The organism is Streptomyces sp. TBY4 (assembly GCF_024213195.1).
Lineage (GTDB): Bacteria > Actinomycetota > Actinomycetes > Streptomycetales > Streptomycetaceae > Streptomyces.
In genome coordinates, this window is the sequence record NZ_JANAVF010000011.1 from 56,163 (window position 1) to 253,290 (window position 197,128).

Genomic DNA, 197,128 nt, shown 5'->3' on the forward strand with positions numbered 1-197,128 from the left:
CCGAGCCGGTGGCCTCGTCCTCCACGATCGCCCCACCGGGGCGGCGCGGAAAACCGCGGGCCCGGATCCGGCCCGCGGCCTCGTCCTCCCAGGCCCAGGCGTACAGCCAGCCCTCGCCCGGCGGCGGGCTCGGCAGCGCGTCGACCGCGGCGGCGTCGGCGTACTGCTCGGTGCGCTTGCCCTCCACCCACTCGGGGCGGGCGGTGATCCAGGTGAACTCCCCGTCGTCACGCGCCCATACGGAGCCCGCCGGCGGCTGGAGCTCCTCGATGTCGAGCAGCCACGCGACCCCGACCAGCGGATGCCCGGCGAAGGACATCCGGGTGCCGGGGGTGCGGATGTCGACGATCCCGCGCTCGGGATCGTCGACGAACACCGTCTCGCTGTAACCCAGTTCGGCGGCCAGCGCCTGCCGCGACGCGTCGTCGGGACAGGACCGGCCGTCGCGTACGACGCCCAGCACATTGCCGTGGCTGCCGTCACCCGCGCAGAAGACCCTCAGGACGTCGAGATCGTTCACGCGGGCATTGAAGCACGGGTCAGTTCTGGGCCGTGCGGCGCCTGCGCGCGACGAACACCGCGCCCGCGCCCGCCGCGACGATGGCGGCGGAGGAGCCGAGCAGGGCGCCGGCCGGGATCTCGGCGCCGGTGGCGGCGAGGCCGCCGCCCACGGTGCCGCCGCCTCCGGTGCTGCCGGTGCCGCCCGTGCCGGCCGGGGGCAGGACCGCGCCCTTGTCCACGGAGACGGTGAGGTTGACGTCGTCCGCGCGGGTCCCCACCGGGTACATGGAGCCGGTGGTGGAGTTCGCGAAGGCCGCGGAGCCCTCGGCGGTGAGGGCGGTGCGTACGGCGCTCAGGGTGAGCACGCCGTTCTTGGTCGTGTAGTCGGCCTTCGAGAGGTCGAGCGTGGCGAAGGGGACGTCCGCCTTGACCCCGGCGGCCGTCTTCACGTCCAGGACCAGGGTGCCCTTGGCGCCCTCGGCGCTGATGCGGACGTTGCCGAAGGTCATGTCGATGCCGTGGCCCGCGTACTGGAAGCGCAGGTTGCCCGCGAAGGTGGCGTTCAGCTTCCGCGCCTTGGTGTCGAGGGTGCCCTTGCCGCCGCCGAAGGCGAAGCTGTCGCCGTTCGCGAGCGCGCCGTCCGCGGGGGTGACGGTGCCGCCGCCGTTCACGACGTAGGTGCGGAAGGACTCCTTGATGCCCCAGGCCAGCTTGCCGCTCAGGATCTGCTGCGGGCCGCCGGTCGCCGGGGAGCTGGTGGAGGCGGAGGGCGTGGGGGAGGCCGGCTTCGACGGGGAGGGGGAGGCGGAGGTCGAGCCGGAAGCGGAGGCCGACGGGGACGGGGACGAGGAGGCGCTCTGCGAGGGGGAGGGAGAGGTGGAGGCGGAGGTCGAGGGGGACGGGGAGGGGCTCTGGGTGGGCCGCGGCGGGAACTCCAGTACGGCGGTCAGCGGGTCGCCGGCCTTGTCCTTGTAGCTGTCCGAGCCGAGGAGCTTCGCGGCGTCGGCGGTCAGGGTGGTGCCGAGGCCCGCCATCGACTGGCCGGCGAAGGCGACCTTCGCGAAGGGGACGTCCTTCGTGAGGACGCCGTCCCGGGTGACGTCGATGACCAGCAGCTTCGTACCGGTGTCGATGCGGAGGTTCGCGAGCTTCACCTCGAAGCGGTGCGCGGCCGACTTGAAGGTGACGCTGCCCTGGAAGGCCGCGGTCACGAGGTGCGTGGCCGGGTCGTACTGGCCGGTGGCCGAGCCGAAGGTGAAGCCCTTGGCGGTCTTCTTCGCGCCGTCCGCGACGGTGATCTCGCCCTTGGCGATGGTCGTGACGTAGGTGCGGTAGCTCTCCAGGACACCCCAGTCGAGGGTGCCGCCGACGACCGGGATCGCCGCGCGGGTGCCCTGCGCTGCGCTGGCGGGGGCGGAGGCGGGGGCCGCCGCCGTGGCGGGCAGGACGAACGCGGTGGCGGCGATCGCGGCAGAGGTGGCGACGGCGGCCGCGAGGGCGATGGGACGGCGGATCGATGACATGGCGGTCTCCTGAACGGGGGTGGCGGAGGAGGCGGATGGGGTGAGGTGCGGAGGCTGAGAAGGGCACGGCAAAGCCGGCCCGGCGGCGTGGCGCGGGGCCCTGCGGGGCTTGCGGGTGGAGGCGGTACGGGGCTTGCGTGCCGGGCGGTTCGGATCCCGGACAGCGGGGGTGGCCTGGAGCCCGCCTGCCGGACGGGTCCGAACCCGCTCAGCGGGAGTGGGTTGGGGCCTGCGCGCCGGGCGGTCCGAAGCCGCTCAGCAGGGTTGGTGTGGGGACCTCCGGGGTCCGGGCCCTACAGGGCCCGGCGGTGCGGGCCCTGTAGGCGGTACGTGTCCGGGGCGCGGGTCAGTCGCGCGGGTCAGCCACGAGGAGCGGCTCCGCCAGTGCCGGAGGAGTCCGGGGCCTCCGGGGTCTCGGGAGCCGGGCCCGCCGGGCCCGCCGGGGGCTCGGGGGACGGGGACGGGGACGCAGACTCGGCGCCCGGGGCCTGCGCCGGGGAGTCGGTGCCCGCCGGGCCCTGCGCCGGGGAGTCGGCGCCCGCCGGGCCCTGCGCCGGGGAGTCGGCGCCCGCCGGGCCCTGCGCCGGGGAGTCGGTGCCCTGCGCCGGGGTCCGCCGGCGGCGGAGGGTCAGGAAGGTGGCGGCTGCTGCGAGGGCGACGGCGGCGGCCGCGAGGGTGGCGTACAGGGGGGTGTTCGAGGAGTCGTTTCCGGAGGCGGCCGGGGTTGCCGACGCGGACGGGGCCGGCGGGGTGGCGGGGGTGGCCGTGGAGCCTAGGTTGGGGAGGGCCGGGAGCTTCGCGGACGCGTCGAGGGCGACTGCGAGGGAGACCGGGTCCATCTCGGTGCCCGCCTTGTACATGGAGTTGAAGGCCGCGGCCCCGCCCTCGGTGAGGGTGGCCGGGGCTTCGGTGAGGGTGGCGAGGCCGCCCTCGGTCTTGAGGCCCTTGGCGTCGAACTCCACCAGCGGGACGGCGGGCTTGGTGTCCGTGCCGGTGGTGACGTCGGCGGAGAGGACGCCCTTGCCGTTCTCCACCTTGGCCGTGACCTTCGCGAGCTTCAGGTCGAGGTGCGCTCCGGTGAAGTGCACGGAGCCGGTGAAGGCCGCGTCGAGGGTGCCCTTCGCGGCGTCGTAGGCGCCCTTGCCCTGCGGGAAGCGGAACAGCGCGCCGCCGTCCTGGGCGCCTTCGGCCAGCTCCCACTTGCCCTGGCCGATGGAGCCGGAGACGTACTCGCGGAAGGTGCGCCGCACGCCCCAGTCCACGGCGGCGTCGGTGAACCCGCCGGCGGTCTGGGAGGACTGCGGGGACGGGGTGGCCGCCGGGGTGCTCGGGGACGGCGTAACCGGCTGCGCGGCGGCCTTGACGTCCACCGAGAGGGAGACCGGGTCGAGCTGCGCGCCCGCCGCGTAGTAGCCGGCGAAGGCCTTGGCGCCCTCGTCGGTGAGGACGGCCGGGATGCCCGTGAGGACGACCGGGCCGGTGCCGCCCTTCATGTTCACTCCGCCCAGGGTCAGCTTGGCGAAGGGGACTTGGGAGGCGGTGGTGACCGCTCCGCCCTCCTTGGCCTTGCTGGTGACGTCCACGTAGAGGGTGCCGCTGCCACCGCTGATCTTGACGGTGGGCCGGCTGGCGCTCATGTCCAGCTCGTACGTGCCGTCCGGCTTCTGGTGGCCCTGGAAGCTGACGCCGCCGCCGAAGGAGGCCTGCAGGGAGCCGCTGTCCGGATCGTAGGAGCCGCTCGCGGAGTGGAAGCGGAAGAGGCTGCCGCCGGCGGTGGCGGCTCCCTCCTTCAGCTTGAACCCGCCTTTGGCCACCGGACCGGTGACGTAGCTCTGGAAGGAGGATTTGATGCCCCAGTCGAGTCGGCCGCCCTCCACGGTGCGGCCCGCGGCCTGGGCGGCGGTCGCCGGGAGCAGGACTGCTCCCAGCAGGGCCGCCAGGGTCGCCAGCAGGGCGACGGCGGACGCACGGGTGGGTCTAGCGGACATGAATGTCCCCTCCAGGGTCTAGCGAGCGAGGTTAGGCTAACCTAAGCTACGTTCGGCCGGGTGTGAAACCCCCCGGTCCCCGGAACCTCGAACCGGGTTCCAACTTCCAGCGAACCGGGTCCCCCACCCCAGTCGGACGATCAGGACGGTGCCTTCGTGCCTACGCCCGCCGCGTCAACCCGCGTGTCCCGCTTCGCCGTCGCCCTGACCTCCGTGGTCCTGGCGCTCGGCGTGAGCGCCTGCGGAGGTACGGCCGCCCCCTCCCCCGCCACCGGAGCCGGCGCCCCGGCCCTCCCGGACCGGGTGGAACCGCTCGCGCAGGCGCCCGTACCCGCGCTCCCCGCGACCGTGGACTCGGCGGACGGAGCCAGGGTCACCGTCACCTCGGCGGACCGGGTGATCCCGCTGACGGGCGGCCTCAACGAGATCGTGTACACCCTCGGGCTCGGCCCCAAGGTCGTCGCCAAGGACATCACCGCCACCTTCGAACAGGCGGCGGACCTCCCGGTGGTGACGCGGGGCCACGACGTCTCCGCCGAGAGCGTGCTGTCGCTGCGTCCGACCCTGGTGCTGGCCGAGACCACCTCCGGCCCCGCCGAGGCGATCCAGCAGATCCGCGACGCGGGCGTCCCGCTGCTGGTGGTGGCCCCGGCCAAGTCCCTGGACGACGTGGCGAAGCGGACCGACGCCGTCGCCGCCGCGCTCGGCGTCAAGGAGGCCGGTGCGCAGCTGAACCAGCGCACCGCCGACCGCATCGCCGCCGCCCGCCAGGCCCTGCCCGCCTCGGGGAAGAAGCCGCGCGTGGCCTTCCTCTACCTGCGCGGCACCGCCTCCGTGTACCTGATGGGCGGCTCCGACTCCGGCGCCGGCTCCCTGCTGGAAGCGGCCGGCGCACTGGACACCGGCCCGGCGTCGGGGCTCGGCAAGGACTTCACCCCGATCACGAGCGAGGCCCTCGCGGCGGCCGCGCCCGATGCCATCCTCGTCATGGCCAAGGGGCTGGAGTCCGTCGGCGGCGTGGACGGACTGGTCAAGATCCCCGGTGTGGCCCAGACCCCGGCGGGCATGGACCGGCGGGTGATCACCGTCGACGACGGGGTCCTGCTCAACTACGGCCCGCGCACCGACCAGGTCCTGGCCTCCCTCATCACCCAGCTCTACGGCAAGGCCTCCTGACGTGTCCCTCTCGTACGACGAAGCCCCCGATGAAGCCCCCGGGACGCCGCCCCGAGCGGACCCCCTTCCCGCTCCCGGGCGGGCGGCGTCCCGGGCCGTACCCACCGCCGCCGGCGCACCGCCCCGGCGGCGGTGGGGTTCCGCCTGGCTCACCGGGGCGCTGGCCGCCGTACTCGTCCTGCTCGCGCTGGTCTCGGCGGGAGTGGGGGCCTACGAGATCCCGCTCGGGGAGGTCATCGGGTCGGTGCAGCACCGCCTGGGCCTCGGGGGCGCCGCCCTCGACCGGGTCGGGGAGAGCGTGCTGTGGAACGTACGGCTGCCGCGCGTGGTGCTCGCCCTGCTCGTCGGGGCCAGTCTCGGCTGCGCCGGGGCGCTGATGCAGGGGGTGTTCGGCAATCCCCTCGCCGAGCCCGGGGTCATCGGGATCTCGGCGGGCGCGGCCGTCGGCGCGGTCGCCGCGATCGGGCTCGGGCTGAGCTTCTTCGGCAACTGGACCATCACCGCCTGCGCGTTCGTCGCGGGGCTGGTCACCGTCGGCGCCGTGTACCTGCTGTCCCGCAACGGCGGGAAGACCGAGGTCGTCACCCTCATCCTGACCGGCATCGCCGTCAACGCCTTCGCGGGCGCCCTGATCGGCCTGTTCGTCTTCTTCGCGGACAGCGGCCAGGTCAACCAGATCACCTTCTGGCAGCTCGGCTCCCTCGCCCAGGCCACCTGGCCCAAGGTGCTGGCCGTCCTTCCCTGCGCGCTGGCCGGCCTGCTGATCGCCCCCTTCTACGCGGGCCGGCTGGACCTGCTCTCCCTCGGCGAGCGCCCGGCCCGCCACCTCGGTGTCGACGTGGAGCGGCTGCGGCTCGCGCTGATCCTGGTCGTCGCGCTGCTCACCGCCGCGGCCGTCGCCGTGGCCGGGATCATCACCTTCGTGGGGCTGCTCGTACCGCACCTGCTGCGCATGGCCAACGGTCCGGGGCACCGCTTCCTGGTGCCCGGCAGCGCGCTCGCCGGAGCCGTGGTGCTGGTCGCCGGGGACCTGGCCGCCCGGACCCTCGCCCAGCCCGCCGAGCTGCCGCTCGGTGTGCTGACCGCCCTGATCGGCAGCCCGTTCTTCTTCTGGCTGCTGCGCCGGACCCGCCGCAAGCAAGGAGGCTGGGCATGAGCGTCCGGCTGCGTTCCCGCCTCTCCGTATTCCGCCGGAGCGGGCGGGCCGTCCCCGCCCGGACCGCCCCGGGCGCCCCGCTCGCCGAGGTCACGGACCTGCGCGTACGGCTCGCCGGGCGCGAGGTGCTGGCCGGGATCGGGCTGACCGTGCGGGCCGGGGAGGTGCTGGCCCTGGTCGGACCGAACGGCGCGGGCAAGTCCACCCTGCTGGCGGCCCTGTCCGGGGACCTGCCTGCGGACTCCGGGGAGGTGCGGATCGGCGGGCGCCCGCTGGACGACTGGCCGGCCCCCGAGCTGGCCCTGCACCGGGCGGTGCTCCCCCAGTCGGCGGCGCTGGCCTTCCCCTTCCCGGTGGAGGACGTCGTACGGATGGGCCGCGCCCCCTGGGCGGGCACCGAGGCGGCCGATGGCGACGAGGAGGCGGTGGCCGCCGCCATGGCCGCCACCGAGGTGGCGGGCTTCGCGGACCGCCCGTTCTCGGCGCTCTCCGGCGGCGAGCGGGCCCGGGTGGCGCTGGCCCGCGTCCTGGCCCAGGGGGCCCAGCTGCTGATGCTGGACGAGCCGACGGCGGCGCTGGACCTGCGCCACCAGGAACTGGTGCTGAGGATCTGCCGGGAGCGGGCGGCGGCCGGCGACGGGGTCGTGGTGGTCCTGCACGACCTGGGCCTGGCGGCGGCGTACGCGGACCGGGTCGCCGTCCTGCACGAAGGCCGGATCGCGGTGGACGGTCCGCCCGCGGAGGTGTTCGAGGACGGGCTGCTGAGCCGGGTCTACCGCCAGCCGGTGGAGGTCCTTCCGCACCCGCGCACGGGGGCGCCGCTGGTGGTCCCGGTGCGGGACGGGGAGCCGGGAAGGCCCGGGAATCCCGGGGAGGAGCGTTCCACCGTACGGAACGGTCACCTGGGTTTGACCTCCATTTGACCCCGGCATGGGGCCTGCGTGGGGCACCCGTGACGGCTCCGTGTCCGGCCCCCGAAGGTGTGCGCTGAATCACTGGACGTGCGGATAAAGGTCAGGTAAGCCTCGGTTAAGTTAGGTCCGCCTCACCGGCCGCCCCCACCCGATCGGGGCGGTCGTCCGCCGAACGCCAGACCGCCAGGAGCCCCCCATGCGACCCGTCCGCCTCTCCGTCCTCACCGCGGCCGCCGTCGCGGCCGCCCTCACCGCGGTCACCGGCTGCTCCGAGAAGAGCGACGCGTCCGGCGACGGCACCATCAAGGTGGCGGCCACCGACTCCGCCTGCGAGGTCTCCACCAAGGAGTTCCCCGCGGGCAAGGTCGCCATCGAGGTCGAGAACAAGGGCTCCAAGGTCACCGAGCTCTACATCCTCTTCCCCGACGACCGCATCGTCGCCGAGCGCGAGAACATCGGCCCCGGCACCAAGGCCACCATCACCGCCGAGCTCAAGGCGGGCGACTACGAGATCGCCTGCAAGCCCGGCATGAAGGGCGACGGCATCCGCCAGAGCGTCAAGGCCACCGGCACGGGCGGTACCGAGAAGCGCAGCCCCGAGGCCGACGCCGCGGTCGCCGCGTACCGCAAGTACGTGCAGCAGCAGGCCGACGAGACCATCCCCAAGGCGCAGGCCTTCGCGGACGCGGTCAAGGCCGGCGACGTCGAGGCCGCGAAGAAGGCGTACGCCCCCTCGCGCATCGGCTGGGAGCGCACCGAGCCGGTCGCCGAGTCCTTCGGTGACATCGACCCGAAGGTCGACGTCCGCGAGGACGGCCTGGAGGCGGGCCAGGACCCGGAGAAGGACTGGACCGGCTGGCACCGGCTGGAGAAGTCCCTCTTCGAGGGCAACAAGATCGACGACAACGACAAGAAGCTCGCCGACACCCTGATGGCCGACCTGGCCGTGTGGCAGAAGAAGGTCGGCGAGGCGGAAATCACCCCCACCTCGATGGCCAACGGCGCCAAGGAGCTCCTCGACGAGGTCGCCACCGGCAAGGTGACGGGTGAGGAAGAGCGCTACAGCCACACCGACCTGGTCGACTTCAAGGCGAACGTCGAGGGCGCGGAGAAGGCGTACGAGCTGCTCAAGCCGATCACCGCGAAGACGGACCCGGCCCTCACCGCCGAGCTGGACAAGCAGTTCGCCGCGATGAACAACCTGCTGGAGAAGTACCGCCCGAACAAGGCGGCGTACGAGTTCGTCTCGTACGACACCGTCGGCGAGCCCGAGCGCAAGGAGCTCTCCGACGCCGTCAGCGCGCTGGGCGAGCCGCTCTCGAAGCTCGCCGCCGCGGTCGCGAAGTAACTCCGGAACAGCAGAGCAGGCGGGAGGACCTCACATGAGCGAGTCGGTGTCCGGGCAGGAGTCCGCACGGGACTCCGCGCCCCAGGGCGCGCCGGAGCAGCCGGGCCGGGGCCCGGGCGCTCCCTCGCGCCGGGCCGTCCTCGGCTGGGGCGGCGCGGGCCTCGCGCTCGGCGCGGCTGCGGCCGGCGGTACGGCCGTGGCCCTGAACTCGGGGCCCGGCATGGTCTCGGCGGCCGCGGCCGGTGCGGCCGTGCCCTTCCACGGCGAGCACCAGGCCGGTATCGCCAGTGCCGTCCAGGACCGCCTGCACTTCGCCGCCTTCGACGTGAAGACGAAGGACCGCGGCGAGCTGGTGCAGCTCCTCAAGGACTGGACCGAGGCGGCCCGGCTGATGACGGCCGGCCTGCCGGTCGGCGAGGGCGGCTTCGGCGGCCTCCCGGAGGCCCCGCCGGACGACACGGGCGAGGCGCTGGGGCTGAAGGCCTCCCGCCTCACCCTGACCATCGGCTTCGGGCCGGGCCTGTTCGCCAAGGACCGTTTCGGACTGGAGGGCAGGCGCCCCGAGGCCCTGATCGACCTTGAGCTCTTCCCCGGCGACAACCTCGACCCGGCCCGCTCGGGCGGCGACCTGTGCGTACAGGCCTGCGCCGACGACCCGCAGGTCGCGGTGCACGCCATCCGCCAGCTCGCCCGCATCGGCTTCGGCCGGACGGCGGTGCGCTGGTCGCAGCTGGGCTTCGGCAAGACCTCCTCGACCACCCCCGAGGAGCAGACCCCGCGCAACATGATGGGCTTCAAGGACGGCACCCGGAACATCTCGGGCACCGACAAGGCGGCCCTGGACAAGCACGTGTGGGTCGGCGCCGGCGACGGCAGCGACTGGCTGACCGGTGGCTCGTACCTCGTGGCGCGCCGGATCCGGATGAACATCGAGACGTGGGACCGCACCCCCCTGGGCGAGCAGGAGGACATCTTCGGCCGCGACAAGGGCGAGGGCGCCCCCGTCGGCAAGTCCAAGGAGCGCGACGAGCCGTTCCTGAAGGCGATGAAGCCCGAGGCGCACGTCCGCCTCGCGCACCCGGACACCAACAACGGCGCGATGATGCTGCGCCGCGGCTATTCCTTCACCGACGGCACGGACGGACTGGGCCGGCTCGACGCGGGCCTGTTCTTCCTCGCCTACCAGCGTGACGTCCGCACGGGCTTCGTCCCGGTCCAGCGCAGCCTGGCCAAGGCGGACGTCCTCAACGAATACATCCAGCACGTGGGTTCGGCCGTCTTCGCCGTCCCGCCGGGCGTCCGCGACAAGGACGACTGGTGGGGCCGGACGCTGTTCGCGTAGGGGACGGGAGAACCGGAGTGTTCAGCAACTATCTGATCGGGCTGCGCGAGGGGCTGGAAGCCAGTCTCGTCGTCTGCATCCTCATCGCGTACCTGGTGAAGACCGGGAACAGGGACCGGCTGGGGCCGCTGTGGCTGGGCGTCGGCCTGGCCGCCGCCCTGTCCCTCGCCTTCGGCGCGGGTCTCGAATTCGGCACCCAGGAACTGACCTTCACGGCGCAGGAGGCCATCGGCGGCAGCCTGTCGATCGTGGCGGTCGGCCTGGTGACCTGGATGGTCTTCTGGATGAAGCGCACCGCGCGGCACCTGAAGGCCGAGCTGCACGGCAAGCTCGACGCGGCCCTGGCGATGGGCACCGGCGCCCTGGTGGCGACGGCGTTCCTGGCCGTCGGCCGGGAGGGCCTGGAGACCTCGCTGTTCGTGTGGCGCTCGGTGCACGCGGCCGGTGACGGCGCAGCCCCGCTGATCGGCGTGCTGCTCGGCATCGGGTCCTCGGTCGTCCTGGGCTGGCTGTTCTACCGGGGCGCGCTGAGGATCAACCTGTCGAAGTTCTTCACGTGGACCGGCGGCATGCTGGTCGTGGTCGCCGCGGGCGTGCTCGCGTACGGGGTGCACGACCTCCAGGAGGCCGACTTCGTGCCGGGGCTGACCGACAAGGCCTTCGACATCAGCTCCACGATCCCGCCGGACAGCTGGTACGGGACCCTGCTGAAGGGCACCCTCAACTTCCAGCCGGACCCGACGGTGCTCCAGGTCTGGGTGTGGGCCCTCTACCTGGTCCCGGTGCTCGCCCTGTTCCTGGCCCCGTCGCTGGTGAAGCGCACCAAGGCGGAGCCGGAGCCGAGCGGGTCCTGACGGGTCACCACAACCTGTCGATGGTCCCCGGGTAGAGGGGAACACGGATGCAGGTGAAGGCCGCGCGGACCCGGTCCGCGCGGCCTTCGCCGTCCGTGCGCCCTTCGCCGAAGAACGCCCCGAGCACCGTCTTGTCCAGCCCCGGGGCGTCCGTGGCGAGAGGCTCCGCGGGGGTGCCGCCGACCAGGACCGTGCCGGGGAGCACCTCGAAGCCGGCCGCCCGGTAGAAGGGGACCAGCTCCGGGTCGCAGCTGAACAGCGCCAGGTCCACCTCCGGATCGGCGGCGAGCACCGCGCGGGCCGCCGCCACCAGCCGGGATCCGTACCCGCGCCCGCGTACGCCGTCCCGCGTGACCACCGCGCTGAGTCCGGCCGCGCGGTACGTCCGCCCGTCCGCGAGCCGGACCGGCTTGTACAGCAGGGCCAGGGACGAGGCGACCCGCCCGTCGGCGTCCAGCAGGAGCACCGTGCGCGGGCGCAGCTCCGGGTCGTGCCCGGGGGACGACCCGGGCCAGGCCCGCGCCTCCAGCTCCGCCACCTGGGCGGCGAGCCCGGCGGGCAGCTCCTCGTGGACCTCGACGGTGGTCGCCCCGGCCTCGTCCATTACGGGATCAGCGCCCCCGCGCCGCCCACCCGGACCCGGGGGTCGCCGGAGCGCAGTTCGACGGTGAGCACGCCCGGGCGGCCCATGTCGGCGCCCTGGTGGAGGGTCAGGACGGCGTCGGCCGGGACGAGGCCGAGCTCGCGCGCGTACGCCCCGAAGGCGGCGGCGGCCGCGCCGGTCGCCGGGTCCTCGACGACCCCGCCGACCGGGAAGGGGTTGCGCACGTGGAACTCGGCCGGGCCGGCGCGGTGCACGAGCTGCACGGTGACCAGGTCGAGGCGCCGCATCAGCGCCTCCAGCCGGGCGAAGTCGTAGTCGAGGTCCGCGAGCCGGGCCCGGGTGGCGGCGCCGAGCACCAGGTGGCGGGCGCCGGCGTAGGCGATCCGCGGCGGGAAGGCCGGGTCCAGGTCGGCGGCCGGCCAGTCGAGCGCGGCCAGGGCCTCGGCGAGGTCGGCCGGGGCGATGGACTCGGTGTGCGGTTCGACGCTGGTCAGGGTGGCGCGCAGGCCGCCGCCCTCGGTGGTCACCGAGACGGGTACGGTGCCGGCGCGGGTCGCGAACACCAGCTCGCCGGGGCCGACCCGCTCGCCGAGCGCGACGGCGGTGGCCACGGTGGCGTGCCCGCAGAAGGGGACCTCGACCTTGGGGCTGAAATAGCGCACGGTGAAGGCCCGCCCGGGCTCGCCGCCGAGCCCCTCGGGCGGGGCGGTGAGGAAGGCCGTCTCGCTGTAGCCCAGCCCGGCGGCGATCTCCAGCATGGCGGCCTCGTCCAGGCCGCCGGCGTCGAGCACGACACCGGCCGGGTTGCCGCCGGCCGGGTCCGCGGAGAAGGCGGTGTAGCACAGCACTTCAGTAGTCATGATCACCACAACCCCGTCCCCCGGACGGGCATTCCCCCGCGGCGGCGCAGGATCAGCCGCGCCCGATGTACGGCATGGCGGTCGCCATCACCGTCGCGAACTGCACGTTCGCCCCCAGCGGGAGTTCCGCCATGTGGAGCACCGTGCGGGCCACGTCGGCCGCGTCCATGACGGGCTCCACCGCGAGCTGCCCGTTGGCCTGCATGATCCCGGTCTGCATCCGCTCGGTCATCTCGGTGGCCGCGTTGCCGATGTCGATCTGCCCGCACGCGATCCCGTACGGGCGTCCGTCCAGCGACAGGGACTTGGTCAGGCCGGTCATGGCGTGCTTGGTCGCGGTGTACGCGATCGAGTTCGGCCGGGGCACGTGCGCGGAGATGGAGCCGTTGTTGATGATGCGGCCACCCTGCGGGTCCTGGGCCTTCATCACCCGGAAGGCCGCCTGCGCGCAGAGGAAGGAGCCGGTGAGGTTGACGTCGACCACCGAGCGCCATGCATCGTAGGAGATGTCCTCCAGCGGGACTCCGGCCGGGCCGAAGGTGCCCGCGTTGTTGAAGAGCAGGTCGACCCGCCCGTAGCGCTCCCGTACGGTCTCGAACAGGGCGGCCACGTCGTCCGGATCGCTGACGTCGGCCCGGACGGCGAGCACGTCCGCTGCCGCGTCGGCGGCCTTCGCGGCCTGCGCGGTCTCATCCAGCGGCTCGGTCCGGCGGCCCGCCGCGGCCACCGACCATCCGGCGGCGGCCAGGGTGAGGGCCACGGAGCGACCGATTCCCGAGCCGGCTCCGGTCACTACGGCGATCTTCTTCACACGTGCGTTCATGGGGCCGCAGGCTACGTCACACGGCGCTTCGGCCCCGGGATGTTCCGATTGCTGAGAACATGGGGCCATCAGGGGGTGTGAAGACACGATAAGAAGACTGGAGTTCCGTATGCCGGAGCGAGGCCACGCGACAGCGCCCTCGAAGGATTCGTCGACCACGAATCCCTCCCCTCACACCACCACCCCTCCCCTGACGGCCGCCCGCCGGACGGGTCTGCTCGTCACCTTCATCCTCGGCGGACTCACCGCGCTCCCGCCGCTGTCCATGGACATGTACCTGCCGGCCCTGCCGACGGTGACCACGGCCCTGAACAGTCCGGCCGCGACCATCCAGCTCACCCTCACCGCCTGCCTCGCCGGCATGGCCCTCGGCCAGCTGGTGATCGGCCCGATGAGCGACAAGTGGGGCCGCCGGCGCCCGCTGCTCATCGGCATGGTCGTCTACGTCCTCGCCACCGCCATCTGCGCCTTCGCCCCGACCGTCGAGCTGCTGATCGCCTTCCGGCTGCTCCAGGGCCTGGCCGGCGCGGCCGCGATCGTGATCGCGCGGGCCGTCGTGCGCGATCTGTACGACGGGGTCGAGATGGCCCGGTTCTTCTCCACCCTGATGCTCATATCCGGCGTGGCGCCGATCATCGCCCCGCTCATCGGCGGCCAGGTGCTGCGCTTCGCCGACTGGCGCGGGGTGTTCGTCGTCCTCACCGTCGTGGGGACCCTGCTGACCCTCCTGGTCTGGCGCAGGCTCGACGAGACCCTGCCGCCCGAGCGGCGCCAGACCGGCGGCGTCGGCGCCGCGCTGCGGACCATGCGCGGACTGTTCGCCGACCGCGTCTTCGCCGGCTACACGCTGGCCGGCGGGTTCGCCTTCGCGGCGCTGTTCGCGTACATATCCGCCTCGCCGTTCGTCGTGCAGGAGATCTACGGTGCTTCCGCCCAGACCTTCAGCCTGCTGTTCGGCGTCAACTCCCTCGGCCTGATCGCGGTGGGCCAGATCAACGGCAAGCTGCTGGTCGGCCGGGTCAGCCTGGACAAGGTCCTCGGGTACGGGCTCGCGGTCATCACGGCGGCCTCGGCGGCCCTGCTCCTCATGACCGCCGGGGTCTTCGGGGAGGTCGGCCTCTTCGCGATCTGCGCCGGGCTGTTCGTCCTGATGTCGGCGATGGGCCTGGTGCTGCCGAACACCAACGCGCAGGCCCTGATGCGCGCCCCGCACGCGGCCGGCTCGGCCTCCGCCCTGCTCGGCACCTCCTCCTTCCTGGTCGGAGCCGTCGCCTCCCCGCTGGTCGGGATCGCGGGCGAGGACACGGCGGTACCGATGGCCGTGGTCCAGGCGACCTGCGCCGTCGTGTCGGTCCTCTGCTTCCTCGTGCTCTGCCGCCCCTGGCAGCGCACCGGCCCCGCGACGGTCTGACCGTACGGGGCGGGGCAGGGCGGGCCAGGATCTCCGGGCCCGCCCTGCCCCCTTAAACTTCGCGGGTGAACCACTCCGCCACCACCACCGCCGAAACCCTGCGCAGCGCCCTCGCCGGGCTGCTCGAAGGCCTCCCGCAGAAGCAGGCCACGGCCGCCGTGGAGCGGCTGATCGCCAACTACCGCGGCACGATCCCGACCAACACCCCCGTCCTGCGCAACCGCTCCGACGTGGCCGCGTACGCGGCGTACCGGATGCCCGCCACCTTCGAGGCCGTACGGTCCGCCCTGGACGGGCTCGCCGAGGCGGCCCCGGACTGGTCCCCGGCCTCGCACGTGGACGTGGGCGGCGGCACCGGCGCCGCGGCCTGGGCGGCGGACGCCACCTGGGGCGGGCCGCGCGAGACGGTGGTACTGGACTGGGCGGACCCGGCCCTGGTCCTCGGCAAGGAGCTGGCCGCGGCCTCCTCCTCCCCCGCGCTGCGGGCCGCCGAGTGGCGGCAGAGCGTCATCGGGGCGGGGCTGACGCTCCCGGAGGCGGACCTGGTGACGGTCTCGTACGTCCTGGGCGAACTGACCCCCGACGCCCGCCGCGCGGTGGTCGCCGAGGCGGCGCGGGCCGGTCAGGCCGTGGTGCTGATCGAGCCGGGCACGCCGGAGGGGTACCTGCGCATCCGCGAGGCCCGCGACCAGCTCATCGAGGCCGGGCTGCGGGTCGCGGCCCCGTGCCCGCACGACGGGACCTGCCCCATCGAGGTCGGCAAGGACTGGTGCCACTTCTCGGCCCGGGTCAGCCGCTCCTCGCTGCACCGCCAGGTCAAGGGCGGTTCCCTGCCCTACGAGGACGAGAAGTTCAGCTACGTGGCCGCCAGCCGCTTCCCGGTGGAGCCGGCCGCCGCCCGGATCACGCGCAGGCCGCAGATCCGCAAGGGGCTGGTCCTGCTGGAGCTGTGCGGCCCCGAGGCCGACGGGCAGACCAAGGTCAACGTGACCAAGCGCCACGGAGACCTGTACAAGGCCGCGCGGGACGCCGAGTGGGGGCAGGAGTGGCCGCCTCCGCAGGAGGGCTGAGCCCGGTACGGGCCCGGTCCCCGCGCGGGGGCCCGGGCCCGCCGTCGGCTAGGGGCGCAGCTCCTGCGTGCAGCACTTCACGCTGCCGCCGCCCTTGAGCAGCTCCCCCAGGTCCATCGGGACCGGCTCGAACCCCCGCTCCCGCAGGGGCGCGAAGAGCCCGGTCGCCTCCTGCGGCAGCAGCACGTGCCGGCCGTCCGAGACCGCGTTGAGCCCGAGGGCCGCCGCGTCCTCGGCCGTCGCGATCAGCGCGTCGGGGAAGAGCCGGCGCAGGACCGCCCGGCTGCCCTCGGAGAAGGCCTCCGGGTAGTACATGACCTCGTCGCCGTCGAGCACGGACAGGGCCGTGTCCAGGTGGTAGTAGCGCGGGTCGACCAGGTCGAGACCGATGACCGGCCGGCCGAAGAACTCCTGGGCCTCGTCGTGCGAGAGCGGGCTGGAGCGGAAGCCCCGGCCGGCCAGGATGTAGGTGGCGGTGACGGCGAAGTCACCCTCGCCCTCGTTGACGTGGGACGGCTCGTGGACGTCCTGGAACCCGTGGGCGCGGAACCAGTCGAGGTGGATCTCCGCCTCGGCGGCCCGCTCGGGATAGGCGAACCGCGCACCCAGCACCCGCCCGTCGACGACGAGGGCGCCGTTCGCCGCGAACACCATGTCGGGCAGGGCGCGGTCGGGGACGAGGGTCTCGACGGTGTGGCCGAGAGCCAGGTAGCGGTCGCGGAGGTCCTCCCACTGGGCCAGGGCCAGGGGCAGGTCCACCGGTTTCGTGGGGTCCATCCACGGGTTGATGGAGTACGTGACCTTGAAGTGCGCGGGTGGGCACATCAGGTAGCGCCGGGGTGTGGCGTCTCTGCGCAATGAAGGCTCCTCACGGTGATGAGAAGAGAATCGTCTCTCCTCAGCGGGGACCGCGCAGTGAACTGATTGGGTGGTTTCCTGAACGGCTGAAAGACGAGCGGTTCGGGGTTGGTAAATTGCCGAAATGACCTCCTCCCCCCACCCCGACCCCGCCCCCCGGTCCCCGGATGCCGCGCGCCGCAGCGACCGCTCGCGGCGGGCCATCCTGGACGCGGCCCTCGGCCTGGTGGGGGAGGTCGGCTACAACAAGCTGACCATCGAGGCCATCGCCGCCCGTGCCGGAGTCGGCAAGCAGACCATCTACCGCTGGTGGCCCTCGAAGGCCGCGGTCCTGCTGGACGCCTCCGTCGCGCTCTCCGGGGACGCCCAGGCCGACGGGGAGTGGACGGGCTTCCCCGACACCGGGGACCTGGCCGCCGACCTGAAGTCCGTACTGCGGGCGACGGTGGACGAGTTCGCCGACGAGCGGTACTCCGCCCCCGCGCGCGCCCTGACGGCGGCCGGGGCCACCGATCCCGAGCTCGGGGCCCGCTTCACCGAGCAGCTGCTGGAGCCCCAGCTCGCACTGTACGAGGAGCGGTTGCGGTCGGCCCGCGAGGCCGGACAGCTCCCGCCGGACACCGATCTGCGGCTGACCGTGGAGATGCTCCTCGGACCTCTGACCTACCGCTGGCTGCTGCGCACGGCCCCGCTCACGCACGCGTACGCGGACGCGCTGGTGGACGCGGTGCTGGGCGGGGCGGGGTGGGAAAAGTCATGACCCCCCGCCCCCCATGACCCCCTGATGGCCGAGAACATATGGCCGATTTCTATGGTTATGTGGGAGTCCCGGTCGGGGGGTGCGGTCACCCGGCGGCCAGGATGGTGGGAACATGTGAGGGTCTGCCGGGGCAACGGTGTAGGTGAGGGGATAGATGGGGTCTGAGTCGGGCCGCGTCAAACGCGGCGAGCAGAGCAGGATTTCCCAGTGGCTGCGCCGCAAGCCGAAACCCGACGGCCAGGACCCCGCACGAGAACGCGAAGCCCTGCTGCTGGCCGTGGCCGCCGCGGGCCTGCCCATCTCGCCCGCCGCGCATCCGGCCGGCTACCGCTGTTCGTGCGACCGGATCGGCTGTCCGACGCCCGCACGGCACCCCCTCTCCTTCGCCTGGCAGACGCAGTCCACGACGGACCGCGCGCAGATCGAGCGCTGGGCCCGCAACCAGCCCGCGGCCAACTTCATCACCGCGACGGGCATGGTCCACGACGTACTGGACGTCCCCCTGGAAGCCGGCCACAGCGCGCTGGAACGCCTGCTGGCCGCCGGCATCGAGGTCGGCCCGGTCGCGGAGTCCGGCGGTACGGGCGACCAGGCCCGGATGCTCTTCTTCACCGCGACCCGGGGCACCCCCGAGGACGAGGACGAGTGGTGGCCCTGCGAACTGGACTGCCACCCCGAGACGATGGACGAGCACCCGGGGCTGCGCTGGCACTGCCGGGGCAGCTACGTCCTGGTGCCGCCGGCCGCGCTGCCGGGTGACCTCTCGGTGAGCTGGCTCCGCGGCATGGAGCACCCGCTGGTCGACCCCCTCACCCTGCTGGAAACCCTCACGGACGCATGCGCCACCTACGCGGGCGCCGCGGACCACACCCCTGCCACGGTCGCCTGGCCCCTGGGCCGCTAGCCGGCTACCGCCGGACCGGAACCGGCCCCCCTGACCGGCTGCCGCCGGGGATGGAACGGGCCCGCACCCACCGGCTGCCGCCGGGGACGGCACCGGCCCGCACTCACCGGCTGCCGCCCGGGACGGCACCGGCCCACGCTGACCGGCTGCCGTCGGCATAGAACCGGCCAGCGCTGGCCCAGCGCCGCCGAAGGGTTGGCCCGGCTGGCAAGCCGCCGCGCCGAAGGCGAGGGACCGGCCCTGTGACCCGGGCCCGGTGACCCGGCGCCGCCGCGAGCTTGGGCCGGCGCCCTGGGCGGCCGGTCTCCGCGGGGCGGACGCCCCGGACCTCCCGTGCCGCGCGGCACGGGCCCCGGCTCCAAGTGGCTCGGCCCTGCGGGGCGAAGTCCCCTACCCGCCCTTCCACCGTTCCCCGGGCTCCGCCCGGACCCGGTCCGCAACGCCGCACAGGCTGCGCCGGCCGTTCCGGGCTCCGCCCGGACCCCGGTCCGCAACGCCGCACAGGCCGTACCGGGCTCCGCCCGGACCCCGCACCTCAAACGCCGGCGAGGCTGAGAGGGGCCCCGGGCTCCGCCCGGACCCCTGGGGCTCCGCCCCAGACCCCGGTCCTCAAACGCCGGACGGCTGGATTTCCCAGCCCCTCCGACCTTCACGTGCAGGCCACGGCCAGCCGAATCCAGCCCCACCGACGTTCACGCGCAGGCCGAGGCCAGCCCAAATCCAGCCCCTCCGGCGCTTGAGGAGCGGGTCCGGGCAGTGCCCGGAACGGCTAGCGCAGCGGTGTCCGCACGGGTGGCCGGGCTCGGGCCGTGTCCAGGGTCGGGTCAGTGGATCTGGGTGACGACCACGTCGAGGGACCAGGGCTTGGCCGGCTTCGTGGGGGGCTCGGCCTCCACCGTGAAGCCCAGGTCGCGGAGGGCCGTCACCAGCTCCGCCGGGTTCGCCGGGACCGCGCCTGCAGACAGGAGGTCACGGACCAGGCGGCCCTTGGTGGCCTTGTTGAAGTGGCTCACCACCGACCGCTTCTCGACTCCGTCGACCAGCTGGGAATGGAGGACCCGGACCGTCGCCGTGCGGCCCGCCACCTCCCCCTTGGGCTTCCACGCGGAGGCGTACGCCGAGGACCGCAGGTCCAGGACCAGGCCCTGCCCCGCAGCCTCCGGCATCACCGAGGCCATCGGTTCGCGCCAGAACGCGCCGAGCGCACCCAGCCCGGGCAGCTTCACGCCCATCGAGCAGCGGTAGGAGGGGATGCGGTCCGCGATCCCGACCGCTCCCCACAGGCCGGAGAAGACCAGCAGGGACTCGGTTGCCAGGGCAGCCGCCTCCGGGGTCAGGGTCGAGAGGCCCAGCGCGTCGTAGAGCACGCCCGTGTAGATCTCCCCCGCCGGGCGGGCGGCCGCCGTCGGCAGTTCCGCGTTCTTGGCGACCTCGCCGCGCAGCCCCTCGCTGAGGCCGAGCACCTCGCGGGCCTTGAGCTCGTCGCCCACGCACAGCTCGACGAGCTCCGCCAGCACCGCCGCGCGGGCCGCGGCCAGCCCCGGCAGCGAGAGCGTCTCCGGCTTCAGCGGTGCGCCGGAGCCGCCGGCGGCCTTTCCTTCGGACGGCGGCAGCAGCACGAGCACGGTGGTTCTCCGATCGACAGGCACGGCACAGCGGCGGGGGTGCGGCCCCCGACCAGGGTAGACGGCTCGCCGTGCCGCCCGGGCCCACCGGCCATAGGCTCGGCTCATGCCACGCCGTCATATGATCATGACCGGCGCAGACGGGGCTGCTCTGCGGGCCGCGCTGCGTGAACTGCGGACGAAGCTGGAGGTGCCGGAGGAGTTCCCGGCGCCCGTGCTCGCCGAGGCCGAGCGGGCAGTGCGTGATCCGCTCCTGCCGGACCTCGACGCCACCGACATCCCCTTCTTCACGATCGACCCGCCGACCTCCCGCGATCTGGACCAGGCCATGCACCTGGCGAAGCGCGCCTCCGGCGGGTACCGGGTCCACTACGCCATCGCCGACGTCGCCGCCTACGTCACCCCCGGCGGCGCCCTCGATGCCGAGGCCCACCGCCGGGTCACCACCCTCTACTTCCCCGACGAGCGGGTCCCCCTGCACCCGGCCGTGCTCTCGGAGGGCGCCGCCAGCCTGCTCCCCGACCAGACCTGTCCGGCCCTGCTGTGGCAGCTCGACCTGGACGCCGAGGGCCGGGTGGAGAGCACCGGGGTCCGCCGCGCGCTCGTGCGCAGCCGGGCCAAACTCGACTACGAGGGTGTGCAGAAGGCCATCGACGGCGGCACCGCCGAGGAGCCGCTCGCCCTGCTGAAGGAGATCGGGCGGCTGCGCGAGGCCCTGGAGGCGGAGCGCGGGGGGATCTCGCTGAACGTGCCCGAGCAGGAGATCGTCGAGCACGGGGGCTCGTACAGCCTGGCCTACCGGGCTCCGCTCCCGGCCGACGGCTGGAACGCGCAGGTCTCCCTGATGACCGGCATGGCCGCCGCCGAGCTGATGCTCGCCGCCGGGACCGGGATCCTACGCACCCTGCCGACGGCCCCCGACGGGGCGGTGGGGCGGCTGCGCCGGGCGGCGAAGGCCCTGCGGATCGAGTGGCCGCACCACGTCCCGTACGCGGAGCTCGTGCGCGGGCTCGATCCGCACCGGCCCGCCCACGCCGCCTTCCTCCAGGAGTGCACGGCCCTGCTGCGCGGCGCCGGCTACACGGTCTTCACCGGTGGGCGGACTCCGGACCCGGTCCTGCACGCCGCGGTGGCGGCCCCGTACGCCCACTGCACCGCGCCGCTGCGCCGGCTCGTCGACCGGTACACCGGTGAGCTGTGCGTGGCGGCCGTGGCCGGGGCCGAGCCCCCCGGGTGGGTCCTGGAGGCGCTCGACGCCCTGCCGAAGGAGATGTCGGACGGGACCCGGCTGGCGAACTCGGCGGAGCGGGAGTCGGTGGACCTGGTGGAGGCGGCGCTGCTGAAGGACCGCGTCGGGGAGACCTTCGAGGCGACGGTCATCGACGTCAAGGACCGGGAGCCGCTGGTCGGCACGGTCCACCTGGAGGAGCCGGCGGTGATCGGCCGCGTGGAGTCCGCGTCGGCGGAGCTCCCGCTCGGCGACCGGATCAGGGTCCGGCTGACGGAGGCGGACCCGGGGCGGGCGAAGGTGCTGTTCGCTCCGGCGTAGCGCGCCGGCCCTCACGGTGATGATCTCTGTCGTGCACGCATCCTGACATCGCCCCCGTGACCTGCCATCATCGGCCGACCGCGTGGCACCCCCGGCCGCGCAACAGCGCTGGGAGGGAGCGGACATGGGCTCGGTCGACGCCTTCGTCGCACACGTGCCGCCCGCGGCCGCCGGCGGCACGGGCGGCCGATCGGCGCGCCGCCGCCGGCCGGCCGCCGCCCTGCGCCCGCTCATCATCAACTACACGGGTTTCCATACCGAGTTCACCGCCCCGAGACACCGTCTGGAACTGCCCACCGGCTGCGCGACGCTGGTGTTCAGCTTCTCCGAGGGCCTGTGGGTCTCCCGTACGGAGGACCTCGCCTCGGCCCTGCTGCGGCCCGCGTCGCGGGCCATGATCAGCGGCCCGCGCACGGTGCCGGCGATCGGGGTGCACGCGGGGGTCGTGCACGGGCTGGAGGTGAACATGACCCCGCAGGGCTGCTACCGGCTGTTCGGCGTCCCGATGTGGCACTTCGAGGACGCCCACGTCGACCTGGTGGAGGTGCTCGGAGACCAGGGCCGCCACCTCACCGAACGGCTCCGGGCGCTGCCCTCCTGGACGGAGCGCTTCGCCCTGCTCGACGCGCTGTTCTGCGCCCGCCTCGACCGCGGCCCCTCCGGCGCGCCCGAGGTCGACGGGGCCCTGGCCGGGCTCTGGGCCAACACCCGCTCGCTGGCCGGGGTGAGCGCCGCGACGGGGTGGAGCGCCCGTACCGTACGGGCGCGGTTCCGCGAGCAGGTGGGCCTGTCCCCCAAGGCCATGGCCCGGGTGTTCCGGCTGCAGCACGCGCTGCGGATGCTGGCGGCGGGCACGGCGGCCGCACAGGTGGCGGCGGTGTGCGGCTACCACGACCAGGCGCACCTGAGCCGTGAGGTGAAGTCGATGACGGGGCTGCAGCCGTCCCGGTTCGTCACTCTGCGGGGCGGGCTGGCGCCCGGTTCGGCACTGGACCGGATGCCGGGCCGGGTCAGCAGCGTGATGCTGGCCGGCTGAACCGCCCGGCAGCGCACCCCGGGGCGCGCCTCGGATCGCGCCCCGGGTCGCGGTCGGACCGTGCCGCCCGGCGGCGGCTCCCCCGTTGGATTTCCGCCGGACCCCGCCGACGGGCACCGACGGGCGTCGGCTCCCGTCGGCGGGCGGCTCGCCCGCCATGGGCTGAGGACCCCCGTACCCCAGCCCACGAACGGGCGCTCCGACCCCCTGGTCCTGCATCTGGGGCCCGACGCCGTGACGGCATCGCGACCCCTCCCCCTTGCCGCCTTCGCCCACCGGCTCCGCGACTCAGTCCGCTAGACGCTGTGCGTCAGGCGGTCGAGCGCCGAGCCGTCTAGTGCGCTAGACGGTTCGACGAAGATACGCCGCCGCACGCATGCCCTGTCAAGGTCCGGCGGGGCGCCCCGGGGGCAATATGGCGTGGGTCACAATCCACCGGGTCCGCTAGCTGGGTAGACGCAGTTCGTTGCACTGTGTGGCGAAAGCCATCTAGGCAGGTAGATAATGCTGGTGATGATTTAGTACTGGACTATGAGATCCAGCAGCAGACGGGAGCGATGACGGTGATGGGTGAGGAGACCCCCACCGGCCGGCGGGACACCATGGGTGACCGCCTCGGCTTCTTGATCGAGACGATCCACCCGGCCGGCCGTGGTCCGTACACGTACCAGGAGATCGCCGAAGGCACCAAGAAGCTGGCCGGCCCCTCCGTCTCGCACGGCACGGTCCAGACCATCCGCCTGAACAACAACCCGAACCCGGGCATCGACTCGATCCGCGCGATCGCCAACTTCTTCGGCGTCACCGTCGGGTACCTGGCCGACGGCGAGAACGCCCAGGCGATCGAGCAGCGGATCGAGGAGCGGATCGCGCGGCTGCGCGAGGAGATGGGCAAGGCCGCGGCGGCCGACGAGTTCGCCCAGGTCCTGGAGGACGAGCAGGTCAAGGCGGCGGCCTTCCGCCTGAGCGGGCTGTCCGCCGGGTCCATGCGCTCCGTCACCGGCCTGATCAAGCAGCTCCGGAAGGCCGAAGGGCTTCCGGATGTGAAGCCGCGCCGCCGTCGCGGCAAGGAGTCCTGAGGAGTCCCGAGGCGCGAATCAGCCACGCGCCGCACTCCGGCCGCCGTATTCCGGCCACCGATCCGCCCTCAGTCGGCCCCTGCCCCGCTTCCGGTTACCCTCAAACCCGATCGGATGTGCGGACAGGGCGAGGACGGGGCGGGGAGGGCGACCATGCGCTGGTGGAAGCGCGCCGACGCGGAGTGCGCCGCCGTCGCGGACCGGCTCGTCATACCCCGGCCGTTCGACCTGGAAGCCTTCTGCGAGGGGATCGCCGCGCAGCGCGGCCGCCCGCTGATCCTGCTGCCCCTCGACGGACCCCCCGACCCGGCCCTGCCCTGCGGGATCTGGCTCGGGCTGGACGTCGCCGACCTCGTCTTCTACGACGCCGTCGCGGCCGAGATCCTCAAGGTGCAGATCGTCCTCCACGAGATCTCGCACATGCTGCTCGGCCACGTCGCTCCCGAACTCGACATCCCCGACCAGCCCTCCGACCAGGAGATGGCCCGGGCCTCCGAGCACTTCCAGCGCCTGCTGACGCGTACGCACACGGCCGTCTCCGGGATCGACCGCCCCGAGCTGCCCGTCGCCGAGATCATCCGCACCGAGGCGGCCCGGATCAGGAACGTGGCCCGGAGGACCGAATCGATCGACGAGGAACTCGGCCTCGACATCGACCGCCTGGCGCACCTCATGGGGCGCAGCAAGTTCGCCAGCCCCCAGGAGCGGCAGGCGGAGACCCTGGCCACGCTCATCCACGAGCGGGCCGGCCGGTACCGCACGACCCAGTCGACCTCCAGTGACAGTGAGGCCGAGGACCGTCTCGTACGCCTCCATGACGCCCTCGGGCACCCCGTTCGAAACACGTGGTCGTGAAGTGAAACAGCTCGAAATCGCCATCCTGGCCATGCTCTGGACGGTGACGGTCTGGCGCGCCCCCTCGGCCATCCGATCGGTCAAACAGCGGGCCCTGTGGGCGGCGTTCGCCGCCCTGACCGTCTCCATGACGCTCCGCCTCCCCGGCGTGATGCGCACCCTGGACGAGTGGGCGGGGGTCAACAACCTCTCCACCCTCGTCAAGCACTGGCTGGGCATGATCGCGGCCGGCGCGGTCGTCGACTTCGTCGTCGCCATCGCCCGCCCGGAGACCGGCCGACGGCTGCGCACCCGCCACTACGCCGCCCTCACCGCGATGACGGCCATGGCGGTGCTCTTCGCCTTCTTCGTGCCCCGGCCCCGGGAGATGACCGACTTCTTCGAGGAGACCGCCGGCAACGGCTGGGCCGGCCTCTACTACCTCCTCTTCATCGTCTACCTCGGCATCTCCATGGCCACCGCCACCTGGCTCTTCTGGGGCAGCGCCCGGCACGCCAGCGCCCTGTGGCTGCGGACCGGGGTCCGCCTCATGGGCATCGGAACCGCCGTCGGCGTGCTCTACACCCTGACGCGGGCCGGGTACGTCGCGAGCCGCCTCGCGGGCCTCACCGACGACTCCAGCGACATCGCCGTCGACAACGTCACCGACGCCCTGAAGTACCTGGCGATCGGCTTCATCCTGATCGGGAGCAGCATCCCCGCCTTCGGCGTGGCCTGGCGCACCGTCCAGGACGGCCGCCACCACCGCCAGCTCCAGCCGCTCTGGCAGGACCTGACCGCGGTCACCCCCGACATCGTCCTGAAGACCGGACTCCTGCGCAGCCCGCGCCTGCGGCTGTACCGGCGGGTGATCGAGATCCGCGACGCCGCCCTGACCCTGGACGCGTACACCGACCAGGAGGTGCGCGAGCGCGCCCGGCGCGCCGCCCTGGCGGCGGGGTTCGACCCGGCGACCAGCCCGGCGGCCGAGGCGCTGCGGATGCGGGCGGCCCGCGAGGGCAAGGCCCGCGGGGTGCTGCCGGTCCGCGGCGCCCAGGAGCCGGCGGCCGGCGCCGGCATCGACGACCTCGACTTCACCACCGAAGTACAGCGACTCATCCAGCTCGCCCGCATCTACCACTCCCCCGTGGCGGACGCATTCCTCACCGCGACCAGCCAGGAGGCCACGGCGTGACCGCCACGCTCATCCAGCCCACCGAGTCCCGATCCGCCCGCCTGATCACCGACGGGCTCGATCCCAAGACCTGGATCATCGCCGACACCCTCCTGATCGGCTGGCACACCGCCGGCCTCTCCGGGATCGGCTGGGGGCTCCTGGGCTGCCTGTTCGCCGCCGTCATCCCGCTGGCGTTCATCAACTACGGCATACGGCGCGGCCGCTGGGCCGACCGGCACGTCGGCCCGCGCCAGCAGCGCATCATCGTGATGGTGTTCATCATCGGCTCGGTCACCACCGGCATCGCGCTGATGGCCTTCCTCGGCTCCCCCCGCACGATGATCGCGCTGATCACGGCCATGCTGACCACCCTCGCGGCCCTGCTCGCCGTGACCCCCGCCTGGAAGATCAGCGTGCACGCGGCCGTCTCCTCCGGGAGCGTCGCCATGCTCGCCATGACCTACGGGCCCTGGCTGCTGCTCGCCTACCCGCTGGTCGCCGTCGTCGGCTGGTCCCGGGTCGAACTGAAGGACCACACCCCGGCCCAGGTCCTCGCGGGCACCGTGGTGGGCGCGGCCGTCGCGGCCACCACCTTCGCCCTGGTCCGCTAGGTCGTCTCTTCCGGATCACCTTTGGCGGGCGTGCCGTTTTCGACAAGACAGGCGCGCACCGGCTTGTCACGCTCGGCGCACACCGTCGGCACTGCGGCAGCCCGTCACGGGGGTGCGGGCAGCCGCAGTGCGTCGACGAGTGCGCGGGGCTCGTCCGCGTGGAAGCGGATGACGCGGGCTTCCGCGCGGGCGCCGAGCGGGCGGCGGAAGGCGAGCGGGCGGTTCAGTTCCACGGTGACCGTGGTCTGGCTGCCGACGATCAGGTCGAGCACCCCGTCCCCGGAGAGGGTGACGAGCCGGCCCTCGGGGTAGCGCCGGTCCACCCGGACCGAGGCCACCGCGTCCGGCGGGACGGTCAGGTCGAAGAGGGCTCCGTAGCGGATGCGCAGGGTCCCGTCGGGGCTCACCACGTGCGGCCGGGTGACGCAGGCGGCGTGCAGCGCGAGCACCAGGGCCACCCCGTAGACGTCGAGGACGAGCACCACGCGGTGGACGGCCGGCCAGGGGATCAGGAGGGCCAGCGCCACCGTCTCGATCAGCGACACGAAGACCATCCCGTACATCATGGCCGTCTGCGGTCCGGTGTACGGGGCCGCGTGGTCTGCGGGCCCCACCCCGTGCGGCGGCCTCCGCAGCGCCCACCGGACCAAGGCGCCGCACGCGCGCAGCTCGTGCAGCACGAGGCGGCGTACGGGCACGGGCACCACGGCCCGTACGGCCTCGCGGCGGGCCGCGGCGGGGTCGGCGCCGCGGGCGCGGGCGGCCGCGTACAGGGAGTACAGGACGCGGGCCTCCAGGAGGAGCACCCCCAGCACCGCCACCTCGGCGACGGCGAGGGCCCAGCCGGGCGGGCGCACTCCGGCGGCCACGCACACCACCAGCGCCAGCTCCACGGGGAGCACGGCGGCCACCCCGATCCGTGCCGCGCGTATCGCGCTCATTCCCGGCCCCTCCTCGTCTGCGCGGCCCACGTGTCCGTGAAGGCCTCCATCACCCGGCGGACGACCTCCGCCTGCGCCGGGGCGTACTCGGCGAGCAGGGCCTCCAGGAAGCCCGGCACCGGCCGCTGCCCGCCGTCCCCCGCCGTGACCGCCGCGAAGGCCTCGGCCGGTACGGCGGCCACCAGTTCGGCGGCGAGCGGCCCGATCCGGGGATCGTCCGGCGCCGCGTCGGCGAGCTCGTCGAGCCGCTCGTACAGCGCGAGTACGGACGGATCGGCGGCGACCGCGCCGAGCAGGGCGTAGAGCTCCTCCCCCACGGCCCCCGAGGCGTCCAGCAGGCTCAGGTGCTCGCGGTCGAGCGCGGCGGACGGCGAGGCCGTCGCGGGCGCCCTGGCGAGCAGCTCCGCGAGTGCGGGCGAGACCGGCTCGGCCTCTCCGGGCGGGGCGGCGAGCAGGACGGCGAGGCGCCGTCTGCGCTCGGCCAGTTCGGCCTGCTGGCGGGCGAGGTCGGCGTCGAGCTCGGCCAGTACCTCGGCCAGCTCGCGCCCCGCGTCGTCCGCGAGCACGTCGCGCACCTCGTCGAGGCTCAGCCCCAGCTCGGTCAGCCGGCGCACCCGGGCCAGCCGGACGGCGTCGCGCACGCTGTAGGCGCGGTAGCCGTTGGGGCGCCGGTCCGGCTCGGGGAGCAGGCCGACGTGGTGGTAGTGCCGGATCGCCCGGGTGGTGAGCCCGACGAGCGCGGCGATCTCTCCGATCCGCATGGCCCCAGTAGAAACCCTGCCGCTGCGTCAAGGTCAAGCGGCGATGACGCAGCCGGTACGATGGGCGGCACGACAGACGAGTCGGCCGGGCGGCCGCGTCGGGATCCCCGGATCCCGCCGAGGAACGTCCGGGCTCCACAGGGCAGGGTGGTGGCTAACGGCCACCCGGGGTGACCCGCGGGACAGTGCCACAGAAAACAGACCGCCCGGGGCTTCGGTCCCGGGTAAGGGTGAAACGGTGGTGTAAGAGACCACCAGCGCCTGAGGCGACTCAGGCGGCTAGGTAAACCCCACCCGGAGCAAGGTCAAGAGGGGTCGTCTCCGGACGGCCCTGCGCGAACGTTCGAGGGCTGCCCGCCCGAGTTCGCGGGTAGACCGCACGAGGCCGGCGGCAACGCCGGTCCTAGATGGATGGCCGTCTCCCCGGCGACCGCGAGGTCACCGGGTGACAGAACCCGGCGTACAGGCCGGCTCGTCTGTCGGCGAACAGCCCCCGCTCACCCGTTCGTTCGGGGCGGGGGCTTCGCCGTACCCGGCGCCGGGTACGTCGCTCAGCGCAGGTGCGACGTGTCGTTCAGGAGGCGGACCGAGGCGTTGCCGTCGGCGTAGTAGGCGACCGCCGACAGGGAGGCCGCCGACAGCTCCATGCGGAACAGGGCCTCCGGCGGGGCGCCCAGCGCCAGCCGGACCAGGATCTTGACCGGGGTCACGTGCGAGACGAGGAGCACCGTGCGGCCCGCGTGCGCGGCGAGCAGCCGGTCCCGGGTCGCCGAGATGCGGCGGGTGGCCGAGGCGAAGCTCTCGCCGCCGCCCGTGGGGGCGGCCTTCGGGGAATCCAGCCACGCCTGGAGGTCCTCCGGGTGGCGCTCGCGCGCCTCCGCGAAGGTCAGCCCCTCCCATGCGCCGAAGTCGACCTCGCGCAGCCCCTCTTCGACGGTGACGGTGAGCCCGAGCCGGTCGGCGACGGCCTGCGCGGTCTCCCGGCAGCGGCGCAGCGGGGAGCTGATCACCGTCTCGATGGTGCCGCGCGCGGCCAGCGCCTCCGCGACGGCGGCGGCCTGGCGGCGGCCCGCCTCCGAGAGCTCCGGGTCGCTGCCGCCGCTGCCGGAGAACCGCTTCTGCGGGGTGAGCGCGGTCTCCCCGTGGCGCAGCAGCACGAAGGTGGCGGGCGGCCCCATGTCGGGCCCCCAGCCCTGCCCTGTCGCTGCCGCGGGAGCCGCACCGGGACCGGAAGCTGCGCCGGTGGCGGGAGCGTTGCCCGGCCCATCGCCGCCGGGCCCGGCAGCCGGGGCCGCCGGATCGGCCGGGACCGCCTGCTCAACCAAGGCGGCCGGGGCCACCGAGGCAGCCCGGCCCGTCGGGTCGGCGGGGGCCGCCAGGCCCACCGGGCCGGCCTTGCCCACCGGGCCCGCCAGACCCGCCTTGTCGGCCGGGGCCGCCTTGCCTGCCAGGCCCGCCGTGGCGGCCGGGGCCGCAAGGGACTCCAGGTCCCCGAACAGGGTGTCCGTGTCCGGCTGTGCGGAGCCCGCCCGGGCGTTCGCAGCGGCGGCCGCGCGGGGACTCGTACCACCGCCGGAGGCCATCGCGGCGCGGACGGCCGCCGCCCCCTTCGCCGCGTCGCCCGGAGGGCCCTGCGGGGCCGACAGGGTGCGGGCGGCCGAGGCGTCCAGGGCGGCCCTGGAGTCGGCCGGCTCCCACTGCTCGCCCCGCTTGCCCGCGTCCATCGCCTCGTTCGCGAGCCGGTCCGCGTGCTTGTTCTTCTCGCGCGGGATCCACTCATACGTCACCTGCGCGCGCGGCATGACCTTCGCCGCCTCCGCCGCGAGCGGCTTCATGTCCGGGTGCTTGATCTTCCAGCGGCCCGACATCTGCTCGACGACGAGCTTGGAGTCCATGCGGACGAGGACCACCGCCGCCGGGTCCAGCTCGCGGGCGGCCTTCAGCCCGGCGATGAGGCCCTTGTACTCGGCCACGTTGTTCGTCGCGACGCCGATGTACTCCGCGCGCTCGGCCAGCGTCTCGCCCGTCACCGGGTCGAGGACGACGGAGCCGTAGCCGGCGGGCCCCGGGTTGCCCCGGGAGCCGCCGTCGGCTTCCACAACGAACTTCGGCATCAGATGCCCGAGTCGGCCATGCGGACCAGGATGCGGCCGCAGCTCTCGTGCCGGACGACCTGGCCCGGGGCGGCGGCCTTGATCTCGTTGACCTCGGCGAGGTCGAGCTCCAGGCGGCAGCCCTCGCAGCGGCGCTGCGACAGGCGGGCGGCGCCGACGCCGCCCTGCTTCACGCGGATCTTCTCGTACAGGGCGATCAGCGCCTCCGGCATCGTGCCGACGATGACCTCGCGGTCCTTGGCGATGCCCGCGACCTCGGCGTCGATCTCACCGGTGGCGGCGTCGCGGCGCGCGGTGGCGTCGACGAGCTTGGCCTCCAGGGAGGCCACCCGCTCGGTGAGCTCGGTGACGCGCTCCTGCGCACCCTCCAGGCGCTCCATGACCTCCAGGACCACGTCCTCCAGGTCACCCTGGCGCTTGGCGAGGGAGACGACCTCGCTCTGCAGGTTGGCCAGGTCGCGGGCGGAGATGCCGACGCCGGTGTCCAGGCGGGCCTGGTCGCGGGCGGCGCGCTGGCGCACCTGGTCCACGTCCTGCTCGGCCTTGGTCTGCTCGCGGGCGGCGTCGGTGGCCTGCGTCTGGGCGGCGACGAGGAAGTCGCGCTGCTGGGCGAGGTCCTTGGTCAGCGAGTCGACCTCGGCGTGCTCGGGCAGCATCTTGCGCTTGTGGGTCAGCTGAGACAGCCGGACGTCCAGGGCCTGGACGTCGAGAAGTCGGATCTGGTCGGCGGGCTCGGCGTTCAGTTGGGGGCTCCAGGGTGAGAAGGGGATGTCACGGACGGCGCGTGCGCCGTCCACGGGTCGGTGGGCGTGCGCGAGACGTGGGTCCGCAGACCCCAGCCGTTGCGCTCGGAGATGGCGTCGAGCTGGGCCGCGGCCTGCTCGCACCAGGGCCACTCGGTGGCCCAGTGGGCGGCGTCGACGAGGGCGAGCGGGGACTGCTCGCGGGCCTCGGACACCGGATGGTGGCGCAGGTCGGCGGTGACGAACGCGTCGACACCGGCGGCCCGGACCTGAGCGAAGAGGCTGTCGCCCGAGCCGCCGCTGACCGCGACGGTACGGATCATCGCGTCGGGGTCGCCGGCGACCCGGATGCCCTGCGCGGTCGGCCGGAGCCAGGCGGCGACGCGCGCGGTGAACTCGCGCAGCGTCTCGGGGCGGTCCAGCTCGCAGAGCCGGCCCAGGCCCCGGCGGCCGGACGGGTCGCTCGGGTCGGGCACCAGCGGGCCGGTGACGCGCAGGTCGAGGGCGCCGGCGAGGGCGTCGGAGACGCCCGGGTCGGCGGTGTCGGCGTTGGTGTGGGCCACGTGCAGCGCGATGTCGTTCTTGATCAGCGTGTGCACGGCCCGGCCCTTGAAGGTGCCGGCGGAGACGGTGGTGGTGCCCCGCAGATAGAGGGGGTGGTGGGTGACGAGCAGGTCGGCGCCCAGCTTCACCGCCTCGTCGACGATCTCCTGGACGGGGTCGACGGCGAACAGGACCCGGGAGACCTCGGCGTCGGGGTCGCCGCAGACGGTGCCGACGGCGTCCCACTCCTCGGCCCGCGAGGGGGGCCACAGAGCGTCCAGCGCGGCGATGACTTCAGAGAGACGGGGCACAGGCCAAGGCTACCGTCCGTGGCGACCGGCCCCGGTCTTCCCGTCCCATCCGCGGGCCGATGCGGATACTGTCTGCGGCGGCAGGGGAAACGGGGGGATCCATGCGTGCCGGAGAAGTGCTCGACGCCCGATATGAGCTGGTCCGGCGCCTGGACGTGGGCGGCATGGGCGAGGTCTGGGAGGGCGTCGACCGGCGCATCCGCCGCAAGGTCGCGATCAAGCTGATCCGCGAGGAGGCCGATCCCGCGCTGGTCCCGGAGCTGGTGTCCCGGCTCGGCCGGGAGGCGACGGCGGCCGGCCGGCTCGCGCACCCGCACATCGTCGCCGTGTACGACTACAACAGCGTCGAGCAGGACGACGTACCGCTCGTCTACATCGTGATGGAGCTCGTACGGGGCCGCTCGCTCGCGGAGGAGCTCGCGCAGCGGCTGCCGACGCTCCCGCAGGCGCTGGCCTGGGCCGAGCAGATCGCGCTGGCCCTGGAGTCGGCGCACGGGCCGGAGGCGGGGGTGGTCCACCGGGACCTCAAGCCCGGCAACGTGATGGTCACCTACGGCGGACTGGTCAAGCTCCTCGACTTCGGGATCGCCCGCTTCCTGGAGGACAACGACACCCACCACACGAAGCTCACCGGTGCCCGCATGGTCGGCACCCCGGCCTACATGGCGCCCGAGCAGTGCGACGGCCGGCCGGTGGACGGGCGGACCGACCTGTACGCCCTGGGCTGCCTGCTCTACACGATGCTCACCGGACGGCCGCCCTTCACCCTGGAACGGGGCCTGCTCCAGGTCATGTACCAGCAGGTGCACGAGGTTCCGCCGCCGCCGAGCGCGTACCGGCCGGTGCCGGCGCCCGTGGACCGGCTGGTCATGGACCTGCTGGCCAAGGACCCGGCGGACCGGCCCGCGGACGCCGCGGACGTGGTGGACCGGCTGCGCACGCTGAGCCGCGCGGTCTCGGCGGCCGCGGCTCCGACTGCCCCGGCGGCCGCCGACGCGGGGGCGTACGTACCGACCGAGCCGGACCTGCCGCCCGTACGGGAGGCCGACGATGAGCAGAGCGATGTGGAGGACGACGAGGTACTGGAGGGCGAGTACGCCGATCCCGACCCCGGCGAGGCCTTCCGCGCCCGGATCCGCGCCGAGCTGGTCGAGCGCGGCCGGGTGGCGCGCGGCGAGGACGATCCCGGGATCGCGCGCCTCGCGCTGGCCGAGGTGCTCGCCGACACCGTCCGGCTCTTCGGCCCCGGGGACCCGCTGACCGTGGAGTTCGGCTTCGACCTGGCCTGCGCCTGCGCCCGCGACGGACTGTTCGGGGAGGCCTCCGCGCTGCTCGGCGAGATCGTGCCGCGCATGGAGGCCCTGCACGGCCCCGAGGACCGCCGCACCCTCTACGCCCGCTGCCTGCTGCCCTGGTACCTCGCGGGTGCGGGGGCCCTGCGCGAGGCCGCCGGGCTGTACGCCGACGTCGTACGCGATCTGCGCCGGGTGCTCGGGGACACCGACAGCCTCACCCTGCACACCCGGTACCAGTACGTCGCCCAGCTGGCCAGGGCCGGTGACGACATCGGCGCGGTCCAGCTGTGGCTGTCCCTGATCCCGCGGCTCGACTCCGAGCAGCGCACGGTGGGGGCGCTCGGCGCGGACGCGCGGCGCGAGCTGTGCGACGCGGTCCTGCGGCTGCGGGGGAACCCGGAGGCGGCCGCCCGGCTGCGGGTGCTCGTGGCGAATCTGGTGGGGCTGCTGGAGGACGGGCGCGAGGAGACGTACGCGGCCCGGATCGTGATGGCCGGCTGGGTCGCCGAGGCGGGAACCGCGCAGGAGACGCTGCCCACCTGGCGGGTGCTGATCAGCGACTGCACCGCGGCGCTCGGCGCGGAGCACCCGCTGACGCTGCTGGCGCGGTTCCGGCTGGCCGAGCACACGGAGGCCGCGGGCCGGCCGGCGGAGGCGCGGGCGCTCCTCGTGGAGCTGATGCCGGCGCTGTACGCGTACCAGGGTCCGGCCGGGGAGCTGGTGCTACGGGCCCGCTACCTGCTGGCGCTGACCGCGCGGGCGGCCGGTCCGGCGGGGGGCCCGGCAGCGGATCCGGCGGCGGAGCTCGCGCAGTGGGAGGAGCTGGCTCCGGACCTGGAGGCGCTGCTCGGGAGCGGGGACCGGCTGACGGTGGACGCCTGGTTCCGCCTCGCGCTGGCCCTGTCCGCGCGGGACCGGCAGGCGGAGGCGCTGCCGCTGCTGAACTCCGTACTGCCGCGGCGCGGCGAGCTGTTCGGGGCGGACGAGCCGGTCACCCTGCGGGGGCGGTACGCGCAGGCGGCCGGGGTGGCCGCCCTGCACGGGGAGGCGGTGGCCCGGCCGATGTGGCGGGAGCTGCTCGCGGAGGTGACCCGGGCCCTGGGCGGCCGGCACGACCTGGCCCGCGCGGTGCGGGAGCGGCTGGGGCTCGACCCCGAGCCGGGGGAGGCGCTGTCGGCGGACCTCCCCGGGCTCGGACCGGTGTGGACGGTGCGGCCGGGCTGACCGTGGGGCCGGCCGGCCGTGCGGCCCAGCTGAAACCTGGGACCTACTTGACGAGGAAGCCCCGCAGGTCGTCCAGGACCTTGTCGGCGGCGGTGACGCCGAGGCCCAGGTACCAGGTCTCGTCCGGGACGTCCTTGGCCTGGCCCTGCTTCACGGCCTCCAGGCCCTTCCACAGCGGGTTGGACTCGGCGGAGTCGCGCTTGGTCTTGTCCTTGGCCCCGTAGACGCCGGTGAAGATCCAGTCGGCGGCGGCCTCGTCCATGCGCTCCGGGCTGACCTCCACCGCGAGGTCCTCGACCTGCTGGTTCTGCGGGCGCGGGATGCCGGAGTCCTTCAGGATCGTGCCGATGAAGGAGGCGCCGGCGTACAGGCGGGTCTTGCCCGGCATGTAGCGCAGCATCGTGACGGTCGGCTTCTTCTCGCCGAGGTCCGCGCCGAGCTTGGCGGCCTTGGCCTGGTAGGCGTCGAGCTTGGCCTTGGCCTCGGCGGTCCTGTCGAGGGCGGCGGCGTTGAGGAGGTAGTTCTCCTTCCACGGGAAGCCGGGGCGGATGGAGAAGACGGTGGGGGCGATCTTGGAGAGCGCGTCGTACTTGTCCGCGGAGCGGAGCTGGCTGCCGAGGATCAGGTCGGGCTTGAGGGCGTTGATCGCTTCGAGGTTGAGGCTGTTGATGGTGCCGACGGACTTGGGCTCGCCGGCGTCCTTCTTCAGGTACCCGGGTATGCCCTCGTCGCCCTCGGTGGGCGCGTAGCCGACGGGCTGCATCCCGAGGGAGACGACGTTGTCGAGCTCGCCGACGTCGAGGACCACGACCCGCTTCGGCGCGGCCTTGAGCTCGGTGGAGCCCATGGCGTGGGTGATCGTCCGCGGGAACTGCCCGGCCGCCGCGGTGGTCCCGAAGGCCGCCGTCTTCTTCGCCGCGTCGGAGAAGTCCTTCCCGCCCTGCGCCGCGGCCTTCTTCTCGGTGCCCCCGGCCGCGGCCTCCTTGCCCGGCTTCGCCGCCTTGTCGTCCTGGCCTCCGCAGGCGGTGAGGACGAGCGCGGCGGCAGCGGCGAGGGCGACGGCGGCAGATCCGCGGCGTCGGAGGGACATGGGAGATCTCCTGAGGATGGGGAGCGGGCAAAGACCAGAAAAGCGGGTTAGGTGTACCTAACCAGCCTCCTCACCCTAAACGCCCCGATATCGCACAGCACAATCGCCTCCTCCCCCACAGGCGAATCGCCACCCCGCCACCCGTATGTGTGAAGCGGAGATTGTCGCGTTGTCCGGGGGGAAGCGCGATCACTAGGTTCGCCGAAGGTCCGCTGTAGATGACTGTCTGTCGTAACGGGATCCTCCTCCTGAGGGAGGGACTGTCAGCCCAGCGCTGGCAGCTGCCGTTACCAGCACCAGCCAACGCGCATGTGGAGGTGAACGAAGTTGGCTACGTTCCACGTAGGCGAGAAGACCCACCAGTCCGTGCTTCCTCAGCGGGCTGCTCTGGAATTCGAGTCAGCAGACACCCCCCGGATCGGGGACGAAACGGGACTCGAACGCCGCACTCGTGCGGTAACCGGCGTGGAACATGTGCGAGGGGAGACCACCGATGCCTCACCTGGAATCGGTGGCGTCACCCCCAACCGCAAGGTTGGGGAGAAGGCCCGTGAAGGCCACCCTGTCGTGTTCGTCCTGGACCAACACGGCAGACCGCTCCAGCCCACCAGCCCCGCAAGGGCCCGCAAACTGCTCAACCAGGGCCGGGCCGTCGTAGCCCGGCACACTCCGTTCGTCATCCGGCTCAAAACCCGCACGGTCTCCGAATCCCAGGTGGACGGTGTGGAACTGGGGATCGACCCCGGCTCCAAGCACACCGGCGTCGCTGTCTTCACCGCGAAGGACGGTGAGCGCCGCGGCCTGTATGCGGTAGAACTCGCCCACCGAGGTGGCCGGATACGCGACAAACTCACCACTCGCGCCGGCTACCGGCGCGGGAGACGGAGCCGCAATCTGCGCCACCGTGCTCCCCGCTTCTCCAATCGCGCCCGCCCCAAGGGCTGGCTCGCTCCTTCGCTGCGTCACCGTGTGGACACCACCATGTCGTGGACCACCCGGATCGCACGCTGGACTCCCGTCCGCGCGGTGCACGTGGAGCGCGTCGCGTTCGACACCCACGCCATGGCCCAAGGCGGACCACTGGAGGGCGCCGAGTACCAGCACGGCACCCTGCACAGCACAGAAGCCCGCGAATACCTCCTCGCCAAGTGGCGGAGGGCCTGCGCCTATTGCTGCGTCACAGGCGTCCCCCTCAACATCGACCACATCCACCCCCGCTCACGCGGCGGCAGCGACCGCATCTCCAACCTGTGCATCGCCTGCGTCCCCTGCAACGAGAAGAAGTCCAACCAGCCCGTCGAAGACTTCCTCAAGGACTCCCCGCGCCTGTTGACCCGGGTCCTCGCCCAGGCAAAAACCCCGCTCCGGGACGCGGCAGCCGTCAACGCCACCCGCTGGGAACTGTGGCGCGCCCTCGACGCAGCATTCCCCGTGGTGCGCACGGCATCCGGTGGCCGCACGAAGTGGAACCGGCAGCGGACCGGCACGCCGAAGACCCACACCCTCGACGCTCTGTGTGTCGGCACGCTCGAAGCCGTCACCCGTATCCCGACCCGCGTCCTCGCCGTCGCCGCAACCGGGCGCGGCACCTACGCCCGCACCTGCCCCGACAAGTACGGCTTCCCGCGCCTCCGTCGGCCCAGGCAGAAGCAGTTCTTCGGCTACCAGACCGGAGACTTCGCCCGTGCCGTCGTCCCCACCGGCAAGAAGGCCGGCACCCACACCGGCCGGGTCGCTGTCCGCGCCAACGGCAGCTTCGACATCAGAACCGCACACGGTCTCGTTCAGAGCATCGGACACAGACACTTCCGTCTCCTCCAGCGAGCCGACGGATACGCCTACACCACCCGGCCCGAAGCAGAGAGCGTCCACGAAGGAAGAAACGACTGATGACCGCTGCCTGCGTCCTCGACGAGAAGACGACCGCGACCCCGTTCACCATCGCCGCGGACGGGTCCTATGCCGCCCGGCTCGCCGGGGAGGGCGACGCACGCTATCCGGAGCGCTGGACGCTGAGCGGGCCCGAGCCGTATGCGGTGCCGCTGCCGCTCGCGCAGCCCGAGGAGGGTGACAGCGAGGTGCTGCCGCTGGCCGACGGGCGGGTGCTGATCCACCGGCGGGTCGCGGAGCGGCACGCCTTCGCGCTGCTGTACCCGACGGGCGGCGGCGAGGCGGGGGCCGGGCCCCGGACCGGGGAGCTGCAGCTCGGTGCGATTCCGGTGGCCGAGGGCGTACGGGTCACCCTGCTGCCCCCCTCCCCCGACGGGCACGGGGCCTTCGCCCTGGCCGTGGGGGCCGACGCGACCACGGTGTGGCAGGTGGCCGGGGTCCCCTTCGGGCCGGAGCGGGTCGCCCGGATCCCGGGGCGCTGTTCGGGCGGGGTCTGGCTGGACCGGACCGGCCGGCTGCTGGCGCTGGACCGCGAGCTGGACGGCCCGGGCGGGCCGGTGACCAAGGCGGTGGCGGTGGACCTGCGGCGGGCCGGGGAGATCTCGCCGCTGCTCCAGATCGCGGAGGCCAGCAACGACCGGCTGCTGCTGGCCGACGCCGACAGCGGGCTGCTGCTGATCCGCTCGGACGCGCCGGGCGAACTCCGGCTCGGCTGGGGGGTCCTGGGCAGCGCCCGGCCGGTGCGGTTCCCGGAGTGCCTGCGGGCCGTCGGGGCCACGGCGACGCCGTTCGCGGTGCAGCCGGGGCAGGTGCTGATGCCGGAGAACTGCGGGGTCGCCCTGCGGGTGGACGAGGCCGGGGACGGCTACGGCGGCTCCGTGGCCGGGCTGGCCCTGTGGCGCCCCGCCGACCGGCACGTGTTCCGACTCGGCGCCCCGGCCGGCTGGCTCGGCGCGACGGGCCGCTGGACCCCGGAAGGCCGCCTGCACCTCCCGTACGCCACCCCCGAAACCCCCTGCGGCCTCCTGGGCATGACCCTTCCGGTCTCCCCGCCCCCACCCATCCGCCTGGACCCGATCCCCCTCCCCCCGGCCCCGGCCCGCCCGGTCCCCTTGCAGCAGGCCCCGCTGGGGTGAGCGCCTCCCGCTTCCGGGCGTCTGCTATCCAGGCCCGGTGACGAACTCCAAGCCGTACGACGCGGTCCTCTGCGACCTCGACAACGTGATCCGCTTCTACGACACGGCGCACGTGACCGCGCTGGAGGCCTCGGCCGGCCTCCCCCGGGGCACGACCTCGGCCGTCGCCTTCGCTCCCGCCCTGGACGGTCCGCTGCTCCTGGGGCGCACCACCCCGGAGCAGTGGGTGCACGCGGTCGCGGCCGAGCTCGCCAAGGACGACAGGCTGTCGCCGGTCCGGGCTGACGAACTGGCGCGGGCCTTCGCCGGGTCGCCGTTCTCGGCCGACGGGACGGTGGTGGCGATGCTGCGCCGGGTCAGGGCGTCGGGCACGCCGCTGGTCCTGGTCACCAACGCGACCCTCGACCTGGAGGACGACCTGGAGGCGATGGGGCTGGCGGACCTCGCCGATCACGTGGTGAGCAGCGCCCGGGTGGGCGTGGCCAAGCCCGACCGGGAGATCTACGAGATCGCGGCCGGGCTCGCGGGTGCTGCCGTGGACCGGTGCCTGTTCATCGACGACCGGCTGGAGAACATCGAGGCGGCCGTCGCGCTGGGGATGACCGGCGTGCACTACCGGGAGCCGGGCGACCTGCACGGGCCGCTGGCCTTCGCGCTCGCGCGGTGAGGGGCGTGCGGGCAAGCCGGTGGGGGCGGAGGGCCCGAGGGTCCGCCGCCCCCACCGGGGGTGCCCGTGCCGGTCAGCCGTCGTGCTTGAGGCCGAGGACTTCTGCTGCCGCGAAGGTTTCGCCTCCGGGGCGGGAGTCGTAGTGCGGGGTGAGGACCTCGTCGAGTTCCTCGTAGGAGAAGGACTCCTTGGTGGTGTCGAACTTGGCCGCCACCTTGGGGCGTTCCATGACGACGACTATGCCGCCGTGGACGACGAACAGCTGGCCGTTGGCCTTGGCCGAGGCCGGGGAGGCCAGGTAGCCGACGAGCGGGGAGACGTGCTCGGGGGCGAGGGCGTCGAGCTTGCCCTCCTCCGGGACCTGGAAGCCCGCGAAGACGTCCTCGGTCATACGGGTACGGGCGCGCGGGCAGATGGCGTTGGCCGTCACCCCGTACTTGGCGAGGGCCAGGGCGGTGGACGTGGTGAGGCCCACGATGCCGCCCTTGGCCGCCGCGTAGTTGGGCTGGCCGGCCGAGCCGCCGAGGAAGGCCTCGGAGGAGGTGTTGATGATCCGGCCGTAGACCGGTCCGCCGGCTGCCTTGGAGCGTTCGCGCCAGTGCACGGAGGCGAAGTGGGTGGTGTTGAAGTGGCCCTTGAGGTGGACCCGGATGACCGAGTCCCACTCCGCCTCCGACATCGAGAAGACCATCCGGTCGCGCAGGATGCCCGCGTTGTTGACCAGGATGTCGAGCTTGCCGTAGCTGTTCACCGCCAGCTCGACCAGCTCGCGCGCCTGCTCGAAGTCGGCCACGTCACCGAGGTGCGCCACCGCCTGTCCGCCCGCGGCGCGGATCTCCGCCGCGACCTCCTCCGCCGGTGCGGCCGAGGCCTCGCCGGAGCCGTCGCGGCCGGGCTGCCCGAAGTCGTTGACGACCACGCTCGCGCCGAGCCGGGCGAGTTCGATCGCCTCGGACCGGCCGAGGCCGCGGCCGGCGCCGGTGACGATGGCGACGAGTCCCTCAAGTGGCAGTGACATCCGTACGGTTCCTCTCGAAACGGGTCAGAGTTCGATGCAGGTGCGCAGGGCGACGCCCGTACGCATCTGGTCGAGCGCGTCGTTGATCTCGGCGAGCTGCACGCGGTGCGTGATCAGGCCCGCCAGGTCCACCCGGCCGGCCCGCCACAGCGCGATGGTGCGCTCGTAGGAGCGGAGCACGTCGCCCCCGCCGTACATCGACGGCAGGATCTTCTTCTCGTCGAAGAAGAGGGAGAACATGTTGATCGAGTAGTTGTCGTCGAGGGCGCCCGCGCCGACCACGACGACGGAGCCGCCGCGGCGGGTCATGTCGTAGGCGGTCTTGGTGGTCGCGGACTTGCCGACGACCTCGAAGACGTAGTCGAAGCCCTCGCCGGCGGTGATGCGGTTCTTGGCGTCGGCGAACTCCTCCGGGGAGACCGCCTCGGTGGCGCCGAAGCGCAGCGCGGCCTCGCGCCGGGAGGCGACGGGGTCGACGGCGATGATCTGGGCGGCACCCTGGACCTTGGCGCCCTGGATGACGGAGATGCCGACGCCGCCGCAGCCGATGACGGCGACCGAGGAACCGGCCTCCACGTCGGCGGTGTTGATGGCGGCTCCGAGGCCGGTGGTGACTCCGCAGCCGATCAGGGCGGCGATGTCGAAGGGCACGTCGTCGGGGATCGGTACGGCGCAGCCCGCCGGGACCACCATCTCCTCGGCGAAGGTGCCGGTGCCGGCGAAGCCGAAGATGGGGTTGTCGCCGCGCTGGAAGTTGGGGGTGGCCACGTTGCCGAAGGCCTCCAGGCACAGGTGGCCCTGGCCGCGCTTGCAGGAGGGACAGTGCCCGCAGGGCGGGAGCCAGCAGACCAGGACCCGGTCGCCGATCTTGTGGCTGGTGACCCCGTCGCCGACGTCGGTGATGACGCCGGAGCCCTCGTGGCCCGGGATGAAGGGGGCGGGCTGCGGGAGGACGCCGCTCATCGCGGAGAGGTCGGAGTGGCACAGGCCGGTGGCCTTGACCCGGATCTTGACCTTGCCGGGGCCGAAGCCCACGGCCTGCATGTCCTCGACGACCTCGAGCTTGTCCTGGCCTATCTCGCTCTGCAGTGCTGCGCGCACGGTGCGGCTCCTTCTGTGGGTGTGCGGGGTTTCTCGCGTGCTTCTGCTGCGGCTGTGGCTGGTCCGTCCGTCCGCTCAGCCGTGTTCGACGACGGTGTCGGCGAGGACCGGGGCGTCGTCCCGGTCGGCGGCGCTCACCGTGACGAGGACGCGGCCGGGCTCCCGCCACATCCGGATCCGCAGGGTCTCGCCGGGGAAGACGATCCCGGCGAAGCGGGTGCGGTAGGCGCGGACGCGGGACACGTCGCCGTCGAGGAGGGTGTCGACCACGGTCTTGAGGGTCATTCCGTACGAGCACAGGCCGTGCAGGATCGGCTGGTCGAAGCCGGCCAGCTTGGCGAACTCGGGGTCGGCGTGGAGCGGGTTCCAGTCTCCGGAGAGGCGGTACAGCAGCGCCTGCTCCTCGCGGATCCTGCGCTCCTCCACCCGGTCGGGGGCCCGCTCGGGCTGCTCGGCGGCGACGGAGGGTCCGCGGTCGCCGCCGAAGCCTCCTTCACCGCGTACGAAGATCGACGCGTCGGAGGTCCACAGCGGCCCGTCGGCGTCCGCGACCTCGGTGCGCAGGACGATCACGGCGGCCTTGCCCTTGTCGTAGATCGCCGCGACCTTGGCGGTGGAGGCGGCCTCCCCCTTGACGGGGATGGGCCGGTGCAGCTCGATGGACTGGCCGCCGTGCAGCACGTGGGCGAGGTTGACCTCGATGCCGGGGGCGGCGAGGCCGCCCATCATGGCCATGCCGGCGCCGGCGACGGTCGCGAAGCTGGGGAGCACGTGGAGCTTGGACTCCAGGGTGTAGCGCAGCTCGTCGGGGTCGGTGGCGGCCCCGGGGTTGTTCGGGGAGGTCCCCGCGCCGAGTCCGAGGTGGTAGAGCTGGATGTCCTTGTGGTCCCAGGCGATGTTCCCCTTGCGGGGTTCGGCGGCGAGGGCCTTGGCGGCATCGATCGGCATGGGCGTGCTGCTCCCTGTGTTGGAGACACCGTCTTTGAGGCGCCGGCCGGGGAAGCGCGGCACCCTGGAAGACCTCGGCGCGGCCGTCCGCACCGTCGGCCGCACCGAGGTCGTATGCGGGACCCGGCGGTCTAGAACGCGTTCTAGGTTGCCCGGTGAAGGAATGTATAACGCACGCCCCAGCACTTGGGAAGACCGCTGACCCTGCGTCTGACTCTGCGTCAGATGCGCTTCCCCGACGGGCCGAACACCCCCGGAACACGCCTCGAACGGGGCCGCCCGGCATGACCACCCGGCCAGTGGCTGCGGACCCGCCGCCCCGACCCGCCGCGTCCGCAAGGGATTTCGGGCTCCGGTTCGGAATGGAGGGGCCCACCAGGCGGCGCAATTCCCCGTGGTGCCCGAATGCGCCCTCCGGATTTTCCGAATCCACTGCGCATCACGGGCCTCCCGAACGGCGCCGTCACCCCCGCGGGTGCCCCAGTGCTGCGGTGACCTGCGGAATTAGGATCAAGCAACGGTCCGGAACCTGATGGTCCGTGTCCTTCGACTTCACCCTTTCCGCTCCCTTTACCGCCGGGCCATGCTCCCCCCGTCCGCAAAGACCGGCACTTTCCCATTTCCAGACCGCGGGACTGCTCAACGCGCGCGTCCTGGCCCGTGCGTCCCGCTCCGCGCGGCGGAACGGGACGCCGCCGTGGGTGGTGCCGGTCGCCGCCGTCTGCTTCTTCGCGGCGCCGGGCGTGTGGCACGCCTGAGGCCCTACCCTGGCCGGATGGACGAAATGCCCGTTTCGCAGCGCCCCGCCCGATCCCTGCGGGTGCTCCTGGATCCGCCGAACCCGGCTCTGGCGGTCCTCCTGGGTCTTCAGCCGGACATCGAGGTCGTGACGTCGGCGCTGGCCCGCCCGGCGGTGGCGCTGACGGAGTCGGTGGAGCGGGTCCCGGAGCTGCTGGCGGACGATCCGGAGTGCCGGATCCTGGTGCTGACGGGCTCCGCCCACCCGGGCCTGCCGGAGGCCGCCCTCGCCGCCGGTGCGGCCGGCCTGGTGCTGCGGGACGGCCCCGTCGAGGACCTCGCGGACGGCATCCGCCGTGCCTCCCGGGGGGAGTCGGTGGTCGACCCGGCGCTGGAGGCGCCGCGTGCACCGCAGGCACCGTAGGGCCGACTGCTGACCCCGCGGGCGCCGTAGGTCCCGCAGGCCCGTAGGCCCGTAGGCCCCGTAGGACTCGTGGGTTCGGCCGGGCACGGGTCCGCCCCGTGGATCCTTTCGGAGGATCCGCGGGGCGGATGGAGTGCGTGCCGGTGGGTCAGTTCGGGGCGGGGGCCGTCCAGTCGTCGACCGTGCGGGACGGGTCCAGGGCCACCGGGAGCCGTTCCAGGCCGCGGAAGGCCGGGAACGGGCCCTTCAGCCACTCCTCGTGGCCCGGCTCCGGGGTGGCCAGGACCATGTCGGGGAAGCGGTCGAGCAGGGCCGTCAGCGCGGTTTCCAGTTCCATGCGGGCGAGCGGGGCGCCGAGGCAGTAGTGGGGGCCGTGGCCGAAGCCGAGGTGGGTGCTCTGGAGCCCCTTGCGGGTCACGTCCAGGGTGTCCGGCTCGGCGAACTTCTCCGGGTCGCGGTTGGCGGAGGAGATCGCGATCTGGACCAGGGCGCCCTTCGGGACGGCGACTCCCCCGATCTCCACGTCCTCCAGGGCGTAGCGGAAGGTGGAGGTCTCCACGGAGCACTCGTACCGGACGAGCTCCTCGACCGCCTGGGGCAGCAGCCCCCGGTCCGCCCGGACGAGCGCCAGCTGCTCGGGGTGGGCGAGTAGGGAGAAGACCGCGTTGCCGATCTGGTACGTGGTGGTCTTGTGTCCCGCGAAGAGCAGGACCCACATCATCGAGACGAGTTCGTCGTCGGTCAGGGCCCCGTCCTCGTGCTGCGTCTGGATCAGCACGGTGAGGAAGTCGTCCGCGGGCTCGGCGCGCTTGCGGGCCACCAGGCCGAGGAAGTAGTTCCGCAGCCAGTGCTCCGCCTCGGCCAGTTCACCGGCCATGTCCTTGCTGAACCGGGAGCGGGTCACCTGTCCGAACCACTTCAGGACCTCGGTGCGTTCGTCCCCGACGATGCCCAGCAGTTCGCAGATGACCATGACGGGGAGGGGCAGGGCGAAGGAGGTCATCAGGTCGACGGGGGCGTCCGTCGGGCACCGGTCGAGCAGTTCGCCGGCGAGCTGCTCGATCCGCGGGCGCAGCAGTTTGACGTGGCGCGGGGTGAAAGCCTCGTGGGCGATGTGGCGCAGCCGGGTGTGGCGCGGGGGGTCGGCGAAGATCAGGTTGTCGTCGAGGGCGTCACAGGTGTCCCCGAAGACCGCGTGGTAGATGTCGATGCCCTCGTGCATGTCCTTGCCGATGCGCGGATCGGACAGCGCGAGCCGGGCGTCCTCGTACCGGGTGATGAGATACGTGTCCACCCCGTGGCGCGTGGTCAGCTTGCAGACGGGGGCCTGCTCGCGCAGGGACTGGTAGACCGGGTAGGGGCACGTACGGTACTCCGGCGTGCCCATGGACACGGCCGCCACGGCTTCTGCGACCGGGAGGCCGACGGGGACGACGGGGAGGCCGTCGCTCACTGCCACTGCGGGTTCGGTCGTCACGGGCTCAGACCTCTCGTGGGGCTCGACTGTCCAGCCACCTCACTCCCTCCGCCCCCCGGACGGAAAACGCCGGAAAACGGGGATTACCCCGTTCGGGCCCGAAACTACGCCCGCCTGAGCGGATCGGACGGGTCCCCGACCTGCCCCGCACCCACCCGCGCGGCCCCGCCCTAAGGTCCCCCTCATGCCGGACATCTCAGACATCACCCCGCCGGACGACGGCAGCCGCAGCAGGATCGACGTCCACCACCACTTCTGCGCCCCGCAGTGGCTGGAGTGGGCCGAGGGCCGGGGCCTGGCCCACCGCAAGGCCCTGCCGCCGTGGGCCCGCTGGGACTCCGCGGCGGCCCTGGACCTCATGGACCGGGCGGGGATCGCCACCGCCGTCCTCAAACCGATGCTGCCGGCGCGCTACGCGACGTCCGCGCAGCTGCGCGAGGCCACGGCGGTGACCCTGCGGGCTGCGGCGGAGGTGGTGGAGGCGCATCCCGGACGGTTCGCGTTCCACGCCCCGCTCTTCCTCGACGACCCGGAGACCGCGTCCTGGGCCCTGCGGTACGGGCTCGACGAGGCGGGGGCGGTCGGGGTGAACGTGACGGCGAACTACGGCGGCGTCTACCTCGGGGACCCGTCCTACGACCGGCTCTTCGCCGAGCTGGACGAGCGGTCCGCGGTGGTGGACACGCACCCCCACAACCTGCCGGGGGTGGGCGGGCCCGCGGGAGCGGGGGGTGGGCCGGGCGGGGGCGGTGGGCCTGGCCCTGGCCCCGGCGGGGGCGGTGCGCCCGGCGGAGGCGGGCCCGGGGCGGTGGCCGTGCCCGGGATCCCGCACTTCCTGTGCGACTTCCTGCTGGACACCACGCGGGCCGCACTGAACATGATCCACAAGGGCACCCTGGACCGGTTCCCGAACCTGTCGGTGATCCTGCCGCACGCGGGCGGCTTCCTCCCGCACATCGCCACCCGGGTGGAGGCCTTCGCCGGGACGCTCACGCCGCCGGTCGACCCCGCGAAGGTCCGGGACCACCTGCGGCGGTTCTACTACGACACCGCCGGGCCGATGTCCCCGGCGGGCACGCTGCTCGCGATGGCGTCGCCCGAGCGGGTGCTCTTCGGCAGTGACTGGCCAGCGTGTCCTGCGGAGATGGTCACGGAGATCGCGCTGCCCGCGCTGGCGGGGGATCCCGTACTGACGGCTGCGCACCGGCTGGGGATCAACCGGGGCAACGCGGTACGGCTGATGCCGAGCCTGGCTGCGTTGACGGCTGCGCGCGCCTGAGGCAACCCGTCCCGGGAAGCGGGAAGCCCGCTCCCCGGGACGTCGCGGCTACTTCGGCACGACCACGACGGCGTTGCTGACCCTGCGTTCGGTGGGGCCGCTCGCGGTCCAGCTGTCCATGGGCCGGTTGTAGAGGACGCTCTTGGCGATGAGCGTGGTGTCGCCGCCGCTGCCCAGGCTGACGGCGTCCTTGGCTCCGAGCCACTTCATGACCTCGGCGGCTTCCGGCACGGTGACGCCGATGCTGATGCCGGGATCGCGCCCGTCGATGGTGACCAGGAGGAGCTCACCGGCGGCGGTGACCCCTGCGAGCGTGCGGGGGTGGCGCTCGACGATGTTCCCGGTCGGGGTGCCGTACGTCGGGTTGTGCATGCCGTTCTGCACCGTGTTGATCAGGATATTGCCGCCGCGGACCAGGGCCGGGCCGCCACCCGCGACCGCGTCGAAGGTCGAACCGGACAGCGACTTGCCCCCGGAGTCGGTGATGGTGGTGCCGGGCTTGAAGACGTCGTCCGGGCGGGCGTGGGCCCTGAGCCAGTCCGCTCCTTCGCCGATGCCCTGCATGACCCTGCCGGTCGCGGGGATGGCGCCCCCGGGCGGACGTATGGCCACGACCTTCCAGCCACTGTTCACGACGACGTCAACGGCGCCCGGGGTCACCGGGGTCGTCGCTCCCCACTCGGGCCGGAAGACCACGACCTCGTTCGGGTCCACGCACAGGGCGCCCCGCCACGCCTCGGTCTCAGGGTTTTTGCCCTTCCCGTCCTCTCGGCGCTCGGTGCCGATCCCGCCGCAGCCGCGGTTGCGGCCGGGCACCCGGTTGATGCCGTCGATCTGGCGGATCTGGCCGTCGGCCGCGGTCACCTGCGTCTTGGAGGAGACCTCGTCGACCCGGACCCGGGCTCCCGGGCCCTCCAGGAGCAGGGCGGTGCGTCCGTTGTTGGGCTCGCTCACGAGGTGGCCGTCATTGACGTGCAGGCCCTCGGGATCGCCGTCGAAGACCAGGGGCTGCGGGTCCTCTTCCCCTTCGGGGACCGGCTTTTTGATTTCGAACTCGGAGGCGTTGACCGCGACCAGCGCGCCGGCTGCCGCGGCCATGTCGCGGACCGTCTCACCCGCCCTGACGTCCTTTCCGTGTACGGCCTGGAAGGCGACGTTCGCGGTGGGATCCACCTTGACGACCCGCACCTCCCACGGCCCGGTGGTGTCGGCGCCGTCCTGGCCCGTGTAGGCGATGCGGGCGGAGAAACCAGCGGACTCCACCAGGCCCTTCAGCTGGTTCGCTCCGGCCTGGTCGCTCGGGGCGAACCGCCCGACACGCACCTTGTGCTCGTACAAGACCTCGCCGACCGGATAGTCGTCGTGGAGCTTCTTCAGGACCTTGGTCTGCCGGGAGTCGACGCGGCCCACGAAGTTGTTCTCGGCCAGCGCCACCACCAGATCGTTGGCGAAGGTCTTGTTGCCGACAGCCCAGCTCTTCAGCGGGGGCTCGACCGGGGGATCCGACTTGTAGGGGATCTCCACCTCGACCGACCACACGTCGGACGCCTGGCCCTGGCGGTACTTCTGGTACGTGACCCCGGGCGCCAGGGTTTGGATCGCACCCGGCGTGGCCTCCAGCTCGGCGGGGCCCAGCGGCATGCGCATCGCGGGGAGGGTCACGTCCTCTGCGACGGCCGACCCGCCGGGTGTCAGGAAAGCCAGTGAAGTCAGCACGACGGCGGCCGCGAGGCCGCCACGGATTCTGGGCAAGACGCTCCTCAGATGGGCGAAACCGTTCTGAGGAGGGGGGCGGACGCACCAATGCGGCCCTCGGAACTGGCCAGGTCAGAGTACGAGAGCCGCACCGGAGCGCCCGCCGGGGGCTACTTGCGGAGGAGGGTGACCACCGCCGCGCCGCCGAGGCCGATGTTGTGGGCCAGGGCGACCCTCGCTCCGGGGACCTGGCGGGGGCCCGCCGTGCCGCGGAGTTGCCAGACGAGTTCGGCCGCCTGGGCCAGGCCCGTCGCGCCCAGGGGGTGGCCCTTGGAGATGAGGCCGCCGGAGGGGTTGACCACCCAGCGGCCGCCGTACGTGGTCGCTCCCGACTCGATCAACGCCCCGGCGCCGCCGTCCTCGCACATGCCGAGCGCCTCGTACGTCAGCAGCTCGTTGATGGAGAAGCAGTCGTGCAGCTCGATGACGTCCACGTCGCCGATGCCGAGGCCGGAGGACTCGAAGACCGCCCGCCCCGCCGCCGCGGTCATCGGCTTGCCGACCACGTCGATGCAGGAGCCGGAGGCGAAGGACGCCTCCGTGTCCGTCGTCATGGACTGGGCGACGATCTCCACCGCCCGGTCGGCCAGGTCGTGCTGCTCCACGAAGCGTTCCGATACGACGACGGCCGCCGCCGCCCCGTCCGAGGTCGGCGAGCACTGGAGCTTGGTCAGCGGTTCGTGGATGGTCTTGGCGGCGAGGATCTCCTCCACCGTGTACACGTCCTGGAACTGCGCGTTCGGGTTGTTCGCCGAGTGCCGGTGGTTCTTGGCCCCGACGGCCGCCAGCTGCGCGGCCGTGGTCCCGTAGAGCTTCATGTGCTCCCGCGCCGCGTTGCCGAAGATCTGCGCGGTGGGCGGGGACATCTCGAAGCCGTGGCCGGCGGCCATGATCCCGTAGTGGCGGGCGACCGGGGAGGTCTTGAAGTCCCCGCCGTCCGCGCCGCCGCCGAGCGCGCCGCGCTTCATCTTCTCGAAGCCCAGCGCGAGCACGCAGTCGTTGATGCCGCCCTCGACGAACTGCCGCGCCATCATCAGCGCGGTGGAGCCCGTCGCGCAGTTGTTGTTGACGTTGTAGACGGGGACTCCGCTCAGGCCCAGTTCGTAGGCGGCCCGCTGACCGGCCGTGGAGGCCTGGAAGCAGTAGCCCACGGGTACCTGCTCGACCAAGCCGTAGTCGATGCCCGCGTCGGCGAGCGCCGCGTCACCGGCCTCCTTCGCCATGTCCCAGTACTGCCAGTCCCTCGATTCGGGCTTCTCGAACTTCGTCATGCCGACGCCCACGATGTACGACTTCATGCCTGCACTGCCCTTCGGTTCAGTCAGTCCCTGGGGAGGCCGAGAATGCGCTCGGCGACGACGTTGAGCTGGACCTGCGTGGTGCCTCCGGCGATGGTCAGGCAGCGGGACATGAGCATGCCGTGCACCGCCCGCTTCCCCGTCCCCTCGCTCACCGCGCCCGCCGGGCCCAGCAGTTCGAGCGTGAGCTCGGCGGTCCGCTGCTGGTGCGGGGTCTGGACGAGCTTGCGTACGGACGCGCCCGCGCCGGGTTCCAGTCCGGAGACCTGCTGGAGCGTGGTGCGCAGTCCGATGCAGGCCAGGGCGTGCGCCTCGGCGGCCAGGGTTCCGATCCGGACCCGGTACCCGCCTTCGAGTTCGGCGGAGCGGGCGAGCAGCGCTTCCAGGCCGGTGTCGAAGGTCATCTGGTCGGCCATGTGGACGCGTTCGTTGCCGAGGGTGTTGCGGGCGACCTTCCAGCCCCCGTTCTCGGCGCCCACGAGGGCGTCGGGCGGCAGCGGCACGTCGTCGAAGTAGACCTCGTTGAAGAGGGCTTCGCCGGTGATCTCCTTGAGCGGCCGGATGTCGATCCCGGGGGTCTTCATGTCCACGATGAAGTAGCCGAGCCCCTTGTGCTTGGGGGCGTCCGGGTCGGTGCGGGCGAGCAGGATCCCGTAGTCGGCGCTGTGCGCGGAACTCGTCCACACCTTCTGGCCGTTGACCAGCCAGGAGCCGTCCCCGGAAGGCGAACGCTCCGCCTTGGTCCGCAGTGAGGCGAGGTCGGAGCCGGCGCCCGGCTCGGAGAAGAGCTGGCACCAGGTGACGTCCCCGCGCAGGGTGGGCAGCAGGTAGCGCTCCTGCTGCTCGGGGGTCCCGTAGGCGAGGATCGAGGGCACGACCCAGGTGGCGATGCCGAGGTCGGCGACCTTGACCCCGGCGGCCGCCAGTTCCTGCTGCACGACGAGCTGTTCGACGGGGCCGGCGCCGAGCCCGTACGGGGCCGGGAGGTAGGGGGCCGCGTACCCGGTGGGCGCGAGCACCCGGCGGGCGGTGGCGGGGTCGAGCCCGGCCGCGTCGGCGATGGCGCTACGGGCCTTCGCGCGGTGGGACTCGGCCCGCGCGGGCAGTTCCAGGCGCAGTTCGCGGCGCGCGCCGGCCGCGGCGAGCCGTACGGCGCGCACCCGGTGGCCGTCGCCGGGGCCGAGGAGCTGGCGGGCGACGATCGCCCGGCGGAGGTAGATGTGGGCGTCGTGCTCCCAGGTGAAGCCGATGCCGCCGAGCACCTGGACGCAGTCCTTGGCGCAGGAGTACGCGGCGTCGAGCGCGGTGCCGGCGGCCAGCGCGGCCACGAGCGAGCGCACCTCGGCCGGTTCCTCGGTGGCCTGGGCGGCGTCCCAGGCAAGGGCCCGGGCCTGTTCCACGCGCACCAGCATGTCGGCGCACAGGTGCTTGATCCCCTGGAACTGCCCGATGGGCCGACCGAACTGCTCGCGCACCTTCGCGTATTCGGCGGCGGTGTGCAGCGCCCAGGCGGCGGTGCCGCAGGCGTCGGCGGCGAACAGCACGCAGGCGAGGTCCCGGACGAGGGCGGCGTCGAGTTCCAGCAGGGCGCCCGGCCCGGCGGTGACTCCGCGGGCGCGGACCTCGGCGGTGGGCCGCGTCGGGTCGGCGCTGTCCTGGGTACGGACGTCCAGCGCGGCGGCCTCGACGGCGAACCAGCGGGTTCCGTGCGCGGTCTCGGCGGCGAGCAGGACGAGGTCGGCCTCGCCCGCGCCCAGCACCGGCGGCGCGGTCCCGTCGAGGAGGTAGCCGCCCTCCACAGCCACGGCGGTGAGGTCCCCGGGCCCGAGCGCCACGGCCCCGACCCGCCCGGCCAGGGGCTCGGCCCCGGCCCGGTCCAGGAGCACGGAGGCCAGCACGCTCGGCAGGTAGGCCCCGGGCAGGGCCGCCCGGGCGGCCTCCTCCACCACGACGGCCAGGTCGAGCAGGGTGCCGCCCTCCAGGTGCGGTTCCAGCAGTCCGGAGGCGAGCAGTCCGTCCCAGTAGGCGGGCCGGAAGCCCGTCTGCGGCGGGGTGTCGAGGAGTTTGCGCACCTCCTCGGGCGGGACGGCCCGCGCGACCCAGCCGCGTACGGCCTCGGCCAACTCCCGCTGTTCCTTTGTGATTCCGATGCCCATGCGCGGCAGAGTAGAACACGTTTCATTCTGACGGAAGGTCAGAACTGAAACGTGTTCTCGCTTGCGGCGGGCGGGCGCGGCTGCCCCGTGGCGGCGGACCGGCACGAGTCGGATCCGCCTGGCCGCCCTTGCCTCCGCGGCTGCACGGGTCATCGGTCTCCCCTCGGATCGGGCCACAGCGCAACCGGACAGCGGCACGGCACGTCTGGGAGGAAATGAGACGAGGAACGGGACTGTGGGGAGCGTTGCTGGTGCTGGCGCTGGCGTCGACCGGATGCGTTGCGGCGCCGCCGCCGCCGCTCCAGCCCGTGGACCCGGAGTTCGTGCGCACGATGCGTCCGGTGATCCAGGACGACCTGACCGCGACCCTGAACGATCAATGGTCCCTTCCGGAGAAATACGGGGAGCCGGGGTGGGAGGCCCGCTTGTTCTGCGACGTGCGGATCATCGAGGTCACTCCGATGCCGGGGGACGGCGCGTCGAGAGTCGGGGTGCTCGCGGACTGCAATGGCTTCGGGCGCGAGGGCACGGAGTTGGTGAAGGCGAGTTTCGGCCAGGTGGGCACCTGGATCGTCGAGCTGGACGGCAACCGGGTCCGGGCGAGGGACGGCGGCCCGGACGGCGCCGAGCGGGGGGACTGGGAAAAGCGCTGGTTCACGAAGCAGGCCCTGGACGAGATACGCCGCGTGGACGACAGCGATTGGTCCGATCCCGCCGCCCTCGCCCGCCGGCACTTCGGGCTCCCCGCGGACGCGCCCCTGCGATGACAGCCGCGATTCGTGGGCAGGGGCGCCCGGTCAGGACCGTTCGTAGTAGTAGCCCTCGCCGTGGGAGGGGCCCACGTTGTGCTGGAGGCCGGACGGCAGGCTCTTGGTGAAGAAGGAGGGATCCAGGACCCCGCAGAACTGGCTGGTGGACTTGGACTTGTCCACGGCCGCCGAGCCGATGTTGATGCGGGTTCCGTTGGAGGTCACCGAGGTCACCTTCGCGATGTTCTCGCAGTGGCCCATCTGGGACTCGTTGATCAGGCGGACCGCCCCGGACCGGGCGATGACCACCGTCCCCGGCTGGCCTATGTTGAAGTCGCCCTTGTAGGTCCAGGTCCCGGCGAAGTACGAGGGGACCGCGTCGTTGCCGCCAGAGCCGCCACCGCTCGGGGAACCTCCGCCGCTGGGCGAGCCGCCGCCGCTGGGCGAGCCCGAGCCCGAACCCCCCGGGGTGGCGCCCGGGCTGGTGCCCGTACCGGTGCCTCCGGCGGCCGGGCCCCCGCCGCCCTGGGTGGCGCTGCTGCCGCCCGGGGTGCCGGCGCCTCCGCCGGGGGTTCCGGCACCCGCCGCGGCGCCCTGCCCCGCGGCGGCCTGGCCGTCCGGTGCCGGTACGGGCGGGCTCTGGGGGGCCTGGGGGCTCTCGGAGTTCGGCGCACCCGGTGCCGGTGAACCGCTCGCCGCCGAAGGGGAGCCCGCGGAGGCACCGGGCACCACGGGCGCACTGCTCGCCGGGGGCGAAGCCAACCGCCCGCCGCCGTCGCCGCCGAAGGGCTGGAGCAGGGCCACCGTGCCCCCGCCGACGGTGAGCACCAGGACGACGGGCACGGCTACGGTCCACCGCCGCCGGGCACCCCGCCGCTCGCCGGTCGGGGTGCCGCCGCCAACAGCCGGTCCGGAGCCGGTCGCAGCCCCGCCCGCCGGCCCGACGACCTGCTCGGCGGCCCCGCCGGCCTCGGCGCCCCCGGCGGCCCGCAGCCCGAACGTCTCCCGGTCAGGGCTCTCCGCGCCCTCGCCCTCCGGGTCCGCGCCGCCCTCCCCCACGGCCAAGGGCGCGACTTCGGCGTCGAGGAGCCGCGCCGCCTGCCGGGCCAGCCGGTCCACCACCCCGGGCGGCAGCCACGCCCCGCCGGTGCGCGCCGGGAGGACCCGTTCCGGGTCCGCCAGCAGCTCGTCCACGTCCGGCCGTTCCTCCACGCCCTTGACCAGGCAGCGGCCGATGAGCGTGCGCAGGGAGGCGTCCGCCACCCGTTCCAGGGCCGGTTCGCCCTCCACGATCTGGAACATCACCGCGTGCTGGTTGCTCGCGCCGTGCCCGAAAGGCAGCTCGCCCGTGGCCGCGTACATCAGGACGCAGCCGAGCGTGAACACGTCGCTCTTCGCGCCGACCCGCTGCCCGCGCACCTGCTCGGGCGACATGAAGCCGGGCGAGCCGACGACCATGCCGGTGCTGGTGAGCAGGGATTCGACGGAGGTCTCCAGGGCCCGCGAGATCCCGAAGTCGATGACCCGGCTGCCCTCGGCGGTCAGCATCACGTTCGACGGCTTGAGGTCGCGGTGCACGATCCCGGCGGTGTGGATGTCCTTCAGGGCGTGCAGCAGCCCGTCCGCGAGGGTGTGCACGGAGTCCACGGGCAGGGGGCCGTGACGGCGCACGACCTGCTCCAGGGAGAGCCCGGGTACGTAGCCGGTGGCCACCCAGGGCCGGTCGGCGTCGGGGTCGGCGTCCAGGACGGGGGCGGTGTACCGCTCGCCGACCTTCCGCGCGGCGTCGATCTCGCGGCGGAAGCGGGCCCGGAACCGGTCGTCGGCCACGTGCTCCTCGTGCACCACCTTGACCGCGACGGTACGGCCGCCCTCGGAGCGGGCCAGGAACACCCGGCCCATCCCGCCGGCGCCGAGGCGCCCGAGCAGCAGGTACGGCCCGATCCGGCCCGGATCGCCGGGCGCCAGCGGCTTTATGCCGCCGTCCGCGTCGCCCCTGCTGCCGGCGTTCCCGTCCCTGCTCCCGCTGCCCATGCTGCCCGTCCCCCGGTGATCCCTGCGGCGGCCGTCCGGTCCGCCCCGTCGAACTCGGCTCAGGGTAAAGGCAGTTCGTGTGCACCCCGAAAGCGCAGCGAGACGACTGGGGAGAATGCGGGCGAAATGTCCCTCTTGATCACCATCACCGGCCCACCCCGCATTGCCCACCAGTTGATACGCCATCAAATTGCGGTACGAGACGGTAACTTCGGCGATGTCAAGCACTGCAAGGGGGTATTGCCGACCCTTGGTTTCAATTTTATCGTCTGTTTACTCTATTCTCCCCTGTGGACCCGACCGGAATGCATGGGTCCACTGACTGCACCACTTGCATGGGGGATTCGCGTGACAGCGCAAAAGCCTCCAATGGGGACACCCCATTGGAGTTCCACTGATGTGTGGAAATGGCCCAAACTGATTCGCCACACGGCCCAGGGCATCGCCATGGCCGTATGCGGATCCATGATCGTCGTAGCAGTACCCGCGGAGGCCGAGGGGGCCGAGCGGTTCAAGGTACGGGGCACCCAGAGCGAACCCGTGATGGACGGCCGGCCTGTCCCGGTCTCCACCCCGCCCAAGAGCGGGACGGCGGGGACGGAGCTGAAGCAGGCCCCCGAGTCCGCCTGGCCCGCGGGCGGTACGGCCCAGGTCGAGGTCCCGGGCACGGGCGGGAGCCTGCTGCGGCGGTCCGCGGCCCCGGCTCCGCAGAGCGTCGGCGGTCTGCCGCTGACCGTCGCTCCGGCCGCCACCGCCACCGCCTCCGGCTCCGGCTCGGGCGCCCCGCAGGGCGCGGCCCGGTCGTCCGCGGCTCCGGCCGCCTCCGCGACGGCCCAGCGGTTCGAGGTCTCGGTCAAGGACCGCAAGGCCACCGGCAAGGCGGGTGTCCAGGGGCTGCTGATCGGCGTCACCCCCGCGGGCGGACCCAAGGTCGCCGCGCCCTCCGTCGCCGCGGCCGCCGCTGCCGCCGCGCCCGAGCGGATATCCGTAGGCCTCGACTACTCGGCCTTCCGGAGCGCCTACGGCGCGGACTGGGCCTCCCGGCTGCGCCTCGTCCAGCTGCCCGGCTGCGCGCTGACCACGCCGGACAAGGCCGAATGCCGCGTCCCCACGCCCCTGGAGGGCGTGACGAACGACGTGCGGAACAACAAGCTCTCCGCCGAGGTCCGCCTCGCGTCCGCCGGCGCGCCCGTCGCGCTCGCCGCCGAGGCCGCCGCCTCCGGCGACAAGGGGGACTTCAAGGCCACCCCGCTGGCTCCCAGCGGGGCCTGGCAGGCGGGTGGCGCGAGCGGCGACTTCAACTGGACCTATCCGGTCGAGGTGCCCGCCGGTCCCGGCGACCTCGCGCCCGACCTGAGCCTGAACTACTCGGCCCAGAGCGTCGACGGCCGCACCGCCGCCAGCAACAACCAGCCCTCCCAGGTCGGCGACGGCTGGGAGATGATGGCGGGCGGATTCGTCGAGCGCCGCTACCAGCAGTGCTCCGAGGTCCCCGGCTCCGGTGTGGGCCCCAAGGACAGCAAGGGCGACCTCTGCAAGGCCTCCGAGAACGCCGTCCTGTCCCTCAACGGCAACGCCACCGAGCTCGTCCGCGACGACGCGACCGGCATCTGGAAGCCCGCGAAGGACGACGGCTCCAAGGTGGAACTGCTGACCGGAGCGGCCAACGGTGACACCGACGGCAAGCACTGGAAGCTGACCACCGTCGACGGCACCCAGTTCTTCTTCGGCCGCAACCGTCTGCCGGGCTGGACCGAGGGCAAGCCGACCACCGAGTCCGCCTTCACCGTCCCGCTGTACGGCAAGGACGGCGGCAAGCAGCACGCCTGGCGCTGGCAGCTCGACCACGTCGTGGACGTCCACGGCAACGCGATGGCCTACTTCTACACGAAGGAGACCAACCGCTACGGCGCCAACGGCAAGCCCACCGCGGGCGTCGAGTACACCCGCTCCGGCCACCTGAACCGGATCGAGTACGGCCACCGCGAGAACAGCATCTACACGGCCAAGGCCCCGGGCCAGGTCCTCTTCGAGACCGCCGAGCGCTGCCTGCCCGGCGCCGACTGCTCGGACGCCGCGTTCCTCCCGGCCAACGCCAAGCGCTGGCCCGACGTGCCCGTCGACCAGTTCTGCGCACCCGGCAAGGAGTGCAAGAACCAGCTCGCCCCCAGCTTCTGGACGCGCAAGCGGATCAGCGCGGTCAGCACCCAGGTGCTGACGGGCGGCGCGTACAAGGACGTGGACCGCTGGGACCTGGAGCACACCTTCCCCACCACGGGCGACGGCACCTCCCCGGGCCTGTGGCTGGAGTCGATCCAGCGCACCGGCAAGTCCGGCGGTTCCGTCGTACTGCCGAAGGTGACCTTCTCCGGCCAGCAGCTGGAGAACCGCGTGGACGGCTTCGAGGGGCTGGCGCCCTTCATCCGCTACCGGATCAACGCGATCAACACCGAGTCCGGCGGCCGGATCGGCGTCACCTACTCGCCCCGCGAATGCTCGGTGGGCCCCGGCGGCAACGTGCTGCCCGGCGCCGACGACTCCAACGGCATGCGCTGCTTCCCGGTCATGTGGGCGGCCCCCGGCCAGCCGATCGGTCCGGACGGGCGGCCCAAGCCGCTGAAGGACTGGTTCCACAAGTACGTCACGACCGAGGTGCTGGAGAACGACCTCGTCGCCGGTTCGCCGACGATGGTCTCCCGCTACGAGTACGTGGGCAAGCCCGCCTGGCGCTACGACAACTCCGAGTTCGCCCGGGACGCCGAGCGCACCTGGAACCAGTGGCGCGGCTACGAGAAGGTCCGCACCCGCACCGGTGACGGCCTCGACAAGAAGTCCCTCACCGAGAGCGTCTTCCTGCGGGGCATGCACGGCGACAGGCTCGCCGCGGGCGGCACCCGCCAGTCGGCGGTCGCCGACTCCGAGGGCAACACCGTCACCGACCACAACGAGCTGGCCGGCACCACCCGCGAGATCCTCAGCTACAACGGCGACGGCGGGGAGCTCCTCTCCACCAAGTCCTTCGAGTCCTGGCGCAAGGGCCCCACGGCCAGCCGCGCCCGCACCGGCACGGACGCGCTGACCTCGTACATGTTCAACAACGCGGTCGAGCACTCGCGCACCGCGCTCGCGGACGGCAGCTGGCGCCGGACCAAGTCCCAGACCTCGTACGACGACTACGGCCTGGCCACCCAGGTCGAGGACCACGGCGACCTGGCCAGGAACGACGACCAGACCTGCACCCGCACCGAGTACGCCCGCAACACCGCCACCCACTTCGTGGACGCGGTGAGCCGCGAGGAGACCGTCTCGGTCGGCTGCGGGGCCACCGTGCAGCGCCCGCAGCACGTCCTGTCGGACGACCGCTCGTACTACGACGGCAAGGCCTTCGGCGAGGCACCCACGAAGGGTGACGTCACCAAGTCCGACGAACTGACCGACTACCGCGACGGCCAGCCCGTCTACACCCTCGCGGGCACCGAGAAGTTCGACGTCTACGGGCGGAGCACCGAGACCACCGACGTCTTCGGGAAGGTCTCCACCACCGCCTACACCCCGGCCACCGGCGAGGCGGCGAACAAGGTCGTCACGACCAACGCGCTCGGCCACACCGAGACGGAGACCATCGACCCGACCCGCGGTCTGACCCTCGGCGAGACGGACGCCGCCGGCTTCTCCTCGCACGCGCAGTACGACGCGCTGGGACGGCTGGTCAAGTCCTGGGAGTCCGGCGGTGACCGGGCCGGACCCGCGGACACGGAGTACGAGTACCTGGTCCGCACCGACGGCCCGTCGGTGGTGACCACCAAGACCCTCCAGGACGGCGGCAAGCACACCGTCCAGCACGAGTTCTACGACGGTCTGATGCGCGAGCGCCAGACCCAGACCACCCGCTCGGACCTCAACGAGACCACGGCCTCGCGCACCGGCCGGGTCGTCACCGAGCAGCACTACAACACGCTCGGCCAGGTGACCAAGGAGTCCGGTCCCTACCTGGAGAAGGCCAACCCGGCCACCAGCCTGGTGACGGTCCCCGACACCCAGGTCATCCGCCAGCAGCGCTTCGAGTACGACGGCGCCGGCCGCAAGACGGTCGACGTCCTCGCCAGCCTCGGCAAGGAGCTGTGGCGGGGCACCACCGCCTACGAGGGCGACCGCCAGCACGTGGTGCCGCCCAAGGGCGAAGCCCCGTCCACGAGCGTCGTCGACGCCCACGGCAGGCTCGTCGAGATGCGCCAGTACCAGGGCACCACGGCCTCCGGCCCGTACGACGCCACCGCTTACGGCTACACCCCCGGCGGGGAACTGGCGTCGGTGACCAACCCGGTGGGCCAGACCTGGTCCTTCGGCTACGACCTGCGCGGACGCAAGGTCTCCGAGTCCGACCCGTCGCGCGGCACCACCACGTACACCTACGACGAGGGCGACCAGCCCACCTCGATGACGGACGCGAGGGGCCGTCAGCTCTCCTACACCTACGACGCGCTCGGCCGGAAGACGGCCACCTACGAGGGCACCCAGGCCACCGGCACGCGCACGGCCGAGTGGAAGTACGACACCCTGGCCAAGGGTGAGCTCGCCGAGTCCGTCCGGTACATCGGCGGCAAGGCCTACGCCACCTCGGTCACCGGATACGACACGAAGGGCCGCGCCACCGGGAACAGCATCACGATCCCCGGCTCCGAGGGAGCGCTGGCCGGTACCTACACCTTCGGTGTGGACTACACCTCCACCGGTGCCGCCGCGTCGGTGAAGATGCCGGCCGCGGGCGGGCTGCCCGCGGAGACGCTGGCCTACGGATACAACGCCGCGGGTCTGCAGACCACGATCAAGGGTGCCGAGCAGTACGTCTCGTCCGCCCGCCACACCCCCTTCGGCGAACTGCTCCAGTACCACCAGGGCGCCGCGGGCAAGCGTCTGATCCACTCCAAGACGTACGACGACGCCACCCGCCGGGTCCACAAGACCTTCGTCGACCGCGAGGTCGGCCAGACGGTTCTCAGCGAGACGGAGTACGGGTACGACCCCATCGGCAACGTCACCAAGATGGACGAGCTGCGCGACGGCTCGGTCCGTGACACGCAGTGCTTCGCCTACGACCACCTGCGCCGGATGACGGACGCCTGGACCGCGAAGCAGCAGGACTGCGCGGCGGGCCCCTCCTCGGCCACGGTCGGCGGCGCGGACCCGTACTGGGACACGTACGCCTACGACCGGACCGGCAACCGCACCAGCCAGGTGCGGCACGCCACCGCGCCGGGCGGCAAGGACGAGAAGCGGACCTCCCACTACCCGTCCCCCACCGCAAAGACGGCCCAGCAGGCGGTCCTCCAGCGGGTGGACACGGAGGGGCCCGCGGGCACCAGCAGTTCCGAGTACGCCTACGACGCCGCGGGCAACACCGTCCTGCGCAAGTCCAAGGACCGCGAGCAGAAGCTCGACTGGGACGCCGAGGGCAATCTCGCCAAGGTCACCGAGGGCGGGAAGACCACCGAGTTCCTCTACGACTCCGAGGGCGACCGGCTGATCCGCAAGGCTCCCGAGGGCAGCACGCTGTACCTCGGCGCCACCGAGATCACGGTCGGCAAGGACGGGAAGGTCAGCGCCACCCGCGCCTACAGCCACGGTGAGACCCAGGTCGCCTCGCGCAGTTCGGACGGCTCGGTCGCCTACTTCGCGGCCGACCACCACAACACGAACACCCTCGCGGTGACTGCGGACGGCGCGATGAACGCCACCCGCCGTCCCTTCACGGCGTTCGGCGAGTCCCGGGGCGCGGCACCGTCCGCCTGGCCCGACCAGAAGGGCTTCGTCGGTGGCACCGTCGACGAGTCCACCGGGCTGACCCAGCTCGGAGCCCGCCTGTACGAGCCCTCCACCGGGCGGTTCCTGTCCGTCGATCCCATGATCGACTTCAAGGATCCGCAGCAGATGAACGGGTACACGTACGCCAACAACAACCCGGTCACCGTCAGCGACCCGGACGGCCAGATCCTGCCGCTCCTCGCGGGCGTCGCGGCCCGGATGATCGCCCAGCGCATCGCGCAGGAGATCGCCCGCCGCATCGCGATCGAGGCGGCGAAGCGTGCCGCCGCGGAAGCGGCCAAGCGGGCGGCCATCGAGGCGGCGAAGAAGGCGGCCATCGAGGCAGCCAAGAAGGCCGCCGCGGAAGCAGCCAAGAAGGCCGCCGCCGAAGCCGCGAAGAAGGCGGCGCAGGAGGCGGCGAAGAAGGCCGCCGCCGAAGCCGCGAAGAAGCAGGCGGCCAAGAAGGCGGCGGCCGAGGCCGCGAAGAAGCAGGCCGCGAAGAAGGCGGCGCAGCAGCCGGCCAAGAAGGCGAAGCCGAAGGACAGCGGCGCGGGCAAGAAGAACCCGCCGCAGAAGCAGGCCTCGCCGCAGAAGCCGCCGCGCAAGGCCATCGAGAGGGCCCCGGAGCGCAAGGCGATCGAGAAGGGTCCCGAGCGCAAGGCCATCGAGCCGGCTCCGAAGCACAAGGCCATCGAACAGGCCCGGGACATCCTGGACCCGGAGTCGATGCGGGGCGCCACCATCGGCAGGGTCTACGAGCTGGCCCAGGGCGAGGGCTTCGTGAAGATCGACGCACCGCACGCCACTGGTGGCGGATTCACCCTGAGGCGCGGAGCTCCCACGATCATCCTGGAGTTCGGGAAGAAGGGGATGCGCCGACTGGACCACCAGGGGCCCTATCTCAAGTACCAGATGGGCAAGAAGGTCAAGCGGATCCCGCTCCAGGGAAACCCGGCACTCAATCCGAAGAAGTAGGAGGGGCCGTGGACTGGCTCACCCCGGAGGAGGAATGCCTCCTCGTCAACGCCTCAGAGGCCGCTTCGCTGTGGGCGCTGCTCGCGGACTGGACCGAATCGGAGGACGAGGAGACCTGGCGCGAGGCCGTGCCCCTCTTCCTCCCGCTGGTCGAGTCCTGGGTGGAGCAGGGATACCTGGAGGTGTTCCGGGCGGCCGAGCCGCCCGCGTACATCGGGGGCACCCCGCTGCGCGGACCCGAACTCGCGGCGGCCCTGCGTGACCCGGACACCTGGGAGTACCACGAGGACCGGACCGTCGGGCTGTACGCGACCCCGGCCGCCACCGTCCTCGGGACGGACCCCGCGGAGCGCGACTCCTAACCCCTGTCGGCACCGCACGAAGTCCGGCGGCCCGGGTTCCGAATTGGCTTCGGAACCCGGGCCGCCCGGAGCCCCCGGCCTGCCCGGAGCCGGCTCCACCACACAGCTCACACACGTAGCTAGTACAGAGGAATCAGTCTTGTTTGAAAGTTCCCCGATACGGCAGCGGGCCCGTCGGTCCGGCCGGGGGTTCGTCGCTCTCGCCGTGACCGCCGGTCTCGGACTCACGGGTCTGTCCGTGGCCGGTTCGCCGGCCGCCGCGGCCGACCCGGTCCTGGACCGCGAGGGGTCCGTCGCCGAGCGCACCGCGCTCGGCCGGGCCCAGTCCACCGGCCAGCGGGTGGAGGTGGAGGGCACGGGGTCGGAGACCGAGCAGGTCTTCGCCAATCCGTCCGGCACCTTCACCGTCGAGCAGCACGCGCTGCCCGTCCGCGTCCGCAAGGACAAGGGCTGGGTGCCCGTGGACACCACGCTGCGCGTCCAGGCGGACGGTACGGTCGCCCCGGCGGCCGTACCGCAGCCGATGAGCTTCTCCGGAGGCGGCAAGGCCCCGGCCGTCCGGCTCGGTGCCGGAGCCGAGAGGATGACGCTGACCTGGCCGACCGCGCTGCCGGTCCCCGAGCTCTCCGGGGAGACGGCGACCTACCGCGACGTACTGCCCGACGTGGACTTGAAGATCCGCGCCGAGGTGAGCGGTGTCGCCCAGGTCCTGGTGGTCAACACCCCCGAGGCGGCGAAGAACCCGGCGCTGCGGACGCTGCGGCTGGGGCTGGACTCCTCGGGCATGACGGTGAAGAAGTCCGCGGGCGGCGAGCTGCGGGTGACCGACAAGAAGGGCGCGGAGGTCTTCTACGCGCCCGAGCCCCGCATGTGGGACTCCTCCGACCCGGCCGCCCCGGCCGGCCCGGCGGCGACCCCGTCCGCCACCCCGAAGGCGACCCCGTCCGCCCCGGCGACCCCCGCGGCCCCGTCCGCGGCCCCGTCCGCGACGCCGTCCGCGCCCTCGTCCGCCCCGGCCGCCGGAGGGACGGCCGGGCGGAGCAAGCAGGCCGCGCCGGCGGCACCGCAGAAGGCCGCCGCCCCCGCCGCGAAGGACGACGCGTCCGGGCACGCCGCCGAGGCTCCCAAGGCGTTCGCCCCGGACGACAGCGCCCAGCACGCCGTCATGGCGACCAAGGTGACCGGCTCCGCGCTGGAGATCACCCCGGACGCCGGGATGCTGGACGCGCCGAAGACCCAGTACCCGGTCTACATCGACCCCTGGTTCTCCGGCGGCCGCACCAAGTGGGTCCGGGTGGACAAGCGGTACCCGACGACCTCGTTCTACAACAAGGACGAGACCGACTCGGCCGGCCGCAAGAACATCATGCGCGTCGGCTACGAGAGCGACACCGGCGGCCTCAGCCGCGGCCTGTGGTCGATGAGCACCGGCACCCTCGCCGGCAAGACGGTCGTCAAGTCCTCCTTCCGCATCGACCTCCAGTGGTCCTGGTCGTGCACGAAGAAGCCCGTCGAGCTGTGGAACACCGGCAGCATCAACTCCGGCACCACCTGGAACAAGCAGCCCAACTGGGACCACCACCTGGGCACGTTGAACGAGGCCAAGGGCTGGGGCACCGCCTGCCCCGGCGGCGGCATCGAGTGGGACATCACCTCCTTCGTCCGCGACAAGGTCGCCGCGTACGGCTGGGGCGAGACCACCTTCGGCCTGAAGGCCGGCAACGAGTCGGACTCGTTCGGCTGGAAGAAGTTCAACAACAACCCCGCCTTCAGCACCGAGTACGCGAGCCCGCCCAACCTGCCCGCCGAGCTCGGCATGGTCCCCAACGTGGGGTGCAGCGCCGAGCCGCCGGTCATCGGTGACACGGACGTGCAGCTCAACGCCCGCATCAGCAGCCCCGACGGGGGCAACCTGAAGGCCCACTTCATCATGTGGCCCACCGGCGGCAGCGGGAACGTCGTCGACCAGCAGGTCGACGTGACCAACGGGGCCGTCGCCCGGCTCGCGGTGCCGAAGGCCAAGATGGCCAGCGGCACCACCTACTCCTGGCAGGTCCGCTCGGTGGCCGGTACGGCCACCTCGGCCTGGCACCCGGACCCGCCGTGCCGCTTCAAGGTGGACCGGACCGCGCCCAAGTCGCCGCAGGTCTCGTACGACGCCGCACGCTACGAGCTGACCTTCAAGCCGGGCGACGCCAAGAAGGTCACGGCCTACCGCTACGGCATCGACCAGGACCAGCCCGTCCAGCGCGCGGCCGCCGCCCCGGACGGCACCCTGACCGTCCCCTTCACCGGCGGCCCGCTGCCGCTGGAGCTGCGGCACTTCGCGAAGGCCTACGCCATCGACGAGGCGGGCAACGAATCGCCCGTCGGGCGGGTGGACTTCCGCTACTTCGGCGACCCGGGCACCGGCCCGTACGAGTTCCTGCCGCGCATCGAGGCGGAGAGCCTGCTCCCGGCGAAGGAGGCCACGGCCGGCATCCACGCCCAGTCCCAGGACTGCTGCGGGGTCGCCTGGTCGGGCGGCAAGCAGCTGATGTTCAACGGGGCCAAGGCGGGTGACCGCTTCACCGTGGCCCTGGACGTCCCCTCGGCCGGCGTGTACCGGATGACCCTGGGCGAGACCACGGCCAAGGACTACGGCACCGTCTCCTACAGCGTGGGCGGCAAGAAGATCGGCGCGGACCGGGACCTGTACAGCGCGGCCGTCGCCACCCGCAGCACCGTCCAGGGCCTCGCCCCGCTGTCCGCGGGCCGCAACGAGCTCACGGTCACCGTGACCGGCAAGAACGCGGCCTCCCTCGGCCACCAGGCCGGCCTCGACTCCGTCGACCTGGTCCCGGTCCCCCTCCAGGAGGCCGAGCAGCTGCTCCCCGCGACCGCGGCGAGCGCGCCGGTGGTCCACCAGGGCAACCTGAACGGCACCTGGTTCGCGGGCGGTGGCAACGTACGCTTCGACGCCGCCAAGCAGGGTGACGCCTTCACCCTGAACTTCGAGGCGGCCGAGGACGGCCTGTACGCCCTCGGAACCCAGCAGACCGCCGCGCGCGACTACGGCATCCTCCAGCTCGCCCTGGACGGCGAACCGATCGGGCAGCCCTTCGACGGCCACCACCCGGTGGTGGAGACCCGCCCGGTCAACCTGGGCCTCCAGTACCTGACCAAGGGCACCCACGCCCTGACCTTCACGGTCACCGGCAAGAACGAGGCCTCGGCCGGCTTCAAGGCCGGGGTGGACCAGGTCAAGGTGGTCCCCCTGACGGGCACCTACGAGGCCGAACTCCTCGCCAGCGCCTCCACCCGCGAGCTGGGCCGGCAGGCCCAGTGGGGCGGCATCGCCTGGTCGGGCGGCCAGCAGTCCGTCATGGCCAACGTGACGGCCGGCGACCGGATGCACTACACCTTCGCGGCGCCGGGCGACGGCGCGTACGCCATGAACCTGGCGCTGACCCGGGCGAAGGACTACGCGGGCGTCACCTTCGAGATCGACGGGAAGCCGGTCGGCGGCTACTTCGACGGCTACGGCCCGCACGTGTACTCCACGGGCGTCCACCTCGGCCGGATCGACCTGACGGAGGGTCTGCACACGCTCACGGTGATCGTCAAGGACACCAAGCCGCAGACGCCGTACCACGTGGTCGGTGTGGACGCGATCCACATCTACAACGACGGCGCGGCCAAGTAACCGACGCCGCCCCGCCATTGAGCCCCGGTACTCCCCGTCCCCCCAGGACGGCGGGGGCCGGGGCTCTCCGCTCTCCGGCTGCCAGGTGCTACCGCCCCCGCCGCGCGTGGTCGACGGCGGCCGCCGCCAGGCCCGCGACGAGCGGGTGGGCGCGGGTGCCGTCGCCGTCCAGTTCGGGCTGGAAGAGGGTGGCCAGGAAGAAGGGGTGCCCGGCCAGTTCGGCGATGCGGATGTCACCGGACTCGTCGGCGCCGGTGAAGGTCATGCCGTGGGCGCGCAGGAGGTCCAGGTGGAGCGGGTTGGGGCCGTAATTGCAGTGGTACCGGGCCTGCGTGCGGTCCGCACCGAGCAGCCGGGCGGCGCGGGAGCCGGGGGTGACCCGTACGGTGCCCTCGTGGCCCACGAGGGAGCAGGCCAGCGGGACGACCACCGCGTCCGCGCCGGCGGCCGCCGGGTCGTTCTCGGCGTGGGCGGCCCGGTCCAGGCCGCAGACGGTACGGGCGAACTCCAGCAGGGCGTGCTGGAATCCGCCGCAGGTGCCGAGGAAGGGGATCCCGTTCTCGCGGGCGTCCCGGATCGCCGCCAGCACCCCGGCCTCGCTCCGGTAGGGGCTGCCGGGCAGGACCCAGACGGCGTCGAAGCCGTCCATGCCCTCGCCCGCCTCCTCGGTGGGGATCCAGTAGGCGTCCAGGTCCAGGCCCTCGCGCAGGCGCAGCGCCTCCAGCAGGCCGGGGACGCGGGCGTGGGAGCGTACGGCGTCGGAGCGGTCGGCGATCAGGGCGATGCGGGCGGCGGTGTGGTTCGCGTTCATGGCAGCCATCCTCCGGGCCCTTCTCCCATCACGTCCAACGATGATCTGCACTACCCGCATAAGCGATGCTGATGCCCATGGATCCGCATCTGCTGCGCACCTTCGTCGCGGTGCTCGAACACCGCTCCTTCTCCACCGCCGCCTCCGTCCTCGGCTACACACAGTCGGCCGTCTCCCAGCACATCGCCGCCCTCGAAGCCGACTTGGGGGCCCGGCTGGTCGAACGGCGGCCCGTCGCCCCCACCGCGGCCGGGCTCCGGCTGATGGAACACGCCCCGGCGCTGCTCCTCCGCCTGGACGCGGCCCGCGCCGACATCGCCCGCCTGCACCGGGCCCCCGACGCCCGGCTGGCCGTGGCCTGTTCACCGGCCGCCTTCGGCCCGGCGCTCGCCCGGGCCCTGGCGCAGCTGCGTGCGGACGGCCCCGTGGAGGTGGAGGTGCACGTCCTGGCCCGGGACGCCGTGATCGAGGAGGTGCTGACCGCCCGCGCCGACCTCGGCCTCGTGGACGGCGTGGCCGCGCCCAGCGACCCCCTGCCGCTGCCCGACCTCGGCCCCACCGTCACCCTCGCCGTCGCCGAAGAGCCCCTGGCCGTCCTCTTCCCGCACACCCATCCCCTGGCCCGGCGGGCTTCGGTACGGCTGCCCGACCTCGCGCAGGCGCAGTGGATCGACGCCCCCGGCACCGCGGTCCCCCTCGCCCGGCTCCGCGAGGTCAGCCACACCCCCGGCTTCCACCCGCGCATCCGCCACCACGGCACCGATCCGCACGCCGTGGCCGCCCTGGCGGCGGCCGGCCACGGCCTGACCGCCCTCCCCCTCTCCCTGGCCGCCGGGTTCCCCGGCACCACGGCGGTCCCGGTCCGCGTCCCGCGCCTGGTGCACCGCACCGAGCTCCTCCACCCGGCCGGCCCGACTCCCCACGCGGCCCGGCTGGCCGCTCTCCTCACCGGCTGAGGGTTGATTACCTTACGGGTCGACCCGTAAGGTAAATCGCATGAGCTCCTCACCCTCCGCCTCCAGGGGACGCCCCAGGGACCCCCGCTCGCACGAGGCGATCGTCAGCGCGGCCACCGAGCTGGTCATCGAGGTCGGGTACGCCGCCACCTCGATCGGCGCGGTGGCCGCCCGCGCCGGCGTCGGCAAGGACACGGTCTACCGGCGGTGGCGGGGCAAACCGGAGCTGGTCTTCGAGGCCGTTTTCACGACCACCGACAGCGCCCCGACCCCGGACACCGGCACCCTGTCCGGGGACCTGACGGCACTGCTCCGGGACCTGATCGACGAGTTCCACGCACCGGCCGCCGCGGCGGCGCTCCCGGGCCTGCTCGCCGACTTCGCCGCCGATCCGGCCCTGAAGGCGCGCATCCGCAGCGAGTTCCTGGCTCCGTCGAAGGAGCGGCTGCAGATCGTCTTCGAACGTGCCGTGGCGCGCGGGGAGATCGCGGCCGGCGTCCCCGTGGACCTGGTCCTGGACACGCTGGCGGGAGCCGTGTTCTTCCACATCGGTCTCGTGGGGGAACAGCCCGACCCTCAACTGGCCGACCGGCTGGCTGGGATCATCGCCAAGGGAATCGAGTTCCGATGAACGGCTGGCTCCTCGCAGCGGGCATCACCGCATCCGGTGTGGCCGCGACGCACCTCATCGGCGGGCACCGGGACGTGGTCCGCCCGCTGCTGTCCTCCGGACTCGCGGAGGAACCCAAGCGCGTCCTGCACGCCGTGTGGCACATGGTCACCGTCGACCTGGCGCTCTCCGCGGCCGTCCTCCTCCACCTGGCCCTGGCGGACGGCACGTCGGGGACCGGCCTGATGGCGTGGTTCGTGGCCGCGCACTTCGTGGCGTACTCCATCGCCTTCCTGGTGATCACGCTGTCGGTGGGCTGGCCGAAGCCACTGCTCCGGCTGCCGCAGTGGATCCTCCTCCTGCCGGTCGCGGCCCTCACCGCGGCGGGCACCGCGTAGCGGTCCGGACCCGGGCATGGCGCCCTACCAGCGGGTAAGGCAGCATGGGCCGCCGGCGCAAGCCGACGCGATCCGCACACCCCCACCCCTCAGGAGGAACACCATGGCCAGCCCCAAGCCGGAGACCCTCGCCGCCTTCGAGGCCGCCAAGGGGTTCATGCCCGTGGGCGAAGGACTCGCCCTCTACGAGGCGGCCGCCTCGGCGGCGCGGCTCGGGCTGCCGCTCCTGGAGGTCGGGACCTACTGCGGGCGCTCCACGATCCTGCTCGCCGACGCCGCCCGCGAGGCGGGGGTGAGCGTGCTCACCGTGGACCACCACCGGGGCAGCGAGGAGCAGCAGCCCGGCTGGGAGTACCACGACCCGAGCGTCGTGGACCCGGAGGTCGGGCTGATGGACACCCTGCCCACCTTCCGCCGGACCCTGCACAAGGCCGGCCTCGAGGACCACGTCATCGCGATCGTCGGCCGCTCCCCGCAGGTGGCCGCGGCCTGGGGCGGCAAGCTCGGCCTGGTCTTCATCGACGGCGGCCACACCGACGAGCACGCCACGGGCGACTACGAGGGCTGGGCCCCGCACCTCGCGGAGGGCGGCACGCTGGTGATCCACGACGTCTTCCCCGACCCGGCCGACGGCGGCCAGGCCCCGTACCGCGTCTACCTCCGCGCCCTGTCCTCGGGCGCCTTCGAGGAAATCTCGGTGACGGACTCCCTGCGCGTCCTGCGCAAAATCAGCCCCGCCGGCGTTTGAGGCGACCCCTCAGCCCCGCCGCCAAAAATCAGCCCCGCCGGCGTTTGAGGCGCGGGGGTCCGGGGGCTGGCCCCCGGCAACGGCGCCGCACCCGCACACGGCGCTCGCTCTCGCGGGCCACCGGGCCGACGGGGCATATAACCTCACCGCGCCCCCGGATGGAGCAGGGTCCGTACACCCGGCCAAGGGCCGGTCTAGCATCGCCGCGTGCGCTACGACGAAAGCTCCCCGCCGCTCCCCGAGTCCTCGACGTCCATCAGTCCGGACCGGCCCTGGTACGCCCGCCGATCGACCCTGGTCGTCGCCGTGGCGGCGATCGCCCCGGCCTGCCTGGGCGGGTGGGTCCTGACCGAGGTGCTCGCCGGGGGCGCGGGCGACGACTCGCGGCCGCCCCGCATCGTGATGCCGCTCTCGGCATCGGCGCCGGCCCCCTCCGCACCGGCGGCCCCGGCCCCCGCACCGGGCACGAGCGCCGCCCCGGCCGGGACCCCGAGCCCCACCGCCGCCAACGCCAACGCCCTCGCCGGCCGCACCGTCGTCATCGACCCCGGCCACAACACGGGCAACTTCAAGCACACCACCGAGATCAACCGCCAGGTGGACATCGGCACCAACCGCAAGGAGTGCGACACCACCGGCACGACCACCAACTCCGGCTACATGGAAGCCGAGTTCAGCATGGACGTGTCCCGCCGCCTGCGCACCGTCCTGGAGGCCAAGGGCCTCAAGGTGGTGTTCACCCACGAGGCCGGCAAGGAACGCCCCTTCGGCCCGTGCATCGACGAGCGCGCCCGCATCGGCAACGAGGCCGCCGCCGACGCCGTGGTCTCCGTCCACGCGGACGGGGTCTCGGCCGGCAGCCGCGGTTTCCACGTCATCCTCCCCGCCAAGGTCAAGGGCGGCGGCGCCGACACCGCGAAGATCGTCGAACCCTCCCGGCAGCTCGGCGAGCGGATCGCCGGGAACTTCGCCCGGACCACCGGTTCCGCCCCCGCCAACTACCTGGGCAGCGGCACCGGATTGGTCGTCCGCGACGATCTGGGCGGACTGAACCTCTCGACCCGCCCCAAGGTGTTCGTCGAATGCGGCAACATGCGTGACGCCAAGGACGCGGCGCTGCTGTCGAGTCCGGAGTGGCGGCAGAAAGCGGCCCAGGGCATCGCGGACGGCATCGTCGGGTTCCTCGGCGGGTAGGGCCACCGGGACCGTCCTCCCGGACGGCCCGCAGCCCCGATCCTCTCGGCCGCGGCGAAGCTCCGTACCATGGTGCCGCCCGCCCCCCTGCGTCACGGCGGGCGCCCACGGCACCACGAGACGACCGAGACCGAGAAGGACACCTAAGACGTGAACATCCGCTCCCTCACTCGAGGCGACGGCGTGGTGATCGGAGCAGCGGCGCTGCTGTTCATCGCCTCGTTCCTCGATTTCTATTCCGCGCCCGGCGTCGACGCACCGAGCGCATGGGACACCGACGTGTACCGCCTGGCGCTGCCGAGCATCTTCCTGCTCGCGTTCATCGCCGTCGGCCTGCTCGTCGCCGCCCGCCTCCAGCCCGCCGGGCGCCAGCTCCTGGGCCTGCCCTTCCAGGCCTGGGGCACGGTGCTCTCCGTCGCGGCCGCCTGGTCCGCGCTCTGGGGGCTCATCACCTGCCCGACCGGGGCCGACCTCGGCGCGGGCGCCGTCATCGCCTTCCTCGCCACGGCGGCGCTGGCCGGCGTGACCCTCTTCGGCGCGAAGGTCCCGGCGCTCGCCGCGCAGCTCGTGCCGGACCCGAAGCCCGCCACCACCGCCGTCCCGCCGTACGGCCAGCAGCAGCCGGGCGCCGGGTACGGATACCCGGGCGGCCAGGAGCCGCCGTCGTACGGGGCCGTCCCGCAGCCGGTCCCGCCGTACGGCGGCCAGGACCAGGGCCAGGGCCAGGTCCCGCAGGACCAGGCCCCGGCTCCGGCCCCGGCGGCGGACTTCACGCCGTTCTGGTTCGCCGTTCCGGTGGCCCGCCCGCTCTTCGCCGAGGACGGCAACCCCGCCCCGATCGCGGAGCTCGCGCCCGGCACCTGGTACCTGGCCGTGGAACAGCGCGGTCAGGCCACCCTGATCGCCCAGACCCAGGACGGCCGCCGCGGCGTCCTGAACGACACCTCGGGCATCCAGCGCGGCTGATCCCGCGCATGCGCCCCATCGACGGCCCCCCGCCCTTCCGGGCGGGGGGCCGTTGCCCTACAGTCACCTGACGCATCGTCAGATTCGTGGAGGGGACCGTCACATGCGCCTCGGACTCGCACTCGGCTACTGGGGCCGCGGCCCCAATCCGGACCACCTCGACCTCGCCGCCGAAGCCGAGAACCTCGGCTACGACTCCGTGTGGACCGCCGAGGCCTGGGGCTCGGACGCGTTCACCCCGCTCACCTGGATCGCCGCCCACACCTCGCGCATCCGCCTGGGCACCGCCATCGCGCAGATGGCCGCCCGCACCCCCACCGCCACCGCCATGCAGGCCCTGACCCTGGACCACCTCTCCGGCGGCCGGATGATGCTCGGCCTCGGCCTGTCCGGCCCGCAGGTGGTCGAAGGCTGGTACGGGCGCCCCTTCCCCTCCAGCCCCCTGACGGCGACCCGGGAGTACGTGGACGTCATCCGCCAGGTGCTGCGCCGCGAGGCCCCGGTCGCGCTGGACGGCCGCTTCCACAGCCACCCGTACCGGGGCGCGGACGGCACCGGCATCGGCAAGCCGCTCAAGCCCATCACCCACCCGCTCCGGGCCGACCTGCCGGTGCTGCTCGGTGCGGAGGGGCCGAAGAACATCGCGCAGACCACCCGCATCGCGGACGGCTGGCTCCCCCTGTACTGGTCGCCGACGCGCACCGACGTCTACCAGGCCTCGCTGTCCGAGCTCCCCGAGGGGTTCATGATCGCCCCGATGGCCCGGGCGAAGGTCTGCGACGACGTCGCGGAGGGCCTCCTCCCGGTCAAGGCGATGCTGGGCTTCTACATCGGCGGCATGGGGCACGCGGCACGCAACTTCCACGCGGACCTCATGGGCCGGATGGGCTACGAGGAGGAGGCCCACAGGATCCAGGAGCTGTTCCTGGCCGGGCGCAAGGAGGAGGCCGTGCTGGCCGTCCCGGACGCGTTCGCGGACGAGATCTCCCTGGTCGGACCGCGCGAGCGGATCGCCGAGCGCCTGGAACTGTGGCGCAAGGGCCCGGTGACCGACCTGCTCCTGACCGCCCCCGACCCGCACACCCTGCGGGTCCTGGCGGAGCTGAACAGCTAGGCCGTCCCCCCTCTTCCGGCTCACCGGGTCAGAGGGACGCGCGGCGGCCGGGGTCCGGCACCAGGACCGTCTTCCCGCGGACGAGGGTTCCCGCCTCCGCCTCCGCGTGTACGCCGGCCAGCTCGGCCAGCGGGCGGACCGCGGCGGGGGCCACCTCCAGTTCGCCCGCATCGACCAGCGCGACCAGCCGGGCGAGCTGCCCGGTGTCCCGGCGGGCCACCAGGTGGACGCCGCCGGGGATCGGGGTCGCGACGGAGACCGCCACCCCGCCCGGGCCGAGGAGGGCCGGCAGGGCGGCGGCCGCCCCCGGGCCGATCGGGGCCAGGTTGAGCACGGCGTCGAGGGGTTCGCCCTCCAGGGCCTCGTGCAGCGCGACGGCGGTGCGGTCGATCACGCGGTGGGCCCCGTACCGCCGGACCGCGGCGGCGCTGCGCGGGCTCGCGGTCGCCACGACGGTGGCCCCGGCCCGGCGGGCGAGCTGCACGGCGAAGGCGCCGACGCCCCCGCCGGCCCCGTTGATCAGGATCCGGCTGCCCTCACGGATCCGCGCCGCCTCGAACAGCGCCTGCCAGGCCGTCAGTCCGGCCACCGGGATCGCCGCCGCCGCCGTGAGGGGCAGGGAGCGGGGGGCCGGCACGAGCAGCTCGGGGGCGACGGACACGAAGGGGGCGGCGGCTCCGCCCGCGTCCAGCCGGCCGATCACCCGCTCCCCGGTGGCGACGACCGTGCCCGCCAGGTCCCAGCCCGGGACGTGGGGCAGCTCCAGGGGCAGGACCTCGCGCAGCAGTCCGGCGCGCAGGGCGAGCTCGGAGGGGTTGAAGGAGGTGGCCGCCACCTCGACGAGGACCTCGCCGGGGGCCGGCACGGGGACGGGGACCTCCTCGTGGCGGATGACGGCGGGGCCGCCGTAGGCGTGGATGCGGGCCGCGAGCATCGTGGCGGGCGTCGTGGCGGCGGGGATCGTGGCGGTGGCCGTCGTGGCGGCGGGCTCTCGTGTGTCGTTCATGGCACCCACGCTAGGGAGCGGAAGGAAGACGATCCATGCGCGAGGATCTTGGTTTCCTGCGCGTTCGTCTACGCTGCCGGGCGTGGACGTACTCAGCGATGTCATCGCGCTCATGCGGACGGGAAGGCCCACCTCCGCACTCGTACGGTGGCACGCGCCCTGGGGACAGCGCTTCCCCGCGGTCCCCGGCTCGGCGGGCTTCCAGGTGGTGCTGAGCGGGAGCTGCCTGCTGGACGACCCGTCGGGGCCGGTCCGGCTGAACGCCGGGGACGTGCTGTTCCTGCCGCACGGGCACGGGTACACGCTGCTCGGCGAGCCGTCGGCGGAGCCGGCCGAACCCCGCTGGGACCCCGACCGCGAGCCCGCCCTCCTCGTCCGCGACACCGTCGGGGACGAGCACGGCGGCGGGCCGGTCACCGTCACCCTGTGCGGCGGGTACCGGATCGAGGCGGAACACGCCCATCCGCTGCTGCGGGAACTGCCCGAGCTCCTCCACCTGCCCGCCGGGCAGCCCGGCGCGGCCGAGTCGGTGGCCCTGCTGGCCCGGGAGGCGGCGGAGCCCGGACTCGGCACGGACACGCTGCTCCCGGCCCTGCTGGACGTGCTGCTGCTGTACGTGCTGCGGGCCCACGTGGGCGAAGCCGGCGGATCGCCGGCGGGGTCCGGGCGGACGGGCTGGGCGGCGGCGCTCGCCGATCCCCCGGTCGCCGCCGCGCTGGCGGCCGTCCACGCGGAGCCGGACCATCCCTGGACGGTCGCCTCCCTGGGGGCGCGGGCCGGGCTGTCGCGGGCCGCCTTCGCCCGCCGCTTCCACGAACGCGTCGGGCAGCCGCCGCTCGCCTACCTGACGTGGTGGCGCATGACCACGGCCGCACGCCTGCTGCGCACCACCGACACGCCCCTGTCGGTCCTGGCGGCCCGCTCCGGCTACACCTCGGAGTACGCCTTCGCCCACGCCTTCAAACGGGCCTACGGGACCCCGCCCGGACGCTTCCGCGCCGAGCGGCACGGGACGCCGTCGGCCTAAGGCGTCTGCGGAGCGGCTCCGTCCGCCTGCGGCACCGCGGCCAGCAGTTCCCGCAGGTCCAGCGGCATGACGGCGATCTCGATGCCGCCGTCGCTGCTGGCTGCGCCGTCGCCGAGGGTGCAGGTCACGATCCGCGAGCCCGGGTTGATGGAGATGCCCTCCTTCACGGAGGGCGCCCGGACGGCGGTGGCCCGGCCGCCGGTCAGCACCACGGGCTCGCCCCGTCGCGGCACCCAGCGGGCCGCGCCGCCGTCCACGTACACCCGGCCCATGCGCCAGCGGCCCCGCCCAGCGGGCGTGCGCGCCATGCAGGGGATGCCGGCGACGTTCCCGGCGGCCACCCGGCTGCGGTGCTTGCGGCGCATCAGCCAACCGGTGCCGGCGGCCGCGAGGGCCACTACTGCGAACTCGATCACGCGTCCCATTGAAACAGCAGGGCGGGCCGGACGGGTGCCACGCCCGTCCGGCCCGCCCTGCGGTCCGGGTGCCGGCCGGCCAAGGCCGGTCGGCAGGTCAGCAGCCGGTCAGCCGGTCAGCTGGCCCGCGCTCGGGACCTTGTCGGTCACCGTGGCGCCGGCGCTCTTGCCGGCCTCCTTGACGCTGTTGATGACGTCCTCGAAGGCGCCGATGTCGGCGTCGCCGGCCTGGCCCTTGCGCAGCTTGGAGCCGAGCCCCTTGAGGGAGTCGATGCCCGCCGTCAGCGGGCCCACGGCCTTCGACAGCAGCGGGTCGCCCTTGGCGTTCTCGCTGGCGGCCTTCAGCCGGTTGTAGGCGAAGGCGCCCGCGAGGCCCGCCTTGACCAGGGCGAAGGTGCGGCCCTTGGCGCCCTTCTTGAACTTGCCGTCACGGTACGGCTTGATGATCCACTGGTAGGTGGCACCGGCCGCGAGCCCCGCGTTGGCGACGAAGCGGGTCTTGGCGAACTTCTGCTTCTCCTCCGGGGTGCTGGCCGACGGAGAGGCGGCGGCCGCTTCCGCGTCCTCGGCGGAGGCTGCCGCATCGGCCTCGGCGAACGCGGCCATGGCCACCGAAACCTCGTCGGCCTGACCGGCGGCAACCTTGTCGCCACCGCCCGAGCCGCAGGCGGTGGCACCGCCGAGCAGGGCACAGGACAGGAGCACCGCCGTGAGCACACGGCGGAAACGGACGGCTGGGGTGGGTACGGACACGGGTTTCCTCCGGGGACTGGGGTGTCACCAATCCCGTGCAGCCTCACCCGGGGCCCGGGGCTGCGCCACTTGAGGGACCCATTCGGGTTCGCCCGCCGCGGACTTCTTTCAGGAATTCCGGCGTACGGGGGCAACCATCCGTGCCGGTCGCGGGTCGTACGGGCGAGAGTTGATCAGTCGGACTGCGCCCGGGGGGCTCCTTTGAAGAAGAACACGGTGACCGAGGGGGCCTCACCCGCCGACTCCGCGGCCCACGTGCCGGTGGAGCCTGCTGCCCCGGAGGACACCCGCGGCGTCCTCCTGTTCTCCCTCCCCACCGAGGGACGGACGCACCGCCCCGAGGACTACGCCCCCGTGCGCTGACGCGCACGGCACACAGACGAGTGCGGGGCGGGCAAGACCGGTACGGGGGTCCCGCCATGCCCGCTCCGCCCTCAGTTGCAGCAGTCCGGCTCCAGGCCGGCGGGCAGCGCCAGGCCGCCGAAGACCGCGCCGGTGGCCTCGTCGCCGCCCAGGGCGGCCACCGCGAGGAGCAGCGAGCCCGCCGTCCAGGTGGTCTGCTCCACGGGCCAGACCGCCCGGTCGTCGAAGACGTACCCGGTCCAGTACATGCCGTTGTCGGCCCGCAGGTGGCCGATCGAGCGCAGGATCTCCAGGGCCCGGTCCGACTCCCCCGTCGCCCACAGGGCGAGCGCCAGTTCGCAGGACTCCCCGCCGGTCACCCAGGGGTTCGGCAGTACGCACCGCACACCGAGGTCCGGTACGACGAACTCCTCCCACCGCTCCTCGATCCGGGACTTCGCCTCGGCGCCGGTCAGCGCCCCGCCGAGGACGGGGTAGTACCAGTCCATGGAGTAGTGGGACTTGTCGAGGAACCGCTCGGGGTGCCGGCGTATCGCGTGCCCGAGGGCGCCCGCGGCCAGTTCCCAGTCGGGCTGGGGATCGCCCCGGTACTCGGCGATGGCCAGTGCGCAGCGCAGCGCCTGGTGGATGGAGGAGGATCCGGTGAGCAGCGCGTCCGCGACGTCCTCGCCGGTCGCTTCGCGCTTCCAGCCGATCTCGCCACCCGGCTGCTGGAGCCGCAGGACGAACTCGACGGCCGCGTAGACGGCGGGCCACATCCGGTCGAGGAAGGCCTCGTCGCCGGTGGCGAGGTGGTGGTGCCAGACGCCGACGGCGAGGTACGCGGTGAAGTTGGTCTCCCGGCTCGCGTCCTGCGGCTCGCGGGTGTCCACGCCGTCCTCGCGGTCGGCGTAGGCCGCGTACCAGGAGCCGTCCTCGTTCTGGTGGCGCACCAGCCAGTCGTAGGCCCGCTCGGCGGCCTCGTGCTCACCGGCCGCGTCGAGGGCCATCGCGGCCTCGGTGTGGTCCCACGGGTCGAGGTGGTGCCCGCGGAACCACGGTATGGCCCCGTCGGCGCGCTGTGCGGCGAGGATCCCGGCGACGGTGGCGGCGGCCTGATCGGCCGTCAGCACCCCGTCCAGGACCAGGTGTTCGGGTACGGTGCGCCCGGGCGAGCTCACTGCGCGGCGCCCGCGGCCTCGGGCGCGGCCGCGCCCACGGGGAGGTGCGGCTTGGTGGCGTAGGCGACGAAGCTCTTGCCTATGACCGGGTTCAGGGCCTGCTCCGCGAGCCGCGTGACCAGCGGCTTCTTCATGATGTCCCAGACCAGGAGCTTGTGGTACGCCTTGACGGGCAGCGCCTTGTCGTTGTCGACGCCGAAGGCGCACTTGAGCCACCAGTACGGCGAGTGCAGGCCGTGCGCGTGGTGGGTGCCGTACGGCTTGAGGCCCGCGGACTCCATCTTGCCGAGCAGTTCCTCCGCCTTGTAGATGCGGATGTGGCCGCCCTCGACCTCGTGGTACGCGTCGGAGAGCGCCCAGCAGATCTTCTCGGGGCCGTAGCGCGGCACGGTGATGGCGATGCGCCCGCCGGGCTTCAGGACGCGGACCATCTCGGCGAGGACGCCCTTGTCGTCGGGGATGTGCTCCATCACCTCGGAGATGATGACGACGTCGAAGGACTCGTCGGGGAAGGGCAGCGCGAGGGCGTCGCCCTCCATCGCGGTGGCGGTGGCGCCGGCCGGGGCCTCGCCGGCCTCCTTCATCGCGGCGAACCACTTGGCGACCTCGCGGATCTCCTCGCCGTTGCGGTCGAGGGCGACCACTTGGGCGCCGCGCCGGTAGCACTCGAAGGCGTGCCGGCCTGCGCCGCAGCCCAGATCGAGTACGCGGTCGCCTGCGGCGAGCGGGAACCGGGAGAAATCGACGGTCAGCACGTGGTCCTGCCTTCGCGGTCGCGGGGTGGGGAGGGGAACTGCATCGGACGGAAGGTGGAGGTCACCGGGCGGTCGGGGCCTTCTGCGCCTTCTGCGCCTTTCGGGGGGTCGCGCCCGCCGACGCGCGCTCGATGGCGGCGCGGTAGTGGACGACGGTGCCCTCGGCGGCCTTGGCCCAGGTGAAGCGGGACAGCACCCGTTCGCGGCCGGCCGCGCCGAGCCGGGTGCGCAGTTCGGGGTCGCCCAGCAGCCGGCCCAGGGCGGCGGCCAGCGCGCCCGCGTCTCCGGGCGGCACGGCGAGGCAGCTCTCGCCGTCGGGTCCGGTGACCTCGGGAATCGCGCCGCCGGTGGTGGCGACCAGCGGGGTGCCGGTGGCCATGGCCTCGGCCGCGGGGAGCGAGAAGCCCTCGTACAGCGAGGGCACGCAGGCGATCTGGGCGCTGCGGACGAGGTCGACGAGTTCGGTGTCGGTGATGCCCTTGACGAAGCGGACGGCGTCCTGGAGCCCGTACGTCTCGATGGCGCGGGCCACCGGGCCCTGTTCGGCGCGCTTGCCGACGACGACGAGGTGGGCTTCGGGCTGTTCGGTACGGAGCTTCGCGAGCGCCTCGACGAGGTGCACGAGCCCCTTGAGCGGGACGTCGGCGCTCGAGGTCGTCACGATCCGCCCGGGCACCTCGGCCACGGAGGGGTCGGGCGACCAGAGGTCGGTGTCGGCGCCGATGTGGACGACGTGGATGTGCTCGCCTTGGACGCCGAGGTGCTCGGCGATCTCCTTCTTGGAGGAGCCGGAGACGGTGAGCACGGAGGGCAGCCGCCGGGCCACCCGGCCCTGCATGCGGGTGAACCCGTACCAGCGCCGCACGGAGGCGCGCTTCCTGCGGCCCTTGGCGGCGGCCAGGTCCAGCTCGCGGTCGACGGTGATGGGGTGGTGGATGGTGGTGACCAGCGGGGCGCCGAGGTCCGCCAACAGCCCGTACCCGAGGGTCTGGTTGTCGTGGATCACGTCGAACTCACCGGCCCGGGCCGCGAGATGGCGGCGCGCGCGGAGCGAGAAGGTCAGCGGCTCGGGGAAGCCGCCGGTCCACATCGTCGCGACCTCGACGGCGTCGATCCAGTCGCGGTACTCGTCGCGCTTGGGAGTGCGGAACGGGTCGGGGCTGCGGTACAGGTCCAGGCTGGGGAGCTCGGTGAGGGTGGCGCCCGCGCCGGTGAGGGCGTCGGTGTCGAGCACCGGGTAGGGCTGCGCGCCTATGACCTCGACGGAGTGCCCCAGCTTCACGAGCTCGCGGGCGAGGTGGCGGACGTAGACGCCCTGGCCACCGCAGAACGGGTTCCCCTTATAGGTGAGGAGCGCGATCCGCAACGGGCGGCTGTCGTCGACTGCCCGACCCGTGGGAGGGCTCGTCACCATGGCCTCTGCGGTCACTCCCGGCCCCCTTCTCCCTGCACTTTCGCCGGAGCGTAACCGCTCGGATAATGTAGAACAAGTTTCAGACTTGATCCGCTGAAGAGCATTGAATCTACCGGCCGGAAACCACACCGTAAGAGGGGTGGCGGGTGATTCGCGCCACGGATCGGGCGCCTGCCATGCTGGGCGCGCGACGATTTGGGGCAGCCCGCGCCGCCGCCCCGGCACGCGCCGGCACGTGCCGACATGATGTGCCGGCACAGACATGTACGCCTTGGAACTGGAACGCCTTGGAACCGGAACGGGACAGATGACAGCGGAACCGAAGGCCGTGACCCCAGCCGTCACCACACCGGCGTCCCCGCCCCTGACGGAACGGCAGGAGGCGCGCCGCAGGCGGATCCTGCACGCCAGCGCCCAGCTGGCGAGCCGGGGCGGCTTCGACGCGGTGCAGATGCGGGAGGTGGCGGAGTCCTCCAGCGTGGCCCTGGGCACCCTCTACCGGTACTTCCCCTCCAAGGTGCACCTGCTCGTCGCGACCATGCAGGACCAGCTCCAGCACATGCACGGAACGCTCCGCAAACGCCCGCCGGCCGGGGACGAGCCGGCGGCCCGGGTCGCGGAGACCCTGATGCGGGCCTTCCGCGCGCTCCAGCGGGAGCCGCACCTGGCGGACGCGATGGTCCGCGCCCTCACGTTCGCGGACCGCAGCGTCAGCCCCGAGGTGGACACGGTGTCCCGCCTCACGACGGCGATCATCCTGGACGCGATGGGCCTGGAGGCCCCGCCGACGGCGGAACAGCTCTCGGCGGTCCGGGTCATCGAGCACACCTGGCACTCGGCCCTGATCACGTGGCTCTCGGGCCGGGCGTCGATCGCCCAGGTGAAGATCGACATCGAAACGGTCTGCCGCCTGATCGACCTCACGGCCCCGAAGCCCGCTCCGGAGACCGCCGCGGCCCCGAAAAAGTCCTGATCTGGCTGTTCGCCATCTGTCTGTTCGCCCGGGAGGGCCTGCGGGCTCAGTGCACGCAGAGGCAGAAGGGATGCCCCGCCGGGTCCGCGTAGATCCGCCAGTTGGCCTCCGGACGGAGCTGGTCCGTCCGCTCCAGCAGGGTCGCCCCGAGGGCGAGCGCCCGCGCCTCTTCACCGTCGAGGTCGTCCACGTCGAAGTCGAGGTGGAGCTGCTGCGGACGCTCCTGGCCGGGCCATTGGGGCGGCCGGTAGCCGTCCACCCGCTGACAGGCGATCGTGACCCCCTCGAAGCCGCGCACCTCGACCCACCCGGCATCCTCGGGATCCACGACGGCCTCACCACCGAGCAGATCGGCGTAGAACCGCGCCAGACGCACCGGATCGGCACAGTCCAACGCGACGGCCTGCAGCTTACGGATCACTTCCGCCACTCCTCCACCGTGAGGCACCCCCGTACGAGCTTGCTCGTACCCGCCTGCACGAGGCGCAAGCACGGTTCCCCCGAAGGGGTCCGGGGCCGGCCCCGGACGTGGCGGCGCGCGCGGGGCCGGGGCCGGGGAGCGGTCCCCGGCCCCGGTCCCGACGCCGGTCGGGTCCGGTCAGTCCTCCGGAGGGAACACCGGCTCGCCGCTGCCCAGGAGGGTGATCGCGATCGCTTCGACCGGGCATCCCTCGGCCGCCGTCAGGACGGGCTCGTTCGCGTCCGTCTCCGCCGCCCGCGGGTGCGACTGCCGCGCCGAGTCGAGGGCGAAGCCCTCCGGGGCGTGGTTCACGCACATGCCCGAGCCGATGCAGACCCCGCGGTCCACCTCGACGTGCCAGCGGTCACCCATCACGCACCGGCCGCGGGGGGTACGTACCCTGCCGGGAGGTGGATCATCTTGTGCTCCAGGTACTCGCTCAGCCCCTCGGGGCCGAACTCCCGCCCGACGCCGCTGTTCTTGTAGCCGCCGAACGGCCCGAGCATGTCCAGGCTGAAGGTGTTCACGTTGAAGGTGCCCGTCCGCACCTGCCGCGCGAAGTCGATGCCGTGCTCCACGTCCCCGGTCCAGACGCTGCCGCTGAGCCCGAACTCCGAGTCGTTGGCGACGCGCAGCGCCTCCGCCTCGTCCCCGTACGGGATCAGGCAGACCACCGGGCCGAAGATCTCCTCGCGGGCGATCCGCATCGAGTTGTCGACGTCTCCGAAGAGGGTCGGTTCCACGTACCAGCCCTGGTCCAGGCCCTGTCCGGCCGGGCGCCCGCCGCCCGAGAGGACCTTGGCGCCCTCCTCCTGGCCGATCCGGATGAAGTCGAGCGAGCGCTGCTGCTGCCGCCGGGCCACCAGCGGGCCGAGCTGCGTCGCGGGGTCCATCGGGTCGCCGACGACCAGCGCCGAGGCCGCGGCGGCGAGCGCCTCGGCGATCTCCTCGTAGCGGCTGCGCGGGGCGAGGACGCGGGTCTGGGCCACGCAGGCCTGGCCGTTGTTCATCCAGGCCGCGGGGACGATGCCGGCGATGGCGGTGTCGAGGTCGGCGTCCGGGAGGATGACGGCCGCGGACTTGCCGCCGAGTTCGAGGGTGACGCGGGTGAGGTTCTTCGAGGCGACCTCCATGACCCGCCGGCCGGCGTTCACGGAGCCGGTGAAGGCGACCTTGTCCACGTCGGGGTGGCCGACGAGGTATTCGCTGACCTCCCGGTCGGCGGGCAGGATCGACAGCACGCCCTCGGGCAGCCCGGCCTCGCGGGCGATGTCGGCGAGGATGTAGGAGTCGAGGACCGCCTCGGGGGACGGCTTGAGGATCACGGTGCAGCCGGTGAGCAGCGCGGGCGCCAGCTTGGCGGCGGCCACGAACTGCGGGACGTTCCACGGGATGACGGCGGCGACCACGCCGACGGCCTCGCGCCGGACGAGGATCGGGCCGAGGACGCCCTGGCGGTACTCCTCGTACGGGTAGTCGCGCGCCACGGTGATCGCGGCGTCGTAGACCATCATCGGGCCGAGGGCCTGGGCGAGGATGCTCCAGGAGTACGGGGAGCCGTTCTGGGAGCTGATCGAGCGGGCGATCTCCTCGTGGCGGACGGCTATGGCGTCCTTGATCCGGGTGACGACCGCGATCCGCTCCTCGAGCGTGGTGCGCGGCCAGGGGCCCTCGTCGAAGGCCTTGCGGGCCACGGCGACGGCGCGGTCCACGTCGGCCTTCGAGGCGTGCGGGACGCTGCCGATGACCTGCCCGGTGTGGGGCGAGACGACCTTGATCGTGTCGGTGCCCAGCGGATCCGTCCACTCACCGCCGATGAACAGTTTTCCGTGTTCCACGAGCTCGGTCATGGCTGATGCCTCCTGCGGCTTGGCGTTCCAGAACTGATACCAGTTCTAGTTCTAGGAGTCCACGGAGCTGACCGAACCGACTCGTGCGACACATCAAAGATCCAACGACTAGTCAGATCGCCCCGAAGATGGTCGACTTGGGCTACTAATGCAACACGTTCTCGTAAGAGTGGAGCCCTTCATGGCAGAGGACACGGCACAGGGCGCACCCCACGTCACCGACCACGGCGGCGGCGTGTGGGGCATCAAGGTCCCCATCCCCGACAACCCGCTCGGCCACACCCTCGTCCACGTCCTCGACACCGACCGCGGCCCGGTCCTCATCGACACCGGCTGGGACGACCCCGAGTCCTGGGACACCCTCGTCGCCGGCCTCGGCGCCCTCTCCCTCGCCGTCTCCGACATCCACGGCGTGGTCATCACCCACCACCACCCCGACCACCACGGCCTGTCCGGCCAGGTCCGCGAGGCCTCCGGCGCCTGGATCGCGATGCACGCCGCCGACACCGAGATCGTCGTGCGGACCCGGGCCTCGGAACCCGGCGTCTGGTTCGACTACATGAGCGAGAAGCTGGCCGGCGCCGGAGCCCCCGAGGAGCACATCGCCCCGCTGCGCGCCGCCCGCGCGAGCGGCCGCCTGCGCACCCTGCCCGGGCTGCACGCGGCCGTCCCCGACCGGGAGATCGTGCCCGCCGAGCTGCTCCCGCTGGCCGGCCGCCGGCTGCGGGCGGTGTGGACCCCCGGGCACACCCCCGGCCACGTCTGCCTCCACCTGGAGGAGAAGCATCCGGCGAACCTGCCCGGCAACGGCCGCCTCTTCTCCGGCGACCACCTGCTGCCCGGGATCTCCCCGCACATCGGCCTCTACGAGGACCCCTCCTCGGAGCGGGTCACCGACCCCCTCGGCGACTACCTCGACTCCCTCGAACGCGTCGGCCGCCTCCGGCCCGCCGAGGTGCTCCCGGCCCACCAGCACGCCTTCACCGACGCCCCGGCCCGCGTACGGGAGCTCCTGGAGCACCACGAGGAGCGGCTGACCGGGCTGCGCGAACTCCTCGCCGCCGAGCCGCTGACCCCGTGGGAGCTGGCGGTGCGCATGGAGTGGAACCGGCCCTGGGAGCAGATCCCGTACGGCTCCCGCAACATCGCCGTCTCCGAAGCGGAGGCCCACCTGCGGCGTCTGGTGAAGCAGGGCCGCGCGGAGGCGGTACCGGGCAGCGACCCCGTGACGTACCGCGCCGTGTAAGGGGTGCTGGTGGGCGGCGCCACCCGGCACCGGAGCTACGGGCCGGTAGAGTATGGGCGTCGTCCACACTTCCGTACGGGGGGAAGCCGGTGCGAATCCGGCGCTGACCCGCAACCGTGACCCGCCCCGGCAGCTTCCGGGCGGGGAGCCGGATTGCCCCGTGCCGGAGGTGCGCGGCTCGTGCCGCCGGGTCCTCCGGCGGCCGGCACCGTCGAGGTAAACGGAGCCGGAGCCCGGTGCCAGCCTCCATCGCTGTGCTGCCTGCCTCCGGGTCCCCAGCACGAGAGGCACCCGCCCCGCCATGAACGTCCGCCGCAGCGCCGCCACGCTCGCCGCCTCCGCCGTGCTCTGCGTGGGCGCGGCCCCCGCGGCCCCCGCGGCCCTCGCCGATGTCGCCACGCCGTCCCCCTCGCCCGTGATCCCCTCCGGGCTCTTCGGCAAGGCCGATCCGGCGTACGACGGGGTGTGGCGGCAGTCCTTCGCGCTGCTCGCCCAGCAGACGGTCGGCGAGAAGCCCGCGCAGCAGGCCGTGGACTGGCTGGCCGGGCAGCAGTGCGCCGACGGCTTCTTCCCCGCCTTCCGCGCGGACACCGCCAAGCCCTGCGACGCCTCGGCGTTCATCGACTCCAACGCCACCTCGGTCGCCGTGCAGGCCCTGACCGCGGTCGGCGGGCACACCGACACGGTGAAGAAGGCCGTCGGCTGGCTGAAGTCCGTGCAGAACCAGGACGGCGGCTGGAGCAGCAACCCGGGCGGCGCCATGGACAGCGGCTCGGACGCCAACTCCACCGCCCTCGTGATCCGCGCCCTGGAGGCGGCCGGCGAGAAGCCCGCCGAGGTCAAGTCGAAGGGCGGCAAGTCCCCCTACGAGTCACTCCTCACCTTCCAGCTGGACTGCTCGGCCGAGCCGGCCGCCGACCGGGGCGCCTTCGCGTTCCAGCCGGCCGGCGGCAAGCTGTCCGCCAGCGCCGACGCGACGGCCGCCGCCGTCCTCGCCGGACTCGGCACCGGCCCGGTCGTCGCCCCCTCCGCCACGGACACCCCCGCGGCCCCGCTCGCCTGCCCGGCGACCGCGGGCGACCCGGCGGCGGCGGCCCAGGGCGGCGCGGGCTACCTGGCCGAGGCCCTGAAGAAGGACGGCCACCTCACCGCCCTCACCGCCGGCGCCGACCAGTCGACCGCGGACACCGGCAACACCGCCGACGCGGTGATCGCCCTGGCCGCGGCCGGCCACAAGCAGTCGGCGGCGGGCGCCCTGGAGTGGCTGAAGGCCAACTCGGCCGCCTGGGCCAAGGACAACCCGGCCGGCCTCGCCACCCTGATCCTGGCCGCCCACGCGACGGGCACCGACCCGAAGTCCTTCGGCGGCACCGACCTGGTCGCGGCGCTGAACGCCACGGGCCCGGCGCCGCAGAAGCAGAACGCGTCGGCGAAGGCCTCGGAGCAGCCGGCGAAGAAGAAGGACGAGGCGAAGGACTCCGGCAGCAACGTCTGGTGGATGATCCTCGCGGGCGCGGCGGCCGGCATGGGCATCGGCATCGTGCTGAGCGGCCGCCGGAAGAAGAACCAGCTCTGATGCGGCTCCGTCCCCTGACCCTGCGGGCCCTCCTGGCCGGCATCGTCCTGACGCTGCTGGCCGCGTCCCCCGCCCTGGCCTCGACCTACCGCTACTGGTCGTTCTGGGACGGGGCGGGCGGCACCTGGGCGTACGCCACCCAGGGTCCCTCCTCGCTGCGTCCGGCGGACGGCTCCGTGCAGGGCTTCCACTTCGTGGTGAGCAAGGACGCGGCCGACCAGGCCGCCCCGCCGCGCACGGCTCCCGACTTCGCGGCCATCTGCTCATCCACCGCCCCGGTGGCGGGCAAGAAGCGGATCGCCCTGGTCATCGACTTCGGCACGCCCGCCGAGGCGCAGGCGGGCGAGACCCCGCCGCAGGACGCCCCGCGGACGGCGTGCGCGCAGGTCGGCCCGGACGCCACCACGGCCGAGGCCCTGGCGGAGGTCGCCAAACCGCTCCGCTACAACAGCGCGGCCCTGCTGTGCGCGATCTCCGGCTACCCGAAGCAGGGCTGCGGCGAACCCATCGCCGACGCCGCCCCCACCCCCGCGGCCACGGCCGACTCCGGCTCCGGGGCCGGCGGCGGCCCGTCGGCGGGCCTCCTCGCCGGCATCGCAGCAGTGGCCGCCCTGGCCGCAGCCGCCGTCTGGCAGTCCCGCCGCCGCCGCTCCCGATGACGGCCGGCCCGGGGCAGGACGGCGCCGCCGATCCCGTCGACGGCGGGGCGGCCGCCGACGGCGCTCGGCCACCCACCGGGGCCACCCGCACCCGCCCCTCCACCCGCACGGGTGGTGCGGGTGGGAACCCGGCCCGGCCGAAGGCCGGGCCCACCCACGACGGCGCCGCACGCACCCCCCGCCCCCACGGCGCCGACCACGGCCCCGCACGCGACGTCCCCACCCCGGCCGGCCGAGGCGCCGACCGGGCAACCGGCAGCCCGCGCGTGCCGACGTACAAAAAATGGAGCGCCCCCGAGGCCACCCGTGGCAACGCCCTGCACGCGGGTGCCTGGTGGCTGTGGGCCCTCGGCCTCGCCACCGCCGCCTCCCGCACCACCAACCCCCTCCTCCTCGGCCTGATCATCGGCGTCGCCGGCTACGTGGTCGCGGCCCGCCGCACCGACGCCCCCTGGGCGCGTTCCTACGGGGCGTTCGTCAAGCTCGGCCTCTTCGTCATCGGCCTGCGCCTCCTCTTCTCCATGCTCCTCGGCTCCCCCATCCCCGGCGCGCACACCCTGTTCACCCTCCCGGAGCTCCCGCTCCCAGCGTGGGCGCAGGGCATCCGGCTCGGTGGCCGGGTCACCGCCGAGCAGCTCGTCTTCGCCTTCTACGACGGCATGAAGCTGGCCACGCTCCTGATCTGCGTCGGCGCCGCCAACGCCCTGGCGAATCCGGCGCGGCTGCTGAAGTCCCTGCCCGCGGCCCTGTACGAGGTCGGCGTGGCCGTGGTCGTCGCAATGACCTTCGCGCCGAACATGGTCGCCGACGTGGTCCGCCTCCGTACGGCCCGCCGGCTGCGCGGCCGCCCCACGGGCGGGGTCCGGGCGGTCCTCCAGATCGGCCTGCCGGTCCTGGAGGGCGCGCTCGAACGCTCCGTGGCCATCGCCGCCTCCATGGACGCCCGCGGCTACGGCCGTACCGCGCGCGTCCCTGCCGCCGTCCGCCACACCACCAACGTGCTCACCCTCGGCGGCCTGCTCGGCATGTGCGCGGGCACGTACGGCCTGCTGGCGGCGGAGGGCGCCGGCTACGGCCTGGCGCTCCTCCTCTTCTCCCTCCTCCTCGCCCTGGCCGGGCTGCGGCTCGGCGGCCGCCGGTCGATCCGGACCCGGTACCGGCCGGACCGGTGGGGCGTACGGGCCTGGCTGGTCGCCGATTCGGGGGCGGCGGTCGCTGCGCTCCTGATCCGGGCCGCGTCCCTGGACCCGGAGGCCCTGCGCCCCGGCGTCGTCCCCCTGGTCGCCCCGACCCTCCCGCTCTGGCCGGCGGCGGCGATCCTGATCGGCCTGCTCCCGGCCCTGGTCGCCCCCCTCCCCACCTCGAAGGAGGCCTGACCCCACCCCATGATCCACTTCTCAGACGTGTCCGTCACGTACGAGGGCGCGGCCGCCCCCTCCCTCTCGCACGCCGATTTCACGCTCCCGGAAGGCGAGCTGACCCTCCTGGTCGGCCCCTCCGGCGTCGGCAAGTCCACCCTCCTCGGCGCGGTCTCGGGCCTGGTCCCGCACTTCACCGGGGGCACCCTGCAGGGCCGTGTCACGGTCGCGGGCCGGGACACGCGCACGCACAAGCCGCGGGAGCTCGCGGACGTGGTCGGCACGGTCGGCCAGGACCCGCTGGCCCACTTCGTGACGGACGTCGTCGAGGACGAGCTCGCCTACGGCATGGAATCCCTGGGCCTGCCGCCCTCCGTCATGCGCCGCCGCGTCGAGGAGACCCTGGACCTCCTCGGCCTGAACGAGCTCCGCGACCGCCCCATCGCCACCCTGTCCGGTGGCCAGCAGCAGCGGGTGGCGATCGGTTCGGTCCTGACCCCGCACCCGAAGGTCCTGGTCCTGGACGAGCCGACCTCGGCCCTGGACCCGGCGGCGGCTGAAGAAGTCCTGGCCGTCCTGCAACGCCTGGTCCACGACCTCGGCACGACCGTCCTGATGGCGGAACACCGCCTGGAACGGGTGGTCCAGTACGCCGACCAGGTCCTGCTCCTCCCCTCCCCGGGCGCACCCCCCGTCCTGGGCACCCCCTCATCCATCATGGCGATCTCCCCGGTCCACCCCCCGGTAGTGGCCCTGGGCCGCCTGGCGAACTGGACCCCCCTCCCCCTCTCCATCCGAGATGCCCGCCGCCAAGCCACCCCCCTCCTCACCCGCCTGTCCGCACCCCGACCGGCACAGCCGACGCCAGGACCCGGGGCGCAGCCCGAGGCCGGATCCGGGGCACAGCCCAAGGCCGGTGCCGGGGCGCAGCCCCCGGCGGGATCCGGGGCACAGCCCAAGGCCGGTGCCGGGGCGCAGCCCCCGGCGGGGTCCGGGGCGGAGCCCCGGGGAACGGGCGAAGGGTGGGTAGGGGACAGCCGCCCGCAGGGCCCCCGCCCCGGCCTGCTCGCTCGGCTGCGCCGTCGCGGCCCCGGCCGCCCCACCCCCCAGCCGGCCCCGCCGGCCCCGCCGGCCCCGCCGGCCAACGGGGGCCCGGGGGCCACCCCGGCCACGGTCAAGGCCGTCTCCCTCCGCCGCGGCCGCGCCGAAATCCTCCGGAACATCGACCTCACCGTCGCGCGGGGCGAGACCATCGCCCTGATGGGCCGCAACGGCGCCGGAAAGTCCACCCTCCTCGCCACACTCATCGGCACGCTGGAACCCACCACCGGCCAGGTGACCGTCAGCGGCCGCACCCCCCACCGCACGCCACCCCCCGAGATGGTGACCCGCGTCGGCCTCGTCCCCCAGGAGCCCCGGGACCTCCTCTACGCCGACACCGTCGCAGCCGAGTGCACCGCCGCCGACCACGACGCCGGCCAGGCGCCCGGCACCTGCCGTGCCCTCGTCGCCGCGCTCCTCCCCGACGTCCCCGACGACACCCACCCCCGCGACCTGTCCGAGGGCCAGCGCCTGGCCCTCGCCCTGGCGCTGGTCCTGACCGGCCGCCCGGCGCTCCTCCTCCTCGACGAGCCGACCCGCGGGCTGGACTACGCCGCCAAGGCCCGTCTGGTGGAGATCCTGCGCGGGCTGGCCGCCGACGGCCACGCCATCGTCCTGGCCACCCACGACGTGGAGCTCGCCGCCGAGCTGGCCCACCGCGTGGTGATCCTGGCCGGCGGCGAGATCGTCGCGGACGGCCCGACCGCCGAGGTCGTCGTCTCCTCCCCCGCCTTCGCCCCGCAGGTGGCCAAGATCCTGGCCCCGGGCCACTGGCTCACGGTCTCCCAGGTCGAGGCGGCCCTCTCCGCACGGGCCGCCTCATGAGCAACCCGCCCCCGGCCGCCCCGGCCCCCCGCCCCCTCCGCATCGGCCCCCGCGCCGCCACCGCCCTGGTCCTCGTCACCCTCATCGGCATCGCCGCCTTCGGCTGGCCTCTCCTCGCCGACCGCCAGTCCGGTTTCGCCCATGCCCAGGACGCCCCGTGGCTCTTCGCGGCCCTGCTCCCCCTCCTCGTGGGCGTGGTCGTCGCGACCATCGCCGACGACGGCATGGACGCCAAGGCCGTCGCGATGCTCGGCGTACTGGCCGCGGTCGGGGCCGCCCTGCGCCCGCTCGGCGCCGGTACGGCCGGCCTGGAGCCCATGTTCTTCCTGATGGTGCTGAGCGGCCGGGTGCTCGGCCCCGGCTTCGGCTTCGTCCTGGGCGGGGTCACCATGTTCGCGTCGGCCCTGCTCACCGGCGGTGTCGGGCCGTGGATGCCGTTCCAGATGCTGGCCATGGGCTGGTTCTCGCTGGGCGCCGGGCTGCTGCCGGGTCCGGACCGGATCCGGGGGCGGGCCGAGCTGGCGATGCTCGCGCTGTACGGGTTCCTCGGCTCCTTCGCGTACGGCACGGTCATGAACCTGCAGGGCTGGGTGATCCTGCAGGGCATGGGCCAGGGCATCTCCTTCCACCCCGGTGACCCGCTGCCCGCGAACCTGACCCGCTTCCTCGCGTACTGCCTGGCGACCTCGGTGGGCTGGGACCTGGGCCGGGCCGCGCTGACCGTCGTACTGACCCTCACGCTCGGCGCGACCCTGCTGAAGGCGCTGCGGCGGGCGACTCGGAAAGCGGCCTTCGACGCGCCCGTGACCTTCGATCCGGGGGCCGGACCGGCGCCGAAACCTTCCTCGGAAAGGGATATGACCGGCCACGGAAGGTGAGATCGGGGCCTCCCGGCGGTGACCCGCCCCACAGGACCTAGGTCACATACGAACCGGGATAGTAGCCCTTAAACGACCCTTACCCACCCCCCTCGCACCGCCCCCCACCTGCGCGGATGCCTGCCCGGCCCGCGGGGGGCCGTTCCTCCCCGGCTGCGAGGACCACTAGTAAGAGGGGTCGTTGCCAGACGCCGTCTACCCCCGTAGAACTGGATGAGTCGCAGGGCGGACGGAGATCCCCCGGATCCCCGCCCCCGCCGACGAACCCCTCTCCTTCACGTGAGTGGCTCGTGCACGTCTGCGACCGTCCCTGTCCCCTTCGGAAGGTCAGTCCGTGTCCAACGCCGTCATCCGCCGCATCGCCGCTTCGAAGAAGACCCTCGCGGGTACCGTCCTCGCCCTGGGCGTCGCCGGTTCCATGCTGGCCGCGGTTCCCGCGCAGGCCGCCCCGATGAGCGCCAAGGCGATCGCCCAGCAGATGATCAAGGACCCGGCCCAGTTCGCGGCGTTCAACAACATCGTGTCCCGCGAGAGCGGCTGGGACCACACCGCCACGAACTCCTCCTCGGGCGCCTACGGCCTGGTCCAGGCCCTCCCGGCCTCGAAGATGGCCTCCGCGGGCTCGGACTGGAAGACCAACCCGGCCACCCAGATCAAGTGGGGCCTGGACTACATGAACTCCCGCTACGGCAGCCCCGAGGGCGCCTGGACCTTCTGGCAGAACCACCACTGGTACTGAGCCACCAGCGGCACCAGGAACCACCAGCAGCACCGAAGCGAAGCAGCACATGCGAAGGCCCCGGCGGCCGACCTCCCCAGGTCCGGCCTCCGGGGCCTTCGCGATCCCATCCCACAGGGTCCAAAGGCGGCGCAGCAGGTGCTACAGCCGCTGGATGATGGTGCCCGTCGCCAGCGCGCCGCCCGCGCACATGGTGATCAGCGCGAACTCCTTGTCGCGGCGCTCCAGCTCGTGCAGGGCGGTGGTGATCAGCCGGGCCCCGGTCGCGCCGACGGGGTGGCCGAGCGCGATGCCGCCGCCGTTGACGTTGACCTTCTCCAGGTCCTGGTCGAAGACCTGGGCCCAGCTGAGGACCACGGACGCGAAGGCCTCGTTGATCTCGACGAGGTCGATGTCCTTCAGCGACATGCCGGCCTTGCCCAGCACCGCCCGCGTCGCGTCGATCGGCCCGTCCAGGTGGAAGTGCGGGTCGGAGCCGACCAGCGTCTGGGCGACGATCCGGGCGCGCGGCCGCAGCTTGAGCGCGCGGGCCATCTTGCGCGAGGCCCACATCACGGCGGCGGCGCCGTCGGATATCTGCGAGGAGTTCCCGGCGGTGTGCACGGCGGTCGGCATGACCGGCTTGAGCCGGGCGAGGCCCTCCATGGAGGTGTCGCGCAGGCCCTCGTCGCGGTCGACGAGCCGCCACATGCCCTGCCCGGCGGCCTGTTCCGCTTCGGTGGTGGGCACCTGCACGGCGAAGGTCTCGCGCTTGAACCGCTCCTCGGCCCACGCGGCGGCGGCCCGCTCCTGCGAGAGCACGCCCAGCCTGTCCACGTCCTCGCGGGTCAGGCCCCGGTTGCGGGCGATGCGCTCGGCGGCCTCGAACTGGTTGGGGAGATCGACGTTCCACTCGTCCGGGAAGGGCTTGCCGGGTCCGTGCTTCGATCCCGACCCGAGCGGTACGCGGCTCATCGCCTCGACCCCGCAGGCGATGCCGATGTCCATGACTCCGCCGGAGATCATGTTGGCGACCATGTGGTTGGCCTGCTGGGAGCTGCCGCACTGACAGTCCACGGTGGTCGCGGCGGTCTCGTACGGGAGGCCCATGGCCAGCCAGGCGTTGCGCGCCGGGTTCATCGACTGCTCGCCGGCGTGGGTGACGGTGCCGCCGACGATCTGCTCCACGCAGTCGGGCTGGATGCCCGTGCGGGCGAGGAGTTCGCGGTAGGTCTCGCCGAGGAGGTAGGCGGGGTGAAGATTGGCGAGCGCGCCCCCGCGCTTGCCGATCGGGGTGCGTACGGCTTCGACGATGACGGGTTCCGCGGCCATGAGCTCGTCCTCTCCTGCTCCTGCGTAGCGCACAGCGCGCATCGACTGGCGTGCGCCCCAGCTGACGGGCGGGCCGTCCCGGCGCCCCACCCGAACTAGTACGCGTTCTAGTTCTCCCCGCAGTCTTATGACCAGAAGACCCGGTACGCAAGGGTCTTGCACGCGGCTTACACGGATTCCACACGCAACAGTTGGCGCGGGGCCCCTTGTCACTTCTAGAACTCGTTACTACCTTCAAGCCAACTTCTGATGGGCCGTCAGACTTTGGAGCCGCCCGATGACCTGCCCCGCACTGCCCGAAGGCTTCGACGCCACCGACCCTGACGTACTCCAAGACCGGGTGCCCTACCCCGAGTTCGCGCAGTTGCGGCAGACCGCACCCGTGTGGTGGTGCCCCCAGCCGCGGGGCGTCACCGGCTTCGACGACGAGGGGTACTGGGCCGTCACCCGGCACGCGGACGTCAAGTACGTCTCCACGCACCCGGAGCTGTTCTCCTCCACGACGAACACGGCGATCATCCGCTTCAACGAGCACATCCAGCGCGAGTCGATAGATGCCCAGCGACTGATCATGTTGAACATGGATCCGCCGGAACACACCCGCGTACGCCAGATCGTGCAGCGCGGCTTCACCCCGCGGGCCATCCGCGGGCTGGAGGACGCCCTGCGCGACCGGGCCCGCAAGATCGTCGCGGAGGCCCTGGAGGCCTCGGCCGACGGCAGCTTCGACTTCGTCACCCAGGTCGCGTGCGAACTGCCCCTCCAGGCCATCGCCGAGCTGATCGGCGTACCGCAGGAGGACCGGTCCCGGATCTTCGACTGGTCGAACAAGATGATCGCGTACGACGACCCGGAGTACGCGATCACCGCCGAGGTCGGCGGCAACGCCGCGGCGGAGATCATCGGCTACTCGATGAACCTGGCGGCCGAGCGCAAGGAGTGCCCGGCCAAGGACATCGTCACGCAGCTCGTCGCGGCCGAGGGCCAGGGCAACCTGGGCTCCGACGAGTTCGGCTTCTTCGTCCTCCTCCTGGCGGTGGCGGGCAACGAGACCACCCGCAACGCCATCAGCCACGGCATGCACGCCTTCCTGACCCACCCCGAGCAGTGGGAGCTCTACAAGCGCACCCGGCCCTCCACCGCCGCCGAGGAGATCGTCCGCTGGGCCACCCCCGTGGTGTCCTTCCAGCGCACCGCCACCCAGGACACCGAACTGGGCGGGCAGAAGATCAAGGCCGGCGACCGCGTCGGCATGTTCTACTCCTCCGCCAACCACGACCCCGAGGTCTTCGAGAACCCCGAGGTCTTCGACATCACCCGAGACCCGAACCCGCACCTGGGCTTCGGCGGCGGCGGACCGCACTTCTGCCTCGGCAAGTCCCTGGCCATCATGGAGATCGACCTGATGTTCAACGCCCTGGCCGACGCCCTCCCCGACCTGCGCCTGGTCGGCGAAGGCCCGCGCCGCCTGCGCGCGGCCTGGCTGAACGGCATCAAGGAACTACGGGTCAGCAACGGCTGAAGTACCGTCGCCCGACCCGTAATCCAGGACGGCAGGGGCCCCACCTCCCACGCCCGGCCCCTGCCGTCCCCCGGTTGTTACCCGCAGGTCGTTACCGTCTCGCTGCCTTCGAGATCATTGCCTTGGCGCCGGACCGGACCTCAGACTGCCCGGATGAACCTCGATGACCCCAGCGCGAGACGGTGGCAGCGCCTGCCCACGACGTGGCAGCGGATGGTCGATCTCGGCGGCGGGTCCGAGCCCATGAGCCAGGGAGTCCTGGCCCTCATCGAGGCCGCCCGCGAAGAGCCGGCACTGCGCCGCCTCTACCCGTACACCAGCCACTTCACCCTGTGGTTCAGCGCCTCCGCCGGCCACCCCTTCGCCGTGACCGCCCCGGCCGTGGAACCCCTCCCCAACGGCCGCTTCCGCGTCCGCGGCCCCCGCCAAACCACCGTCCTGGGCGAAGCCGACACGGCCCGGGCGGCCATAGCCCTGGTAGTGGCCAACCTCCCGAGGGACTAGCGCCGAACTCAGCCCAACCTCAGCCCAAACTCAGCCCCGCCGGCGTTTGAGGCGCGGGGGTCCGGGGGCTGGCCCCCGGGAACGGCGCCGCACGCGGCAGGGGTCCGGGGCGGAGCCCCGGGGAACGGAGGAAGGGCGGGTAGGGGACAGCCCCGCAGGGCCCCACCCCCGCCCGAACCTCCGAGTGGCGAAACCCGCCCCACGGGCGGATCCTGGCAGAACGCGGCGATCCATCGCGAAGGGGTGCCGGGACGGGCTGCTACACCGCCCCGGCACCCCTTCGTCATCCCGCCGGCGGGCCCGGCCGACTACGCCCGCGTACGCTCCCCGGCCGAGGCCGAAGCCGCAGCCCCCACCCGCTCCGGTCGCCGAGGCCTCGGCACGGCCACCCCGGCCGGCACCGCATCCCCCCGAGGCCCGGACAGCACGTAGACGAGCCCGAAGCCGGCCCCGACGACCACCGCCCCGCCGACCGCGTCGAGCACCCAGTGATTGGCGGTGGCGACGATCGCGCACACGGTGATCGTCGGATGCAGGACGCCCAGCACCTTCTGCCACCCCTTCGGCGCGATCATCACGATCACCACCCCGCACCACAGCGACCACCCGAAGTGCAGCGAGGGCATCGCCGCGTACTGGTTGGAGATCGCGGTCATGGCCCCGTAGCTCGGGTTCGCGAGGTCCTGCACCCCGTGCACGGTGTCCACGAAGCCCAGCCCCGGCATCAGCCGCGGCGGCGCCAGCGGATACAGCCAGAACCCTATGAGCGCCAGCACGGTCGCAAGTCCCAGCGAGGCCCGAGCCCAGCGGTAGTCCTTGGGCCGGCGCCAGTACAGCACCGCGAGGATCCCGAGCGGGACCACGAAATGGAACGACGTGTAGTAGAAGTTGAAGAACGCCTCCAGCCACGGCGTGTTCACCACCGCGTGGTTCACGGCGAGCTCGATGTCGATGCCGAGCGCCTTCTCGATCCCGTGGATCTGGCTGCCGTTGCCCTCCGCCAGGCTCCGGCTGGTGGGCGCGGCGGCGCGGATGTGCGAGTAGAGCGAGTACCCGACCCGTATCAGCAGCAGTTCCAGCAACAGATTCGGCCGCGACAGCACCCGCCGCCAGAACGGCAGCAGCGGCACCCGCGCCCACCGCGCGGGCGCGGGCCGCCCGTAGGCGGTGGGGACCGGCTCGCGCCAGTGCGGGGAGGAGCGCGGCAGGAACGGCACGGCGCAGGCCGCCGCGAGGGCCGCGAGGAGCAGCACGTTGTCCCGTACGGGGGCCAGCGCGACCAGGTTGGGCAGCAGCACGGTGCTCGGCAGGGTCATGGCGAGCACGACGGCGACCGGCCACACCGGCCGGTCGGCGGCCCGCTTGCCCACCTTGCCGGCGACGGCGAGCAGCACCCAGAGCAGCTGGTGGCGCCAGCCGGTCGGGGACACGGCGACGGCGACGCAGCCGGTGATGGCGACGGCGAGCAGCAGCTGGCCGTCGCGGGCGTAGCGGGCGGCGCGGCGCAGGCCGATCCAGACGATCGCGGCCGCGAGGGCGGCGTAGAGCAGGATCTCGCCGGGGCCGGAGAGGCCCAGGCGCAGCAGGGCGCCGTGCACGGACTGGTTGGCGAGGCCGTCGGGTGCGCCGCCGAGGCCGGTGCCGGCCAGGTGCTGGATCCAGTACGTCCACGAGTCGCTGGGCAGCGCCGCCCAGGAGAGGGCGGCGGCTCCACCGAAGGTCAGGGCGGCGGAGCGGGCAGTGGCCCTGCGTCCGGACAGCCACAGCAGGGGCGCGAAGAGCAGCAGCGCGGGCTGGAGGGCCGCGGCCAGGCCGATCAGGAACCCCGAGGGGCGCTCGCCCGGCACCCGGAACACGGCGAGGAGCACCAGCAGCACCGGCAGTACGGCGGTCTGCCCGGGCAGCGCGGCTTCGCGGACGGGCAGCGAGACCATCATCAGCGCCACCAGCACGGGCGCGGCGAGCAGCGCGGTGCGCCGGGGCACCGGGTCGGGCAGGGCGCGCGCGGCGACCAGCCCGACGGCGGCGACGAGCAGCAGGGTCACGCAGGTCCAGGCCACCTCCAGGGAGGGTGCGGCGAGCCCCAGGAGCGGCTTGAGGACCAGCCCCGCGAAGGGGGTCCCGGTGAACTGGCCGTTCGTGTAGAGCGAGCCGGGAAGGCTGCCCGGGAGGTGGAAGCCGCTGAGCCACTCGCCCGGTGGCACGCGCAGCACGACCGCGGCCTGCCTGACGGCGAGCAGCAGGGCCAGCGCCCACAGCATGAGGCGTGCGGCCCCGAGTCTGCCGCCGCTACCGCCTATGACCCCGGCATGTCCGTTCGCACCACTGTGCTCCGCCGCGTTAGCCACGCCTCGCCGGCCTCCCGCCCTGTTGACTGCAACCCTGACTTCGCCTGGCTGCCGCGTTTCGTACTGCGTTTCATACCGCGCGCTTCATTTACCCGGACGACGATATCCCCCGCGCGATACCTAGGATGGCGGGCATGAGCATCGTGAAGATCAACGCCCTGACCGTCCCGGACGAGCAGCGAGAGGTTCTGGAGCAGCGGTTCGCCTCCCGTGCCGGCTCCGTGGAGAACTCGGACGGCTTCGAATGGTTCGAGCTGCTGCGGCCCGTCGAGGGCACGGACCAGTATCTCGTGTACACGCGGTGGCGTTCCGAGGAGGACTTCCAGGCGTGGATGGAGGGGCCCATGAAGGCGGCCCACCAGGGTGGTGCTCCGGCGGGCGGCGAGGGCGGCGCCGAGCGCCCGAAGCCCGCCGCCACGGGCTCGTCGGTGTGGTCGTTCGAGGTCGTGCAGCAGGCGGCGCCCAAGCAGGGCTGAGCATCGGAAGGGCCCGGAGCCTCGGCTCCGGGCCCTTCTCGCTCGCCTCGTGCGGCCGCTCGGGCCCCTTCGGGCTCCTGGGGTTCCTGGGGCCCCTCAGGCCTCTACCGGTCCCCTCAGGTCTCTCCCAGGCCCCTCAGGCCCAGAAGGCGTCGCTCTCCTCGATGTCCTCGGTGCAGACGTCGAGGTCGCTGATCTTCCCGGCGACGATCGTGAAGAAGATCCCCTCGTGGATCTCGATCCCGCGGTCGCCCCGGTCGGCGCGGGTTGTGTGGAAACTCATGACGTGGCCGCGGCCGTCGGCGAGCAGTTTGTCGAGATGCACATTGAATGTGCCGTTCGTCTCTTCGCCGAGGCGGCGGTAGAGGTCGAAGACGGCTTCCCGCCCCTTGTGGTGTCCCGAGAGGGGGCCGCTCCCGGGCATGTGCTGGATGACGTCGGCCGTCATCATCGTGCTCAGCTTCTCCATGTCGCCCCGGCCGAAGGCCTCGTAGCCGCGGCGGATCAGGGCACAGTCAGGATGCTCCGACATGACGGTCACGCCCTTCGTGGGTACGGTTTGCCCTTTTCCCTATCATCGGCCCGGCCCTGTGGATATTCCAGCGCGGGCAGCGCGGCGCCGCTCCACAATGACGCCATGACCAGCAAAGAGACCCTTCCCACCCCACCCCCCGGCGGGACCTGGCAGGTCGCCGCCGAGCCGTTCACCACCCCGGACGCCATCCAGCTGCGCCGCGCGTACTACGCGGAGGTCGCCGGCCGGTACTGGCGGCGGTCCGTCACCGAGGCCGAGATCGACCAGGGGCTCCTGGACTTCCCGGACGACGAGCTGACGGCGCCGACGGGCCGGTTCGTGGTCGGCAGACTCGACGGCCGCCCCCTCGCCTGCGGCGGGATACGCCTCCTGGACCCCGCCACCGCCGAGCTGACCCGGGTGTACGTGGACCCGCGCGCCCGCGGCACGGGCGGCGGGGCGGCCCTGCTCCGGGTCCTGGAGGACGCGGGCCGCGCCCTGGGCGCGGAGCGGGTCCGGCTGGACACCCGCTCCGACCTGGTGGAGGCCCGCGCGCTGTACGCGCGCCAGGGGTACGCGGAGATACCCGCGTACAGCTCGGGCCCCTACGCGGAGCACTGGTTCGAGAAGCGGCTGGCCTAGGCCGTCCTTTTCGGATCGTGCCGGTCAGCGGTCACCCAGCGGGGGTGTTCACCTCGGCGCGTGCTCACCTTGCCGAGTGGTCCCGGCGGGGCAGGGCCTCGTAAGGCTCCTCGGAATCGGAACCGCAGAGCTCCGCGTTGATCTCCGCGACCAGCTCGGACAGGTCGGTCGGCCGGTCCGGGCCCCACCAGTCGCCGAGCAGCTCGGCGAGCGACTCCTCCCGCGCGGCCGACAGCTTCAGCGCGCTGTCGCGCCCCTTCTCCGTCAGGACCAGCGACAGCCCGTCGCGGACGGCCAGCCCGCGTTCCTCGACCTGACGGCTCGCGTCCGTGATGGCCCGCAGCGGCACGATGGTCTTCTCGGCCAGCACGGCCGGGTCGACGGTGCCGTACTTGTTGATCCGCAGCAGCATCCAGCTGGCGGCGGGCAGCAGGTCGTAGCCGGCCTTGGCGGTGATCTTCTCGTAGACGTGCTTGCGGCCCTGGAGGGTCCCGAGCACCGACAGCGCGCGGGCCACCTCCTCACGGGAGGAGCGCTGCACGGGGTTGGAGGCGAGGGTCTCGGTGACATCGGGCGCCGTCACCGAGGCGCGCAGCTTGTCCTCCTTGAGGAACCAGGCCACGACGAAGGCCACCAGCACCACGGGGGCCGCGTAGAGGAAGACATCGGTGATGGAGGTGGAGTAGGCGTCGAGCACGCGCGGTCGCAGCACCGCGGGAAGGCCGCCGATGGCGCGCGGGTCGGCCTCCAGCCTGCCCGCGTCCAGCCCCGGCGGCAGTGGGATCCCCTTGAGGGCTGCGGCCAGCTTGTCGTCGAGCCGGTTGGTGAAGATCGTGCCGAAGATGGCGACACCGAAGGAGGCGCCGATGGAGCGGAAGAAGGTGGCACCGGAGGTGGCGACGCCGAGGTCGGCGTAGCTGACCGAGTTCTGCACCACGAGGACGAGCACCTGCATGACCAGTCCGAGGCCGGCGCCGAAGACGAAGAAGTAGACGCTCATCTCCCAGGTGGAACTGGTGCGCTCCAGCTGGTGCAGGAGCAGCAGCCCGATCGCGGTCAGGGCCGTGCCCGCGATCGGGAAGACCTTCCAGCGTCCGGTGCGGCTGACGATCTGGCCGGAGACGGTGGAGGTGATCAGCAGTCCGAGCACCATCGGCAGCATGTGGACGCCCGACATGGTCGGGGAGACGCCCTGGACCACCTGGAGGAAGGTCGGCAGGTAGACCATCGCGCCGAACATCGCGAACCCGACGATGAAACTGATGAGCGAGCAGAGGGTGAAGGTCCGGATCCGGAACAGCTTGAGCGGGAGCACCGGCTCCACGGCCCGCTGCTCGACGAGGACGAAACCGACCAGCAGGACGAGCCCGAGCACCGCGAGCCCGATGATCTCGGGCGAGCTCCAGCCCCACGTACCCCCGAGCGAGGCCACGAGCACCAGGCAGGTCGCGACGGAGGCGATGAGGAAGGTGCCGAGGTAGTCGATGGTGTGCTTCTCGGTCCGCACAGGGATGCGCAGGCTCGCAGCGATGACGACGAGGGCGACGAGCCCGATGGGAAGGTTGATGTAGAAGACCCAACGCCACGACAGGTGGTCCACGAACAGTCCGCCCAGCAGCGGCCCCAGCACGCTGGTGGCCCCGAAGACCGCGCCGAAGAGCCCCTGGTACTTGCCGCGCTCGCGCGGCGGGACGATGTCTCCGACGATCGCCATCGACAGCACCATCAGCCCGCCGCCGCCCAGCCCCTGCAGCGCCCGGAAGCCGATGAGCTGCGGCATGTTCTGCGCCAGCCCGCACAGGGCGGACCCGATCAAAAAGATCACGATGGCGGACTGGAAGAGCTTCTTGCGTCCGTACTGGTCCCCGAGCTTGCCCCACAGCGGCGTGGCGGCCGTCGAGGCGAGCATGTAGGCCGTGACCACCCATGACAGGTGCGACATCCCGCCGAGATCGCTGACGATCGTCGGCAGGGCCGTCGACACAATCGTCTGGTCGAGCGAGGAGATGAGCAGCCCCAGCAGCAGCGCACCGATGGAGACGAGCACCTCACGCGAGGCGTGCTCGGCGCCGGGTCCGGACGCCCGCTTCCGCGGGCCGGGCTCCGTGGTCACGTCCTGCACCATCGGCTCCTCCTCAGGCTGATCGACTCCTCCATCCTGAGCGGTGTGTCCCGTTATGGCCTGTCGGGCGGGTTGGGCGGGTTACCGGCGGTCCCCATATCCGCAGGCAGCAGCCAGGCAAACCCCAAACCCGACCCCCACCCACCGCCCGGAACCCAACACCCCAAACCCAACCTGCACCTGCCCCCCACCCTTCCAACCCACCCGAATCCGCCCAAGCCGCACCGCTGCTGCCCGGGGCCGAGACTCCCTCGTACGGGACCCCCGTAGCGTCCCTTCCTGAAGAAACGATGCAGCTGCGCCCGGTCCCGGCGTACGACCCCTACGCGACGCCCGGAGCCCACGACTCGTACAGGTCACCCGAAGCCCCCGCAGGGGCCCACGGCATCCCGCCTCACACAGCACACGGGATGGACGGCGCGAGCGGCACAGCCCGGCCGGACGGACCGGGCGGGCCCAGACCCTCGCGGCACCGAACCCGCACAGTCCCCACCGCCGCGGCCGCCTTCGCGGCGATCGGCGCGGCCGTCCTCGTTTCGAGGGCCGCCTTGGACTACGCCTCGCCGGAGCGAGCCTCGCCGACGCGAAGCCCTCGACCGCCCTCACCCAGACCGCAGCCCACCGCGAGCACCGCCACCGCCCCGACCCCCTCGACCTCCCCCTCCATCTCCGCCGCCCCCTCCCGGTCGACGTCCCTTTCCCCGCCCCCTCGGCCTTGTCCTCGCCCACCCCGAGCCGTTCGTCGACTCCCTCGGCCACCCCGGCCCCCACCCCGAGCCACTCCTCCGCACCGGCCGCGCGGCCTCCGACACAGGCACCGACCCCCCGCTATGGGTATTCGGGCCCCGAGGTGGAGAAGCTCCAGCGCCTGCTGGCTGCACAGGGCATCTACCGCGGGAAATACGACGGCCGGTACGGCGCGCCCACACGCAAGCGGCGGTGTCGACGTTCCAGGCGAGGACCCCTGGGGCGCCTACGGTCCGGCGACCCCTCGCGCGTTGGAGGGATAGAACACACCGGATCCGGTGGCGAGCACCCCTCCTCGTTTTGTATTCTTCAGGAACAAAGTGGTTCCGTCCTCACTCCCTGACCGGTGGACGGAACCACTTGTTCTCTTTCCCGTCCCGTCTGGAGCCCCTCCGATGCCGGCCAGCACCACCACCGCCCCCACCGTCCTGACCGCCAAGGCCCTGCTCCTGGACATGGACGGCACCATCGTCAACTCGGACGCGGTGGTCGAGCGCTGCTGGTACGACTGGGCCGTGGCCCACGGCCTGAACCCGGAGGAGACCCTCAAGGTGGTCCACGGCCGCCAGGGCTACGCCACGATGGCGATCCTCCTCCCGGACCGCCCGATGGAAGAGAACTTCGCCGAGAACGCGGTGATGCTCGCCCGCGAAACCGCCGACACCGAGGGCGTAGTACCGGTCGGCGGCGCTCCCGCCTTCATGGCCGCCCTCCGCACCCTCCCGCACGCCCTGGTCACCTCCGCCGACAAGGCCCTGGCCACGGCCCGGATGACGGCCGCCGCCCTGCCCATGCCCGAGGTCCGGGTCACCGCCGAGTCCGTACAGGCCAGCAAGCCCGACCCGGAGGGCTTCCTGATGGGTGCCGCCGCCCTCGGCGTGGACCCGGCCGACTGCATCGTCTTCGAGGACTCGGCCGCCGGCATCGCCGCAGGCCAGGCGGCGGGCATGCGGGTCGTCGGCGTAGGCCCCCGCGCCGCCGCCCACGGCCCCACCGCCCACGTCCCCGACCTGACCGCCGTCACCGTCACCCCCTCCCCCGACGGCTCCATCACCCTCACCCTCCACCAGCCCTAACGACCCCACCCCCGGCGCCCGCCCGACCGGCCCACCAGCCGACCCGAGCCACCCCGCCCCGCCCCGGCACGCAACTCCGACGACGGAACCCCCGCAGGAGCCCCTCCACGAGCCCCCAGCGACAGCCCGGGCGGCCAGCCCTCACCGACGAACCCCGCTGACAGACACGAGCTACCAGGCGAGGCAGCGGACCTCAGCAGCTACCCCGGACAGCACACCCTGACGGCCAACCGAGCAACCGCCCCTGCCGGCCACCCCGCCGACCAGACTCCCCCGACAGCCCAAACAACAGACGCCGGCGAAAGCCCCAAGGCAGCGCCCCCGGCGGCAGACCCGGACGATCAGACCCGGCAGCAAAGCCCGACGGCAGACCCAGGCGGCCAGCCCTCACCGACGAACCCCGGCGACAGACACGAGCTACCAACCGGGACAGCGGACCTCGGCGGCCGCCCAGGGCAGCAGACCCTGACGGCCACCCCGCCGACCAGGCTCCCCACGGCCCCGGACAACAGGCCCCGACCGCTGACCCGAGCGGGCAGGCTGAGGAGCCAACCCCTGCGGCGGAGCCTGGCGGCAGACCCAGGCGGCCAGACCGCCCAGCGGACCTCGGCGGCAGACCCGGGCCGCCTCCGCCCCCATGACCAGACCCGCTGACGGACCCAAGCCCAGCAGGCGGGCCGCCGCTCCCCACCCGGCCAAGCCCCGCCCTGCTCCCCCGGCCCGGCCAGCCCGCACCCCCTCGCCGCACCCATCCCCACCAGACACACCCGACCGGCCATGCCGGGCCCCTCGGCCCTGCCCCGCCCCAGCAGCCCGGCACCGCCGACGACGGCCGATGCCCCTACCGCCTCACGCGACGCAGAACTCGTTCCCCTCAGGGTCCTGCAGCACCACCCCGTAGTGACTGTCCAACTCATCCAGCACCCGAAGCACAGTCGCCCCCGCCCCGGTCAGCCGCTCCACCGTGGCGTCGACCCTCTGTCTCCGGAGCTCCATCGGAACACCGCGCCCGCCGCTGACCTTCAGATCCAGGTGCACCCGGTTCTTGCCGGCCTTGGGCTCCGGCACCTCCTGGAACCACACCCGGGGCCCCCGCCCGGACGGATCCACGATCGACTCCGGCACATCCCCCACCCCTTCGGGCAATTCCTCCGCGGGCACGCCCATGCCCTCCCAGTACGCACGCCACGTCGCGTGCCCGTCCGGCGCCGGCTCCGGCACATAGCCCAGCGCTTCGGTCCAGAACGTCACCATCACCCGCGGATCGGCGCAGTCGACGGTCAGCTGCAAGGTGGTCTCCATGACCCCAGCCTCACAGACAGGTCTGACAACGGCGGGTACGGTCAGCAGTGGCGCACCCGGAACACCGGAGAACGCGCAGGCGGAGAGCATGACCACGGGGGGAACCGTCATGACCGAACTGATCGTCCTCTTCACCTTGATGGGGATCGCAGGGCTGTACGCCGTCGTCAAGGTGATGCGCCGGGAAAGGCGCCGTCGTTCCGAGTCGACGGAAGGCCTCCTGATCGAGCTGGAGCGCACCGAGCAACTGCGCAAGGACCGGACCACCTACAGCTCCAACGCAGTCCACAACAACCCCTTCACCACCGGACTCTGATTCCGGTTCACGGCGCCGCCCCCCGAACGACGGGGTGCGGCGCCGTTGCCATGCCCGCTGCCGGTACAGCGACTCCGCCCCCGCCCCCAACCCCGACCGCCCCGAACACAGAGGCAGGCCCCAGGCTCGCACCAGACCGGGAACATTAGCCCTACCCCCACCCGAACCACCCCAGAACCCCAACTCCCCCCACCCCAGGGCCCGTCACCCACCTCGCCATGACATGCTCATGCCTTCAGACTGTCACCTCGCGCCCACCCCCACGAAACCCGGCACGGCCAGCATGGCCACGCCACAGCACACCCACGGACGCACCCCACAGACCGACCACCACCCCCCTCCCCCCCCTCCCACCCAGGAGCCCCTCATGACCTCCACCCCCTCCCGCACCTCCGCGCCCTCCGTCTACGCGCGTCGACTCGGCACGCTCGCCGCCATAGCCGCGGCAGCCACCCTCACCACCCTCCTCACCGCCCCCACCGCCGCCGCCTCCCCTCCCACCCCCATCAGCGCCGCGGCCGCCCGCTCCTACCTCGCCACCGTCACCCCGAAGACCGAGGGATCCACCAGCGGTTACAGCCGCGACCTCTTCCCCCACTGGAGCACCGTCTCCGGCACCTGCAACACCCGCGAGACCGTCCTCAAGCGCGACGGTTCGGGCGTGGTCCAGGACTCCTCCTGTGCCGCCGTCAGCGGCAGCTGGTACTCCGAGTACGACGGCGCCACCTGGACGGCCGCCTCCGACGTCGACATCGACCACATGGTCCCCCTCGCCGAGGCCTGGCGTTCGGGCGCCAACTCCTGGACCACCGCCAAGCGCCAGCAGTTCGCGAACGACCTCACCCGCCCCCAGCTCATCGCGGTCACCGACAACGTGAACCAGGCCAAGGGCGACCTCGACCCCGGCAAGTGGCTGCCGCCGCGCACCGCTTACCGCTGCACCTACGCGCGCATGTGGGTCCAGGTCAAGCAGTACTGGGCCCTGAGCATGGACTCGACGGAGAAGACGGCCCTGGTCAACGTCCTCAACGCCTGCTGACGCACCCCCCACCTCCACCCCTGGCCAAGGATCTTTCCCCCGCCAGGGGGAGGTGGACCACCCCCTCCCCGTCGTACGGTGATCACACGGCAACGTCGGACGAAGGAGGGGGAGTTGCATGGGGGCATTGCGCCTGGGACCGCTGCTGCGCCACGTCGACTGGGACGCGGGCGACTCCGCCACCCTGTGGATCGAGGCGGACCGCCCGTGCACCGCCGAGGTGCGCTGCGCCGACGGCGCCGGCGGGAGCGTCCGCACCTTCCAGATAGCCGGCCACCACTACGCCCTGATCACCGTCACCGGCCTCACCCCGGACTCCACCACGTCCTACGAGGTGCTCCTCGACGGCCTCCGGGTCTGGCCGCTGCCCGACAGCCCGTTCCCCGCGAGCACCATCACCACCCCGCCCGCGGGAAGGCCCGGCTCCGCGACCGCCCCCTCCCTCCGCCTCACCTTCGGCTCCTGCCGCCAGGCCGCCCCGCCGGCCGGCCGGCGCGGACCGCACGGTCCCGACGCGCTCGACACCCTCGCCGCCGACCTGGCCGCCGACCCGGAGGCGGTACGGCCCGATGTACTGCTCCTCCTCGGCGACCAGGTGTACGCGGACCAGCTCTCCCGCTCCACCCGCCAGTGGCTGGCGGCCCGGCGGGACCTCCGCGAGGCCCCCGGCGCCCAGGTCGCGGACTTCGAGGAGTACACCCGGCTCTACTACGAGTCCTGGCTCGATCCGGAGATCCGCTGGCTGCTCTCCACCGTCCCGAGCCTGCACATGTTCGACGACCACGACGTCATCGACGACTGGAACACCAGCGCCGCGTGGCTGGCGGAGATGCGCGCCACCCCGTGGTGGCAGGAGCGGGTCGTCAGCGGCCTCATGTCGTACTGGGTGTACCAGCACCTCGGCAACCTCTCCCCGGCCGAGCTGGCGGCCGATCCCGTGTTCGAGGCGGTCCGGGCGGCCCCCGACGGCACCGACGCGCTACGGGCCTTCGCCACCTCGGCGGACGCCGACCCGGCCGGGGTGCGGTGGAGCTACCGCCGCGACTTCGGCCGGTCCCGGCTGCTGATGGTGGACACCCGGGCCGCCCGGGTGCTCACCGAGGACGCGCGGGCCATGCTCGACCCGGCGGAGCAGCAGTGGCTCCGCGAGAACGCGCTCGCCGGACACGGGGGTTACGACCACCTCCTCATCGGGTCCTCGCTGCCCTGGCTGATGCCGCCGCTCGTGCACGACGCGGAGGTGTGGAATGCCGCGCTGTGCCGCGGGGAGCGGGGCCCGAGGTGGGCCCGGATCGGCGAGGACCTGCGCCGACGGAGCGATCTTGAGCACTGGGCGGCGTTCCCGTCCTCCTTCGCGATGCTGAGCGACCTGATCGAGGAGGTGGGCACGGGACCCCGGGCGCCGGCGACGGTCTGCGTGCTCTCGGGGGACGTGCACCACGCGTACGTGGCCGAACCCCGAATACCCAGCACGGCACAGGTGTTCCAGCTGACCTGTTCCCCGGTCCACAACTCCATCCACACCGCCGTGAAATGGGGCTTCCGGCTGGGCTGGTCCCGGCTGGGCCGCTGGCTGGGGCGGGGCTTCTCCCGGCACGGCCGGACGGGCCGGCCCCCGCTGAGCTGGCGGCGTACGGGCGGGCCGTTCTTCGGCAACCAGCTCATGACGCTGGTTCTGTCGGGGCGCTCCGCGCGGCTGCGCCTGGACCAGGCCCGCAAGGGGCCCCGCCTGGTGACGGTCCTGGACCGAGACCTCACACCTGCGGACTGACGGCCGCCGCACTGACGGCCTCCGCACTGGCAGACACCGGAGCACCGACCCGGGCGTCCGGTCCGTGGACACCCGGCGTACGCTGTTCCGCTGTCAGCCGCCCCTGCCGCTCCCCCGCGACGTCGCGGCGCCTCACGCCGAGGCACGTCAACCGGACTGGGGAGTCCCGTTTTGCTTGAGACTCTGGGCTCGCTGGCTTCGAGCCCGTGGATCTACGCCCTCGTGGCGCTGTCCATCCTGCTCGACGTGTTCCTGCCGGTGCTGCCGAGCGGGGTACTGGTGGTCACCGCCGCTGCCGCCGCGGCGGCGGCCGGGGCGGCGGGCCCCGTGCCCGTGCAGTCCCAGGTCCCGGACATCCTGGCGCTGCTGGTAACAGCCGTCACCGCCTCGGTACTGGGCGACATGGCGGCGTACCGGCTGGCCCGGCGGGGCGGGGCCCGGCTCGACCGGGCCATCGCCCGTTCACGCCGGCTCACCCGGGCCCACGAGCGCCTCGGCACCGCACTCGCCCGCGGCGGCGGCGCCCTGGTCGTGGTGGCCCGCTTCGCCCCGGCCGGCCGCTCGGTGGTCTCCCTGGGCGCGGGCAAGACCCACCGCAAGGTCCGGGAGTTCCTGCCCTGGTCGGTCCTGGCCGCCCTCGCCTGGGCCGGGTACAGCATCGCCCTCGGCTACTTCGGCACCCAGTGGCTGGGCACCACCTGGCTCGGCACCGCGATCTCCCTGATCGCCCTCTTCGCCGCCGGCTCCCTGGCCGCCTTCGTAGTCCGCCGCCCCACCCCCGCCCCGGCCACCTGACCCCACGCCCACCTCCTCGACCAGGTCGCTCAGCATCGCGAAGGAGGACGGGAACACCGCCGCCAGTGTTCAAGCCCGCTCTGCCGCCGCAGGTCCTCGCCGATCCGGGCCCACCTCGGACCCCGCGGCACAGCGCCGCATTCCACGCCCCCGGCCACCCGCCCCACCGCCCAGCAGGACACCTGGCAGGCCGTGGCCCGAGCGGCACGGCTCGCGCTGCCCCATCCGATCAGCCGGGCGCCCCTCGCCGACCCACCGCAGCCGAGCACCGCACGCCGGCCACCCGCCCCTCCATCCCCGACCAGCCCACACCCGCCCCCTCCTGCCAACCCGCACCGGCTGCCCCTTCCCACCAGCCCGCACCACCCCCGCCGGCTACCCCCTCCGGCCAACCCGCCACCACCCCCGACCAGCCACACCCACCCCTCCGCCCCCGACCAGCCCGCACCACCCCCACCGGCTGCCCACACCGCAGCCCCAGCCCGCCACCACCTCTGGCACACGGGCCCTGGCCACCCCCTCCGGCCTCTGGCACACGACCCAGGCCACCCCCGCCGACCCCAGTTCGCGGGCACGACCCAGGCCATCCCCGCCGACCCCAGTTCGCGGGCCGGCCCCCTTCGGCCCCCGGTCACCCCCTCCGGCCCCAGTTCCGGTCCGGCCCGCGCCCCCACCCTCCCCACAACCCCGAGGCAGCCCGCGCACCACCCCCACCCGGCCCCCACGCCTGCCCTCAGCACCCGCCCGGCCCCGCCCGCCACCTTCAGGCCAGTCGGCCCACGCCCGCGACACGCCGCCCCGGGGCCCCGGGCACGGGGACCGCCCCGGACTCCGCCTCCCCTCCCCCTCCCCCCTCCCCCGGGCGGAGCAGTGGCTCACCCGTTCACCCGGCAGCGATCGCCGGGGCCACGCCGGGCTCCTAGCGTCCAGAGAACGGTGCGCACCCGAATCCGCGCCGCGCTGTTCCCGGAGCCCGAGGAGCCCTCTCCATGCCCGCCACCCCCCACGCCCCCGAAACCCCCCACAGCCGCCACCCGTACCGCCCCCTCCCCCGCCTGCTGGCGATCGCCGCCGCGACCCTCGCCTTCACCGCGGCCGCGCCACCGACCCTCGCCCAGGCCCAGCCCTCCGGCAGTGTCTCCCCGACCAACGTCGCCCCCGGAGGCCGGGTCAGCCTCAACGTCACCGGCTGCGGCACCCGCACCGGCAAGGCCACCTCCCGCGCCTTCGGCGACGTCTGGCTGACCCCCGGCAACGCCGAGGCCACCAACCTCTTCGGCGCCGCCACCACTTCCCGGAACATCAGCGCCGGCTCACATCCCGTCACCTTCGAGTGCGGCGGCCCCGGCGGCGAACGCGTCACCGTGGCGCTGAACATCATCCCGGGCGCCGCCCGGGGCGGACTCGGCGGCAGCGTCGACTCCATGAGCCCGGGCCAGATCGCCATCGGCGGCTCCCTCGTGGCCGCCGCACTGGGCGCCGGCGCCTGGATCCTGCGCCGCCGCACGGGCCACGCCTCCTGACCCGACTCCGAGCCCACCCGGAACCCGTACGCCCACCCCCTCCCTCCCCCCTCCCCCTCCCCGACACGGGAGTGGCCGATGGTCCCGCCCCATTCGGGACTTTCCCCACTCCCGACCGGGGGCCCCTCCCGCAAGGCTGAGTCCACGCACCGCTGCCCCTCAAGGAGCCCGCCATGGACCAGAGCCCGCGCCCCGTGATCGCCGCCGTAGACGGCTCCGCCAACGGCAACCGGGCCCTGGAATGGGGCATCTCCCAGGCCCTGATGGCCGGAGTCCCGCTGCGGATCGTGCACGCCCGCCTCTACATGAACAGCATCGGCGCGGCCCTGTCAGGAGCCTTCGTCGAGTCGGGCCTCGACGACGACCCCGTACTGATCCGGGTCCGCGAGGCGCTGGACGGCCGCGCCGGACTTCCCCCGATCGAGTACGCCTCGTACCCCGGCGCCCCGGACCAGGTGCTGCCCAGGCTGGGCGAGGACGCCCAGATGATGGTGCTCGGCTCGCGCGGCCGCGGCGGTTTCGCCAGCCTGCTCCTCGGCTCGAACGGCATCGCCTGCGCCAGCCAGGCCGCCTGCCCCGTGGTGGTCGTCCCGCGCGCCGAGCCGCCGCTGCACGACCCGTACGGGCAGGTCGTACTCGGCCTCAACAGCGCGGCCCCCGACGCCAGCACCACCTACTTCGCCTTCCGCGAGGCGGCCCGGCGCGGGGCCCGGCTCCAGGTGGTCGCCGCGCACGCCTGGCCCGGCCGGACCTTCACCACAGCCGGCGCCATCGGCACGGGCGCGCACGAGGAGACCGCCAACTCCCACGAGGTCGCGGCCCTGGCATCCGTACACCTGCGCCCGTACGCCGAACGGTTCCCGGAGGTGGAGATCGAGCAGCTGTCGGCCCCCGGCGACGCGGCCGGCCACCTGGTCGCCGCTTCCCAGGCCGCGGACCTCCTGGTCATCGGCCGTCACCGCAAGCGCCCGCTCTCCCCGCGCCTGGGCTCCGTCACGAACGCGGTTCTGCTCCACACCGGCTGCCCGGTCGCGGTGGTCCCCCTGGAGGAAGACGCCGTCCCCGTAGCCGCCTGACGGCCCGCCCCCACCCAGCCACCCTCACCCGGCCACGGCCGCCCCCGCCCCCCTGACGTGAAGCCCCTCCAGCAGGTCCCTCGTAGCCTCCGCGACCGCGTCGACGGCAGCATCGAAGACCTCCTGGTTGTGCGCGGCCGGCGCCCGGAAACCGGACACCTTCCGCACGAACTGCAGGGCGGCGGCCCGAATCTCCTCCTCGGTCGCCTTCTCCGGAATCGCAGGCGGACGCAACGTCTTAATCGATCGGCACATACCCCCACTATCCCGCTCCACGAACACCCCGTCACGGAACTGCGGGGCCCGCCCCACGCCCCACTCCCGACGTGAGCACCCCTTGCCCCGTGCCCCTCAGCCGGCCACCGGAGAGGGCGCTCCTTGGTGTCAGATCTCCATGCAAAAGACCCCCCGCCGTGATCGGCGGGGGGTCTTTTCGCTGGTGGGCGCGGACGGTTTCGAACCGCCGACATCTGCTTTGTAAGAGTCGCTATATCCAGGCCCGAAGCAGGGGACCCATGGCCACTGACCAGGGCTTATGCGGCAGGAGCTGAGGCCACGAAGATCGTTTGGGGGATATTTGGGAGATCCGACGCTCGGGACTTCTTGGTCAGACTCACGCGCCCCCACAGCGCCGTCCAGCCCAGGTTACGCATTCCGCGCTCGTAGAGTTCCTCAAGTCCGGCAAGCCGTTCCACCCGCATCGCCGGGGTGGGATGTTGGTACACCCTCTTGATCCCCGGTCGCAGGTGCCCCGCCTGCTCGTACGCCAGGGACGCCTTCACCCCGATCTGATCCTGATACGTATCGTGCGTGTGCCGCAGGTCCCGCATCGTCAGGCCCATCATGACCGGAGACCATGCCGGGCGCGCGGCATGCCCCTTCACGCGCGGCAGTCGGGGTCGTCCGTCTGCCGCCGGCCGAAGCTGCGCGCGGCCGAAGTTCCCGCGCCGCCAGAACTTCCCCTTAGGCGTAGAGAACACGTACGCGTGCGGCCAGTCCGCGAGGTGGTATCGGAGCAGCTGCTCGAGGAAGGGCGGGATGTCGATGTCGCGGGGCCGTGCCTCGTCGTTCTTCGGCGGCTCGAGCTGGAGCACGCCGCCCAGCCTCTCGCCCTCCGGCCCCCGACGGGTGTACTCGGCGAGGGTGCCGACCTGGGAATCAACGCGGATGACCGGGCACTCGAACCACCCGCCGTCGTGGGCCTGGCGCCGACGCAGGAGCGTGTTGTCCCGGTGGAGGGCGGCGCCTTCACCCCAGCCGAGCCCGGTGAAGGCAGTGGTGAGCACGTGGAGGCCGTTGACGGGGCCCATCCGGTCGGCGACGCGGAGCACGACCTCGACGGGGGCCCACTTGTCCTCTTGGCTCTTCTTCGGCCTCGCCGCGGCCGCTGTCGCCTGCGTGCGCCGGCGGCCGTAGAGCGGGTTGACGAGGAGGTGCTGTGCGTCGACGGCGCCGGTCAGGATCGTGGACATCAGGCTTACGCAGTGCCCCCTCGTCACGTCGTCGCACGTGAGGGTCTGCTGCCAAGCGTCCACATCGAACCAGGTGATCGCGTTCAGGGCCACGTGTTCCCATCGAGGGAAAATGTGCCCATCCAGGTTGTTCCAGCGCCGGTCTACAGTGTTGCCTCGCTTGGCCTTGGCCGGCATCCACGTCTTCCTGACGAAGACTCCAAAGTGCTGCCGCTGAAGCTTCGGGTCGATCCAGTTGCCGCGGCGGACGGCGGCCTCCTGCTCGCCGCCGAAGTCGAGAGCTGCCGCCTTCGTGCTGAACCCGGACTCCGTGCCCCAAGTGCCATCAGGCTTCTTGTACTTCGACTTCCAGCTGAACTGCTTCGTCTGCTTGCCGTTGCGGACCTTGAAGACCTTCTCCGCGTACGCCATGAATCCCCCTTGGGGCGCGCGAGGGCCTGCCGCCGGCTCGGGCAAGGAGGCGGCAGGCCCGTTCTCTGTGAGGGTGTGAGGTGTGCGCCGCTACTGCGGCTGCTGTGCGCTCAGTCGCGCTTCCAGCGCGACACGCTGCTGAATGACGACCGTCTCGGGTACGTCGTCACGCGCCCAGAGCACGGGGACTTCGCCGTCTGGGCAGTCGATCACTACAGCCATGCCGTGCGGGATCCACGGAACCCGCTCAACTCGAACTTGAATCCGCACAGCGGACCCCCCGATACCTGCGGGTGACCCCCCGTAACAGGTGCCTCACATACAACCACATTCGGCGGCGCTGGGAGGGGATTCGCGAGGGTTCACACCTTTCTCGCGAGGCCCTAATGCTCTTCGGCGAGGATGCCGCGAAGCCTACGCTGCAGGCGGGTCCAGGCCTGGATATCGCTGGCGACCTCGTCCGGCGCCGAGCTCTCCGGGTCCCGAAAGACCAGCATCACGACCTTCAGACCAGGGCGGACCTCGATCACCGGGTTGTCGAGGAGCTCACTGTGCGCCAGTTCGTATTCGACCATCACCGGTAGACGCATCCGCGCAGCCTGCGACGCGGATCGCTCGTCCGAATCCGCGACCGCGTCCTGAAGGGATCGCGGTTCACCGCCGGCGAGCGCCAGCCCCCCCGACCCCACGGTCCAGCCGAGCGCCCGCTCAACGGGGGCGACGGACGGAGGCATGCGCGTGAACGGCTTCCCCGACTCCAGGCGCTGGAGCGAGGAGAACCCGATGCCGGCCGCCTCCGCGAGGTCGCTCTGCGTCCACCCGCGCACCTTGCGGGCCGCGCGAATGGCCTCGGCGAGACGCTTCCAGTCCTGACTCATGAGGCCATGATGCCTCACTGCGAGGCAACACCGACAGCGCCCCGACCGCTATTGACCAGTAATAACCGGTCCGAGACACCTCATGAGCGTTGCCTCACGACCTGCCATTTGCCACACCCTTCACACCCGAACACCTTGCGAAACCTCGCCAATACCTTGCTGCGAGGCATTTTCAGGCGTAGCGTTCCTCACGTGACACCCCATGGAGCCGCAATCAAGGCTCTCCGTGAGGCACGCGAGCATTCCGTAAGGCACCTCGCGCACCTCACCGAGAGACATCCGAGCACGATCCTTCGTGTTGAACGTGGAGAGCGAGGCGCCAGCGCCGAGACCCTCCACCGGATCGCCGCGGCTCTGGACGTGCCTATCGAGGCCATCACCAGGGAGATGACGTGACGACCATGACCGCCGAGACGATCGGCCCGCCGCTGGTCGCGGCGCTGCAAGAGGCACTGCGAGGTCTGCTTCCCCCGTCGGCCGCGGACGCGGAGCTGAGGCTCTACACCCCGGCTGAAGCGGCTGCCCTACTCGGCGTCACCGAGAACTGGGTCACCGAGCGCGTCAAGAGCAGGCGGGTCCCGTTCACCCTCATCGGCCGCTTCCCGCGCTTCTCCGCCAGTCACATTCGAGCCATCACGGAGATGGGCGAGATCAACCCGACAACACGTCGCCCGAAGCGCCGCGCCTGACCCAAAAAGTTCGGGGCCGCCCGGACGGCTAGGTCCGTGACAGCCCCTCGGCAGTACCCACCACAGACAGAGAGGTACACCGTGAACCACGACACTACCCTTCTCGTCCCCGCGATCGCGGAGCGGACGACGGGCATGACGAACCACGCACACGCCGCTGCGGCGTTCATGGGGCTGACGCAGATGTTCGGGCACCTGCCCGCGCCGTACGTCACGATCCACTCGAACGCCGAGAGTCGTCTCGGTCTCCAGCTGCACTCGCCCGCCGAGTTCGAGGCGTGGCGGACGGCGCTCCTGGTCGCCCCGGACGCGGTCGAGCTGTCGGAGTGCGGCACCGGCCCGTGGCTGTCGGCTGACGCCGTGTTCCAGGGCGTGCCGATCCACCTGACCGGCTTCGGCATCGTGCCGACGGCGGTGGCCGCGTGAACACGAAGAGCATCAGCGGCGCCGCGAAGGTGATCTGCGCCCGGATGGGCAGGCCGAACGCCGTCGGAGCGACGATCGCCGTGGCACTGGACGCGGGTGGCTGGCTGAACACCGAGGACGCGGCCGTCGAGTTGGTCCGGCTGCGCTCGGATCACGTCGAGGACCACGCGCAGTTCGAGGAGTACCGCGATCTCGTCGCCAAGCTGCGGGCCCGGGTGGCCGAGCTGGAGGCCGCGCAGGCTGCCTTCCTCCACCCGTGGATCGAGCGCCTCGACGCGAAGTCCCTCGACAACTTCCTCATCGACCTGACCCGCGCGGCGGACTACGAGCCGATGAGCGGTGCCGCGGCCGAGATTGAGGAGACCGTCCGCCACTGGTGCGAGCTCGTCGCGGAGAAGGCGGCCGAGGAGCCGTACGCGCAGTGCCCGACGTGCCACATGCACACGAACGTCGGCGACCACTCGCACACGGCGCCCGACGAGAACGCGGCGGCTACCCGCTCGGTCGACGCCCAGCTCCCGCTCGTGGCCGCTCTCCTTGCCGATCGGCGGCAGGCAGCGGCCCGGGGCGGCACTCCGTGATCGCCTTACTCGCCCTCGCCGTGCTCTCGCTGGCCCTGCACCTGGCGCAGTACGCGGTCAGCAGGTCGATGGAGCGCCGTACCCCGCCGTCCCTGGCCCCGGTGGCCCTGCCCGCACTCACGTGGCCCGCCAACGCGGGGCGCGGCCGGCACCGCCGGGCCGGGTCGGCCCCGGACGAGTGGGCCGCCTGTCACAGCCTCCGCTGCGCCCACCTCACGATGCCCCACACCCGAACCCCCGCCGGGCTCGTCTGCGACGAGTGCGGCCACACCATCACGGGAGAACTGATGGACGACTACCAGGACTTCGCCGACGAGGTGGAGCACCCGACCCGCGAGGAGGAGAAGGCCGACGAGATCCGCCTCGACCTCGCCGACGAGGAGCGGCACGCCGCGCTGGAGGCACAGGCCGACCCGGGCCGCCCGGACGACGACATGTGCTTCGCCGAGTTCATCGACGGCTCGTACACCAACTGCGGGTGCGAGGACTGCGAGGACCGCGAGGCCCGAGAGGAGGCGGACCGATGATCGGATGGTTCCGTACGACCCGCCGGCTGAGGTCGGAAGTGGCCTATCTGCAGGGGCGGCTGAACGCGGCCGCCGCGGAGCAGCGCGCGCTCGTTGTCCGGCCGGGCCCGCTGCCCGGGGCTGCACCCGTCCCGGTGCCGGCTGTCCGGACCGACACCGCTGATGCTCTCCAGGGCCGGATCACCGCGTTGGAGAAGCTCAAGACCACCGCCGGGGCCCTGCAGCTGACCCGCGAAGTCCGGGTCTGGCGGGAGCGGGCGGCGAACTTCGAGGAGCAGCTCCTGGCGCTGCAGGTCGCCAACGAGGCCGCGGACGTGAACCTGGAGCGCGTCACGGGCCAGCTGGCGGCCGCCACCGCGCAGCTCACCAAGCTGGGGTGGCACGCCGAGCGCAGCGTGGGCCTGTCGTGAGCGACCTTCCCGTGATCGCGTTCTTCGTCGTGCTGGCGACCGGGGTCGTGGTCTGGCTCGTGGCGCTGGTCCTGGCCGTCGTCGGCCTGGCCCGCGGGGCGGTCCGTCTCTGGCAGGCCACCGTGGCCCGGGCGGTCGCCGCCCGCGTCGGGTGAGCAGGCCCGCCCGCCCCTGCGACTCCCTGTACGTGCCTCACGGCTCGCAGCCCGCCCGCCTGTACCCGTGCGGGTGGCGCTGCGACCGGCACACCCCCAACGCGCTGGCCGGGCGGCCGGAGACGCCGCCCGGCCCCGGCGGGCCCGCAGGGTCCTACCTCACCCGCACTAACCCTCCCCCCGTACCCGAACCTTCGGAGGATTCATGTCCGCCCCCACCCCCCTCGACGTAGCCGCCCGCGTCCGCCGGGCGCACGCCGACGGCTTCGGCTCCTCGTTCCGCGGTCGCTTCCAGCAGGGCATCCGGTGCAGCCAGATGCTCCCGCAGACCCGCCTCGTCGCCCTCACGCTGGCCTCGCTCGCCTCGGACAGCGGCGAGATCGACGCCTCCGCGCAGCCCGGGCTGATGGGCCTGGTGGCCGCTACGGGACTGACGCCCGGCCGCGCCGCCGTGAACCTGCGGATCCTCGAGCAGCGCGGCTGGCTGCAACCGCTGCGCGGCAGCCGGTACGAGACCACGGTCTTCACCCTGACGCTCCCGCTGTACCGCAGGACGGCCCTGCGCGAGTAGCTGCCCCCACCCACCCGTACGACGTCGCGAGACAGAGAGGCTCCCGTGCCCGACGAGCAGCAGCCGGACCACGCCAGCGGCGGCGTCCCGCACGCCTACCGCAACGCCCTGTACTGGCGGTGGACGCGGGATCTCCCCAAGCCCCTGCGCGGCGGGTTCCTCACCGTCCTCTACGCCCTGGCGGCGGCCGCCAACACCTCGGGCGTGCTGCGGATGCGGGACGGTAAGCCGATCCGTGTGCAGAGCGTGGCCGCCGCCTCGTGCTCGGATGTCAAGGACGTCCGGCGCTGGCTGGCCGCCGCGGTCGCCGCTGGTGTAGTCGCCACCGAGGAGCCCCCGGGCCCGGGCCGCCCGACCGTGTACGTGCTCATCATCTGCCCGCGTCCCGATTGGATCGCGGCCGTGGCGGCCCTGGAGGCCAAGCGGCGCCGCCGGCCGCAGAAGGAGGCGGCGCCGTGGGCCGAGGAGCCCGCCCCGGAGATGGGGGGACCGGCCCCCCATTCCGAGGGGGCGAATAGGGGGGACCGGCCCCCCAATTCGCTGGAAGGTAAATGGGGGGACCGGCCCCCCTTGGAAATGGGGGGACCGGCCCCCCTTGAAATGGGGGGACCGGCCCCCCAACGTCCCAGGGTTACCCAGGTACTACCCCAGGGAGAGGCCGCTGTTGGTGGTCACCTGACCCTGGGGGTCGCTCCCCCCGGTGGAGACGATCCGCCGGACGCGGATCCGCCGGCGGCCACCGCCCGGCCGACCCTGGCGGTCACCGCCCAGGAGCGGCGCGATGACCGGGCCGCACAGGTCAAGGCGAAAAGCGCCGCCAACGGGGGGCAGATGCCGCTCCTGCTGTCGGTACGCGACCCCGAGCACGTGGCCACCGTCGCCGAGGTCCGCGCGGCCGCCGAGGACGACCCCGAGGCCATCCGGCGGGCGATCTGCACCCTGGGCCGCACCGAGGCCATCCACGTCTACGGCTGGCGCCTGGTCTCCCCACACCTCACCGACGACATCACCGACACCGACACCGCCTGAGAGGGCCACCATGACCATCGACCTCGCCCCCGCCGCCCTGGACCTCGACGAGGAATGGGAGGACGTCGCCCCGTTCGCGGCCGCGCCCGTACCGCCCGCCCTCACGGCCGCCGAGGCACTCGCCGCCCACGGCCACCACGTCCACCTCGTCGCCGACGACGTGCAGTGCCTCACGCACTTCTGCACCGCCCTCCCCGGCGCCTGAGGAGCACCCGATGCCCAGCGACCACGACGTCGCCGCCTGCCCCAGCTGCGGGGAGCGCATCCGGTGGACCACCACCGCCACCGGCCGCCGCCAGGCCGTCAACGCCAACCCCAACCCCGCAGGGAACGCGGCCGTGTACCGCGACGGCGTCGGGACCCTGCGGTCGCGTGGCCTGACCACCGAGCGCCCCAACCCCGAGGCGTACGAGCGGCTGTACATGCCGCACGTCGCGACCTGCCCCGCCCCCCGCCGGCCGCGCTCCCGGCACACGGCGCCCCGGCAGCGGTCCGGGGTCAGGCCGGCGCCCTGGCAGGGGTGGACCCGATGACCACCAGGCCCAGGGTGGCCGTCGCCGAGGCGGTCGGCGCGGTGATCGCCGCGCAGCTGCAGCGGGACCTGGTCCAGCTGCTCGGGCAGCCGCTGCCCGACTCCGTCGCCGCCCTCCTCGGCCGCAACGCAGTCGCCGCGCTGCGGCAGGACGGCTGGCACATCGGTCCCATCCCGCCCACACCCGAACCCACCCCGGCCGACCCCGTAGGGAGCCCCGAATGATCATCAATCTCACCGGCGAGGACATCCGCGTCTACGGGCCGGACGCCCCCGACGTCATCACCGACGACGTCCTCCACACCGGATGCACGGTCATCGCCGCCGAGGCCGAGCTCCCGCCGGCCCACCTGGGCTTCGAATCCGTGGACCTCGACGAGCCCAGAACCACGCTCCACGGCGGCCAGCGCCTGGAGATCCACCTCGTGCGGTACCTCGTCCGGGACCTGCCCGCCTACCGCCCGGGCACGTACCTCCTCGTCGACCCCGCCATCGGCGCGTGCGTCCGGGGCCGTGCCGACCTCCTCGTCCCCCTCGACCAGGTCCACGACGCAACCGGCGCCCCGGTCGGCTACCGCTACCTCGTCAGCCCCTGCTGACCCCCACACGCCCCGCACACCCCCGAGAAAGGGCCGCCATGAAGATCAGCCCGGCCGTCGTGCTGCAGATGACCAGCGACGGGTACAGCGACCAGCAGATCGCCGACCAGCTGCGCACCGACCGCGCGACCGTCACCGGCATCATCGACCTGCACAAGAGCCTCGCCGCCCGCGGGGCGCTCCCGAGCACGCCCCCGGCCAAGGAACGCCCCGGCGTCGCGAAGCTGCTGTCGTGGGCGCAGGGCCACGAGGCCGCGTCCGTACGGCGCAGCGCCGAGCGGGTCCACACGCTCCTCGACGCCCTCCTCGTGCGGCACGAGGCCGAGTCCGAGCTCCTGACGGTCACGATGGAGGTCGTCGAGCTGGAGCAGCGCCTGGCCGAGGCCCGCACCCGGGCGGCCGCGCTCAAGCCCGGCGCCCGCCCGGCCCGCCCCACAGTCAAGCGCACGTACGACCCGGCCGTGGTCCGCGCCTGGGCCCGGCAGGCCGGAATCGCCTGCGCCCCCGCCGGCGTCGTCCCCAAGGCCGTCGTGGAGGCCTGGGAGCAGCGCGAGCGGCCGGCCGCGCCGTGAACATCCCGCCGAGCACGCTGCGGGTCCTGGCCGCGGCCATCGAGGACTACCGCACGGTGACCCCGCCCGACGAGGCCACCCCGGCCGCCCTCGCGGAGTACATCGCCATGTACCTCGTCGCCAGCAACCTGACGATCCGCCCCCACACCAACGCCTGAAGGAGGACCTGTGTCCCTCGCCACCGTCAGCCGCTCCCGGCCGCACGCCGACACCGAGCCCGCCGGCCACTGGGCGGAGCTCGCACGCTGCAAGAACCGCCTGGCCGAGTTCGAGGCCAGCGAGGACGCCGCCCGCTCGATCTGCATGGCCTGCCCCGTCCGCATCCAGTGCCTGGCCGATGCGCTCGACGAGGAGGGCCAGGCCACCGCCGGCTACCGCGACGGCATCCGCGGCGGCCTGGACCCCCGCGAGCGGGCCGCCCTGGCCCGCGGCGAGCAGCCCGTGCCCGACGACACCCCGGGCAACCGGGAAGAGGCCGAGAAGTTCCTGAGGGCCGCGACGCTCTGCGACCGCCTCGTCACGGAGATGCGCCGCAAGATGGGACTGCCCGTCGTCGCCGACCCCCAGAAGACCCCGCTCAAGCCGCTCACACTGCAGGAGCGCTTCGACCGGCGTACCCAGCCCGGAGACGACGGGCATCTACTATGGACCGGCCTGCCCGGCCTCATGACGGCCGGCCGCACGACCAGCGGCGTGATCGTCGCCTTCGAACTCGGCTACGGAAGGCCGCCCGAGGGCCAAGCCCGGGCCACCTGCGGGCAGGCCAGATGCGTCGCCTGGCAGCACCTGGCCGACCGCTCGATGCGCGAGGCCCTCGCCGCGGCCGCCCCGGCGACACAGCGGTGAGCCCTCACACCTCCATGTCGCCTGCGGGGCCCGCCCGGCCCCGCATCGGCTCCCTCTGCACCGGCTACGGCGGCCTCGACGCCGCGGTCCACGCCGTGTTCGGCGGCACCACCGCCTGGGTGTCCGACATCGACCCGGGCGCCTCCCGAATCCTCAAGCACCGCATGCCCGACGTCCCCAACCTGGGCGACCTCACCACGACCGACTGGGCCACCGTGGAACCCGTCGACATCGTGTGCGGCGGCTACCCCTGCCAGCCCTTCTCGCTCGCCGGGAACCTGAAAGGAACCGCAGATGAACGGCACATCTGGCCGGACATTGCCCGTGCCCTTGGGGTTCTACGACCCCGAATCGCGATCTTTGAGAACGTCGCAAACCACCTGCGACTCGGGTTCGATACCGTCCTCGCCGACCTTGCCAGCCTCGGGCTCGATGTTGAGTGGTGCGTTGTACGCGCGGACGAGGTCGGCGCTCCCCACCAGCGGCGCCGGCTCATCATCTACGCCAGCTCTCCCGACGCCACGGGCCAGGGACGCCCGGGGCAAGGGGTTCGAGGACGCGTTGCCGAACGTGGTGCAGCTGCTGCCGACGCCCCGAACCTCAGACAGGAACGGGCCGGGAGCACGCGGGGACGGTGGGCCGGATCTGCGGACGGTGGTCACCTTGCTGCCGACGCCGACGGCCACGCCCTACGGCAACAATCAGTCCCCCAGTCCGGGCTCGGCAGTACGGCCGTCGCTGCACTCACTGGCCCCGGCTCTGCTGCCAACCCCAAGGGCGTCGGACGGGGAGAAGGGGGGCCCGAATCAGCGAGGCAGCAAGGGCGACTTGGCGCTCCCATCGGCTGTGGTGCAGCTGCTCCCGACGCCGACCGTCGCGGACTCCCGCGGGACCCGGAACATCACAGCCGGCCGGAACACGGACAACCCGAACGTGAGCCTCGGCTGGACGCTCACGGACGCCACCTACAGCGGCCGGATTGGGGCCGGTTCGCCCCCGCCGTCCGACGTTGGGAGGCCGCTACCGGGCGAACAGCTCCCGGGGCAACTGACGATCGAAATCGGCTGAGCCCGCTCTTCGTCGAGTGGCTGATGGGTCTGGAAGCCGGATGGGTCACCGACGTTCCCGACCTCTCCCGGACTCAGCAGCTGCACGCGCTCGGCAACGGAGTTGTTCCGCAGCAGGCCGAGGCCGCCATACGACTGCTCAGAGACAGGGCCACCAACGGCACTGCACACGCGTGGGTGCACCCGTGAGCGCCTCGATCACCCTGCGGTGCAACACGGTCTGGTGCGAGAGCGCGTGCACCGGAGCGATCACGACCTACTGCAGCAGCATCGCCGAGGCGCGCGCGGCCGCCGGCGCCCAAGGCTGGCGCTCGCACCCGTCCGACGTCGACTACTGCCCGGGCTGCTCCGGGACCAGGAGCCCCGGCGCCAAAGCCGCCGTCCGGCGGCTGCTCCCACGACCGCCCCGCCAGAGGAAGTCGCGTCCGTGAAAGCCCTCGCACTCCTCGCCGTGTGGACCGCGGCCAGTTTCTTCGCGTTCCTCGTCCTCGCCCGCATCGGCTACAACCTCAAGCGCCACCTCAGGAGCCACCGATGAACCTCTGCGTATGCCGGACCGAGCTGACGGACGGATACCTCTGCGCACGCTGCCGGGCGGCAACGCACGGCCGGCTGCTGCGGATCCCTTCCCTGTACCGGCTCCTGGAACCCGAGCTGCAGCCCACGGCGGCCGCGCCCTCGTACGGCCGCGTGCGCCTCGTCGAGGCGCCCATGCCCGTGTCCGCCGAGGTGCTGACCATGCGCGGCCCCGGCGGCATCGTGGGCGTCCTGGAGGACTGGTGGGCCGCCATGCAGGCCTCCCGCGCCGGATCGGCTCCCGTGATCAGCGGGACGGTCGAACAGCGCGTCGGCACGGCCGCGGGGCGCCTGGCGTTCCACCTTGACTTCGTCGTCGACTGGGCCGAGGCAGGATCCCTCGCCACCGAGATCCGCCGGCTCGACGAGCGGGCCCTGGCGATCGTCTGCCCGCCCGACACCCGAGAGCACGGCGAGCGCCTCGGCCCCTGCCCCGCCGAGACCGGCACGGGCGCTGTGTGCGGGGCCGTCCTGCGCTACTACCGCGGGAGCTCCCCCAAGAAGGTCACCTGCCCGTGGTGCGAGGTGGTCTACCCGCCGCACTCCTGGGCCGACCTGAAGGCCTGGATCGACCACGACGAGGAGGTGCTCCTCGCCGGGTAACCCCCGGACAGCAGAACGGCCCCCGCCGGTGCACGAACACCAACGAGGGCCTGACCGACACCCCTTGAATCGACCAAGGAGAGCAGCTGTGCCCGATCTTGCCACGCCCACCCCCACCCCCGCACACGAGCCCCAGCGGCTCCGCATCGCCACCGGCCGCGTCGAGCGCCACGGTGGCCGCACGCTCATCCTGTGCACCACCACGGACGGCGTCTCGGTCACCGCCTACCGGGCGGTGACCCGATGACCGGCCTGCCGCCCACCGAGACATGCCGGGCCCTGCTCCTGCAGATGGCCGCCTACCTCGACCGCTCCCGCCCCACCGGCGTGATGTGGCCCGAGGGCCGCGGCATCATCGCCGGCCACCTCGCCGCCGAGCACTACGGCATCCGCACCGACCTCGTCGCCACCATCGAGGCCGAACTCCTCGACCACGCCCCGGCCGTCACCCCCGGCATCCTGCGCGGCCAGTACGCCGAGCAGCTGCGCGACGCCGCCCGCTCCTGACCCACCCGCCCCCCGGCCGGGCCCGCCGCACTCCGCGACAGGCCCGGCCACAACCGCGACAAGGCCACCCCATGACCAACCCCGTACCCGACGCCGTGGTGCAGCGTCGCGCGCTCGTCGCCGAACTGACCCGCGACAAGAAGTCCCTGCGCGACATCGCCAAGACCCTCGGCGTCTCCAAGGACGTGGTGCGCCGCGACAGAATCGCCAACGCCGCGACACCCACCGCACGGCAGGCCCGCCTGCGCGACAAGGCAAGTCAGGCCGCCGCCGCGATGGAGCAACTGCGCGACGCCGTGGACGCGACAGCGGCCGCCCGCCCCGCTCACCAAGTCCTGGTGACCGACGAGACCGCGCGCGAGTGGCTCGCCCAGCTGCGCGCGGACATCACCGTTCTCACCGTTGTCGCAGAGTCCTTCCGCGACATGTACCCGCACCTGGCTGACGCGCCCGCGACACCTGACGCCTGACCGCGACACCCGCCACTGTCAGACCCCGCCCGTACCGTCAGGGCATCCCATACGCGTTCGCAGGGCTGCTGACGCTACTCGGGACCCGGCCCCGCCCGAACGCTCCACGGGCGGGGCCTCCTCCTGACACCATGGGCTGCCCCGGCCGCCCCCGGCCCGGCCGACGGACCCGACGCCGTCCAGCACGAGGAGGCCCACCATGCACCGCATCAAGGTCGAGGGACTCACACCGGCCCGCGCACCGGGCAGGGACGAGCAGCCGTTCCCGACCACGTTGTCCCTCGGCGGCATCGTCGCCGACAACATCAGGGCGGCGGTCCTCGGACAGTGCGCGTGCGGCCAAGTCCTCCTCGGCATCCGCTACGAGGCGGACCGTGACAGCGAGGTCACCACCAACCTGCCGTGCGGCCACACCCGAGGACCGGCATGAGGGCAGCGACGCGGGAGTACGAAGGGCCAGCCACCATCGGTGGGTTGAGCCTGGAGAAGGTGCATATCCAGGAGGGAACGGAGGAGGCAGAGCCGCTTTGGAACCCCGGTGATTCCTTCCCGCTCGTGCGCTGGTGGGATGGCGTGGTTCGCGGGAACGACCCCGCCATCCTCCGGGCGGCGCTGAGCCTGCCCGACGGGCCGGCCGAGGTCGTCCTGCCGGTGGGCCGAGCGGTGGCGTACCTGACCATCGACGTGACACAGGCCCTGGACCGGATCGATCCCGACTGGCAGATCAGCCTCCAAGGAGCTGGCCCGTCCCCCCTGAGCCAGCGGACCTAGCGGGCGCCATGAGCCGGACATCCGAGGACCGCTGGGCGAGACTGGGCAGCATGGAGTACGCCAGCCTGCCGCCCGGGCAGCTCACCACCAGCACGGCCGCCCTCGCGTGCGGCGTGCAGCCCGCGACCGTCCGCGACTGGGTCCGTCGAGGCCTCCTGGCCCGGGCCGGCGGCACGCCCAAGAGGCCCATCTACCGACTCGCCGACGTCCTGGCCGCCCGCGACGCACCGAAGCCCACACGTGCTGGGCAAAGGGCCAGTGATCATGCCGCTTGACACTCGAACATCGGCGCGCCACGATTTGGGCGTACAGCCATGCCCAGACGCAGGCTGACCAGGACACCCGAGGCCTCGACCACGCATCACGGTCGGGGCCTTCTCCATGCCCAGGAGGCAGCAGCCATGGACAACCCCAACGGCGAATCCCCGAGCCCACTGACCGCACTGACCGCCGCTGCTGTATCCATGCACGAGCTCTACACCGAGTACGTGAAGGCGGGCTTCACCAAGGCCGAGGCCATGGAGATCCTGAAGGCTCTGATCACCAAGAGGCCATGAGTCCGCGCAAGGCCATGCAGGTGTGCCCGACGCCTGGGTGCCCCACCCTCACCCTCATGGGTCGCTGCCCCCCATGCCGCGCCGCGGCCGAGGCGAGCAGGCCGGCGTACAAGGACGCGGGCCGCAACACGAGGTGGCGCAACGACAGCGCGCGCTACCTCGAGGACCATCCGTACTGCGAGTGCCCCGCCTGCGCCCTGCTGCCTCCCCTGCAGCGCGACGTCGCTACCGAGGTCGACCACATCGACGGGCTCGGGCCGCTCGGTCCGCGCGGGTTCGACACGGCGAACTGGCAGGCCATGAGTAAGCGGCACCACAGCCGCAAGACAGCGCAGGAGACTTGGGGCCGCTGATCACGTGCGGTGACCGGCCCAGGGGGGTGACCCCCGATCCGGCCGGGGGGCCCAGACGCGGGGGAGGGCTCCGGGTGGTCCGTCAGGTTCAAAGGGTCCCCGGACGTCACGCAACGTGATGCCGATCGGTGCCGCGCAACGCGGTCGAGGGAGTGATCGACATGGCCCGTGGTGGAGCTCGCGCGGTGTCCGGGCCGGCGCCCGACCCGAACGCGCTGCGGCGCGAGCGTAAGACCGATGCCGCCGGGTGGCGGACGCTGCCGGCCGACGGCCGGGACGGCGACGCCCCCGAGTGGCCGCTGACCGAGGCCACCCAGCGGGAGTGGGAGGTCTGGGAGGACCTGTGGGAGAAGCCGCAGGCCGTGATGTGGGAGGAGATGGGCCAGGCCCTGGAGGTGGCTCTGTTCGTCCGGACCCTGACCGAGGCCGAGCGCGTCGATGCGCGGGTCGACATCAAGAAGATGGTCCGCGGCTACCTCGACAGCCTCGGTCTGAGCGTGCAGGGCATGCTCCGCAACCGGTGGAAGATCGCTCCCCCCGCTCCCGCCGCGGCGGCCTCCGTCTCGAGCGCCGTCGCGCCCGCCGTACGCCGGCCGTCTGCTCGCGACCGGCTCAAGGTCGTGCCCAGTGGCGAAGGCCTCTGACGCCGCCGCCGAGTTCGTCGTCGACTTCCCCACGCTGTGGGTCGTTGCGGACTGGATCGAGGAACACTGCCCGGTCCCGGACGGGTTCCGGCGTGGTGAGCGCCTCGAGCTGTACCCGTGGCAGCTGTGGTGCACCGTCAACCACTACCGGGTCAAGGCGGGCGCGCGCGTCGGCCAGCTGGCGCCCGCGTTCCAGTACCGGCGCTCGCTGGTCGTCGCCCCGCAGAAGACCGGCAAGGGCCCGTGGTCCGCGGCGCTGGTCTTGGCGGAGGCGGCCGGGCCGGTCGTGTTCGACGGCTGGGCCAAGGGCGGCGAGCGGTACGAGTGCGCGGACCACGGCTGTGACTGCGGCTGGTGGTACGAGTACCGTGCGGGCGAGCCCATGGGCAGGCCCTGGCCGACTCCTCTGATCCAGCTGACGGCCACCTCCGAGGACCAGGTGGCCAACGTCTACCGGCCGCTGCAGTCGATGGTGAAGCTCGGCGCGCTGGCCGGACGGATGCGCGTGGGCGAGGAGTTCACCCGCGTCGGCGACGAGGGCCGCATCGACGTCGTGACGTCCTCGGCCCTCTCGCGGCTCGGCAACCCGATCAACTTCGCGCTGCAGGACGAGACCGGCCTCTACAACACGGCGAACAAGCTGCGCCGCGTTGCCGAGACACAGCGCCGCGGCGTGGCCGGCATGGGCGGCCGGTCGATGGAGACCACCAACGGCTGGGACCCGTCGGAGAACTCGGTCGCGCAGACGACGTCCGAGGCGAAGGCCAAGGACATCTTCCGGTACCACCCGCAGGCCCCCAAGTCGCTGTCCTACCGGGACAAGCGGCAGCGCCGGAAGATCCACAGCATCGTCTACGCCGGGTCCGCTCACGTCGACCTGGACGCGATCGAAGCCGAGGCGGCCGAGATCATGGAGACCGACGAGGCGCAGGCCGAGCGGTTCTTCGGCAACCGGTGCGTGGCCGGGTCCGCCTCGTGGCTGGACGTCGCCAAGTGGGCCGTCAAGGCCAAGCCCCGGCGGGTGCGGCCGATGACCCGCATCGTGCTCGGCTTCGACGGGAGCGACTCCGACGACTGGACGGCGATCCGGGCCGAGACGATGGACGGCTACCAGTTCACCCCGGTGTACGGACCCGAGGACGAGCCCACCATTTGGAACCCGGCCGACTACGGCGGCCAGGTCCCGCGCGCCGAGGTGCGCGCGGCGATGGACCAGCTGATGAAGCGCTACGACGTGGTCCGGCTGTACGCCGATCCGCCGTACTGGGACACCGAAATCGACGAATGGGTCGACCTGTACGGGGAGGAGCGCGTCATCCGCTGGCACACCCGACGCATCGTTCAGATGCACTCCGCCTGCGAGCGCCTGAAGACCGACGTCATCAAACGCAACAGCGACGGGGCCGCGTTCACGCACGACGGGTGCGAGATCACCTCCGGGCACCTCGCCAACGCCCGCGCGGCGGCCCGGCCGATGGACCGGTACGTCCTGCGCAAGGCGTCCCCGCCGCAGAAGATCGACGCGGTCATCCCGTCCGTGCTCGCGCACGAGGCGCTCGGCGACGTCATCGCGGCCGGCCTGACCGAGCGCACCGAGTCCTACTACTACGGCAGCTGAGGAGGGCCCGATGGCTTCCGAGACAGAAGCGCTCCGCCTGGTCGCCCTCCTGGAGAACGAACTCGTCCGCAGGCGGGGACCGATCGACCGGCACAACGACTACTACCGCGGCAAGCACCCGCTGAAGTTCGCCTCGGAGGAGTTCGCGAAGTTCCACGGCGAGCGGTACGCCGACTTCTCCGACAACTGGGTGCAGGTGGTCGCCGACGCTCCCGTCGAGCGGCTCACCGTTACCGGGTTCCAGGCCTCCGGCGAGGTCTCCGCGGACAAGGAACTGTGGAGGGTATGGCAGGTCAACGGCCTGGACGCCGATTCACAGCTCGGGTTCCTGGGATCGATCACCGGGGCCCGGACGTTCGTCCTCGTCTGGGGCAACCCTGACGACCCGGACATGCCCGTCGTCACGTTCGAGGACGCGAGCCAGTGCATCGTCGGCTACGAGCCCGGATCTCGCCGCCGTCGCCGTGCCGCCCTGAAGCGCTGGCAGGACGGCGGCGAGGACTACGCGACGCTCTACCTGCACGACGAGGTGTGGAAGTTCTGCCGACCCCTGCAGCGGCAGGACAAGTCACCGCAGATGGCCGACGTCGACGAGGAGCTGAAGCGGTGGCAGCCGCGCGAGCTGGTCACGGAGCCGAACCCGCAGCCCAACCCCATGGGCGTGGTCCCGATGGTGGAGCTCCCCAACAAGCCGATGCTGGTCGAGGAGCCGATCAGCGACGTCTCCGGCGTGGTCGCCATGCAGGATGCGATCAACCTGCTGTGGGCCCAGCTGTTCACCGCGTCGGACGCCGCTTCGTTCCCGCAGCGCGTCATCATGGGCGCCGAGCGGCCGACGATCCCGAAGCTGAACGCGGCCGGTGAGATCGTCGGCAAGCAGGCCGTCGACCTGCAGAAGTTCCAGGTGGACAGGGTCGCCTGGATCACCGGCAAGGACGCCCGTATCGCCGAGTGGCAGGCCGCCAACCTGGCCATGTACACCGGCATCATCGAGACCGCGGTCGGTCACCTCGCGGCCCAGACGCGCACCCCGCAGCACTACCTGATCTCGTCCATGTCCAACATCGGCGAGGGCACCCTCCTCGCAGCGGAGACCGGCCTGGTCAAGCGCTGTGACCAGAAGATCCTGTGGCTCGGCCAAGGCCTGCGCGAAGTGGCCCGGCTGATCGCCCTGGCCAAGGGACAGACCGCACTGGCCGAGGCACTGCGCTCGGGCCGGGTGCTGTGGGCGGACACCGAGTCGCGCAGCCACGCGCAGATGGCGGACGCGCTGCTGAAGCTGAAGCAGCTGGGGTTCCCCTTCGAGTGGCTGGCCCTGCGCTACGGCCTGACCCCCACCGAGGTCGCCGACGTCATCGCCATGCGGGAGCGCGAGGCGGAGGCGGACCCCGTCGCCGAGATCACGCGCATGATGGCCAACCGGCCCGGCCCGCCCGACGGCGCCGCCGGGCCGGAGCCTGACGGCGACGAGGAGGAGGAAGGCGATGCCGCCCTCGGCTGAGGCGGTCGCGCACATGAACGCCCGCCTGCGTCTGGCCGCGGCGACGTCGCGGGCGGTCCGGGCGAAGTGGCTGCGCGTGGACCGCGACAACATCCACACCTCCTGGCTCGGCCTCATGGCGGACGTCCTGGCGGTGATGGCGGGCGGACAGCTGGCCGCGGCGTCCGGCACGGAGCCGTGGCTGCAGTCCCTCCTCGGTGACGACGAGGACCGGGCGAGCTCGGACCGGCTGATTCCCTCCTCGCTCGTCGGGGTCACCGGCAACGGCCTGCCCCTGGCCGACGTCCTCATGTCCCCTATGTGGTCCGCGCTGCGCCTGGTCACCGCCGGAGCCCCGGTCGTGCAGGCGATGGCGCGCGGCCAGGTGCTCCTCGACCTCCTCGTGCGGACGACGATCGCCGACACCGGGCGGGCCGCCGACTCGGTCGGCATGGTGTCGCGCCCGGCGATCACCTCCTACGTCCGGGTCGTCGAGGCCGGCGCCTGCAACCGGTGCGTGATCCTCGCCGGAAACGAGTACGGGGTCTCGTCCGCGTTCGCGCGGCACCCCCGCTGCCACTGCTCGATGGAGCCCGTCACCCGCGACCACAAGCCCACACCGACCAGCCCCAAGACCCTGTACGACGCGATGTCCGCGGCCCAGCGGCACAAGGTGTTCGGGGCGGCCGCGGTCAGGGCGATCGACGCCGGCGCCGACATCGGCCAGGTCGTCAACGCCCGCCGGGGCATGACCTCGGCGACCGTGTACGGACGCACCGTCCAGGCCACGACCGAGGGCATCACCCGCCGCGGCCTGGCCGGCCAGCGCCGCAAGAACTTCGACAAACTGCCCGGCAACCGGTACCGCACCGCCCGGACGCCTCGGCTCATGCCCGAGGAGATCTACCGCCAGGCCCGCGGCGACCGCGAGCACGCGGTACGGCTGCTGCGCCGCAACGGCTACCTCACCTGACCCGCGCCCGCGCGCACCGCGCAGGCGCCCACCCCCGCAACGGGAGTCCCCCATGGACCGCTCCACCCTGCCCCGCCACGCCCGCGCGCACGCGCCCGGCTGGGCTCACCCCTACCCGCCCGGCCCGCTCTCGCCCGTCTTCTATGCCGACGGCGACCAGGACGACGACCAGGACGGCGAAGAGGATCCCGCCCCCGGCGGCGCCGACGACCAGGACGGCAAAGAGGACGACGACGAGGCCGACCCGGCCGGGGCGGATGAGCTCGGCGACAAGGGCAAGCGCGCGCTGGCGTCCATGAAGGGGAAGTGGCGCGCGGAGCGGGACCGGGCCAAGGAGCTGGAGCAGCGCCTGGCCGAGAAAGACGGCGCGGACGAGGCCGAGACGATCCGGCTCAAGGCCGAGCAGGAGGCCGTCGCGAAGGCCAACGCCCGGATCATCCGCTCCGAGGTGAAGGCCGCGGCCAAGGGCGTCCTGGCGGACCCGGCCGACGCCTACAAGTTCCTCGACCTCGGCCAGTTCGAGGTCGACGAGGACGGCAACCTCGACGAGGACGAGGTGGCCGAAGCAATCCAGGACCTGATCAAGGAAAAGCCCTACCTGGCAGCCGCAACGGCGAAGAGGTTCCAGGGCACTGGCGACGGCGGCGCAGCGCGCAAGGCGAGCCGACCGAAGCAGCTCACCCGAGCAGACCTCAAATCCATGACCCCGCACGAGATCGCGAAGGCCGGCGACGACGGCCGCCTCGACGATCTCCTCGGCGGGAAGTAGCCCAGGAGGCAACCCACCATGACCGTCCGCAACTTCGTCCCCGAGTACTGGAGCAGCAAGCTCCTCGTCGCCGCACGCAAGGCCCTCGTCTACGCGGCGCCCGGCGTCGTCAACCGCGACTGGGAGGGCGAGATCGGCGACTCCGGCGACACCGTCCGCATCACCTCCGTGTCCCGCCCGGCGATCGGCACCTACGTGCCCGGCACCACCGTCATCACGCCGGAGAAGCTGCAGACCGGGCAGCGCACCCTGACCGTCGACCAGTCCAAGTACTGGGCGTTCATGGTCGACGACATCGACAAGCGGCAGGCCAAGGGCGGGCTGATGCCGCAGGCGATGAGCGAGGCCGCCTACGGGCTGGCCGACATCATGGACCAGTACGTCGCCGGCCTGTACACGCAGATCGCGGCGGCGAACTTCCTGAACGTGGTCGGCTCCCCGATCGACACGTACACCGCGCCGACGGACTTCTACAACAAGATCCTCGTGCCGCTGCGGACCAAGCTGTCCAAGGCCGACGTGCCCAAGGCCGGCCGGTACGCCATCGTCCCGCCGGAGGCCTACGCCTCCCTGCTCCTCGACGACCGGTTCATCAAGGCCGACGCCGCGGGCACCGACGCCGGCCTGCGTAACGGCCTGGTCGGCCGCGCCGCTGGCTTCGACATCTACGAGTCGAACAACTGCCCTGTCCCGACCGGCGATACCACCGTCGTGCAGGCCGGCGTGAAGGAGGCGATCACGTTCGCGGAGCAGCTGAACAAGACCGAGGCCTACCGTCCCGAGTCCTCGTTCTCGGACGCGGTCAAGGGCCTGGCCCTGTACGGCGCGAAGGTCATCCGCCCGGACCACCTGGCCGCCGCGTTCATCAACCCCGCCTGATCGGAGCCCGCCCCATGGCAACCACCACCATCCCCTACTCGGCGCTCGTGCCGAACGGGAACCTTGCCCAGCCCGCCGGGACGACGACGGTCGTCGCGCCGACCAACAACATGAAGATCGCCGACGCCTTCGCCGAGCTCACCCTGCTGCGGGTGGTCAACACCGGCGTGCAGCAGGTCATCAAGGTCAAGGCCGGCACCGGCCCGCAGGCCATCGCGGCCGGGCAGGGCGACCTGTCGGTGACCGTCGCCGCGACGACCGGCGTGCAGTTCATCGGCCCGTTCGAGTCCGGCCGGTTCCTGCAGTCCGACGGCTCGCTCCTCATCGAGGCCGCGACCGTCGACGCCACGATCACCGCGTTCAGGATCCCGAGGAACACCTGATGGCCGAGACGATCTATGTCCGGGGTGAGGGCGGCATGGTCATCGCGATGGACCTGCCGCTGCCCGAGTCCATCGCCGAGCGGTACGAGCGCGGGCAGCTCGCCCGCGTCCACTCCGACGGCTCCCCGTACACGACCGCGGTCGCGCTCGCGCAGGAGGCCCCGGCCGCGCCGGCCGAGCCGGTCGACGAGCCGCCGGCCGAGCCCGCGACGGGGCGCGGGCAGCGGCCGGGCATCAACGCGGCCAAGTCCGAGTGGATCGCCTACGTCGTCGCGCAGGGTCTGCACTCCGCCGAGGACGCGGCGAACTACACCAAGTCCGACCTGATCGACATGGTCAGCTGACCGCCAGGAGGCCGCCGTGGCACTGACCTCCCTGGCCAGCATCGAGGACCTGTCCGCGCGCGGCCTCGAGGTCGACCCGTCCGAGTCGGGCATCGTCGACGTCTACCTGGCCGTGGCGTCGGCCGCCGTACGCGAGGCGGCCGGCACCCCGATCAGCGCGACGACGTCCACCGTCACCGTCGAGGGCGAGGCCGGCCAGTGGCTGCGCCTGCCCGGCCTGCCCGTCACCGCGGTCACCTCCGTCAAGCTCGACGGCGTCGCGATCACGGACTGGCGGCTGCGCTCCGGCATGCTGTGGCGGGCCGCCGGCTGGACCGGCTACGACGGCCCCTCCGAGGTCGAGGCCGTGTACGCGCACGGGCTGCCCGACGTCCCGGCCGACATCGTCGATCTCGTGTGCCGGATGACCGCGGCCGCGCTCATCGCCTACCGCTCCGAGGAGGGCGGCACCGGCCTGGCCGCGGACAAAGTCCTCACCTCCGAGCGGCTCGGCGACTGGGCGGTCACCTACGCGGCCGACGGCCGGATCACCGAGATGGAACTCCCGCAGCACTGGGCCGAACGCCTCGCCGCCCGCTTCGGCGGCGGCGTGTCCCTGGTGCAGTCCCGGTGAGGGCCGTAGGCCGGCAGCTCAACCGCGTCCTGCAGGTGTGGCGGCCGGGCACCACCGACGACGGAGCCGGCGGGCAGGACACCGTCCTCGCCCTGCAGGGCACCGTCCGAGCCAAGGTCGACGAGCCTTCCAACGCCGACCGGCTGCTCGCCGCGCAAGCCCAGTCCGAGCACACCCACACCGTGTTCCTCGCCCCGACTGCGGACGTGCGCCGCGGCGACGAGCTGCGCGGCACCGACCGGCTCGGCACCGCGCAGGTGCTGCGCGTCCTGGCCGTCGTCTCCCCCTCCACCCCCGTCTACCGCAAAGCCCCCTGCCAGCTGATCCAGAGAGAAGGAACCTGACATGGCCGCCCTCGCACTCACCCTCGTGCCCGTCGCCGGCGGTGCCACCCTCGACACCACCGCCGTCTCGGCGACCGCCCTCGGCGACACCGCACCCATCGGCCCCGGCCGATTCTTGTACGTCTTCAACGGCGACGCCACGTCCAAGACCGTCACCATCGCCTCTCCCGGCACGGTGTCCGGGGTCGCGATCGCCAACGTCACCGTCACCGTGGCCGCGGGCAAGACTGCCTGCGTGCCCCTGACCGGCCTCTCGCGCGGGGCCGACGGTCGGGCCGCGATCACCTACAGCGCGGTAACCGCGGTCAAGGTCGGCGCGTTCGAGCTCGGCCGGTGACCGCGCCCGTCCCGCCGGCGGACTCAGACGATGCCCTTGCCCGAGCCGAGGACCACCTGCAGACCCGTCAGGACGCCCGCCCGGCGATCGCCTGTGCGCTGATCGCGATCGCCCGCGAGCTCGGCACGATCCGCCGCGATCTGCGCAAGAGGAGGTAGCCGTGGCCATGACGGTCCGCGTGAGGGGCCTGGAGGAGCTCGCCAAACGGCTCGACGAGCTGCCCGAGGAGATCAAGGAGGCGCTGCGGCGAGCTGTCAAGGAGTCGGCCGAGGCGGTCAAGAAGGACACGCAGGAGGCGGTGCGGGTCGACACGACGAACCTGCGCGAGAAGGTCGACATCACCTACTCCGACTCCGGGCTGACCGCACACGTCGGTTGGAGCGACGCGGACACCGCGGCCTACGCCACCCTGCACGAGCACGGCACCCGGGCGATCACCGCGAACCCGGCACTCGGCCCCGCCCTCGAGGCGGAGCGGGCCCGCATCGTCACCCGGATCACCGACGAGGTCCAGCGGGCCACCCGGTGACCGCGCCCGCCGCCCTGGCCCCCGTGCAGCAGGCCGTGTACGGGCGGCTGACCGGTGATCCGGCGCTGATGGCGCTGATCACCGGCGTGTTCGACTACGTGCCCGAGGCGGTCGCCTTCGACTACGTGACGATCGGCGAGGCCACCGAGATCCCCGACAACCGGCACGGCGGATTCGGCCGGCAGACCACCCTGACCCTGCACGTCTGGACGAAGTACCGCGGGCACGCGCGCGGCCAGCGCATCGCGGCCCGCATCGTCGAGCTCCTCGACCACCAGGCGCTCACCATCGCCGGGCTGCACCACGTCGCGACCCGGTTCGAGTTCTCGCAGACCCTCACCGACCCGGAACCGCCCGGGGACATCCGGCACATCCCGATGCGGTTCCGCATCATCACCGAACAGGAGTAGACCCATGGCTGGACTCGACGGATTCGGCACCCAGTTCAGGCGCGGCGACGGCGTCGTCCCCGAGGTGTTCACGCCACTGGCCGACGTCACCAACGTCTCAGGCCCCGGCCTGTCACGGGAAACCATCGACGTCACCTCGCACGGCAGCCCGGACGCGTGGATGGAGTTCATCGGCGGTCTGAAGGACGGCGGTGAGGTGTCGATCGACATCAACTACGACCCCGCCAACCACGACGCGCTGATCGAGGACTTCGACGACGACGCCCCCCGCAACTACCAGATCGTTTTCCCCGACCCGGACACCACCGTGTGGGCGTTCAAGGCCGTGATGACCGGGTTCGAACCCGAGGCCCCCTACGACGACAAGCTGTCCGCGACCCTCACGTTCAAGGTGTCCGGCAAGCCCACGATCTCCTGACCCGTCCCCACCAACCCACCTACAGAGAGGCGCGGCCGTGGCCCTGCTGACCCGAGTACAGATCGACGCCGCAGACGACCGCACATGGGAGGACGTCCCCGTTCCGGAGTGGGGAGGGGAAGTGCGCCTCCTCGGCCTGTCCGGCACCGAACGCGACGCCTACGAGGCCTCCATGGTCCGTGTCGGCACCACCGGCAAGGTCTCCGGCGTCAACCTCCTCGACGCCTCCGCCCGGCTCCTCGCCCGGTGCATCGTCGACGAGGACTTCCAGCGGCTCTACACCGACAAGGAAGTCCAGGCCCTCGGCGCCCGCAACGGCAAGGTCATCAAGCGCCTGTACGCCAAGGCACAGAAGATCTCCGGGCTCGGCAAGGACGCCGCCGAGGACGCCGCGGGAAACTCCGAGCCCGCCCCGAGCGGGCCTTCTACTTCCGCCTAGCCCTGGCCAAGGGAGTCTCGGTCGCCGAGCTCCTGGCCACGCACTCCTCGGCCGAGCTCACCGAGTGGATCGCCTACGAGCAGGTGACCGGGACGATCGGGCAGGCCCGCGACGACCTGCTCATGGCCGTACTCGCCGCCACCGTCAGCAACGCCGCCCGCAGCAAGGGCCGCAAGGCGCGGGTCACCGACTTCCTGCCCAAGTGGGACCGCGGCGGGCGCCGGCACATGGACTGGACCGAGATGCTCGCCGCCGTCAAGACCATGAACCGCTCACTGGGCGGCCGAGACCTCACCAAGGAGGGCCCGCCCGATGTCGCAGACCCTGGCCGAGCTCCTGGTCGAGCTCGGCATCAACAGCGATGAACTGACCCAGGGCGCGCAGGGCGCCGCCGACCAGGTCAACAACTCCCTGCTCGGGATCGGCGGCGTCGCCGCCGGCGCGGCCGTCGGCGCCATGTTCGCCGTCGGCCTGACCAACGCCATGGACGCCGGCGCTGCGAATGCCAAGCTGACCGCGCAGCTCGGCCTGACCGAGGCGGAGGCGGAGCGCGCGGGCAGCGTCGCCGGCGACGTGTTCTCCGCCGGGTTCGGCGAGAGCATCGACGGGGTCAACGAGGCGATCGCCGGGGTGGGCTCCGCCATGGGCGGTCTCGGCAAGCTGAGCGACGACGAGCTGCAGTCCATGACGACGTCCGCCCTCGTTCTGGCCGAGACCTTCGAGCTCGACGTGGCCGACGCCGCGACGGCCGCCGGCCAGCTCATCAACCAGGGCCTTGTCAAGGACGGCAAGGAGGCCTTCGACGTCCTCACGGCTGCGGCTCAGACCCTGCCCAAAAGCATGGTCGCCGACCTGCCCGCGATCGTCACCGAGTATGGAACCCACTTCAAGCGGATCGGCCTGGACGCACAGACCTCGTTCGGGATGATGAGCCAGTACGTCAAGGCAGGCGGCCGCGACATCGACCAAGCAGCGGACGTGCTCCACGAGTTCGCGCGCATCACCTCCGAGGAGACCGACCGCGCGGCCGAGGCGTTCAAGGGCCTGGGCCTGGACAGCAAGCAAATGCTTGCGGCCATCGGCAAGGGCGGGCCCGACGCACAAAAGGCCCTCAAGACGTCCCTCGACGCGCTGGAGAAGATCAAGGACCCGGCCAAGCAGGCCAAGCTCGCGGTCGAGCTCTTCGGCGACATGGCCGGCGAATCGGGTAAGGCGCTGTGGGCGATGGACCCGGCTACCGCGGTCGCCGCCGGCGGCATGGACAACGTCGAGGGCGCCGCCAAACGCGCCGAGGAAGCACTCGCCGCCTCGCCCATGCACGCCTACGAATCGATCGTCCGCTCTCTGTCCACCTCCCTCGGCGAGTTCCTGGGCCCCGCCCTGCAGAAGGTCGCCGAGTTCGCGAAGGACCACCCCGACGCCTTCAAGGCCATAGCGGTCGCGCTCGGCATCTTCGCCGTCGCCATGGCCATCGCGGCTGCCGCCCAGTGGGTCATGAACGCCGCGATGCTCGCCAACCCGATCACGTGGATCATCCTCGCCGTGGTCGCGCTGATCGCCGTGATCGTCCTGATCGCGACGAAGACCACGTGGTTCCAGACCGCGTGGAAGTTCATGACCGAGATGGTCAGCGCCGCCTGGGACTGGCTGTGGACCCGCCTTCAGGCCGGCTGGGCCCGGCTCACGGAACTGTTCCTGAACTTCACCGGCCCCGGGCTGATCATCAAGCACTGGGACACCATCAAGAACGCCGTCGGCACGGCGACGGACTGGGTGACGAGCAAGGTCGAGGCCGGGTCGCGCGGCGTCTCGGCTGCGATCGGCTGGCTGTCGGCCCTGCCCGGCCGGGTCTCGGCCTACTTCGGGGGAATGGTCACCTCGGCCAGAGAGAAGGGGACCGCCCTCGTCGACTGGGTCCGCGGCATCCCCCGCAGCGTGCAATCCGCCGTGGGCGACCTCGGCGGCCTCCTGGTCGGCGCCGGCCGCAGCATCATCCAGGGCCTGATCGACGGCGTCACCGGCATGATCGGCAGCCTGCGCAACCGCTTCTCGTCGATCACCAACATGATCCCCGACTGGAAGGGCCCCATGTCCCTGGACATGCGGCTGCTAACCCCCTCCGGCGAGGCCCTCATGAGCGGCCTCATGGACGGAGTCGAGGACCGCCTGCCCGCCCTGCGCCGCACCCTGCAGGGCGTCACCTCCGACATCCCCGGCAACGTCAACGTCGGCGTCGGAGCGGCCGCCCGCGGCGGCGGCCAGGAACTCGTCGCCCGACTCGTCATCGACGCCGCCGTCGACAGCATGTTCGCCACCGCCATCAAACGCTCCGTCCGTATCGACGGCCGCGGCGACGCCGGCGACTACTTCCGCCCCCGACAGTAAGGAGCACACCGTGGCCCACAACCTCTTGACCGAGCTCCAGATCGCAGGGGTGTGGACCCCCATCCCCACGAGTGTTCTCGCCCGCTCGCCCGTCGTCATCGAGCGCGGCCGCCGCGACGAGGACGCCGTCGTAGGTCCCAGCAAGGTGAGGCTGCAGCTGGACAACCGGGACGGCCGCTACAGCCCCCGCAACCCGCGCAGCGACCTCTACGGGCTGATCGGCAAGAACACCCCGATCCGTTTCAGCGTCCCGGTGGCCGAGCCCTACCTCGCGATGACCGGGGTCTCCGGAGACATCGTCGCGACCCCGGACCACAGCAGCCTCGACGTCACCGGCGACCTCGACGTCGCGGTCGAGCTGACCGCGGGCTGGCACGGGATCAACCACCAGACGCTGATCGGCAAGTGGTCCACGGCCGACGGCAACCGGTCGTGGATCTGCCGGCTCGTCAACGGGCTCGGCGTCCTCGCATGGTCGCCGACCGGCCTGTCGGCAGCGGCGATCACTGCGTCCATCGAGCTGCCGCAGCTGCCCCACCGGGCGGCCCTGCGCTTCACCCTCGACGTGAACAACGGGTCGGGCGGCTGGACCGTCACCCTGTACTGGGCGGAGACCCTCGCCGGACCGTGGCACCTCGTCGGCACCCAGGAGGGCACGGGCACGACGAGCATCTACAGCGGCACGGCGCCGCTGGAGATCGCGCCCACCCAGATCATCACCGCGGGGAACCGGCCGCCCTGGCGCGGCAAACTGCACCGGGCGGAAGTCCGCGCAGGCATCAGCGGAACCGTCGTCGCCAGCCCCGATGTCCGGGCCCTCACCCCAGGCACCACGTCGTGGGCGGACTCGGCCGGCCGCACGTGGACCGTCGCCGGTGCCGCTGCCGTCACCGATCGCGAGTACCGGCTGCACGCCGAGGTGTCGTCCTGGAACCCGCGCTGGGACGCCTCCGGCAAGAACGTCTACGTGCCGGCCGAGGGCGCCGGCATCCTGCGACGCCTCGGCCAGGGCGCCAAGGCCCTGGCCTCACCGCTGCGCCGCCGCATCCCCACCGTCGGGGCCCCCAAGGCGTACTGGCCGATGGAGGACGGCAGGGATGCGCGGCAGGCCTACTCCCCTCTCGCGGGAGTTGCTCCTCTCACCGTGTCCGGACTCGAGTTCGCGGCCGATGACTCCCTGGGCGGGTCCGCATCGCTGCCCCGCCTCACCGCCACAGCCACCATGCTCGGCACCGTGCCCGCCCACGCGTCGACCGGCCAGTGGATGCTGGGCTGCGTCTTCTACTGGCCGGCCGCCCCCGCGTCCTCGACGCGCCTGCTGACGTTCAACACCTCCGGCACGGCGCAAACGATCATCCTCAACGTCGACAACGGCAGCGTCCTCCTCGAGGGGTACACCTCGACGGGCGCCGTCCTGTTCAGCATCCCCTCCGTCACGATCGAGTTCCACGCGTCCTGGAACCGGCTGGAACTCACCGCCGAAACCAGCGGCGGCACCGTCACCTACCGGCTGGGCTGGATCGACGTAAGCGGCAACGGCTGGGGGGCCACCACCACCGTGGCCGCCTCGGCCGGCACGATCACGGGCATCGCCACCACCTGCGGGCCCCTCGCGGCCGACGTCCGACTCGGCCACCTCGGCGTCTTCGCCAGCTCCAGTACAGCTGTGTACGAGCGCGCCGACGACGGGTGGCTCGGCGAGAACGCCAGCAGCCGGCTCCTGCGGCTCAGCACCGAGGAGGGCGTGCCCCTCACCACAGACCTGGCGCCGACCGCGATGGGCCCACAGCGGCCGGACCGGCTGCTCACCCTCCTCGGCGAGTGCGAGGCAGCCGACGGAGGCGTCCTCTTCGAGAGCCGCGACAGGCTGGGCCTGCACTACCGGTCGCGGGAGTCCTTCTACAACCGGCCTGTCGGCCTCGTCCTGGACTACAACGCCGAGGGCCACGTCGCCCCGCCGCTGGAGCCGACCGACGACGACCAGGGATCACGAAACGCGATCACCGTGAGCCGGACCGGCGGGAGCTCGGCGCCGGCCATCGACGAGACGAGCCCGCTGTCCGTGCTCCCTCCGCCGGACGGGATCGGCGTCTACGAACACGCACCGACCCTCTCCGTCGCGACCGACGGACAGCTGGCCGGCATCGCCAGCTGGCGCCTCCACCTGGGCACGTGGGACGAGGGCAGGTACCCGACCGTCCACATCGACCTGGCCGCGCCCGCGGCCGCGTCCCTGATCCCGTCCGTCCTGGCGCTCGACATCGGCGACCGGATCCAGATCATCAACCCCCCGCACTGGCTGCCGCCCGGCCCGATCGACCTCATCGTCGAGGGGTACACCGAGACCTTCGGCCGCACGAGCAGCTGGGACATCGTCCTGAACTGCAGCCCGGCCGGCCCGTGGACCGTGGCCGTGCTCGACGATCCAGACCTCAGCCGCGCGGAGTCGGACGGCACGACCCTCGACGCCGGCCTGGACGCAGACGACACCGTCGTATCGATCACGACTCCGGTGGGTCCGCTCTGGACCACCGACATCCTCGACACCCCTCTCGACGTGCTGGTCGGCGGTGAGGTGATGACCGTAACGATGATCAACGGCAGCCGACAGGACCGATACCAGCGCCTGGTCACCTCCGGCTGGGGCACCACCGACTCCGGCCAGACGTGGACGACATCGGGCGGCGCCGCCGCCGACTTCAGCGTGCAAGGGGCATGAGCGATGGGTGACCTGTACGACAACTGGGCCGAACTGTCCGCCGCCGAGACCGAAGGCGTCGACTTCACCCGGACCTCCATCATCCCGACAGGGGCGACCTACGCGGCGATCGCGATCCACGGCGGCGGCATCGAGGCCGGCAGCTCCGAGCTGGCCTACGAGGTGTCCGGCGGCGGCACGACCATGGCGCTCTTCGACTTCAAGGGCCTGAAGACCAGCGGCAATCAGGACCTGCACCTCACGTCAACGCATTTCGACGAGCCCAATGCCGTCGCGCTCGTGGCCGCCAGCAGCCGCACCCTCAGCTTCCACGGCTACACAGGGGTGAGCGGGTTCGCAACCACGGCGCTCGGTGGACTCGACGAGGAGCTCGGAGCCCGAGTCGCCTACGGCCTGCGGGCCGCCGGCTTCGAGGTGACGAACGCCCCTTCAGAGATCGCGGGCGACAACCCGGACAACATCTGCAACAAGAATCTCCGCTTGGCCGGAGTGCAGCTGGAATTGTCCAGGCAGCAAAGGGCGGACTTCTTTCCCAACGGCGATCTCTCCCGGGCCATGCGCGATTCCGGCCAGCGAACCGAGGCCTTCTACCGGTACGCCACTGCCGTACAGAATGCGGTCATCGGATACGGAATGGTGTCCCTCACCAGCATCAACGTCTCCCGGTACACCACGATCGACTCACCCGGCGCCAACGTCGACCTCCTGGCGACCGTCGCAACCGACAAACTCGCCGCCGGCGGCGGCCAGTTCTGCGCCCTCGCAGCCCGGTGGACCGACGCCAGCAACATGTACCTCGCGAGAATCGAATTCAGCGCCGCCCAAACCGTTCTCCTCACCCTTCGGAAACGGGTGGCCGGTACGGAGACGAGCCTCGCGGGCACGCACACCACCGGATACACGCACGCGCCCGGCCGCCGCTTCTGGTGCCGCTTCGAAGTGGCGGGCACGACGCTGCGGGCTCGGGTCTGGCCGGACGGCGACGAGGAACCGTACGCGTGGCACCTGACCGCCACGGACACCGACCTGACTGCGGACGGGCAGATAGGCACCCGCTCCATCCTGTCGATCACCAATACCAACACACTGCCGGTGGCGGTGGCGTGGGGCGATTTTCAGGTGCCGTCACCGCAGCGAATGACCGTGACCCGCAGCACCAACGGCATCGTCAAAGCACACTCGGCCGGGGCGAAACTCCGCCTCGCGCAACCTGCCATCACCGCACTCTGAAAGGAGGGCACATGGTCTATCCCAGCGCGGCCGCAGGCAGGTGGATACCAGCTTCCCAGCTCAACGCAATGCAGCCCCTGTACGTCGAAAAGTCGGCGGACCAGTCGATTACGTCATCGACCGTCAACGTCAACGACAATGCGCTGCTGGTGCCCGTAGAGGCCAATGCGAAGTACATCGTCAACGGAATGCTCCTGTACTCGGCGCATTCCTCGGCGGATATCAGGATGGGCTGGACCGGGCCGTCGGACGCCACATTCGAATGGATCATCCACGCCCAGACCACCGCTACCGGTGGCGTCGCCTCAAACGGTGTGGTCGTCGACCGACAGGTCATCGGCAACTCCGCCTTCCCCCTCGGCGGGTTCGGCGCGGAAAACAGCACCTTTATGACAGCCCCGCTCTGGGGGCGCCTTGTCACCAGCACGACGGCCGGAACGCTCCAACTCAACTGGGCCCAACAGACCAGCAACGCCACGGCGTCGATCATGCGCGCCGGGTCGTGGCTCATGCTCACCCGCGTCGCCTGACCCCTCCCACCCCCGTACGCCCCGAGCCTGATGGCCGGGGCGTTTCCCATGCCCTGGAGGCCCTCAATGGCAGACCCGCTGTCCGCCGACCGGTTCCTGGCCGCGCTCCTCGCTGAGGGCGTGCGTGTCCAGGAGCATCCCGGCTGGCGCACCCACAACCGCAACCACAAGGGCCCCTGGGGGCCCGTCCACGGCGTGATGATCCACCACACCGTCACCCGCGGCTCCGCCTACACCGTCGAGCTCTGCCGCACCGGCTACACCAGCCTCCCGGGCCCCCTGTGCCAGGGCGTCATCACCAAGGACGGCATCGTCCACCTCATCGGCTGGGGCCGCGCCAACCACGCGGGCGGCGGCGACCCGGACACCCTGGCCGCGGTCGTCGCCGAGGAGTACGGGGCCCGGCCGCCGGCGCCCGACGTCGGCAACTCCGACGGCATCGACGGCAACGCGCGCTTCTACGGCTTCGAGTGCGAGAACCTCGGCGACGGCCAGGACCCCTGGCCGGCCCCCCAGCTCGACGCGATCGAGCGGGTCTCGGCCGCACTGTGCCGCGCGCACGGCTGGGGCCCGAAGTCGACGATCGGCCATCTCGAGTGGAGCGACGACAAGTCGGACCCCAAGGGCTTCACCATGGCCTCGATGCGGGACCGGATCGGCGTCCGGCTGGGCTCCACGCCGACCAGGCCGCCGACGACCCCGACGCCGCCGCCGGCCTCCCGCTACGAGCCGTACCCGGGCCGCGCCTTCTTCATGGCCGGCAGCAAGGCCGCGCTCGGCAAGGTCTCGCCGATCTTCACGCAGATGGGCAACCGGCTCATCGCCCGCGGCTTCGGCCGCTACTACTCCGTCGGCGCCGGCCCCAAGCTCGGCCGTGCCGACGTCAACGCCTACGAGGCCTACCAGCGCTCCCTCGGCTACAGCGGCGACGCCGCGACGTGGCCGCCCGGGCCGACGACCTGGAACAAGCTCCAGGTCCCCAACACCTAACCGCCCAACCCGATCGGAGATCACCATGCCTCGCCTCTTCATCGACATCGCCGAGCGCACCCTCGCCGCGTACGCCACGACGTTCCTCGCCCTGCTCCTGGCCGACGGCTTCGACCTCACCAGCGTGGGCGCCCTGAAGGCGGCCGCGATCGCCGCGCTCCCGGCGGCCCTGTCCGTACTCAAGGGCGTCCTCGGCCCCCTCGTCGGCGACCCGGGCTCGGCGGGCTGGCTGCCTCGGACTGAGGAGTGACCCCCGAGGACACCACGAGGGTCGCGGTCGAACTGGCGGAGATGAGGGGCGAGATCAGAACGGGTTTCGCCGAGATCCGAGGTCAGCTCGGACTGGCCCTCCAGCGCACCGACCAGGCCGAGGCCGACATCGACGCCCTGGAGCAGCGCGTCGAGGCCCTGGAGCGGGCCCGATGGCCACTTCCCTCGCTCGCCGCGGTCGTCGCGCTGGGCTCACTCGGCCTCGGCATGTACCAGCTCGTCGCAAAGTAGGAGGCACTCCGGATACCCGTAGCGGATGACGTTCACCAACCTCGACCCCGCACCCGCCTGACCACCGCACAGCACAGCGCCCCCTCTTGGCCCCTTCGGGCCGGGAGGGGGCGCTTTCGCGCGTCCAGGGTCAGGCCTTCTCGCCGATAGCCGCCCGGAGCCAGTCGAGCGTGCCCTGCCCGAGCAGCTCCTCGGCAAGCCGCTGACCCGTTTCGGTCGTCAGCCGGGCCTGGCTGTTGTCGATCCACCGCTGGGCGGCCTCGTACCCCTGGGCCTTGTACTCGATGCCCTGGAGCATGCACTCCAGCTTGTCGGCATCGCGCGCACATACAGCCTCGGGCGAGTCCTTCTCTTCATACTCGGTGACCAGCTCCTGAAGGGCCTTGGCCAGGAGCTCGGGCATCCCCGCCGTCTGGTCAGCGGTTACCGCCACCGGGTCAGCAGCAGTCGAGTACTTCTTCCCGAGGTGGTTGACGTCCCCGGTACGGGTCTCCTGGGTGTCGTGCCAGACAGCGAGGAATGCAGCTCGCGCCGGGTCGGCCCCCTCCAGCTTCGCGATGATCGAGGCGATCAGCGAGGTGCGCCAAGAGTGCTCGGCGACGCTCTCGGGCAGCTTGACGCCGGCCATCCACCAGCCCGAGCGGGCCGTGTTCTTCAGGGTGCCCGCCTCGTAGAGGAAGCGCGCCACCGCGGACAGGTCGTCAGCCACGTCTGTTCTCCTTCTCACGCCTCGGCGAGGCGGATCGCGTACCGGATTCCCTCCAGCTCTCGACGCGCGCGCGTCGAGGGCTCGGTGATATCCAACAGCACCGGGAGCCGGTCTCGGAGCGCACTTCCTGGCACGGACGTTGCACGGAGGAGGTTGGGCCGGGCCGCGAGGAGCGCCCAGAGGGTGTGGACGTTCAGGTCGAAGAAGCCCTGCTCGGGCGAGAGGCCTGCCACGAGGTGCCGGAGGAGCTTGTGGCCCTGCCAGGCCGGCGCGGTGGGGTCGGCGATGAAGTCGTCGGAGAGCTGGAGGTGCGCTGATTCACCGATCCAGTAGGCCCAGTAGTTCAGGTTCGCGGCCTCGCCCGCGTCGTCATCTTCCAGGGTGGATGTGATGAAGTGGTTCATGCGGTCGCGGTCTCCCTGCCGGGCAGCAACGGCGGCCACGGAGCGGGCGTTGAGCCACTGGGTTAGCCAGTCGTCGGGGCGCTCGGCCCGCTGCTGTTGGGTGAGCCAGTCAGAGGTGTCGGCCGCATCGTCGTACCCGGCAAGGTAGAGGGCTTGGCGGCGGAGCAGGAATGGGCCCCCGCGCGCTTCCTCCGCCGTGCGCCGCATCCGGCGGAAGAACCGGCGTCGGTTGCCTGTGGAGAGTTCCGGCCCGGAGGGCACTGGTCCTCGGCGTGGGCGGGCCGGCGCGTGGAGGGCACGCATCGGCTCGGGTGTTACGCCGTTGAGGGGCCACGCGAGGACCTCGATCAGGTCGCGCTGCATGACCCAAGCGCCCAGGGGGCTGTCGCCCGTGGGCCCGTCGTCATAGAGCACGCTCGCCAGGAGGACGTCAGCCTCCAGGGCCTTGTCCAGGGCGACGAGCAAGGCCGGGCTGATGCCCATCCGCAAGAGTCGGTGCCGGTGGGCGAGCATCTGGCCGACGGCCAGGGACGTCAGCGGCCGTCGTCCTGATTCCCATCCGGCGACCGTATCGGTGGACACGAGGAATGCCTCGGCCAGGGTCTCCTGCGTGTGGCCGAGCTGCTCTCGGATGACGCGGAAGACGTAGCCGGACACTATGCCGCTGCGACCGCGCTGGGAGGTTCCCTGACTGTGGGTCAGGGTGGTCTGACCGTCGCCGCTCATCGCGCCTCCTCTGTCAGCATGCGGTCTCAAACTACCCGTACTCCGGGTCAGTTCGTACCCAATGGCCGGATCCCTAGGCTCGTCTCACCACCCGCTGACGACGGTAGGGAGCACCGGCATGAACCCCGGCGAGACGCAGACGATCGAGGAGCTCGCGGCGCGTGCCCTGGCGTCCTACGAGCAGCGGCCGGACGCCGAGGGCGTGGCGCACCTGGTCGACGACCTGATCACCGCCGGGAACGAGCTCCACGCTCAGGTGGACCAGATCCCGGCGCCCCAGCGCACCGAGCGCGCGGGCGCTGCCTTGACCGAGTGGGCCTACTTTGTCGACTCGGGCCCACTGGGCAACGGCGATCACGCGAACTGGAATCACGCCCGCGGCCTCGCCCGCATCATCCGGGCCATGGCCTCGACGCTCAGCGAGCAGCGCCAGTGAATGAACTGACCCGCCAATTCCTCTACGTGCTGATCGTCGTCGGCATCTTCGCCGCAATCGTCGTCGGCACCCGCTAGACCGCACCTTCCTGCACACAACCTAGGGAGACGCTATGTCCAGTCCGTACCCGACCCCGCCCCCGTGCAGCGCCGGCAAGGGTGAGACCCCGACCCCCGCAGCCACGCCGCGCGGGCTCCTCACCGACGCCCAGTTCAACGACGTCCGTGCCACCGTCCTCGACAACAACCCTGGCATGGAGCCCGAGATGGCCGGGCGCCTCCTGGTGGAGGCCCTCAAGTTCATGTCGGCCGCCGCCCTGTTCCCCACGGTTCGGATTTCCCCGACCCGCGAGGTTGACGAGGCCTGGCACGCACTCATCCTCCACACCCACCTGTACGCGACCCTGTGCAGCCGCCTGGGCCGGACCGTCCACCACTACCCCGAGCGCCCCGACCAGTCCCGGCACGACGACGACGTTCTCACCCGCACCGTCGCCCTGATCGAGCAGGCCGGATACACGCCGGACGCCGAGCTGTGGGTGGGCCCGGGCCGGTCGCTCGTGACCGTGGCCGCGAACTGCAACCACACGCCCATGCCGGGCGGCTGCGGCCCGATCAATCCCGGGAACTGCGCGACGCACGGTGGCGGCGAGTAGCCTCGCCGCACGCCAACGAAAGGGTGAGGACATGACCGCAGGTGAGGCCTACGAGCTGCACGCCGCGATGAGGCAGTTCGGGATTCCCGGGATCGTGAAAGCGAAGGACCCGTTGGATCTTGCGGGCGCCTACCTCGTGGTCGACGGGGCTGGTCGGGACATCACGGCCTACGTCCTCGCCGAGGCAGCAAGCGCGCGGCGGCGGCAGCCCGAGCGGGGCTTCGTCTTCGCACGCTGACACCGAGGACCGCCCCGGCCAGCAGTCCCCCCGCCGGCCGGGGCTACCCCTCGCGTACGAGGTGCGCAAGGGGGACGCCGATGGCGTCGGCAATGAGGAGCAGGGTGTCGAGGAGCGGTGAGGCCTGACCCTGCTCGATCTTGACGTAGTTCGCTCGCTCCATGCCCACGCGCAGGGCCACCTGCTCTTGAGTCAAGTTCTGCTGCTGGCGAGCCGCCCGGATCTGGTCGCCGATGCGTCGTCGGCGGACGAGTACGTGATCGGGAGTTGCAGGGCGGGACACCCGTCCAAGCTGTCGTGATCATGGACTGATGTATGTATCGTGCACGACACATTATGTGATCTTGAGAGACTCACGGGCTCCCCCTGCGATGATGCCGCGGGGGGAGCCCGTGCCTTAGGCTTCGTTGCTGGCCGCCCACCGCCCGTACCAGCCCATGAGCTGATTCGTAGTTGCAAGGCCCAGCTGGCCCCGGGCGGCAGCCAATTCCTTCGCCAGCAGCCGCAGGCTGACGCCCGCCTTTTTCGCCACGGTGGGCTGATCGTGCCCAGCGTCCATAAAGCGGAGCAGTTCGAGCTGCCTCTCCGAAAGCCCACTGGCCGTCCAGCCGAGCGCCCGCTCCCAGGTGCACGAAGCCGCCCAGAGGTGATCGAAGGTGACCCGGGCCCAGCTGACGGCGCACCGGTCGCTGATGTGCCAGCCGCTCACCGATCCGCCCTTTCGCGTTACGTGGTCGTCCACGAAGGCGTCTCGATCATCCACGATGACAACCCGGGGGAAAGCAGCCCGGTGTACGCGAACATCGCCGCCGGCGTGGGTGAACGCGGCGACGTACTCCTTCGTCGCGTCATCGGCGACGGCGGCGCCTCCGTAGAGCAGGCGCACGTGAACACCGCGCCCGAGGAGAGCGATGCTTCGGTCACTGCCGAGCTTTCGGGACCCGGAATCCCTACGGGAAGGCGCGTACGGCTGAGCCGAGAGCACTTCCACCCGTGCTCGCGATGACGTCTCACCGAGTCGGTTGTCCATCTGAGCCACGGTGGGCAGAAACTCGCTGGCATGCCCCCCATACATTCGCTGCGGGTCGAAGTGGACTCGGAGACCCTCCAGTGCGGGCAGCAGGGCGAGCTGCCCCACAGTCTTTGCCAACGCGTCCTGTTGCGCCTCCAGGAGCCGCTGCAGGGCGTCGCGCGGGTCGAGCGCCACCCACTGGCCCGAGATGTAGGGGCTCTCAACTACCAGGCCCAGTCCGGCTAGTCGCTGGATGTCGCCGTCAGCCACCTCCGCACCATCGGCGACTGCCTTGTACATGGCCTCGTCTGCCGCGGTGAGTGGCAAAAGTGATGCGGGTCGCTCGTTACTCATGGCCGCCCCCCAGCTGCCCGTGTGCACAGAATAGCTGTGCGTGATTTCGCAGTGCTTCAACTCTGGACTGAGTCACATGCCCGTGGCAAGGTTTCTTTCAGGAACAGCCGATCGAAGGTCTATTCGATTTGGCTTCGTCGAGGACCCAGGGGGTCGACATGATCCGAATCCGCATGGCACGGGCCGCAGCTGGCGTGGCACTCGCCGCGGGGGTGCTGATCGCCACGCCCTCCTTCGCGAACGCCACCACGAGCGACGCCTCGACGGCGCCCACGGCGTCGGCGGACGACATCGGTTGGGGCGCCCCTCCGGCAGCACCTCAGCCGAGCCCCAGCCCGACGGCGAGCACAAAGGACATCGGCTGGGGCTAACCGCTCCGTCAGGGTCACCCCTGACCTGTCCGCAGAGGCGCGCCCGTCGAAGCCGGGCGCGCCCTCGTAAAGACGTGCCGGCATCTGCACCTGGTGACCCCCCGAGCGGGTCCGGCACGAAGTGGGCTCCCCGGCCATGATGCGGCCGGGGAGCCCACTCGCATATTGTGCCCCGGACCTGCCGGGATGACCTTGATCATTTGGGTGATTTTTAGGAGATGAGCTCTCCCACCGAGCCCACGCGAACCCACCCGAACACCCGTGAACGCCGAAGGCCCTGCCCGGACAATGTCTTGTCCGGGCAGGGCCTTCGCCTCAATTCCCTAGTGGGCGCGGACGGTTTCGAACCGCCGACATCTGCTTTGTAAGAGCAGCGCTCTACCCCTGAGCTACGCACCCGTGGATGAGTGGACAGCCTACATGCAGGGCGCACCCCCCACGCAAACCCGTTCACGTGGGGGAGAATGGGCCGGGGCAGGGGACATGCGGACCGGGTACGGGAGAGGCGACTGTGACGACAGCACCCCGGCGGTGGTTCGGCGGCGGGCGGGACGAGAGTCGGCGGGCGGATGCGCAGGCGGCGAAGGACGCCGCCGCGGCGGCGTTCTACGAGCTGGACACCGCGCAGCGGGACCTGCGGATCTCGATCGAGACGATCGCGGCCGCGGACGGCTCGCCGGAGGCTCGCCGGGTCGGTGAGGGGTTCGTCGCGCTCGGGCGGCGGATCGACGACGTCAGCCACGTGTACATCAATGCCGTGGACGCGCACGATCTCGACCGGGTGGAGCTGGAGGCGTCCGCGGCGACGCGCGCCCGGGACGAGCTGACGCGGGCCAAGGAGGAGCTGGTCCGGGTCAAGGGCGAGCTCGACCGGTTCGCGCAGGGGCTGCAGCCGCTGCTGGACCGGGCCGAGACGCAGCTGGCCCGGGTGGCGCCGGCCCGGGAGCGGGCCCGGGCCGCACTGCTCGCGGCGAGCACGGCGCTGGACGAGGTGCGCGGCAAGGGGATCCGGGCCGACGACCTGGCGGCGCGGCTGGCCGCGCTCGGGCCGGAGCTGACGAAGCTGAACCAGGGCGCCGCGCAGCACGGGGTGCAGGAGACGGTGCAGCGCGCCGACCGGATCCTGCGCGACGCCGAGGCGATACGGGCCGAGGCGGCGCGGCTCCCGGAGCGGGCGGCGGAGTTCGACCGGCGGCTGGTGAGCCTGCGCACCCGGGCACAGGCGCTGCGCAACCGGGCGGACCGGGTGGATCCGGTGCTCAGCGAGCTGCGCCGGCGTTTCAGCGCGGCCTGCTGGCAGGACCTCCAGCAGGTACCGGAGCAGGCGGTACGGGACGTCGCGCAGGCGGAGGAGCGGCTCGCGGAGGCCGGCCGGGCGCGCGACCAGCAGCAGTGGGCCGTCGTAGCGGCCCTGGTCGAGGCGGTACGGGCTGCGCTGGACGCCACCGACGAGGCGGTGTCGGCGGCGCAGGACCGGCTGACGCGGCTGGAGGCGGTGGCCCGGGATCCGCAGGCGGAGGTACAGCGGACCCGGTTCGCGATCCGGGACGCGCAGCGCCTGGTGATGGAGGGCCGTACGGTCCCCGAGGACCGGCACGCGCGCCCGCTGGACGAGGCGGTGGCCCGGGTGACCCGGGCGCTGGCCGCGCTGGAGGACCGCCACCCCGACTACTGGGCCTTCCTCCAGGAGATGGAGGCCGTACGGTCCTCCGTGCAGCGGGTGGTGACGGACATCCGGACCGAGCGCGGCCACGGCTGAGGGCCGTCCCCGGGGAGCCCCCCGGACCGGACTTGTCCGGGTGGGGGCATCGGCGGATGCTGGAGGGGCCAGACCGGAGCAGAGGAGGGCGCCATGGCCGCCCACGCTTCCCCCGCAGAGCACACGCCGCACGAGTCGTACGCGCCCCACGCGCTCTACGGGTGCCACGAGCCACATGAGCACTACGCGCCCTACGTGGCCCACGAGCCGTACCCGACGGCGGCCCCGCCCCGGAGCTCCCCCGGGCTCCTGCACCGCATGATGCGTCCCGTCAACGCGAGCCTCGACGAGCACCTGCCCAGCGATCACCGGCTCAGCCAGGTCTACCGGGTCGGCGCCGGCCTGACCGGACTGCTGCTGGTGGTCTTCGGGATCCTCGGGCTCATCGACCGGATCGGGTTCTTCGACACCGGCGGCGACAGGGTGCTCGCGCTGAACACCAACGGCGCGCTGAGCGTGCTGTCTATCTGCATCGGGCTGCTGCTGTTCGCCGGGATGGTCATCGGCGGCAGCTTCGCCTCGACGCTCAACATCGTGCTGGGTCTGCTGTTCATCGCGAGCGGGTTCGTGAACCTCGCGCTGCTCGACACGGCGATGAACTTCCTGGCCTTCCGCATCCCCAACGTGCTGTTCAGCTTCGTGGTGGGCGTGATGCTGATGTGGTTCGGGATGTACGGGCGGGTGGGCAGCGCCCTGCCGCACGACAACCCGTACTGGCGTGCCCGCCACCCCGAGCAGGCGGCTCGGGAGCAGCGGGCACGTACGGGCACGAGGGGGAGGCCGCCCGTCGGCAGGCCTGCGTAAGGCCGGATCGGCCGCGCAAGGCCCTACGCCTCGATGCGTTCGACCTTGTCCACCAGGAAGAGGAAGGACAGGGCCCCGCCGACCGTGATGCCGCCGATCAGCATCAGCGGGAGGGCGAAGGAGCCGTCGCCGCCGCCGATCATGTAGCCGATGACGATCGGGACGACGATGCCGGCGAGGTTGCCGAAGACGTTGAAGACCCCGCCGGCCACGCCGAGCATCCGCTCGGGGGCGATCTCGGTGACCAGCACCCAGGAGAACGACGCGAGGCCGTTGGCGAAGAAGGCCACGCACATGATGGCGATCATCGCGGCGTTCGAGGTGACGTAGTTGGCGGCGACGATGACGCCCGCCAGGGCCAGGCCCGTCACGATCGGGGTCTTGCGGGCGAAGGAGGCCGACATCCCGCGCTTGACCATCCAGTCGGACCAGCTGCCGCCGCACAGCACGCCCACGAGGGCGGCGACGAAGGGCAGGGCTCCGGTCAGGCCGCCCTTGTCGAGGCTCAGGCCGCGCTCGTTGGTGAGGTAGGTCGGGAACCAGGTCAGGAAGAAGTACAGCGTCGAGGCGATGGCGAACTGGCCGAGGAAGACGCCCCAGATGCGCCGCTGACGGAGCAGGAAGCCCATGTCCCGGCGGAAGGCGCCCTTCTCCCGGGCCTGGGCGGAGCTGTCGGCCGCGGCCTCGTCCTCGGTGATGTGGACGAGCTCGTACGCACCGACCTTGGGGTGCTGTTCGGGGCGGTTGCGGATGACCTTCACCCACACCAGCGCCCAGGCGATGCCCATGCCGCCGAGGATCCAGAACACGTGGCGCCAGCCGAGGGCGGCGGCCATCCAGGCGATCAGCGGAAAGGCCACGCCGAGGCCGATGAACTGCCCCGAGGTGTAGACGGCGACCGCCCGGCCGCGTTCCGCGCGCGGGAACCACGAGGCGGCGACGCGGCCGTTGCAGGGGAAGGCGGGGGCTTCGAAGAGGCCGAGGCCCATGCGGCTGGCGAAGAGGAAGCCGAAGCCCTTGGCGAGCGAGCCGAGGGCGGTCATGACCGACCAGCCGATCAGCGCCCAGGCGTAGACGATGCGCGGGCCGAACCGGTCGACGAGGCGGCCGCCGGGGATCTGGGCGAGGGCGTAGGTCCAGGCGAAGCCGGAGAAGAGCCAGCCCATCATCTCGGGCGAGATGCCGAGGTCCCTGGACACGTCCGGCGCCACGATCGACAGGACGCTGCGGTCCAGGTAGTTGATGGCGGTACTGACGAAGAGCACGGCGAGGATCGCGAAGCGGTACTTGCCGATCCGGCGCTTCGGCAGGCCGGACGGGTCGGACGGGCCGGTGCCGGTGCCCGGCCGCGTGGTCGCGGCGGCCGGGTCGTGGCTGAGGGACATCGGTGTCTCCCGGGGGACGTGTGAGGAGCGCAGAGCTGCCGGAATCAGTCGTTCCGGTGGCGCGACTCGATAATTGCTAATTAACGATTACTTGTGCAAGTCTTTGCCCAGTCAGGGGAGCAAGTAGGGACCAAAGCCCCGACAGGGAGAGGGGAAACCGGAATGAGCAGCAGCAGCGAGGCCGCCTACGCCGGCCGCGGGGTCCACAAGGCCGCGGTGGAGGAGCTGGCCCGCCGGATCTTCGAGGGCACGTACGACGAGGGGGCCACGCTCGACCTCCCCCTCCTGATGGAGGAGCTCGACGTCAGCCAGACGGTGCTCCGCGAAGCCATCAAGGTGCTCATGGCCAAGGGGCTGCTCGACGCCCGCCAGAAGCGCGGCACCTTCGTGCGCCCGCGCACCGACTGGAACCTCTTCGACGCCGACGTGCTGCGCTGGAAGCTCGCGGCCGGCGCGCCCGAATGCTTCTTCTCGGACCTGCTCGAACTGCGCCGCTCGATCGAGCCGGCCGCCGCCGCGCTGGCCGCCGTACGGGCCACCGCGCAGGACCTCGCCGCACTGGACGCGGCGCTGACCGCGATGGCGGCGAGCGACTCCGACCCCGTGCTGCACGTACGGGCGGACGCCTCGTTCCACCTGGCACTGCTGACCGCGTCGCACAACCTGTTCTTCGCGCAGATGTACCGGGTGATCATTCCGGCCCTCGTGGAACGCGACCGCACGGTGCACAAGGGGGACTTCGAGCACCCGCACGCGGTCCACCGGGCCGTGGTCGACCGCGTCCGGGCCGGGGACCCGGACGGGGCGCACCGGGCCGTGCTCGACCTCCTCGACATGGCGCAGCGCGACCACCCTTAGGCCCCGTGGAACCCGCAGACCCGTAGAACCCGTAGACCCGCAGACCCGCAGACCCGCAGACCCGCAGACCCTGCAACACCCGCAGATCAGATCCCCTCCTGCCACCCCACAAGGAGAGGAACCCGCAGCCGTGAAGATCACCCGCATCGAGACGTTCATGGCCCCACCGCGCTGGATGTTCGTGCGCGTCGAGACCGACGAGGGCGTCGTCGGCTGGGGCGAACCCGTGGTCGAAGGGCGCGCCGAGCCGGTGCGCGCGGCCGTGGAGGTGCTGTCCGAGTACCTGACCGGCCAGGACCCGATGCGGATCGAGGACCACTGGCAGGTCATGACCAAGGGCGGCTTCTACCGCGGCGGCCCCGTGCTGTCCTCCGCCGTCGCCGGGCTCGACCAGGCGCTCTGGGACATCAAGGGCAAGGCGTACGGCAAGCCCGTGCACCAGCTCCTCGGCGGGCCGGTCCGCGACCGGATCCGCGCCTACGCCTGGGTCGGCGGCGACGAGCCGCACGAGATCGAGGACGCGCTGCTCCAGCAGATCGAGGCGGGCTTCACGGCCGTCAAGATGAACGGCTGCGGCCGCATGAGCCCCCTCGCGACCCGCTCCGAGGTCCGCGACTGCCTCCGGCGGGCCGAGACCGCCCGCGAAGTCCTCGGCGCCGACCGCGACTTCGGGCTCGACTTCCACGGCCGGGTCTCGCCCGCCAACGCCCGCCGGATCCTGCCCCTGCTGGCCCCGTACGACCCGATGTTCGTCGAGGAGCCGGTCCTCTCCGAGCACATGCGGGCCGTCCCCGACCTGGTGAACGCCTCCAACATCCCGATCGCCCTCGGCGAACGGCTCTTCTCGCGGCGGGAGTTCCTCGCCCCGCTCGAGGCCGGCGTGGCGATCCTGCAGCCCGACATCTCGCACGCCGGCGGCATTTCGGAACTGCGCCGCATCGCCTCCCTCGCCGAGATCTACGGGGCCCAGATCGCGCCGCACTGCCCACTGGGGCCGGTCGCCCTGGCGGCCAGCCTCCAAGTCGCCTTCACCACCCCGAACTTCCTCATCCAGGAACAGTCCATCGGCATCCACTACAACCAGGGCGCCGAGCTCCTCGACTACGTCGCCGACCCCGAGCCGTTCCGCTTCCACGCGGGCTCCCTGCTCCGCACGGAGCGGCCGGGCCTCGGCGTAGAGGTCGACGAGGCGGCCGTCCGCGCCGCCGACGAGAAGGGCCACGCCTGGCGCAACCCGGTGTGGCGCCACGAGGACGGCTCCTTCGCCGAGTGGTGAGCCCCCACCACCACCCGGCAGCATCCCCCACCCCCACCACCCCCCACACATCAGAAGGCAGGCATTCCCATGGAGTTCGGCGCAGCGCTGCGACAGGAGCGGCTCGTCGCCATCGTCCGCGGAAGGGACCCCGAAGCGTCCTTCCGCACGGTCATGACCCTCGTCGAGGAGGGCGTCCCGCTCATCGAGGTCTCCCTCAGCGGGACCGACGCGCTGGACGTCATCGGCCGGGCCCGCAAGGAGCTCGGCGACGAGGCCTGGCTCGGCGCCGGTACGGTCCTCACCGCCGAGGACGCCCAGCGGGCCGCCGGCGCCGGGGCCAACCTGATGGTCACCCCGGGCCTCGGCGCCGGCGTGGACGAATCCGTCCGGCAGGGGCTGCCGGTACTGGCCGGGGTCATCACCCCGACCGAGGTCATCGCGGCCGACGCGGCGGGGGCCTGCGCGCTCAAGCTGTTCCCCGGCTCGATCGGCGGACCGGCGTACCTGCGGGCCCTGCGCGCCCCCTTCCCCGACCTGCCCTTCGTACCGGTCGGCGGGGTGGACGCGGCCGCCGCGGCCGAGTACCTGTCTTCCGGCGCGGTGGCCGTCGGCGTCGGATCCCCACTGATCGGGGACGCGGCCGACGGCGGCGACCTGCTCGCGCTGCGGCGGCGGGCGGCGGAGTTCAAGGCGGTCTGCGCGTGAGCCGGCCCGACGCCGCCGCCCCCGAGGTCCTCACCTTCGGGGAGACCATGCTCGCCCTGCGCGGCAGCGGTCCGCTGCGCCTCGGCGGGAGCATGGAGGTCTCCGTCGCCGGCGCCGAGTCGAACGTCGCGATCGGCCTCGCCCGGCTCGGGCACGCCGTCCGGTGGGCGGGCGCGGTCGGCAAGGACGAAGCCGGTGAGCTGGTCCTACGCACCCTGCGCGCCGAGGGCGTCGACGTCCGCGGAGCCTCCCTCGACGACGGCGGGGCCCCGACCGGGCTGATGCTCGCGGAGCCCAGGCTGCCGGAGGTCACGCGCGTGCACTACTACCGCGCGGGCTCCGCGGGATCGCGGCTCAAGGCCTGCTCGGTGGAGCGGGCCTTCACGGCGGCCCCGCCGAGGATCCTGCACCTGACGGGGATCACCCCGGCACTCTCCCGCTCGGCCCGCTCGGCCTGCACCCTCGCGCTGCGCCTCGCCTCCGAGCACTCGGCGCTGGTCTGCCTGGACGTGAACTTCCGGTCCCGGCTGTGGTCCTCCGGGGAGGCTGCGGAGGTGCTGCGCGCGTGGGCCCCTTCGGTGGACGTCCTCATCGCCTCCGACGACGAGCTCCCGCTGTGCCTCCCGGAGGGGGCCCCGGGCGACCCGGCCGTCCAGGCGAAGGAGCTCCTCGCCCTCGGGGTCGGCGAGGTGGTCGTCAAACTCGGCGCGGCCGGCGCGACGGCCCACACGGACGACGGCTCGGTGCTCCACGCCCCGGCGCGGGCCGTCCGCGCGGTCGACACGGTCGGCGCGGGCGACGCCTTCGTGGCGGGGTACCTCTCGGCGCTGCTCGACGGGGTCTCGGCGGAGGCCCGTCTGGACCGGGCGGTCACCACGGGCGCCTTCGCGGTGGCCTCGCGGGGCGACTGGGAGGGCGCGCCGACCCGCGCGGAACTCGGGCTGCTGTCCGCCCCGGCGGGCACGGTGGTCCGCTGAGCCCCGGCGGGGCCTGGCCGACACGGGGGTGCGGCCCGGCTCCGCCGGTTCCCGGGGCCCTGCGGGGCTGTCCCCGCCCCGCCCTTCCACCGTTCCCCGGGGCTCCGCCCCGGACCCCGCGCCTCACACGCCGGCGGGGCTGGATTTCTCCAGCCCGCAGGGCCGGCGCGCGGGGATTCCGGAGGCCGGGCGGTACTGCGTAGCCTGTACCGCATGCCCCGTTACGAATTCCGCTGCCGGACCTGCGAAGACACCTTCGAGGTCAGCCGGCCCATGGCCGAGTCCTCCGCGCCCGCCGACTGCCCCGCGGGGCACTCCGACACCGTCAGGCTGCTGTCCGCCGTGGCCGTGGGCGGGACCAGCGCGGCCCCCGCCCCCGCCGCGCCCATGGGTGGCGGCTGCTGCGGCGGGGGCGGCTGCGGCTAGCGCTTGCGGGACAGGGTGATGCCGTCGGAGATCCCCAGCAGCACCGATTCCATGCGGGGGTCCGCCACGACGTGGTCGTTGTAGGCCTGGACCCCCGCCGCCCCGCCGGTCGCCGCCGGGTCCAGCACCTGGCCGTGGTACAGCGTGTTGTCCGTGACCAGGAGGCCGCCCGGGCGCAGGCGCGGCACGAGCTCCTCCCAGTAGGCGATCTGGCTCTGCTTGTCCGCGTCCATGTACGCCATGTCGATGTGCGGCTCGGCCGGCATCGCGCGCAGCGTCTCCAGCGCGGGCGCGATGCGCAGGTCGATGCGGTCGGCCACCCCGGCCTTGGCCCAGGCCTCGCGGGCGTACGCCGTCCACTCCTCCGAGATGTCGCAGGCGATGAGGCGGCCGTCGGCCGGCATGGCCTGGGCCATCGACAGCGAGGAGAAGCCGGTGAAGGTGCCGATCTCCACGATGTGCCGCGCGCCGGTCAGCCGGACCAGGAAGGCCAGGAGCGGCCCCTGCTCCTCCGCCGACTGCATTCCCGCGGACTCCGGGAACACCTCGTACGTCGTCGCCACCAGCCCCCGCTGGACCTCGTCCAGCGGGGGGTTGTGCGCGAGCATGTACTGGTAGAGCTCGTCTGTGATCTTCGTGCTGTTGCCCTTGGTCATGGGCCCAGTGTGCCCATGATCAGGCTGCGGGGGCGCCCCGTCTCGCGACTTCGCGCGTGAAGGCCCGCACGATCTCCTCCCCGGCCAGCACTCCCGCCTGCGCCAGCGCCGTCACGTGCGGCGCCGTCCAGCCGGCGTCGGCCAGTTCCCCGTGGCCCGGCCGCCAGGCCGTGTCCGCGGCGAGCAGCAGGTCGGCGTCGAGGAGGGAGTCCCCGGCGGCCAGCGTGCTCGTGGCCCCCGTGCGCTCTGCCACCTCGCGCATCGCCGCGCTCTTGGTCAGCGGCCGCGGGACGGCGTAGATCTTCCGGCCCTGGAGCGAGATGGTCCAGCCGCGCGCCTCGGACCATTCCGTCAGCGCCTTGATCCACTCCTCGGGCACCAGCGCCCGCTCCACGACCAGGTACGCGAACAGGTCCTCGGCCACCCGCGCCTTGCGCAGCCACGCCGGGTCGGCCACGGACGTCAGGTGCGCGTTCATCTCCTCCAGCGGTACGGACTCCGCGGCGAGCCGCGCCGCGACCTGACGGCGCCAGTCCCGGTCCGGGACCCCGTCCACCAGGAGCTGGCCGCCGTTGGCGCAGATCGCGTACTTCGCCGGCCGTCCGGGGAAGCGGATGCGCTGGTACTGCTTGCGGGTCCGGGTGGTGGTCGGCACGAACACCGCGCCCGGGTCGGCGGACAGCTCCGCCAGCAGGCCCGCCGCCGTCTCCGTCATGTACGACAGCGGCTTGCTCTCGTGCACCTCGACGCACAGCAGCCGCGGGGCCACCGGGTCGGGCATGGTCAGGCCGAGGGCGGCCGTCGAGTAGATGAGCGTACGGTCGAGGTCACTGGCTACGAGGACGGTCACTTGGCGGCCACAGCCTTTCCGTCGGCGCCCGTGGCGCCGCGCGTGAAGCGGGGATGGATGAGTCCTACGCAGCTGTACGGCAGGCCGTCGACCTCTTCGACCGGCACCCCCCGCTGCTCCGCGAGGAGGCGTACGTGGTCCAGGTCGGCCCCGGCTCCGCGCTGCGCGAGGATCTTCCACGGCACCCGGCGCAGCAGCACCCGCGTGGTCTCGCCGACGCCGGGCTTCACCAGGTTCACGTCGTGGATGCCGTACTCCTCGCTGATCCGCTCCACCGCCCGCCAGCCCACCCAGGTCGGTGTGCGGTCGGCGGCGAGGAGCTCCTTGACCTCGGCGTCCACGGCCTCGGCCACCTCCTCGAAGTGCGCGGAGACGGTGTCGACGAACGCGACGGAGACATCGGCCCCGGCCAGCTCGCGGTAGAACTTCGCGCCGTGGAAATCGGCGGGCCCGACCAGGTCGGACCTTAGCACCGTACGCGAGACCAGCCCGGAAACGGTGGAATTGAGACAGGCGGAGGGGATCAGGAAGTCCTCGCGCGTGCCGTACGTCTCCACGCACGAACCGGGGTCGGCGAGGACCACGATCTCCGGGTTGAAGCCCTCGAACTCTCCCAGGGCCTCGCGCAGTTCGCGGGTGATGGCGCCCTTGCCGGTCCAGCCGTCGACGAAGACCACGTCGGCCGGGTCGTGGTGGGCCGCGAGCCAGCGCAGCGCGTTGGCGTCGATGCCGCGGCCGCGCACGATGGAGACGGCGTAGTGCGGCAGGTCCAGGCCGTGCCGGGCCCGGGCCCAGCGCCGCATGAGCACGCCCACGGGGGTGCCGGCGCGGGCGAGCGAGACGAGGACCGGGGAGGGGGAGCGTTCGGCGAGGACGGTCTCGGTGACGGTGCCGACGGCGCGGGCCATGCGGGCGGCGGAGGCGGTCAGCGCGCTCTGGTAGAGCTGCTGGTACTCCGGGGACGGCTGGTACTCCACCGGGAGGGACTCGGCGTAGTGCGCATCGCCCGCCTGGATGGCCTCCTCGCGCTCCTCGGTCGGGGCCTCCAGCTCGACGCCGGAGAGGTCCTGGAGCAGCCAGCCGACGTCCTCCGGGGCGTACGAGGAGAAGTCGGGGCCCCGCAAGGGCTCGGCGGTCATGATCGGCTCCTGCCGGTCGGGGACGTACGAGGGTATGACGGCCAGCAGGACCCGGCCGGTGTGCGGGGCGAGGGCCGCGAGCAGGCCGGTACGGAGCTCCGCGGTGTCCCCGGCCGAGTCCACGACGGCGATCACGGCGTCGAAGCGGGCGCCGGCGACGTTGTACGCGTACCGGTCGCCGGGGCCGTCGGCCGGGGCGTCGTGGGCGGGGAAGACGAGGCGGGTGCGGATGGCGTAGCCGGGGTCGTCCACGGCGAGCACCGGCGAGCGGGTGGTGGTGGAGAAGCGGACCTCGGCCGCGGCGCCGGACGCCTCCAGGGCCTGCGCGAGGCGCAGCGGGGCGTACATCAGCTCCTCGTTGCCGAGTACGAGGACCCTCTCGGGGGTCCCGCCGAGCGCGGCCGTGAGCCGGTCAGCCATGCCCGGCAGGGCGGCCTCCAGTACTGCGCGGTGCGCGGGGGTGAAGCCGTGGCGTCCGCCGTCGGGTATCCCGGCCGGCCAGCCCAGTTCCACGCGGATGGTCGGGTGCGGGCCGTCTCCCGGGGCGCTGCCCCGGACCCCGCTGCTCAAACGCCGCAGGGGCTGATTTTGCCCACCCCCGGGCTGCGATTCGCCGGCCGCGGGCTGGGATCCGGCAGCGGAGGGAGCCGCAGCGGAAGCGGAAGCGGCGGCCTCCGCCTCGTACTGCTCGACCAGGGCCTGCCCCTTCGCCAGGACCCCCTCCGGGAGGGAGACCGTGCCTGAGGCCAGGGATATGAGGTCCACGCGGGCCCCCAGCTCCGCCGCGAAGGCGGACAGGCGGTCGCGGTCGGACTCCGAGCGCATGTCGACCAGGGCGACGACCACGTAGTGGCCGCGCGGGTGGCGGGCGTGGAGGTCGGCGATGGTGTTCAGGACGGTGTTGCCGGTGGAGAACTCGTCGTCGACGAGGACCAGCGGCCCCGGGCCCGCCAGCAGCTTCGGGTCCTCGGGCAGCAGCAGGTGCGAGGTGGCGTGCGAATGCGCCTCCTCGAAGCCGCCCGCGGCCTCCACGCCGGGCACGGGGCGGCGGGTGGAGTGCAGGTAGGGGGCGCCGCCCAGGCCGTCGGCCACGCAGTGGCCCAGCCCGGTCGCGGTCTCCGCGTACCCCAGGACCACCACAGAGGCGGCCTCCGCCTCGCCGAGCAGCTCCCGGACCCGCTCGCCGAGCCCGTACCCGGCGGCGTACACGGCCGCCGGGGACTGCGGGACGTGCTTGCCCAGCACCCGGGACACCAGCAGGTGGGCCCGCTTGGGGTTGCGCCGCAGGGCCAGCCCCAGGAGGTCCTGGAGCGCCGGCCCGCCGGTCCCGTCGCCCGTGCCGTCCTCCAGGCTCACGCCCAGCCGGTCCGCGACCCACGTTCCCGACCACACCGCTTCGATCGTCTTGCCCTTCTTCGCAGTCAACGGCCCGCTCACACCTGGAGCCCGGCCGTGAGGAGATCGACGAAGCCGACCTCCTCCTTCGCCACACCGAAGACCTCGGCGCGCAGCATGGTGCGCTCGGCCCAGGCCCGGTGGGGCTTCACCTCGTTCATCTTGTTCGTGTAGGCGGAACGCATCACTCCGCCGCCCCCGCGCTCGGGGCGCAGGATGTCTTGAGCATCGCTGAACTCCTCGTGCGACACCACCGAGAGCGCGTGGACCGGGGTGACGTGGGCGGGGTGGATGCAGGTCTTGCCCAGCAGCCCGTTGGCCCGGTCGAGCTCGATCTCGCGCAGCAGCCCGTCCAGGTCGTGCTCGATCAGCGCGGTGCGCAGCTCCTCGACGCCCTCCTCCAGGAAGGGGCTGCGGCGCAGCTGCGGCTTGAAGAGGCGCTGCTGGCTGCGGAAGTACTCCCACACCGGGCCGGTGACCGTGAAACCGGTGCCGTCGGCGCGGCTGAGCACGTTGACCACGTCGGCGATCACCCCGGCGACGATCTGGACGTCGTACGCGGTCATGTCCGGGGTGCGGCGCAGCCCGTACGCGGAGCAGAAGTCGGTCACGCCGAGGCGGAGCGCGAGGACCCGCTCCCGGTACTTGTTGACCGTACGGGAGATCCCGGCGAGGGTCTCGACCCGGGTCTCCAGGTGGAGCAGCTCGGGGGTCTCCAGGACCGGCATCGCGTACAGCCGGGGCAGTCCGCTCTCCGCTTCGGCCTGCGCGACGGCGTCGAGGAAGCCGACCCCCCGGCTCTCGCTGAACTTGGGAAGCACGAATCCGGCCAGTCGCGCCGCCGAGCCGCCGAGCCGGTGCACGAGGTCGGGGATCTGCTCGGGCTCGCGGACGCGGATGAAGAGCAGGGGGAGCTCCGCCGGGTCCTCGTGGAGGGCGGCGAACTGCCGGACGAGGTTCTCCTCGCCCCCCACGACGTCCGCGTCGCTGATGGAATCCTCCAGGCAGAGGACCATGGAGACGACTCCGAGGCCGGCCTGCTTGCGGATGTCACGGGCGAGCTGGGGCCGGGTGGCCGGGCTGTAGAGCGTGGCCCCCAGCGCGGCCGCGAGCGTGGCCGAGGGGGAGGCGGCGGTGAACTCTGCCGGCTCCTGGTGGAAGAGGTCCTTGCGGACGGTGGGCGAAATATGCCCGAAGTGACGCATGTGCTTCCCCCGTACAGGCTCGGCGGCCGATCTGGCGTGGCCGGTAATAGTACGTACGAACGTGAGTCAAAAATTCCTCAAGCACATGAAATCCAGGTAACCCTCTTGCACCATGCCCAGGTCTCGCGATCCGGACAAGGTCTACGGGGGGCCGCATTGTCCCGGTCCCGCCCGGGAGGGCAGGATGACCGCCATGACGCACGCGATGCAGAAGGGCTCCAACATCCCCGTGGCCGCCGTGGCGGTCCGCGCGGTGCTGCGCTGGACCGGGGGGCCCGACGTACCCGACGTGGACGCCTCCGCGCTGCTCGTGGGGGCGGACGGGCGCGTGCGCTCGGACGAGGACTTCGTCTTCTACAACCAGCCCCGGCACCCCTCGGGAGCCGTCTGGCGGCTCGGGAAGAAGCAGCTCGGCGACGGGATCACCGACGCCGTGCAGGCGGACCTGCGGGCCGTCACCCCGGCCGTGGACCGGATCCTGGTCGTGGCCTCCGCCGAGGACGTCCCCTTCGAACGGGTCCGCGACCTGCGGATCCTGCTCTACGACGCCACCGCGACGGGCGGCTCCGAACCGCTGGCCTACTTCGACGTACGGCCGGAGACGGGTGCCGAGACGGCGCTGATCTGCGGCGAGCTGTACCGGCGGGCCGACGCGTGGAAGTTCCGCGCGCTGGGCGAGGGGTACTCGAACGGGCTCGTCGGCCTGGCCACGGACCACGGGATCTCGGTGGACGAGAACGCCCCCGAGGCCCACGAACAGGGTCAGGGCCAGGGCCGGGGCCAGCAGCAGGGCCCGGCCCCGTCCGCGACCCCGGCGCCGCCCACCCAGGCCCCGCCGGCCGCCCAGCCCGCCTACGGCTATCCGCAGCCGGTCTCCCAGCCCCCGGTGCCGTCCCCGGCCGGGGACCCGTCCTTCCGGCTGCCGGCGCAGGGTCCGCAGTTCATCCGCCGCTGAGCCGATGAGCCGATGAGCGGCACCCGGCCCCGTCAGGTCTTGGTCTTGTAGCCCCGGCCCCACTGGAGGCCCCACCCGTACAGCCGGTCCAGCTCGGCCTGGAACCCGTACACGAAGGTGACCTCGCGCCGCACGATCAGCTCTCCCTTGATGTTCTCCAGGGAGACGACCGCGCAGGAGCGGGCGTGCGGGTGGCGCTCCTCCAGGGGGATCTCGATGCGCGGCCCGGTGATCGGGTAGAGGGTGACCAGGGCGTGCGTCCGGTCGAAGGCCGGGGTCTGGTCGTAGATGTACACGAAGACCAGCAGCCGCTTGATCTCCTCGGCGTGGTCGAGATTGACGAAGATCGTCTCGCCGGAGGGCGCCCCGAACCGGTCGTCCCCGCTGAGCTTCACGTACGGCGGGCTGTTGATGTCCCCGTGCAGGTTCCCCAGGGGCTGGACGACCCCCCGGGTGCCGTCGGTCAGCTCGTAGAGGCAGCCGATGTCGAGGTCGACATTGACCATGCCCTGGGTGTGCGCCTGCACCATGTCCGGCTTGAACAGTTTGAACGGATGCCGGAAGAGCTGCCCGCTCTGGCCGGCGCTGCGGCCGCCTATGTCCGAGGTGCGCATCCGCCAGGAGAGGTTCACGCGCAGATTGCCGTGCACCGCCCCCTGTTTGGTGAGCGACACCGTCGGATGCCGTTTGGTCAGCTCGATCGCGTTCGACGAGGCGCTGCCCGACTGGAACTGCATGCCGCGGCTGCCCCTGATGCCGTCGAAGAATCCCATCCCCACAACCCCCCTGATCCCCTGTGGCCCTTGGTCCCCTGCTGCCGGCCGATGACGGCCGGCATGGCGAACGGGGCGGCCCGGCAGGTCCGTGGACCCGCCGGACCGCCCCGCACTTGAGCGTTCCGCATTACCGCCGTGATCATGCCTCGGCGGCTGAACCCTCCAGCTCCAGGCGCTTGTTGCGGCGCACGGAGGACCAGAAGGACCATCCGATGAGCACGACGCCGACGAGGCCGGTGATGACCTCGTTGATCTCGTACTGGATGGTGACGAGCAGGATGACGGCGAGCGCGCCGATGGCGTAGTGCGCGCCGTGCTCCAGGTAGACGTAGTCGTCGAGGGTGCCCTGGCGGACCAGGTAGACCGTCAGCGACCGGACGTACATGGCACCGACACCGAGGCCGATGGCCATGATCACGATGTCACTGGTGATGGCGAAGGCGCCGATGACCCCGTCGAAGGAGAAGGAGGCGTCGAGGACTTCGAGGTAGAGGAACATGAAGAAGGCGGCCTTGCCGGCCATGGCGACGGCCGAGACGGGCTTGCCGCTCTTCTTCGCCTCCTCCTCGAGCTCGTGCTCGTGCTCCTCCTCTTCCTCCAGCTTGTTCTCGAAGTAGCCGGAGAGGCCGCCGACGATCATGTAGGTGATCAGGCCGAGGATGCCGGAGATCAGGACCGTCTGCGCCTTGTCCACGTGCGTGCCGCCGTGCTGGTGGGCGTTGACGGCGAAGGTCATCGAGGTGATGACCAGGACGATCAGCGCGATGCACGCGGACAGCATGTCGATCTTGCCGAGCTTGGCGAGCGGGCGTTCCAGCCAGGCGAGCCACTTGATCTCGCGGTCCTCGAAGACGAAATCGAGGAAGATCATCAGCAGGAACATGCCACCGAAGGCGGCGATGGACGGGTGGGCGTCCGTGACGAGCTGCTTGTACATGTCCTGGTCGCGCAGCGCGAGTTCGACGGCTTCGATCGGTCCGATCTTGGCGCTGACCGCGACGATCACGATCGGGAAGACCAGGCGCATACCGAACACGGCGATGAGAACACCGATGGTGAGGAAGATCTTCTGCCAGAAGGCATTCATCTTCTTCAGGATTCCGGCGTTGACCACCGCGTTGTCGAAGGACAGAGAGATCTCCAGGATGCACAGGATCGCAACGATCCCGAAGGCCTCCCACCCCCCGTAAAGCACCGCTGCGGCCAGCCCGAGCGCAGTGACTGCGAACGACCAGCCGAAGGTTTTCAGAACCACTGGCATCCCATCGTGTTGTACGGCTTTACGAAACGTTGACCCCGAAGTCTAGAGCGATGCCGCGCAGCCCCGACGCGTACCCCTGCCCCACCGCGCGGAACTTCCATTCGCCCCCGTACCGGTAGACCTCGCCGAAGATCATCGCGGTCTCGCTGGAGGCGTCCTCGGAGAGGTCGTAGCGGGCCAGCTCCTGGCCGTCCGCCTCGTTCACCACCCGGATGAAGGCATTGCTGACCTGCCCGAAGCTCTGCCGGCGGGCCTCGGCCTCGTGGATCGAGACGGGGAAGACGATCTTGTCCACGCCGGCCGGGACCTTGGTGAGGTCGATGATGAGCGACTCGTCGTCGCCGTCACCCTCGCCGGTGAGGTTGTCCCCCGTGTGTTCGACGGAGCCCTCGGGACTCTTGAGGTTGTTGTAGAAGACGAAGTACTCGTCCCCGAGCACCCTGCCGTTGCTGCACAGCAGCGCGCTGGCGTCGAGGTCGAAGTCGGCGCCCGTGGTCGAGCGCGCGTCCCATCCGAGGCCTACCAGAACCCGGGTGAGGTTCGGTGCGGCTTTGGAGAGGGAGACATTGCCCCCCTTGGCGAGTGTGACGCCCATGTTGTGGTCCTCCCCGAACGACGGTGGCGGTGTGGCGATGGCGGTGGCGATGCGGTGTGTGGCGGTGCGGCCCGTAAAGCCGGTCCGGCGCCGTACACACGAGTGCACGGCGCCGGACGGATGGAACGACTGCTCTGAACGACTGCCCCGGGGGCAGGCTCAGACGTTGACGCCGAAGTCCTGCGCGATGCCGCGCAGGCCCGAGGCGTAGCCCTGGCCGATGGCGCGGAACTTCCACTCGGCGCCGTTGCGGTAGAGCTCGCCGAAGACCATGGCGGTCTCCGTCGAGGCGTCCTCCGACAGGTCGTAGCGGGCGAGCTCGGCGTTGTCGGCCTGGTTCACGACGCGGATGTAGGCGTTGCGGACCTGGCCGAAGCTCTGCTGGCGGCTCTCGGCCTCGTAGATCGAGACCGGGAAGACGATCTTCGCCACGTCGGCGGGCACGCCGGCGAGGTTGACCTTGATCGCCTCGTCGTCGCCCTCTCCCTCACCGGTGGTGTTGTCACCGGTGTGCTCGACCGAGCCGTCGGGGCTCTTCAGGTTGTTGAAGAAGACGAAGTTCGCGTCGCTGGCGACCTTGCCCTGGTCGTTGGTCAGGATCGCGCTGGCGTCCAGGTCGAAGTCGACACCGGTGGTGGTGCGAGCGTCCCAGCCCAGACCGACGATGACCGCCGTCAGGTTCGGCGCTGCCTTGGACAGCGAGACGTTGCCGCCCTTGCTGAGGCTGACTCCCACGGGTCCTCCATAAGGTTTTTGTGTGGGGCGGGGCCCCGTCGTGCGGTTGCTACCGGATCAACGTTTCGATCCTAGTGACGGGTTCCCGCCTGTACGGGCTTATTCGAGTCGAACACTGTTGAACTCGGTGGGACTCAGTCGGAACTCAGGGCCTTCAGAGGCTGTCGAGCGCCTTGATGTACTCGTTCAGGTCACGCGCGTCGGGCAGCCCGTTGACGACGCTCCAGCGCACGACGCCGTCCCGGTCGATGACGAAGGTGCCGCGCACCGCGCAGCCCTTCTCCTCGTCGAAGACCCCGTAGGCCCGGGAGGTCTCCCCGTGCGGCCAGAAGTCCGAGAGCAGCGGGTACTCCAGCCCCTCCTGCTCGGCGAAGACGCGCAGGGTCGGCACGGAGTCGTTGGAGACCGCGAGGAGCTGCACGTCGTCGTTCTGGAAGCGCGGCAGCTGGTCGCGCAGCTCGCAGAGCTCGCCAGTGCAGACGCCGGTGAAGGCGAAGGGGTAGAAGAGCAGGACGACGGCCTTCTCCCCCCGGAAGTCGGAGAGCCGCACGACCCTGCCGTGGTTGTCCTTGAGCTCGAAGTCCGGGGCCTTGCTGCCGACCTCGATCGCCATCTGTCGCATCCCTTCGTCCCGCATCCCGTCGTTGGGCTGTTCGGGTGATCTCAGCTTATGGGTCCTGCGCGCGTCCGGCCCCGGTCGGCCCGCGAAACGCACACACCCCGCCCACCGGGAAGCTTCCGGCGGGCGGGGTGCGTGTGTCCGCATGGCTGCGGGGCGCGGCTCAGCGCTTGGACTTGGCCGTCTTCGGAGTCGCCAGCTTGGTGGCGGTCCACTCCTTGCCGACGGGGAGACCCTTCGCCAGCGAAAGGCCGGCCGTCTCGGCGGCCTCGCTGATGTCGCTGGCCTCGACGAAACCGTCCTTGCCGGTCTTGGGGGTCACCAGCAGGATCAGTGCGCCGTCCTCGACCAGCTCGGTCGCATCGACCAGGGCGTCCGTCAGGTCGCCGTCGTCCTCCCGGAACCACAGCAGAACCGCGTCCGCGACGTCGTCGAAGTCCTCATCGACGAGTTCGCTGACGTGACCCTCTACGGCATCACGGAATTCCTGATCGACGTCGTCGTCGTAGCCGATCTCCTGGACCACCTGTTCGGACTGGAAACCCAGCCTGGCGGCCAGGTTCTCCGCGTGGTCCGCGGTCGCGCTCACGGGGTGCCTCCTGCTCATGTTCGGTGAATGTTCTTCGGCGGCGCGCGTACGCGCAGCATTGGGCGTAGTCCACACGGGCGCGGCGGATCGCGCAAGTACCCGGCCGCCGGGACCGTCGAAACGGTGACGATTGCGGCCGTCTCGCCGCAACTTTCAGCCCTTCCGCATGTACCCCTGGTGATTCATCCCACACCATTCCACCTCATTCGGCACGCCCTCGGGACTTTCGCACCTGTTTGAGGGACGAACGGCCTTGCGAAGGGGTTGATCGACATGGGCGTAAGGTTGCGGTTTGGGCGCTGTCGTCGCCACAGCTGACGCAATCCCTCCACACTCCAGGGATTACCCAGCGGTAAAGATGACGATTTCTGCCGAGCGTAAGACCATGGGAGGCGGCGAACCCCAAGGCACGACTCCCCCGACAGCGAAGGAACAGCGTGGCTTCCGCATCCGATCGCAATCCGATCATCATTGGTGGCCTGCCGAGTCAGGTACCGGACTTCGATCCGGAAGAGACGCAGGAGTGGCTCGACTCCCTGGACGCGGCCGTCGACGAGCGGGGCCGCGAGCGTGCCCGCTACCTGATGCTGCGGCTGATGGAGCGCGCCCGTGAGAAGCGCGTGGCCGTGCCCGAGATGCGCTCCACGGACTACGTCAACACGATCGCCACCAAGGACGAGCCGTTCTTCCCCGGCAACGAGGAGATCGAGCGCAAGGTCCTCAACGCCACCCGCTGGAACGCCGCCGTGATGGTCTCGCGCGCCCAGCGCCCGGGGATCGGCGTCGGCGGCCACATCGCCACCTTCGCCTCCTCCGCCTCCCTCTACGACGTGGGCTTCAACCACTTCTTCCGGGGCAAGGACGAGGGCGACGGCGGCGACCAGATCTTCTTCCAGGGCCACGCCTCGCCCGGCATCTACGCCCGCGCCTACCTCCTGGACCGGCTCTCCGAGCAGCAGCTCGACGCGTTCCGCCAGGAGAAGTCGAAGGCCCCGTACGGCCTGTCCAGCTACCCGCACCCGCGGCTCATGCCGGACTTCTGGGAGTTCCCGACCGTCTCGATGGGCCTCGGCCCGCTCGGTGCGATCTACCAGGCCCGGATGAACCGGTACATGGAGGCCCGCGGGATCGCGGACACCTCCAAGTCACACGTTTGGGCGTATCTCGGTGACGGCGAGATGGACGAGCCCGAGTCCCTCGGCCAGCTCTCCATCGCGGCCCGCGAGCACCTCGACAACCTGACCTTCGTCGTCAACTGCAACCTGCAGCGCCTCGACGGCCCGGTCCGCGGCAACGGCAAGATCATGCAGGAGCTGGAGTCGCAGTTCCGCGGCGCCGGCTGGAACGTCATCAAGCTGATCTGGGACCGCTCCTGGGACCCGCTGCTGGCCCAGGACCGCGACGGCATCCTGGTCAACAAGCTGAACACCACCCCGGACGGCCAGTTCCAGACGTACGCCACCGAGACGGGCGCGTACATCCGCGAGCACTTCTTCGGCGGCGACCACCGGCTGCGCGCGATGGTCGAGAACATGTCCGACCAGCAGATCCAGCACCTGGGCCGCGGCGGCCACGACCACAAGAAGGTCTACGCGGCGTACGCGGCGGCCAAGGCCCACAAGGGCCAGCCGACGGTCATCCTGGCGCAGACGGTCAAGGGCTGGACCCTGGGCCCGAACTTCGAGGGCCGCAACGCGACCCACCAGATGAAGAAGCTGACGGCCGACGACCTCAAGCGCTTCCGCGACCGCCTGCACATCCCGATCACGGACGCCCAGCTGGAGGACGGCGCGCCGCCGTACTACCACCCGGGCCGCAACTCCCCCGAGATCCAGTACATGCACGACCGCCGCAGCGCGCTGGGCGGCTACGTGCCGACCCGCGTGGTGCGCGCGAAGCCGCTGCAGCTGCCGGGCGACGCCACGTACGCGGCCGCCAAGAAGGGCTCCGGCCAGCAGTCGATCGCCACCACCATGGCCTTCGTCCGCATTCTGAAGGACCTGATGCGGGACAAGGAGATCGGCAAGCGCTTCGTGCTGATCGCCCCCGACGAGTACCGCACCTTCGGCATGGACGCGTTCTTCCCGAGCGCCAAGATCTACAACCCGCTGGGCCAGCAGTACGAGGCGGTCGACCGCGACCTGCTGCTCGCGTACAAGGAGTCCCCGACCGGCCAGATGCTGCACGACGGCATCTCGGAGGCGGGCTGCACGGCCTCGCTGATCGCCGCGGGTTCGGCGTACGCGACGCACGGCGAGCCGCTGATCCCGGTCTACGTCTTCTACTCGATGTTCGGTTTCCAGCGCACGGGTGACCAGTTCTGGCAGATGGCGGACCAGCTGGCGCGCGGTTTCGTCCTCGGAGCGACCGCCGGACGGACCACCCTGACGGGTGAGGGCCTCCAGCACGCCGACGGTCACTCCCAGCTGCTGGCCTCGACCAACCCGGGCTGTGTGGCGTACGACCCGGCGTACGGGTACGAGATCGCGCACATCGTCAAGGACGGTCTGCGCCGGATGTACGGGCCCGACGCCGAGGACGTCTTCTACTACCTGACGGTCTACAACGAGCCGATCCAGCACCCGGCCGAGCCGGCCGGTGTGGACGTGGACGGGATCCTGAAGGGCATCCACCGGGTCTCGGAGGGCACGGCCGGCAGCATCGGGGCGCAGATCATGGCCTCGGGCGTGGCGGTGCCGTGGGCGCTGGAGGCGCAGCGGATCCTGGCCGCCGAGTGGAACGTGAAGGCGGACGTCTGGTCGGCGACCTCCTGGAACGAGCTGCGCCGCGAGGCCGTCGCCGTGGAGGAGCACAACCTGCTCCACCCGGAGGAGGAGCAGCGCGTCCCGTACGTGACGAGCAAGCTGTCCGGTGCCGAGGGCCCGTTCGTGGCGGTCTCCGACTGGATGCGGGCGGTCCCGGACCAGATCTCGCGCTGGGTGCCCGGCACGTACACCTCGCTGGGCGCGGACGGCTTCGGCTTCGCGGACACGCGGGGCGCGGCCCGGCGCTTCTTCCACATCGACGCGCAGTCGGTGGTCCTCTCGGTGCTGACCGAGCTGGCCAAGGAGGGCAAGATCGACCGTTCGGCGCTGAAGCAGGCGATCGACCGGTACCAGCTGCTGGACGTCCGGGCGGCCGACCCGGGCGCGGCCGGCGGCGACGCGTAGCGGTCACCCTTCCGCAAGGGGCTCCGGGACTCCTGTCCCGGAGCCCCTTACGCGTTCTTTACGATGCTGCGCATGAAGGAACCCTCTCCCCAGGCCCGGTGGGAGCGCCGGACGCAGACGCCGCTGCTGGTGCTCGCCCTGGGCTTCGCCGTGGCCTACGCGGTGCCCATCGTCCTGCCCGACGCGAGCCCGGCGGTGCACGACGCCTGCAGGCACGCCGAGTGGGTGGTGTGGGCCACCTTCGCCGCCGACTACCTGGTGCGGCTCGGCCTGGCGGACTCGAAGCGGGCCTTCGTACGGACCCACTGGCTGGACCTGGCGGCGGTGGTGCTGCCGATGATCCAGCCGCTGCGGCTGCTGCGGGTGGTCGCCACCCTGATGCTGATGGGCCGGCGGGCCCGGATGGCCCCGCAGATCCGGCTCACCACGTACGTGGCGGGCTCGGTGGTCGGGCTGCTGATGTTCGGCTCGCTGGCGGTGCTGAGCGTGGAGCGGGACGCCCCCGACGGCAACATCAGGAACCTCGGGGACGCCCTGTGGTGGTCGGTGACCACGATGACGACGGTCGGCTACGGGGACCACTCCCCCACCACCGGACTCGGACGGCTCCTGGCGGTGGGGCTGATGCTGTCCGGGATCGCGCTGCTGGGTGTGGTGACCGCCAACATCGCGGCCTGGTTCATCTCCCGCTTCGAACGCGACGACCTGGTGGAGCGCGCCCAGACGGCGGCGATCTCCGAACTGACGCAGGAGGTACGGGCGCTGCGTGCCGAGGTCGCCCGGCTCGGCGGGGCGGCTCCCGCCGGGGCGGTGGGCGCGGGCGTTCCCGCCCCGGCCGCCCCGGCGGGCGGCGCCGTCAGCGCTCCCACACCTTGAACGCCCTGACCTGGTAGGGCGACTGGGGCAGCCACACCCCGTCGCCCGGGTAGGTCTGGAACTCGCCGGTCTCGGCGCACTCCGCCGACTGGTAGGTGGTGACGGGGCGGCCGGTCCTGTTGGTGAGGGACTGGGCGGTGGTCCCTGCGGGCAGGGCGGTGCAGCTGTTGATGTCGAGGGTGCTCAGCTCGTGGGTCGTGCGCGCGCCCTTGAACTCGGGCTTCGCCCAGAAGCACAGCTGCCCCGTGGCGCAGGCCCCGAGCGTCGGCGGCCCGGCCGCCCGCCCCTTCGTCCGCCCGGATCCCCGTGCGGATCCCCGTGCGGGAACGGGTGCGTCGGCCCGGGCCCGTGCCTCGGCCTGGGACGGCGCCTGCACGGCGGCCGTACGGGCCTGGGCAGGGCCCGCCGCGTGGGCCGATTCGGCAGTGCCCGGGATCAACAGGGTGGCGGCGAGGACGGTGGCGGCGGCGGCGGTGCGACCGGAGAAAGTGGTGTTCCACGTACGCATGACGGGTCAACTCCTGGTGGACGTACGGGCCCCGGACCGTTTCCGAAGCTCCGTCGGCACCACGCTGACCTGCGCGGACGTCCCGGCGGAAGGGGCCGGGGGCGGGTCCACCCTGATAGGCGACAGCCCCGCCGGAACCGTCCGGCGGGGCTGCCTGGGCCCCGGAGTTGACGCCTCCGGGGCCGCCGCCGGCCGCGCGGCCGGCGGCACAGAGCCAGCGGGACCCTGTGCGCGTCCGGCCGCCGGGGCGGGGCCGTGTGCGGGCTGCGCGGGGCTAGATGTGGGCCGCGCCCGCGCCCGCCGCCGCGTTCTCGCCGCGCTTCGTGAAGCCGGCCACGACCGCGGCGAGCACCGCGACCACGCCCGCGACGGTGAAGGCCGTGCTCATCCCTGACACGAACGTGTCGTGCGCGACCCCCGTGATGGTCTGCGCGAGCTGCTCCGGCGCGCCCGGCGGGACCGGGGAGATGCCGACCTGGATGCCCTTCTCCGCGAGGTCCGCCTGCTCCGGGGTGAGCGGCGGCAGTCCGGCCCCGGCCCAGTTGTCCCCGAAGACGCTGCCGACCTTGCTCGCCATGACGGCGCCGAGCACGGCGGTGCCCAGGCTGCCGCCGACCTGCATGGCGGCCTGCTGGAGACCGCCGGCCACGCCCGAGAGCTCCAGCGGGGCGTTGCCGACGATGACCTCGGTGGCTCCGACCATGACGGGGGCGAGCCCGAGGCCCATCAGGGCGAACCAGAGCGACATGGTGAGGGTGGCGGTGTCCGGGGTCAGCCGGGCCATCCCGAAGCAGGCGACGGCCGTGGCGACCATGCCGGCGACGAGCGGCAGCCGCGGGCCGACCTTGGTGATGGCGATGCCCGCCAGGGGCGATCCGACGATCATCATGCCGGTCAGCGGCAGCAGGTGCAGTCCGCTGTCGACGGGGCTCATGCCGTGGACGTTCTGCAGGTAGAAGGTGACGAAGAACAGCCCGCCCATGAAGGCGAAGGCCATCAGGACCATCAGCACCGTGCCCGCGGACAGCGGCAGCGAGCGGAACATCCCGAGCGGGATCAGCGGCTCGGAGACGCGGTTCTCCCAGAGGGCGAAGGCCACGAAGCACAGCACGGACCCGCCGAGGAAGGCGAGGGTCCTGGTGTCCCCCCAGCCCCATTCCGAGGCCTTGATCAGCGCCCAGATCAGCGAGAACATACCGGCCGACAGGAGCAGGATGCCGGGGACGTCGAAGGAGCGCGGGGCGTTCTCGGCCCGGTGGTCGACCAGGATGAACAGGCCGAAGGCGAGCGCGAGGACGCCGACCGGAACGTTGATGAAGAAGACGGACTGCCAGCTCACGTTCTCGACGAGCAGGCCGCCGACGATCGGCCCGGCGGCGGTCGAGGCACCGATGACCATGCCCCAGATGCCGATGGCCATGTTGAGCTTCTCGGCCGGGAAGGTCGCGCGCAGCAGGCCCAGCGCGGCGGGCATCAGCAGCGCCCCGAAGACGCCCTGCGCGACGCGGAAGGCGATGACGAGCTCGACTCCGGTGGAGAGGCCGATGGCCGCCGAGGAGACGGCGAAGCCGGCGATGCCGATGAGGAAGGTCTGGCGGTGGCCGAAGCGGTCGCCGAGCTTGCCCGCGGTGATGAGGGAGACGGCGAGGGCGAGCAGGTAGCCGTTGGTGATCCACTGGACCTCGGCGAGCGAGGCGCCGAGGTCCTTCTGGATGGCCGGGTTGGCGACGGCGACGATCGTGCCGTCGAGGGTGACCATCATGACGCCGATCGCGACGGCGAACAGGGTGAGCCACGGGTGGCCCCGGAGGCCCGTGCGAACCGGTGCGGGGCCCGTTTCCTTGGTGAGCGAGGGCGTGTCCCCGCCGTCGACGGTGATCTGACTAGTCATGCGGACAGATTAGTGACAGCGACTGACACTTCACAGACCGGTTCGTCAGACAGCCTCTGTCAGGTCGGTCACAGGTACCCTGACCGCCGTGATGACCGATCAGCGCCCCGCGTCCGCACCGCCGGCCGGACTGCGCGAGCGCAAGAAGCGGCGCACGCGCGACGCCCTGCTGCGCGCGGCCCTCCTCCTCTTCATCGCCCAGGGGTACGAAGAGACCACCGTCGACGAGATCACCGACGCCGTGGACGTCTCCCAGCGCACCTTCTTCCGGTACTTCGCCAACAAGGAAGAGGTCGCCTTCGCCGTCCAGGACCTGGTCGAATCGCACTTCTTCGCGGCGCTCCAGGCCCGCCCGCCCGCCGAGGGCCCCTTCGAGGCGATGCGCTCGGCCGTCCTCGCCGCCTGGGACACCGTCGAAGAGGCCATCTCGGACCTGGTGCCCATCGACCTCTACATGCGCAGCTACCGGCTGATCGAGTCCACCCCGGCCCTGCTCGCCGTGCACCTGCGCCGCTCGACCGAGCTGGAGGAGCGGATCGCCCGGCTGCTCGCCGAGCGCGAGGGCCTGGACGTGGACGCCGACCCGCGCCCGCGGGTGGCCGTCGCCGCGTTCACCGGCGTGATGCGCGTCACCGGCCGGCTGTGGGGACAGGGCGAGGACACCGGCGTCGACACCATCCGGCGCATGACCGAGGCCTACCTCGACCAGATCGGCCCGGCACTGGCCGCCGACTGGCGCCGGCGGTGACTCCCGTCACCCGGCGCGCAGGCTCCCCCGAAGGTCTCCTACGCTGAGCGCAGTGAACCTGTCCGGCCCCGCCCCCGCCCACTCCGCCGACGCCCCCGCGCGCCCGGCCGCCCTGCGCGCCCTGCTCGCGCTGACGGTGGTCTTCCTGATGCTCGCGACCACGGGCTGGACGGCCGTGTACCGGCCGGCGGACGAGCCGTCCCCGCGCCAGGCCGCGCTCGCGTCCTGGGCGTCTTCGCGCTTCGACGGCCGGGCCCTGCCCGCCGCGGACGCCCCGGCACCCGTGGTGGAACGCTTCTTCGCGAGCCTCGACGGCGCCCAGCGCGCCCGGCTCGCCGAGGGACACCCGCTGGTGGTCGGCAATCTCGACGGCGTGCCGCCCGGCGTCCGCTACCGGGCCAACCGGATGGCCCTCCAGCAGGCGACCCGGGTCGAGGACGCCCGCGCGCACGACATCACGCTGGCCCCCTCCGACCGCGCCACCGCCGCCCGCCGCGCCCACCGCTTCGCGTCCCTCGCCGAGCCCGGCCGGCAGATCCTCGTCTTCGACCCCACCGGCGGCGGCCTCGTCGCCGAGGTCTTCGGCAACCTCGGCGAGGCCCGCCGGATCTCGGTGGTCGTCCCCGGCGTCGACACCGACGCGATCACCTTCGAGCGCACGGTGCGCCGGCTGACCGCCCCCGCCGGCATGGCGCAGTCCCTGTACGAGGCCGAGCGCGCGGCCGCCCCGGCCGGCCGGACCGCGGTCATCGCCTGGGCCGGCTACACCGCCCCGACCGGGGTCGGCATGGACGCGGCCACCGGACGGCTGGCCGTGGACGGCGCCGCCCGGCTGCGCTCGCTGACCTCCGGGCTGCCCGGGCGGGCGAGCGTGGCGCTGTTCTGCCACAGCTACGGTTCGGTGGTGTGCGGGGTGGCGGCGCACGAACTGCCGTCCCGGGTCACGGACATCGTGGTGGCGGGCAGCCCCGGCATGCGCGCCGGGAACGCGGCCGAACTGGGCACCTCCGCGCGGGTGTGGGCGATGCGGGACGCCGGCGACTGGATCGCCGACGTGCCGCACCTGGAGTTCGGGGGCCTCGGCCACGGCGCGGATCCGGTCTCCTCGGAGTTCGGCGCGCGGGTCCTGTCGGCGGCCGGAGCCAAGGGCCACACCGGCTACTTCGAGCCAGGGACCGAATCCCTGGACAACTTCGCCGAAATCGGAACCGGTGCGTTCGGTTCCACGGTGTGCGCCACCGGGGACGACACCTGCCGGCGCGGAACATCCGGGCCGGACGGTCCCTGACCCGCCCCGCCGACCCGAAATCGGACCTCACAGCAGGGGGACGCACGGGGGTGCGTCCCTTTACGATGTGCCGCATGGGTGACGCTCTGGCCGGAAACCATGCCGTCTGGGAGTTCGACCGCACCACGAACTCGCTCATCATCCGCTTCGCACGGGGGATCCGAACGCCCAGACTCTGGCACGCCCTGGGCGAACGGCGGATTCCCCTGGAAGCGTTGTCCGGGGTGGACCTGGCCGCGGGACGGCGGGACACCCTGGTGCTGCGCGCCCGCGTGCGCGCCGGCGCGGATCCGCTGATGGAGGCCGCGGCCGGGCAGCTGCGGGAAGCCTGCGATCCGTACCGGCTGGTGGTTCCCGGGGGCGGCGCCGGGCGCGGGCGGGCCGAGGCCTTCGCCGGGGCCCTGCGCGAACGGCTGGGCCCCGCCGGGCCCGCCGGGCGGTTCCTCGTCTCCGCCGCGGAGCCGCCGGCCACCCTGAAGGCGTACGACGCCCGGCTCGTCCTCGACGGCGGCGCCGTCACCTTCCACTGGTCGCGCACCGGGGCCACCGGCACCAAGTGGAAGGCGGGTGACCAGCGGTACCCGCTGGCGGCCCTCGCCGGGCTGGTCTGGCACTCCCCCGAACGGTCCGGCGGGCACCTGCGGCTGCTGCCCCGCGAGGGGGCCGGCGATCCCCGGCCCGACCACGACCTGGCCTCCGCGGTCTTCGGCGTGGGGCACGGGGCCGTGCACGAGTCACTGCCGTTCGCGGCGGCCGTGCTCGCTGCCCTGCGGGCACGCAGCCCCGTCGCCTCCGTGCCCCCGCAGCGGTCCTGGGAGCGGATCCAGCACCTCGCCGAGCTGCACGATGCCGGGCTCCTCACGGACGCCGAGTACCGGGCCCTGCGGGACCGCTTCACGGCCGGGGCCTGACCCCTGCGGGGCCGCCCCCTACTCACCCTTCCGCCGTTCCCCGGGGCTCCGCCCCGGACCCCGCGCCTCGAACGCCGGCGGGGCTGATCTACTCGCGCGCCGCCGAGGTCAGGCTCATGTCCGGGTAGCGGTCGCCCGCCACCGCCGCCGCGATCGGCTCCAGGAGGGACAGTTCCGCGTCCGTCAGGGTGATGCGGGTCGCCGCCGTGTTCTCCGCGAGGCGGGACGGCTTGCGGGTGCCCGGGATCGGGACGACCGCCAGGCCGTGCACGGCCGCCCGCTGCTGCACCCACGCCAGGGCGATCTGCGCCGGGGTGGCCCCGCGCGCCGCCGCGATCTCCCGTACCGGGGCCAGCAGCGCCCCGTTCTTCTTCGCGTTGTCCCCGGTGAACCGGGGCTGGTACTGCCGGAAGTCATCGGCCGTCAGCTCCGCCGACGCGTCGGCGAAGGCCCCGGTCAGGAAGCCGCGCCCGAGCGGGGAGTACGGCACGAAGGCCACGCCCAGCTCCGCCGCCGCGCCCACCGCGCTGTGCTCCACGTCCCGGCTGAACAGCGACCACTCCGACTGGAGCGCCGCGATCGGGTGCACCGCGTGCGCCTCGCGCAGCTCGGCGCCGGTCACCTCGCTGAGCCCGAGGTGGCGCACCTTGCCCTCCCGCACCAGCTCCGCCATCGCGCCCACCGACTCGGCGAGCGGAACCTCCGGATCGCGCCGGTGCATGTAGTAGAGGTCGATCACGTCCGTGCCCAGCCGCCGCAGGCTGTCCTCCACCGACCGCCGCACGTACGCGCGGTCGTTGCGGACCCCCCGGTAGAGCGGATCGTCCGTCCGCTCGATGGCGAACTTCGTGGCGAGGGTGATCCGGTCCCGGTGCGCGGCCACGAACGGCGCGAGGAACTCCTCGTTGGCGCCCCGCCCGTAGACGTCGGCGGTGTCGAAGAGGGTGACCCCGGCGTCCAGCGCCGCGTCCAGGGTCTGCCGGGCGGCCGCCTCGTCCGTGTCCCCGTAGAACTCGCTCATGCCCATGCAGCCGAGGCCCTGGACTCCCACCAGCGGGCCTCCCCCGCCCAGTTCGACCTGCTCGATCCCCGCCGTGTTCCCGGTCATGTCCGGTCCTCCTCTCCCGCGACGTCGATGCACATCGCATACGTGTCGATCTTGTAGTCCAGTACGGCGAGCGCGTCCGTCAGTTCGGCGATCCGCGTCCGCACCTCGTCCCGCGTGCGCTCCAGCAGGGCGCGCCGGTCGGCGGCCGTGTGCGGGCCCTCGCGGACGAGTTCCGCGTACCGGACCATGTCCGCCACCGACATTCCGGTGGCCCGCAACTTGCCGACGAAGCCCAGCCATTCGAGGTCCTTGTCGGTGAACCGCCGCTGCCCCGAGTGCGAGCGGTCCACGTGCGGCATGAGGCCGATCCGCTCGTACCAGCGCAAGGTGTGCTGGGTCAGACCGGTCCGCGCCTCGACCTCGCTGATCGTGTACCGGGTCCGCGTCTGCAGGGGCGTCTGGGTCGGGCTCATGGCCCCACGCTAAATCCCTGGAGTGCACTCCAAGCAAGTACGCTCGGCCGCATGGAGAGCTTGCAGAGTCTGCGCATCATCGAGAACTGGCCGGTTCCGACCGCCGCCGCGGCCGTCGTCCGCGCCGACGGGACCGTGCTCGGCACGCACGGCCCGGTGGACCACCGCTTCCCGCTGGCCTCCGTGACCAAGCCGCTCACCGCCTACGCCGCCCTCGTCGCCTACGAGGAGGGCGCGATCGAGCTGGACGAGGCGGCCGGGCCCGACGGGTCCACGATCCGCCACCTGCTCGCCCACACCAGCGGCCTGGCCTTCGACGAGCACCGCGTGACGGCCCCGCCCGGGGAGCGCAGGCTGTACTCGAACGCCGGTTTCGAGGTGCTCGGCGACCACATCGCCAAGGCCACCGGGATCCCCTTCGCCGCGTACCTCGCCGAGGCCGTCTTCGAGCCGCTGGGCATGGCGTCGAGCAGCCTGGAGGGCTCTCCCGCGAAGGACGGCGTCTCCACCGTCTCCGACCTGCTGCGCTTCGCCGCCGAGCTCCAGCAGCCCCGCCTGCTGGACGTGCGCACCGTCGCGGAGGCCACCTCCGTGGTGCACCCCGGGCTCAAGGGCGTCCTGCCCGGCTACGGCCACCAGTCCCCCAACGACTGGGGGCTCGGCATGGAGATCCGCGACGGGAAGGCCCCGCACTGGACCGGCGCCGGCTCCTCGCCGCGAACCTTCGGGCACTTCGGGCAGTCCGGGACCTTCCTGTGGGTGGATCCCGACGCCCGCGCCGCCTGCGTGGCGCTGACCGACCGCGCCTTCGGGCCGTGGGCGGTCGAGGCCTGGCCGCCGTTCACCGACGCGGTCCTCGCCGAGCTCCGGACCCGCTGAGGCCCCCGGGGCCACCGGCTACGGGAACTCCCAGATCAGCACCTCGGAGGGCGATCCGGCGACCAGTTCGAGCTCAGGCTCGCCACTGATCCGCGCCGAGTCCCCGGGGCTCAGCTCCTCGTCCTCCCCGGCGGCCGTCCCGTCCAGCCGCAGGTCCCCCCGTACGACGTGCAGGTACGCCTGCCCGGCGGCCGGTACGGAGATCCGCTCGCCCGCGCCCGGACGGCGTACGTGGAGCACGGCCCCGGCCGCGGGCACGGCGTAGGGCGTGCTGTCGGCGATCCCCCGGACCAGGGTGTACGAGGGCTCCCCGGCCGGACCGGCCGGGGCCAGCCACATCTGGACGAAGCGCAGCGGGCCGGGGCCGTCGTTGCGTTCCACGTGCCGGGTCCCGGACGCCGCGGCGAGGTGCTGCACGTCCCCCGGCCGCACCAGGGTGGCGGCGCCGGTGGCGTCCCGGTGGGTGAGCTCGCCCTCGGCCACCCAGGTCACGATCTCGGTGTGGCTGTGGGGATGCTCGTCGAAACCGGCGCCGGGGGCGAGGATCTCCTCGTTGCACGCCAGGACCGGGCCGAACCGCAGGTTGTCCGGGTCGTAGTGCGGGCCGAAGGAGAAGGCGTGCCGGGTGGTGATCCCGGTGGCGGCGCCCTCCGCTGCGTCGGCGTCCCCGCCCTCGTACCGGTCGGCGCCTCGGCGTACATCAATCATGGGGGCCACGGTAGCCCCCGGGGCGCGGCCCGGGACGAGACCCGACTCCGCGCAGCCGTCCCGATAAGGCAGTCTTGTCACGTGCCCCAACCCGAACGTGAGCATTCACCCGCGGTCCACTCCGCGCATCCGGCTCCGCCCCATCCGCACTCGGCGACGCTGCGCCGGCTGGAGAAGTCCTCCGGCCGGCTCGCCGCGAACGCCATCGCGCGCATGGACGAGACGCTGTCGTGGTACCGGGCGATGCCGCCGGAGAACCGGTCCTGGATCGGCCTGGTCGCCCAGGCCGGCATCGCCGCGTTCACCGAGTGGTTCCGGCACCCGGAGACCCCGCAGGCGATCTCCACCGATGTCTTCGGGACGGCTCCGCGCGAGCTGACCCGGGCGATCACCCTGCGTCAGACCGTCGAGATGGTGCGCACCACGATCGAGGTCATGGAGACCGCGATCGACGAGGTCGCGGCGCCCGGCGACGAGTCGATCCTGCGCGAGGCCCTGCTCGTCTACGCCCGGGAGATCGCCTTCGCGACCGCCCAGGTGTACGCCCAGGCCGCCGAGGCGCGCGGTGCGTGGGACGCCCGGCTGGAGTCCCTGGTGGTCAACGCGGTGCTGTCCGGGGAGGCCGACGAGGGCGCGCTGTCCCGGGCCGCGGCCCTGGGCTGGAACTCCCCCGAGCACGTGTGCGTGGTGCTGGGCACCGCTCCGGAGGGCGACAGCGAGCTGACGGTCGAGGCGATCCGGCGGGCGGCCCGGCACCACAAGCTGCAGGTGCTCACGGGTGTGCTGGGCGACCGGCTCGTGGTCATCGCGGGCGGCAGCGACAATCCGATGCAGGTGGCGAAGTCGCTGATCGGGCCGTTCGCGGCGGGTGCGGTGGTCGCCGGCCCGGTGGTCCCGGACCTGCTGAACGCGACGAAGTCGGCGCAGGCCGCCGCGGCCGGGCTCAAGGCCTGCACGGCGTGGCAGGACGCGCCGAGGCCGGTGCTCGCGGACGATCTCCTGCCCGAACGCGCGATCGCCTCCGACCCTGCGGCCCGCGAGCAGCTGGTGGAGGAGATCTACAGACCGCTCGAAGAGGCCGGCTCGGCCCTGCTGGAAACGCTGAGTGTCTACCTGGAGCAGGCGAGCAGCCTCGAAGGAGCCGCCCGGATGCTGTTCGTACACCCGAACACCGTGCGCTACCGGCTCCGACGTGTGACAGACGTCACCGGCTGGTCGCCCTCGGATGTCCGTTCTGCGTTCACGCTGCGAATCGCCCTGATCCTCGGGCGTCTGGCCGACGGCGATCCGCAGTCCTAAGCTTTTGTCGGACATCAACAATTACCCCGATGGTTCTTCGTCCCTGTCCCCACGGGCGGCGCGGACCGAACACAAGAGAGAGTGTGAGGGTGCTCGTACTCGTCGCTCCCGGCCAAGGCGCACAGACGCCCGGCTTCCTGACTCCCTGGCTCGAACTGCCCGGCGCCGCTGACCGCGTCGCCGGCTGGTCGGACGCCATCGGGCTCGACCTTGCCCACTACGGCACGAAGGCCGACGCGGACGAGATCCGCGACACGGCCGTCGCACAGCCCCTGCTGGTGGCCGCCGGCCTGCTCGCCGCGGCCGAACTGACCGCCCGGACCGGCCCGGGTGCCTTCGGCGCCACGGCCGGCCACAGCGTCGGCGAGATCACCGCCGCCGCGTACGCCGGCGTCCTGTCCGACGGGGACGCGCTGTCCTTCGTCCGCACCCGCGGACTCGCCATGGCCGAGGCCGCGGCGATCACCGCGACGGGCATGGCCGCCGTCCTCGGCGGGGACCCCGACGTGGTCGTGGCGCACCTGGAGAAGCTGGGTCTGACCCCGGCGAACGTCAACGGCGCGGGCCAGATCGTGGCCGCGGGAACCGTGGAGCAGATCGCGGCCCTGGAGGCCGAGAAGCCCGAGGGTTCCATGAAGGTCGTCGCCCTCAAGGTCGCGGGCGCCTTCCACACGCACCACATGGCTCCGGCCGTCGCCGGTCTGGAGGAGGCCGCGAAGGCCCTCTCCCCGGCCGACCCGGCGCTGACGTACGTATCGAACAAGGATGGTCAGGTCGTGACCACGGGCGCCGATGTCGTCGCCCGGCTGGTGGGCCAGGTGGCCAACCCGGTCCGCTGGGACCTGTGCATGGAGACGTTCGCCTCTCTGGGCGTCACCGGGATCGTCGAGCTGTCCCCCGGTGGCACCCTGACGGGTCTGGCCAAGCGCGCGCTGAAGGGCGTACCGGGCGTGGCGCTGAAGACCCCGGACGATCTCGACAAGGCCGCGGCGCTCGTCGCCGAGCACGCGGTCTGAGAGAAGGAGCCCACTCAGCATGTCGAAGATCAAGCCTGCCAAGGGCTCCCCGTACGCCCGCATCCTCGGTGTCGGCGGCTACCGCCCGACCCGCGTGGTGCCGAACGAGGTCATCCTCGAAACCATCGACTCCTCCGACGAGTGGATCCGCTCCCGTTCCGGTATCGCGACGCGGCACTGGGCCTCTCCGCAGGAGACCGTCGCCGCGATGTCGGTGGAGGCCTCCGGCAAGGCCCTGGCCGACGCCGGGATCACCCCGGAGAAGATCGGCGCCGTGATCGTCTCGACGGTGTCGCACTTCAAGCAGACCCCGGCCGTGGCGACCGAGATCGCGCACCGCATCGGTGCGGGCAAGCCCGCCGCCTTCGACATCTCCGCGGGCTGCGCCGGGTTCGGCTACGGCCTGACCCTGGCCAAGGGCCTCGTGGTGGAAGGTTCCGCCGAGTACGTCCTCGTCATCGGCGTGGAGCGGCTCTCGGACCTGACCGACCTGGAGGACCGCGCGACGGCCTTCCTCTTCGGTGACGGAGCGGGCGCCGTGGTCGTCGGCCCCTCGGACGAGCCGGCCATCGGCCCCACGGTGTGGGGCTCGGAGGGCGACAAGTCGGAGACCATCAAGCAGACCGTGCCGTGGGACGAGTACCTCGGCAAGGACGGCGGCGAAAAGTTTCCCGCCATCACGCAGGAGGGTCAGGCGGTCTTCCGCTGGGCCGTCTTCGAGATGGCCAAGGTGGCCCAGCAGGCGCTCGACGCAGCCGGGATCACCGCCGATGACCTGGACGTCTTCATCCCGCACCAGGCGAACATGCGGATCATCGACTCGATGGTGAAGACTCTGAAACTGCCGGAGCACGTCACGGTCGCCCGTGACGTCGAAACCACCGGCAACACCTCGGCCGCCTCGATCCCGCTCGCAATGGAGCGGCTCCTGGCGACCGGAGCGGCGAAGAGCGGCGACACCGCGCTCGTCATCGGCTTCGGGGCGGGACTCGTCTACGCCGCCACGGTCGTTACCCTCCCCTAGGACCCGGGATCCACATCCCGGGTTCCGTTTGACCCCCAGCTAGCTATAGAAGGAGCGCCAACATGGCCTTCACCCAGGAAGAAATCGTCGAAGGTCTCGCGGAGATCGTCAACGAGATCGCCGGCATTCCGGTCGAGGACGTCCAGCTCGAGAAGTCCTTCACCGACGACCTGGACGTCGACTCGCTGTCCATGGTCGAGGTCGTCGTCGCCGCCGAAGAGCGCTTCGAGGTGAAGATCCCGGACGAGGACGTCAAGGGTCTCAAGACCGTCGGCGACGCCGCGAGCTACATCGCCAAGCACCAGGCCTGAGCCTGACGAGCGTTTGTCGCCACCCCGCGGTGGCGCCGTGACAATTCACCCCCTGAAACGTGGAGAAAGAATTCCTGTGAGCCCGACCAATCGCACCGTGGTCGTCACCGGTATCGGCGCAACCACTCCGCTGGGTGGCGACAGCGCTTCGACCTGGGAAGGTCTGCTCGCCGGCCGTTCCGGCGTAAAGCCTCTCGAAGGTGAGCGCTTCGCCGAACTCCCGGTCCGCATCGCCGCCACCGTCGCAGTGGACCCGAGCGAGGTCCTCCCCCGGCCGCTGGCCCGCAAGCTGGACCGCTCGGCCCAGTTCGCGATCATCGCGGCCCGCGAGGCGTGGGCCGACGCCGGTTACACCGCCCCGGCGGGCGAGGACGCGTCCATCGCGCCCGAGCGCCTGGGCACGGTCATCGCCTCCGGCATCGGCGGCGTGACCACCCTGCTCGACCAGTACGACGTACTGAAGGAAAAGGGTGTGCGCCGGGTCTCCCCGCACACCGTCCCCATGCTCATGCCCAACGGCCCGTCGGCCAACGTCGGCCTGGAGGTCAACGCCCGCGCGGGCGTGCACACTCCGGTCAGCGCCTGCGCGTCCGGCGCCGAGGCCATCGGCTACGCCGTCGAGATGATCCGTACCGGCCGTGCCGACGTGGTCGTCGCCGGCGGTACCGAGGCGGCGATCCACCCGCTGCCGATCGCGGCCTTCGCCAACATGATGGCGATGTCCAAGAACAACGAGAACCCGACCACGGCCTCCCGTCCGTACGACAAGGCCCGTGACGGCTTCGTCCTCGGCGAGGGTGCGGGCGTCGTGGTCCTGGAGTCCGCCGAGCACGCCGCCGCGCGCGGCGCCCGGGTCTACTGCGAGGTGCTGGGCCAGGGCCTGTCCGCGGACAGCCACCACATCGCGCAGCCGGAGCCGACCGGCCGCGGTGTGTCGGCCGCCCTGCAGAACCTGCTCGACAACACGGGTCTGGACCCGGCCGAGCTGGTCCACGTGAACGCGCACGCCACGTCCACCCCGCAGGGTGACACGGCCGAGCTGAAGGCCCTGCGCAAGGTGCTGGGCGACGACCTCGACCACATCGCGATCTCGGCCACGAAGTCGATGACCGGCCACCTCCTGGGTGGCGCGGGCGGCATCGAGACGGTCGCGACGGTGCTGGCGCTGTACCACCGCCTCGCGCCGCCGACGATCAACCTCGACGACATCGACGAGGACATCGACGCGGACATCGTGCGCGACGAGCCCCGCAAGCTCCCGGCCGAAGGCCCGATCTCCGCGATCAACAACTCCTTCGGTTTCGGCGGCCACAACGTCTCGCTGGCGTTCCGCACCGTCTGAGCCCCCCCCCTTTGCGCCTAAACCGAAGGCCCACCCGGATGATCCGGGTGGGCCTTCGGCGTGTCGGGCCTCAGACCACCTGGTGGAGCCAGCGGACCGGGGCGCCCTCGCCCGCGTAGCGGAAGGGTTCGAGCTCGTCGTCCCAGGGTTTGCCGAGCAGTTTGGCGATCTCCTCCTCCAGGTCCGTCTCGCCGTGCGCGGACCGGGCGAGGGCGGCGCGCAGCCGGTCCTCGGGGATCAGGATGTCGCCGTGCATGCCGGTGACGGCGTGGAAGATGCCCAGGTGCGGGGTGGAGCTGTAGCGCTCGCCCTCGGCGGTCGGACAGGGTTCCGCGGTCACTTCGAAGCGCAGCAGGTGCCAGCCGCGCAGCGCGGAGGCGAGTTTCGATGCGGTGCCCGCCTCGGCCTGCCAGGAGAACTCGGCTCTCCAGGTGCCCGGGGAGGCGGGCTGACGGATCCAGTCGAGGTTCACCCGCACCCCGAGCACCCCCGCAACAGCCCATTCCACGTGCGGGCAGAGCGCGCGCGGTGCGGAGTGCACGTACAGGACTCCACGTGTCGTCACCGGGACCTCCAGTGTGGGACGAGGTCGGGAATAAACTCCAGAAAACGGACAGTATGTGACGTGATGTAATGTAACGGAAATTATTTGACATTGCGTTGCGGGACTTGCGGCCGAAACGCCACGGGAAAAAGCTACCGTGCGCCGGGGGTCATGGTGTGACGTACGGTCGCTCCGAGGCCCGCAAACACAGAGCATTCACTCAGCAGGACGCCCCCGAATGACGCGGGGGCGACGAGGAGGGACCGCCCGCATGCGCACCACCGCCCCACGCCGCCGCGCGCGTCGGACCTCCGCGGGCGCTGGTGCGGGTACGGCGGCCGCCCTGCTGGCCCTGGCGGCGGCCGCGCTGACCGGGTGTTCGGCGGACGCTCCGAAGGCCGGCGGCGAACGCGGGGCGCAGGCGGCCCCGCGCTGGAACACCGCGCCGGCCTCGGTCGCCGCCGTGGGCGACTCCATCACGCGCGGTTTCGACGCCTGTTCGGTGCTGGCCGACTGTCCGGAGGCCTCCTGGGCCACCGGTGACGACCCCGAGGTGCGTTCGCTGGCGGCCCGGCTGCTCGGGGAGGCCGCGGTGCCCGCGCGCAGCTGGAACTACGCGGTGACCGGCTCCCGGATGGCGGACCTGCCGGGTCAGCTGGCCTCGGCGGCCGAGCACAGGCCGGGCCTGGTCACGGTGATGGTGGGCTCGAACGACGCCTGCCGGCCCTCGCCTTCGTCGATGACTCCGGTGGCCGCCTTCCGCACCGGTTTCGAGAAGGCGCTGGCCGGTCTGCGGGCGGCCTCGCCGGATTCGCAGGTGTACGTCTCCAGCGTCCCGGACCTCCAGCGGCTGTGGGAACAGGGCAAGGACGACCCGATGGTGCGCCAGGTGTGGAAGCTGGGCATCTGCCAGTCGATGCTCGCCGATCCGACCTCCGCGGCCGCCGGCGCGACGGCCCGGCGGGAGCAGGTGCGGGCGCGCGTGGTCGAGTACAACGAGGTGCTGCGCGAGGTCTGCGCGAAGGACGAGCTGTGCCGCTACGACGGCGGCGCGGTGTTCCAGTACCCCTTCTCGGCGGAGCAGTTGAGCCGCTGGGACTGGTTCCATCCGGGCAAGGGCGGGCAGGCGCGGCTCGCGGAACTGGCGCACCGACAGGTGACCTCCGCCGAGCCTCCGCGTTGACGCGCTGGGAACGGATCGGACCGGGGGCGGGTGTCAGGGCCCGCCCCCGGTCCAGTTCGTGTGATCACCACGGCTCGCCGGTCAGCTCAGCACGGGTGATTTCCGGCCATTACAGATCGAGGGTCGCCGTCAGCCGCGTGTCGCCGTGCGAACGGCTCGCGCGGACCTCGTAGCCGCCGCCGATCCGCTGCCAGGAGCCGGAGGGCTCGTCCCAGATCTCGAAGGCGCGCTCCGGCAGCGGGATCTCCACCTCGACGCTCTCGCCGGCCCCGGCGGTCACGCTCGCGAAGCCCGCCAGCCAGCTCGCCGGGCGTTCGACGGAGTCCTCGACGGGTGCCAGGTAGACCTGTACGGTCTCGCGGCCGGCCCGGCCGCCGGTGTTGGTGACGCGGACCGTCGCCCGCGCGGGGGTGACCTCCAGGGACTCGTAGGCCCAGTCGGTGTAGCCGAGGCCGTGCCCGAAGGGGAAGGCCGGGGCGGTCCCGTGCTTCTCGTAGGCCCGGTAGCCGATGAAGAGACCCTCGTGGTACTCCAGGCGCCCGTCGGTGGGAACGACCTCGGTGACCGGTGCGTCGGCGAACTCCGCGGGCCAGGTGGTGGGCAGCCGCCCGCCCGGCTCGGCCTCGCCGAGGAGTACGTCGGCCAGCGCGGCCCCGCCCTCCTGCCCGGGGAACCAGGTCAGCAGCACCGCGGCCACGTCCTCGCGCCACGGGAGCGCCACCGGGGAGCCCGCGTTCACGACGACCACGGTGTTCGGGTTGACGGCGGCGACGGCCCGGACCAGGTCGTCCTGGCGGCCCGGGAGGGAGAGGTCCGTGCGGTCGAAGCCCTCGGACTCCACCCGCTCGGTGGTGGCGACCACCACGACGGCGGTGTCGGCGTGCCGGGCGGCCTCCACGGCCTCGGCGATGAGCTCGTCGGCGGAGCGCTGCGGGCCGAGGTGGAGGAAGGAGAACATGATCGCCTTGAGCGGCAGGGCGCTCACGTCGGGGACCTGGTAGGTCAGGGAGACCTCGACGGCCTCGCCCTCGGTGAGGGTGATGCGGGCCCGCTCGTTGGGGGCCCCGAAGAAGGCCTCGAAGGGGTCGGCCTCGTTGCCCATCCGCTGGACGCCCTCCCAGCGGACCTCCCCGCCGACGGCGAGGGTGAAGGCGCCGAGTCCGCGGGTGCCGAAGGCGTGCTCGCCGCTCTCGCGCGGGACGAACGTACCGGTGACCTCGATGCTCGCCATCGTCTCGTACGCGGCGCCCTCGGGCAGGTCGTCGCCGATCCACTGGACCTGGCCGGTGGGCAGGGAGCCCGTGCCGAGGACGGCGCCGGAGGCGTCGCGGCAGATGGCGCGGAGCTCGAAGCCCTTGCCGGCGGGGGTCAGTTCCTCGCTGGGGTCGGCGCCGACGGAGAAGGTGAGCGCACTGTCGGGGAGGGCGGCGGTCAGACCGTCCAGCGGGGAGACGATCCGCTCGGGGAAGACGGTGGCCGAGCCGCCGCCGAGGACGCGGGCGTCGCGGGCGGCGGCGCCGACGAGGGCGACGGTGCGGCCGGCGGAGGAATCGAGCGGGAGCACGGGCTTTCCGTCGGCGGCGGCCTCGTTGCGTACGAGGACGAAGCCGCGGGCCGCCAGCTCGCGGGCCAGCGCCTGGCCGTCGACGGGGGCCGGAGCCTCGCCGACCACGGCGGGGGCACCCTCCAGGATGCCGACGCGGGCGGCGAGGCGCAGGACGTTGCGGACGGCCTCGTCGACGGCGGACTCGGGGACCTCGCCCGAGCGGACGGCGTCGGCGAGCGGGGCGCCGTAGACGCCGACCGGGCCGGGCATGACCACGTCGAGGCCGCCCAGGATGTCGCCCGTGGTGGAGCGGGCGGCCATCCAGTCGGAGACGTTGGCGCCGTCGAAGCCCCACTCGGCGCGCAGGACCTCGTTGACGAGGTGGCTGTTCTCGCTCATGAACACGCCGTTGACCCGGTTGTAGGCGGTCATGATGCCCCACGGGTGGGCGTTCGCGACGATCGCCTCGAAGGGGGCCAGGTAGAGCTCGCGCAGCGGGCGCGGGGCGATGACGCTGTCGACGGTGAACCGCTCGGACTCGGCGTCGTTGCCGACGAAGTGCTTGACGGTGGTGCCCACGCCGCCGTCCTGGACGCCGCTGACGTAGCCGCTGCCGATCTCGCCGGTGAGGTACGGGTCCTCGGAGTAGCACTCGAAGTGCCGGCCGCCGAGCGGGGAGCGGTGCAAGTTGACGGTGGGCGCGAGGAGGACGTGGACGCCCTTGCGGCGGGCCTCCTGGGCGAGGAGGCGGCCGGCCCGGCGGGCGAGGGCGGGGTCCCAGGCGGCGGCGAGCGCGGTCGGGGAGGGCAGCGCGATCGACGGGTCGTCGGCGGTCCAGCGCACGCCGCGCACCCCGATGGGGCCGTCGGAGAAGACCAGGGACTTCAGCCCGATCTCGGGGAGGGCGGGCAGGGACCACATGTCCTGGCCGGCCAGCAGCCGGGCCTTGGTGTCGAGATCCAGCTTGCCCAGCGCCGCCTCTACGGCGTCGTTGCGGACCTGATCGGCATCGGTCACGGCCATGCCTCCTCGTTGGGTGCGGGTGCGCGGTGCGGCGCGGTGACCCCATGGTGGACCCGTTCCCTGTAGAGCGGTAGGGTTCGTAATCTGTTCGTGATAGTTGGATGCCGTACGGTCCTGCTGGCAGGTGTGGAACGGAAGGGGTGCGGGGCGATGGTCAGGGCCAGGACTGAGGAACGGCGCGCGGAGATCGTCCGCGCGGCCGTCGAGGTGATCGCCGAGCGCGGCTACCGGGGCGCCGCCCTGGGCACGGTCGCCGAGCGCGTGGGCCTGACCCAGCAGGGGCTGCTGCACTACTTCCCGACCAAGGAGGCGCTGCTGGTCGCCGTCCTGGAGGAGCGCGACCGCTGGGACACCGGCGGCGGCGCCCGCGCGATGGCCGACACCTGGCGTCCGGACCTGCTGGCCTCCCTGGTGGAGTACAACGCCATGCGCCCCGGCATCGTGCAGACCTTCTCGGCGCTGCTCGGCGAGAGCGTCACCGACGGCCACCCGGCCCGGGAGTTCTTCGCCGAGCGGTACGCGCAGGTGCGCGCCGCGATGGCGGACGTCCTGCGCGCGGAGTTCGGCGAGCGGCTCCCCTCGGGCCTCACCCCCGACCAGGCGGCCCCGCTGCTGGCCGCCGTGATGGACGGCCTCCAGTACCAGTGGCTGCTCGACCCGGAGACCGTGGACATGCCCGGCACCTTCCGCGCCTTCCTGGACCTGATCCAGGGGACCGAGGCGACCTGATCCGGGGCCGGTCCGGACCGTCCGGGGCCCGGCCGCCGGGCTGGCATGCTGGGGCGGGTGAAGATCGCTGCCGCGCAGCTGAGCTGCGTCCCCGCCGACGTGTCCGCCAACGCCGTACGGGCGGCCGCGCTCGCCGTACGGGCCCGGGAGGAGGGCGCCGGGCTGGTGGTGTTCCCCGAGCTCACCCTGACCGGCTACGAGTTGGCCCCGCTCGGCGCCGACCCCGGCCTGTGGCTGGCCGACGCCGAGGACCCCCGGCTGGACCCCGTCCGCTCGGCCGGGATTGCCACCGCCGTCAACGTCGCGCTGCGCACGGACGGCCCCCGGCCCGTCATCGCGACCCTGGTCCACGACGCGGATGGCGCGCACGTGACCACGTACGCCAAGCAGCACCTGTTCCGGCAGGAGCGGGAGGTCTTCGCCGCGGGGACCGTGCCCGGCCGCTTCGAACTCGGCGGGATCCGCTTCTCCCTGGGGATCTGCTTCGACAACCACTTCGCGGACGTGCCCGGTGCGGGCGCCGCGGCCGGCTGCCGGGTCCACCTGGCGAGCTCGCTCTACGGAACGGGCGACGGGATCGCCGAGCGGGCGGCGGTCCACACCGGGATCGCCCGGGACTTCGGGATGTACGTGGCCCTCGCCAACCACGTGGGACCCGCCGGAGCGTGGACGGGCTGCGGGGGCGCGGCCGTATGGGCGCCGGGCGGGGCCCTGCTGGCCGAGGCGGACGCGCACACGCCCTCGGTGGTCGTGGCGGAGGTGCCGGCGGAGGTGCCGGCGGGGGGCCGGGCGGACGGCTCGGGCTCGCGTACGACGCCCGCCCCGGCCTGACGGGGCGTCCGGGACGCACCCGCCGGGCGGGGTTCGCGTACGGGCGCACACGGCTGCGGAACCCGTACGGAAACAGGCGCCGGCCGCGCCGGGAAAGGGCTCCTGGGGGCGCTGTGCGGGCCCTTGGACCACCCCGCGTCCCCACCCGCGGGGGCGGGCCCCGGCCGCCCGGCCGCAGGGCGTCACAGCGCCCGCCAGCCGCCCTCCACACCCCGCCTGACCTGGGCTTTCATCGTGTCAGCCGATAAAATCGGGGACAGCTGAAGGGGGTTCGGATGGACCGGAACATACGCAGTGTCGACGATGTGCTCGCCCTCCTGGACGGGCTCTTCGCACCAGAGGCGGACCGCTGGACGGAGGCCGGATCCTCCTGGTGGGACGGCTTCTACGCGGACCGCGAGCGGCCGGTTCCCTTCTTCGTGGCGAAGCCCGACGAGAACCTCGTCTCCTGCCTCGACCGAGGCCTGATCCCCGCGGGCGGCCGCGCCCTGGACCTCGGCTGCGGGCCCGGCCGCAACGCCCTGCACCTGGCCTCCCGGGGCTTCGAGGTGGACGCCGTCGACCTCTCCCCGACGGCCCTGGCCTGGGCCGGGGAGCGGGCCCGCGAGGCGGGGGCGCCGGTCCGCTTCCACCACGGGGACGCCTTCGGCGCGGCCGGCGCCGGGCTCGTGGGCCCGTACGACCTGATCTACGACTCGGGCTGCTTCCACCACCTGCCACCGCACCGGCGGATCAGCTACCTCGCCCTGCTGGAGCGGCTGCTGGCCCCGGGCGGCCGCTTCGCCCTGACCTGCTTCGCCTCGGGCGCGATGGGCTCCGAGCTGCCCGACGCCGAGTTCTACGGCCGGGCGCGCCTCGAGGGTGGGCTCGCGTACACCCCGGAGGCGCTGCGCCGGATCTTCGGGGAGCTCACCGAGGTGGAGCTGCGCCGGATGAACGACGAGCCCGCGTCCTCCGCTTCCTTCGGCGAGGCCTTCCTCTGGACGGCGCTGTTCCGCCGCCCGGAGTGAGGGCCGGGGCCCGCGGGGCCCGGGGTCACGGCCCCGGGCCTACGGGCCTGCGCCGCTACGGGGCCTGCGCCGCCAGGGTCTGCGCCGCCTGGGACTGGGCGGCGTCGGGCAGCATGTGCTTCGCGCCCCACGCACCGAGGGCCTCCAGGGCCTCGTTCAGCTCCTGCCCGAGCGGGGTCAGCGAGTACTCCACGCGGGGCGGGACCTCCTCGTAGACCTCGCGGTGGACGATCCCGTCCGTCTCCAGCTCGCGCAGCTGGGCGGCGAGCACCTTCTCGGAGACCCCCGGGACCAGGCGCCGCAGTTCGCCGAAGCGTCGCGGGCACTGCTCCAGCTCCCACAGGACCGACACCTTCCACTTGCCGTCGATCACGGACATCGCCGCGGCGATCCCGCAGTGATCCGCGCCCGGCCGCTGTGTCAACGCCATCGCGCACCCCTCCCCACCTGTTCGCTCACCTCGGGGTAACCACCCACTCCGAAGTGCGTACTTGAGCACCTGACGGCCCTCCACCAGGCTAAACGGCATGACCGACACCAGCACGAAGACCAGCCCGAAGACCAGCCCGGACACCACTGCCGAGACCTCCGCGAAGACCCCGCTCACCCTCCTCGGGCTCGGCTCGATGGGCACCGCCCTCGCCCGCACCTGGCTCGCCGCCGGGCACCCCCTCACCGTCTGGAACCGCACCCACGCCAAGGCCGCCGCCCTCGCGGCCGAGGGCGCCGTCGTCGCCGCGAGCCCCGCTGAGGCGGTGGCGGCGAACGGCCTGATCGTGGTCTGCCTGCTCGACCACGCCAGCGTCGGCGAGGCCCTGGAGGGCCTGGACCTCTCCGGCAAGGACCTGGTCGACCTGACCACCGGCACGCCCGCCGACGGCCGCGCCCGGGCCGCGTGGGCCCAGGAGCGCGGGGCCCGGTTCCTCGACGGCGGGATCATGGGCACTCCGTCGATGATCGGCGCCCCCGCGGCCGGCGCCTACACCTTCTACAGCGGCTCGCCCGGCCTGTTCGAGGAGCACCGCAGCACACTGGAGGTCCCGGCCGGCGCCCGCTTCGTCGGCTCCGACCCCGGCCACGCGGCCCTGCACGACGTGGCCCTGCTGAGCGCGATGACCGGGCTCTTCGCCGGGATCTCGCACGCCTTCGCGCTGATCGAGGGCGAGGACATCTCCCCGAAGGACCTGGCTCCGCTGCTGACCGAGTGGCTGGGGGCGATGGGCTTCTTCGCGGGCGCCGCCGCCGAGCGGCTGGTCTCGGGGGACTTCACCACGGGCGTGGAATCGAACCTGGCCATGCAGGTCACGGCGAGCGCCACCTATCTGCGCACCGCCGCGGAGCAGGGGGTCAGCCCCGAGCTGATCAGTCCCTACCTGGACCTGATGCGGGAGCGGCTGGCGGGCGATCCTGCGGCCCACTCCGGCGAGGACACCACCGGGGCGATCACCCTGCTCAGGAAGCGCTGAGCCGCTTGCCCTGCGCCTGGCCCTGGCCCTGCAACTGGCCCGGGCCCTGCGCGTGGCTCTGGCTCTGCGCATGGTTCTGCACCTGGCCCGGTCCCTGCTCCTGCTCCCGGTCCTGCTCCGCGTCCTCGCCCACCAGGTCCCGGACCATGAGGGTCGCCCCGGCCACCGCGCCGGGCATCAGGAACACGGCGACGAGCGGCACCAGGAAGGACAGCACGAGCGGCACGCCGAAGCCCAGCGCCAGCATCCGCCGCCCGCGCAGCAGCGCGAGCTGCTCGGTGAGCTGCACCCGGCGGCGCATCAGGGCGACGGAGGTGAGCTCCTGGGCGAGGAAGAAGCCGGAGACGCAGAAGCCGAGGACCGGGACCACGGTCTGCCCGACCACCGGGACGAAGCCGAGTGCGAAGAGCAGGATCCCGAAGAGCAGCACCCGGCCGAGGATCCGCAGGCTGTCGCGGGCGGAGATCCACAGCTCCTGGGCGAGCGTGAGGCCCGACTCCGGGACCTCGCCGCCCTCGGTGCGGTCGACCTGCTCCGAGAGGGACTCGTAGAAGGGCTGGCCCACGAGCAGGGTCACGGCGGTGAAGGTGATCACCGCGAGGAAGAGTCCGAGGCAGAAGACCAGGGCGGTCAGGAAGCCGCGGAAGAGCCCGAGCCACGGGGAGGACCAGCCGTCGGCGAAGGGGGTCGCCCAGGCGGTCAGGTCGTCGGCGCCGTAGCCGAGGCCGATGAGCGCGCCGGCGTACAGCACGAGGGAGACGAGCCCGGGCAGCAGCCCGAAGCCCAGCCACCGTCCGTGGCGCAGTACCCATCGCTGTCCGGCCAGCAGATAGCCGAATCCCCCCGCAAGATCACGCATGGTCCCAGTCTAGGACGGGCCTCCGGGCGGGGGGACGCCGGGCAGGCCGGGCAGCCCGGGCACGACGAAGGCCGCACCCCGGTGCCTGGGTGCGGCCTTCGGCTGACCGGGCGAACCGGTCGGGCGGGTCGGAGATCAGACCGCGAGCTCGACCGTGATGTTGCCGCGGGTCGCCTTGGAGTACGGGCAGACCTGGTGGGCCTTCTCGATGAGGTCCTTGGCGGTGGCGGCGTCCACGTTCGGGATGGAGGCCGAGATCTTGACGATGATGCCGAAGCCGTCGTCGTTCTTGCCGATGCCGACCTCGGCGGTGACCGTGGAGCCGGTGATGTCGGCGTTCTCGTTGCGGGCGACGACGCCGAGCGCACCCTGGAAGCAGGCGCTGTAGCCGGCGGCGAACAGCTGCTCGGGGTTGGTGCCCTCGCCGCTGCCACCGAGCTCCTTCGGCGGGTTCACGACGACGTCGAGGCGACCGTCGTTGGTGGCGACGCGACCGTCACGGCCGTTCTCGGCGGTGGCAACAGCGGTGTACGCGACGTCGGACTGCTGGATGGACATGTAAGGAAATCCTCCTGGTAAATCGCCGGGACTCGCGCCCACGCGTCACGGCGGTGTGGAGTGAGCCTAACCGGTGAAAGAAACGATCATCTTTCCGGTGTTGTCACCGCGCAGCATTCCGAGGAAGGCGTCGGCCGCGTTCTCCACTCCCCGCACGACCGTCTCGTCGGCGACGAGCTCCCCGGAGCGCAGCCAGCCGGCCACGTCCTGGACGAACTGCGGCTGCAGTCCCGCGTGGTCTCCGACCAGCACGCCCTGCAGGCGCAGCCGCTTGCCGATGACCAGGGCGAGGTTGCTCGGGCCGGGCACGGGCTCGGTGGCGTTGTACTGGGCGATCGCCCCGCACAGGGTGGCCCGGCCGTGGACGTTCAGGGAGGAGATGGCGGCCTCCAGGTGGTCCCCGCCGACGTTGTCGAAGTAGACGTCGATGCCCTCGGGCGCGGCCTCCTTCAGCTGCTGGGCGACGGGGCCGTTCTTGTAGTTGAAGGCGGCGTCGAAACCGTACTTCTCCGTGAGGAGCGTCACCTTTTCGTCGGAGCCGGCGGAGCCGATCACCCGGGAGGCGCCCTTGATCTTCGCGAACTGGCCGACGAGGCTGCCGACCGCCCCGGCGGCGCCGGAGACGAAGACGGAGTCGCCCTCCTTGAAGGAGGCGACCTCGAAGAGTCCGGCGTAGGCGGTCAGGCCCGGCATGCCGAGGACGCCGAGGTAGGCGGAGAGCGGGGCGAGCCCGGCGTCCACCTTGGTGGCGTGCTTGGCGTCCAGTTCCGCGTACTCGCGCCAGCCCAGGCCGTGCAGGACGTGGTCGCCGACCGCGAAGCGCTCGTCGGCCGAGGCCACGACCTCGCCGACCGCGCCGCCGTCCATGGGCTTGTCGAGCTGGAAGGGCGGGATGTACGACTTCACGTCGTTCATCCGGCCGCGCATGTACGGGTCCACGGACATGTGGAGGTTGCGCACCAGAATCCGGCCGGCGGCGGGCTCGGCGTTCACCGGGACCTCGCGCAGGGCGAAGTCCTCGGCGACGGGCCAGCCCTGCGGGCGGCGGACGAGGTGCCACTCACGGCTGACGGCGGGGATCTCGGACATGCGTCACTCCTGGATGGGGGAAGAACGGCCAAATGCTTCAGGAACTGAAACAACCATGCGCCTTGATATTTCATGTTGTCAAGTAAATGGGTACGCTGGTTCCATGCCCAGTCGTCGCGCAGACCCCCTGACCCTCGAGGTCGTCGAGCTCATCGGCGACGTCGTGACCCGCTACCACCAGGAGTACGAGCACGCGGCCTCCAGCCACCAGCTCACCGGCGCCCAGGCCCGCGTGCTGAACCTGCTCTCCCTGGAACCCATGCCGATGCGCAAGATCGCGCAGAAGCTGCGGTGCGAGCCGTCGAACATCACCGGCATCGTGGACCGCCTGGAGACCCGCGGGCTGGTCGAGCGCCGCCCCGACCCGGCCGACCGCCGGGTGAAGCTGGCCGCCCCCACCGAGGACGGCCTGCAGACCGCCGACCGGCTCCGCGAGTCCCTGGACTTCGCCCGGGAGCCCCTGGCCGGGCTCTCCCCGGCCGAGCGCGCGGTCCTGCGGGACCTGCTCAGGCGGATGCTGGGCTGAGGCTCCCGCTCACCAGCACAGCGGGTTCCACCAGTTGTGGCACTGGGTGGGCTCCGGGGACGGGGACGGCTTCGGGTTGGGCTTCGGCTTGGGACCCTTCCCCGGAGGCTTGCCGGGGGTCGCGGAGCCGCTGGACCCCGACGGGCTCGGGGCGGCGGACGTGGGGGTCCGGGAAGCGCTCCGCGACGGCTCCACCGACCCGGAGGCGGAGCCCGACGGCCCGGCGGCGGAGGCCTGCGTACTGCGGCCCGCGCCGCCCGGCTTCGTGCCCGCGGCCGTGCCCTTCCCGGAGCCGGCGGCCGGCCCCTTCGCGGAAGCCGTGCCCGAGGGCGCGGCCGGCTCACCCGTCAGGCCCGGCAGCGGAGCGGGCTCCGCGGGACCCGCGTCGTCGGTCAGCACCACCGTCGCCGCCCGGTCGGTGCGCTCCCCCTCGGCCGTCAGCCGGGCGAGGCCCAGGGTGGCTCCGGCGGCGAGCGCCAGCCCGAGGCCCGCGGTGAGCGCGGTCCGGCGGCGCCGGCGGTGCCCGGCCCGGCGGCGGTCCGCGGCGCGGCCCCGGGCCCGGCCGCGGCCGTGCTCCGGTTCCCCGGACAGCACGACGAGGGAGTCCGCGTACACGTCGGCGAGCCCGGCCGGGTCGCTTCCGAAAGCGGCGGCGGAGCCGGGGGCGGGCGCGGCGGGCGCGGCCGATATCAGGTTCTCGGCCGGGGTCCCGCATCCGGCGCACGCCAGCGCGCCGTTGAGGTACCTGCGGCAGGCGATGCAATAGTCCATGGCGCCCCGCAGGTTACGCGTTCGCCCGCAACGGCCGTATACCGGGATCGTGAGGATCCTGTGTGGAAGGGTTTGCCCCATGACCAGGACGCCGGGGACACAGCCCCGCACGCCGGGCCCCTTCGGCCCCGCCGGCTTCCAACTGGTGCTGCTGCGCCGGATGGCGGACTTCCAGCCGGGGCTGGCCGAGGAGGCCCGCCGGCTGCTCGGCGCCTCCCTCGCCGAGCAGCGGGAGGCCAACAAGCGCTGGCAGGCGATGGTGCGGTCGCCGCGCTCGCGGGGCGCCCTGGCCCGCTACCGCTCGGTGCTCGGCCCGCCCGAGGCCGTCTCCTCCCGCACGATCGGCGATCTGACCTGCGAGGCCCTGCTGTGGCCGGTGCCGCTCTGGCCCGACCTCCGCTTCGAGGTGCTCGCCGCGCCGGACGGGGCCGTCTGGAACGAGTGGCTGGTCCGGGCCCCGGGCGCGCCCGGTCCCGCACTGGAGGCCCCGGAGGACCTGCAGCCCTGGTCGGCGACGGTCGACGAGGTGGCGCGGGCCTTCGCCCCCGTCCGCCCCATGGAGGGGACCGCGCCGACGCGGTGGCGGCTGGCGTTCACCGCGTCGGGACGGTCCTGCGTCGCGGAGTTCACGTACGGCCTGCTCCAGGAGGTCTCCGTACAGCCGGGCTAGGCCTGGCCTCCGGATCGTGCCGGGGCCGCAGTTGACGGTGACGCGGCGGAGGGCGCGCGTCCGCACCCGCCCCGGTGTCATGATCACTTCGTTGTTCACCGAGCCGGCTCTCCGGTGACGTGACGCATCCATCGCGTGAGGGGAAGGGGGACCGGTGAGCGCAACCGAGAGCTCGCAGTCGGACTCGGCCGACCGGTCGGAGGAGCTGGGGCGACTGCTGGTGGGGGCCGCGGATCTGTCCGGGGCGGGCCTGGACGATTTCACCGAGCTGGCATCGCCTTCGTCCGACGAGGACCCCCCGCCGATGACCGGCCCGAGCCCGGAGGGCACGGCTCTGCTGAACCGGGCCTTCAACGACAAGCCCGCGCACGAGGTCAGGACCTCGTTCGCCACCGAGGACGCCGCGATCATCGTCGACGAGGGGGTCTCGGAGCGGGTGGCGGGAGCAGCCGCCGGCTGGATGGCCGACATGCGGCAGGTGTTCGAGGAGTGCGCCGCCTGGACGATCAGCATCGGCGAGGACGAGATCGCCGTCCAGGTGGTGGACCCGGCCGATGACCCGGTCAAGCCGCTCCAGGTGGAGCAGCGGTTCGGCGACGAGGCGCTGATGCGCACGATGCTCGCCGGCCCGCCCGAGCAGCAGGCCCGGATCACCACGCTCCTGGTGCGCGACGGCGACCGGGTGCTGGAGCTGACGTTCCGCAGCCTGGCGGCCCCGCCCGACAGCCCCGAGGCGGCCCGGCTGGACGCCGGGACGTCGAAGTTCCTCGAGCTGGCCCCCGCGAAGTTCCTGGGGCAGCTGAACGGCTAGGGGGTGTCCGCAAAGTCCCGCCGGCCGCCCGCAGGGCGGCCCCGCGGCGTCTGGCGCGTGCTCTCGGTGTGC

General features: G+C 72.3%; 202 protein-coding genes, 1 tRNA gene, 1 other RNA gene, 2 pseudogenes and 1 riboswitch (1 of these 207 running past the window's edge). Of the genes and pseudogenes, 138 read left to right on the forward strand and 68 right to left on the reverse strand.

What is annotated here, in order from left to right:
* From NLX94_RS24785 to NLX94_RS24800, 3 genes are all read right to left on the reverse strand, one after another.
* Positions 1–520, reverse strand: the 5' portion of a protein-coding gene (locus tag NLX94_RS24785) for a PhzF family phenazine biosynthesis protein (RefSeq protein WP_254385245.1). Its footprint begins 149 nt before the window's first position; only the first 520 of its 669 coding nucleotides appear in the window; the start codon lies at positions 518–520; its stop codon lies off the left edge, out of view.
* A gap of 19 nt (positions 521–539) precedes the next feature.
* Entirely contained in the window at positions 540–2,024 is a 1,485-nt protein-coding gene (locus NLX94_RS39060; RefSeq protein WP_302170434.1) for an HtaA domain-containing protein, read from the reverse strand.
* A 359-nt stretch (positions 2,025–2,383) separates the two neighbouring features.
* Positions 2,384–4,012: an HtaA domain-containing protein gene (locus NLX94_RS24800; protein ID WP_254385246.1), complete on the reverse strand. Its 1,629-nt coding sequence runs from the start codon at positions 4,010–4,012 to the stop codon at positions 2,384–2,386.
* A 156-nt stretch (positions 4,013–4,168) separates the two neighbouring features.
* Between NLX94_RS24800 and NLX94_RS24805 the strand changes: the two genes are divergently transcribed.
* The 6 genes from NLX94_RS24805 to efeU all read left to right on the forward strand — a co-directional run bounded on the left by NLX94_RS24805 (position 4,169) and on the right by efeU (position 10,802).
* Positions 4,169–5,188, forward strand: coding sequence for an ABC transporter substrate-binding protein (locus tag NLX94_RS24805; protein ID WP_254385247.1), 1,020 nt, complete (start codon positions 4,169–4,171; stop codon positions 5,186–5,188).
* Position 5,189: 1 nt separating this feature from the next.
* The gene (locus tag NLX94_RS24810; protein ID WP_254385248.1) at positions 5,190–6,344 is read left to right on the forward strand and encodes an iron ABC transporter permease; all 1,155 of its coding nucleotides are present in this window, start codon (positions 5,190–5,192) and stop codon (positions 6,342–6,344) included.
* The gene (locus tag NLX94_RS24815) at positions 6,341–7,267 is read left to right on the forward strand and encodes a heme ABC transporter ATP-binding protein (protein ID WP_254385249.1); all 927 of its coding nucleotides are present in this window, start codon (positions 6,341–6,343) and stop codon (positions 7,265–7,267) included. The genes NLX94_RS24810 and NLX94_RS24815 overlap by 4 nt, the downstream gene beginning before the upstream one ends.
* 187 nt (positions 7,268–7,454) lie before the next feature.
* Positions 7,455–8,606 (forward strand): iron uptake system protein EfeO, encoded by a 1,152-nt coding sequence (gene efeO / locus NLX94_RS24820; protein WP_254385250.1) that lies wholly within the window; start codon positions 7,455–7,457, stop codon positions 8,604–8,606.
* 34 nt (positions 8,607–8,640) lie between these two features.
* Positions 8,641–9,948: an iron uptake transporter deferrochelatase/peroxidase subunit gene (gene efeB / locus NLX94_RS24825; protein ID WP_254385251.1), complete on the forward strand. Its 1,308-nt coding sequence runs from the start codon at positions 8,641–8,643 to the stop codon at positions 9,946–9,948.
* A 17-nt stretch (positions 9,949–9,965) separates the two neighbouring features.
* Positions 9,966–10,802 carry an iron uptake transporter permease EfeU gene (gene efeU / locus NLX94_RS24830; protein ID WP_254385252.1) on the forward strand — a complete coding sequence of 279 codons (837 nt, stop codon included), beginning with the start codon at positions 9,966–9,968 and terminating at the stop codon, positions 10,800–10,802.
* Between the two features lie 4 nt (positions 10,803–10,806).
* Here efeU and NLX94_RS24835 read toward each other — a convergent pair whose 3' ends face one another.
* Genes NLX94_RS24835 through NLX94_RS24845 form a run of 3 tightly spaced genes read right to left on the reverse strand, consistent with a single transcriptional unit; the run spans position 10,807 to position 13,089 of the window.
* On the reverse strand, positions 10,807–11,406 hold the full coding sequence (locus tag NLX94_RS24835; protein ID WP_254385253.1) for a GNAT family N-acetyltransferase: 600 nt from the start codon (positions 11,404–11,406) through the stop codon (positions 10,807–10,809).
* Positions 11,406–12,266 (reverse strand): PhzF family phenazine biosynthesis protein, encoded by an 861-nt coding sequence (locus NLX94_RS24840; RefSeq protein WP_254385254.1) that lies wholly within the window; start codon positions 12,264–12,266, stop codon positions 11,406–11,408. The genes NLX94_RS24835 and NLX94_RS24840 overlap by 1 nt, the downstream gene beginning before the upstream one ends.
* Before the next feature lie 52 nt (positions 12,267–12,318).
* The gene (locus NLX94_RS24845) at positions 12,319–13,089 is read right to left on the reverse strand and encodes an SDR family oxidoreductase (protein WP_254385255.1); all 771 of its coding nucleotides are present in this window, start codon (positions 13,087–13,089) and stop codon (positions 12,319–12,321) included.
* Positions 13,090–13,198: 109 nt separating this feature from the next.
* Between NLX94_RS24845 and NLX94_RS24850 the strand changes: the two genes are divergently transcribed.
* On the forward strand, positions 13,199–14,500 hold the full coding sequence (locus NLX94_RS24850) for a Bcr/CflA family multidrug efflux MFS transporter (RefSeq protein ID WP_254385256.1): 1,302 nt from the start codon (positions 13,199–13,201) through the stop codon (positions 14,498–14,500).
* A gap of 65 nt (positions 14,501–14,565) precedes the next feature.
* Positions 14,566–15,570: a small ribosomal subunit Rsm22 family protein gene (locus tag NLX94_RS24855; RefSeq protein WP_254385257.1), complete on the forward strand. Its 1,005-nt coding sequence runs from the start codon at positions 14,566–14,568 to the stop codon at positions 15,568–15,570.
* A 48-nt stretch (positions 15,571–15,618) separates the two neighbouring features.
* Here NLX94_RS24855 and ddaH read toward each other — a convergent pair.
* Positions 15,619–16,455: pseudogene (gene ddaH / locus NLX94_RS24860) on the reverse strand (dimethylargininase); the annotation flags it as partial.
* 97 nt (positions 16,456–16,552) lie between these two features.
* On the opposite strand from ddaH, the gene NLX94_RS24865 reads away from it, so the two are divergent.
* Both NLX94_RS24865 and NLX94_RS24870 read left to right on the forward strand, forming a co-directional pair.
* Positions 16,553–17,188 carry a TetR/AcrR family transcriptional regulator gene (locus NLX94_RS24865; RefSeq protein WP_254385259.1) on the forward strand — a complete coding sequence of 212 codons (636 nt, stop codon included), beginning with the start codon at positions 16,553–16,555 and terminating at the stop codon, positions 17,186–17,188.
* A 154-nt stretch (positions 17,189–17,342) separates the two neighbouring features.
* Positions 17,343–18,092, forward strand: coding sequence for a bifunctional DNA primase/polymerase (locus NLX94_RS24870; protein ID WP_254385260.1), 750 nt, complete (start codon positions 17,343–17,345; stop codon positions 18,090–18,092).
* Positions 18,093–18,916: 824 nt separating this feature from the next.
* Here NLX94_RS24870 and yaaA read toward each other — a convergent pair.
* On the reverse strand, positions 18,917–19,717 hold the full coding sequence (yaaA, locus tag NLX94_RS24875) for a peroxide stress protein YaaA (RefSeq protein ID WP_254385261.1): 801 nt from the start codon (positions 19,715–19,717) through the stop codon (positions 18,917–18,919).
* Positions 19,718–19,823: 106 nt separating this feature from the next.
* Here yaaA and NLX94_RS24880 point away from each other — a divergent pair, with 106 nt between their 5' ends.
* The 6 genes from NLX94_RS24880 (at position 19,824) to NLX94_RS24905 (ending at position 26,003) form a co-directional block, all read left to right on the forward strand.
* Entirely contained in the window at positions 19,824–21,266 is a 1,443-nt protein-coding gene (locus NLX94_RS24880) for an RNB domain-containing ribonuclease (RefSeq protein ID WP_254385262.1), read from the forward strand.
* A 124-nt stretch (positions 21,267–21,390) separates the two neighbouring features.
* Complete coding sequence (locus NLX94_RS24885; protein ID WP_254385263.1) at positions 21,391–22,302, forward strand: AraC family transcriptional regulator; 912 nt, start codon at positions 21,391–21,393, stop codon at positions 22,300–22,302.
* Between the two features lie 557 nt (positions 22,303–22,859).
* Entirely contained in the window at positions 22,860–23,381 is a 522-nt protein-coding gene (locus NLX94_RS24890; RefSeq protein WP_254385264.1) for an XRE family transcriptional regulator, read from the forward strand.
* 153 nt (positions 23,382–23,534) lie between these two features.
* A complete protein-coding gene (locus tag NLX94_RS24895; RefSeq protein WP_254385265.1) occupies positions 23,535–24,236 on the forward strand; it encodes a hypothetical protein in 702 nt (233 codons plus the stop codon).
* A 1-nt stretch (position 24,237) separates the two neighbouring features.
* On the forward strand, positions 24,238–25,410 hold the full coding sequence (locus NLX94_RS24900; RefSeq protein ID WP_254385266.1) for an MAB_1171c family putative transporter: 1,173 nt from the start codon (positions 24,238–24,240) through the stop codon (positions 25,408–25,410).
* Positions 25,407–26,003, forward strand: coding sequence for a hypothetical protein (locus NLX94_RS24905; protein WP_254385267.1), 597 nt, complete (start codon positions 25,407–25,409; stop codon positions 26,001–26,003). The genes NLX94_RS24900 and NLX94_RS24905 overlap by 4 nt, the downstream gene beginning before the upstream one ends.
* 104 nt (positions 26,004–26,107) lie before the next feature.
* Here NLX94_RS24905 and NLX94_RS24910 read toward each other — a convergent pair whose 3' ends face one another.
* Together NLX94_RS24910 and NLX94_RS24915 are read right to left on the reverse strand one after the other, a co-directional pair.
* Positions 26,108–26,944, reverse strand: a complete 837-nt coding sequence (locus NLX94_RS24910) for a hypothetical protein (RefSeq protein ID WP_254385268.1) — start codon at positions 26,942–26,944, stop codon at positions 26,108–26,110.
* Positions 26,941–27,705, reverse strand: a complete 765-nt coding sequence (locus NLX94_RS24915; RefSeq protein WP_254385269.1) for a MerR family transcriptional regulator — start codon at positions 27,703–27,705, stop codon at positions 26,941–26,943. The genes NLX94_RS24910 and NLX94_RS24915 overlap by 4 nt, the downstream gene beginning before the upstream one ends.
* Positions 27,706–27,782: 77 nt before the next feature.
* On the opposite strand from NLX94_RS24915, the gene rnpB reads away from it, so the two are divergent.
* Positions 27,783–28,184: RNase P RNA component class A (rnpB, locus tag NLX94_RS24920), an RNA gene on the forward strand.
* A gap of 72 nt (positions 28,185–28,256) precedes the next feature.
* Here the strand turns inward: rnpB and NLX94_RS24925 are convergent.
* Genes NLX94_RS24925 through NLX94_RS24935 form a run of 3 tightly spaced genes read right to left on the reverse strand, consistent with a single transcriptional unit; the run spans position 28,257 to position 31,416 of the window.
* On the reverse strand, positions 28,257–29,819 hold the full coding sequence (locus NLX94_RS24925) for a bifunctional RNase H/acid phosphatase (RefSeq protein WP_254385270.1): 1,563 nt from the start codon (positions 29,817–29,819) through the stop codon (positions 28,257–28,259).
* The gene (locus NLX94_RS24930) at positions 29,819–30,562 is read right to left on the reverse strand and encodes a zinc ribbon domain-containing protein (protein WP_254385471.1); all 744 of its coding nucleotides are present in this window, start codon (positions 30,560–30,562) and stop codon (positions 29,819–29,821) included. Before NLX94_RS24930 ends, NLX94_RS24925 begins: the two co-directional genes overlap by 1 nt.
* Positions 30,559–31,416 (reverse strand): Nif3-like dinuclear metal center hexameric protein, encoded by an 858-nt coding sequence (locus NLX94_RS24935; RefSeq protein ID WP_254385271.1) that lies wholly within the window; start codon positions 31,414–31,416, stop codon positions 30,559–30,561. The genes NLX94_RS24930 and NLX94_RS24935 overlap by 4 nt, the downstream gene beginning before the upstream one ends.
* Positions 31,417–31,517: 101 nt before the next feature.
* Here NLX94_RS24935 and NLX94_RS24940 point away from each other — a divergent pair, with 101 nt between their 5' ends.
* Positions 31,518–33,935 carry a serine/threonine-protein kinase gene (locus tag NLX94_RS24940; protein WP_254385272.1) on the forward strand — a complete coding sequence of 806 codons (2,418 nt, stop codon included), beginning with the start codon at positions 31,518–31,520 and terminating at the stop codon, positions 33,933–33,935.
* 43 nt (positions 33,936–33,978) lie between these two features.
* Here NLX94_RS24940 and NLX94_RS24945 read toward each other — a convergent pair whose 3' ends face one another.
* Positions 33,979–35,025 carry an ABC transporter substrate-binding protein gene (locus NLX94_RS24945; RefSeq protein ID WP_254385273.1) on the reverse strand — a complete coding sequence of 349 codons (1,047 nt, stop codon included), beginning with the start codon at positions 35,023–35,025 and terminating at the stop codon, positions 33,979–33,981.
* A 567-nt stretch (positions 35,026–35,592) separates the two neighbouring features.
* On the opposite strand from NLX94_RS24945, the gene iscB reads away from it, so the two are divergent.
* Genes iscB through NLX94_RS24960 form a run of 3 tightly spaced genes read left to right on the forward strand, consistent with a single transcriptional unit; the run spans position 35,593 to position 38,718 of the window.
* Complete coding sequence (gene iscB, locus NLX94_RS24950; protein WP_254385274.1) at positions 35,593–36,915, forward strand: RNA-guided endonuclease IscB; 1,323 nt, start codon at positions 35,593–35,595, stop codon at positions 36,913–36,915.
* Positions 36,915–38,051, forward strand: coding sequence for a hypothetical protein (locus NLX94_RS24955; RefSeq protein WP_254385275.1), 1,137 nt, complete (start codon positions 36,915–36,917; stop codon positions 38,049–38,051). Before iscB ends, NLX94_RS24955 begins: the two co-directional genes overlap by 1 nt.
* A 37-nt stretch (positions 38,052–38,088) precedes the next feature.
* Positions 38,089–38,718 carry an HAD-IA family hydrolase gene (locus tag NLX94_RS24960; protein ID WP_254385276.1) on the forward strand — a complete coding sequence of 210 codons (630 nt, stop codon included), beginning with the start codon at positions 38,089–38,091 and terminating at the stop codon, positions 38,716–38,718.
* Positions 38,719–38,791: 73 nt separating this feature from the next.
* Here the strand turns inward: NLX94_RS24960 and NLX94_RS24965 are convergent, their stop codons facing one another.
* From NLX94_RS24965 to NLX94_RS24975, 3 genes are all read right to left on the reverse strand, one after another.
* Positions 38,792–39,736, reverse strand: a complete 945-nt coding sequence (locus tag NLX94_RS24965) for a 3-oxoacyl-ACP reductase (RefSeq protein ID WP_254385277.1) — start codon at positions 39,734–39,736, stop codon at positions 38,792–38,794.
* 24 nt (positions 39,737–39,760) lie between these two features.
* Positions 39,761–40,837, reverse strand: a complete 1,077-nt coding sequence (locus tag NLX94_RS24970; RefSeq protein ID WP_254385278.1) for a Zn-dependent alcohol dehydrogenase — start codon at positions 40,835–40,837, stop codon at positions 39,761–39,763.
* A 75-nt stretch (positions 40,838–40,912) separates the two neighbouring features.
* Positions 40,913–41,785: a MaoC/PaaZ C-terminal domain-containing protein gene (locus NLX94_RS24975; protein ID WP_254385279.1), complete on the reverse strand. Its 873-nt coding sequence runs from the start codon at positions 41,783–41,785 to the stop codon at positions 40,913–40,915.
* Positions 41,786–42,560: 775 nt separating this feature from the next.
* On the opposite strand from NLX94_RS24975, the gene NLX94_RS24980 reads away from it, so the two are divergent.
* Positions 42,561–42,947, forward strand: coding sequence for a DNA-binding response regulator (locus NLX94_RS24980; protein WP_254385280.1), 387 nt, complete (start codon positions 42,561–42,563; stop codon positions 42,945–42,947).
* Positions 42,948–43,095: 148 nt separating this feature from the next.
* Here NLX94_RS24980 and NLX94_RS24985 read toward each other — a convergent pair whose 3' ends face one another.
* Positions 43,096–44,334 (reverse strand): cytochrome P450, encoded by a 1,239-nt coding sequence (locus tag NLX94_RS24985; protein WP_254385473.1) that lies wholly within the window; start codon positions 44,332–44,334, stop codon positions 43,096–43,098.
* Positions 44,335–44,608: 274 nt separating this feature from the next.
* Here NLX94_RS24985 and NLX94_RS24990 point away from each other — a divergent pair, with 274 nt between their 5' ends.
* Positions 44,609–45,703, forward strand: coding sequence for an amidohydrolase family protein (locus NLX94_RS24990; RefSeq protein WP_254385281.1), 1,095 nt, complete (start codon positions 44,609–44,611; stop codon positions 45,701–45,703).
* Between the two features lie 48 nt (positions 45,704–45,751).
* On the opposite strand, the gene NLX94_RS24995 is transcribed toward NLX94_RS24990, so the two are convergent.
* The 3 genes from NLX94_RS24995 to NLX94_RS25005 all read right to left on the reverse strand — a co-directional run bounded on the left by NLX94_RS24995 (position 45,752) and on the right by NLX94_RS25005 (position 50,912).
* A complete protein-coding gene (locus NLX94_RS24995) occupies positions 45,752–47,455 on the reverse strand; it encodes a phosphodiester glycosidase family protein (protein ID WP_254385282.1) in 1,704 nt (567 codons plus the stop codon).
* Positions 47,456–47,568: 113 nt separating this feature from the next.
* The gene (locus NLX94_RS25000) at positions 47,569–48,756 is read right to left on the reverse strand and encodes a lipid-transfer protein (RefSeq protein ID WP_254385283.1); all 1,188 of its coding nucleotides are present in this window, start codon (positions 48,754–48,756) and stop codon (positions 47,569–47,571) included.
* Between the two features lie 23 nt (positions 48,757–48,779).
* On the reverse strand, positions 48,780–50,912 hold the full coding sequence (locus NLX94_RS25005; protein WP_254385284.1) for an acyl-CoA dehydrogenase: 2,133 nt from the start codon (positions 50,910–50,912) through the stop codon (positions 48,780–48,782).
* A gap of 215 nt (positions 50,913–51,127) precedes the next feature.
* On the opposite strand from NLX94_RS25005, the gene NLX94_RS25010 reads away from it, so the two are divergent.
* On the forward strand, positions 51,128–51,679 hold the full coding sequence (locus tag NLX94_RS25010; RefSeq protein WP_254385285.1) for a hypothetical protein: 552 nt from the start codon (positions 51,128–51,130) through the stop codon (positions 51,677–51,679).
* A 30-nt stretch (positions 51,680–51,709) separates the two neighbouring features.
* On the opposite strand, the gene NLX94_RS25015 is transcribed toward NLX94_RS25010, so the two are convergent.
* Positions 51,710–53,695 (reverse strand): serine/threonine-protein kinase, encoded by a 1,986-nt coding sequence (locus tag NLX94_RS25015; RefSeq protein ID WP_254385286.1) that lies wholly within the window; start codon positions 53,693–53,695, stop codon positions 51,710–51,712.
* A gap of 465 nt (positions 53,696–54,160) precedes the next feature.
* Between NLX94_RS25015 and NLX94_RS25020 the strand changes: the two genes are divergently transcribed.
* The 3 genes from NLX94_RS25020 (at position 54,161) to NLX94_RS39065 (ending at position 64,519) form a co-directional block, all read left to right on the forward strand.
* The gene (locus tag NLX94_RS25020; RefSeq protein WP_254385287.1) at positions 54,161–60,472 is read left to right on the forward strand and encodes an RHS repeat-associated core domain-containing protein; all 6,312 of its coding nucleotides are present in this window, start codon (positions 54,161–54,163) and stop codon (positions 60,470–60,472) included.
* Between the two features lie 8 nt (positions 60,473–60,480).
* Entirely contained in the window at positions 60,481–60,834 is a 354-nt protein-coding gene (locus NLX94_RS25025; RefSeq protein WP_254385288.1) for a hypothetical protein, read from the forward strand.
* Between the two features lie 205 nt (positions 60,835–61,039).
* Positions 61,040–64,519, forward strand: a complete 3,480-nt coding sequence (locus NLX94_RS39065) for a DNRLRE domain-containing protein (protein WP_308402522.1) — start codon at positions 61,040–61,042, stop codon at positions 64,517–64,519.
* Between the two features lie 88 nt (positions 64,520–64,607).
* Here the strand turns inward: NLX94_RS39065 and NLX94_RS25045 are convergent, their stop codons facing one another.
* Complete coding sequence (locus NLX94_RS25045; protein ID WP_254385290.1) at positions 64,608–65,330, reverse strand: hypothetical protein; 723 nt, start codon at positions 65,328–65,330, stop codon at positions 64,608–64,610.
* A 77-nt stretch (positions 65,331–65,407) separates the two neighbouring features.
* Here NLX94_RS25045 and NLX94_RS25050 point away from each other — a divergent pair, with 77 nt between their 5' ends.
* The 7 genes from NLX94_RS25050 to NLX94_RS25080 all read left to right on the forward strand — a co-directional run bounded on the left by NLX94_RS25050 (position 65,408) and on the right by NLX94_RS25080 (position 71,316).
* Positions 65,408–66,286, forward strand: a complete 879-nt coding sequence (locus NLX94_RS25050; protein WP_254385291.1) for a LysR family transcriptional regulator — start codon at positions 65,408–65,410, stop codon at positions 66,284–66,286.
* A 40-nt stretch (positions 66,287–66,326) separates the two neighbouring features.
* Positions 66,327–66,917: a TetR/AcrR family transcriptional regulator gene (locus tag NLX94_RS25055; protein ID WP_254385292.1), complete on the forward strand. Its 591-nt coding sequence runs from the start codon at positions 66,327–66,329 to the stop codon at positions 66,915–66,917.
* Positions 66,914–67,294 (forward strand): hypothetical protein, encoded by a 381-nt coding sequence (locus NLX94_RS25060; RefSeq protein ID WP_254385293.1) that lies wholly within the window; start codon positions 66,914–66,916, stop codon positions 67,292–67,294. The genes NLX94_RS25055 and NLX94_RS25060 overlap by 4 nt, the downstream gene beginning before the upstream one ends.
* A 103-nt stretch (positions 67,295–67,397) precedes the next feature.
* Entirely contained in the window at positions 67,398–68,042 is a 645-nt protein-coding gene (locus NLX94_RS25065; RefSeq protein WP_254385294.1) for a class I SAM-dependent methyltransferase, read from the forward strand.
* A 207-nt stretch (positions 68,043–68,249) separates the two neighbouring features.
* On the forward strand, positions 68,250–69,236 hold the full coding sequence (locus NLX94_RS25070; RefSeq protein WP_254385295.1) for an N-acetylmuramoyl-L-alanine amidase: 987 nt from the start codon (positions 68,250–68,252) through the stop codon (positions 69,234–69,236).
* Positions 69,237–69,386: 150 nt separating this feature from the next.
* On the forward strand, positions 69,387–70,202 hold the full coding sequence (locus NLX94_RS25075; protein ID WP_254385296.1) for a hypothetical protein: 816 nt from the start codon (positions 69,387–69,389) through the stop codon (positions 70,200–70,202).
* Between the two features lie 103 nt (positions 70,203–70,305).
* Positions 70,306–71,316 carry an LLM class F420-dependent oxidoreductase gene (locus NLX94_RS25080; RefSeq protein ID WP_254385297.1) on the forward strand — a complete coding sequence of 337 codons (1,011 nt, stop codon included), beginning with the start codon at positions 70,306–70,308 and terminating at the stop codon, positions 71,314–71,316.
* Positions 71,317–71,344: 28 nt separating this feature from the next.
* Here NLX94_RS25080 and NLX94_RS25085 read toward each other — a convergent pair whose 3' ends face one another.
* Positions 71,345–72,322 (reverse strand): NADP-dependent oxidoreductase, encoded by a 978-nt coding sequence (locus NLX94_RS25085; RefSeq protein WP_308402524.1) that lies wholly within the window; start codon positions 72,320–72,322, stop codon positions 71,345–71,347.
* Between the two features lie 82 nt (positions 72,323–72,404).
* On the opposite strand from NLX94_RS25085, the gene NLX94_RS25090 reads away from it, so the two are divergent.
* Positions 72,405–73,349: an AraC family transcriptional regulator gene (locus tag NLX94_RS25090; RefSeq protein ID WP_254385298.1), complete on the forward strand. Its 945-nt coding sequence runs from the start codon at positions 72,405–72,407 to the stop codon at positions 73,347–73,349.
* Here NLX94_RS25090 and NLX94_RS25095 read toward each other — a convergent pair.
* Both NLX94_RS25095 and NLX94_RS25100 read right to left on the reverse strand, forming a co-directional pair.
* Complete coding sequence (locus NLX94_RS25095) at positions 73,346–73,765, reverse strand: hypothetical protein (RefSeq protein WP_254385299.1); 420 nt, start codon at positions 73,763–73,765, stop codon at positions 73,346–73,348. The genes NLX94_RS25090 and NLX94_RS25095 overlap by 4 nt on opposite strands.
* Before the next feature lie 108 nt (positions 73,766–73,873).
* Complete coding sequence (locus NLX94_RS25100; protein WP_374684022.1) at positions 73,874–74,371, reverse strand: hypothetical protein; 498 nt, start codon at positions 74,369–74,371, stop codon at positions 73,874–73,876.
* 348 nt (positions 74,372–74,719) lie between these two features.
* Between NLX94_RS25100 and NLX94_RS25105 the strand changes: the two genes are divergently transcribed.
* Positions 74,720–74,881, forward strand: coding sequence for a hypothetical protein (locus NLX94_RS25105; protein WP_254385301.1), 162 nt, complete (start codon positions 74,720–74,722; stop codon positions 74,879–74,881).
* Positions 74,882–74,952: 71 nt separating this feature from the next.
* Here the strand turns inward: NLX94_RS25105 and NLX94_RS25110 are convergent, their stop codons facing one another.
* The 3 genes from NLX94_RS25110 to NLX94_RS25120 form a co-directional block, all read right to left on the reverse strand.
* A complete protein-coding gene (locus NLX94_RS25110) occupies positions 74,953–76,041 on the reverse strand; it encodes a prenyltransferase (RefSeq protein ID WP_254385302.1) in 1,089 nt (362 codons plus the stop codon).
* Positions 76,038–76,796: a class I SAM-dependent methyltransferase gene (locus tag NLX94_RS25115; RefSeq protein ID WP_254385303.1), complete on the reverse strand. Its 759-nt coding sequence runs from the start codon at positions 76,794–76,796 to the stop codon at positions 76,038–76,040. The genes NLX94_RS25110 and NLX94_RS25115 overlap by 4 nt, the downstream gene beginning before the upstream one ends.
* A 61-nt stretch (positions 76,797–76,857) precedes the next feature.
* The gene (locus NLX94_RS25120) at positions 76,858–78,225 is read right to left on the reverse strand and encodes a glycosyltransferase family 4 protein (protein WP_254385304.1); all 1,368 of its coding nucleotides are present in this window, start codon (positions 78,223–78,225) and stop codon (positions 76,858–76,860) included.
* A gap of 292 nt (positions 78,226–78,517) precedes the next feature.
* Here NLX94_RS25120 and NLX94_RS25125 point away from each other — a divergent pair, with 292 nt between their 5' ends.
* Complete coding sequence (locus tag NLX94_RS25125; RefSeq protein WP_254385305.1) at positions 78,518–79,183, forward strand: TetR family transcriptional regulator; 666 nt, start codon at positions 78,518–78,520, stop codon at positions 79,181–79,183.
* 46 nt (positions 79,184–79,229) lie between these two features.
* On the opposite strand, the gene NLX94_RS25130 is transcribed toward NLX94_RS25125, so the two are convergent.
* From NLX94_RS25130 to NLX94_RS25140, 3 genes are all read right to left on the reverse strand, one after another.
* Positions 79,230–79,604, reverse strand: coding sequence for a VOC family protein (locus NLX94_RS25130; protein WP_254385306.1), 375 nt, complete (start codon positions 79,602–79,604; stop codon positions 79,230–79,232).
* A 177-nt stretch (positions 79,605–79,781) separates the two neighbouring features.
* Positions 79,782–80,015 carry a ferredoxin gene (locus NLX94_RS25135; RefSeq protein WP_254385307.1) on the reverse strand — a complete coding sequence of 78 codons (234 nt, stop codon included), beginning with the start codon at positions 80,013–80,015 and terminating at the stop codon, positions 79,782–79,784.
* Positions 80,015–81,493: an aldehyde dehydrogenase gene (locus NLX94_RS25140; RefSeq protein ID WP_254385308.1), complete on the reverse strand. Its 1,479-nt coding sequence runs from the start codon at positions 81,491–81,493 to the stop codon at positions 80,015–80,017. The genes NLX94_RS25135 and NLX94_RS25140 overlap by 1 nt, the downstream gene beginning before the upstream one ends.
* A 181-nt stretch (positions 81,494–81,674) precedes the next feature.
* Here NLX94_RS25140 and NLX94_RS25145 point away from each other — a divergent pair, with 181 nt between their 5' ends.
* The 7 genes from NLX94_RS25145 to NLX94_RS25175 all read left to right on the forward strand — a co-directional run bounded on the left by NLX94_RS25145 (position 81,675) and on the right by NLX94_RS25175 (position 89,875).
* Positions 81,675–82,739 carry an MBL fold metallo-hydrolase gene (locus NLX94_RS25145; RefSeq protein WP_254385309.1) on the forward strand — a complete coding sequence of 355 codons (1,065 nt, stop codon included), beginning with the start codon at positions 81,675–81,677 and terminating at the stop codon, positions 82,737–82,739.
* 79 nt (positions 82,740–82,818) lie between these two features.
* Positions 82,819–82,898, forward strand: a riboswitch (cobalamin riboswitch).
* A 142-nt stretch (positions 82,899–83,040) separates the two neighbouring features.
* The gene (locus tag NLX94_RS25150) at positions 83,041–84,315 is read left to right on the forward strand and encodes a prenyltransferase/squalene oxidase repeat-containing protein (protein WP_254385310.1); all 1,275 of its coding nucleotides are present in this window, start codon (positions 83,041–83,043) and stop codon (positions 84,313–84,315) included.
* A complete protein-coding gene (locus NLX94_RS25155; protein ID WP_254385311.1) occupies positions 84,315–84,974 on the forward strand; it encodes an SCO2322 family protein in 660 nt (219 codons plus the stop codon). The genes NLX94_RS25150 and NLX94_RS25155 overlap by 1 nt, the downstream gene beginning before the upstream one ends.
* On the forward strand, positions 84,971–86,350 hold the full coding sequence (locus NLX94_RS25160) for an energy-coupling factor transporter transmembrane component T (RefSeq protein ID WP_254385312.1): 1,380 nt from the start codon (positions 84,971–84,973) through the stop codon (positions 86,348–86,350). The genes NLX94_RS25155 and NLX94_RS25160 overlap by 4 nt, the downstream gene beginning before the upstream one ends.
* A gap of 9 nt (positions 86,351–86,359) precedes the next feature.
* Positions 86,360–88,258, forward strand: coding sequence for an ABC transporter ATP-binding protein (locus NLX94_RS25165; RefSeq protein ID WP_254385313.1), 1,899 nt, complete (start codon positions 86,360–86,362; stop codon positions 88,256–88,258).
* On the forward strand, positions 88,255–89,136 hold the full coding sequence (locus tag NLX94_RS25170) for an ECF transporter S component (protein ID WP_254385314.1): 882 nt from the start codon (positions 88,255–88,257) through the stop codon (positions 89,134–89,136). The genes NLX94_RS25165 and NLX94_RS25170 overlap by 4 nt, the downstream gene beginning before the upstream one ends.
* Before the next feature lie 334 nt (positions 89,137–89,470).
* Positions 89,471–89,875, forward strand: coding sequence for a transglycosylase SLT domain-containing protein (locus tag NLX94_RS25175; protein ID WP_254385315.1), 405 nt, complete (start codon positions 89,471–89,473; stop codon positions 89,873–89,875).
* A gap of 141 nt (positions 89,876–90,016) precedes the next feature.
* Here NLX94_RS25175 and NLX94_RS25180 read toward each other — a convergent pair whose 3' ends face one another.
* Positions 90,017–91,186: a steroid 3-ketoacyl-CoA thiolase gene (locus NLX94_RS25180; protein WP_254385316.1), complete on the reverse strand. Its 1,170-nt coding sequence runs from the start codon at positions 91,184–91,186 to the stop codon at positions 90,017–90,019.
* A gap of 277 nt (positions 91,187–91,463) precedes the next feature.
* Here NLX94_RS25180 and NLX94_RS25185 point away from each other — a divergent pair, with 277 nt between their 5' ends.
* Together NLX94_RS25185 and NLX94_RS25190 are read left to right on the forward strand one after the other, a co-directional pair.
* Positions 91,464–92,708 (forward strand): cytochrome P450, encoded by a 1,245-nt coding sequence (locus tag NLX94_RS25185; RefSeq protein ID WP_254385317.1) that lies wholly within the window; start codon positions 91,464–91,466, stop codon positions 92,706–92,708.
* Between the two features lie 153 nt (positions 92,709–92,861).
* Positions 92,862–93,212, forward strand: a complete 351-nt coding sequence (locus NLX94_RS25190; RefSeq protein WP_254385318.1) for a DUF6193 family natural product biosynthesis protein — start codon at positions 92,862–92,864, stop codon at positions 93,210–93,212.
* A 308-nt stretch (positions 93,213–93,520) separates the two neighbouring features.
* Here NLX94_RS25190 and NLX94_RS25195 read toward each other — a convergent pair whose 3' ends face one another.
* Positions 93,521–95,560 (reverse strand): bifunctional glycosyltransferase 87/phosphatase PAP2 family protein, encoded by a 2,040-nt coding sequence (locus NLX94_RS25195; RefSeq protein WP_254385319.1) that lies wholly within the window; start codon positions 95,558–95,560, stop codon positions 93,521–93,523.
* A 134-nt stretch (positions 95,561–95,694) separates the two neighbouring features.
* Between NLX94_RS25195 and NLX94_RS25200 the strand changes: the two genes are divergently transcribed.
* Positions 95,695–96,036, forward strand: coding sequence for an antibiotic biosynthesis monooxygenase (locus NLX94_RS25200; protein ID WP_254385320.1), 342 nt, complete (start codon positions 95,695–95,697; stop codon positions 96,034–96,036).
* A gap of 136 nt (positions 96,037–96,172) precedes the next feature.
* Here the strand turns inward: NLX94_RS25200 and NLX94_RS25205 are convergent, their stop codons facing one another.
* The gene (locus NLX94_RS25205; protein WP_254385321.1) at positions 96,173–96,568 is read right to left on the reverse strand and encodes a nuclear transport factor 2 family protein; all 396 of its coding nucleotides are present in this window, start codon (positions 96,566–96,568) and stop codon (positions 96,173–96,175) included.
* Positions 96,569–96,673: 105 nt separating this feature from the next.
* Here NLX94_RS25205 and NLX94_RS25210 point away from each other — a divergent pair, with 105 nt between their 5' ends.
* Complete coding sequence (locus NLX94_RS25210) at positions 96,674–97,192, forward strand: GNAT family N-acetyltransferase (RefSeq protein WP_254385322.1); 519 nt, start codon at positions 96,674–96,676, stop codon at positions 97,190–97,192.
* A 64-nt stretch (positions 97,193–97,256) separates the two neighbouring features.
* Here NLX94_RS25210 and NLX94_RS25215 read toward each other — a convergent pair whose 3' ends face one another.
* Positions 97,257–99,317, reverse strand: a complete 2,061-nt coding sequence (locus NLX94_RS25215; protein ID WP_254385323.1) for an MFS transporter — start codon at positions 99,315–99,317, stop codon at positions 97,257–97,259.
* Positions 99,318–100,456: 1,139 nt separating this feature from the next.
* Between NLX94_RS25215 and NLX94_RS25220 the strand changes: the two genes are divergently transcribed.
* Positions 100,457–101,137 (forward strand): HAD-IA family hydrolase, encoded by a 681-nt coding sequence (locus NLX94_RS25220; RefSeq protein WP_254385324.1) that lies wholly within the window; start codon positions 100,457–100,459, stop codon positions 101,135–101,137.
* A gap of 849 nt (positions 101,138–101,986) precedes the next feature.
* Here NLX94_RS25220 and NLX94_RS25225 read toward each other — a convergent pair.
* Positions 101,987–102,439, reverse strand: coding sequence for a VOC family protein (locus NLX94_RS25225; RefSeq protein WP_254385325.1), 453 nt, complete (start codon positions 102,437–102,439; stop codon positions 101,987–101,989).
* Positions 102,440–102,527: 88 nt separating this feature from the next.
* Between NLX94_RS25225 and NLX94_RS25230 the strand changes: the two genes are divergently transcribed.
* The 6 genes from NLX94_RS25230 to NLX94_RS25255 all read left to right on the forward strand — a co-directional run bounded on the left by NLX94_RS25230 (position 102,528) and on the right by NLX94_RS25255 (position 108,959).
* A complete protein-coding gene (locus NLX94_RS25230; protein ID WP_254385326.1) occupies positions 102,528–102,755 on the forward strand; it encodes a hypothetical protein in 228 nt (75 codons plus the stop codon).
* 367 nt (positions 102,756–103,122) lie between these two features.
* On the forward strand, positions 103,123–103,794 hold the full coding sequence (locus tag NLX94_RS25235) for an HNH endonuclease family protein (RefSeq protein ID WP_254385327.1): 672 nt from the start codon (positions 103,123–103,125) through the stop codon (positions 103,792–103,794).
* Positions 103,795–103,912: 118 nt separating this feature from the next.
* The gene (locus tag NLX94_RS25240) at positions 103,913–105,565 is read left to right on the forward strand and encodes an alkaline phosphatase D family protein (protein WP_254385328.1); all 1,653 of its coding nucleotides are present in this window, start codon (positions 103,913–103,915) and stop codon (positions 105,563–105,565) included.
* Positions 105,566–105,736: 171 nt separating this feature from the next.
* The gene (locus tag NLX94_RS25245; protein ID WP_254385329.1) at positions 105,737–106,360 is read left to right on the forward strand and encodes a DedA family protein; all 624 of its coding nucleotides are present in this window, start codon (positions 105,737–105,739) and stop codon (positions 106,358–106,360) included.
* A 989-nt stretch (positions 106,361–107,349) separates the two neighbouring features.
* Positions 107,350–107,883, forward strand: coding sequence for a hypothetical protein (locus NLX94_RS39070; protein WP_302170435.1), 534 nt, complete (start codon positions 107,350–107,352; stop codon positions 107,881–107,883).
* Between the two features lie 173 nt (positions 107,884–108,056).
* Positions 108,057–108,959, forward strand: a complete 903-nt coding sequence (locus NLX94_RS25255; protein WP_254385330.1) for a universal stress protein — start codon at positions 108,057–108,059, stop codon at positions 108,957–108,959.
* Between the two features lie 24 nt (positions 108,960–108,983).
* Here the strand turns inward: NLX94_RS25255 and NLX94_RS25260 are convergent, their stop codons facing one another.
* The 3 genes from NLX94_RS25260 to NLX94_RS25270 all read right to left on the reverse strand — a co-directional run bounded on the left by NLX94_RS25260 (position 108,984) and on the right by NLX94_RS25270 (position 111,720).
* On the reverse strand, positions 108,984–109,214 hold the full coding sequence (locus NLX94_RS25260; protein ID WP_254385331.1) for a DUF2277 domain-containing protein: 231 nt from the start codon (positions 109,212–109,214) through the stop codon (positions 108,984–108,986).
* A gap of 278 nt (positions 109,215–109,492) precedes the next feature.
* A complete protein-coding gene (locus tag NLX94_RS25265; RefSeq protein ID WP_254385332.1) occupies positions 109,493–110,842 on the reverse strand; it encodes a hypothetical protein in 1,350 nt (449 codons plus the stop codon).
* Between the two features lie 383 nt (positions 110,843–111,225).
* Entirely contained in the window at positions 111,226–111,720 is a 495-nt protein-coding gene (locus NLX94_RS25270) for a helix-turn-helix domain-containing protein (RefSeq protein WP_254385333.1), read from the reverse strand.
* A 9-nt stretch (positions 111,721–111,729) separates the two neighbouring features.
* Between NLX94_RS25270 and NLX94_RS39645 the strand changes: the two genes are divergently transcribed.
* From NLX94_RS39645 to NLX94_RS25520, 52 genes and pseudogenes are all read left to right on the forward strand, one after another.
* Positions 111,730–112,116, forward strand: a complete 387-nt coding sequence (locus tag NLX94_RS39645) for a helix-turn-helix domain-containing protein (protein WP_374684023.1) — start codon at positions 111,730–111,732, stop codon at positions 112,114–112,116.
* Positions 112,113–112,409, forward strand: coding sequence for a helix-turn-helix domain-containing protein (locus tag NLX94_RS25275; protein WP_254385334.1), 297 nt, complete (start codon positions 112,113–112,115; stop codon positions 112,407–112,409). The genes NLX94_RS39645 and NLX94_RS25275 overlap by 4 nt, the downstream gene beginning before the upstream one ends.
* Positions 112,410–112,490: 81 nt before the next feature.
* The gene (locus NLX94_RS25280) at positions 112,491–112,835 is read left to right on the forward strand and encodes a hypothetical protein (RefSeq protein WP_254385335.1); all 345 of its coding nucleotides are present in this window, start codon (positions 112,491–112,493) and stop codon (positions 112,833–112,835) included.
* Complete coding sequence (locus NLX94_RS25285; protein WP_254385336.1) at positions 112,832–113,416, forward strand: hypothetical protein; 585 nt, start codon at positions 112,832–112,834, stop codon at positions 113,414–113,416. The genes NLX94_RS25280 and NLX94_RS25285 overlap by 4 nt, the downstream gene beginning before the upstream one ends.
* On the forward strand, positions 113,413–113,943 hold the full coding sequence (locus NLX94_RS25290) for a hypothetical protein (protein ID WP_254385337.1): 531 nt from the start codon (positions 113,413–113,415) through the stop codon (positions 113,941–113,943). Before NLX94_RS25285 ends, NLX94_RS25290 begins: the two co-directional genes overlap by 4 nt.
* Positions 113,940–114,353: a hypothetical protein gene (locus NLX94_RS25295; protein WP_254385338.1), complete on the forward strand. Its 414-nt coding sequence runs from the start codon at positions 113,940–113,942 to the stop codon at positions 114,351–114,353. The genes NLX94_RS25290 and NLX94_RS25295 overlap by 4 nt, the downstream gene beginning before the upstream one ends.
* Positions 114,350–114,508 (forward strand): hypothetical protein, encoded by a 159-nt coding sequence (locus NLX94_RS25300; RefSeq protein WP_254385339.1) that lies wholly within the window; start codon positions 114,350–114,352, stop codon positions 114,506–114,508. The genes NLX94_RS25295 and NLX94_RS25300 overlap by 4 nt, the downstream gene beginning before the upstream one ends.
* Positions 114,509–114,713: 205 nt before the next feature.
* A complete protein-coding gene (locus tag NLX94_RS25305) occupies positions 114,714–115,079 on the forward strand; it encodes a hypothetical protein (protein WP_254385340.1) in 366 nt (121 codons plus the stop codon).
* Positions 115,080–115,124: 45 nt separating this feature from the next.
* Positions 115,125–116,108, forward strand: coding sequence for a hypothetical protein (locus NLX94_RS25310; protein ID WP_254385341.1), 984 nt, complete (start codon positions 115,125–115,127; stop codon positions 116,106–116,108).
* Positions 116,109–116,118: 10 nt separating this feature from the next.
* A complete protein-coding gene (locus NLX94_RS25315) occupies positions 116,119–116,313 on the forward strand; it encodes a hypothetical protein (protein WP_254385342.1) in 195 nt (64 codons plus the stop codon).
* Positions 116,314–116,323: 10 nt separating this feature from the next.
* Positions 116,324–116,641 (forward strand): hypothetical protein, encoded by a 318-nt coding sequence (locus tag NLX94_RS25320; RefSeq protein WP_254385344.1) that lies wholly within the window; start codon positions 116,324–116,326, stop codon positions 116,639–116,641.
* Positions 116,638–116,865: a hypothetical protein gene (locus NLX94_RS25325; protein WP_254385346.1), complete on the forward strand. Its 228-nt coding sequence runs from the start codon at positions 116,638–116,640 to the stop codon at positions 116,863–116,865. Before NLX94_RS25320 ends, NLX94_RS25325 begins: the two co-directional genes overlap by 4 nt.
* Complete coding sequence (locus NLX94_RS25330; protein WP_254385347.1) at positions 116,862–117,239, forward strand: hypothetical protein; 378 nt, start codon at positions 116,862–116,864, stop codon at positions 117,237–117,239. Before NLX94_RS25325 ends, NLX94_RS25330 begins: the two co-directional genes overlap by 4 nt.
* Before the next feature lie 38 nt (positions 117,240–117,277).
* Entirely contained in the window at positions 117,278–117,811 is a 534-nt protein-coding gene (locus NLX94_RS25335; protein ID WP_254385349.1) for a hypothetical protein, read from the forward strand.
* Positions 117,808–117,969 carry a hypothetical protein gene (locus tag NLX94_RS25340; RefSeq protein WP_254385351.1) on the forward strand — a complete coding sequence of 54 codons (162 nt, stop codon included), beginning with the start codon at positions 117,808–117,810 and terminating at the stop codon, positions 117,967–117,969. The genes NLX94_RS25335 and NLX94_RS25340 overlap by 4 nt, the downstream gene beginning before the upstream one ends.
* 10 nt (positions 117,970–117,979) lie before the next feature.
* The gene (locus NLX94_RS25345) at positions 117,980–118,657 is read left to right on the forward strand and encodes a WhiB family transcriptional regulator (RefSeq protein ID WP_254385354.1); all 678 of its coding nucleotides are present in this window, start codon (positions 117,980–117,982) and stop codon (positions 118,655–118,657) included.
* A gap of 14 nt (positions 118,658–118,671) precedes the next feature.
* Positions 118,672–119,115 (forward strand): annotated as a pseudogene (locus NLX94_RS39430) (DNA cytosine methyltransferase); the annotation flags it as partial.
* 633 nt (positions 119,116–119,748) lie between these two features.
* Positions 119,749–119,913, forward strand: coding sequence for a hypothetical protein (locus NLX94_RS39435; RefSeq protein ID WP_308402533.1), 165 nt, complete (start codon positions 119,749–119,751; stop codon positions 119,911–119,913).
* Positions 119,910–120,155 carry a hypothetical protein gene (locus NLX94_RS25355; RefSeq protein WP_254385356.1) on the forward strand — a complete coding sequence of 82 codons (246 nt, stop codon included), beginning with the start codon at positions 119,910–119,912 and terminating at the stop codon, positions 120,153–120,155. The genes NLX94_RS39435 and NLX94_RS25355 overlap by 4 nt, the downstream gene beginning before the upstream one ends.
* A 103-nt stretch (positions 120,156–120,258) precedes the next feature.
* Positions 120,259–120,903, forward strand: a complete 645-nt coding sequence (locus NLX94_RS25360; protein ID WP_254385357.1) for a hypothetical protein — start codon at positions 120,259–120,261, stop codon at positions 120,901–120,903.
* Between the two features lie 88 nt (positions 120,904–120,991).
* Positions 120,992–121,150, forward strand: a complete 159-nt coding sequence (locus tag NLX94_RS25365) for a hypothetical protein (protein ID WP_254385358.1) — start codon at positions 120,992–120,994, stop codon at positions 121,148–121,150.
* The gene (locus tag NLX94_RS25370; protein WP_254385360.1) at positions 121,147–121,410 is read left to right on the forward strand and encodes a hypothetical protein; all 264 of its coding nucleotides are present in this window, start codon (positions 121,147–121,149) and stop codon (positions 121,408–121,410) included. The genes NLX94_RS25365 and NLX94_RS25370 overlap by 4 nt, the downstream gene beginning before the upstream one ends.
* 71 nt (positions 121,411–121,481) lie before the next feature.
* On the forward strand, positions 121,482–121,880 hold the full coding sequence (locus tag NLX94_RS25375; RefSeq protein WP_254385361.1) for a hypothetical protein: 399 nt from the start codon (positions 121,482–121,484) through the stop codon (positions 121,878–121,880).
* Between the two features lie 199 nt (positions 121,881–122,079).
* The gene (locus tag NLX94_RS25380) at positions 122,080–122,310 is read left to right on the forward strand and encodes a hypothetical protein (protein ID WP_254385363.1); all 231 of its coding nucleotides are present in this window, start codon (positions 122,080–122,082) and stop codon (positions 122,308–122,310) included.
* 44 nt (positions 122,311–122,354) lie between these two features.
* The gene (locus tag NLX94_RS25385) at positions 122,355–122,651 is read left to right on the forward strand and encodes a hypothetical protein (RefSeq protein ID WP_254385365.1); all 297 of its coding nucleotides are present in this window, start codon (positions 122,355–122,357) and stop codon (positions 122,649–122,651) included.
* A 50-nt stretch (positions 122,652–122,701) separates the two neighbouring features.
* Positions 122,702–122,926 (forward strand): MerR family transcriptional regulator, encoded by a 225-nt coding sequence (locus NLX94_RS25390; RefSeq protein ID WP_254385367.1) that lies wholly within the window; start codon positions 122,702–122,704, stop codon positions 122,924–122,926.
* 126 nt (positions 122,927–123,052) lie between these two features.
* A complete protein-coding gene (locus NLX94_RS25395) occupies positions 123,053–123,208 on the forward strand; it encodes a hypothetical protein (RefSeq protein WP_254385368.1) in 156 nt (51 codons plus the stop codon).
* 56 nt (positions 123,209–123,264) lie between these two features.
* Positions 123,265–123,561 carry an HNH endonuclease signature motif containing protein gene (locus NLX94_RS25400; RefSeq protein WP_254385369.1) on the forward strand — a complete coding sequence of 99 codons (297 nt, stop codon included), beginning with the start codon at positions 123,265–123,267 and terminating at the stop codon, positions 123,559–123,561.
* Positions 123,562–123,722: 161 nt separating this feature from the next.
* Entirely contained in the window at positions 123,723–124,205 is a 483-nt protein-coding gene (locus NLX94_RS25405; RefSeq protein WP_254385370.1) for a hypothetical protein, read from the forward strand.
* Positions 124,189–125,823: a hypothetical protein gene (locus NLX94_RS25410; RefSeq protein ID WP_254385371.1), complete on the forward strand. Its 1,635-nt coding sequence runs from the start codon at positions 124,189–124,191 to the stop codon at positions 125,821–125,823. The genes NLX94_RS25405 and NLX94_RS25410 overlap by 17 nt, the downstream gene beginning before the upstream one ends.
* Positions 125,824–125,833: 10 nt before the next feature.
* Positions 125,834–127,324 carry a phage portal protein gene (locus NLX94_RS25415; protein ID WP_254385372.1) on the forward strand — a complete coding sequence of 497 codons (1,491 nt, stop codon included), beginning with the start codon at positions 125,834–125,836 and terminating at the stop codon, positions 127,322–127,324.
* A complete protein-coding gene (locus NLX94_RS25420) occupies positions 127,308–128,276 on the forward strand; it encodes a hypothetical protein (RefSeq protein ID WP_254385373.1) in 969 nt (322 codons plus the stop codon). Before NLX94_RS25415 ends, NLX94_RS25420 begins: the two co-directional genes overlap by 17 nt.
* Before the next feature lie 52 nt (positions 128,277–128,328).
* Positions 128,329–129,045, forward strand: a complete 717-nt coding sequence (locus NLX94_RS25425) for a hypothetical protein (RefSeq protein ID WP_254385374.1) — start codon at positions 128,329–128,331, stop codon at positions 129,043–129,045.
* Between the two features lie 18 nt (positions 129,046–129,063).
* Positions 129,064–129,924, forward strand: a complete 861-nt coding sequence (locus NLX94_RS25430) for a phage capsid protein (RefSeq protein ID WP_254385375.1) — start codon at positions 129,064–129,066, stop codon at positions 129,922–129,924.
* A gap of 14 nt (positions 129,925–129,938) precedes the next feature.
* On the forward strand, positions 129,939–130,307 hold the full coding sequence (locus NLX94_RS25435) for a hypothetical protein (protein ID WP_254385376.1): 369 nt from the start codon (positions 129,939–129,941) through the stop codon (positions 130,305–130,307).
* Positions 130,307–130,651 (forward strand): hypothetical protein, encoded by a 345-nt coding sequence (locus NLX94_RS25440; protein WP_254385377.1) that lies wholly within the window; start codon positions 130,307–130,309, stop codon positions 130,649–130,651. Before NLX94_RS25435 ends, NLX94_RS25440 begins: the two co-directional genes overlap by 1 nt.
* 16 nt (positions 130,652–130,667) lie before the next feature.
* Complete coding sequence (locus tag NLX94_RS25445; RefSeq protein ID WP_254385378.1) at positions 130,668–131,264, forward strand: hypothetical protein; 597 nt, start codon at positions 130,668–130,670, stop codon at positions 131,262–131,264.
* Positions 131,261–131,608, forward strand: coding sequence for a head-tail adaptor protein (locus NLX94_RS25450; protein ID WP_254385379.1), 348 nt, complete (start codon positions 131,261–131,263; stop codon positions 131,606–131,608). Before NLX94_RS25445 ends, NLX94_RS25450 begins: the two co-directional genes overlap by 4 nt.
* Before the next feature lies 1 nt (position 131,609).
* Positions 131,610–131,945, forward strand: coding sequence for a hypothetical protein (locus tag NLX94_RS25455; RefSeq protein WP_254385380.1), 336 nt, complete (start codon positions 131,610–131,612; stop codon positions 131,943–131,945).
* Entirely contained in the window at positions 131,942–132,103 is a 162-nt protein-coding gene (locus NLX94_RS25460; protein WP_254385381.1) for a hypothetical protein, read from the forward strand. The genes NLX94_RS25455 and NLX94_RS25460 overlap by 4 nt, the downstream gene beginning before the upstream one ends.
* Positions 132,104–132,111: 8 nt before the next feature.
* On the forward strand, positions 132,112–132,474 hold the full coding sequence (locus NLX94_RS25465; RefSeq protein ID WP_254385382.1) for an HK97-gp10 family putative phage morphogenesis protein: 363 nt from the start codon (positions 132,112–132,114) through the stop codon (positions 132,472–132,474).
* Positions 132,471–132,884 carry a DUF3168 domain-containing protein gene (locus NLX94_RS25470; protein ID WP_254385383.1) on the forward strand — a complete coding sequence of 138 codons (414 nt, stop codon included), beginning with the start codon at positions 132,471–132,473 and terminating at the stop codon, positions 132,882–132,884. Before NLX94_RS25465 ends, NLX94_RS25470 begins: the two co-directional genes overlap by 4 nt.
* A gap of 4 nt (positions 132,885–132,888) precedes the next feature.
* On the forward strand, positions 132,889–133,302 hold the full coding sequence (locus NLX94_RS25475) for a phage tail tube protein (protein WP_254385384.1): 414 nt from the start codon (positions 132,889–132,891) through the stop codon (positions 133,300–133,302).
* A 37-nt stretch (positions 133,303–133,339) separates the two neighbouring features.
* Positions 133,340–133,741, forward strand: a complete 402-nt coding sequence (locus NLX94_RS25480) for a phage tail assembly chaperone (RefSeq protein WP_254385385.1) — start codon at positions 133,340–133,342, stop codon at positions 133,739–133,741.
* Between the two features lie 83 nt (positions 133,742–133,824).
* The gene (locus tag NLX94_RS25485; protein ID WP_254385386.1) at positions 133,825–134,106 is read left to right on the forward strand and encodes a hypothetical protein; all 282 of its coding nucleotides are present in this window, start codon (positions 133,825–133,827) and stop codon (positions 134,104–134,106) included.
* Complete coding sequence (locus NLX94_RS25490; protein ID WP_254385387.1) at positions 134,054–136,126, forward strand: phage tail tape measure protein; 2,073 nt, start codon at positions 134,054–134,056, stop codon at positions 136,124–136,126. The genes NLX94_RS25485 and NLX94_RS25490 overlap by 53 nt, the downstream gene beginning before the upstream one ends.
* Before the next feature lie 10 nt (positions 136,127–136,136).
* Positions 136,137–138,845, forward strand: coding sequence for a hypothetical protein (locus NLX94_RS25495; protein ID WP_254385388.1), 2,709 nt, complete (start codon positions 136,137–136,139; stop codon positions 138,843–138,845).
* Positions 138,846–138,848: 3 nt separating this feature from the next.
* Positions 138,849–140,075 carry a poly-gamma-glutamate hydrolase family protein gene (locus tag NLX94_RS25500; RefSeq protein WP_254385389.1) on the forward strand — a complete coding sequence of 409 codons (1,227 nt, stop codon included), beginning with the start codon at positions 138,849–138,851 and terminating at the stop codon, positions 140,073–140,075.
* 11 nt (positions 140,076–140,086) lie between these two features.
* On the forward strand, positions 140,087–140,605 hold the full coding sequence (locus tag NLX94_RS25505) for a hypothetical protein (protein WP_254385390.1): 519 nt from the start codon (positions 140,087–140,089) through the stop codon (positions 140,603–140,605).
* A 66-nt stretch (positions 140,606–140,671) separates the two neighbouring features.
* A complete protein-coding gene (locus NLX94_RS25510) occupies positions 140,672–141,595 on the forward strand; it encodes an N-acetylmuramoyl-L-alanine amidase (RefSeq protein ID WP_254385391.1) in 924 nt (307 codons plus the stop codon).
* Positions 141,596–141,620: 25 nt separating this feature from the next.
* A complete protein-coding gene (locus NLX94_RS25515) occupies positions 141,621–141,845 on the forward strand; it encodes a holin (RefSeq protein ID WP_254385393.1) in 225 nt (74 codons plus the stop codon).
* Positions 141,842–142,096, forward strand: a complete 255-nt coding sequence (locus tag NLX94_RS25520; RefSeq protein WP_254385395.1) for a hypothetical protein — start codon at positions 141,842–141,844, stop codon at positions 142,094–142,096. The genes NLX94_RS25515 and NLX94_RS25520 overlap by 4 nt, the downstream gene beginning before the upstream one ends.
* Positions 142,097–142,226: 130 nt before the next feature.
* Here NLX94_RS25520 and NLX94_RS25525 read toward each other — a convergent pair whose 3' ends face one another.
* Together NLX94_RS25525 and NLX94_RS25530 are read right to left on the reverse strand one after the other, a co-directional pair.
* Positions 142,227–142,805 carry an HD domain-containing protein gene (locus tag NLX94_RS25525; RefSeq protein ID WP_254385397.1) on the reverse strand — a complete coding sequence of 193 codons (579 nt, stop codon included), beginning with the start codon at positions 142,803–142,805 and terminating at the stop codon, positions 142,227–142,229.
* A 14-nt stretch (positions 142,806–142,819) separates the two neighbouring features.
* Positions 142,820–143,935 (reverse strand): DNA-binding transcriptional regulator, encoded by a 1,116-nt coding sequence (locus tag NLX94_RS25530; protein WP_254385398.1) that lies wholly within the window; start codon positions 143,933–143,935, stop codon positions 142,820–142,822.
* A gap of 118 nt (positions 143,936–144,053) precedes the next feature.
* Here NLX94_RS25530 and NLX94_RS25535 point away from each other — a divergent pair, with 118 nt between their 5' ends.
* The 3 genes from NLX94_RS25535 (at position 144,054) to NLX94_RS25545 (ending at position 145,264) form a co-directional block, all read left to right on the forward strand.
* Positions 144,054–144,371, forward strand: coding sequence for a DUF6415 family natural product biosynthesis protein (locus NLX94_RS25535; protein WP_254385400.1), 318 nt, complete (start codon positions 144,054–144,056; stop codon positions 144,369–144,371).
* Between the two features lie 112 nt (positions 144,372–144,483).
* On the forward strand, positions 144,484–145,026 hold the full coding sequence (locus NLX94_RS25540) for a hypothetical protein (RefSeq protein ID WP_254385402.1): 543 nt from the start codon (positions 144,484–144,486) through the stop codon (positions 145,024–145,026).
* Between the two features lie 31 nt (positions 145,027–145,057).
* Positions 145,058–145,264 (forward strand): hypothetical protein, encoded by a 207-nt coding sequence (locus NLX94_RS25545; protein WP_254385404.1) that lies wholly within the window; start codon positions 145,058–145,060, stop codon positions 145,262–145,264.
* A gap of 43 nt (positions 145,265–145,307) precedes the next feature.
* Here the strand turns inward: NLX94_RS25545 and NLX94_RS39440 are convergent, their stop codons facing one another.
* On the reverse strand, positions 145,308–145,547 hold the full coding sequence (locus NLX94_RS39440) for a helix-turn-helix transcriptional regulator (RefSeq protein WP_254385406.1): 240 nt from the start codon (positions 145,545–145,547) through the stop codon (positions 145,308–145,310).
* A 114-nt stretch (positions 145,548–145,661) separates the two neighbouring features.
* Positions 145,662–146,630: a phospholipase D family protein gene (locus NLX94_RS25555; protein WP_254385408.1), complete on the reverse strand. Its 969-nt coding sequence runs from the start codon at positions 146,628–146,630 to the stop codon at positions 145,662–145,664.
* A gap of 158 nt (positions 146,631–146,788) precedes the next feature.
* Between NLX94_RS25555 and NLX94_RS25560 the strand changes: the two genes are divergently transcribed.
* Positions 146,789–147,001 (forward strand): hypothetical protein, encoded by a 213-nt coding sequence (locus NLX94_RS25560; protein WP_254385410.1) that lies wholly within the window; start codon positions 146,789–146,791, stop codon positions 146,999–147,001.
* 327 nt (positions 147,002–147,328) lie between these two features.
* Here the strand turns inward: NLX94_RS25560 and NLX94_RS25565 are convergent.
* Positions 147,329–147,400, reverse strand: a tRNA-Val gene (locus NLX94_RS25565).
* Between the two features lie 112 nt (positions 147,401–147,512).
* Between NLX94_RS25565 and NLX94_RS25570 the strand changes: the two genes are divergently transcribed.
* Together NLX94_RS25570 and NLX94_RS25575 are read left to right on the forward strand one after the other, a co-directional pair.
* Positions 147,513–148,760 carry a hypothetical protein gene (locus NLX94_RS25570; RefSeq protein ID WP_254385412.1) on the forward strand — a complete coding sequence of 416 codons (1,248 nt, stop codon included), beginning with the start codon at positions 147,513–147,515 and terminating at the stop codon, positions 148,758–148,760.
* Positions 148,761–149,018: 258 nt separating this feature from the next.
* Complete coding sequence (locus NLX94_RS25575; RefSeq protein WP_254385479.1) at positions 149,019–149,564, forward strand: DUF4383 domain-containing protein; 546 nt, start codon at positions 149,019–149,021, stop codon at positions 149,562–149,564.
* A gap of 23 nt (positions 149,565–149,587) precedes the next feature.
* On the opposite strand, the gene NLX94_RS25580 is transcribed toward NLX94_RS25575, so the two are convergent.
* Positions 149,588–150,949: an MFS transporter gene (locus NLX94_RS25580; RefSeq protein ID WP_254385413.1), complete on the reverse strand. Its 1,362-nt coding sequence runs from the start codon at positions 150,947–150,949 to the stop codon at positions 149,588–149,590.
* Positions 150,950–151,111: 162 nt separating this feature from the next.
* Between NLX94_RS25580 and NLX94_RS25585 the strand changes: the two genes are divergently transcribed.
* The 5 genes from NLX94_RS25585 (at position 151,112) to NLX94_RS25605 (ending at position 155,173) form a co-directional block, all read left to right on the forward strand.
* Positions 151,112–151,807 (forward strand): FadR/GntR family transcriptional regulator, encoded by a 696-nt coding sequence (locus NLX94_RS25585; RefSeq protein WP_254385414.1) that lies wholly within the window; start codon positions 151,112–151,114, stop codon positions 151,805–151,807.
* Positions 151,808–151,937: 130 nt separating this feature from the next.
* Positions 151,938–153,083: a galactonate dehydratase gene (gene dgoD, locus NLX94_RS25590; RefSeq protein ID WP_254385416.1), complete on the forward strand. Its 1,146-nt coding sequence runs from the start codon at positions 151,938–151,940 to the stop codon at positions 153,081–153,083.
* Positions 153,084–153,152: 69 nt separating this feature from the next.
* Positions 153,153–153,770 (forward strand): bifunctional 4-hydroxy-2-oxoglutarate aldolase/2-dehydro-3-deoxy-phosphogluconate aldolase, encoded by a 618-nt coding sequence (locus NLX94_RS25595; RefSeq protein WP_254385418.1) that lies wholly within the window; start codon positions 153,153–153,155, stop codon positions 153,768–153,770.
* Entirely contained in the window at positions 153,767–154,747 is a 981-nt protein-coding gene (locus NLX94_RS25600) for a sugar kinase (protein WP_308402528.1), read from the forward strand. The genes NLX94_RS25595 and NLX94_RS25600 overlap by 4 nt, the downstream gene beginning before the upstream one ends.
* Before the next feature lie 213 nt (positions 154,748–154,960).
* Entirely contained in the window at positions 154,961–155,173 is a 213-nt protein-coding gene (locus tag NLX94_RS25605) for a zinc ribbon domain-containing protein (protein WP_254385420.1), read from the forward strand.
* Here the strand turns inward: NLX94_RS25605 and NLX94_RS25610 are convergent.
* The 4 genes from NLX94_RS25610 to NLX94_RS25625 are packed head-to-tail and all read right to left on the reverse strand — an operon-like array spanning position 155,170 to position 160,418.
* Positions 155,170–155,829, reverse strand: a complete 660-nt coding sequence (locus NLX94_RS25610; RefSeq protein ID WP_254385422.1) for an O-methyltransferase — start codon at positions 155,827–155,829, stop codon at positions 155,170–155,172. The two genes, NLX94_RS25605 and NLX94_RS25610, sit on opposite strands and share 4 nt — an antisense overlap.
* A 19-nt stretch (positions 155,830–155,848) precedes the next feature.
* A complete protein-coding gene (locus NLX94_RS25615; RefSeq protein WP_254385423.1) occupies positions 155,849–156,679 on the reverse strand; it encodes an HAD family hydrolase in 831 nt (276 codons plus the stop codon).
* Positions 156,676–159,219 carry a phosphoribosyltransferase gene (locus NLX94_RS25620; RefSeq protein WP_254385483.1) on the reverse strand — a complete coding sequence of 848 codons (2,544 nt, stop codon included), beginning with the start codon at positions 159,217–159,219 and terminating at the stop codon, positions 156,676–156,678. Before NLX94_RS25620 ends, NLX94_RS25615 begins: the two co-directional genes overlap by 4 nt.
* Positions 159,220–159,251: 32 nt before the next feature.
* Positions 159,252–160,418, reverse strand: a complete 1,167-nt coding sequence (locus tag NLX94_RS25625; RefSeq protein ID WP_254385425.1) for an HpcH/HpaI aldolase/citrate lyase family protein — start codon at positions 160,416–160,418, stop codon at positions 159,252–159,254.
* Between the two features lie 193 nt (positions 160,419–160,611).
* Here NLX94_RS25625 and NLX94_RS25630 point away from each other — a divergent pair, with 193 nt between their 5' ends.
* Positions 160,612–161,373 (forward strand): TerD family protein, encoded by a 762-nt coding sequence (locus NLX94_RS25630; RefSeq protein WP_254385485.1) that lies wholly within the window; start codon positions 160,612–160,614, stop codon positions 161,371–161,373.
* Between the two features lie 32 nt (positions 161,374–161,405).
* Here NLX94_RS25630 and NLX94_RS25635 read toward each other — a convergent pair whose 3' ends face one another.
* The 6 genes from NLX94_RS25635 to NLX94_RS25660 all read right to left on the reverse strand — a co-directional run bounded on the left by NLX94_RS25635 (position 161,406) and on the right by NLX94_RS25660 (position 165,948).
* The gene (locus NLX94_RS25635) at positions 161,406–162,146 is read right to left on the reverse strand and encodes a Tellurium resistance (RefSeq protein ID WP_254385427.1); all 741 of its coding nucleotides are present in this window, start codon (positions 162,144–162,146) and stop codon (positions 161,406–161,408) included.
* A 142-nt stretch (positions 162,147–162,288) separates the two neighbouring features.
* Positions 162,289–163,404 carry a DUF475 domain-containing protein gene (locus tag NLX94_RS25640; RefSeq protein WP_254385487.1) on the reverse strand — a complete coding sequence of 372 codons (1,116 nt, stop codon included), beginning with the start codon at positions 163,402–163,404 and terminating at the stop codon, positions 162,289–162,291.
* Positions 163,405–163,429: 25 nt separating this feature from the next.
* Complete coding sequence (locus NLX94_RS25645; protein ID WP_254385428.1) at positions 163,430–164,005, reverse strand: TerD family protein; 576 nt, start codon at positions 164,003–164,005, stop codon at positions 163,430–163,432.
* Positions 164,006–164,164: 159 nt separating this feature from the next.
* The gene (locus tag NLX94_RS25650) at positions 164,165–164,740 is read right to left on the reverse strand and encodes a TerD family protein (RefSeq protein ID WP_254385430.1); all 576 of its coding nucleotides are present in this window, start codon (positions 164,738–164,740) and stop codon (positions 164,165–164,167) included.
* A 154-nt stretch (positions 164,741–164,894) separates the two neighbouring features.
* Complete coding sequence (locus NLX94_RS25655) at positions 164,895–165,353, reverse strand: peroxiredoxin (RefSeq protein WP_254385432.1); 459 nt, start codon at positions 165,351–165,353, stop codon at positions 164,895–164,897.
* Between the two features lie 169 nt (positions 165,354–165,522).
* Positions 165,523–165,948 carry a DUF3052 domain-containing protein gene (locus NLX94_RS25660; RefSeq protein WP_254385434.1) on the reverse strand — a complete coding sequence of 142 codons (426 nt, stop codon included), beginning with the start codon at positions 165,946–165,948 and terminating at the stop codon, positions 165,523–165,525.
* A 437-nt stretch (positions 165,949–166,385) separates the two neighbouring features.
* On the opposite strand from NLX94_RS25660, the gene aceE reads away from it, so the two are divergent.
* Positions 166,386–169,118, forward strand: coding sequence for a pyruvate dehydrogenase (acetyl-transferring), homodimeric type (aceE, locus tag NLX94_RS25665; RefSeq protein ID WP_254385435.1), 2,733 nt, complete (start codon positions 166,386–166,388; stop codon positions 169,116–169,118).
* 72 nt (positions 169,119–169,190) lie between these two features.
* Positions 169,191–169,994: a potassium channel family protein gene (locus tag NLX94_RS25670; RefSeq protein WP_254385437.1), complete on the forward strand. Its 804-nt coding sequence runs from the start codon at positions 169,191–169,193 to the stop codon at positions 169,992–169,994.
* On the opposite strand, the gene NLX94_RS25675 is transcribed toward NLX94_RS25670, so the two are convergent.
* Both NLX94_RS25675 and NLX94_RS25680 read right to left on the reverse strand, forming a co-directional pair.
* A complete protein-coding gene (locus NLX94_RS25675; protein WP_254385439.1) occupies positions 169,975–170,502 on the reverse strand; it encodes a peptidase inhibitor family I36 protein in 528 nt (175 codons plus the stop codon). The genes NLX94_RS25670 and NLX94_RS25675 overlap by 20 nt on opposite strands.
* A 274-nt stretch (positions 170,503–170,776) precedes the next feature.
* Positions 170,777–172,381: an MFS transporter gene (locus NLX94_RS25680; RefSeq protein ID WP_374684024.1), complete on the reverse strand. Its 1,605-nt coding sequence runs from the start codon at positions 172,379–172,381 to the stop codon at positions 170,777–170,779.
* Positions 172,382–172,484: 103 nt separating this feature from the next.
* Between NLX94_RS25680 and NLX94_RS25685 the strand changes: the two genes are divergently transcribed.
* The 3 genes from NLX94_RS25685 (at position 172,485) to NLX94_RS25695 (ending at position 175,340) form a co-directional block, all read left to right on the forward strand.
* Positions 172,485–173,141 (forward strand): TetR/AcrR family transcriptional regulator, encoded by a 657-nt coding sequence (locus tag NLX94_RS25685; RefSeq protein WP_254385489.1) that lies wholly within the window; start codon positions 172,485–172,487, stop codon positions 173,139–173,141.
* A gap of 148 nt (positions 173,142–173,289) precedes the next feature.
* Positions 173,290–174,429, forward strand: coding sequence for an alpha/beta hydrolase (locus tag NLX94_RS25690; RefSeq protein ID WP_308402531.1), 1,140 nt, complete (start codon positions 173,290–173,292; stop codon positions 174,427–174,429).
* A 74-nt stretch (positions 174,430–174,503) separates the two neighbouring features.
* Positions 174,504–175,340: a DUF4429 domain-containing protein gene (locus tag NLX94_RS25695; protein ID WP_254385441.1), complete on the forward strand. Its 837-nt coding sequence runs from the start codon at positions 174,504–174,506 to the stop codon at positions 175,338–175,340.
* A gap of 88 nt (positions 175,341–175,428) precedes the next feature.
* Here NLX94_RS25695 and NLX94_RS25700 read toward each other — a convergent pair whose 3' ends face one another.
* Positions 175,429–176,448 carry an aldo/keto reductase gene (locus tag NLX94_RS25700; protein ID WP_254385442.1) on the reverse strand — a complete coding sequence of 340 codons (1,020 nt, stop codon included), beginning with the start codon at positions 176,446–176,448 and terminating at the stop codon, positions 175,429–175,431.
* Positions 176,445–176,861: a MerR family transcriptional regulator gene (locus NLX94_RS25705; RefSeq protein WP_254385443.1), complete on the reverse strand. Its 417-nt coding sequence runs from the start codon at positions 176,859–176,861 to the stop codon at positions 176,445–176,447. Before NLX94_RS25705 ends, NLX94_RS25700 begins: the two co-directional genes overlap by 4 nt.
* A 60-nt stretch (positions 176,862–176,921) precedes the next feature.
* On the opposite strand from NLX94_RS25705, the gene NLX94_RS25710 reads away from it, so the two are divergent.
* A complete protein-coding gene (locus NLX94_RS25710) occupies positions 176,922–177,740 on the forward strand; it encodes a serine hydrolase (RefSeq protein ID WP_254385491.1) in 819 nt (272 codons plus the stop codon).
* 18 nt (positions 177,741–177,758) lie between these two features.
* Here NLX94_RS25710 and NLX94_RS25715 read toward each other — a convergent pair whose 3' ends face one another.
* On the reverse strand, positions 177,759–178,448 hold the full coding sequence (locus NLX94_RS25715; protein WP_254385444.1) for a pirin family protein: 690 nt from the start codon (positions 178,446–178,448) through the stop codon (positions 177,759–177,761).
* Between the two features lie 81 nt (positions 178,449–178,529).
* Here NLX94_RS25715 and NLX94_RS25720 point away from each other — a divergent pair, with 81 nt between their 5' ends.
* The 5 genes from NLX94_RS25720 (at position 178,530) to fabF (ending at position 183,440) form a co-directional block, all read left to right on the forward strand.
* Positions 178,530–179,747: a helix-turn-helix domain-containing protein gene (locus NLX94_RS25720; protein WP_254385445.1), complete on the forward strand. Its 1,218-nt coding sequence runs from the start codon at positions 178,530–178,532 to the stop codon at positions 179,745–179,747.
* 89 nt (positions 179,748–179,836) lie between these two features.
* Positions 179,837–180,763, forward strand: a complete 927-nt coding sequence (locus NLX94_RS25725) for an ACP S-malonyltransferase (protein ID WP_254385446.1) — start codon at positions 179,837–179,839, stop codon at positions 180,761–180,763.
* A gap of 19 nt (positions 180,764–180,782) precedes the next feature.
* Positions 180,783–181,787, forward strand: a complete 1,005-nt coding sequence (locus NLX94_RS25730) for a ketoacyl-ACP synthase III (RefSeq protein ID WP_254385447.1) — start codon at positions 180,783–180,785, stop codon at positions 181,785–181,787.
* 62 nt (positions 181,788–181,849) lie between these two features.
* The gene (locus NLX94_RS25735; RefSeq protein ID WP_254385448.1) at positions 181,850–182,098 is read left to right on the forward strand and encodes an acyl carrier protein; all 249 of its coding nucleotides are present in this window, start codon (positions 181,850–181,852) and stop codon (positions 182,096–182,098) included.
* A gap of 76 nt (positions 182,099–182,174) precedes the next feature.
* Positions 182,175–183,440: a beta-ketoacyl-ACP synthase II gene (gene fabF, locus NLX94_RS25740; RefSeq protein ID WP_254385449.1), complete on the forward strand. Its 1,266-nt coding sequence runs from the start codon at positions 182,175–182,177 to the stop codon at positions 183,438–183,440.
* Between the two features lie 70 nt (positions 183,441–183,510).
* On the opposite strand, the gene NLX94_RS25745 is transcribed toward fabF, so the two are convergent.
* Positions 183,511–184,005 carry a DUF3145 domain-containing protein gene (locus NLX94_RS25745; protein WP_254385450.1) on the reverse strand — a complete coding sequence of 165 codons (495 nt, stop codon included), beginning with the start codon at positions 184,003–184,005 and terminating at the stop codon, positions 183,511–183,513.
* A 250-nt stretch (positions 184,006–184,255) separates the two neighbouring features.
* On the opposite strand from NLX94_RS25745, the gene NLX94_RS25750 reads away from it, so the two are divergent.
* Entirely contained in the window at positions 184,256–185,167 is a 912-nt protein-coding gene (locus NLX94_RS25750; RefSeq protein WP_254385451.1) for an SGNH/GDSL hydrolase family protein, read from the forward strand.
* Positions 185,168–185,276: 109 nt separating this feature from the next.
* Here the strand turns inward: NLX94_RS25750 and NLX94_RS25755 are convergent, their stop codons facing one another.
* Positions 185,277–187,736, reverse strand: coding sequence for a beta-glucosidase (locus tag NLX94_RS25755; protein WP_254385452.1), 2,460 nt, complete (start codon positions 187,734–187,736; stop codon positions 185,277–185,279).
* Positions 187,737–187,886: 150 nt separating this feature from the next.
* Here NLX94_RS25755 and NLX94_RS25760 point away from each other — a divergent pair, with 150 nt between their 5' ends.
* The 3 genes from NLX94_RS25760 (at position 187,887) to NLX94_RS25770 (ending at position 190,306) form a co-directional block, all read left to right on the forward strand.
* A complete protein-coding gene (locus tag NLX94_RS25760; protein WP_254385453.1) occupies positions 187,887–188,465 on the forward strand; it encodes a TetR/AcrR family transcriptional regulator in 579 nt (192 codons plus the stop codon).
* Positions 188,466–188,522: 57 nt separating this feature from the next.
* Positions 188,523–189,296 (forward strand): carbon-nitrogen hydrolase family protein, encoded by a 774-nt coding sequence (locus tag NLX94_RS25765; protein ID WP_254385454.1) that lies wholly within the window; start codon positions 188,523–188,525, stop codon positions 189,294–189,296.
* Positions 189,297–189,571: 275 nt separating this feature from the next.
* On the forward strand, positions 189,572–190,306 hold the full coding sequence (locus tag NLX94_RS25770) for a class I SAM-dependent methyltransferase (protein WP_254385455.1): 735 nt from the start codon (positions 189,572–189,574) through the stop codon (positions 190,304–190,306).
* 55 nt (positions 190,307–190,361) lie between these two features.
* Here the strand turns inward: NLX94_RS25770 and NLX94_RS25775 are convergent, their stop codons facing one another.
* Positions 190,362–190,736 (reverse strand): helix-turn-helix domain-containing protein, encoded by a 375-nt coding sequence (locus tag NLX94_RS25775; RefSeq protein WP_254385456.1) that lies wholly within the window; start codon positions 190,734–190,736, stop codon positions 190,362–190,364.
* 97 nt (positions 190,737–190,833) lie between these two features.
* On the opposite strand from NLX94_RS25775, the gene NLX94_RS25780 reads away from it, so the two are divergent.
* The gene (locus tag NLX94_RS25780) at positions 190,834–191,772 is read left to right on the forward strand and encodes an NAD(P)-dependent oxidoreductase (protein ID WP_374684021.1); all 939 of its coding nucleotides are present in this window, start codon (positions 190,834–190,836) and stop codon (positions 191,770–191,772) included.
* Here NLX94_RS25780 and NLX94_RS25785 read toward each other — a convergent pair.
* From NLX94_RS25785 to NLX94_RS25795, 3 genes are all read right to left on the reverse strand, one after another.
* Entirely contained in the window at positions 191,759–192,631 is an 873-nt protein-coding gene (locus NLX94_RS25785; protein ID WP_254385457.1) for an EI24 domain-containing protein, read from the reverse strand. The genes NLX94_RS25780 and NLX94_RS25785 overlap by 14 nt on opposite strands.
* A 135-nt stretch (positions 192,632–192,766) precedes the next feature.
* Positions 192,767–193,189 carry an organic hydroperoxide resistance protein gene (locus tag NLX94_RS25790; RefSeq protein ID WP_254385458.1) on the reverse strand — a complete coding sequence of 141 codons (423 nt, stop codon included), beginning with the start codon at positions 193,187–193,189 and terminating at the stop codon, positions 192,767–192,769.
* 66 nt (positions 193,190–193,255) lie between these two features.
* Entirely contained in the window at positions 193,256–194,278 is a 1,023-nt protein-coding gene (locus NLX94_RS25795; protein WP_254385459.1) for an NADP-dependent oxidoreductase, read from the reverse strand.
* Positions 194,279–194,381: 103 nt separating this feature from the next.
* On the opposite strand from NLX94_RS25795, the gene NLX94_RS25800 reads away from it, so the two are divergent.
* Complete coding sequence (locus tag NLX94_RS25800; RefSeq protein ID WP_254385460.1) at positions 194,382–194,804, forward strand: MarR family winged helix-turn-helix transcriptional regulator; 423 nt, start codon at positions 194,382–194,384, stop codon at positions 194,802–194,804.
* 9 nt (positions 194,805–194,813) lie between these two features.
* Here the strand turns inward: NLX94_RS25800 and NLX94_RS25805 are convergent, their stop codons facing one another.
* Positions 194,814–195,575, reverse strand: coding sequence for a hypothetical protein (locus NLX94_RS25805; RefSeq protein ID WP_254385462.1), 762 nt, complete (start codon positions 195,573–195,575; stop codon positions 194,814–194,816).
* Between the two features lie 79 nt (positions 195,576–195,654).
* Between NLX94_RS25805 and NLX94_RS25810 the strand changes: the two genes are divergently transcribed.
* Both NLX94_RS25810 and NLX94_RS25815 read left to right on the forward strand, forming a co-directional pair.
* Positions 195,655–196,245 carry a hypothetical protein gene (locus NLX94_RS25810; protein ID WP_254385464.1) on the forward strand — a complete coding sequence of 197 codons (591 nt, stop codon included), beginning with the start codon at positions 195,655–195,657 and terminating at the stop codon, positions 196,243–196,245.
* A 154-nt stretch (positions 196,246–196,399) separates the two neighbouring features.
* Positions 196,400–197,056: a hypothetical protein gene (locus NLX94_RS25815; protein ID WP_254385465.1), complete on the forward strand. Its 657-nt coding sequence runs from the start codon at positions 196,400–196,402 to the stop codon at positions 197,054–197,056.
* Positions 197,057–197,128 lie beyond the last annotated feature (72 nt).

Excerpts from the sequence above, each read along its gene's own strand:
- NLX94_RS39060 (WP_302170434.1), bottom strand. The coding sequence starts at position 2,024 with ATGTCATCGATCCGCCGTCCCATCGCCCTCGCGGCCGCCGTCGCCACC.
- NLX94_RS24800 (WP_254385246.1), bottom strand. The coding sequence starts at position 4,012 with ATGTCCGCTAGACCCACCCGTGCGTCCGCCGTCGCCCTGCTGGCGACC.
- NLX94_RS24815 (WP_254385249.1), top strand. The coding sequence starts at position 6,341 with ATGAGCGTCCGGCTGCGTTCCCGCCTCTCCGTATTCCGCCGGAGCGGG.
- efeO (WP_254385250.1), top strand. The coding sequence starts at position 7,455 with ATGCGACCCGTCCGCCTCTCCGTCCTCACCGCGGCCGCCGTCGCGGCC.
- efeB (WP_254385251.1), top strand. The coding sequence starts at position 8,641 with ATGAGCGAGTCGGTGTCCGGGCAGGAGTCCGCACGGGACTCCGCGCCC.
- NLX94_RS24835 (WP_254385253.1), bottom strand. The coding sequence starts at position 11,406 with ATGGACGAGGCCGGGGCGACCACCGTCGAGGTCCACGAGGAGCTGCCC.
- NLX94_RS24840 (WP_254385254.1), bottom strand. The coding sequence starts at position 12,266 with ATGACTACTGAAGTGCTGTGCTACACCGCCTTCTCCGCGGACCCGGCC.
- NLX94_RS24845 (WP_254385255.1), bottom strand. The coding sequence starts at position 13,089 with ATGAACGCACGTGTGAAGAAGATCGCCGTAGTGACCGGAGCCGGCTCG.
- NLX94_RS24850 (WP_254385256.1), top strand. The coding sequence starts at position 13,199 with ATGCCGGAGCGAGGCCACGCGACAGCGCCCTCGAAGGATTCGTCGACC.
- NLX94_RS24865 (WP_254385259.1), top strand. The coding sequence starts at position 16,553 with ATGACCTCCTCCCCCCACCCCGACCCCGCCCCCCGGTCCCCGGATGCC.
- NLX94_RS24870 (WP_254385260.1), top strand. The coding sequence starts at position 17,343 with ATGGGGTCTGAGTCGGGCCGCGTCAAACGCGGCGAGCAGAGCAGGATT.
- NLX94_RS24880 (WP_254385262.1), top strand. The coding sequence starts at position 19,824 with ATGCCACGCCGTCATATGATCATGACCGGCGCAGACGGGGCTGCTCTG.
- NLX94_RS24885 (WP_254385263.1), top strand. The coding sequence starts at position 21,391 with ATGGGCTCGGTCGACGCCTTCGTCGCACACGTGCCGCCCGCGGCCGCC.
- NLX94_RS24890 (WP_254385264.1), top strand. The coding sequence starts at position 22,860 with ATGACGGTGATGGGTGAGGAGACCCCCACCGGCCGGCGGGACACCATG.
- NLX94_RS24895 (WP_254385265.1), top strand. The coding sequence starts at position 23,535 with ATGCGCTGGTGGAAGCGCGCCGACGCGGAGTGCGCCGCCGTCGCGGAC.
- NLX94_RS24910 (WP_254385268.1), bottom strand. The coding sequence starts at position 26,944 with ATGAGCGCGATACGCGCGGCACGGATCGGGGTGGCCGCCGTGCTCCCC.
- NLX94_RS24915 (WP_254385269.1), bottom strand. The coding sequence starts at position 27,705 with ATGCGGATCGGAGAGATCGCCGCGCTCGTCGGGCTCACCACCCGGGCG.
- NLX94_RS24925 (WP_254385270.1), bottom strand. The coding sequence starts at position 29,819 with ATGCCGAAGTTCGTTGTGGAAGCCGACGGCGGCTCCCGGGGCAACCCG.
- NLX94_RS24940 (WP_254385272.1), top strand. The coding sequence starts at position 31,518 with ATGCGTGCCGGAGAAGTGCTCGACGCCCGATATGAGCTGGTCCGGCGC.
- NLX94_RS24945 (WP_254385273.1), bottom strand. The coding sequence starts at position 35,025 with ATGTCCCTCCGACGCCGCGGATCTGCCGCCGTCGCCCTCGCCGCTGCC.
- NLX94_RS24955 (WP_254385275.1), top strand. The coding sequence starts at position 36,915 with ATGACCGCTGCCTGCGTCCTCGACGAGAAGACGACCGCGACCCCGTTC.
- NLX94_RS24965 (WP_254385277.1), bottom strand. The coding sequence starts at position 39,736 with ATGTCACTGCCACTTGAGGGACTCGTCGCCATCGTCACCGGCGCCGGC.
- NLX94_RS24975 (WP_254385279.1), bottom strand. The coding sequence starts at position 41,785 with ATGCCGATCGATGCCGCCAAGGCCCTCGCCGCCGAACCCCGCAAGGGG.
- NLX94_RS24980 (WP_254385280.1), top strand. The coding sequence starts at position 42,561 with ATGGACGAAATGCCCGTTTCGCAGCGCCCCGCCCGATCCCTGCGGGTG.
- NLX94_RS24985 (WP_254385473.1), bottom strand. The coding sequence starts at position 44,334 with ATGGGCACGCCGGAGTACCGTACGTGCCCCTACCCGGTCTACCAGTCC.
- NLX94_RS24990 (WP_254385281.1), top strand. The coding sequence starts at position 44,609 with ATGCCGGACATCTCAGACATCACCCCGCCGGACGACGGCAGCCGCAGC.
- NLX94_RS25000 (WP_254385283.1), bottom strand. The coding sequence starts at position 48,756 with ATGAAGTCGTACATCGTGGGCGTCGGCATGACGAAGTTCGAGAAGCCC.
- NLX94_RS25005 (WP_254385284.1), bottom strand. The coding sequence starts at position 50,912 with ATGGGCATCGGAATCACAAAGGAACAGCGGGAGTTGGCCGAGGCCGTA.
- NLX94_RS25010 (WP_254385285.1), top strand. The coding sequence starts at position 51,128 with ATGAGACGAGGAACGGGACTGTGGGGAGCGTTGCTGGTGCTGGCGCTG.
- NLX94_RS25015 (WP_254385286.1), bottom strand. The coding sequence starts at position 53,695 with ATGGGCAGCGGGAGCAGGGACGGGAACGCCGGCAGCAGGGGCGACGCG.
- NLX94_RS25020 (WP_254385287.1), top strand. The coding sequence starts at position 54,161 with ATGATCGTCGTAGCAGTACCCGCGGAGGCCGAGGGGGCCGAGCGGTTC.
- NLX94_RS25045 (WP_254385290.1), bottom strand. The coding sequence starts at position 65,330 with ATGAACGCGAACCACACCGCCGCCCGCATCGCCCTGATCGCCGACCGC.
- NLX94_RS25050 (WP_254385291.1), top strand. The coding sequence starts at position 65,408 with ATGGATCCGCATCTGCTGCGCACCTTCGTCGCGGTGCTCGAACACCGC.
- NLX94_RS25055 (WP_254385292.1), top strand. The coding sequence starts at position 66,327 with ATGAGCTCCTCACCCTCCGCCTCCAGGGGACGCCCCAGGGACCCCCGC.
- NLX94_RS25060 (WP_254385293.1), top strand. The coding sequence starts at position 66,914 with ATGAACGGCTGGCTCCTCGCAGCGGGCATCACCGCATCCGGTGTGGCC.
- NLX94_RS25065 (WP_254385294.1), top strand. The coding sequence starts at position 67,398 with ATGGCCAGCCCCAAGCCGGAGACCCTCGCCGCCTTCGAGGCCGCCAAG.
- NLX94_RS25080 (WP_254385297.1), top strand. The coding sequence starts at position 70,306 with ATGCGCCTCGGACTCGCACTCGGCTACTGGGGCCGCGGCCCCAATCCG.
- NLX94_RS25085 (WP_308402524.1), bottom strand. The coding sequence starts at position 72,322 with ATGAACGACACACGAGAGCCCGCCGCCACGACGGCCACCGCCACGATC.
- NLX94_RS25100 (WP_374684022.1), bottom strand. The coding sequence starts at position 74,371 with ATGGCCGCGTTCGCCGAGGCCGATGCGGCAGCCTCCGCCGAGGACGCG.
- NLX94_RS25125 (WP_254385305.1), top strand. The coding sequence starts at position 78,518 with ATGACAGCGGAACCGAAGGCCGTGACCCCAGCCGTCACCACACCGGCG.
- NLX94_RS25135 (WP_254385307.1), bottom strand. The coding sequence starts at position 80,015 with ATGGGTGACCGCTGGCACGTCGAGGTGGACCGCGGGGTCTGCATCGGC.
- NLX94_RS25140 (WP_254385308.1), bottom strand. The coding sequence starts at position 81,493 with ATGACCGAGCTCGTGGAACACGGAAAACTGTTCATCGGCGGTGAGTGG.
- NLX94_RS25145 (WP_254385309.1), top strand. The coding sequence starts at position 81,675 with ATGGCAGAGGACACGGCACAGGGCGCACCCCACGTCACCGACCACGGC.
- NLX94_RS25150 (WP_254385310.1), top strand. The coding sequence starts at position 83,041 with ATGAACGTCCGCCGCAGCGCCGCCACGCTCGCCGCCTCCGCCGTGCTC.
- NLX94_RS25155 (WP_254385311.1), top strand. The coding sequence starts at position 84,315 with ATGCGGCTCCGTCCCCTGACCCTGCGGGCCCTCCTGGCCGGCATCGTC.
- NLX94_RS25160 (WP_254385312.1), top strand. The coding sequence starts at position 84,971 with ATGACGGCCGGCCCGGGGCAGGACGGCGCCGCCGATCCCGTCGACGGC.
- NLX94_RS25165 (WP_254385313.1), top strand. The coding sequence starts at position 86,360 with ATGATCCACTTCTCAGACGTGTCCGTCACGTACGAGGGCGCGGCCGCC.
- NLX94_RS25170 (WP_254385314.1), top strand. The coding sequence starts at position 88,255 with ATGAGCAACCCGCCCCCGGCCGCCCCGGCCCCCCGCCCCCTCCGCATC.
- NLX94_RS25180 (WP_254385316.1), bottom strand. The coding sequence starts at position 91,186 with ATGGCCGCGGAACCCGTCATCGTCGAAGCCGTACGCACCCCGATCGGC.
- NLX94_RS25185 (WP_254385317.1), top strand. The coding sequence starts at position 91,464 with ATGACCTGCCCCGCACTGCCCGAAGGCTTCGACGCCACCGACCCTGAC.
- NLX94_RS25190 (WP_254385318.1), top strand. The coding sequence starts at position 92,862 with ATGAACCTCGATGACCCCAGCGCGAGACGGTGGCAGCGCCTGCCCACG.
- NLX94_RS25200 (WP_254385320.1), top strand. The coding sequence starts at position 95,695 with ATGAGCATCGTGAAGATCAACGCCCTGACCGTCCCGGACGAGCAGCGA.
- NLX94_RS25205 (WP_254385321.1), bottom strand. The coding sequence starts at position 96,568 with ATGTCGGAGCATCCTGACTGTGCCCTGATCCGCCGCGGCTACGAGGCC.
- NLX94_RS25210 (WP_254385322.1), top strand. The coding sequence starts at position 96,674 with ATGACCAGCAAAGAGACCCTTCCCACCCCACCCCCCGGCGGGACCTGG.
- NLX94_RS25215 (WP_254385323.1), bottom strand. The coding sequence starts at position 99,317 with ATGGTGCAGGACGTGACCACGGAGCCCGGCCCGCGGAAGCGGGCGTCC.
- NLX94_RS25220 (WP_254385324.1), top strand. The coding sequence starts at position 100,457 with ATGCCGGCCAGCACCACCACCGCCCCCACCGTCCTGACCGCCAAGGCC.
- NLX94_RS25225 (WP_254385325.1), bottom strand. The coding sequence starts at position 102,439 with ATGGAGACCACCTTGCAGCTGACCGTCGACTGCGCCGATCCGCGGGTG.
- NLX94_RS25230 (WP_254385326.1), top strand. The coding sequence starts at position 102,528 with ATGACCACGGGGGGAACCGTCATGACCGAACTGATCGTCCTCTTCACC.
- NLX94_RS25235 (WP_254385327.1), top strand. The coding sequence starts at position 103,123 with ATGACCTCCACCCCCTCCCGCACCTCCGCGCCCTCCGTCTACGCGCGT.
- NLX94_RS25240 (WP_254385328.1), top strand. The coding sequence starts at position 103,913 with ATGGGGGCATTGCGCCTGGGACCGCTGCTGCGCCACGTCGACTGGGAC.
- NLX94_RS39070 (WP_302170435.1), top strand. The coding sequence starts at position 107,350 with ATGCCCGCCACCCCCCACGCCCCCGAAACCCCCCACAGCCGCCACCCG.
- NLX94_RS25255 (WP_254385330.1), top strand. The coding sequence starts at position 108,057 with ATGGACCAGAGCCCGCGCCCCGTGATCGCCGCCGTAGACGGCTCCGCC.
- NLX94_RS25260 (WP_254385331.1), bottom strand. The coding sequence starts at position 109,214 with ATGTGCCGATCGATTAAGACGTTGCGTCCGCCTGCGATTCCGGAGAAG.
- NLX94_RS25265 (WP_254385332.1), bottom strand. The coding sequence starts at position 110,842 with ATGGCGTACGCGGAGAAGGTCTTCAAGGTCCGCAACGGCAAGCAGACG.
- NLX94_RS25270 (WP_254385333.1), bottom strand. The coding sequence starts at position 111,720 with ATGAGTCAGGACTGGAAGCGTCTCGCCGAGGCCATTCGCGCGGCCCGC.
- NLX94_RS39645 (WP_374684023.1), top strand. The coding sequence starts at position 111,730 with ATGCCTCACTGCGAGGCAACACCGACAGCGCCCCGACCGCTATTGACC.
- NLX94_RS25295 (WP_254385338.1), top strand. The coding sequence starts at position 113,940 with ATGATCGGATGGTTCCGTACGACCCGCCGGCTGAGGTCGGAAGTGGCC.
- NLX94_RS25305 (WP_254385340.1), top strand. The coding sequence starts at position 114,714 with ATGTCCGCCCCCACCCCCCTCGACGTAGCCGCCCGCGTCCGCCGGGCG.
- NLX94_RS25315 (WP_254385342.1), top strand. The coding sequence starts at position 116,119 with ATGACCATCGACCTCGCCCCCGCCGCCCTGGACCTCGACGAGGAATGG.
- NLX94_RS25320 (WP_254385344.1), top strand. The coding sequence starts at position 116,324 with ATGCCCAGCGACCACGACGTCGCCGCCTGCCCCAGCTGCGGGGAGCGC.
- NLX94_RS25325 (WP_254385346.1), top strand. The coding sequence starts at position 116,638 with ATGACCACCAGGCCCAGGGTGGCCGTCGCCGAGGCGGTCGGCGCGGTG.
- NLX94_RS25330 (WP_254385347.1), top strand. The coding sequence starts at position 116,862 with ATGATCATCAATCTCACCGGCGAGGACATCCGCGTCTACGGGCCGGAC.
- NLX94_RS25335 (WP_254385349.1), top strand. The coding sequence starts at position 117,278 with ATGAAGATCAGCCCGGCCGTCGTGCTGCAGATGACCAGCGACGGGTAC.
- NLX94_RS39435 (WP_308402533.1), top strand. The coding sequence starts at position 119,749 with ATGGGTCTGGAAGCCGGATGGGTCACCGACGTTCCCGACCTCTCCCGG.
- NLX94_RS25360 (WP_254385357.1), top strand. The coding sequence starts at position 120,259 with ATGAACCTCTGCGTATGCCGGACCGAGCTGACGGACGGATACCTCTGC.
- NLX94_RS25370 (WP_254385360.1), top strand. The coding sequence starts at position 121,147 with ATGACCGGCCTGCCGCCCACCGAGACATGCCGGGCCCTGCTCCTGCAG.
- NLX94_RS25375 (WP_254385361.1), top strand. The coding sequence starts at position 121,482 with ATGACCAACCCCGTACCCGACGCCGTGGTGCAGCGTCGCGCGCTCGTC.
- NLX94_RS25380 (WP_254385363.1), top strand. The coding sequence starts at position 122,080 with ATGCACCGCATCAAGGTCGAGGGACTCACACCGGCCCGCGCACCGGGC.
- NLX94_RS25390 (WP_254385367.1), top strand. The coding sequence starts at position 122,702 with ATGGAGTACGCCAGCCTGCCGCCCGGGCAGCTCACCACCAGCACGGCC.
- NLX94_RS25395 (WP_254385368.1), top strand. The coding sequence starts at position 123,053 with ATGGACAACCCCAACGGCGAATCCCCGAGCCCACTGACCGCACTGACC.
- NLX94_RS25400 (WP_254385369.1), top strand. The coding sequence starts at position 123,265 with ATGGGTCGCTGCCCCCCATGCCGCGCCGCGGCCGAGGCGAGCAGGCCG.
- NLX94_RS25405 (WP_254385370.1), top strand. The coding sequence starts at position 123,723 with ATGGCCCGTGGTGGAGCTCGCGCGGTGTCCGGGCCGGCGCCCGACCCG.
- NLX94_RS25415 (WP_254385372.1), top strand. The coding sequence starts at position 125,834 with ATGGCTTCCGAGACAGAAGCGCTCCGCCTGGTCGCCCTCCTGGAGAAC.
- NLX94_RS25420 (WP_254385373.1), top strand. The coding sequence starts at position 127,308 with ATGCCGCCCTCGGCTGAGGCGGTCGCGCACATGAACGCCCGCCTGCGT.
- NLX94_RS25425 (WP_254385374.1), top strand. The coding sequence starts at position 128,329 with ATGGACCGCTCCACCCTGCCCCGCCACGCCCGCGCGCACGCGCCCGGC.
- NLX94_RS25430 (WP_254385375.1), top strand. The coding sequence starts at position 129,064 with ATGACCGTCCGCAACTTCGTCCCCGAGTACTGGAGCAGCAAGCTCCTC.
- NLX94_RS25435 (WP_254385376.1), top strand. The coding sequence starts at position 129,939 with ATGGCAACCACCACCATCCCCTACTCGGCGCTCGTGCCGAACGGGAAC.
- NLX94_RS25440 (WP_254385377.1), top strand. The coding sequence starts at position 130,307 with ATGGCCGAGACGATCTATGTCCGGGGTGAGGGCGGCATGGTCATCGCG.
- NLX94_RS25455 (WP_254385380.1), top strand. The coding sequence starts at position 131,610 with ATGGCCGCCCTCGCACTCACCCTCGTGCCCGTCGCCGGCGGTGCCACC.
- NLX94_RS25465 (WP_254385382.1), top strand. The coding sequence starts at position 132,112 with ATGACGGTCCGCGTGAGGGGCCTGGAGGAGCTCGCCAAACGGCTCGAC.
- NLX94_RS25475 (WP_254385384.1), top strand. The coding sequence starts at position 132,889 with ATGGCTGGACTCGACGGATTCGGCACCCAGTTCAGGCGCGGCGACGGC.
- NLX94_RS25490 (WP_254385387.1), top strand. The coding sequence starts at position 134,054 with ATGTCGCAGACCCTGGCCGAGCTCCTGGTCGAGCTCGGCATCAACAGC.
- NLX94_RS25500 (WP_254385389.1), top strand. The coding sequence starts at position 138,849 with ATGGGTGACCTGTACGACAACTGGGCCGAACTGTCCGCCGCCGAGACC.
- NLX94_RS25505 (WP_254385390.1), top strand. The coding sequence starts at position 140,087 with ATGGTCTATCCCAGCGCGGCCGCAGGCAGGTGGATACCAGCTTCCCAG.
- NLX94_RS25510 (WP_254385391.1), top strand. The coding sequence starts at position 140,672 with ATGGCAGACCCGCTGTCCGCCGACCGGTTCCTGGCCGCGCTCCTCGCT.
- NLX94_RS25515 (WP_254385393.1), top strand. The coding sequence starts at position 141,621 with ATGCCTCGCCTCTTCATCGACATCGCCGAGCGCACCCTCGCCGCGTAC.
- NLX94_RS25530 (WP_254385398.1), bottom strand. The coding sequence starts at position 143,935 with ATGAGCGGCGACGGTCAGACCACCCTGACCCACAGTCAGGGAACCTCC.
- NLX94_RS25535 (WP_254385400.1), top strand. The coding sequence starts at position 144,054 with ATGAACCCCGGCGAGACGCAGACGATCGAGGAGCTCGCGGCGCGTGCC.
- NLX94_RS25540 (WP_254385402.1), top strand. The coding sequence starts at position 144,484 with ATGTCCAGTCCGTACCCGACCCCGCCCCCGTGCAGCGCCGGCAAGGGT.
- NLX94_RS25545 (WP_254385404.1), top strand. The coding sequence starts at position 145,058 with ATGACCGCAGGTGAGGCCTACGAGCTGCACGCCGCGATGAGGCAGTTC.
- NLX94_RS25555 (WP_254385408.1), bottom strand. The coding sequence starts at position 146,630 with ATGAGTAACGAGCGACCCGCATCACTTTTGCCACTCACCGCGGCAGAC.
- NLX94_RS25560 (WP_254385410.1), top strand. The coding sequence starts at position 146,789 with ATGATCCGAATCCGCATGGCACGGGCCGCAGCTGGCGTGGCACTCGCC.
- NLX94_RS25575 (WP_254385479.1), top strand. The coding sequence starts at position 149,019 with ATGATGCGTCCCGTCAACGCGAGCCTCGACGAGCACCTGCCCAGCGAT.
- NLX94_RS25580 (WP_254385413.1), bottom strand. The coding sequence starts at position 150,949 with ATGTCCCTCAGCCACGACCCGGCCGCCGCGACCACGCGGCCGGGCACC.
- NLX94_RS25585 (WP_254385414.1), top strand. The coding sequence starts at position 151,112 with ATGAGCAGCAGCAGCGAGGCCGCCTACGCCGGCCGCGGGGTCCACAAG.
- NLX94_RS25595 (WP_254385418.1), top strand. The coding sequence starts at position 153,153 with ATGGAGTTCGGCGCAGCGCTGCGACAGGAGCGGCTCGTCGCCATCGTC.
- NLX94_RS25605 (WP_254385420.1), top strand. The coding sequence starts at position 154,961 with ATGCCCCGTTACGAATTCCGCTGCCGGACCTGCGAAGACACCTTCGAG.
- NLX94_RS25610 (WP_254385422.1), bottom strand. The coding sequence starts at position 155,829 with ATGACCAAGGGCAACAGCACGAAGATCACAGACGAGCTCTACCAGTAC.
- NLX94_RS25625 (WP_254385425.1), bottom strand. The coding sequence starts at position 160,418 with ATGCGTCACTTCGGGCATATTTCGCCCACCGTCCGCAAGGACCTCTTC.
- NLX94_RS25630 (WP_254385485.1), top strand. The coding sequence starts at position 160,612 with ATGACGCACGCGATGCAGAAGGGCTCCAACATCCCCGTGGCCGCCGTG.
- NLX94_RS25635 (WP_254385427.1), bottom strand. The coding sequence starts at position 162,146 with ATGGGATTCTTCGACGGCATCAGGGGCAGCCGCGGCATGCAGTTCCAG.
- NLX94_RS25645 (WP_254385428.1), bottom strand. The coding sequence starts at position 164,005 with ATGGGCGTCACACTCGCCAAGGGGGGCAATGTCTCCCTCTCCAAAGCC.
- NLX94_RS25655 (WP_254385432.1), bottom strand. The coding sequence starts at position 165,353 with ATGGCGATCGAGGTCGGCAGCAAGGCCCCGGACTTCGAGCTCAAGGAC.
- NLX94_RS25670 (WP_254385437.1), top strand. The coding sequence starts at position 169,191 with ATGAAGGAACCCTCTCCCCAGGCCCGGTGGGAGCGCCGGACGCAGACG.
- NLX94_RS25675 (WP_254385439.1), bottom strand. The coding sequence starts at position 170,502 with ATGCGTACGTGGAACACCACTTTCTCCGGTCGCACCGCCGCCGCCGCC.
- NLX94_RS25685 (WP_254385489.1), top strand. The coding sequence starts at position 172,485 with ATGACCGATCAGCGCCCCGCGTCCGCACCGCCGGCCGGACTGCGCGAG.
- NLX94_RS25690 (WP_308402531.1), top strand. The coding sequence starts at position 173,290 with ATGCTCGCGACCACGGGCTGGACGGCCGTGTACCGGCCGGCGGACGAG.
- NLX94_RS25695 (WP_254385441.1), top strand. The coding sequence starts at position 174,504 with ATGGGTGACGCTCTGGCCGGAAACCATGCCGTCTGGGAGTTCGACCGC.
- NLX94_RS25700 (WP_254385442.1), bottom strand. The coding sequence starts at position 176,448 with ATGACCGGGAACACGGCGGGGATCGAGCAGGTCGAACTGGGCGGGGGA.
- NLX94_RS25705 (WP_254385443.1), bottom strand. The coding sequence starts at position 176,861 with ATGAGCCCGACCCAGACGCCCCTGCAGACGCGGACCCGGTACACGATC.
- NLX94_RS25715 (WP_254385444.1), bottom strand. The coding sequence starts at position 178,448 with ATGATTGATGTACGCCGAGGCGCCGACCGGTACGAGGGCGGGGACGCC.
- NLX94_RS25730 (WP_254385447.1), top strand. The coding sequence starts at position 180,783 with ATGTCGAAGATCAAGCCTGCCAAGGGCTCCCCGTACGCCCGCATCCTC.
- NLX94_RS25735 (WP_254385448.1), top strand. The coding sequence starts at position 181,850 with ATGGCCTTCACCCAGGAAGAAATCGTCGAAGGTCTCGCGGAGATCGTC.
- NLX94_RS25750 (WP_254385451.1), top strand. The coding sequence starts at position 184,256 with ATGCGCACCACCGCCCCACGCCGCCGCGCGCGTCGGACCTCCGCGGGC.
- NLX94_RS25755 (WP_254385452.1), bottom strand. The coding sequence starts at position 187,736 with ATGGCCGTGACCGATGCCGATCAGGTCCGCAACGACGCCGTAGAGGCG.
- NLX94_RS25760 (WP_254385453.1), top strand. The coding sequence starts at position 187,887 with ATGGTCAGGGCCAGGACTGAGGAACGGCGCGCGGAGATCGTCCGCGCG.
- NLX94_RS25770 (WP_254385455.1), top strand. The coding sequence starts at position 189,572 with ATGGACCGGAACATACGCAGTGTCGACGATGTGCTCGCCCTCCTGGAC.
- NLX94_RS25775 (WP_254385456.1), bottom strand. The coding sequence starts at position 190,736 with ATGGCGTTGACACAGCGGCCGGGCGCGGATCACTGCGGGATCGCCGCG.
- NLX94_RS25780 (WP_374684021.1), top strand. The coding sequence starts at position 190,834 with ATGACCGACACCAGCACGAAGACCAGCCCGAAGACCAGCCCGGACACC.
- NLX94_RS25785 (WP_254385457.1), bottom strand. The coding sequence starts at position 192,631 with ATGCGTGATCTTGCGGGGGGATTCGGCTATCTGCTGGCCGGACAGCGA.
- NLX94_RS25790 (WP_254385458.1), bottom strand. The coding sequence starts at position 193,189 with ATGTCCATCCAGCAGTCCGACGTCGCGTACACCGCTGTTGCCACCGCC.
- NLX94_RS25795 (WP_254385459.1), bottom strand. The coding sequence starts at position 194,278 with ATGTCCGAGATCCCCGCCGTCAGCCGTGAGTGGCACCTCGTCCGCCGC.
- NLX94_RS25800 (WP_254385460.1), top strand. The coding sequence starts at position 194,382 with ATGCCCAGTCGTCGCGCAGACCCCCTGACCCTCGAGGTCGTCGAGCTC.
- NLX94_RS25805 (WP_254385462.1), bottom strand. The coding sequence starts at position 195,575 with ATGGACTATTGCATCGCCTGCCGCAGGTACCTCAACGGCGCGCTGGCG.
- NLX94_RS25810 (WP_254385464.1), top strand. The coding sequence starts at position 195,655 with ATGACCAGGACGCCGGGGACACAGCCCCGCACGCCGGGCCCCTTCGGC.